Here is a 228,706-nt window from a genome sequence, read left to right as displayed (position 1 = left end):
AGGAGCTGGCCGACGTGATGACCAGCGGTGACCCGGAAGCCCTGCGGGACCTCGCGATCGAGGCCCTGGGCAGGTTCGGCGCCATGCCCGGCCGCGGTCCCGGGCTCTCGTCGTGGAGTGCCTACCAAGCCCTCAAGCGGGTGGCGCCGGAGGAGCTGGTCGACCGGATCGTCGCCGGGTTGCTGGCCCGGGGCGACGACCAGCCGACGGCCCAGCGCCGGGCGCGGGCGCAGGTGGAGCGCTTCACCCGGCAGGTCGAGCAGGACGCGCTCCGCCGGATCGCGGAGGAGAAGGGTGCTCGGCACGTCGCCGAGTCGACACTGCGCCCGACGATCGACAACCTCAACTTCCTCAGCGCCCGCCGCAGCGACCTCGAGGGCATGCGGCGGGAGATCCAGCCGCTGGCCCGACGCCTGGCCACCCGGCTCACCAAGGAGCAGCATGCCCGCCGGCGCGGGCCGCTCGACTTCCGGCGTACGGTCCGGGCCTCGATCTCCACCGGAGGCGTGCCGATCACCACCCACCACCGACCGAAGCGTCCCCACCGCACCGAGCTCGTCGTGCTGTGCGACGTCAGCGGGTCGGTGGCCAACTTCGCCCAGTTCACGCTGCTGCTGGTCTTCGCGCTGCGCGACCAGTTCACCAAGGTGCGGGCCTTCACCTTCATCGACCACGTCCACGAGGTCACCCACCACTTCAAGCCGGAGGCCGATGTCGTCGACGTGATGTCCGACCTGGCCGCGGCAACGAGTCATGCGGCGCTGTGGGGGCGCACCAACTACGGCCGGGCGTTCCGCAAGTTCACCGAGGAGCACGCCGACGCCCTCGGACCGAGGACCTCACTGCTGGTGCTGGGCGATGCCCGTTCCAACTACAGCGACCTCGAGCTCGACGTCTTCCGCGACATGGTCGACCAGTGCAGGCGCACCTACTGGCTCAATCCCGAGCACGCACGCAACTGGGGCAACGGCGACAGCGCCGCCCCGACGTACGCCGAGATCGCCCCGATGCTCGAGTGCCGCAACATCGCGCAGCTCGGTGAGTTCGTGCACGACCTCGTCTGACCCGAACGGGCAACTCTTGCTGCGCGAACGGGCAACTCTTGCGTCGCGAACGGGCGGTTGTTGCGTCGCGAACGGGCGGTTGTTGCGTCGCGAACGGGCAATCCTTGACGCCCGGACCGTCACCACTCAGCGCACGGCGTGATGAGCTGGCTCTCGGCGTCAAGAACTGCCTGTTCGAGCGTCAAGAGTTGCCCGTTCGCGCAGCAAGGAATGCCCGTTCGTGTAGCAAGAGTTGCCCGTTCGCGCAGTCAGCCGGCGAGGTAGCCCAGGTCGTGGATCCGCTGGATCGCGGCCCGCAGCTCCGGGTGCGTCGCGGTGTCCGCGGCGCGTCCGCCCTCGACGTACGCCGCGGCGCCGGCGCGGTCGCCGCCGTCGAAGACCACGGTGAGGCGGTTGCTGACCTTGGCGTTGATCAGCGACCCGAGCAGCGCGACCGGGTCAGCGCGGTCCTCGAGCGACAGCACGGTCGTGGTCTCGGGAACGGTGGTGACCTGGGCGGTCGGAGCGCCGGCGGTGATGACCTGGTCGATCACGAACTTGTCGGACGAGGCGGCCGCGGCGATCTCGGCGGCGGCCACGCCTCCCTGGGCGTGGCCCACGACCATCACCCGGGCGCCGGTCTCGTCCCCGACGGCGTCCTCGATGGCCGTGATCACGGACGACACCCGGCCGGCCACGTCACTGCCGACCAGCTGGAGCTGGCCGGCACCACGTTGCGTGGAGCCGGGCAGGTAGGCGATGAAGCGTCCTCCGGGCAGGCGCTGGACCAACAGGTTGCCCTCGACCCGGCTGAGTGAGGACATCAGGTCCTCGATGCTCGCGGGGGTCGGCAGCCCGTCGGCCGACGCGGAGCTCTCGGTCGCCGCCTCGCGGTAGCCGCCGGCCACGTCGCGCAGCCCGGCGGAGAAGTCGTCGGCGAAGTCGGTGGCGCCGACCGCGCGGAGACCACCGTGGGTGACCGCCGGTCCTTCCTCGCCACCCAGCACGGCTGCGGTGAGCAGGGCACGCATCTGGAGCCCCTCGACCAGGCCGCCACCGCCGCTGACGAAGTGGTCCATCAGCTCGGGGTTCTGCTCGGCGAGCTCGTTGAGGTAGGACGCCAGGCCCTCACGGTCGAGCGCGTCGGTCTCGATGAGGCCCGCGGAGAAGATCGCTCCTCCGAGAGCCACCTCGGGCGCCAGGTAGCCGACCGCGCGCGCGGCCACCGAGCCGAGCGTCTTGTACGCCGCGAGCTGCAGGTCGTCGATCCACCGATAGGTCAGCACCGTGGCGCGCACGATCAGCGCATCGGCGTCGAGCTCGACGGAGCGCACCATCAGCCCGGTCTTGCCCGTGGTGGCGTTGACGATGTCTGCCTCGGCCTGGGTGTAGGTCGCCTTCGACAGCTCCTCGGACTCGCTGACGCCCTCATCGGCCAGGATGTCGGCGCCGAGGTTGGCCCGCTCGCGCATCTCGTCACCGGAGGTGTCGAACAGGTCGGCCAGACGCATCATCTGGTCGTACTTGTCCTGCTGTGCGCTGTCGTTGATGCTCATGCGGTCACCTCCGCGAGGACGGGGCTCAGGGTTGCGGCCAGCTCGGCCGCCTCGACGCGGCGTACTTCGACACGGTTGACGTCGCCCACCTGGTGGGCGCGGAGGGTGCGCCAGCCGTCGGCCAGCAGGACCCAGGAGACCACGCCGACCACGTCGCCGCCGGCATCGATGTCGGCGACGAGGGCGCGCAGGCGCCCGCGGGTCTCGCCGACCAGTGCCGAGACCAAGGACGTGACCGTGGAGTCGTCGATCGACTCGCCCGCAGCGTCGAGGACGCCACCGGTGTGGTGGGCGACGATGGTGCCGAGCAGGTCCACGCGACCGCTGCGCACGGCCTCGCCGCCGGCGTCGAGCAGCTCGTAGGGGAGATCGATGACCTCGGGAACCGTCGACTCCTCGGTGACGTGGTCCTCGGGGAGGGTCGGCACACGCCCGAGCTCGGCGCTCCAGTGCGGGCTCTCGAACCAGGCCAGCTCGAAGACCACGCCGTCGGTGGTGGCCAGGGTGGCCACCGCGCCCTCGCGCTGGCGGTGCCAGGCCTTGGCGCGGATGCCGTCGATGTTGAGGTCGATGTCGACCGCGACGGCAGGCTTGGCGAGCAGGCCGAGCGCGCCGACCACACCCGCGTCGGCCCGTCCGTCGACGATGAGGCCGCGCTTGGCGAGTGCCTCCGCGGGGTCGTGCAGGGTGGCCAGGGCGTCGGCGTACGCCTGGTCCTCACTGGCAGTGCGTGACTGGCCCAGCCTGCTCTCGAGTGCGCTGGCTCCGGAGCCGGGCGTGACGATCTCGAACGGCAACGGTGCACCGCCGGCCTGCTCGGCGAGCAGGCGCAGCTCGGGAAGGGTCAACGCCAGGCGGCGGGGGAGCCCCTCGAGCGTGCCTTCGGCGGCCGGGGAGGGGGTGCTCAGGTCAATGGTCGGCATGTCTCACAACCCGGGGAGTTCGACGGTGAGCCAGTCCTTGTGGCCCGAGGTGGGGGCCACGAACTGGTCAAGGGTGCGGTCAGTGTCGTCGGGGTCGATGGTGACCCCCGACGACTCGCTCTGGGCGCGCTGCTGGGCGATCCGGGTGCGAGCGTCGGCAACGAGGGAGCTGCTCTTGCGCTCGATGCCGTCGATGGCGTCCTTGAGTCGCTCGACCTCGACGACGTGCTTGGTGAGTGACTCGGCAGCGGTCTCGTGCTGGGCGGCACAGTCGCGCAGGTGTGCGGCGCGATCGTGGATGCGTGAGCGCATGTCGGCCGCGGCGCGGCCCTCCCAGTTGATCGACTCGATCTGGGCCACCAACCGGTCAGCCATCGCTCGGATGTCGGTGGCCTGCTCCTGCAGCTGTGCGGCGCGCTTGCGCATGGCGGCGGGGTCGCCGTACATGGATCACCTCTCAATTCATGTGGCCTCTACCCCCGATCGAGCGGTTCAAACCGACTCAACCAAACTTCTTTTCCCAGAGTTGGCCGCTGGTAAACATCTCGCCGTGGCCGAGATTGTCCACCGCCCCCGTCGTGGGGGCGAGGGGCCGCGGATCCCGGCCTCGGGTGACTGGCTCACGTGCGGCCGAGGAACCCGGCGAGGCGTTGCAACCCCGTGCGGATGTCGTCGGTCGAGCCGGCAAAGCTGAAGCGGATGTGTTGGTTGCCGCGCACCGTGTCGAAGTCCACGCCGGGCGCCACGGCCACGCCGGTGTGCCGGAGCAGCTCCAGGCACCAGGCCATCGAGTCATCGGTGAGGTGGGCGATGTCGGCGTACGCGTAGAAGGCGCCGTCTGCCGGCGCCAGCTTGTCGATGCCCAGGTGCGGCAGCCCTTCGAGGAGGACCTTGCGGTTGGCTGCATAACGATGCACGTGACTGTCGAGCTCGGCGTACGACGCGTCGGTGAAGGCGGCGAGCGCGGCGTACTGGGCGATCGCCGGCGGGCAGATGGTGAAGTTGCCGGTGAGCACGTCGACGGGTCGGCGCAGTCGCTCGGGCACCAGCATCCAGCCGATCCGCCACCCGGTCATCGAGAAGTACTTCGAGAACGACGAGAAGACCACCGCCTCGCGCGAGGTCTCCCAGGCACTGCGGCTGGTCGGGCCGGAGGTGGCGTACTCGATGCCGTGGTAGATCTCGTCGCTGACCAGCTGGATCGCGTTCGTCTCGCACCAGGTGGCCAGGGCGGCGAGCTCCTCGGGCAGCAGCATGGTGCCGGTCGGGTTCGCGGGGCTGGCCACCACGAGGCCCTTGATCGGCCCGGTGGTGGCGACCAGCTCCTCGAGCTGGGCAACGGTGGGCTGGAAACGGGTCTCGGGCCCGCAGTCGACCTCGACGACCTCACACCCGAGTGCGGTGAGCACGTTGCGGTAGCAGGCGTAGCCCGGGCGAGCCATCGCCACCCGGTCACCTGGCTCGAAGGCGGCCAGGAAGGCCAGCAGGAAGCCGCCGCTCGAGCCGGTGGTGACGACCACGTCATCCCTGTCGACCTCGATGCCGTGCATGCGCTGGTGGTGGGCGGCGATCGCCTCGCGCAGGTCGGGGACACCGGTGGCGACCGTGTAGCCCAGCGGGTCACCGGAGCCCAGCAGCCGGATCGCCTCGGCGAGCACCGGGGCCGGGGCACCGCTGCTGGGCTGGCCGGCCACGAAGTTGACCATGTCGCCATGGGTGCGTTGCCGCTCACCCGCGGCGGCGAGCAGGTCCATCACGTGGAAGGGCGGGACGTTGGCACGGCTGGCGACGGTGAGACGGTCGGTCATGGCATCAGTGTGACCCGTGCCGGTGTCGGGCCATCAGGAACCCAGGGTTCGGACGTCAACAAGTCGCGGTTCGGACGTCAAGAAGTCGCGGTTCAGAGGTCAAGAAGTCGCGGTCGGCGCCTCAGGAAGCCGCGGTTCGTGCGGCGTGACGGCCGGCCCGGCGGCCGAAGAACGAGCCCTCGCCGAGCTGGGTGCCGGTGGAGTAGCCCTTGGCGTCCTGCGCGATGTTCGACGCGCACGCGCCGGCGGCGTAGAGCCCGGTGATGGTGGCGCCGTCCTCACGGCGGACACGTCCGTCCGCGTCGGTGACCAGACCGCCCATCGTGAAGCCGGCGTAGAGCGCCTTGCCGAGAGTGAGGTCGAAGGCGCCCCACGGTCCTTGGTCCTGCGGGGCCAACCACTCGGGCTGCTTGTGCAGCTCGGGGTCCTCGCCGCGCGCGGCGTGCTCGTTGTACGCCGAGAGCGTGGCGACCAAGGAGCCGGTCGGCAGCCCGAGACCGGCCTCCATCTCCTCGACCGTCTCCCAGCCGTCGATGAAGGGCGCCAGCGGGAAGGCGGGGTGCTCGATGTGGTCGCTGTCGACGATGAGGTACGCCGCGTGGTCGGGCTGGTCCATGACGAAGCTGGAGGTGCGGGCGTGATAGCTGTCCTCGGCGACGAACCGCTTCCCCTCCTTGTTGACCACGATCCCCTTGACCAGGCGCGAGGGCGGGTAGAACGGGGCAGTGATGAACGCCTCCTCCATGAAGGCGGTGGCTCCGCCGACCGACTCGCCCAGGCGGATGCCCAGCCCGTCGTCGTACGTCGTCCCGAGGACGAAGGGCTTCTCGGCGAGGTTGGGGGTGAACGTGGCGACCATGTCCTTGTTCATCACGAACCCGCCCGCGGCCAGCACCACCGCCCGGCACCGGACCAGGCCGGTCTCGGCGAACTTCTTCCAACGCACGCCGACCACGGCGCCGTCCTCGACCACGAGGCCGTTCGCGCCGGTCTCGTAGCGCACCTCGACGCCCTCGTCGGCGAGCCGGTCGCGGAGCAGGTCCATCACCAGCTTGGTGCCCTCGGTGTCTCCGGCAACGGGCACCTTGTGCCCGCGCGGAGCCGGCACGGCGGCGGTGTTGAAGGGGTGGACCTTCTCGTTGCCGGTGTACATCAGGCCCTCCGTGCCCGGCTGGATCACGGCCTTCTTCTCGTAGTACGAGCGCTCGAACTCGAAGCCGAGGGCCTCGAGCCAGCCGAAGTGCTCGACACTTCCCTCGCAGTAGGCGCGGATCTTCTCCGCGTCGGGGTCTCGGGAGACGGCGGTGAGGTAGTTGACCATCTCCTCGACGCTGTCGTCGTGGCCGGTGGCGGCCTGCACCGCGGTTCCGCCGCCGAGGTAGAACGCGCCGCCGCTCATCGCCGAGGTCCCGCCGTGCACCGCGGCACGCTCGAGGAGCAGGACCCGGGCGCCGCTGCGCGCGGCCTCCAGGGCGGCGCACCCTCCGGAGATCCCGAAGCCGACGACGACCACGTCGTAGGTCTCGACGTCGGGGGTGAGGTCTGAGGCATCGAGGACCTCGGGCAGCTCGGTTCCACTCATGGGGGCAGGCTAGGCCAAAACTAGAACAAGTTCCATATTTGTCCACGATAGGATCCAGACCCTGCCCCGACCTGACTGAGGTGCCCTTGTCCTTCGACGCCCACCAGCTCGATCAGTTCCTGCTGCTGGGGTCGATCGTCACCTTGGCCGCGATCCTGGCGGTGCGTCTCTCCAGTCGGGCCGGACTGCCCAGCCTGTTGATCTACCTGCTGATGGGTGTCGCCCTCGGTGAGGCCGGTGTCGGCATCGTCTTCGAGGACGCGGCGATGGCGCACGCCATCGGGTTCGGGGCCCTGGCCCTGATCCTGGCCGAAGGTGGCATCAGCACCAAGTGGTCCGAGATCCGCCCGGTGATCGGCCTCGGTGCCTCCCTGGCCACGCTCGGCGTGGTGGTCAGCGTCACCGTGATGGCGGTCGCGGGCCACCTGCTCCTCGGGTTGCCCTGGGAGCTGGCCCTGCTCCTCGGCGCCGTGTGCTCGCCGACCGATGCTGCGGCCGTGTTCTCCGTGCTGCGCGTGGTGCCGTTGCCGCGGCGGATCACCGGCACCCTGGAGGCGGAGTCCGGCCTCAACGACGCACCCACCGTGGTCCTGGTCGCGTTGATCTCCAGCGGGGCGCTCGCTGAGGACTCGATCCTCGAGATCGTTGCGGTGATCGTCTTCGAGCTGGTCGCGGGTGTCGCGTTCGGCCTGGCCGTCGGCTTCGGTGGGGCCTGGGTGATGCGTCGGATCGCACTGCCGTCGTCGGGCCTCTACCCGCTCGCCATCCTGTGCCTGGCGACTGGCGCGTACGCCTCCGCGGCGGCCGTCCACGCCTCTGGCTTTGCCGCGATCTACGTCGCGGCGCTGGTGCTCGGCAATGCCGAGCTCCCGCACCGTGCCGCCACCAAGTCCTTCACCGAGGGCATCGGCTGGATGGCCCAGATCGGCCTGTTCGTCATGCTCGGCCTCCTGCTCTCCCCGGAACGCATCGACGGCCAGACGCTGGTCTTCGCACTGGTCGCCGGGGTCGTGCTCACCCTGGTCGCCCGGCCGGTCTCGGTGGTGATCAGCTCAGTGGTGCGGCCGATGGCGTGGCGCGACCTCACCTTCATCTCGTGGGCAGGGCTGCGCGGTGCAGTGCCGATCGTGCTCACCACGATTCCGCTGGCGGCGGGGGTCGACGACGCCGAGCAGCTGTTCGACATCGTCTTCATCATGGTCATCGTGTTCACCCTGGTGACCGGTCCGACGCTGCCGCTGCTGGCTCGGCTGCTCAAGGTCGCCCAACGGTCCGAGCCCCGTGACCTCGACGTGGAGGCGGCGCCGCTCGAGCGGATCGCCGCCGACCTGCTCCAGATCACGATCAGCGCCAACTCCCGCATGCACGGTGTCGAGGTGGGTGAGCTCCGGCTGCCCCAGGGTGCCTCGGTGGCGCTGGTCATCCGGGACGGCGAGTCACGGGTGCCCGAGTGGCGTACCGTCCTGCGGCGGGGTGACGAGCTGCTCGTGGTCACCCCGCGACGACTGCGCGCACGCACCGACGACCGCCTGCGCCAGGTCTCCCGGGGAGGCCGGCTCGCGCAGTGGCTCGGCAACGACGCGAGCCCGGCCGACGACTGACCTGTTCCCCGGGCCGGCCGCGGGACCGGGCCGGCCGCGGGACCGGGCCGGCCGCGTGGAGCCAGAGGCCTCAGTCGAGCGGCGGCGTGCAGACGCGGGTGTCCTCGGCGGCCTTCATCTTGCGCGGCGACTTCTTGATCAGCGCCTTGAAGTCGTCGCCGACGACGACCACGATGCCGACGCCGAGGAGCTCCTTGTCGGTCACGACGCGGGTGCCGGCCCCGAACTGGGCGGCCACCAGACGGGCCGCGGTGTCCTGCTGGGCCGCCCGAACCTCCACACGCTTCACCCCGCTCCTGCGAGCGTTGCCACTGTCGCCGGGACCGAAGCCACGCACGATCAGCTGCTCCATCGTCTTGCTGGCCAGGCCCGAGCGCTGGCCCGCGTTGAAGACGCTGACGGTGATGTCGCCGGTGCGGACCTTGGAACCCTTGGGGATCGTCTTGTCGACACACACCGGGGTGCTGCCACCGAACGAGGACTTCGGAAAGCCCTTGGTCGCCTGGGTGAGCCCGAAGACGAGCATGAACACGCAGATCAGCCCGAGCACGCCCAGGGTCGTGGCCGATGTCTGGCGGCGGTCCATCAGCCCTCCAGGATGTGGACGCGGGCGTGCAGGACGTTGCGCTGCTGGAGTGCTGCCCGCAGCGCGCGGTGGAGGCCGTCCTCGAGGTAGAGCTCGCGGCGCCAGTAGACGACGTGCGCGAACAGGTCGCCGTAGAAGGTGCCGTCCTCGTCGAGCAGCGCGCTCAGGTGGAGGGTGTCCTTGGTGGTGATCAGCTCGTCGAGTCGCACCTGACGAGGCGCGACCTGGGACCATGCGCGGGAGTTCATCCCATGGTCGGGGTAGGGGCGGGAGTCGCCCACGCGCTTGAAGATCACGGTCGTGACTATAACGAGGACCGCCCACGATCCCAGTCTTGGCGAGGTGGGCGACCCGTCGTCACAGCGAAGGGTCGGGTGCAGGTCCTCCGCGGAAACCTCCGTCTTCCGCACCTTGCGGCAATCCTGTGGCGCCGAGACGGCTGGGGCCGCACACTGGATCCGTGCCCACCACCAACCACCTGGTCGCCTTCGTGCTCGCCTCGCTCCTGTTCATCCAGGTGCCGGGGCCCAGCCTGCTGTTCACCATCGGGCGCGCACTGACCGTCGGGCGGCGCGACGCGCTGCTCTCCGTGGTCGGCAACGCGCTCGGACTGGTCAGCCAGGTCGTCGGCGTGGCCCTCGGGCTCGGGGCGCTCGTGGCCGCGTCTGCCGCGGCGTACACCGCCCTCAAGCTGGTGGGCGCGGCGTACGTCGTGTACCTCGGCATCCAGGCGATCCGTCACCGTGCTGATGCGCGACGGGCGATGGAGGCCCCCGACGAGGTCGAGCCGGCCGGGTCCGTGGGCGGCGCGGTGTGGACGGGCTTCCTCGTGGGTGCGACGAACCCGAAGACGATCGTCTTCTTCGCTGCCTTCCTGCCGCAGTTCGTCAACCCTGCGGCCCCCACGACCCCGCAGCTGCTGCTGCTCGGGGTGGTCTTCGGTGTGCTCGCCGTCTGCTCCGACACCTGCTGGGCGCTGGCTGCATCACGAGCCCGTGACTGGTTCGCCCGCAAGCCACAGCGGCTCGACGGTCTCGGGGTCACCGGTGGCGTGATGATGGTCGGCCTCGGCGCCGGGCTCGCGGTCACCGGCCACACCACCCAGTGACCCGGGCCGTACCGCGCCACCGCCCCGAGCAACGCAGTGTCCACGTCACCTCCGCGGCGACCAGTCGCTCGTGGAGTGACCACAGGACCGCGCACGTGCACGGGGGCAGGCACCGCGCGCGGACAGGCACGTGCACGGGGCAGGCACCGCGCGCGGACAGGCACGTGCACGGGGCAGGCACCGCTCAGCCCTCGACCGGCTCGCTCCAGGCCAGCTGGAGGGCTTCGACGCCTCGGTCACGGGTGATGAGCCGGCCCCGGCCGGGAGGCTGCGGCTTGGCCCGCAGGTTGCCCAGGAGCAGGCCCTCCTCCGGGTTGCCGGAGAGCAGGATGCCCGGCATGGCCAGGTCGCGGATCGTCTGGATGATCGGGTCGTACATGGCCCGCGAGGCGCCACCCGATCGACGGGTCACGATCAGGTGGAAGCCGGTGTCCTTGGCCTGCGCCAGCAGCGGGGCCAGTGCGTGCACGGGTGACCCCTGCTGGGTGGCCACCAGGTCGTAGTCGTCGACCAGAACGAACGCGTCGGCCCCGGTCCACCACGAGCGGGCGCGCAGCTGGTCGGGCGTGACATCGGGTCCGGGCAACCGGTTGGTCAGGTACTCGGCGAGGTCCTTGAGAGCGGGGCCAGCCTGGGTGGCACTGGTCAGGTAGTCGAGGTTGTAGGCCTCGGGAATCTCCCCGAGCAGCGAGCGCCGGTAGTCGATCGAGATGATCTGGGCTTCCTTGGGCGAGCGGGTGCGCACGATCTCCTGCACCACAGCACGCAGCAGGGCGCTCTTGCCCGACTGCCCGTCACCCAGGACCAGCAGGTGCGGCTCGGCGTCCATGTCGATGGAGACCGGGGCGAGCTCCTTCTCGTTGATGCCGAGCAGGATCCTGCGCGCGGCCGAGTCGCCGGCCTGCTCGCGCACTCGCTCCAGCGTGACCTTCGACGGCAGCAGTCGCACCTTGGGGCCGCTCGGGCCCCGCCATGCCTCGGTCGTACGCCGGATCAGGTCCTCGACACCGTCACCCAGGGTGGCGGCATCCTGGTCGCCGTCGATGCGTGGGAGCGCGCCGAGGAAGTGCAGCTTGCCGGCCATCAGGCCTCGGCCGGGACGCCCGGTCGGCACCAGCTGGGCCACCTTGCGATCGATCTCGGAGTCGAGCGGGTCACCGAGCCGCAGCTCCAGGCGGGTCCCGAAGATGTCACGGAGCGCGGCACGGAAGTCGGCCCAGCGCCCGGCGGCGACGAGCAGGTGGACACCGAAGGTCAGTCCGCGCTGGGCCAGGGCCTGCAGCTCGATCTCGAGGTCGTCGAAGTCGGAGCGCAGGGTGCTCCAGCCGTCGACCACGAGGAACACGTCGCCGTAGCCGTCGTCGGCGCGACCCTGGGCGCGGCGGGAGCGGTAGGTCTCGATCGAGTCGATGCCGTTGTTGCGGAAGTAGGCCTCGCGACGATCCACGACCCCCTTCACCTCGGCCACGATGCGGCGTACGACGTCGGGCTCGGAGCGGGTGCCGACACCGGAGACGTGGGGGAGGGACGCCAGGGGCGTGAACGTGCCGCCCCCGAAGTCCAGGATGAAGAACTGGCTCTCCAGCGGGGTGGTGGTCAGCGCCATGCTGGTCACCATCGTGCGCAGCATCGTGCTCTTGCCGGTGCGCGGTCCGCCGACGACGGCGGCGTGTCCGGCGGCGCCGGTCAGGTTGACGGTCATCGTGTCGCGTCGCTGCTCGCGGGGACGGTCGACGATGCCGATCGGCACGGTCAGGCCACCGAGCCCGCGCCACTTCTGGCTGACCAACCCCAGCTTCGTGTCCACCGCCAGGTCGCCCATCAGCGAGTCGAGCGTGTCGGCGACGTCGAGCGGCGGCAGCCACACCTGGTGGGCGGGCGTGCCCTGACCGATCATCTTGTCGACGGCGATGTCGAGCAGCGACTCCTGGTCGCCCTGCTGCGGCCGGGGAGCCGCGACGGGCTCGACGATGTCGTCCTCGATGGGCTCGAGCGACTGCACCTCGGCGATCGTGAACGGCAGGATCCCGCGCAGGTTGCCGCCCTCGTCGCGTCGGATCCTCGCCCGGCCCGACGGGGCGCCGGAGACGTAGGCGGCCTTGAAGCGCAGCAGCGTGGACTGGTCGGGCTTGAGGAAGCCCAGGCCGGGAACTGCGGGGAGCTCGTACGCGTCGGGGACACCGAGGACGGTGCGGGACTCGACCGCCGAGAAGGTGCGCAGCCCGACGCGGTAGGAGAGGTGGGACTCGAGGCCGCGCAGGCGACCCTCCTCGAGCCGCTGGCTGGCCAGCAGCAGGTGGAGCCCGAGCGATCGGCCGAGCCGTCCGATGGCGACGAAGAGGTCGATGAACTCCGGCTTGGCGGTCAGCATCTCGGAGAACTCGTCGACGACGATGAACAGCGACGGCATCGGCGGGAGGTCCTCCCCGGCTGCACGTGCCTTCTCGTAGTCGCGGATCGAGGCGAAGTTGCCGGCCGCGCGCAGCATCTCCTGCCGACGCACCATCTCACCCGACAGGGCGTCCTGCATGCGGTCGACCAGGGTGAGCTCCTCGGCCAGGTTGGTGATCACCGCGGAGACGTGGGGCATCTCGGACATGCCGGCGAACGTGGCACCACCCTTGAAGTCGACCAGCACCATGTTGAGCTGCTCGGGGGAGTGGGTCATGGAGAGGCCCAGGACCAGGGTCCGCAGGAACTCGGACTTCCCGGAGCCGGTGGCGCCGATGACCAGCCCGTGGGGGCCCATGCCCTGCTGGGCGGACTCCTTGATGTCGAGGTGCACCGGCGAGCCGTTGTCGGCGACGCCTATCGGCACCCGGAGGCGGTCGCGGGCCGGCCGTTGCCGCCAGGCGGAGCGGGTCTCGAACGAGAACACGTCGCCGAGGCCGAGCAGGTCCATGAAGTCCGTCGGTCCGGTGCTCTCGCCGCTGGCGGAGTCGGAGCCGAGGGACACGGTGTTGAGCGGGGCCAGTCGTCGGGCGAACGCCTCGGCGGTGGCGAGGTCCATCTGGTCGGCGAGCCCCTTCATCGGTTCGCTGCGGACCCGCAGCGCGGTCACCGGCTGACGGCCGTCCTCGGGCGGAAGGTCGGCGAAGTCGAGTCGCAGGCGGGTGGGGTCGTCGAGCTCGTCCCAGCGCTCGGGGAGGTCGATCAGGGTGACCCCGTGGAGACCGTCCGGGGGAATGATGTGGTTCCCGGGAGGCAGGTGGCCCCCGTCGATCACCAGCAGGATGTGGGGGAGTGCCGGGCCCTCGTCGGCGCCGAAGCGCGGACGCTCGGAGAGGTCCTGGGGGAGCATCGCACCGAGGTCGTCCAGCGACGTGGTCACCATCCGTCGGGGACCCACGGCGTCACCCTGCTGAGCGCTCAGAGAGTGGGGAAGCCACTTGAGCCAGTCCCACTCGGCCAGGTGGTCGTCACTGCACAGCACGGCCACGATCATGTGCTCCGGGTGGTGGAACGCGCTCGCCGAGCAGATCATCGCGCGAGCCAACGCCCGTGCCGTCTCGACCGGCCCGGTGAGCTCGATGCGGTCGAAGGCGCGCAGGTCGATCGAGGCCGGCAGGTTCGGTTGCACCCGGTGGACCACCAGGAGACGGTGGAGTGCGGACGCCGCCGCCGGGTCGACCTGCTCGATGGGTGCGCTCTCGGGCGGGATCAGCTCCAGGGAGAGCGGCTGGGAGGACAACCCGTACCTCACGTGGAGGAAGCGTTCGTCCCCCGGACTGTGCTCCCACAGGCGGACCCGGTCCTCGGCCAGGGACGGGAGCACCGACGGGTCGGGGTGGTGCCAGTTCAGCGCCGCGCGTTGCTTGTCGGCGGCGTTGCGAGCGACCTCGCGGATGGTGGCCAGGTAGCGGAGGTACTCGGTGCGGGAGCCGCTGAGCTGTTGCTGGCGCTGCTTCCGCTGACGGTCGATCTGCACGATGATGAAGCCGACCGTGGCGAAGAGGAACATGCCGCCGGCGATCAGTCGCTTGATGTTGCCGCCGTTGTCACTGCTCATCGTGGCCACGACGAGGATCGACCCGACGCTGCCCAGCATCGGGATCGCCATCATCATCGCGTTGCCCGCACCCTCGCGCGGCTGGAGCTCCGGCGGTGCCTGGACCGCCACCTGCCCGGTGGGCACCTCGGGCGGTTCGAGGCGTTGTCCACTTCGGAGCGTCGTCACGGCGGGTTCTCCCTGCAACTTCTCGACGGATGCATCAGGTTCGGGTCGGGGTCGATCTTAGGGGCAGGGTGCGGGTCGAGCGCGACACCGCACGGCCGTACTACGCTTCCGGCATCACCGGAGGGAGTGTGCCGTGTCCGAAACTGTCCTCGAGGACACCATCGCGCTGACCGTGCACGGCTCCGCGGGCGCCGTCGACCTCGTCGTACCCCTCGGCGCCTCCGCGTCCGACGTGGCTCGGGAGTACGCCGCCCAGTCCGGGTCGGTCGACGTCCCCCGGCTGGTCACCCTGGGCGGCCGCACGCTCCCGGCATCCACCTCGATGGAGGCAGCGGGCCTCAAGGCGGGCGCGATGCTGGTCGCGTCCGCGGGAGACACCTCGACGCCGGGACCGGCCACGAACGCCGCGCAGGCCCCCGCCGGCAGCGCCGCTGCCACGGATGCTCCGGGCACCCTCCCCGTGCTGACCGGTGCCGCCGTCCTCGCGGTGGCGGGTGCGCTCGTCGGCGTGCACGCCGATGGTTGGCAGAGGGACGTCGTCCTCGGGTGCCTGGCCTTCGCGGCAGCCTTGGGTGTGCTCCCCGTCGGCCGCCACCTCGCCGCACGGGGGGTCGCTGCACCCGCCTTCGGCGCGGCCCTCGGCTACCTCCTGGTGTGGGAGCCGGGCGTCCATGCCCAGCCGTTGACCATCGGGGTCGCCGGCCTGGGAGCCGCCCTGGTTGCCGGCACGGCACGGGCTTCGGGCGCGGGGGCGGCCGTCGTGCACACGGTGTGGATGGTCGCGGGCATCGGCACCTTCCTGGTGTCGGGTGCCGTGGTGCTCACCGGAGCACCGCCCCACCTCACCTGGGCGGTGCTGCTCATCGCCGCCCTGCTCGCCACCCGATCCGTGGTCGCGGTGGCGATCGACGTGCCGGACCAGATGCTCATCGACCTCGAGCGGTTGGCGGTGACCGCGTGGTCGGCTCGCGACCGCCCCCGGGGCCGGCGCGGGCGCATCATGATCCGCGAGTCCGCGGTCGGCGAGGTGCTGGCCCGCGGAACCCGCATCGTCGACGCGGCCTGCGTCGCCATCCTGGTGCTGGTCCTGGTCACGGCTCCGAAGCTGCTCACCGAGGCCACCTACGACGTCGATCGGCAGGGTGCCCTCTGCCTGGTCTTCTTCACCGGCGCCGGGATCCTGCTGGCCGCACGGAGCTTCCGACACCCCCGTGCCCGGGCCCTGCTGCGGGCGGCCGGGCTGTTCGCCTGGGCCACGCTGGCGGTGGACCTCCTGTCGGGACTCTCCGAGCGATCCCTGCTGTGGGTCCTGGTGGTCTCGCTCGCATCAGCGGCCGGAGCCCTTGCGGCAGCGGTCGCCACGGGTCGCGGATGGCGATCGGCCCGGTGGGCGTCGAAGGCCGAGCTGGCCGAGACCTTGGCGGGGGCGTTCGCGATCGCATCGCTCGTGGTGGCCAGCGGCCTGATGCGCCTGGTCTGGGAGATTCCCTTCGTCGCCTGACCCGCTCCAGGAGGGTTGTCTGTGGACAACCGGAATGCGATGTTTACGGGGAAGAGGGACGGGTAACACAGGTCTCAGCGGCCCAGGGTCGCGGCAGAACCGATCAGCGAACTTCATTCCATCCACGACAGATCGCTCGGGCAGATCGTGCTCGACACGAAAGGGAAGGCATCCGATGAGCACAGGCGGATACAAGGCAAGTGCTGACGTCCTCAGCGCCGCTGCGAAGGACGTCAAGAGCACCCAGGAGGATCTTGACGCCATCATCACCGACATCCGGAACAAGCTGGACGTCCTCAACCAGACTTGGCAGGGTCGCGGCGGCCAGGCGTTCCAGGGCGCCATCCTCTCGTGGCAGCGCACCGCCAACCGGGTCACCGGCGCGTTGGACAACTTCCACGCCAGCCTGACCGGCACCGAGCAGACCTACAACGAGACCGACGACTTCGTCGCCGGTGGCCTGAACCGTTACGAGGACGGCGCTCTCTGAGCGCCGGACAGACTGAGACTGAGGAGAACAGACCATGACTGGGCACAACATCGCAGTTGGCTACGAAGACCTCGACGGTGCCGCGGCCACCATCAAGAACCGGGCGATCGACATCGAGGACAAGCTGAACGCCATGGAGCGTCGGATGATCGCTCGCAAGGACGAGTGGACCGGTGACGCATCCAACGCCTTCGACGAGTCGCGTGCCGACTGGGAGGGCGCGATGAACGACATGAAGAACGTGCTGAACGACATCGGCCACCAGGTCGGTCTCTCCAACCAGGAGTACCAGGCCGCCGAGGCTGCCAACGCGAGGCGCTTTCGCTGAGCACGAGTTGCCACGGTCCGTCAGGGCCGTGAAGGGGTTGTCGAGGGCTCGACGACCCCTTCTTGGCGTCGGGAGCGTGGCCGCCGCCGCGTGGTGAGGGCCGACGGTAGGCTGCACACCGCGTTGCGAACGCGCCTGCCGCAACAACCCGCTCAAGGACAGAACTCAAGCACAGAACTGGGGAGAGGATGTCCCAAGCCGCGACACCCGCCAGCACCTCCGGCCTCGTCCGGGTCACCGTTGCCTCCGGCACCCGCCGCGTCGACCTCGTGCTTCCCGGGTCGATCCCCGTTGCCGAGCTGGTCCCCGAGCTGGCGCGCAGCGTCGGACTGCTGGACTCCACCACCGTCTACGGCGGATACCGCGTGGTCACCGGTGACGGGCGCGAGCTCGTCACCGACGCCGGTCTCACCATGCAGGGTGTCGAGGACGGCGGACTGCTCACCGTTGCCGCCGGCATCGACGACCCGCCCCCGCGGGTCTACGACGACGTCGTCGAGGCGATGGCGGACGCGGTCGAGCGTGACCTGAAGCCCTGGGAGCCGTCGGCCGGCCGTCGTACGGCGCTCACCGCCAGCTCCCTCCTGCTCGCCCTCGGAGCCCTGGCGTTGCTCCTGCAACGCGGCTCGACGGTCGGCTCGGCCGCAGCCTGCATCATTGCTGCCCTCCTCGTGGTGGGCGCAATCGTGCTCAGCCACGTGCAGCATGAGCGCGAGGCCGCGATCTGCCTGGCCTGGATGGGCGCGGCGTACGGCGCCGTGGCCGGCTTGATGCTGGTCCCTGACGGAGGCGTCCTGGGCACCCCGATGGTGGCGGCCGGTGCCGGTGCGCTGGTCGCCGGTGCCGTTGCCCTGGTGGGGCTCGGTGAGGGCCGTGCCCTGGTCATCCCGGCGGTCGTCGTGGGCAGCATCTTCTGCGTCGTGGGCCTGGTCATGAACGCCGCCGACCTCGACCCCGCGGTCGTGTTCACCGTCGTGCTGTCGCTGGTCGTGGTCGCGGGCAGCGTCCTGCCCTGGCTGGCGCTGGCCGCCACCCACTCGCGCGTGGAGCAGCTCTACTCCCACGCCGACATCACCAACGACCCGGATCCCATCGACCCGCAGGTCGTCCACGGGGACGCCCTGGTCGGTCACGAGATCCTGCTCGCGGTGACCGCGACCGTCGGTGCCCTGCTGGTGCTGTGCGCGCCGATGGCGGTCTCGCTCGGCCTGTTCGGGACGCTGCTCGCAGTGGCCGCCTGCGCGGTGGTCATGTTGCGCACCCGTCAGTACCGCTCCGGCTCCGAGGTGCTCGCCGGGCTCTGCTCCGGCGTCCTCGGTCTCCTCTCCACGGCCGGCGCCGTGCTGGTCTTCCACCCTGACTGGCGTCCCACGGCTGCCGTCGTCCTCGCTGCGACCTCGGCGCTGTTGCTGGCCAGCACCCTGGTCCCGAGCTCCCCGTCCGTGCGTCGGGGCCGGATGGGCGACGTCGCCGAGGTGGTGGCGTTGCTCGCGTTGGTCCCGCTGCTGGTGGTGGCCAGTGGGCTCTTCGACCGCGTGAGTGGGTGAGCCCCGATGTCCACCAAGCGTGACCTGGTCGAGGCGCACGCCTTCAGCCGCCGGCGGCTCGTCACCGCGTTCGTGAGTGGGGCTCCCGGCGGCCGAGAGGTCGAACCGGTCCGCCAGACCCGAGTGGTCATCGGCGGCATCGCGCTCGGCGTGCTCCTGGTCGCCGGGGCTGCGCTGGCCGCCATCCTCGGTGGTGGCCGGTCGCCCTCCGACTGGCTCGACCCCGGCGTGGTGATCTCCAAGGAAGAAGGCAGCCGCTACGTCGTGCTGACCGAGGGAGGCGAGCTGCACCCGGTGCTCAACCCGGTCTCCGCCAAGCTCCTGCTCGGCGACACCGAGCCGAAGGTCGTCAAGGAGGAAGTGATCCGCGGGGAGCCGCTCGGCGCCCAGATCGGCATCTACGGCGCGCCGGACGGGGTGCCCGAGGTGGACTTCCTCCGCTCCACGGGCTGGACCTCCTGCACGACCACGGAGGCAGCGAGCAGGCTCCACATCGGTGACCGCAACACCGCGGCCCCGGTCGCGAACACCGCGATGGTGGTGACGGTGGCCTCGGGGAAGGGCAAGCAGACCTACTACCTGGTGGCGCCATCGGGCGACCCCGAGCACGGCTACTTCCGCTACCGAATGGGCAGCAGGGCCCAGGCGGACCCACTGCTCGGCGACCTCAGTCTCGACGGGGCCGAGGAGTTCCGGGTCTCCCCGCGATGGCTCAACCTCTTCCCCCAGGGGCCGGCGCTGGCCCGCACGAGCTTCAACCTGCCCGGCGGCAGCCCGAAGGCCTCCTACGGCGCCGACCTCGGAGACCCGACCCTGAGGGTCGGTCAGCTGGTCCGCAACCCGAGCTCCGACCAGGTCTACGTACTCGGCACCGACGGGCCGAAGCTGCTCACCGACTTCTCCCAGCGTGTCTACCGAGCCGTCTCCGACGTCGGCGCGCCGAAGGACGTCGAGAGACTGGCGGGTGAGCCGGTCGACGCGCTCGACGACTGGCCGGCCGCCGTGCCCCAGCCGTTGCTCGACGACGAGGCGTGCGCGCTGCTCGACGCCGACGCCGGCGAGGTGGCCCGGGTCCGCCTGGCCGTCAACCCGTCGCCCGAGGAGAGCGCCGTCGACGCCGATCCGGGTTCCACGGAGGTCGCCGTCGAGCCGTCGTACGGCGCCTATGTCAACGTGGGCCAGTTCGGCGACGAGACCGGTGGCTCGCCGGTGCTGATCGACATGAACGCCACCCGCTACCGCCTCGGTGGGGAGAAGGGCCTGGCCGCCGAGAGGTTCGGCTACGGCGACTATGACGCGCCCACCGTGCCGGACTCCTGGACCGAGGGCTTCGACTGCGGCCCCGAGCTCTCCCAGGAGGCCGCGCGGCGTTCGCCGGACCCCAGGAGCATGGCTCGATGCGACCGCTGAGTCGGCTGGCGCCCCTGGCGCTGGTGGCGGGGCTGGCCGGCCCCGGTGCGCTCGCCGTCGTCGCTCCCGCCCCGGCGTACGCCGCGGAGAAGGTCGGGTGCTCGACCGCGGAGCCGGGGGAGGACACTCCGTCGACCGACGTGAGCGCGGCCGATGACGAGAAGAACCCGGCCCTGCAGGCGCTGCGGCTCGACGACGTCCACACGATCGCCACCGGCCGGGGGGTCGGCGTCGCCGTGATCGACTCGGGCGTCCAGACCAGCAGCAGCCTGGCCCCCCGCCCGGGCACGTCGTTCGTCGGTGGCGCGAACATCCTCGACGGTCACGGCACCATCGTGGCCGGGTTGATCGCCGGCCAGGGCGACACCACGTCGATCGCCCCGGGAGCCTACGTCGTGCCCGTCCGGGTGAGTGCCTCCGAACCCGACCAGGACGATCCCCAACCCGGTTCGGTGGAGCCCGGCAACGTCGCCCAGGCGATCCGCTGGGTCGTCGACCAGCGCAGGACCAAGGACCCCGACCTGCGGGTGATCAACCTGTCCCTCGGGTTCGCCGAGCGCAACCTCCCCGACGTCGCCAAGGCCGTGGAGGCCGCCGAGGACGCCGGCATCGTCGTGGTGGCGGCCGCTGGCAACCGACCGTCCGACAGCACGGAGGACCCCGACGAGGCGGAGTCGTCGGAGGAGGCCGACAAGCCGGAGAAGATGCCCGACGAGGTGCTGTTCCCGGCCACCCTCGAGACCGTGATCGCGGTGACGGCCCGCGACGAGGACCTCGCGATGACCACCGACGCGGTCTACGCGGGTCCTGAGATCGACGTGTCGGCACCCGTGGTCGGGCTGCGCTCGGTCATGCTCGGCGGCCTGCTCTGCGACATCCCGGTGACCGCGTCGAGCTGGGCCACCGCAGAGGTCAGCGGGCTCGCCGCTCTCCTGTTCGAGCAGGACCCCACCCTGACCCCGGCGCAGGTCCGCACCCGCATCGAGCTGACCGCGCAGGGCGGGTTCCAGGACAGCGCCACCGACGGCCACGGCATGATCCAGCCCTACCAGGCGCTGACCACCGTCCTCGACATCGCCAAGGACGGAACTCTGCGCGAGGACAGCGGCAGCCGCCGGGAGGAGTTCGTCGCGGGCAAGCCTGACGTCCGCGGTGATGCCTACGCCTCGAGTCGTGAGCACCTCGTCTGGTGGGGCGTCGGTGCGGGTGGCGCGGTGCTGCTGGTGCTGATCCTGCGCCCGTTGACCGCCCGCCGCCGCGGCTGAGACCGCCGTCGTCGCCACCCCCGCCGGCGTCGCAGCCCGGCGTCGCAGCGGGTCCGCGACAGCTGAGCCCGCAGTCACCGAAAAGTCGGCATGATCTGCACGGCGAGGCGGCACGGGGTGGGGAGGTGTGCGGGCGGTTGAAATCCAAGAACGCCCGGACCGTGTGGTCCGGGCGTCCAGTGGCGGAGGTAGGGGGATTCGAACCCCCGAGGGCGTTAACCCAACCCGCTTTCCAAGCGAGCGCCATAGGCCACTAGGCGATACCTCCGCGGAGGAGATTACCTGCCCGTGCCGAGGGTGAGAAATCCGGCCGTCGAGGGTCACTCACTTTGGTTGCTGTCCGGCCTCTGGCCTACACTCTCGGCAACCCCCCGTGCGGCGGCATCTCGCTGAACTCCCCCAGGGCCGGAAGGCAGCAAGGGCAGGTGAGCTCTGTCGGGTGCACGGGGGGCCTTTGCGTCTCCGGGTGCGATCGGACCGGTCGGCACCGGGCGCACAGCACGTATCCTCCGAGCATGGGTATTCGACGGGGTGCCGCGTGGTTGCTGCCTGTGGCCCTCGTGCTGTCCGTGGCTGCCTGCTCGGAGGGTGGTGGATCCGGCGCTGACCCCTCGGAGTCCGCTGCGCCCAGCGCCTCCAGCACGCCGCCGCCCGACGCCGTACGCACGGAGGACCTCGTGGTGCCCAGCGACCTGGAGTCGCTGGCCGCCGACTACAACAAGTCGCAGGAGGTGGACGGGCCGACGCTGGGGCCGCTGCGCGGCGCCGACGTCAGCTGGCCGCAGTGCCCCAAGGGGATGGGCATCCCCGAGAAGCAGGGGCAGGGACAACCGATGCCCGTGCCGGAGGCCGAGTTCGTGATCATCGGGCTCACCAACAGTCCGTCGTTCACGGTCAATCCCTGCCTCGAGGACCAGCTCGCGTGGGCCCGCGAGCGCGACCTGATGGTGGCGGCGTACGCGATCGTCAGCCATCCCGACGCCGCGACGGTCGAGAAGCTCGGCGACGACGGGCCGTACGACGGCAGCTCCCGGCTCGGCGCACTGCGCAACGTCGGCTACCAGGCAGCACTGCACAACGTGCGGACGATGAACGCCGCCGGCCTCGACAGCCCGATCGTGTGGATCGACGTGGAACCCGTCGGCACCTTCGAGTGGAGCTCCGACACCGAGGCCAATGCGGCCGTCGTGGAGGGCACCGTGCGTGGCTACCGCGACCAGGAGCTGCGGATCGGGTTCTACTCGCTCCCGTCGATGTGGTCGAAGATCGTGGGTGGCCTGACCTTCGGGGCCCCGGAGTGGCGCCCGGCGGGCCTCAACTCGCAGGCGGTCGCCGAGGAGCGTTGCGGCGCCGAGTGGTCCTTCCAGGGCGGTGACGCGGTCTTCGGCCAGTGGGTCGCCGACCACCGTGACCACAACATCACCTGCCCCGGAGTCCGGCTCGAGCGGGATCGCTGGTTCCACACGTTCTGAGCCTCCGCTCGCGGGCGACCTTTCGGGTGTCACCGGTGGTGGTTAGGGTTCACAACGTGGAAGCACCCCTCGCCCTCTACCGCCGCTACCGGCCCGAGACCTTCGCCGAGGTCATCGGTCAGGATCACGTCACCGAGCCGTTGCGTGCTGCGCTGGCGAACAACCGGGTCAACCACGCCTATCTCTTCTCCGGTCCGCGCGGTTGTGGCAAGACCACCTCGGCGCGCATCCTCGCTCGTGCGCTCAACTGCGAGAAGGCGCCGATCGCCGATCCCTGTGGCGAGTGCGAGTCGTGCCGCGACCTGGCCCGGGGGGGCCCGGGATCCATCGACGTGATCGAGATCGACGCGGCGTCCCACGGTGGCGTCGACGACGCCCGCGACCTGCGCGAGAAGGCGTTCTTCGCCCCGGTCAGGAGCCGCTACAAGGTCTACATCATCGACGAGGCCCACATGGTCTCGCCGCAGGGCTTCAACGCCCTGCTCAAGCTGGTCGAGGAGCCGCCGCCCCACCTGCGGTTCATCTTCGCCACCACCGAGCCCGAGAAGGTCATCCCGACCATCCGCTCACGCACCCACCACTACCCGTTCCGGCTGATCCCGCCGCGGTTGTTGTCGACCTACCTCGGTGAGCTGTGCGAGCTGGAGGGCGTCACCATCGAGCCGGCCGCGCTGCCCCTCGTCGTGCGCGCCGGCGGCGGCTCCGCTCGCGACACCATGTCCGTGCTCGACCAGCTGCTCGGGGGTGCCGGGCCCGAGGGCGTCACCCATGCGTTGGCCACCGGCCTGCTCGGCTACACGCCCGACACCCTGCTCGACGAGGTCGTCGACGCCTTCTCGGCCGGTGACGGAGCCTCGGTGTTCGGGGTGGTCGACAAGGTCATCGAGACCGGTCAGGACCCTCGCCGCTTCGCGGAGGACCTGCTGCGCCGGCTCCGTGACCTGGTGATCATCGCCGCCGTGCCCGACGCGTCCGCGACCGGACTGATCGACGTCGCCGAGGATGCCGCCGAGCGGCTCACCGCACAGGCCACCCGCTACGGCGTCGCGGGGCTGAGCCGGGCTGCTGACCTCTTCGCCACCGGATTGACCGAGATGCGGGGCGCGACGGCGCCCCGGCTGCTGCTCGAGCTGATCTGTGCCCGGGTGCTGCTGCCCGGAGCCGACGACTCCACCGACGGCCTCAGCGCCCGCCTCGACCGGATCGAGCGCCGCGTCGCGATCACCGGGGGAGTGCCGGAGCCGGCTGCCGCCCGGGGAGCGCAGCAGCCAGCGCCAGCCGCGCCCCAGGCCGCCAGGACGGCGGCCCAGTCCGTCTCCGCCCCGGCCGCGCCGCGGCCTGCGTCCGCGGCTGCTCCCGTTGCGCAGCAGCCCTCCCCGGCGGCCCAGCAGGCTGCGCCCTCGGGCGGGCAGCCGTCGATCTCCGCGCCGCCTCCGCAGGCAGCGTCCCCGCAGACGTCGACACCGGACGCTCCCGCGCCAGGCGCTCCTGGCGCCTTCGGGTCCGAGCCAGGCCAGTCGGCCCCCGGGCAACCGGGGTCGGCCGAGCCGGGTCGCAGTGCCACCTCCGGCACCGGCGCAGGCAGTGCACCGCAGCAGGCACCCGGTGCCCAGTCAGCCCCGCAGGATGCACCGCAGGCGGCCCCAGCGGCCACCCCGCAGGAGTCACCGGCTCCCGACACCGGCGCGCCGAAGACCGGGCTCAGCCTGAGCGACGTCCGCCAGCTCTGGCCCGACATCGTCGAGGCCACGAAGCTGAAGCGACGGGTGACCTGGATCCACCTCACCCAGAACGCCCAGGTCGTCGCGGTCGACGACAAGTCGCTCACGCTCGGGTTCGCCAATGCCGGTGCGCGGGAGTCCTTCGTCAACGGCGGCAGCCCCGAGATCGTCCGGCAGGCCGCGATCGACGTGGTCGGCTCCGACTGGAAGATCGAGGCGATCGTCGACCCCGGTGCGCAGGGTCCCGGCGCGGCTCCGGCCGCGGCGCGACCACAGCAGCAGACGCCCCAGCAGGACGTCCCGCAGGTCGCCCAGCAACCGAGCGCGGCCGCGCCGACACAGGTCGAGGCGCCGGCTGCTCCCGACTCCCCACCGCCGTGGGCCGACCCGTCGACACCGGTTCCCGAGGCGGCGGCCCAGCCCACGCCGAGCGACGAACCGGCCCCCACGGCGACCGAGACGACGCCCAACCATGCGCTCAACGCGGCGCGCGAGGCCATCCAGCCGACCCGCACCGGTGCGGTCGAGCGACCCGCCGGGGCCGATCCTGCGGCCGCCGACGCAGATGTGAGTCCCGACGACCCCGAGCTCGACAGCTCTGGGCTGTCGGCAGCCGAGCTGCTCAAGCGTGAGCTCGGTGCGCAGGTCATCCAAGAGATCAAGCACGACTGACGCGAGAGGCACCACGATGACTGAGAACCCGTTCGGAGCGGAGCAGTTCGGCCAGGGCGGCTTCGACATGAACGCCCTCCTGCAACAGGCCCAGCAGATGCAGGAGCAGCTGGTCAGCGCCCAGGCCAAGCTCGCCGAGGCCGAGGTCGAGGGGAGCGCGGGCAGTGGTGTGGTGACCGTGAGGCTGAGCGGTGCCGGCGACCTCCAGGGCGTTGACATCAAGGCGGGCAGCTTCGCCGGTGACGACGCCGATGACCTGGCCGATCTCGGCGACCTCGTCGTCGCGGCGTGGCGTGACGCCAAGGCCAAGGTCGACGCCCTGGCTGCCGAGACCCTCGGTCCGCTGGCCGGTGGCGGCGGCCTGGGTGGTGCCGGTGGCGGCGGGGACTCCCTGCCCGGCCTGGGGTTCTGACTTGTACGAAGGAATCGTCCAGGACCTGATCGACGAGCTCGGTCAGCTCCCCGGCGTGGGCCCGAAGAGCGCCCAACGCATTGCCTTCCACCTGCTGCAGGCCGACCCGACCGACGTACGCCGTCTGGCCGAGGTCCTGGTCAAGGTCAAGGAGAAGGTGAAGTTCTGCTCGGTGTGCTTCAACGTCTCCGAGGACGAGCAGTGCCGCATCTGTCGTGACCCGCGGCGTGACCCGTCGGTGCTGTGCGTCGTCGAGGAGTACAAGGACGTCGTGGCCATCGAGCGCACCCGGGAGTTCCGGGGCCGCTACCACGTGCTGGGGGGCGCGATCTCGCCCATCGACGGCATCGGTCCGGAGCAGCTGCGGATCCGCGAGCTGATGATGCGACTGGCCGACGGCACCGTCACGGAGGTCATCCTGGCCACCGACCCCAACCTCGAGGGCGAGGCGACTGCGACCTTCCTCACCCGCAATCTCAAGCCCATGGGGTTGCGCGTGACGCGTTTGGCTAGTGGACTGCCTGTGGGCGGAGATCTCGAATACGCCGACGAGGTGACACTCGGGCGGGCCTTCGCCGGGAGGAGATCAGCCGATGACTGACCAGACAGTGCCAGCCCAGACGGATCCGCAGCTCGAGGAGTTCGCCCAGCAGGTCGCCGACCAGGTGGAGAGCTTCCTGGTCGCGCTGCAGGCGATCACGCGCGAGGCCGACGGCAGCCGAGCCATCTCGTTGTTGCTGCTCGAGGTGTCCCAGGTGCTGCTCGCGGGCGCGCGGCTCGGCGTCCAGGCCGACTTCACGCCTGCCGAGGAGTTCCAGCCCGACGCAGGGCCCGACCCCGACCTCGACGGGATGCGCTTGCGGTTGGCGCGCATGCTCGACGGAGTCGACATGTACGCCGAGGTGTTCGACACCTACGGCGAGCCCGAGATCGTGACGTCGATGCTCTCCGACGACCTCACCAGCGTGGCCTCCGCGCTCGCGCACGGCCTGCGTCACCACAAGGCCGGTCGGGTCGACGAGGCGCTGTGGTGGTGGCAGTTCTCCTACGTCTCCACGTGGGGCAGCGAGGCGTCCGGGGTGCTCCGGGCGTTGCAGTCGATCGTCACCCACGATCGGCTCGACACCGACTTCGAGATCGAGCAGGAGCAGGTCGCTGCCGCCGATGAGATGCTGGAGGATGCCGCACTCGACCCCCGGTAGAATCCAACCAGCGTGATCGAGCAGCGTCGCCGATCCGCTGAGTCGTCACAAACCTGAGTCGTCACACCGTGAGGAAGAATCCGTGGGCATTGTCGTGCAGAAGTACGGCGGCTCCTCCGTGGCTGACGCGACCGGCATCAAGCGGGTCGCCCAGCGCATCGTGAACACCCGCAAGGCAGGCCACGACGTGGTCGTCGTGGTCTCGGCCATGGGTGACACCACCGACGAGCTGCGTGACCTGGCCGAACAGGTCACCCCGCTTCCGCCCCCGCGGGAGCTGGACATGCTGCTGACCGCCGGCGAGCGGATGTCCATGGCGCTGGTCGCCATGGCGATCGCGCAGCTCGGCCACAAGGCGCAGTCGTTCACCGGCTCCCAGGCCGGCGTGATCACCGACTCGGTGCACGGCAAGGCCAAGATCATCGACATCACGCCCGGTCGCATCGAGAACGCCATCAACGAAGGCGCGATCGCGATCGTGGCGGGCTTCCAAGGCGTCTCCCAGGACACCAAGGACATCACCACGCTGGGGCGTGGTGCCTCCGACACCACGGCCGTCGCGCTGGCCGCCGCCCTGGGCGCCGACGTCTGCGAGATCTACAGCGACGTCGACGGTGTCTTCACCGCCGACCCGCGCGTCGTCCCGGCGGCCCGCAAGCTCGACAGGATCTCCACCGAGGAGATGCTCGAGATGGCTGCCTCGGGCGCCAAGATCCTCCACCTGCGGTGCGTCGAGTACGCGCGCCGCTACAACATGCCCATCCACGTGCGCTCGTCCTTCTCCCAGAAGGAGGGCACGTGGGTTCTCCCCGACACCAATTCGGAGACCTCCATGGAACACGCGATCATCTCGGGCGTCGCCCACGACCGCAGCCAGGCCAAGATCACCGTGGTCGACGTCCCCGACAAGGTCGGCGAGGCGGCCCGCATCTTCGAGGCGCTGGCCGAGTCCGGTGCCAATCTCGACATGGTGGTGCAGAACGTCTCTGCGGCCGCCACGGTGCGCACCGACATCTCCGTGACGCTGCCCCGTGAGGACGGCCAGGCCGCGATGACCGCCCTGGCCCGCATCCAGGACGAGGTCGGCTACTCCGAGCTGCTGTACGACGACCAGATCGGCAAGGTCTCCCTGATCGGTGCCGGCATGCGCTCACAGCCGGGCATCACCGCGAAGTTCTTCGCCTCACTGGCCTCGGCAGGCGTCAACATCGAGATGATCTCCACCTCGGAGATCCGCATCTCGGTGATCGTCGACAACGCCGACATCGACAACGCCATCCAGGCAGTCCACACCGCCTTCGACCTCGATGCCGAAGAGGTCGAGGCCGTCGTCTACGGAGGAACCGGACGATGACTTCCACTCCCGCATCCCGCCCCGTCCGTCTCGGCATCGTCGGCGCCACCGGCCAGGTCGGCGACGCCATGCGTCGCATCCTGGTCGAGCGCGACTTCCCGCTCGAGTCGATCCGCTTCTTCGCCTCGGCCCGTTCGGCCGGCACGACCCTGCCCTGGGGCGACGGCGAGATCACCGTGGAGGACGCCTCCACCGCCGACGTCTCCGACCTCGACATCGCGATCTTCTCCGCCGGCGGCTCGACGTCGAAGGCGTTGGCCGAGAAGTACGCCGAAGCCGGCGCCATCGTGATCGACAACTCCTCGGCCTGGCGGATGGACCCCGATGTGCCGCTGGTCGTCTCCGAGGTGAACCCGGAGGCGATCTCCGAGGCCCGCAAGGGCATCATCGCCAACCCGAACTGCACCACGATGGCCGCGATGCCGGTGCTGCGCCCCCTGCACGACGAGGCCGGCCTGCAGCGACTGGTCGTCTCGACCTACCAGGCCGTCTCCGGCTCCGGCCTCGCCGGCGTCGAGGAGCTGGCCGGGCAGGTGGAGGCCGTGGGTGACGCGCGCAGCCTGGCCACCGACGGCTCCTCGGTCGAGTTCCCCGCGCCGAACAACTACGTCATGCCGATCGCCTACAACGTGGTCGCGATGGCCGGCTCGATCGTCGACGACGGCCTCAACGAGACCGACGAGGAGCAGAAGCTCCGCAACGAGTCCCGCAAGATCCTCGGCATCCCCGACCTGCGGGTCTCGGGGCTCTGCGTGCGGGTGCCGGTCTTCTCCGGCCACTCCTTGGCGATCAACGCCGAGTTCGAGCGTCCGCTGCCGGTCAAGCGGGCCGAGGAGCTCCTCGCCGACGCCCCGGGAGTCGAGCTGTCCGAGGTCCCGAACCCGTTGCAGGCGGCCGGCAACGACCCGTCGTACGTCGGCCGGCTGCGCAACGACCCGGGTGTCGACGACGACCGTGGCCTGGCGCTGTTCATCAGCAACGACAACCTGCGCAAGGGTGCGGCCCTCAATGCCGTCCAGGTCGCAGAGCTGGTGGCGGCCACTCTCTGAGGCGCCTCCTCCTCGCCACGAAGGCCCGGCCTCCCTGTGGGCCCGTTCGGCGGATGGTGTTGAAAGCGGGCGCTTGATGTCCCGGGTCGAGCTGGGTGGTCCACGGCCAGCAGAGCAGTAGCGAGGCAACCACCACCGAAGGCCAGGAGATGACATCTTCTGGCCTTCGGTGGTTTGTTCGACTGCCGCTCGCCGGTGAGAGGGGCCGGCTACCCGTGGCGAGTCCCTGTCGGGTCAGAAACCGGGGGGCAGCGCCGCCATCACGAGTTCCCCACAGCCGAGCGCCCGTGCTCAGCAGGACTCGACGCGAAGCCGCCCCTTGTGCGATTTGGTGTGATACCAGATGCCAGTTGCTCCGCATTCTTGCTCCCGGGCCGTGTTACGAGAAGGAGTGCGCGGGGCCGTCCGTCAGGCACAATGACAGCCATGAGCCTCACCGACGCCACGAGCACGACACAGCAAACGCCGGGCCGCGTCGATGGCCCTGTCCTCGTGAGCAACCTCGTCGCCGGGGCCTGCTTCCTCGTCGTCCTCGCCCTCTTGAGCTGGCCCCTGGCGGTTCTGGGCGCCGTCTACGTGGCTGCGGCCAGCGTGTGTCTCGCTGCGGTCTACGCCAGGCCGGCGCTCACCAGGCGCCAGGAGGCCGCGGCGTGGGTTGTGCCGTGGTTGGTCGCGGTCGCCCTGTGGGCCTGGGTGGGCGGCGCCGGCACCGACGGTGGCACCTGGCTCCTCAACGTATGGTTCGGCTTCGTTATCGCGACTCCGTGCTACTTGGTGTGGCAGACCTCGGCGCTCGCCGTGCGGCAGCTGTTGGCTTGGCGCGCGAACCCCACTTCTGCCTGACACGTTCCGGCGGCTCCCGCCTGCTGTCGTGCTCATGGGTCGGTGAGGGACGGGTTCGGGTTCGTTCGTCCGTCGGGCTTCGCCAGGCGAGGTGCCCGGATGATGCGCGGCCGCGCCCTCCGCGCCTGCTGCTCGAGCGCGGCGACAGCCCACTCCCGCCACTCGGCGAGCTCGTCGTAGGCCGTGTCGGACGTCGTCGCACCGAGTGCAGGTGGTGGCCCACAGTGGGGCAGACAGCAGCGGGCACTATTCGCCACCTCCAGCAACGCAACCGGCCCCTCCGGGCACCCGACCTGAGAGGTCAAGCGCACCGAAGGGGCCGGGACCTTTTGCGCCTGTTTCAACACTATCCGCCGAGCAGGTCTGCGGGAGGCCGGGCCTTCGTCGTGCGCTGGACGGACTCAGTCGTCGACGGTCGCGGCGTCCGGGGTCGCTTCCTCCAAGGGAGAGTCCTCGTCGACGAAGAGCGACGTGAGCCAGTGGGAGACCACGAAGGCAGCCCCGCCGACGAGCGGGATCACCAGGACCATCCATGGGGAGAAGATCACCTGGATCAGGAAGAGCAGCGCAACCACGGCCACCAGCCCGACCGCCATGAAGCTGGTGCTGCCCGGGTCGCTGATCTGCCAGGCCTTGAGCAACGAGCTGCCCAGCACCACCAGGAGGATCATGATCGCGAGCAGGAGGAAGAAGCCGGGGGTGCCGCAGCTGCTGGTGCCCTTGACCTTCTCGCAGCCCTGCACGGCGAGGTAGGTCATCGCCACGGCCAACGCTCCGACGACCAGCCCGGTGATGGCCGCTGCGACGCGGCCGGGAAGCGCGGGGAGCGCGAGCTCGCGGCGGGCACGCGGGGGGCGTTCCTCCTCGTCGTCCGCGTCATCGCCCGTGGCTTCGTCGGTCTCGTCATGGACGTGAGCCACTGCCCCGGCGCCGCTTGCGGCGTCGCGATCGTGGGCAGCCTCGGACACGGTGGCAGCCTCGGGCACGGTGGCAGCCTTGGACACGGTGCTGGACTGGTCCTGCGGGGCGCGCTCCCGGACCTCGTCGGCGAACAGTGGCTGGTCGTCGTCGGTGTCGGCCGGCTGGGCCGGGGCGAGCTCGTCGCCGGCATCGTCCCGGGTCTCCGGAAGGACGGTGGTGTGCTCCGTGTCGGAGTCGCCGTCCACGGTCGGCACCACCGCCGTGGGCGCGTCCTCGTCCTCGTCCTCGACCGTGGGGACCACCGTCGTCTGCTCGTCCTCGACCGGCGGAACGGTCGCGGGCTGCTCGTCCTCCGCCTCCGGCTCGTGCGTCGTGGGCTCCACGGCGGGCGAGGCGGCTTCGGCCTGGTCTGCCGCGGGCTTCCGTCCGCGGACAACCGCATCGAGCTCTTCGCGCGAAACAGTGGGTGCGTCGTCCTGCTCGACGGACTTCTTCTTGCGCTTGAAGAGACTTCCGAGCGAGGGCATCTCGAGTGAGGGGCCGTCGCCGTCCCCCGGGTCCTTGTCTGCCATGTGCGGCAGTCTGCCAGAAAGACGCCTCGGCGCCGCGGGCATCCGGGGGCTGATCGGGCGGACGACCTGGCCGTGCCCACCCGCATCGCCGATCCGGTGTCGTGAGCCGCCGGCACCGAGCCCACGATGCCCATCCCACGATGCCCGGCGACGATGCCCGGCCATGACGTGCGCATGCTGGGACGGAGCGCTGATGCCGAAATGACAGCTCCCGGACCCACCTGGGTGGATCCGGGAGCTCTCGATCTCTTGCGAGACCACCGGGTCGGGCTGACAGGATTTGAACCTGCGGCCTCTTCGTCCCGAACGAAGCGCGCTACCAAGCTGCGCCACAGCCCGATCACGGAACGTTCCCGTGAACGCAGGCGAGCATACCTGAGGGGAACCGACCCCCTGAAATCGCCTCCGGCCTGTCTCAGCCCCGGAGACCGTCGGACAGGCAGCCCGGCCGGGCCGAGCAGGCAGCGGAGGGAGCGGAAGGCGACGGACTCAGCCGCGTGGGGTGAGTGTGAGCAGCGTGGCCTCGGGTCGGCAGGCGAGCCGGATCCGGGTGTAGGGGTTGGTGCCCAGCCCGGCCGAGACATGCATCCACGTCGACCCCTGGTCGCCCGGAGCGGAGTCGGCCGGATGACGGTGCAAGCCCTTGGCCCGCGCGGTGTCGAGGTCGCAGTTGGTGGTCAACGCTCCGATGAACGGGAGGCACACCTGGCCACCGTGCGTGTGGCCAGCGATGATCGCGTCGTACCCGTCAGCCGCGAACTGGTCGAGGACACGCAGGTACGGCGCGTGCGCGACAGCCAGGCGTACGTCGACGTCGTCGCGGGCCGGGCCGGCCACGGCAGGCAGGTCGTCGTAGGACAGGTGCGGGTCGTCGACGCCGACGAAGCCGAAGCTGGTGCCACCGACGCCGAACGCCGCCCCGGTGTTGGTCAGGTCGGCCCAACCAGCGGAGCGGAACTCGTCGCGAAGCGTCCGCCACGGCAGGGTCGGGCTGTTCGTGGCCCGGACCCCATTGTCGGGCATCAGGTAGCGCAGGGGGTTGCGCGGCGTCGGGGCGAAGTAGTCGTTGGAGCCGAACACGAAGGCCCCAGGAATCTCGAGCAGGGGCCCCAGTGCGTCGAGCACGACCGGGACCGCCCGCTTGTGCGCCAAGTTGTCGCCGGTGTTGATCACCAGGTCCGGTTGCAGCCCGGAGAGTTCGCGGACCCACTCCTGCTTCTTCGTCTGACCCGGAGTCATGTGGATGTCGCTGAGGTGCAGCACCCGGAGCGGTGCGTGGCCCGCGGGGAGCACGGGGAGGTCGACACGCCGCACGGTGTAGGCGCGGGCCTCGGTGGCGGCGTACCCCAGGGTCGCCGCCCCGGCCAGGGCGCCCAGGCGGAGAATCCGGGTGAAGGACATTCCTCAAGGCTGCCACAATGGTGTGCATGAGCGATCTCAAGGACCGGATGCGTGCTGACCTGACTGCTGCCATCAAGGGAAGGGACGAGGTGCGCTCCTCCACCTTGAGGATGCTGCTCACCGCGATCACCAACGCGGAGGTGGCCGGGAAGTCGCACATCGAGCTCACCGACGACGACATCGTCACCGTGCTGTCCACGGAGGCCAAGAAGCGCCGGGAGGCGGCCACGGCCTTCGACGAGGGCGGTCGCAGCGCCATGGCCGACAAGGAGCGTGCGGAGCTCGCGGTGATCGGCGACTACCTGCCGGCCCAGCTCACCGAGGCCGAGATCGCCGCCATCGTGACCCAGGCAGTCGAGCAGACGGGTGCCTCCGGCGAAGGCATGCGCGCGATGGGCAAGGTGATGGGGGTCGTCTCCCCGCAGGTCAAGGGCAAGGCTGACGGCGGTCAGGTGGCCGCCGAGGTCAGGCGCCAGCTCGGCGCCTGACCCCGCGAGGACGGGCTCAGCCGCGACCTCGGCCACGACCGGGCCTGTCGTCGCCCCCGTTGCCGCCGTTTCCGCCGTCGTTCCCACCCTTCTTCTTGGGCTTGCTCGGCGGCGGGACGTACGGCGTCCCGTCAGACGGGTAGATCGTGACCGCGCTGCCGGACGAGGCGGAGTTGCCTGCACCGGGCGAGGTGTAGGCCACGGTGCCCTGCGCATAGCTCGAGTCGACCATGCCGCCGATGATGACCGAGAACCCGAGCTCCTCCAGCCTGGCGCGGGCGGCGTCGGTCGACATGCCTCCCAGCGACGGGATGCTGACCGAGACTCCCTCGATCTCACTGGTGTTCGGCGCCACGAAGGTCTCGTCGTCGAGCCACTGCTCGATGTCGTGCATCGCGTCGCCCCACATCGGGCCGGCCGTGCCGGAACCGGAGGCGGAGTAGAGCGTCTGCCCGCCGATGGTCTTGCCGATGAGTGAGTCGGGTCCGCCGACGTCGTCGACGCCGGCAATCATCGAGGCGCCGGCGAGGTTGGGGGTGTAGCCGACGAACCACACCGAGTCGGCGCTGTTGGTCGTGCCGGTCTTGCCGGCCGACTCCTGGTTGAGGGCCAGGCCGTTGGCGGCACCGAAGCCGGTGCCTTCCTGGACGCCGCGAAGGATGTCGTTGACGGCGTCGGCAACGGCGCTGGGCAGCACCTGCGTGCACTTGCTGGGGTACTTCTTGACGAGGGTGCCGTTGGCGTCCTCGATCTTGCTGATCGGACGTGCGGCGCAGTGCAGGCCGCGGGCCGCGAACGTCGCATAGGCCTCGGCCATCTCGAGCGGCGTCGCATCGGCGACGCCCAGCGTGAACGTCGGCACCCTCTCGGCGCCCGGGCCGGTGGGGACGGTCAGGTTGACGCCCATCTCCTTGGCGAGCCGGTACGGAGCGCACAGGCCGGTGATCTGCTCGAGGGCCATGAAGAAGGTGTTCACCGACTCCCGGGTGCCGGTGTAGAGGGTCTTGTTCCCCGAGGTCGTGGAGTTCGGGATCGAGAACGATCCGTAGCCGTAGGGCTGGCCGTCACAGTCCTTGTAGTCAGCCTCCTGGAAGGTCCTCTCCGGGGGAGAGTTGATGGAGGTGTTCAGCGAGACGCCCTGCTTGATCGCCTGGGCGAGGACGAATGCCTTGAACGTGGATCCGGCCTGGAAGCCGCGGGCGCCGCCGGCCTCCTTGGGGGTGGTGTAGTTGATCGTGGTCTCGTTGAGCTTGGCGTCCAGCCCCATGGGTCGTGACTGCGCCAGTGCCTTGACCGCACCGGTCCCCGGCTCGATCATCGCCAGGGCGCCGATGGCGGACTCGTTCTGTCGGACGTGTGCGGCCACCGACCTGTCGGCAGCGTCCTGGAAGCGGAGGTCGATCGTGGTCCGGATGGTCAGGCCACCGGACTTCAACAGGTTCATCCGCTGCTTGCTCGTCTTGCCGAGACTCGGGTCGCGTCGGAGGTAGCTGACCACGTAGTCGCAGAAGAACGGTGCGCGCGCGAGCATGCAGCCGTTGTTGTTGCGGGTGACCTTCAGCTTCAACGCCTGCTTGCTGACCTTCTCTGCGCGCTTCTGGGGAATCACGTTGAGCTGCGCCATCCGGTCGAGCACCACGTTGCGGCGGGCCAGCGCCTTGTCGGGGTGGTCGACCGGGCTGTAGCCGTTGGGGTTCTTCACGAGGCCGGCCAGCGTGGCCGACTCGCGCAGGTTGAGTGCGTTGGCGTCCTTGCTGAAGTAGTGCTTGGCCGCGGCCTGGATGCCGTAGACCCCGTCCCCGAAGTAGGCGATGTTGAGGTAGCGCTCCAGGATCCAGTCCTTGGAGTAGTTCTTCTCGAAGGCGATGGCGTAGCGCAGCTCCCGCAGCTTCCGGGCGAAGGTGTCGTCGACGGCCGCCTTGCGTTCCTCGTCGTCCTTGGCCTGGCTGACGAGGGTGAGCTTGACCATCTGCTGTGTGATGGACGAGCCACCCTGCCTGGTCTCGCCCGAAGCCTGGTTGGTGATGAAGGCGCGCAGCGTTCCCTTCACGTCCATCGCGCCGTGCTGGTAGAAGCGGTAGTCCTCGATGGACACGATCGCCTGGCGCATCCGCTTGGAGACCTGCTTGAGCGAGACGTTGACCCGGTTCTCGGCATAGAGCGTCGCGATCGACGTGCCGTCGGCGGCCAGGATGCGGGTCCGTTGTGGCAGGGCCTCGGCCTCCAGCTCGTCCGGGAGCTCCTCCAGGCCGCCGGCGACGTTGCTGGCGGTGAGGCCGGCCACCGCGGCGAACGGGATCGCCAGCCCTGCGGCCACCACGCCGAGGATCACCGACACGGCGAGCATGGAGCCGAGGTGTGAGAGTGCGGAAACCGGGCGGGGGGAGCCGTGGTCGGGGTCAGACATGGGGTCGAGAATACGCGAACACCCCTGATCAGCCCGACTCCGCGACCCCGGGAGGGGTATTGGGCACTAGTCCTTTCTGACTAGATGAATTGGTCGGGTTGTGTCTGTTTCAATCATCGATTCTTGCCTACCTTCTTCTTGGGGATTGGCTTTTGGCGAGATCCGACCCGGAGCTCACCAATCTCGGTTGGATGTGGGGACATCATGTGGGTTGAAGATTGGGCACCAGCAGCGGCATGCAAGAAGGCTCAGCCGGACGAGCTGTTCGTCCGTGGAGCGGAGCAGAACAAGGCCAAGCAGGTCTGCGCGGCGTGTCCCGTGCGCACCGAGTGCCTGGCCGAGGCACTCGACAACCAGATCGAGTGGGGCGTCTGGGGAGGCATGACCGAGCGTGAGCGTCGGGCCCTCCTGCGACGCAGCCCGGCTGCCTCGTGGCGCAGCGTGCTGGAGACGGCGAAGTCCCAGCACTCGCTCGCGTCGGTCTGACCCGACCAGCGGTTCAGCCAGGCGGTCCAGCGGGGCGGCTCAGCCGGCCCGTTCAGGCACGCGGTTCAGCAGACCGGGTCTCACCGGCCAGCAGTCCGCCGATCCGGCGCAGGCCGTCGAGGTCGTGCACGTCGGTCGCCAGCGCCGGAACGACGGCGGTGGCCACCAGGGGGTGCGCGACCGAGAACCGCTGGCGCAGTGTCGCCTCGCGTTCGACGATGCGTGAGCGGTCGGCGTGCAGGCGCAACAACCCGGCCGTCAGCGACGAGGTGCCGTCGCGCTTGCGGAGCTTCTCGGCCGCACCCATCGCCTCGTCGGCCCCCAGGTCACTCGCTGGGGGCACGCTGGCCCGGTTGACCACCAGCCCGGCGAGTGGCATGTCCTCGCCGCTGAGCCGGTCGACGAAGTACGCCGCCTCGCGCAAGGCGTCCGGTTCGGGCGCGGCGATCACCAGGAATGCCGTGCCATCGGCCTGCAGCAGCCGGAACGTCTTCTCGGCGCGCTGACGGAAGCCCCCGAAGAGGGTGTCGAAGGCGGCCACGAACATCTGCAGGTCCTGCAGCACGGTGGCTCCGAGGATCTTGGTCAGCGCGTTCGTGATCACTCCGAAACCTGCCGTCATCAGCCGCGCCGGCCCGCGTGCGGGTGCCAGCAGCAAGCGGATGAACTTGCCGTCGAGGAAGCTGCTCAGCCGCTCGGGTGCGTCCAGGAAGTCCAGGGCCGATCGCGAGGGCGGGGTGTCGACCACGATCAGGTCGTAGTCACCGGACTTCTTCGCGTCGCGGTAGAGCTGACCGAGCTTCTCCATCGCCATGTATTCCTGTGTGCCGGCGAACGAGCTCGACAGCGCGATGTAGAAGGGGTTCTGCAGGATCTGCCCGGCCTTCTCCGGGCTGGCCTGGCTCTCGACCACCTCGTCGAAGGTGCGCTTCATGTCGAGCATCATCGCGTCGAGGGCGCCACTGCCCTCCTGCACGCCGACCACGGGTCGTGGGGTGTTGTCGAGGGCCTCGATGCCCATCGACTGCGCCAGCCGGCGGGCGGGGTCGATCGTCAGCACGACGACCTTGCGTCCGCGCTCGGCGGCACGCAGCGCCAGTGAGGCGGACGTCGTGGTCTTGCCGACCCCGCCCGACCCGCAGCACACGATGATCTCGGTGGCGGGGTTGTCGAGCAGGGCGTCGACGTCGAGAGCCGGTGCGGTCTCCCCGGTCGAGGCCAGGGGGCCGACCCGGGTGCGTGGCTTCGTGCTCCTCGTGCTCATGCCCGGCTCCTCACGCCATGCCCTGTTCCCGCAGCGATGCCGCGAGGTCGTAGAGACCACCCAGGTCCATTCCTGAGGGCAGTCTCTCGAGCTCGTAGGTCGGCACGCCCAGCTTGCTGACCAGCTGGCGCTGGCTGTCCTCGAGCGCTCGCCGCTCGGCGTGGTCGTGGGCCTCGGTGAGCAGTCCGTCGATGAGCACGTCGTCCACGGCGATGCCTGCCTCCCGGAGGTCCGACTCGATGGCGGAGCGGTCCAAGGTGCCTGCGCGAGCGGCCGCCAGCTCGTCGTCGCCCAGGTCGCGGGGGCGGACGAGGTTGACCACCACGCCACCGACCGGCAGCTCGGCCCGGTGGAGCTCGGCGATGCCGTCGGCGGTCTCCTGCACCGGCATCTCCTCGAGGACGGTGACCAGGTGGATCGCCGTTCGTGGTGAACGGAACAGCGTCATCACGGTGTCGGCCTGCTTCTTGATCGGACCGGCCTTGGCCAGCCCGGCGAGCTCTCCGTTGACGTTGAGGAACTGTGCGATCCGACCCGTGGGGGGAGCGTCCAGCACGATCGCGTCGTACTGCTGGCCGGCCTTGCTCGACGTTCCCTTCTTGCGCCCGGTGCGGGCGGCCTCGAAGACCTTGCCGGTCAGGAGGACGTCACGCACTCCCGGCGCGACGGTGGTGGCGAAGTCGATGACGCCGAAACGGTCGAGGGCCCGCCCCGCCCGGCCGAGCTTGTAGTACATCGCGAGGTACTCGAGCAGCGCTGACTCGGCGTCGATGTGGAGCGCGTAGACGTTGCCGGCGTTGCCCTTGCGTCCCGGAAGGCCGGACGCGATGCGTCGTTCCTCGTAGGGAAGGGGCGAGACGTCGAACATCTGGGCGATGCCCTGGCGTCCCTCGACCTCGCACAGCAGGACGTTCTTGTCGCGACTGGCCAGGGCGAGCGCGAGGGCAGCGGCGACCGTCGACTTGCCGGTGCCGCCCTTGCCGGTGACGACGTGGAGTTCGACGCTCGGCCAGTCAGTGGTGCTCACGGCACCAGAGCCTACTTGGCCCGGAAGCGCTGGATGCGGCGCGACAGCTGGTGGGCCTCCTGCAGGAGCAGGCGCCCGAGCTCCGGGCGACGCTCGGCGGCGAAGCGGTGGTCGATGCCGGTCAGGCTCAGGGCCCACTGGGGCAGCCCCTGGGCGTCGAACACCGCCGCCCCCATGCCCCAGCTGCCGTGGACGATGAGGCCGGGGTTGACCGAGTAGCCCAGTCGTTGGGTCTCTCGGACCCGTTGCTCGAGCCGGTCGCGCGAGTGGGCGGCGCCGTGGTCTCGCACGAGATCGTGCTCGTCGAGGTGCTCGGCCAGCTCGCGCTCAGGGAGGTGGGCGAGGATGACCAGCCCGGCCGAGGCCACGCCGAGCGGGAACCGGATGCCTTCGTGGAGCACGTGGGAACGAATCGGGAAGCTGCCGTCCTCGCGGGCCAGGCAGATGGTCTCGTCGCCGCGTCGGGCGGAGAAGAACGCGCTCTCGCCCGTGGCCTCGCTCAGCCGGCGCAGGCTGGCGCCGGCGAGGTGGCTGACGTCGTACCGCGTGGAGGCGGCGTTGCCGAGCAGGAACGTCTCGGGGCCCAGCAACCACTGGCCCGTGGGGGTCCGGTCGACGAGACCCTCGTGCTGCAGGGCGACCAGGAGCCGGTGGGCCGTGGGGCGGGCGAGATCGGCGGCAAGGGCGGCCTCGGTGGTGGTGACCCCGCCCGGTTCGTGGCGGGAGACGGTGCGCAGCAGCCGACCGATGCGGGCCACGACCTGGTGGGGAGCCTCCATGCCCCCAGCATAGGCTGCGTTCACTCAGTGAACGCGGGTGGTCGAAAACGTACGCAGCGCGAGAGATCGCCGTTCGTCTTGCGGTCGGCCGTTGACGCCGCGCCCGCCGTCGGGCACAAATGGAGGAGGCGTCCGGACGGACGTCGCCACGTCGTTGAGGAGGACCTGTGGACAAGGTGATGGGGAGCGCCGCCGAGGCGGTGGCCGACATCGCGTCGGGATCGACCCTGGCTGTCGGTGGATTCGGGCTGTGCGGCATCCCGTCCGTGCTGATCGACGCGCTGCTGGAGCAGGGCGCCGACGAGCTCGAGGCGGTGTCGAACAACTGCGGCGTGGACGACTGGGGCCTGGGCCGCCTGCTCGGCGCTCGGCGCCTGCGCCGGATGATCTCCTCCTACGTTGGGGAGAACAAGGAGTTCGCCCGGCAGTACCTCTCCGGGGAGCTCGAGGTCGAGCTCACCCCGCAGGGCACGCTCGCCGAGCGGATGCGCTGCGGCGGCACGGGCATCCCGGCCTTCTTCACCGCCACCGGCGTGGGCACCCAGGTGGCCGAGGGCGGCCTGCCGTGGAGGTACGACGACTCCGGCAACGTGGTCGTGTCCTCACCGGCCAAGGAGGTGCGCACCTTCCCCACGGCCGAGGGCGAGAAGCAGTTCGTACTCGAGCAAGCGATCGTCGCGGACTTCGGCCTGGTCCGGGCGTGGAAGGGCGACCGGCACGGCAACCTCGTCTTCCGTGACTCGGCCCGCAACTTCAACCCGCTCGCAGCGATGTGCGGTCGGGTGACCATCGCCGAGGTGGAGGAGCTCGTCGAGCCCGGGGAGCTGAACCCGAACGACGTGCACACCCCGGGCGTCTTCGTGACGCGCGTGGTCGAGCTGACGCCGGAGCAGGCCGCCGACAAGCGCATCGAGAAGCGCACCGTGAGCACGCCGGTTGAGGAGGTTGCGCAGCAACCGTCTCGAAACCTGGAAGGGAACTGACATGGCCTGGACCCGTGAACAGATGGCAGCCCGTGCCGCCTCCGAGCTGAGCGACGGCTCCTACGTGAACCTCGGCATCGGCCTGCCGACGCTGGTGCCCAACTACGTGCCCGAGGGCGTCGAGCTGGTGCTCCAGTCCGAGAACGGCATCCTCGGTGTCGGTCGCTACCCGACCGAGGACCAGGTCGACGCCGACCTGATCAACGCCGGGAAGGAGACCGTGACTCTCAACCGTGGCGCCTCCTTCTTCGACTCCGCGACGTCCTTCGGGATGATCCGTGGGGGCAAGATCGACGCGGCCATCCTCGGCGCCATGCAGGTGTCCGTGAAGGGTGACATCGCCAACTGGATGATCCCCGGCAAGATGGTCAAGGGGATGGGCGGGGCGATGGACCTCGTCCACGGCGCCAAGAAGGTGATCGTGCTGATGGAGCACGTCGCACGCGACGGCTCCTACAAGATCGTCAACGACTGCTCGCTGCCCTACACGGGCCTGGGCGTCGTGCAGCGCATCATCACCGACCTCGGGGTCATCGACATCACCCCCGAGGCCCAGGGTGGCGGCCTGAGGCTGGTCGAGCTCGCGCCCGGCGTCACCGAGGACGAGATCCGCGAGAAGACCGAGCCCGAGCTGCACTGACCCCTGACCGATCGGGTCCTCTGGTCGATCCGGTCAACGGTCGGACGACCTGGACGACCTGGACGCCGAGTCGGCACGAGATGACGCTTGCCTCGTCACCCGTGCCGACCCGGCGTCTCCGACCCGTCAGTCTGCCGACCCGTCAGTCTGCCGACCCGTCAGTCTGCCGACCCGTCAGTCTGCCGACCCGTCAGTCTGCCGACCCGGCGTCACCCGGCCCGTCAGTCCAGGGTCAACCCCGCCGCCGGGGACACCCGGACCGCCCGACGGGCGGGCAGCACACACGCCAGCAGCCCGGCCAACGCAGAGACGAGCACGACGATCGCCAGCTGGCCCAGCGGCAGGGTCATCGTCGCGTCGGCGACGACCGACTCGAGCATCGTCTGCACCGCCACCCACGCGAACCCGATGCCCATCGCGGTGCCGACCAGGGTGGCCACCACGGAGAGCAGCACCGCCTCGATGGCCAGGGTCGCGCGCAGCTGGTGGCGGGTGAGGCCGAGTGCCCGGAGCAGGGCGTTCTCGCGACCCCGCTCGAGCACCGAGAGTCCCAGCGTGTTGGCGATGCCGATCAGGGCGATGACCACGGCGATGCCCAGCAGGCCCACGACGGCGCCGGTCATCACGTCCAGCTGCAGGTCGACGAAGGCCCACTGGCCCAGGGTCGACTCGACCTCGGCATCGGCTGACGAGGCGACAGCGGAGAGGTCCCCGCTGAAGTCCTCGGCATCCGTGCCCAGGTCGGCACGGATCCAGATGGCCTGGGTCGTCGGGCGGTCGTCCAGCGCCAGCAAGGTCTCCGTGGCGACGACAGCGACGGTGCCCCAGTCCTGGCCGGCACTCACGCGGAGCGTCCGGGTGTGGTCGCCGACCGTGACGGTGACCCGGCTCGGCATGGATCCGTCCTCGAGGACGCTGAAGGGCAGGTGGATCTCGTCGGCCCGGGGTGAGCTGAACCCCGGCCGACTGCGCATCAGGTCGCTCGCACCCGGAGCCGGCGCCACGACGCGGAGCCTGCCGACGCGGTGGTCGATCGTCGCGACGGTCCCCGGGATCTCCACGGCGTCCTCGACGGCCGGCAGCTCGCGGATGTCGCTGACCAGGCCGGCATCGAGGCCGACGCCCTTGGTGGCGGAGACCGATGCGTCCAGCGGGTGGTCGGTGGCCATCTCCTTCTCGATGATGCTGCGCCCACTGGCCAGGCCGGTCAGGACCGCGGTGGTCAGGGTGACGCCGACCAGCAGCGACGCGGTCGTGGCCGCCGTACGCCGGGGGTGTTGCGGACCGCGTTGGAGGTGGCCAGCCGGCCGGGCATGCCGATCAGGCGGGCGGTGAGCGAGCCGGCGACCCGGATCAGTGCCGGGACGATGGTGGGCCCGAGCACCACCACGCCGAAGAAGGTGGCCATCCCACCGGCAACCATCAACGGTGCCGCGGTCGCTGCGATGGCGGCCGCCATGGCGACCACTCCGGCTCCGACCATGAGGATGCCGAGGGCGATGCGGAGCCGGCCACTCGACGTACGCACATCGACACCGGTGTCGGGCCGCAGGGCAACCAAGGGGCTGACCCGCGTGGCCCGGCGGGTCGGCAGCCACGCCGCGACCAGGGTCACCGCGAGGCCGACCAGGAACGCGCCCGCGAACCACACGGGAGAGAACGAGGCGTCGCCGAGACGAGTGCTCGGCGCCTGGTCGCGGATGAGTGCCACGAGTCCCAGGCCGAGCCCGGTGCCGGCGAGCAGGCCGAGGCAGGCCGAGGCGGCTCCGAGCAGCAGGGCCTCGAGCCTGATGGATCGCAACACCTGTCGCTTGGTCGCGCCGACGCAGCGCAGCAGGGCGAAGTCGCGGGTGCGCTGGGCGAAGAGGATCGAGAAGGTGTTGGCGATGACCATGACGGAGGTGGCGATCGCGATCGCGGCGAAGAGCAGCAGGATGAAGGCGATGACGTCGACGCCGTTGGTGGCCAGCTCCTGCTGGTCGTCGACGAAGTCGTCGGTGGTCTGCACGGTCGCCTCTGGGTAGGCCCCCTGCAGGGCCTCGACCTGGTCCGTCGTGGAGCCGTTGCCGCGCCAGGCGACGCTGTTGACCACTCCCTGGTCGAGCCAGCGCCCCTGCGCCTCCTGCGTCAGGTAGACCGCGCTCCACACCATCGAGGACGGACTGTCGACCGTTCCGACCACCCGCACGTCGAGGGCGTCGCGGCCCTTGTCGATGGTGAGGGTGTCGCCGATGTGGACGTCGTTGCCCTTGGCAGCGTTGGCGTCGACGACCGCCTCGTCGTCGGTCTGCGGGAAGCGTCCCTCGACCAGCTCCAGCCAGCGCATGGCGTCGTCGCGGGGGAGTGCTCCGACATCGGCTCCGTCGGCGATCTCGGTGCCGTCACGTGAGACCGGGAGCCAGGCCCAGCCGAGAACGGAGGCCTGTGCCCCCTCCCTCTCCGCACGGTCGAGGAGCTGTCCGGCCTGGTCGCCGTCGATGCCGGAGACCACGACGTCGGCATGGGCGTAGGGAGCCTCGATCCCGGCAACCATCCCGTCCCGGGCTGCCGACGAGAGGGCGTTGGTGACGATGATGAACATGACGCCGATGACCACCGCCAGGCTGGCGGCGACATAGCGTCGCGTGTGCCTCCGCATCGAGGCGAGGATGACCGTGCGCATCAGGCGCCCTTCTGCTGCAGGGCCGCCACGAGCTCGTCCCGCGTCGGGCCGTGGAGATGGCTGGCGATCCGGCCGTCGGCGATCACGATCACGTCGTCGGCATGGGCCGCCGCGTCGAGCTCGTGGGTGACCATGACCACGGTCTGGCCCAGCTCGCGCACCGAGTGGCGCAGGAAGTCGAGCACCTCGGCCGACGCCGTGCTGTCGAGGTTGCCGGTCGGCTCGTCGGCGAAGACGATCGCCGGCTGGGCGACGAGGGCACGAGCGATGGCCACGCGTTGCTGCTGGCCTCCGGAGAGCTGGCTGGGCAGGTGGCCCGTCCGGTCGGCCAGGCCGAGCACGTCGACGACCATCTCGAAGCGGGCGCGTTCCTCCTTGCCGACCTTGCGTCCGGCGAGCTCCAGAGGAAGCAGGATGTTCTGCCCGGCGGTGAGCATCGGCAGCAGGTTGAACGACTGGAACACGAAGCCGACGTGGTCACGGCGGAACTTCGTCAACGCGGTGTCGTCCAGTGACTGCAGAGCCACGCCGGTCACCTCGACGCTGCCGGCCGTGGGCTGGTCGAGCCCGGCCAGGCAGTGCATCAGGGTCGACTTGCCGGAGCCGGAGGGCCCCATGATGGCGGTGAACCGCCCCGACGCCAGCTCGACGTCCACGCCGCGGAGCGCGTGCACCGCGGCGTCGCCGCGGCCGTAGGTCTTGGTGAGGCCGCGCGCCGTGGCGGCGGTCCCGGTGGTCTGGTGGAGGGTCGTCTCGATCATGGCCACAACGCTAGGAATTCCACGGCGCCCGGTCGTCAGGCCGACGGTGGAACGGCATGTACGCCGCAGGGGCGACGCCGCCGTCCGGCGTACGACCCGGGGATGACGTCAGGAACCGACGAGGCCGGTCTCGTAGGCCAGCACCACCAGCTGCACCCGGTCGCGGGAGTCGGTCTTGGCCAGCAACCGGCCGACGTGGGTCTTCACGGTGGCCTCGGCGACCACCAGGTCGGCGGCGATCTCGGTATTGGAGCGACCGCGACCGACCAGGACCAGCACCTCGCGCTCACGGTCGGTGAGCACGGCGAGCCGGTCGCTCCCGGCACGGGCCGGCGCAGGGGCCTCGGGCAGGGACGAGGCGAAGTGATCGAGCAGTCGGCGGGTGGTCGAAGGGGCCACGACCGAGTCGCCGGCGTGCACGGCCCGGACTGCCTGGAGCAGGTCGTCGGGGCGGGCGTCCTTGAGCAGGAACGCAGCAGCGCCGGCCCTGATCGCCGCGAACGCGTACTCGTCGAGGTCGAAGGTGGTGAGCACGATGATCCGTGGGGTCTCTCCCCGGGACGCGAGCAGCCGGGTGGCCTCGACGCCGTCCATTCGGGGCATGCGCACGTCCATCAGGACGACGTCGGCGCCGGTCACCGTCAGCTTCTCGAGCGCCTCGGCACCGTCGCCGGCCTGGCCGACCACCTGCATGTCGTCCTGGGAGTCGACCAGCATCTGGAAGCCGGCACGGACCATCTGCTGGTCGTCGACCAGGAAGACGCGAATCATGCCGGAATCCTTGCAGAGACCCGGAAGCCGCCGCCGGTCACCGGACCGGCGGTGAGGGTGCCGCCGTGCACGGTGACCCGCTCGCGCATGCCGAGCAGGCCCAGGCCCTTTCCGTCGGGGATCGCGGCGGCACCGCGGCCGTCGTCCACGACGTCGAGCCGGACCTCGCCGTGGTCGTGGAGCAGGGTCAGTCGCACCTGTGCCACGCCGGCGTGCTTGCGCACGTTGCTCAGTGCCTCCTGGGCGATGCGATAGACGGTGAGGGCGACGCCGTCCGGCAGCGTCGGCATCGGGTCGGGCAGGTCAGCCTCGAGCGGCATGCCGCCGGCGCGCGCCTCGTCGACGAGGTGGGGGAGGTCCTGCACTCCCGGCTGCGGCGCGGTTCCGGAGCCGGTCTCGGAGCGCAGCAGGCCGAGCATCCGCCGCATCTCGGTCAGCGACTCACGACCGGTCTGCGAGATCGTGTCCAGGGCCCGGGTGGCGGCGTCGGGGTCCTTGGCGGCGGCATACCGGGCCCCGTCGGCCTGCACCACGATCACCGACAGGCCGTGGGCGACCACGTCGTGCATCTCCCGGGCGATCCGTGCTCGCTCGTCCTGGGCGGCCAGCTGGGCCTGCTGTGCCGCCTCCCGTTCGAGGCGCTCCCCGCGCTCGACCAACGAGTCGACGTACGCCGCCCGGGTGCGACCGAGGGTGCCCAGCGCCCACGCAGTCGAGACGATGGCAGCAATGGTCAGGAAGTAGGAGACGTAGGCGGTCGGGCCAGTGCCCTCGGAGTAGGGCCTCAGCCAGTCGTAGGACGCCACGGCCGCGCCGACGAATCCGACTGAGAGGACGGCGAAACCCCAGCGTGCGTTGGCGAAACGGGCCACTGAGTAGACCGTGACCGGGATCGCGACCTGACCCCAGATGGGGGTGTCGACCGCGAGAGCCTGCAGCGAGGTGGCGGTGACGACCCCGGCAGCGGAGGCGATCGGGCGGGTGCGTCGCCAGAAGAGCGGCAGGAACTGCAGCGTGCACAGCGCGCCGACCAGCGGCACGAATCCACCCAGCAGAGTGCCGGCGACGGCGGTGAAGACCAGGAAGCCGGCGAGCGTGAAGTCGAGGAGACGCTGGCCTCGCTCGTCGAGACGCCACGGTTGCCGCATGGCGCCGACCCTAGTGCGTCACCGAGGGCGGATCGTCGTGCTCCGGAGGGATCCCCGTGTGCGACCACGGTCTGACGGTGGTGCAGGCAGCTCGTGCCCGTTGGTCGTGCTCACGGGTGATCCGCTGACCTCTGGCGCGCTCAGCGGCAGAAGGCGTGCACCTGGAGGTGGTTGGCGGCTCCGGCGAACAGCTGGTCGAGCGCCTTCCCGACCAGGAACTCGCCTCCGCGGACCGGGTGGTCGTCGCCGGGGTGCGTGACGATGACGTGTCCGGGCACCTGGCCCTGCATGTCGGCCGGGGCCTCGCCCGTCCAGCAGTCGAAGCGGGCGATCAGCCGCTCGACCATCACTGCGGACGTGGCCTGGTCCGCTCGGATCTCGGCCGACGCCGGTGCCTCGATGGGCGCGGCGTTCTGGGTGCCGAAGAAGGTGAAGCCGATGAAGAACGCCACGCAGGCGAAGGCCAGCGCACCGAGTCGTTCGGTCACGGTCCTGGCGAGTGTCTGTGGTTGACGTCGCCGCCCGAAGGCGAACAAGGACGTGCCACCGGTTCCGCCTGCTCGGCGCACGCCCGAGACCTTCTGCATGATGCTCCGATTCCCCCGTGCCGCAGATGATTGATCGTTCAAAAACTTAGCAGGGAAATTGGCTCCTGCGCTCGTTTTGGTTCAGGAATGACTCGAAGTGACCAGAAGCAATGACCATGCGGGCCACGCCTGCACGGGTTACCATTGGGTAGATCACCCTGGGGAGGGAGTGAGGCTGTGTCGGAGGCTGCAGAAGTGGACGTCGTGGGCGTGATCCCCACGTTCACGATGGGCGATCGCCTGCGCAAGGCGCGCGAGGGCACCGGTCTGACGACCCGCCAGTTCGCCGCCGTGCTCGGGGTGTCCCAGAGCACGATCACCAATGCCGAGAACTGTCACACCAGGACTCGTCGCATCACGCTGCTGATGTGGAGCCGGGTCACGGGTGTTCCCGTCATGTGGCTCGAGACGGGTGAGGCGCCCGACAACCCCTGACAGTCCCGGCCCACGTGTCGGGTCACGCGACCTGCGCGCCAGCGGCCGAGGTGCGCCGGGCCACGAGCACTCCGACGACGCCGAGCCCGGCCGCGAGGACGAACACCGTGGCGAACGGGTCTGCGCCGCTCCGGTCGGCGGCGTCGAAGAGGACCCCGGCCACCGACAGGGCGAAGGCCGCGCCGAGCGAGTCGGCGATCGACAGTGCCGAGGAGTTGAACCCCCGGTCCTCGTCGGTCGACTCGTCCAGCATGGCCACGCCGGTGCGCGGGTAGCCGAAGCCCATGCCGGCCCCGGCCACGACGTACGACGCCGCGGCGACGACGGCGGGGAGGTGCAGCACGACACTGACCACCAGGAGCGTGGCTCCGGTGAGCACGAGAGCCGTGCCGACCCGCATCGCCCCGGTGTTCGAGACGCGGGGGCCGAGTCGGGCCTGGACCTGGCTGGCCGCCGCCCAGATGACGCCGACGACGGTGAGGGCCAGGCCGGCTCGACCTGCGGTGAGGCCCCAGTCCTCCTGGAGGACGTAGACGATGTAGGCCTCGACGCAGAAGAATGCGGCGCTCAGCAGGCCGCGCGTGCCGATGACGGCGGGCAGGCCCGGCCGCGCGACCAGGGTGCCCGGCGGAAGCAGCCTGCGCAGCGACAGCACGACCACCAGGAAGGCCGGGATGGCACCGAGGCCGGTGACGCCCCGGGCCGACCCGAGGAGCTCGACCGCGAGGACGGCGACCGCGGCCAGGGCCGCCCACAGCAGTCGTGACAGGGGTGCGCCCTGCGTGGCGCCGTGGTCGCCCCGACCACGGACGGCGGGGGCGATCAGCAGTGCGCTGAGCGCGACCAGGGCCACCGCGCCGAGGAAGACCCACCGCCACCCGACGTGCGCTGCGACGTAGGCCGCGAGGGCCGGACCGAACAGGCTCGGCAGCACCCACGCGGCCGCGAAGCTGGCGAAGACCGACGGCTGCAGCCGGGGCGGGAAGGCCAGCCCCACCAGCACGTAGAGCCCCACCGTCAGGGCGCCACCACCGAGTCCCTGCAGCAACCGACCGCCGACCAGGACCTCCATGGTCGGTGCGGTCCCGCACACGACGAGCCCGGCGGAGAAGAGGACCATCGAGAGCACCAGGGGCAGCGCCGGGCCACGGCGGTCGGACCAGAGTCCGGCGGCGACGGTGCCGATGACGCCGCTGGCGAGCGGTGCTGCGAAGGTCAGCGCGTAGAGGTCCTCCCCGTGGAGCTCGCGCGCGATGCCCGGCATCACGGTCGTCACAGCCATCGCCTCGAACGCCACGAACGCGATCAGGGCAAACATGCCGATCGTCGTCGCGGCGTACGCCGGGGCAAGGATCCGCTCGGGACGGTCCTGCTGGGTCTCGGTCATCGTGGTCACGCTGGCAGACGCTAGGAGTTGAAGTGCGGTTGAGGTCAAGCGAGGTCGTGCTTGAGCGCCTCACGCCGTGACAGTCCCGAGAGCCGGGTGCCACGCGCTGCGACGAAGCCTCGCACCCAGTCGGGATCAGTGCGGAAGTGGTCGCGCAGGGCCCAGCCGATGGCCTTGCGGATGAAGAACTCGCGTCCGTGGGGCGACTCCGCGGCCCTCGTGCGCGTGGAGCCGTCGAGGTTGGCGTCGATCGCGTGCGTCAGCAGCACCCGGTCGAGCCGATCCTTGAGGCCGAGCTGGCAGATGATCGCCGTACGCCTGGTCCAGAGGTGGTCGTCGACGGCCCACTCCCGCATCAACCCGGTGACCTCGTCGCGATGGGCGACCAGGATGTCACGCACGAGGTGTGAGGCGATGCCGTCGACGTGGTCCCACCACGCGCCGGTCTCGACCAGGTGCCGATAGAGCTCGAGGGTGTGCACCTGCTGGTGCTCCCGGTAGAGACGGTGGCCGGCCAGGGACGTGGCGGCGTACCGCTCCTCGCGGAACTCGGCCCCGTCCCAGAGCAGCAGGACGGCCTCTCGCCAGGACTCCTCGTCGGGGAGCACCCACGCGGCGTACGTCTCCTTGAGCAGTCGGGCCAGCGGGACGGCGCTGACCCCGCGGTAGGGCATGGTCGACTTCATGTAGGCCCGCATCGACGCGGCCCTGGTCGGCTCGGCGGCCCCGGCGATGCCCTGGCGAACCAGGCTGGCGAGCTCGTGCGGGCCGATCTCCTCGGGCATGTGGTGCAGCCTAGACCGGGGCCCGAGTAAGGTGCCCAGCATGACGAAGTGGGAATACCAGGTGGCGCCGATTCCGCTCCACAACGAAGCCCTGATGCTCAACAACTTCGGGCAGGACGGCTGGGAGCTCGTCCAGCTCCAGACCAATGCCCAAGGCGGCACGGTCGCGTTCTTCAAGCGACCGCTCGACGGCGGTCAGGCATGAGCGTCGTCGAGGACCGTCTCGCAGAGCTGGGCCTGACCGTCCCTGACGTCGCCAAGCCCGTCGCCGCCTATGTGCCTGCGGTGCGCAGCGGCAACCACATCTTCACCTCCGGCCAGCTGCCGATGAGGAATGGCGAGCTCATGGTCACCGGCAAGGTCGGTGGCGAGGTCGGCGAGGAGCAGGCGGCGGAGTGCGCCCAGCAGTGCGCCCTCAACGCGATCGCCGCGGTGAAGTCCGTGATCGGCGACCTCGACCAGGTCAAGCGCATCGTGAAGGTGGTCGCGTTCGTCGCCTCCACACCCGACTTCACCGGCCAGCCGCGCGTCGCCAACGGTGCCTCCGAGCTGCTCGGCAAGGCGTTCGGCGAGGCAGGCGTGCACGCCCGCTCGGCCGTCGGCGTCCCGGTGCTGCCCCTCGACACTCCGGTCGAGGTCGAGATCACCGTCGAGGTCTGAGGATGGACCCGACGCGAACCCTGCCGCCGGGGTTCCTCGACCAGGCACGAGAGTTCATCGACGGCACCCGGGAGCCTGCGACGCCACGAGCCGCGTCGACCGTCGTGCTGCTGCGCGAGGGCGACGGCCGGCCCGGTGGGCTCGAGTCCTACCTGTTGCGACGCCACGTCGGGATGAAGTTCGCAGCCGGCATGAGCGTCTTCCCGGGTGGCGGGGTCGACCCGCGTGACGCCGACGTCGACCAGTCCCTGTGGGCCGGCCCGACGCCCGAGGAGTGGGCCCAGCGGATGGACTGCACCCCGGAGCAGGCCACCGAGCTGGTCTGCGCGGCGGTGCGCGAGACCTTCGAGGAGTCCGGTGTCCTGCTGGCCGGCACCAGGGACACCGTCGTCGCCGACACCACCGGTGACGACTGGGAGCGCGACCGGGCCGCGCTCGAGGCCCACGAGCTGGCCTTCTCCGACTTCCTCCAGGCGCGTGACCTGGTGATCCGCACCGACCTGCTGGCCGTCCTCGGCGGTTGGCTGACCCCGGTCTTCGAGCCCAAGCGCTATCTCACCTGGTTCTTCGTGGCCGCCCTGCCCGAGGGGCAGGTCACCCGCGACGTCTCCACCGAGTCCGAGACGGTGGCGTGGTTCCCGGTGCGCGACGCGCTGCGGTTGGCCGACGAGGGCCAGATGATGCTGATGCCGCCGACCTACGCAACGCTCTGCGACATGTACGACGCCACGTCACCCGCGGCCGCTCTCGAGCATGCCTCCTCGCTGCCCTTCGAGATGATCACTCCGACCTTCGACCCGGAGACCAATCGCCTCGAGAGCAACGACCGGATCGTCGAGCTCGGCACCCGGGTCGGCGAAGCGCTGGCGCAATGAGCAGCACGACAGGCTGGGCCGGCGGGAGCTTCGGGGAGCGAGCGCGCTGCGTGCTCGCCCCCAACGCCGACCTGATGACGCTCGACGGCACCAACACCTGGGTCCTGCGCGAGCCCGGTGCCCGGCGCTCGATCGTGATCGACCCCGGACCGTCGATCCTCAGCCACCTCGACGCGATCGAGGACGCCTCGGGTGCGGTCGCCGCCGTGCTGCTGACCCATCACCACCACGACCACTCCGAGGCGGCACGCGAGTTCGCCGAACGGATGGGTTGCGGCGTACGCGCCCTCGACCCGGCGTACCGGCTGGGCAGCGAAGGCCTCGCCGACGGTGACGTGGTCGAGGTCGACGGCCTCGAGGTGCACGTCATCGCCACCCCCGGCCACACGGCCGACTCCCTCTCCTTCCACGTCCCGGCGGACGGCGCCGTGCTCACCGGCGACACGGTGCTGGGCCGCGGCACGACGGTCGTCGCCCACCCCGACGGCCAGCTCGGTGCCTACCTCGACTCGCTCGACCGTTTGCACCGGTTGGCCACCGAGCACGAACTGGCCGCGATCTGGCCCGGGCACGGTCCGGTGATCGAGGACGCCCTCGGCGCCCTCGACTTCTACATCAGCCACCGACGCGACCGGCTGGCCCAGGTCGAGGCCGCGGTGGCCACGCTCGCCGCCCAGCCGCACCCCGAGGGGATCGCCGACGACGAGCTGCCACGCAAGGTGGTCGAGATCGTCTACGTCGACGTCGATCCGGTGCTGTGGGGTGCCGCCGAGATGAGTGTCCGCGCCCAGCTCGCCTTCCTCCGGCGATAGTCCCTGAGGTTTCGTCCTCGGAGGGACGCAACGTCAGGGGGCGCCGGCAGCGGAGCACTCGGACGTCAGGGGACCATCCCGTTCGGGGAGGGGCCGGGGAAGTCTCGGGGGAAGCCTCGGCGGGAGTAGAGTGCACCGTGGAGAGCCGGGAAGTCTGGTCGGCCCGTCGCACACAGTCGCCGGCGGAAGTCTGCAGCCAACCCCTGAACGAGGCCCCATGACCAAGCTCGCCCGCCTTCGCTTCCTCCCCGATCCAACCAGTCGTGAGGACACCTTCGTCGGTGACTTCCTCCGCAAGGAAACCGTCGGTGGTGCCGTCGCCCTGATCGCCGCACTGGTGGCCGTCGTATGGGCGAACTCCGCCTTCGGTCACGGCTACGAGCACCTGCGTGAATTCCGGATCGGGCCCCTGAACGTCGAGCAGTGGGCAGCGGACGGTGCGCTGACCCTGTTCTTCTTCGTCACCGGGCTGGAGCTCAAGCGCGAGTTCCTCGTGGGCTCACTGAGCAAGATCTCCGACGCCATCGTTCCGGTCGTCGCGGCGGCCTGCGGCGTGGCCGTCCCGGCGCTGATCTACACCGTCGTCAACGTGGTCGGCGACGGACACGTCGGTGGCTGGGCGATTCCCTCGGCCACCGACATCGCCTTCGCCCTGGCCGTGCTGGCGATCGTCGGGTCATCGCTGCCGGGACAGCTGCGCGCCTTCCTGCTCACCCTCGCGGTGGTCGACGACCTCATCGTCATCATCATCATCGCCGCGTTCTACGCCGCGGGCTTCGACCCGTGGTCCCTGGTGCTGGCCGGACTGTGCTTCGCCGCCTACGGGCTGCTGCAGCACCTGCGCGTGCCGAACGTGCTGCCCTACCTGCCGCTGGCGATCGGCGCCTGGTGGTTCACCCACGAGAGTGGCATCCACGCCACCATCGCCGGTGTCGTGCTCGGGCTGCTCACGCGTGTCCGCACCGACAACGGCGAGGACACCAGCCCGGCCGAACACATCGAGCACGTCCTGTCGCCCTGGTCGGCAGGAGTCGCGGTCCCGTTCTTCGCGCTGATGTCTGCCGGTGTCGTCATCGGTGGTGGTGCGGAGCTGGTCACCGACCCGGTCGTGATCGGCGTGGTTCTCGGGCTCGTGCTCGGCAAGCCGATCGGGGTGTTCGGCGGCTCGTGGCTGCTGACGAAGCTGACCCGCGCGGAGATCGACAAGGACATCAGCTGGATCGACGTCTTCGGTGTCGCGGTGCTGGCCGGCGTCGGCTTCACCGTGTCGCTGCTCGTCTCCGACCTGTCCTTCACCGGAGCCGAGCGGGAGGCGGCCAAGACCGCTGTCCTCTGCGGGTCACTGTTCGCGTCTGTCCTCGGGGCAACGATCCTGCTCCGTCGCAACCGGGTGCACCGGAGGGTCGCGGAGCAGGCCGCCGCTGACGTGTAGAGTCCGCAACGGACTGACCGACCGCGAGACACAGGGAGCCAACCGCATGTCCCTCGACGAGGCGAAGCGCGAAGAGCCGACCATCGGCAAGCTGGTCGTCGATGCCCAACGCGACATCTCGAGCCTCATCTCCAACGAGATCAAGCTCGCCAAGTCGGAGCTCAAGGTCAGCGTCAAGGCGGGCGGGACCGGCATCGGGCTCTTCGCCGGCGCCGCCTTCATGCTGCTGCTGGCGGTCATCATCTTCTCGATCTTCCTGGCCGAGCTGATCCACTGGAACGGCGACGGCCTCGACCGGCACTGGTGCTACCTGATCGTCTTCGGTCTCTACGTCCTGGTCGCCGCGATCCTCGGCTTCCTCGGCCTGCGCTCGGTGAAGAAGGTCAAGGGGCCCGAGAAGGCGATCGCCCAGGCCAAGGAGACGAAGACCGCGCTCAAGCGCAGCAGCTGACTGCTCACCCACTCATCCGATAGTCCCCAACGTCTCGCAGGTCGGAACCGTGATTCCGGATGCGAGGCGTTGGGGACTATCGCGGATTTGGGGGGGTACGTCGGGTCAGCCGGCGCAGTCGCTGGTGCCGACTTCCGTGTCACTGGTCAAGCCCTTGGCGGCCGCCTCGGCCACGGCATCGGAGGTCAACGCGTAGCCGGTGTCGGCGTCGGTGACGGACGCCGCGAAGATCACCCCGGTGACGTCGCCCTTGGTGTTGACCATCGGACCACCGGAGTTGCCGGGACGGATCAGGGCACGCAGCGAGTAGACCTCGCGGATCACCGAGCCCTGGCCGTAGATGTCAGGTGAGCGGAGTCGTTGCTGGGCACGGATGCGGGCCGGCTGCACGTTGTAGGGGCCGTCCTCCGGGTAGCCGAGCACGGCGGCGTCGTCACGGGGCTCGGCCGACTTGTCGAAGCTCAGGTGAGGCCGGTCGACGCCCTCGACGGTGAGCACCGCGATGTCGAGGTCCTCGTTGTAGTAGACGACCTGGGCGTCGACGTTGTCGTCGCCGACGAGCACCTCGGGGTCCGAGACGCCGGCCACCACGTGGGCATTGGTCATCAACCGGTCGGGGGCATAGAGGAACCCGGTGCCCTCGACGCCGCGGCCGCAATTGTTGTCACCGTGGATCTTCAGCACGCTCGCGGCGGCGTCGACGACGTCGGGGTCGCGCACGACCTTCTTGTCGGGCGGCCCGACCTCCACGATGCGCTCGGGCGCGAACGGCTCGAGGTAGCGCGGGAAGAAGCTGGCCCCCACGACGTTGTTGAACGCGTTGAGTGCGCGGTTGGCCCCGTCGGGGAGGACCCGGTCCACCTTGGCCAGGACCACGGAGTCACGGACCACCGGCGTCACCTGGCCGATCCGGGTACCGGACACGGCGACCCCCAGCGCCCACGAGACCAGGAGTACGGCGACCGCGCTGAGGGCAGCGCCTCCGACGGCGTCCACCGCGCGCACGGGTTGCCACGTGATCTGCGCACGCACCTTGGCCCCGGCGTACTGCAGGAGTGCTTGGCCGAGCGTCGCGGAGAGGATCACGATGAACAGCGCGCCCAACGACACCCACACCGAAGGATCGGCACCGCCGAGGGCGATCGGCGCCAGCCAGATGCCGAACAGGCCGCCGAGCAGCAGCCCGGCGGTCGCGAAGGCGCCGGTGACGAAGCCCTGCCAGTAGCCCGACAGTGCGTAGGCGAGCACGAGCAGGAGCAGGATCCAGTCGAGGATGTTCATCGGCCGGGTCCTTCCTTGAAGTGGGTGTTGGGCGGGGGCGGAGCCTGTGCGGGTTCACCCTGCAACATGTAGGTCGGCAGGTCGTGCACCACGCCGGTGTCCCACTCGCTCGACCAGCCGACGTGGTCGAAGAGGCGGGCGATGATGCCGGCGGTGAAGCCCCACAGGATGACATCGCGGTCGTCACCGATCAGGAAGCCGGGCCCGAGCCACCCGCTGGGGTGGCGAACGGAGATGCGGTGCGTGGGCTCGACCAGGTCGGAGATCAGCACGCGGTGGATGGCATGCACCTCCTCGATCGAGTGGTTCGTGACGGGCGACGGCTCGGCCCACCACCCCAGGACCGGGGTGACCGCGTAGTTGCTCGGTGGCAGCCACAGCTCGGGGAGCTCGGCGAAGATCTCCACACCGTCGGGGTCGAGCCCGGTCTCCTCCCAGGCCTCGCGCAGCGCGGCGTCGTGCGGCGTCTCGCCGGGGTCGATGCCGCCCCCGGGGAAGGAGACCTGGCCGGGGTGGCTGCGCATCGTGTGGGAGCGCTCCGTCAGCAACAGCTCATGGCCCTCGGGACCGTCCCCGAACAGCATGAGCACGGCACCGCGTCGTGGATCGCTCCCCTCGGGAGGCATGAATCGGGTCAGGTCGTGGACGGTGATCGACGCGGCGCCCTCACGGAGCGGCTCGAGCCATCGGGGGATCACAGGTCGATCCCGAGGTGCTTCGACACCAGGCCCTCGAGCTCGGCGAGATCGTCGATCTCCTCGAACCGTTGGTCACGCACGACGCCGTCCTCGTCGATCAGGATCACGTAGGGCAGTCCGGCGATGTTGGGCAACGGGTCCTTCAGGCTCAGGTCGGTCTGGGGGTCCGCGAGCTGCGGGTAGCTGACCCCGGTCTCCCGGATGAGGTCCAGTGCGGCGCCGGGCTGGGTGTCCTGGAAGTCGATGCCCAGCACGGGCACACGGTCGCCGTGCTTCTCGTGGAACTGCTGGTAGATCGGCAGCTCGCGGCGGCACGGGCCACACCACACGGCCCACAGGTTGACCACCATCGGGCCGCGCAGCCCGGCGACGTCGACGTCCTTGCCGCCCCCGAGGCACGGGAGCGTCACGTCGGGAAGACCACCGTCGACGTGGCCCTCCTGCGTCGGCTGGCAGTCGGCGACCTCAGTCCTGTCCTTCAGCTTGCGCAGCTCCGGGGTGTCGACGTCGACGTCGGACTTGTTGGCCTTGTCCACCTCGGGTGGCGTGATCGAGTCACAGCCCTGCAGGGCCAGCAGTGCCACGACCACCGCGACCAGGGTGCGCCTCATGCCTCTGCCTGCTCGGCAGGTCGCTGGTCTCATGCCCGTCCCTCGGTGCGGACCAGCTTGGCCGCCTCGCCCGCGTCGGTCGGACCCTCGCCGTACGCCGGGCACCAGCGCGCGACCGGGCAGGCTCCGCAGGCGGGCTTGCGGGCATGGCAGATGCGCCGGCCGTGCCAGATGACGTGGTGCGAAAGCATCGTCCAGTCGCGCTTGGGGAACAGTGCGCCGACGGCGTGCTCGACCTTCACCGGATCGGTCTCCTCGGTCCACCCGAAGCGACGGACCAGGCGGCCGAAGTGGGTGTCGACGGTGATGCCGGGGATGTCGAAGGCGTTGCCCAGCACGACATTGGCGGTCTTGCGGCCGACTCCTGGGAGCTTGACCAGGGCGTCCAGCCTGGGCGGCACCTCGCCACCGTGGTTCTCCACCAGGGCAGCGCTGAGCTTGAGGAGTGACTCGGTCTTGGCGCGGAAGAACCCGAGTGGGCCGACGATCTGCTCGAGGTCGGCGCGCTCGGCCCCGGCCATCGTGGCAGCGTCGGGATAGGCGGCGAACAACGTCGGACGCACCGCGTTGACACGCTTGTCCGTCGTCTGCGCACTCAGCACCGTGACGACCAGGAGCTCGAACGGGTTGGCGAAGTCGAGTTCACACTTGGCGTCGGGGTAGGTTGCACCGAGGACCCGATCGATCTTGCGGGCCCGGCGCACCAAGGCCGTCTGCGAAGGAGTCTGTGGCACCCCCACAGCCTACGTGGAGGACAGGTCGACGCCCGGATCGTGGTCCAGTTCGGGCTTTCGGCGGCCGATGGTTGATCATGTGATGTGGACCACGGCTAGGATCGGCTCGGAACCCACCACTACATGGGAGGAATTTGTGGACAACGACGTGCTTCGTCAGGCCCCGCTCTTCAGTGCGCTCGACGATGAGGCAGCCACGGCACTGCGGTCGTCCATGGCCGAATCCCGGCTCCGTCGTGGGGAGGTGCTCTTCCATGAAGGTGATGCCGGCGACAAGCTCTACATCGTCCTCGACGGCAAGGTGAAGCTGGGTCGCACCTCAGCGGACGGACGCGAGAACCTCCTGGCGATCCTCGGCCCGGGCCAGATGTTCGGTGAGCTCTCGCTCTTCGACCCGGGGCCGCGCTCGGCCACCGTCACGACGGTCACCGACGCCGCGTTCGCCTCGTTGTCCCACGAAGACCTGCTGCGCTGGCTCGAGGGCCGTCCCGTCGTGGCGCACGGACTCCTGTCCCAGATCGCGGCTCGTCTGCGCAAGGCCAACGACGTCAACGCCGACCTGGTCTTCTCCGACGTGCCCGGCCGTGTGGCCAAGGCACTCCTCGACCTGGCCGACCGTTTCGGGCGCACCGCCGACGACGGCGTGCACGTCCACCACGACCTGACCCAGGAGGAGCTGGCCCAGCTCGTCGGCGCCTCCCGCGAGACCGTCAACAAGGCGCTGGCCGACTTCGCATCGCGCGGCTGGCTCCGTCTCGAGCCGCGCTCCGTGGTGATCATGGACATCGAACGGCTCTCCCGCCGCGCCCGCTGACCCACGACTGACGCCGAGGCGGCACGAGTTGACGCGTGATGCGTCAACTCGTGCCGCCTCGGCGTTTGTGAGCGTCAACTCGTGCCGTCTCGGCGGGTGGGCTACTCGTCGGAGCTGCCCGACATGCCCGACTGGATCAGGTTCATCACCGAGGAGTCGGCCAGGGTCGTCACGTCACCGATCTCGCGATTCTCGGCCACGTCGCGCAGGAGGCGGCGCATGATCTTGCCCGACCGGGTCTTGGGCAGCTCGGGAACGATGAGGATCTGGCGTGGCTTGGCGATCGCACCGATCTCCTTGGCCACGTGGTTGCGGAGCTCCTGCACCAGGTCAGCCCCCTCGCCGGGTTCGTCTGCCTCCTCGACCGCGGTCTCCCTCAGGATCACGAACGCGCACGGGGCCTGGCCCGTCATCTCGTCGCTCGCACCGACCACTGCGGCCTCCGCGACCTTGGGGTGCGAGACCAGCGCCGACTCGATCTCCGTGGTGGAGAGTCGGTGCCCGGACACGTTCATCACGTCGTCGACGCGACCCAGCACCCAGATGTCGCCGTCCTCGTCCTTCTTGGCGCCGTCGCCGGCGAAGTAGACGTTGGGCCAGCGCGACCAGTAGGTGTCCTTGTAGCGTTCGTCGTCGCCCCAGATGGTGCGCAGCATGGCCGGCCACGGCTTGCGCAGGATCAGGTAGCCACCGGACCCGTCGGGCACCGACTCACCCTCGTCGTTGACGACGTCGGCATCGATGCCCGGCAGGGGAGTCATCGCCGAGCCGGGCTTGGCCTCGGTGACGCCCGGCAGCGGGGAGATCAGGATCTGGCCCGTCTCGGTCTGCCACCACGTGTCGACGACGGGGGTCTTCCCGGCGCCGATCGTGTCGCGGTACCAGACGTAGGCCTCCGGGTTGATCGGCTCGCCCACCGAGCCCAGCACCCGCACCGAGGACAGGTCGAACTTGTCCGGGATCTCGCGACCCCACTTCATGAACGTGCGGATCGCGGTCGGAGCGGTGTAGAAGATCGTTACGCCGTACTTCTCGATGATCTCCCACCAGCGGCCCTTGTGCGGGCTGTCAGGGGTGCCTTCGTACATCACCTGGGTGGCGCCGTTGGCGAGCGGGCCGTAGACCATGTAGGAGTGGCCGGTCACCCAGCCGACGTCGGCCGTGCACCAGTAGACGTCGGTGTCGGGCTTGAGGTCGAAGACCGCCCAGTGCGTGTACGACGTCCCGACCAGGTAGCCGCCGGTGGTGTGCAGGATGCCCTTCGGCTTGCCGGTCGTGCCCGAGGTGTACATGACGTAGAGCGGGTGCTCCGCGTCGTGCATCTCGGGCTCGTGCTCGGTCGACTGGTCATCGACCACGTCGTGCCACCACACGTCGACGTCGTCGTTCCAGGCCACGTCCTGGCCGGTACGGCGTACGACGAGGACGTGCTCGACCGCGTGCTCCCCGTCGGCCAGCTTGGCGACGGCGTCGTCGACGGCGGGCTTGAGGGCGGAGGGCGCACCACGGCGGTAGCCGCCGTCGGAGGTGACGACCACCTTGGCGCCGCAGTCCTCGACCCGGGAGGCCAGGGCGTCCGCGGAGAAGCCGCCGAAGACGACGGTGTGCGGTGCGCCGAGGCGGGCGCAGGCCAGCATGGTGAACACGCACTCGGGGATCATCGGCAGGTAGATCGCGACCCGGTCGCCCTTGGTGACACCCAAGGAGGTCAGGGCGTTGGCGGCCTTGTTGACCTCGTCCTGCAGCTGGGCGTAGGTGATGTCGCGACTGTCGTCCTCGGGCTCGCCGACCCAGTGGATGGCGACCTTGTCACCGTTGCCGGCCTGCACGTGGCGGTCGACGCAGTTGACGGAGGCGTTGATCGTGCCGCCCTCGAACCACTTCGCGAAGGGCGGGTCGTCCCAGTTGAGCACCCGGTCCCACTTCTGGCCCCAGTCGAGCCGGTCGGCCTGCTCGGCCCAGAAGCCCTCGAAGTCGGCGGTCGCGGCGTCGTAGGCGTCGGCCTTCACGTTCGCCGATGCGGCAAGGTCTTCCGGAGGGGGGAACCGACGATCCTCGTGGCTCAGATTCGAAAGGGCTTCGCTAGTCACATTCACTCCTGTTTTCGATTCGTCATTCTGTGCCGCTCGTCACCTTGCAGCCTAGGCCGGTTTCCGGTTGGCGACGAGGGTGGCCCGCCCCGTCACCGCACGCAACGCGGTGCCCTGGTCGATTCCACGCCACACAGTGCGTCAGGAGCGACGGACACCGCGTTGCTCACGGTCGGGCCGGATCAGTCGGGGACGGCCACCTCAGCGCCCGAACCCGTGAGGGCGCGGACCTCGAGCTCGTCGTACGCCGCCTCGGACTCGACCTCCTTCGAGGTGACGGTGCCGAGCCAGCCGAAGAAGAAGCCCAGCGGGATCGAGATGATGCCGGGGTTCTCCAACGGGAACCACGAGAAGTCGATGCTCGCCGGCAGCAGCGCTGCGTTCGTCCCGTCGGGGTTGAGCTTGCCGGAGACCACCGGGGAGGAGGCCACCAGCACCAGGCAGGAGATCAGTCCGCCGTAGATCGCCCACGTGGCACCGCGGGTGTTGAACCGCCTCCAGAAGAGGTTGTAGATCAGCGACGGCAGGTTCGCCGACGCCGCGACCGCGAAGGCCAGGGCGACCAGGAAGGCGATGTTCAGCTTCTGTGCCGGGATGGCGAGGGCGATCGCGATGCCACCGATCACGAAGGCGGAGATCCGCGCCACCTTGACCTCGTCCTGCTCGGTGGCGGTGCCCTTCTTGAACACGTTGGCGTAGAGGTCGTGCGCCACGGACGAGGCGGAGGTCAGGGTCAGCCCGGCCACGACCGCGAGGATCGTGGCGAACGCGACTGCGGAGATCAGGGCCAGGAGGATGGCGCCACCTGCGCTGCCGTGTCCGCCGCCGACGGCCTCGGCCAGCAGCGGTGAGGCCAGGTTTCCCTTGCTCTCGGCGACCTTGCTGCCGGCGCCGGTGTCGAGCATGGCTGCCGCACCGAAGCCCAGCACCAGCGTCATCAGGTAGAACGCGCCGATCAGGCCGATCGCCCACATCACCGAGGTGCGGGCCGCCTTGGCGGTCGGCACGGTGTAGAAGCGGATCAGGATGTGCGGGAGCCCGGCGGTGCCGAGGACCAGAGCGATGCCGAGCGAGATGAAGTCCATCTGGCTGGTCAGGTCGACGCCGTACTTCAGGCCGGGTTGCAGGAACGCCTCGCCCTTGCCGGTGTTCTCCGAGGCGGCCCCGAGCAGCTCGGAGAGGTTGAAGTCGAACTTGGCGAGCACCAGGAAGGTGATCAGGATGGTGCCGGTCATCAGCAGCACGGCCTTGACGATCTGCACCCAGGTGGTGCCCTTCATGCCGCCGACGGTGACGTAGAAGATCATCAGCAGGCCGACGAGCGCGATCACGACGGCCTTCATCAGCTCGCTCTCGACGCCGAGGAGCAGCGTCACGAGTGCGCCCGCGCCGACCATCTGGGCGAGCAGGTAGAAGATCGACACGATCACGGTGGAGCTGGCCGCGGCCGTGCGCACCGGGCGTTGCTTCATCCGGTAGGCGAGCTGGTCGGCCATCGTGTAGCGACCCGAGTTGCGCAGCAGCTCGGCCACCAGCAGCAGGGCCACCAGCCAGGCCACCAGGAACCCGATGGAGTAGAGGAAGCCGTCGTAGCCGTTGAGGGCGATCAGGCCGGAGATCCCGAGGAAGGACGCGGCCGACATGTAGTCACCGGAGACCGCCATCCCGTTCTGGAAGCCGGAGAACTGACGACCGCCGGCGTAGAAGTTCGCGGTGCCCGACGTCTGGCGGCTGGCCCAGAAGGTGATGCCGACGGTGATCAGGACGACGCCCACGAAGAGGCAGGCGGTGAGGAGCTCGGTGCCGTTCATGCGTGGGTCCCCTCTCCCTTGATGGCCGCGTCGTAGCGGGCCTCGAGCTGGCGGGCCAGTGGGTCGACGTGGCGGTTCATGTGCCGGGCATAGAGCCAGGCGATCAGGAACGTCGAGGCGAACTGCAGGAGCCCGAAGACCAGGGCCACGTTGATGTGGCCGACGAGCTTGGTGTTCATGAAGCCACCTGCCCAGTTCGACATGACCACGTAGAGCAGGTACCAGGCCAGGAAGGCCACCGTCCACGGGATCACGAAGGTGCGGTAGCGACGCCGGAGCTCGCCGAAGTCGTCGGAGTCGTGGAGCTCTTGGTAGATCGGGTGTTGCGAGCGTTGGTGCACGCCATTCGGCTCGGTCACGAGGGTCGCCTCTCCTGCGGGGGTGTGACTCGGCTCACGCTAGGGACGTGGTGGCAACGGCGGCAGGGGTGCGAGGCGATGCCGCGCCGAGTGGGGACGACGAATCGATGAGCGGTGCCTCGAACGCGACGAACGGTCAGCCTCGGTCGAGCTCCACGGCCTCCGGGGTGTGCAGGCGCACCATGAATCGCCGGACGTGCGGGGGCACCCTGGACGCGGTCGCCCGGGACACGACGTACATCGTGGTGAAGGCCAGCGGCACCGACCAGGCCGCAGGCTGGCTGAGGAGTACGTCGACCCAGCCGGTCGTGGAGTAGGGGCTCAACGAGTAGGCGACCCCCAGGCCGGAGGACACGAAGCCCGCGCCGAGCCCGGCCATCGCGCCGACGTCGGAGAGGCCGCGCCACCAGATGCCCAGGACCAGGAGCGGGCAGAAGGTCGACGCAGCGACCGCGAAGGCCAACCCGACCGCCTTGGCGATCCCCAGGTCGGGTGCGGCGACGGCCGCCACGCAGGGGGTGACCACGGCGATCACCGCGGCGGCCCGGAAGGCACGCACGCCGGTGAAGTGCGGACCACGGAACACGTCTTGGGTGAGCACGCCCGTCACCGCGACCGAGAGCCCCGAGGAGGTGGACAGGAACGCCGCGAACGCGCCCGCGGTGACGAGTGCCGACAACAGCTCGCCGCCGGTGCCGGGGAGCATCAGCCGGGGCAGGTCGAGGACCAGGACGTTGGGGTCGGCGCGCTCGCCGTAGACCCGGCCGAGCTCGGCATAGATCGGCGGCAGCAGGTAGAAGGCGCCCAAGAGCCCCAGCACGACCACCGTCGTTCGCCGGGCCGCTCGCCCGTCGGGGTTCGTGTAGAACCGGACCACGACGTGCGGGAGGCCCATGGTGCCGAGGAACGTCGCGATGATCAGCGACCAGGTCAGGTAGAGGCCCTGGGCTCCGCCCTCCGCGAGGGGCAGGGCCCAGTGTCCGTTCGTCGAGCCGTCCGGTGCGGGCCGACCGTCACCGAGCCACACCCCGACGAGGACGATGGCCGGGACCAGCAGCGCCGTGAGCTTGAGCCAGTACTGGAAGGCCTGGACGAACGTGATGCTGCGCATGCCGCCGGAGAGCACGTTGACCAGCACCACCGTGGCGACCACCACGGCGCCCAACCAGGGAGGAGCCCCGGTTGCCGACTCGAGGGTGATGCCGGCTCCCTGGAACTGGGGCACCAGGTAGAGCCAGCCGATGGCCACCACCATCAGCGTGCACGTGGTGCGCACCTTCGACGACGCGAGCCTGGCCTCGGCGAAGTCGGGCAGCGTGTAGGCACCGGAACGACGCAGGGGGGCGGCCACCAGCACCAGCAGCACGAGGTAGCCCGCGGTCCAGCCGACCGGGTACCAGAGCATGTCGGCACCGAAGACCAGCACCAGCCCCGCGACTCCCAGGAACGAGGCGGCGGAGAGGTACTCGCCGCCGATCGCTGAGGCGTTGAGCGCCGGGCGCACGGTGCGCGAGGCGACGAAGAAGTCGCTGGTGGTGCGCGAGAGCCGCAACCCCCAGGTCCCGATCGCCAGCGTCGCGACGGCGACCAGCACGACCGCGACCACACTGGGCACCGAGGTGATCATGGGTTCTGGCTCGACTCGGGTTGGGCGATCTCGACCAGCTCGGCGAAGTCGCGCTCGTTCTGCTCGGCCCGTCGCACATAGCTCCAGCCGAGCACGAACAGCACCGGATAGATGAGGACGCCGAGCAGCAGGACCGCCAGTGGTGCGCCGAGGATGCGGAGGTCGGACAGGTCAGGGACGAGGTGGAAGGCCAGCGGGAGCCCGACCGCGATCACGACCAGGGGGATCAGCACCATCACGGCCAGTCGCAGCTGCGCCCGGAGGAGCGACTCCACCAGCACGGTCCCGAGCATGGTCTGGTCGTCGATCTCCCGGGCCCGGCTGCGCCGACTCGTCGTACGACGGGGTGGCCCGGTGACCCGGATCCGCTCGGGAGGGCTGCTGGTCACGGGCTTTCCCGTTCGCTCACGGTCGACCCCGGCTCAACAGGTCGCGCAGGGCCGGGGTGTGCCTGCGGCTGACCACCAGGTCGGTGCCGTTGCCCACGCGGACGGTGCACCGTCCGCCCTCCATGTGCACCTCCTTGATGTGCGCGAGCGCCACGAGCAGCGAGCGGTGGATCCGCAGGAACCCGGCCGGGCCCCACTGCTCCTCGAGCTGGGTCAGGGGCGTGCGCAACAGGTAGGAGTCATCTGCGAGGTGCAGTCGCGCGTAGTCGCCCTGGGCCTCCACGTGGGTGATGTCGCCGCGGTGGACGAACCGGGTCACGCCGCCTCGCTCCACCGCGATCTGTTCGTCGGAGGTGGTCGCCGGCTGTGCGGATCCCTCGACCACTCGGCGTACGGCCTCGGCCAGGCGTTCCTCCCGCACCGGCTTGAGCACGTAGTCGAGTGCGCGCAGCTCGAAGGCGTCCACGGCGTGCTGCTCGTGGGCGGTGACGAAGACGATCGGTGGTGGGTTGCGGAACCGGGTGAGCACCTGGGCCAGCTCGACACCGGTCAGCCCGGGCATCTGGATGTCGAGGAAGATCACGTCGATCTCCGACTCCTGGAGGATGCGCAGCCCCTCCGTGGCGGAGTCGACCGCGCGCACCGAGGCCACGTCGGGATGGCGCTCGAGCAGGAAGGTGATCTCGTCGAGGGCCGGTCGCTCGTCGTCGATGACGAGCGCCTTGAGAGCGGTCATGGGTGGACTCCCGGGGCGAACTTGGGGACTCGGACGATCACGCGGGTGCCGGCTCCGGGGGCGGTCTCCACGACCAGGCCGTAGTCGTCCCCGAAGGTGTCGCGCAGGCGTACGTCGACGTTCCCGAGACCGACCGAGTCGAGCTCGACGTCGCCGGCCAGCGCTCGGCGTACCCGCTCGGGGTCCTCGCCGGCACCGTTGTCCTCGACCTCGATCACGCACTCGGCGTCCTGGTCGCGGGCGATGATGGTGATCTGGCCGTCGCCCTTCTCGGCGAGGCCGTGACGGACGGCGTTCTCGACGAGCGGCTGTATGCAGAGGAACGGTACGGCGACCGGGAGCACCTCGGGCGCGATCCTGAGGGTGACTGCGAGACGATCCCCGAAGCGGGCCTGCTCGAGCAGCAGGTAGCGCTCGACCGAGCGCAGCTCCTCGGCCAGCGTGGTGAACTCTCCGTGCCGACGGAAGGAGTAGCGCGTGAAGTCGGCGAACTCCAGCAACAGCTCGCGTGCCCGGTCCGGGTCGGTGCGCACGAAGCTGGCGATCGCGCCGAGTGAGTTGTAGATGAAGTGCGGGCTGATCTGGGCGCGCAGGGCACGGACCTCAGCCTCCATCAGCCGGTTGCGGGAGGCCCCGAGCTCGGCGAGCTCGAGCTGTCCCGAGACCCAGCTCGCCACCTCGTCGGCGGCCCGGACGAGACCGGCCGTGGCATCACCGGTGAACACCTGGAACGTGCCGACGATGCGGTCCTCGACGACCAGCGGGGAGATCACCGCGTAGCGGATCTGGCAGGTGGGTCGGTCACACGGGAGCTCGCGGTGGCCGGCCACCCGGGTGCTGCCGTGCTCGACGACCGTGGCGATGATGTCGGAGCACTGGTGGGTGTGGTGGTCGTCGGCGCCGTCCCAGGCCAGGAGCTCGGCCGTGTCGGTGATCGCCACCGCCGGGGACCCCAGCAGTGCACGCAGGTGCCGGACGCTGCGCTCCGCGCTGGTGACCGTCAGGCCCTCCCGCAGTGCCGGTGAGGCCAGCGACGCGGTGTGCAGGGTGCGGAACGTGGCGCGGTCGGCCTCGGAGCCCAGGTGGCCACGCCGTCGTCCGAACATGGGGACACCCTAGGGCGTGGCTCGCACGCACGGCTCGATTCGGACGTGCTCAGCGGAAGTCGATGAGCAGCAGGTCGGAGTCGGAGCCGTCCTGGGGTGCCGGCGGCTCCTGCGATGCCTCGGTCCCGCTCTCGTCGCCGTCCTCGGAGCCGCTCGCCCGTTCCTCGTCGATGGAGTGCGGCGGCGCCCACGCGTTCTCGACCACGGTCGCCTTGAAGCAGCGACTCACCCACGGCAGCTGCATCCCGTCCGCACCCCGGCCGTAGTCGGCGTACAGGTCGAGGGCGGCCGCCGTACGCCGATCGGCCTCGGCGTCGTCGAGGTGGCGCAGCTCGGCCCGGACCAGTGCCTCGAGGGAGATGTGGTTGACCACCTGCCAGTAGCGGAACGAGGCGTCGCTGACGAAGCCGAACAGCGTCGAGTTCACGAGGTCCCTGGCCGGCTCGTCGCCGGCGTTCGGCGCACCGATCGACTGGTCGAGCTTGCGGGCCCACGGGATGCGCTGGTCGCGTTCGTTGCAGATCAGGGCGAGCTGGCCGCCCGGGCGCAGCACCTTGGTGATCGACGCCAGGTCGTCCGGCACGCCGTGCGGGGCGACCACCACGTCGATGGACCGGGGCGGGAACGGCAGCTCCTCGGCACTGCCCCGGACCTCGGTCACGTCGTGGCCGTAGTCGGCGAACGCGGCTGCGATGGCAGCGTCGTCGAGCACCAGAACCGTGCGCGGTGTGGCACCGAGCAACCAACGCACGGCTTCCTCGGGGAAGTCCGGGCGATCCTGCGGCGCGATCTGCTGGTCCATTGCTCCGAGGCTACCTGCTGGAGCTGCCGATGCCGCGCACCCCGGAACCCGGGCCGCCGGGGGTGGGCACCCGGGGTGGGCGACCGGTGGCACCCACTAACGTTGGCTGCCATGAGCAGTGTCACGAACGACCCGTTGGCCGCACTGGGGGAGCTCGAGGGCCTCCCCTCGGGGTTCGCGGCGACCCGCGACGGCGTCGACGCCCTGTTGCGTGACCGGGGCCTGCGCAAGACGCCTCCCCAGCTGACCACCGAGTCGGTGCTGCGGGGGGCCTGCGCCAGCGGGATCCTCGAGGGATCCGGCTCCTCTCCCGACGAGATCAGGTCGGGGACGGGTGACGAGACGGCGCAGGCCGCCGTCCGCGTCTCCACCGAGATGCTCTCCCTCGTTCCGGTGCTGAAGACCGCGCCGCTGCAGGCGTTCGCTCGCCTGCACGCCCTGGCGGCGACGGGCATCCTGCGCGACGACCAGCTCGGCCGGCCGCGCGACGGGGAGTCCGCGGACCGCTTGCGCACGCTCTCCCAGCGGCTGCTCAGCCCGACCGCCGCCCCCGCGATGCTGGTGGCCGCGATCGTGCACGCCGACCTGGCCACGGGTGCGCCGTTCGCTTCCCACAACGGGCTGGTGGCGCGCGCCGCCGAGCGCCTGGTGCTGGTGGCCAGGGGGGTCGACGAGAAGTCGCTCCTGGTGCCGGAGGCAGCCCACCTGAGGCTGCGCGCCGAGTACGAGTCGAACCTGCGGGCCTACGCGCAGGCGTCGGGAACGAACGGCGTCCACGCCTGGTTGCTCTACGCCACCGAGGCCTACACGGTGGCGGCCGAGGAGAGCCCCCTGAGGGATTGACCTGAGGGGTTGACCTGTGGGGTTGACCTGTGGGGTTGGCCCGGGTCCTCCGGACATGCGAGCGGCACCTGATTCGCTGGGATCCAGGTGCCGCCGCTGACACACGAGACCTGGGTATCAGGCGTGCAACATCTAACTGCTGTCTCGGGATGTCACCCGGTATGACAAGCGCCCTGAAGAAGGGTAGATCGCCGCGTGGGTACCAAGTCCGTGTGCAAACTCTTGAGTTGTTAGAACCATGTGTACGCCGCTTTGCGTGGCACCACAAGGCTTGACTTCGCGGTCATTGTCTGGGCTCGGGCGGGTGCCACGAGTGGACTCAGGAGGCGCCGCGACGGCGGATGTTGGTCGCGATCACGCCGCCGGCCACGGCGAGCCCGGTGACGGCGAGAGCGGCCAGGGTGGGCCGGGTCGGGATCAACCGCATCCGGCGTCTCAGGCCCACCGGCCTGGTGAACACCAGCACCGGCCACTCGTTCTTCTGGGCGATCCGGCGCAGGTCCTTGTCGGGGTTCACTGCATGGGGATGGCCCACTGCCTCGAGCATCGGCACGTCGGTCACCGAGTCGCTGTAGGCGTAGCACTGCTCGAGGTCGTACCCCTCGGTGGCGGCCAGCTCGCGGATCGCCTCCGCCTTGGTCTCGGAGTAGGCGTAGTAGTCGATATCACCGGTGTACTTGCCGTCGACGATCTCCATGCGGGTCGCGATCACCCGGTCGGCGCCGAGCATCTCGCCGATGGGTGCCACCACCTCGGCTCCTGACGTCGACACGATGATCACGTCACGTCCGGCGAACTGGTGCTCCTCGATCAGGCCGACGGCCTCGTCGTAGACCAAGGGGTCCACGATGTTGTGCAGGGTCTCGGCGACGATGTCACGCACGGTGGCCACGTCCCATCCCGCACACATCTGCGACATGAACTGGCGCAGCTTCTCCATCTGGTCGTGGTCGGCACCACCGACCAGGTAGACGAACTGGGCATAGGCGCTGCGCAGCACGGCCCGCCGCGAGATCAGCCCGCCAGCCTGGAAGGGCTTGCTGAAGGCCAGCGTGCTCGACTTCGCGATGATCGTCTTGTCCAGGTCGAAGAAGGCGGCTTGGCGGGGGGCCTGAGGCATGGCTCCATCGTAGGAGAGCCGGTTTCCGCGCACACGCAGGGCGCGCGGTGCAGCTTGTCCACAGGGGGCGTACGACGCGGATGCGCGACGCCCCTGCCCGGACGAGCATGGTGGGCATGACGAACCCGCTCATCCTCACCCGTGACGCGATCCTGCTCGACGAGCTCCAACGACTGGCGGCCGCGGCCGGGGTCATGCCGGAGGTGACCGGGGACCCGGTTGACGCGCTGCGCAGCTGGGCCGGCGCATCCGTCGTGATCGTGGGGGTCGACCTCGCCGACGAGGTCGCCGCGATCGAGCCACCACGTCGGGTGGGTGTGCACCTGGTCGGCTGGGGTCGGTTGCCCGACGAGGTGTTCCGCACGGCGTTGGCGCTCGGTGCCGAGAACGCTGCCGAGCTGCCGCGCTCGGAGTCGTGGGTCCTGGAGGTGCTCGCCGACTCGTCCGAACGCTTCGACTCGACCGGGGTGACGATCGGTGTGATCGGTGGATCCGGCGGAGCCGGAGCCACCACCTTCGCCTGTGCGCTCGCCCAGACGGCTGCCCGGGACTGGGCCACCTGCCTGCTCGACATCGACCCGCTCGGCCCGGGGGTCGACCAGGTGCTCGGCATGGAGCGAGACGAGGGCATTCGCTGGGACGCGTTGCAGCAGACCACGGGGAGGCTCGGGGCCCGAGCGCTGCGCGACGCGTTGCCCCGGCGAGGACGCCTCGGCGTGCTGACCTTCGGGTGCGGTGGGGCCGACGTTCCCGAGACGCTCCAGCCGTTCGCGGCCCGCGCCGCCGTGGCCGCAGCGACGCGAGGCCACCAGCTGGTGGTGCTCGACCTGCCACGCTCCGGAGGAGGACTGACCGAGGAGCTGATGGCCCGGTGCCAGGCGTTGGTCGTGGTCACCCGCGCCAACCTGCCAGGCCTGTCCTCCGCAGCCCGCTTCGTGGCCCGCGCCAGTCAGTCCGGGCCGCTGTCCCTGGTGATCCGCGGGTCCGGCCTCGACGCGGCGGAGGCCCACCGCATCGTCGGCGCCCCGGTGGTGGCAGCGATGCCCGACCAACGCGGCCTCGACGAGGCGATCGACCTCGGGCAGGGCCCGGTGAAGTCGCGTCGTGGCGTGCTCTCCCGTGCAGCGCGCAGCGTCCTCGAGGTCCTGGGCCCCGATGCTGCCGGCGGCCGGGGACCGCGTCCGCACCCCTCGTCGTCTCGCTCGACGCCACCGTCGATCGCCGGGTCGGCGGCGTGAGCGATGACGTGTCCGCGGACCTGCTCGACACCGTCCGTGACCAGCTGGCGCGTGACGGCCACCTGCTCACACCACAACGCGTGGCGCAGGCGTTGCGGGCAACTGGTCGTCCGGTCGGTGATGCCACCGTCCTGGCTGTTCACGAGGCGCTGCGTGCCGACCTGGCGGGAGCTGGTCTCCTCGAGCCGCTGCTCCGCGAGGAGGGCGTGACCGACGTGTTGGTCAACGGTGCGGAGTCGGTGTGGGTCGACCGGGGCCACGGACTGGAACGAGCCGACCTCACGTTCCCCCACGACGAGTCGGTGCGACGGCTCGCCCAGCGTCTTGCCGCTGCTGGAGGTCGGCGCCTCGATGACGCGTCGCCCTGTGTCGACGTACGCCTGCGCGACGGAACCCGCTGCCACGCCGTGCTGGCTCCGGTCTCCCGACCGGGAACCGTGATCTCGCTGCGGGTCCCGCGCCGGGCCGGTTGGTCGCTCGAGCAGCTGGCCGACCACTCCGCGCTGGGGCCGGCCGCCCTGGCCGTCGTCCGCCGCGTGGTCGCGGCCCGACTCTCGTTCCTGGTGTCGGGTGGCACCGGCTCCGGGAAGACCACGCTGCTGGCAGCGATGCTGGCCGAGGTGGACCCCCTGCACCGCATCGTCCTGGTCGAGGACTCCAGTGAGCTGCGACCCGAGCACCCCCACGTGGTCGGTCTCGAGGCCAGGGTCGCCAATGTCGAAGGTGCTGGGGAGATCCCACTGCGCACCCTGGTGCGCCAAGCACTCCGGATGCGACCGGATCGGTTGGTGGTCGGCGAGGTCCGCGGCGTGGAGGTGGCTGATCTGCTGGCCGCCCTCAACACCGGGCACGAGGGCGGTTGCGGCACCGTCCACGCCAACTCGGCGACGGACGTGCCGGCCCGGCTCGAGGCGCTGGCGCTTCCTGCCGGCATGGGACGCGAGGCCGTGCACAGCCAGATCGCGGCGGCGCTCGACGTGGTGCTCCACCTCGGCCGCACCCGTGGGGGAGTCCGCCACCTCGCGGAGGTCGCAGTTCCCGCTCGAGGTCCCGACGGGCTGGTGTCGATGGCGACGGCGCTGACCTTCGACGCGGAGGGCAACGTGACCGAGGGGCCCGGGATCGTCGGCCTGGCCGATCGCCTGGAGCGATGAACGGCTCGCCCCTGACCTGGGCGCTGGTCGCCGCCGGGCTCGCCGCGACGTCCGTGTGGTTGTGCCGACCACTGCCCCGGCTGCGGCACGGGCGCCGAGGCCTCATGTTGGTCTCGCTCCTCGGGTCGGGGATGGTCCTGGCCGTCTCCCGGGCCGGTGGTGCCCCGTGGCGGGTGACCGTGCCCGTGCTGATCGCGGTGGCCGCCGCGTTCGGGGTCGCCTCGATCCGTGCGCGACGACGACGGGCAGTCCTGGCCGCGGCGACGGGCGCCCAGATCCAGGAGGTCTGCGAGATCCTGGGCGCCGAGCTCGCTGCTGGTCTCCCCGTCGGCACGTGCCTGCGCGAAGCGGCCGTGGCATGGCCGCCGCTGCGTCGAGCGGTGGGCGCACACGCGATGGGCGGATCGGTGCCCGACCTGTTGCGCGGGCTCGCGGGCGAGCCGGGTGCCGGCGACCTTCGGCTGGTCGCTGCCGCGTGGCAGGTTGCCGCTCGCTCCGGCAGCGGGTTGGCCCACTCGTTGGGCGAGGTGGCCCAGACCCTGCGGGCTCGCGAGGGCACACGCAGGGTGGTGCGCTCCGAGCTGGCGTCGGCGCGCTCCACGGCACGGTTGATGGCTGTCCTTCCGGTGCTCACACTGGCGATGGGATCAGGGGTGGGTGGCGACCCGGTGGCCTTCCTGTTCGGCACCCCTCTGGGGTGGGGGTGCCTGGCCCTGGGGTTGTTCCTCCTGGTGACCGGACTGTGGTGGATCGAGTCGATCTCCGCCGGTGTCGAGGCGACGGCATGACCGCGTTCGTGAGCGCAGTGCTGGCGGCCGTGGCCCTGGTGCTGGCGCTGCGACCGCGCCCGGTTCCACAGCCGAGCTCTGTCCGACGTCCCTCCCGCACCCCCGATCCACCCTTGGTCCGTCACCGGGTGCTGATCAGTGGCTCGGCCGCACTCGGGGGCGTCACCTTCCTCGCCCCACCGGTCGGGTGGGTCGTGGCGGCGGTCGCCTTCGCGGCGGTCTGGGTGACCATCGGTCGCGCGGAGCCCGCCGCCGTACGCCGGGAGCGCGAGCAGGTGGCCAGGGAGCTGCCGCAGGTGATCCAGCTGATCGGGCTGGTGCTGGCGTCGGGCGGATCGCTGGCAGATGCGATCCGGCAGGTGGCCGCCGCGTTCCCCGGCCCCGCAGTCGAGCCGCTGCGGCGGGCGGAGGCTCGATTGGCCGTCGGCATGGCAGCCGCCGACGTGTGGCGCGAGCTGGCGGTGCAACCCGGTCTCGAACGTGTCGGTCGCGCCCTGTGCCGAGCGGAGGGGGCGGGCATCCCGGTTGCGTCCATGGTGCAGGGGTTGGGCGCCGACCTCGCCCGTGAGGAACGCGCCCGCAGCGAGGACGCCGCCAGGACGGTCGGTGTGCGCGCCGCGGTGCCCCTGGGGCTGTGCCTCCTCCCGGCGTTCCTGGTGATCGGCATCGTCCCGGTGATCGCGTCGGCGTTGACGTCCCTGCAGTGGTGACGGGGACGGCTCCACCTACCTTGCGGTCGGTGGAGCCATGACCGGCACGGACGGGTGCGAACGCAGCCGGAATTCGTGCACAGGCCGTGGCCGCATCACGCTCCTCCACATCGCGCGGACCGGTCCCGTCGTGGCGGGCCGAATCGGCGCAGGGTGGGCAGCGAGGGCCGCACCGGCGGCCGGGACAACGGAGGATTTCATGACTGCACAACGGCACGACCACCAGACGGGGCGAGGGCCGGTTACGCGTGACGACAGCGGCATCACCACGGCTGAGTACGCGGTCGGCACGGCTGCCGGCGCCGGGTTGGCCGGCGTTCTCTACCAGCTGGTGACCGGAGGATTCGGTGATCAGATGCTGCGCCAGATGTTCAACCACGTGCTCGGGATGCTCGGCATCGGATGACACGCGAGGAGCGGGGTGCAGTCACCGCGGAGACGGCGCTGGTCCTCCCGCTCCTGGTGGCCGTGACACTGGCGATGGTCTGGATGCTGACCTTCGGCGTCGCCCAGATGAAGGCCACGGATGCGGCGCGTGAGGCTGCTCGTGCGCTGGCCCGTGGCGAGTCGCCCGAGCGGGCGACTGGTCTGGCCAGGGAGGTGGTGCCGGGCGCGGACGTCAGCGTCGACGAGGAGGGCGACACCGTGCGCGTGACGGTCGAGGCGCGGGTTCCCTCGCCGGGCGGCCTGCTCGACGCCATCGGTGGCACCACTCACGGCGAAGCCGTGGCACTGCGTGAGGAGACCAGCGGTGTGCCGTGATCACCGGACGACCAGTCGGAGGGGTGACACGGGCTCGGCCTCGCTGATGCTGGTCTCGTGCGTGGGCGTCGTCGTCCTGCTCGGTCTCGCGGCGAGCTTCATGACCGCCACGGCCTCGGCCCATCGGCGGGCGCAGTCAGGAGCCGACCTGGCTGCGCTCGCCGGAGCCGGCACGCTGCAGCGCGGCGACGAGGCGTGCGCCGCAGCTGGCCGGGTGGCCACCGCCAACGCTGCGGTGCTGGTCACGTGCCGCGTGATCGGTGAGGACGTCATGGTGGAGGTGAGGGTCCCGGGCCCGGAGTTCCTGGGCCACACGTTCGAGATCAGGGGCCGCTCCCGGGCGGGTCCGCAGGGGGTCGGCTGAGCAGACCTGCCTCGGCGTCCGGCTCAGTGCTCGCTCGGGTAGACCACCTTGATCTGCCGGCGCAGTGCGTCCATCTGCGCCATCACGTCCAACGTGAACGCGTGCGGGACGAGGGGACTCTCACGAAGACCGGAGTCGATGCACCGCATCACCTCCGCTGCCTCATTCCCGTAGCCGTCGCCGATCACGGGGTCGGCGGCGACGACGGGCACGGGCTCCCCGACGTGTGGTCGCCAGACCACGCGTGACGGGTGGTGGAAGTCCGCGGCCACGTCGAACCAACCGGTGGTCGTCGCGATCGTGGCCGTCCGCGATGTCCACGCCGTCATCGAGGCGGACAGTGCCGAGGTGCCACCGCCGACATGCCGTCCGGCGATCGACACGTCGAGGTCCACTCCGGTCGGCGCGAGGTCGGCCACGGCAGTGAGCTGCTCCGGTCTGCCGAGCACGAGCTGCGCGAAGGTCAACGGATAGATGCCCATGTCGAGGAGGGCGCCTCCGCCCAGGGCCGGGTTGAGCATCCGATCGGTCGGCGGAGCGTCGACTCGCCAGCCGAGGTCCGCATGCACCTGGCGCGGAACGCCGTACGCGCCGGAGTCGAGTCGCCGCTTCAGCTCGATGACCAGGGGATGGCACAGCGTCCACATCCCCTCCATCAGGAACCGGTCGTGCTCGGCAGCCAGGCGCACCATCTCCACGGCATCGGCGACGTTGAGCGTCAACGGCTTCTCGCAGAGCACGTGCTTGCCGGCCTCGAAGGCCAGCTTGGCGTGGGGAAGGTGGAGCGAGTGCGGGCTGGCGACGTAGATGACATCGACCGACGGATCCCTGACGAGTGCCTCGTAGGAGGAGTGCGCCGTGCAGTCACCGGTGCCGAACGTGTCGGCGAAGTGGCGCGCCTTCCCGGGAGTCCGTGAACCGACCGCCGTCAGCCGAGCGCCCGGGGTCTCGTGCAGGGCTGTGGCGAACTTCCGGGCGATCTTTCCGGTGGCGAGGATTCCCCAGGCGGTCATCTGGGCGATTCACGGTCCGTGTCCACGCCGTCGGCCTGCGCCTGCTCGGTCTGCGCCTGCTCCGTCTGCGCCTGCTCAGTCTGCGCTCGCTCGGCCTGCGCCCGCTCAGCCCGCTTGAGCTCCTTGCGGGCGCGCAGGTTGCGCTTGGTGCCGGATGCCATCAGCCGCACCCCGGTGCCGATGAAGACCACCGAGAGTGCGCCGACGACGAACAGGGTCACCGCCGGGACGTCGGCCCCGAAGTACTCGACTCCGCTGCTGTCGAGCAGGAAGATCGCACCAAGGACTGCGACCGCGGAAAGGACGAGCAGGAGAAGTCCGAGAAGCACCATGCGCGTCACGCTACTCCGCGACGATTCGATGCAACCACGACGCCACGGCATCGCTCTAGTGGTCAGATCGGGAAAACCTGCCCGAGGAGAGAGAGGAGGTGCACCATGGATGAAGCGGAATTCGATGACTTCTACACAGCGTCGTTCTCCCGGCTTGTCGGTCATCTCTACGTGATGACGGGCAACTTCGCCGAGGCCCAGGACTGCGTTCAGGAAGCCTTCGTGCGAGCGTGGGACCACCGGCGCAAGATGGTGGCGGTCGAGTCACCTGAAGCCTGGGTCCGAACCGTCGCCTGGCGGATTGCGGCCGGGCGCTTCAACCGGGCGAAGCGTGGTCGCGAGCTGAACCGGTTGCGCGAGCAACAGGCGCCGCCGGCGATGCCGGACATCGAGCACACGGCCCTGGTCACCGCCCTGCGCACCATCACCGCCGACCAGCGTCGCGCCATCGTTCTGCACCACCTGTGTGACCTCTCCGTGGCCGACGTGGCCCATGAGACCGGCGTACCCGTGGGCACGGTCAAGGCGCGGTTGTCCCGCGGCCGGGCCGCGCTCGCCGTACTCCTCGACGACCAGAAGGAGGCACACCATGGCTGACGACGAGCTCGCCGCACTGCTCGTGCTGGCGCGATCCGCACAGAACCAGGCCCTGCCGGCCGACCCCACGGACGTTCGCAGGTCCGGGACGCAACGCCGCCGCCGTCGCACCGGAGTGATCTCCGGGGCCATCGCCGCCATGGTCCTCGGTGCGGTGGGCACCACGGCCGTGCTGACGAACGGCGCCGACCGCGACGACTCCCAGCAGGTGGTGGTCACGCCACCGAACGATGCGCCCGGTGCGACCGACGTGCTCGGGCCCGAGGGGTACGGCGACCTGGTGCTCGGCATGACCGCAGAGCAGGCCGAGGCCACGGGTGTGGTCGACGTCGACCCGATGCCACCGAAGGCCACCTGTTCGGGGATCGGCTACGTCGAGCACCCGCCCGAGGAGAACACCACCTCCGGTTTCTACTCCAAGAACGTGGGTGTGGCGATGCTCTTCGGTGTCGATGACATGAAGACCCCCGAGGGCATCGGTCTCGGCTCGACGCTCGCGGAGGTCCGGGCGGCCTACCCGAACGTCGGGTCCGAGGCCGAGGCTGGTTGGTACGCCGAGGTGCCCGGCCACCCCGACAAGATGTACTACTTCGCGATCGCCGACAACGTGGTCGAGGGATTCGCGGTGCAGCTCGACACGGCGGACTGCACCAGCTGACTGGTCAGCCCAGGAGCGTGTCGAGCAACCGGACAGCCCCCTCCTTGTCGAGGGGGTTGTTCTGGTTGCCGCACTTGGGGGACTGGATGCAGGAGGGGCAGCCCTCGGTGCAGGCGCAGTCGGCGATCGCCTCGCGTGTGGCCGACAACCACTCGCGGGCCACGGTGAAGCCGCGCTCGCTGAAGCCGGCGCCGCCCGGGTGCCCGTCATGGACGAAGACGGTCAGCTGCCCGGTGTCGGGGTGGAGGGCCGTGGAGACACCGCCGATGTCCCAGCGGTCACAGGTGGCGAAGAGCGGGAGCAACCCGATGGACGCGTGCTCGGCGGCGTGCGCCGCACCGGGCAGGTCGGCCTCGGCCAGCCCGGCCTCGTCGAGCACGGCGGCCGGCACGGTCCACCAGACGGCGGCGGTGCGCAGGGTGCGTTCCGGCAGGTCCAGGGGTTCCTCTGCGATGACCTCTCCGCTGGGGACCCGTCGCTTCAGGAACGACACCACCTGGTGGGAGACATCCACCTCGCCGAACGACAACCGGCACCGGTCCCACGGCTCGTGGAGACGCTCCTGGACGATCCTGATGTCGGTGACCTCGCGCGCTGACGTGGAGTACGGCGGGTCGGCGCGGTCGATGATCGCCACCCCGGCGTCGAGGTCGAGGGAGGAGACCAGCCAGGTCTCGCCGAGGTGCACGTAGACCGCCCCCTCGTGGGCGGTGCCGTCGGCGGCGCCGGCGTTGACGGTGCCGATCACCCGGCCGGTGCCACCCTCGACCAGCTGGACCGGAGAGCCGCCGGAGGAGCGGATGTCAGCGAGGTCGCTGGCTCGCCGCCGGTCGGTCCAGAACCAGCGTGGGCCCCGCTTGCGGAGCAACCCGGCCTCCGTCAGCGCGTCGACGGCCTCGCGCGCCGAGGCGCCGAACAGCTCGAGCTCACCCGCGGCCAGGGGCGACTCCTCGGCCGCAGCGAGCAGGTGGGGGCCGAGCACGTAGTGGTTGGACGGGTCGAAGACGCTGGCCTCCACGGGTCGGCCGAGCAGTGCCTCGGGGTGGCTCACCAGATAGGTGTCCAGCGGGTCGTCGCGGGCGACCAGGATGGCGAGCGCGTCCTGGCCGTGGCGCCCGGCTCGTCCGACTTGCTGCCACATCGCCGCGCGGGTGCCGGGGAAGCCGCCGAGGAGGACGGCGTCGAGCCCGCTGATGTCGATGCCCAGCTCGAGGGCGTTGGTGGCCGCCAGCCCCATCAGCTCGCCGGACCGGAGCCGGCGCTCGAGCGCGCGGCGCTCCTCGGGGAGGTAGCCGCCGCGGTAGGGCGCCACCCGGTCAGCCAGCTCGGGAGCCACCTCGCGCAGGGCCTCGGCAGTCGAGGTTGCCACTGCCTCCACGCCTCGACGCGAGCGCACGAATGCCAGCGTCCGGACGCCCTCGACGACGAGGTCGGTGAGCAGGTCGGCCACCTCGGACGACGCGGCACGGCGTACGGGGGCGCCGTTCTCGCCCAGGTGTGAGGTGAACGGCGGTTCCCAGAGCGCCAGGGCCAGCTGGCCGCGTGGTGAGGTGTCGTCGGTGATCGCGACCAGGTCGTGACCCGTCAGGCGGCGACCCAACTCGGCCGGCTCGGCGACGGTGGCCGAGGCCAGCACGAAGGTCGGTGTGGCGCCGTAGAGAGCGCACACGCGTCGGAGCCGGCGCAGCACGTGGGAGACGTGGGCACCGAACACGCCGCGGTAGTGGTGGCACTCATCGATGACCACGTAGCGCAACGAGGTGAAGAACCGGGCCCAGCGGGCGTGCCCGGGCAGCATCGAGCGGTGCAGCATGTCGGGGTTGGTGAGGAGGTGCTCACCGTGGTCGCGCGCCCAGTCGCGTTGCTCCCGGGAGCTGTCACCGTCGTGGGTGGCCGCCCGGACGCCGAGCCCCAGTGACAGCACGGAGTCGAACTGGTCCTGGGCCAGGGCCTTGGTCGGCGCGACGTAGAGCGTGGTGGCCCCCCGCTGCCCGCGCTCCCCCCGGCTCGAGAGGGCTGCGGTCAACGCGGGCAGCTGGTAGGTCAGCGACTTGCCGGACGCGGTCCCGGTCGCCACGACCACATGGCGTCCGGAGTGGGCGGCCTCAGCGCCCTGCACCTGGTGCTGCCACGGCTCGACCACACCGCGCTGCACGAGGGCCTCGCGCACCGGATCCGCCACCCAGTGCGGCCACGGGGCGTACGTCGGGGCGCGCGGCGGCACCACTTCGACGTGGCGGAGCCGGTCGGCCCGGGCCGGCGTGGCGAGTGCGTCGACGAGCTCCCGGGCGGGGAGCCGCTTCGCGGTGTGGTCAGGGGGCACCGGGACAGTCTGGCAAGGACCTGCGACAGGCAAAGTTGGTGCCACCACATGCGCGGCGACCGCGTGCATGGTTTGATATGGCGTGGAGTGTCGGGGCGATCAGTTCTCCGACGCCTGATTCCCGCCCGGTCGTCGGAGGAGAGACGTGGACCTGACGCTTGTGACACGCGAGGCTGATGGCGCGACCATCGTCGCGGTCGAAGGCGAGATCGACGTCTACACCGCCCCCAAGCTGCGCGACAAGATCACCGAGCTGGTGGCTGAGGGCTCCTACCACCTCGTCATCGACATGGAGGGCGTCGAGTTCCTCGACTCCACCGGTCTGGGTGTGCTCGTCGGTGGGCTGAAGAAGGTCCGGGCCCATGACGGCTCCCTGCAGCTGGTCTGCAACCAGGATCGCCTCCTGAAGATCTTCCGGATCACCGGCCTGGCCAAGGTCTTCGCGATCCACTCCTCGGCCGACGCTGCCACCAGCGCCTGACCCACACGCCCACGCGCCGACCCGGCACGTGTTCACCGTTTCGAGCGTCGACCCGGCACGTGTTCACCGTTTCGAGCGTCGACCCGGCACGTGTTGACGGTTTCGAGCGTCGACCCGGCACGTGTTGACGCGATGTCGCGCCCGCGCGCGTCAACTCGTGCCGGGTCGGCGTCTTGACACCGTCAACTCGTGCCGGGTCGGCGTCTTGCCGCGTCAACTCGCGTCGACTGTTCGGGGTTCTGTGGCGTGGATCACAACGCTCTGCCCATGAGTCTGCGTAGACTCCGGCGAACTGTGTAACCTGCGTCACACTCAAAGGAGAGACATGACCGGGATCTACCCCTCCGCCGTGGAAGTCGATGTCTCCGGGGGCAATCTCGTTCTGGTCGTCATTGTGGGAGTCATTGCGCTCGGTGCGCTCGGCCTCGCGGCGATGTTCCGGAACGAGGTGCTGTCCGCCGGTGAAGGCACCGACAACATGAAGCGGATCGCCCAGGCCGTCCAGGAAGGCGCCAACGCCTACCTCACCCGCCAGTTCCGTACCCTCGCCATCTTCGCCGCGGTGGCATTCTTCGCCCTGCTCGCCCTGCCCGCCGACGACACCGCCGTCCGCATAGGCCGGTCGGTGTTCTTCCTCGTCGGAGCCGGTTTCTCGGCCACCGTGGGATATCTCGGCATGTCCCTGGCGGTGAAGGCCAACCTGCGCGTCGCCGCCGCGGCCCAGGAGACCGGTCGCGACCCGGCGATGAAGATCGGGTTCCGCACCGGCGCCACGGTCGGCATGCTGACCGTCGGCCTCGGGCTCCTCGGTGCCAGTGTCGTCGTGCTCCTCTTCAAGGACGAGGCCCCGCACGTGCTCGAGGGCTTCGGCTTCGGCGCTGCGCTGCTGGCCATGTTCATGCGCGTCGGTGGCGGCATCTTCACCAAGGCCGCCGACGTCGGGGCCGACCTGGTCGGCAAGGTGGAGAACAACATCCCCGAGGACGACCCGCGCAACGCGGCCACCATCGCCGACAACGTCGGCGACAACGTGGGCGACTGTGCCGGCATGGCCGCCGACCTCTTCGAGTCGTACGCCGTGACGCTGGTCGCCGCACTGATTCTCGGGTCGCAGGCATTCGGTGACCAGGGCCTGGTCTATCCACTGCTGATCCCCGCCGTCGGTGCGCTCACCGCCGTCCTCGGTGTCTACCTCTGCAAGCCGAAGGCCGGCGAGAACGGCCTGAGCACGATCAACCGGGCCTTCTACATCTCGGCCGCCGTGGGCGCCGTGGGCAGCGTGATCCTGTCCTACGTCTACCTGCCGAGCGACTTCGCCGACTTCAAGAACGCCACCGGCCTCGACATGGCCGACGCCTCCGGTGACCCGCGGCTGATCGCCTCGGCCGCGGTCGTGATCGGCATCGTGATGGCCGCCGGCATCCTCGCCCTGACCGGCTACTACACCGGCACCGAGCACCGTCCGGTCAAGGACGTCGGCAAGACGTCACTGACCGGCGCCGCCACCGTGATCCTCTCCGGGCTCTCGGTCGGCTTCGAGTCGGCGGTCTACACGACGCTCGTCATCGGCGCCGCGGTCTTCGGGGCGTTCCTCCTGGGCGGTGCCACCGTCACGGTGTCCTTGTTCGCGGTGGCACTGGCCGGGTGTGGTCTGCTCACCACGGTCGGTGTGATCGTGGCGATGGACACCTTCGGTCCGGTCTCCGACAACGCCCAGGGCATCGCGGAGATGTCCGGTGACGTCAGTGACGACGGCGCCCAGATCCTCACCGAGCTCGACGCGGTGGGCAACACCACCAAGGCGATCACCAAGGGCATCGCGATCGCGACCGCCGTGCTCGCTGCGACGGCGCTGTTCGGTTCCTACTCGACGTCGGTCGCCGAGTCCGTGGCCGACGCCGGCAAGCTCACCGACGGCGACGAGACGATGCTCAACTTCCTGGTCTACAACCCGGGGGTGCTGGTCGGGGTGCTCCTCGGTGCGGCCGTGGTCTTCCTGTTCTCCGGGCTGGCCATCAACGCGGTCGGCCGCGCGGCCGGGGCCGTCGTGTTCGAGGTCCGCCGGCAGTTCCGGGAGATCCCCGGGATCATGGAGGGCACCGGACGACCGGAGTACGGCCGGGTCGTCGACATCGTCACCAAGGACTCCCTGCGCGAGCTGGTCACGCCCGGCCTGCTCGCCGTGCTGGCACCCATTGCGGTCGGCTTCGGCCTCGGGGCCGCCTCGCTGGCCGGCTTCCTGGCCGGGGCGATCGGCACCGGCACGCTGATGGCGGTCTTCCTCGCCAACGCCGGTGGAGCCTGGGACAACGCCAAGAAGCTGGTCGAGGACGGCAACCACGGCGGCAAGGGATCCGACGCCCACGAGGCCACGATCATCGGTGACACCGTCGGTGACCCGTTCAAGGACACCGCCGGCCCGGCGATCAACCCGCTGATCAAGGTGATGAACCTGGTCTCCCTGCTCATCGCCAGCGCCGTGGTCTCGATGAGTGTCGGCGAGGACAAGAACGACGCCATGCGGATCACGATCGCCCTGGTCGCTGTCGCGATCATCGCGGTGGCGGTCTACATCGCCAAGCGGCGACCGATCGCGATCGGCGACGACGAGCCGGTCTCGGAGGTCTCGACCGGCGCCTGAGCGCACTGCTCGACGGACGGCACCGGGTCACAGCCACCAGCTGGCTGTGATCCGGTGCCGTCTTGTGCGTGGGTCGCGGTTCACTACGCTCGTGCCGTGAACCCCTCTGATCTTCCCGCCCGGCTCCGCGATGCACTCACCGCTGCGGACTACACCTATGACGGCGTCGCCGAGCTGCTCGGTACGACGGCGCACACAGCCCTCTCCCGCAACGAGACGGTGCCCGGGCTGCAGCGCACGAAGGGTGACTCGCCGCTCGAGGCGCTGACCCGGTTGTTCCTGCTCCAGGCGCCGGTGTCCGTCGCCGCGGCCGAACGGGCCCTGCCCGGCATGGTCGACCGGCTGACCACCGAGGGGATCCTGGAGCGCAGTGTCGGGGAGGTGGCCGCCAGGATGGACGTGCGCCCCTACGCCGAGGAGCAGCGGGACCTGTGGGTGGTCAGCGACCTGACCCCCGGGCTGGACGGCACGCCCAACAAGGTCGGCCCCGACCACGTGCTGGGCATCAGCTCGGCCTCCACGTCGTTGGCCCAGCTGACGATTCGCGAGAAGGTGGGCCGCTCGCTCGACCTCGGCACCGGGTGCGGCGTGCAGGCGCTCCACCTCGCCGCGCACTCGGACCAGGTGGTCGCGACCGACGTGAACCAGCGGGCGCTGTGGATGACCGGGTTCAACGTCGCCCTGAACGACGCCGGACCCGTCGACGTCCGTGACGGATCGTTCTTCGAACCGGTTCGTGGCGAGCAGTTCGACCTGATCTCCACCAACCCGCCGTTCGTGATCTCCCCGGCGACCGGGGAACGGCTCGTCTACCGCGACTCCGGGTTGCCCGGCGACCGCGTCGTCGAGGACATCGTGCGAGCCGCACCGGACCACCTCACACCCGGAGGCTGGTGCCAGGTCCTGGCCAACTGGGTGATCGACGAGGGACAGCCGTGGGACGAACGGTTGGCCGGCTGGATCCACGACAGCGACGCCTGGGTCGTCCAGCGCGAGGTGGTCGACCCGGCGACGTACGTCGAGCTGTGGCTCAAGGACGCCGGCCTGCAGGGGACTTCCGACTACGTCCGGCGCTACGACACGTGGCTGCAGTGGTTCGCCGAGCAGGGCATCGAGGGGGTCGGCTTCGGCTGGATCAACCTGCGGCGCACCGACGCCGAGCCGACGCTCCGGCTCGAGGACTGGCCCTTCGACGTGGAGCAGCCGATCGCCCCGACGATCCACGCGTGGGGGCAGGCGATCGACGTCCTCGCCGGTCTCGACGACGACGCCCTGCTGGCCGCGCGTCTGGTCGCGCGCACCGACGTGCAGCAGGAGACCGTGGGTGCGCCGGGTGCTGAGGACCCGCACACCGTGGTGCTGCGCCAGCAGCGCGGACTGCGCCGGGCCCGCCAGGCCGACACCGTCGAGGCCGCGCTGCTGGGCGCGTGTGACGGCGAGCTGTCCGTGGGCCAGATCCTGGACGCGCTGGGCAGCCTCCTCGAGGAGGAGACGGCCACCATGCGGTCGACGTACCTGCCGACCGTGCGCGAGCTGGTCGCCGAAGGCTTCCTGCTCGACTCCTGACCCGGACCCGGCGCCAGGACTCGTCCCAGGTTCCGGCGCGAGCCCGGTGTGATCGCCTAATGTGTGACCGTGTCCCAGCCTGCTTGGTATCCCGACCCCTCCGGCCAGCCCGGTTCGTTCCGCTACTGGGACGGCCAGTCCTGGAGCGCCGAGACCACGGCGAACCCGTACGACGCCCCGCCGGCGAGTGTCCAGCCGAGCGGCCCGCCCGCCCAACCGCAGGGCCAGCCCTACGGCGAGCAGCCGACGCAGCAGTTCCCCCAGCAACCCCACGATCCCCAGCAGGGCTGGGCGCAGCAGCAGGGCCAGCCCTACGGCCAGCAGCCGGCGCACCAGTGGTCGCCGATGCCCGCCCCCAACGGTGGCCCCGGGGGATCGGGGAAGAAGGGCGTCCTCGTCGCGGTGGCCGCGGTCGTCGTGGTCCTGCTCCTCGTGGGCGGTGGCATCGCCGCCTGGCTGACCATGGGCGACGACGACAGCGACGACAAGTCGGCCGACGACGAGTCGTCCCAGTCCAGCGAACCGACCGACGAGGCATCCTCCGCCACCAGCGAGCCGACCGATGAGTCCACCTCCTCGACGGACGCGCTGACTGATTGCCCGCAGGCGCTTCCGGCGGTGCACGCGCCCACACCGCCCGGCACCATCAAGTCCTTCGACCTGTCGGCCCCGGTTCCCGCGGGATACACCGCCGATGAGCAGGCCGACCAGGCAGCGGAGGCGTTCGCGTGGCTCCGGGACCCCCGGGGCGCATACGAGATCGTCGAGCAGTCGGGGGACGCGGGTTGGATATCGCTGCTCGTGGTCGGGAGCGTGGAGCGGTCCGACGGATACGGTTCCCTCGAGGCAGCGGCCCAGAGCGTGACCAACTGCATGGCCGGCTCCGAGGACATGTACACCGGCATGGCGGGAACAACGCCGAAGGGATCGGAGCAGATCACCGTCGACGGTCACAACGCCTGGCGCATCGACACCGAGATCCGCGTCGACGACCCCCGGGTCACCGTGGAGGGTGACCACGCGATCGTGGTCGCGGTGGAGGTCGACGACTCGGAGACCTACGCGATCTTCGCCGGCGTGGTTCCCCTGGGAGACCAGAAGCTGCTCGACCAGCTGGAGAAAGTGGTCGCCGGGATGACCGTCGCCTGACCCAGTGGCCGCGCCCCGGCCGGGGTGCCGCCCGACCGTGCGTCTCGCCGCAGGGCGGCGGGCGGTCAGCGTGTGATTGGCCGACGCGCTACCGTAAGCGGCCGAGAGACCCCGTCGCGTCCGACGGAGCCCCGCTGGAGCCCAGGAGGCCAAGAGTTCGTGGCACACAAGTTGGTGATCGTCGAGTCGCCCGCCAAGGCCCGCACCATTGCCGGGTACCTCGGCGACGGCTACGTCGTCGAGTCGTCCATCGGGCACATCCGCGACCTGCCGAACAATGCCGCCGACACTCCGGCGAAGATCAAGGACAAGCCGTGGGGGCGGCTGGCGGTGGACGTCGAGAACGGCTTCGAGCCCTACTACGTGGTCCCCAGGGACAAGAAGAGCCACATCACCAAGCTCAAGGGTCTCCTCAAGGACGCCGACGAGCTCTTCCTCGCCACCGATGAGGACCGGGAGGGAGAGGCGATCGCCTGGCACCTCCTCGACGAGCTCAAGCCCAAGAACATCCCCGTGAAGCGGATGGTCTTCCACGAGATCACCAAGGCCGCCATCCTGGCCGCCGTCGACAACCCGCGCGAGATCGCGATGGATCTCGTCGAGGCCCAGGAGACCCGTCGCATCCTCGACCGTCTCTACGGCTACGAGGTCTCCCCGGTGCTGTGGCGCAAGGTGATGAGCGGTCTGTCCGCCGGCCGCGTGCAGTCCGTGGCCACCCGCCTCGTGGTCGACCGCGAGAAGGAGCGGATCGCCTTCCGTGCGGCCTCCTACTGGGACATCGACGGCTCCTTCGACGCCGGCTCCGGCCACGATCCACGCATCTTCCCGGGGAAGCTGCAGACCATCGACGGCTCCCGCGTCGCCCGCGGTTCCGACTTCGCCGACGACGGCCAGCTGAAGCAGTCCAGCGTGGACAAGGCCGTGGTCCACCTCGACCGCAGTCGCGCCGAGGCCCTGGTCGCCGGCCTGCAGGACACGACGTACGACGTCCGCAGCGTCGAGTCGAAGCCCTACAAGCGCTCTCCCTATGCGCCGTTCCGCACCACCACGCTCCAGCAGGAGGCCAGCCGCAAGCTCGGCATGGGCGCCTCGGCCACCATGTCGGTGGCCCAGCGCCTCTACGAGAACGGCTTCATCACCTACATGCGCACCGACTCCACGACGCTGTCCGGCTCCGCGATCGGCGCGGCGCGCGACCAGGTCCGCGAGCTGTACGGCGCCGAGTACCTCCCGGACAAGCCGCGCGTCTACGCCTCGAAGGTGAAGAACGCGCAGGAGGCGCACGAGGCGATCCGTCCTGCCGGCGAACACTTCCGCACCCCGGCCCAGACCGGGCTGAGCGGCGAGCAGTTCCGCCTCTACGAGCTGATCTGGATGCGCACCGTCGCCTCGCAGATGAAGGACGCGGTCGGCCAGTCGGTCTCCATCCGTTACGGCGGCGCAGCCGCGACCGGCGAGGACGTCGTCTTCTCCTCGAGTGGCCGGGTGATCACCTTCCACGGCTTCCTGAAGGCCTACGTCGAGGGCACCGACGACAAGGCAGCCGCGCGTGACGACCAGGAGACCCGTCTGCCGAAGCTCGAGGAGGGCAACCGGGTCACGGCGGCCTCCCTCCAGGCACAGGGCCACGAGACCAAGCCACCGGCCCGCTTCACCGAGGCCACGCTGATCAAGGAGCTCGAGGAGCGTGAGATCGGCCGCCCGTCGACCTACGCCTCCATCATCGGCACGATCCTGAACCGAGGGTACGTCTACAAGAAGGGCACCGCTCTGGTGCCGGCCTGGCTGGCGTTCTCCGTGGTCCGGCTGCTGACCGACCACTTCACCCGTCTCATCTCCTACGAGTTCACCGCGGGGATGGAGGACATCCTCGACGAGATCGCTGCGGGCAACCGTGAGCGCGAGACCGAGCTGGCCGAGTTCTACTACGGCTCCGACAAGGTCGCCGGGCTGCACCGCCTGGTCAACGGACTCGGTGAGATCGACGCGAAGGCGCTGGCCACCTTCCCGGTCGCCGGCGAGGACAGCGGCATCGTGCTTCGCGTCGGCCGCTACGGGCCCTACCTCGAGGGGCCCGGCGACGACGGCACCCCGGCGGGCAAGCGCGCCAACGTGCCCGACGATCTGCCACCCGACGAGCTCACGCTCGAGAAGGCCAAGGAGCTGCTGGCCAACCCCGCCGGTGAGGAGACGATCCTCGGTGAGCACCCCGAGACCGGCCTGACCGTCGTGGCCAAGAACGGTCGCTACGGCCCCTACGTGACCGAGCTGCTGCCCGAGGACCCTTCGACAGGCTCAGGACAGGCGCGGAAGAAGAGCAAGGCCAAGCCCCGCACCGGGTCGCTGTTCAAGTCGATGAGCCTCGACACGATCACCCTCGACGACGCGGTGAAGCTGCTGTCGCTCCCGCGGGTGGTCGGTGAGGACGCCGAGGGCGTCGAGATCACCGCGCAGAACGGTCGCTACGGCCCCTACCTCAAGAAGGGCACCGACTCGCGCACCCTCACCTCAGAGGAGCAGCTGCTCAGCATCACGCTCGAGGAGGCGCTGGCGATCTATGCCCAGCCCAAGCAGCGGGGTCGTGCCGCAGCGGCGCCGCCGCTCAAGGAGCTCGGCCCCGACCCGGTGTCCGGGCAGCCGGTCGTGGTGAAGTCCGGCCGCTTCGGTGACTACGTGACCGACGGTGAATACAACGCCACGCTGCGCAAGGACGACACGGTCGAGGCGATCACGATCGAGCGGGCCGCCGAGCTGCTCGCGGAGCGTCGCGCCAAGGGGCCCGCGAAGAAGACAGCCAAGAAGGGCGCCAAGAAGACGGCGGCGAAGAAGTCGACGGCCAAGAAGTCGACGGCCAAGAAGACCGCGAAGAAGGCACCGGCGAAGAAGGCCACCAAGAAGACCGCAGCCAAGAAGTCCTGACCGACCGGCCACTCGAAGGTGGAGGCCCGGACCACTCGATCGGATCCGCGCTGAGCGGCGGTCGGTGCCTCCACCTAGGGTGTACGACGTGACGTCACCGGGCCGCTACTCAGACACGGGTGTCTTCGTCTGCTTCGAGGGCGGCGAGGGCGCCGGCAAGTCGACGCAGTCACGGGCCCTGCGGGACTGGCTCGAGGCCGAGGGCCATGGCGTCGTCCTCACCCACGAGCCCGGCGACACCGCGGTCGGGCAGAAGATCCGACAGATCGTGCTCGACCCGGCCACCGGTGAGCTGTCCCACCGCACGGAGGCCTTGCTCTACGCAGCAGACAAGGCCGAGCACATCGACACGGTGGTGGCCCCCGCCCTGGAGCGCCGCGAGGTGGTCATCACCGACCGCTACGTCGACTCGGCGTTGGCCTACCAGGGCGCAGGTCGTGACCTCGTCGTCGACGAGGTCGAGCAGGTCAACCGGTGGGCGACGCGCGACCTGCGTCCCCACCTGACCGTCGTGCTCGACCTCGCGCCCCAGCAGGGGCTGGGGCGCTTCGCCGAACGTGACCGCATCGAGGGGGAGTCCGACGAGTTCCACCTGCGGGTACGCGAGGCCTTCCTGCGGATGGCAGCGGCCAGCCCCGAGCACTACCTGGTGGTGGACGCGCGGCGACCGGTCGACGAGATCGCTGCCGCAGTCCGCGAGCGCCTTGCACCGCTCCTGACCCAGGCGGCCCGTCGATGACCGCCACCGTCTGGGACAACCTGGTCGGGCAGCGGCCGGTCATCAGCGCGCTCTCCGCCGCGGCCTCCGGCCACGGGATGAGCCAGGCGTTCCTGTTCACCGGTCCGCCGGGGTCGGGTCGCTCCAATGCCGCCGTGGCGTTTGCCGCGGCGTTGCAGTGCGAGAGCCCCACGGGTCCCGGGTGCGGGTCGTGCCACTCCTGCCACACCGTCCTGGCCGGCTCTCACGCGGATGTCTCCGTGATCCGCACCGAGAAGCTCTCCATCGGCGTCGAGGAGGTGCGCGACCTGGTGCGTCGTTCCGCCCTGGCGCCGGTCGGCCAACGCTGGCAGATCCTGGTCGTCGAAGACGCCGACCGCCTCACCGAGCAGGCCTGCAACGCGTTGCTCAAGGCCATCGAGGAACCCACCGACCGCACCGTGTGGATGCTGTGCACGCCCACCGTCGACGACGTGCTCCCGACGATCCGCTCCCGCTGCCGGCTGGTCACGTTGTCCACGCCGTCCACGCCCGACGTCACCGACTTCCTGGTGCGCAACGACGGGGTGCCCGAGGAGCTGGCCGCCCATGCCGCCCGCGCCAGCCAGGGCCACATCGGTCGAGCCCGTGCGCTGGCCAAGGACGAGGCCACCCGCGGCCGTCGAGAGGAAGTCGTCAAGATCCCGATCACCCTGACCTCCCTGGGCGCGTGCATGCGCTCGGCGAGCAACCTGCACCAGGTGGCCAAGGACGAGGCCGAGGCGATCACGGTGGAGCTCGACGTGAGGGAGAAGGCCGACCTCGACTCGTCCTACGGCGTGGTCGATCGCGGCCGCCGTCCGCGTGAGTACTCTCCCGCGCTCTCGGCCCTGGAGAAGGGCCAGAAGGCGCGTGCCAAGCGGCGCGTGCTCGACGTGATCGACCGTGGACTGATGGACCTGGTGTCCGTCTACCGCGATGCGATCGTGCTGGCGACCGGCGCCCTCACCGAGCTGGTCAACGAGGAACGACGCCACGAGCTGGAGCGGCTGGTGCGGGTCACGACGCCCGAGGAGAATCTCCGGCGCATCACCGCGGTCTTCACCGCACGCGAGCAGATGTTGGAGTTCAACGTGCCGCCGGCCCTGGCACTCGAGTCGATGATGGTGGCGCTGCAGCTGCCCGAGGGAGCCCGTCCATGAAGAAGTTGGTCGCACTGATCGCCCTGGTCGCCATGTTGCTGGCCGTCGCAGGCGTCGCCACCTGGCAGCTGACCAGTGTTGACGGTGACGAGCCCGACGCCAGCATGGGCAGGCCGGCCAGCACCGACGCGGCCACGCCGTCGGGTGAGGCGCGCACCGCGCCCGACCCGGCGCTGCAGTCCTTCTACGACCAGACCATCGCCTGGGAGCCCTGCGGCGCCAACGAGTGCGCGACCCTCGAGGTGCCTCTCGACTACGAGGACCCGGCCGGTTCCACGATCGAGCTCAACCTGCTCAAGCGCCCGGCGGACGACCCGTCCGCGAAGGTCGGGAACCTGGTGGTCAATCCCGGCGGCCCGGGCGCCCCCGGCACGTCGTACGCCGAGCAGGCCGACTTCGCGTTCGGCGACCCGCTCCGGTCCGCGTTCGACATCATCGGTTTCGACCCGCGGGGAACAGGCGAGAGCTCGCCGGTCGACTGCCTCTCCGACACCGACCTCGACGCCTACCTGGCCGAGGACCCCTCACCCGACACGAAGGCGGAGGTCCGCCACTTCCGCGACTGGAGCCTCAGGATGGGCAAGGGCTGCCAGCGGCTCAGCGGTGACGTGGCCGCCCATGTCTCGACGGTCGAGGCCGCTCGTGACATGGACGTGCTCCGGGCCGCGCTCGACGACGACAAGCTGACCTACTTCGGTGCGTCCTACGGCACCAAGCTCGGCGCCACCTACGCCGACCTGTTCCCCGAGCGTTCGGGTCGCCTCGTGCTCGACGGAGCGGTGGACGTGTCGCTGACCTCCAAGGAGCTGAGCCTGGGCCAGGCCGCCGGCTTCGAGCGGGCGCTGACGGCGTACGTCGATGACTGCCTCGCCGATGACTGCTACCTCGGCACGACCCGCAAGGAGGCCCTGGCCACCATCAAGGGGTTCCTGGACGAGGTTGACGCCGAGCCGATCGAGGTGGGCGACCGCGACCTCAAGATCGGCAACGCGTTCTACGGGATCGTGGTGACCCTCTACAACGACGAGTACTGGTCGATCCTCGACAGTGCCCTGGGCCATGCCCTGGAGGGTGACGCCACCGAGCTGCTGCGACTGGCTGACGTCTATGCCTCACGCAACGCGTCCGGCGGATATGACGACAACAGCTCCGAGGCGATCTGGGCGATCAACTGCCAGGACGACCCGACCTACACGCCTGTGGGCAAGATCCCCGCGACGTTCCCCGAGTTCCGCAAGGCGTCCCCGACGTTCGGTGACGTGTTCGCCTGGGGGATGGAAGGGTGCGAGGGCTACCTCGGGCCCAAGCCGGAGAAGCGGAAGCCGATCACTGCGCGGGGCGCCGACCCGTTGCTCGTGGTCGGCACCACGCGCGACCCGGCCACTCCCTACGAGTGGGCGGAGTCGCTGGCCAAGCAGCTCGGCCCGGCACTCCTGGTCACGCGTGACGGCGACGGGCACACCGGCTACAACATGGGAAGTGACTGCGTCGACGACATGATCGAGGGCTACCTCATCGAGGGCGACGTGCCCGACGGCGACGTCGACTGCAGCTGAGCGACGGTCTCGATGCTCGGTCGACGCTTGGCCTAGATCGGCTCGCAGATCTCCTGGATCCGTGCGGTGGCGAGCTCGATCATCAGCCGGGTCGCGGGCGAGAGCGTGGCCCGGTTGCGGTGCACGATGGCCAGGGTGTCGACCTGTCGTGGACGCAGCGCCACGAAGCCGGCCCGGGGGGCGAGCCGGGGCAGCAGCTGGTCGGCGACTCCGCGGGGGACGACGGAGTCGGCCAGCCCCATGCCGACGAGCTCGACTGCGGTCTCCACGTCCTCGACCTCGATGCGGGTCTGTGGGTTGAGACCGGTCTCGTGCAGCATCTGACGCAGCACGATGCGGGTCGAGTCGTTGGCCCGCCACGTGGTCTCCGCCATCACCAACGACGCCATCGCGAGGCCGTGGGCGGTCACCGGTGAGCGCAGCCGATCGGCGTTCGCACTGATGTAGACCAGCTCGTCATGGGCGACCGGGGTGACCGACATGCCTTCGCTGTGGACCTGGGGCACGGCGATCATGGCCGCCTCGATGCGGCCGCGACGAAGGTCGTCGTAGACGTCGGAGGAGTTCTGGCCGACGAGCTCGACACGGACGCCGGGGTGCCGCTCGAGCACGTCGGCGATCAACGCTGCCCCGGCATAGAGCCGGGCCGTGCCGAACATACCGAAGCGCACCGTGCCCGTCTCGAGGGCGGTGACGGCCTGGACGGCGCGTCGGGCCTCCTCGGCCGACTCGATGGTGCGCTCCGCGTGGGTGCGCAAGGTCTCGGCTGCAGCGGTCGGGACGACGCCGCGCCCAATGCGGGCGAACAGCTGGACGCCGAGGGTCTTCTCCAGGGAGCGGATCTGCTCCGAGATCGACGGTTGGGCATAACCGAGGTGCTCTGCGGCGGCCGTCAGGGAGCCCTGCTCGTAGACCGCCAGGAAGCACCGCAGCTGGTGCAACGAAAGCATAGGCACTCCCTATGGCAGACAGAGGAAAGCAAGGCTAGCACTATCGGTCGCGATGTCGGAGAATAGTAGTGCAAACATCAATCAGACCTTGAGGAGGTCACCATGTTCGTCAACCACTGCACCTCATGTGACAAGAAGATGCTGATCTTCCCGAGCCAGGTCACCGGCATGGCCCAGATCGACGGCGTCAACGCGATGACCTACACCTGCTGGTGTGGCAGCGAGCAGCTCTGGCACGACGGCGCCAAGGTCGGCCAGACCGAGCCGGCGCTCGCCGACATCTCCTGACCCGCCCCCCTTCCTGCCTCCGGCGCCCGGCTGATCAGCCGGGCGCCGGTGTGATTTCCGGGGGAGAAGGAGTGATTTCGCCGGACGCCACCACGCGCCGTATACTTCCCCGGGTTGCCCGGGCGCTGTCCCGGGCAGCACGCCGCCTTAGCTCAGTCGGTAGAGCGAATCACTCGTAATGATTAGGTCATCGGTTCGATTCCGATAGGCGGCTCCACGGAAACTGGCCCCCAACCTGCTGGACGCAGGCGAGGGGCCTTTTCGATGTCGCTCCTGCAAGCCGACGGGTCTGCGGCCGGGTCTGTGGTCTGAAGGCCGGCCAGGGCTGGCCCGGGTCAAAACGGAACGACGCTGGGCCGGCCGTGCGCTGCGCATGGCCGGCCCCTCGTCGCCATCCCCCCAGATGCGCCAAGTGGACTGTGAGCGTTCATGCTCGCATCTGCGGCGCGCCCTGTCCTCAGGATGAGAATTTCTCCCCGTGCTGTCTGGACAGCGGATTCCTTGCGGTCGACAGCTCGTGAAGAGGGACGCCCCGGTCGACGCGGCGTCGGCCCCGTGCCGTCGCCCCGATCCCGGAGCGAGGTTGGGTGCGTTCTGCCGGACGGACAGTCGAACCCTGATAACTTCCAGATCCGGGGAACTGCACCAGGAGGTCGGCCCATGGCACTCGTCGAGGACGGCGACCTCTTCGACCTCTCCACGTCCCTGGCCGGCTTGCTGCGGGCACCGGTGACCATCGAGGACCGCGACACCATCGTGATCGCCTACTCCGGTGGCGACCAAGACGTCGACCAGGCCCGGATCAGCACCATCCTGGGCAGGCAGGTGCCCGTTCACTACCGGGAGGCGATCGCGGCCACCGGTGTCTTCGAGAAGCTGCTGACCTCGGACGAGGTGATCACGCTCGACCTCCCCGAGGAGCACATGGTGGCGCGTGCCGTGGTCGCCGTACGCGATGACGGGCAGCTGATCGGCTCCATCTGGGCCGCCATCCCGGGCGGGCCGAGCCCCGACCAGGCGCAGATCCTCCGCGAGGCCGTGCCGCAGGTCGCCGCGCGCCTGCGCGCCGAGCGAGACCTCGCCGATCGAGGTCGTCGCGAGCGCACCGACCTGGTGACCACCCTGCTCGCCGGTGGAGACGCGGCGGACGAGATCGCCGCCGACCGGACGATGGCCGGGGAGTGGGTGGCGGTCTCGATCCGGGCTGCCACGCCCGAGGCGATCCGGCGCACGGTCGGACCGCTCACCCTGCACCTGTCAGCCGTTGCCCCCTCGGCCCTGTGTGCCGGGCACGACAGTGGAGTGCTCGGCGTGCTCCCGGCCGCCTCGGCGGTCCGGATCCTTGACGACTTCCTGCGCCGGTTCGGTGCCCGGGACCAGTTGGCGGTCGGCATCGGCACGCCGGCCGAGGCCGGCAACCTTGCCGAGTCGCGTGCCGTCGCCGACCAGGTCGCCGAGTCCCTGACCCGCCGCGGACGACGCGGTGTGGCGGCCACCCTGACCGACGTGTTTGCCGACGTGCTCGTCGACCGCCTCGACGGTTTCCTCAACCGGCACCGGGACTCCAGTCCCCTGACGCTCTTGCGTGAGCACGACCGGGTGCACGAGAGCGGGCTGGTCGATGCGGTTGGCGCCTTCCTCGACAGGGGCGAGGTCAGTGCAGCCGCCGAGGTGCTCGGGGTCCACCCCAACACGGTCCGCAACCGGCTTCGCCGAGCCCGCGAGTCGTGCGGGGTCGACGTGGCCGATCCGGCGACCCGGCTCGCGCTGATGATTGCCCTGCGCTCGGTCCGCTGAGTCGGTCGTCGGGCCGGGTTTCGAGACGGCCTCGTGCCTCGGCCTCCTCAACCACCGGAGACGTGCCTCGGCCTCCTCAACCACCGGCGCTCGGTCCGCTGAGTCGGTCGTCGGGCCGGGTTTCGAGACGGCCTCGTGCCTCGGCCTCCTCAACCACCGGCGCTCGGTCCGCTGAGTCGGTCGTCGGGCCGGGTTTCGAGACGGCCTCGTGCCTCGGCCTCCTCAACCACCGTGGGTGTTGGCCGATCGCACAAGGGGGAGCGCGGAAGCGTGGAGCTTCGGGCAGTGACCGGGGCCACGGGGAGGCCCAGACTTGGAGCATGGACACCTCTGTGGAGCACGTCGTCGTCGTGGGCGCGGGGATGGTGGGGCTCTCCACCGCATGGCACCTGCAGGAGCTCGGGGTCAGGGTCACCGTCGTCGACCGCGACGGCGTGGCTGCCGGTTCCTCGTGGGGCAATGCCGGTTGGCTCGCGCCCGCGCTGACGCTGCCGCTGCCCGAACCTGCCATCCTCAGGACAGGAGTCCTGGCCACGCTCAAGCCCGACTCCCCGGTCTACGTGCCGTTCCGCGCAGACCCGCGCCTGGTCCAGTTCCTGGTCGGCTTCGCCCGGCACTGCACGACTGACCACTGGAACACCGCGATCGAGGTCTTCAACCGGGCCAACGCCGGAGCCCTCGATGCCTACGCCGAGCTCACCGAGCACGACGGGCCGGGCCGCGTCGACGAGCCCACGCGGGCGGCGGAGCCGTTCCTGGCGGGCTTCGTCTCCGAAGCCGACCGCACCGTGCTGGAGGAGGAGTTCCGCCACGTGGCGCAGACCGGCGGGCTGACCGACTACGAGCTCCTCGACGCGCACGAGCTGCACGCCATGGAGCCCGCGCTCGGACCCGAGGTCACGCACGGCATCCGCCTCAACGGGCAGCGCTACATCAACCCGGGCCGCTTCGTGCACGCGCTGGCCGACGCCGTACGCGCGCGTGGCGGTGAGATCGTCGAGGGCTTCAGCGTCCGGACCGTCTCCCAGCGCGGGCGTCGGACCCTGGTCGCCGCCCAGGGGCGAGAGTCGATCGTGGCCGACGCGGTCGTGCTGGCCAACGGCAGCTGGATCAGTCAGCTGGCCCGGCCCCACGGCGTACGCCGGGTGGTCCAGGCCGGCCGCGGCTACAGCTTCACCGTGCACCCCGACCAGGTGCCGACCGGGCCGGTCTACTTCCCGACCCAGCGGGTGGCCTGCACCCCGCTCGGCAAGCCGGAGGAGGGCCTCCGGGTGGCCGGCATGATGGAGTTCCGCAGCCCCGACGAGCCGCTCGACGAGCGACGGATCACCGCGATCGTCGACGCCGCGAAGCCGATGTTCACCGGCGTCGACTGGTCGCAGCGGCACGACGAATGGGTCGGCTCGCGGCCCTGCACGACTGATGGGTTGCCGCTGGTCGGCGCGACGCGCTCCGACCGGGTCTTCGTCGCCGGTGGCCACGGCATGTGGGGCGTGGCCCTGGGTCCGCTGACCGGCAAGCTGTTGGCCGCGCGGATGGTGGGGTCACCCACGGACGACCAGCTCCTGGACGCCTTCGACCCGCTGCGCTGAGCCCCCGGCAGCATCCGACGCCGAGCCGGCACCCGGCTGAGACGGTGCAGTCGCGGAAGGCCGTGACGCCTAGAGTCGGGGGAGTGAACCTGCCCCAACTCACCGCCGACGCGGTCGACCGTGCCGCCGAGGTGCTCAGCCCGGTGATCCGGCGTACGCCGCTCGAGTTCAGCGCCCGCCTCTCGGAGGATGCCGGTGTCCCGATCCTGCTCAAGCGCGAGGACCAGCAGCTCGCCCGTTCCTACAAGCTGCGCGGCGCCCACCACCTGATCGCCGGACTCACCGAGGCCGAGCGGGCGCGCGGGGTGGTCTGTGCCAGCGCCGGGAACCACGGGCAGGGCGTCGCGCTCAGCTGTGCCAAGCTCGGCATCCGGGGTCGGGTGGTCGTGCCGCAGAACACCCCCCGACAGAAGCGTCAGCGCATCCTCGCGCTCGGCGAGGGGTGGGTCGAGCTGGTCACCACCGGAAGCTCGTACGACGAGGCGAGCGCCGCAGCGCACGCCGATGCGGAGTCGTCCGGCGCCATCTACGTGCACCCGTTCGACGATGCGCGCACGATCGTCGGTCAGGGGACGATCGCCCCGGAAGTGGTGGCGCAGGCCGAGCGGGCCGACTACCCCTTGGACACCGTGATCGTCCCCGTCGGTGGTGGCGGGCTCATCTCAGGCATCACGCTGTGGCTCCACGAGCGACGCCCCGACCTGCGCATCATCGGGGTCGAGCCCGAAGGCACCCCCAGCATGACCGCTGCCCTGGCCCACGGTGGTCCTGTGGCACTGGAGCGGATCGACACCTTCATCGACGGCGCGGCGGTCGGCCGGGTCGGTGACCTGACCTACCCGATCGTGCGCGACCTGGTCGACGAGGTGATCACCGTCCCCGAGGGCGCCGTGTGCACCGAGATGCTGGCGCTCTACCAGACCGAGGGCGTCATCGCCGAGCCTGCCGGTGCGCTCGCCAGCGCTGCGGCGCGGCGCATCGAGCCACGGGACGGAGCGATGGTGGCGATCGTCTCCGGCGGAAACAACGACGTCAGCCGCTACGCAGAGATCGTGGAGCGCTCCCTGCTCCACGAAGGCCTGCGCCACTACTTCCTGGTCACCTTCCCGCAGGAGCCCGGCGCCCTGCGCCACTTCCTCGACGACGTGCTCCTCGACGACGCCGACATCGTCGTGTTCGAGTACGTGAAGAAGAACAACCGGGAGACCGGCCCGGCGCTGGTCGGCATCGAGCTCGAGAACGCGGCCGACCTCGACGAGCTGATGTCCCGCATGCAGGCCAGCCCGCTGACGATCGAGCTGGTGCCCCCGGGTTCGCCGGTGTTCAGCTTCCTGCTCTGAGCGCGCGCGTCAGGCTTCTTCCTCAGGAAGATGGGGGTCGGCCAGGAGGTACTGGGTGAACCTGCCGTCGTGGCTCCGGTCGTGGGGCTTGACCGGCTCGGGGATCATCCGTCCCTCGGTGGCGTCCCAGAAGTGATCCACGGTCAGGCAGATTCGTCGGGCCACGCGACCCCGGACCCCGCGGTGCGGGACGAAGGGATGCGGTCGCGTGGGGGAGTGCAGCTCGGCGGCATACACCCGGTCGGCCAGGTCCGCGCAGAAGCCGTCGGAGGTGCTGTCCACCAACGCCTGGGCCATGCGCTCCTCGAGATCCATGAACACGTTGAAGCGTGAGTGCAGGTCGGACCAGATCTCGCTCCACGGACGATGGATCGCGTGGGCCTCGCCGTAGAGCTTGGCCTTGGTCTGCGCCATCGCCTGCTCGAGGTCGCGGCTGGCACGCGAGAAGTCGCGGGCGAGGTCGTGGCCGCCCGCGAGGTGTCGCTCGATGGCAGGCACGAGGACGGCGTTCGCGGCGGCGAGATGCCTGCTGGCGCTGGCCAGGAACGTGTCCGTCGCCGGGAAGACGTCTCGTGGCCTGGCCGGGGTCGGCCGCCTGAACTCGGCGACGGAGAGGCGTTCGTCGAGAACGTCGTGCGTTGCCCTGATGCTGTGCTGGAGCTTGTCGTGCATGGCCGTCATCTCCTGTGCTCCCCTCCAGTGTGCTCCCGGGTCGGGGGCACGGCAAGGAGCACAGGAGACCGGATCAGCCTTCTTCGAACTCGGCCTCTTCGAGGAACTCGGCGGCCACCTTCAGCAGCTGGACCGCGACCTCGGGGTCGAGGCCGGCCAGGGTGATCTTCAGGCCGAGGTCGGAGCTGGGGTCGAGCTCCCAGTCCTCGTCGTCATCCTGCTCCTGGGGCTGGCTGAAGTCGACGAGCTGCAGGTGGAGGCCGGGCTTGTCGGCGCCCATCGGCACGACGTGCAGGGCATCGGGGTCGCCGATGAATCGGGCGCCGACGCTCAGCGAGGCCTCGACTTGTTCTTCGTCACTCATGGATCCACCTTCACGGTCTCGAGGTTTGTTGTTCAGGAGATTTGTTGTTCAGGAGACTAGCCGCCACCAAACTAGATCGTGTTCTAGTCTGGCCCGATGCAGGTCGATGCCTTCCGTCCCGCGACGCTGGGACCAGTCCAGCTGCGCAATCGCATCATCAAGGCGGCCACGTTCGAGGGGCGGACCCCCTACGGCCTGGTCACTGATGACCTGATCGCCTTCCACCGCGAGCTGGCCGAGGGTGGTGTCGGGCTCACCACGGTGGCCTATCTCGCCGTCTCACCGGAGGGTCGCACCCACAAGCAGCAGATCGTCGTCGGCGGCTCGACCGCGCCCGGCCTGGCCCGGCTGGCGCAGGCCGTGCACGACGCAGGCGGTCGCATCTCCGGCCAGATCGGTCACGCCGGCCCCGTGGCCAACGGCCGCTCCAACGGAGCGCACGCGCTGGCCGCGAGCCCGATGCCGAGCCCGCTGTCGATGCAGATGATCCGCAGCGCGACGGCGCGCGACCTCGCCCGGATCACCCGTGCGTACGCCGCCACCGCGAGGACCCTGGTCGACGCCGGCTTCGACGTGCTCGAGATCCACATGAGCCACAGCTACCTGCTCTCGTCGTTCCTGGCTCCGGGGCTGAACCGTCGCAGGGACGGATGGGGCGGCTCCCTGGAGAACCGGTCCCGGCTGGCCAGGCAGATCGCCCGCGCCGTGCGCGAGGAGGTGGGTGACGCGGCGGCGGTGATCGGCAAGACCAGCCTCAGTGACGGCTTCCGAGGCGGGGTCACGCTGGCCGAGGGGGTCGAGCTCGCCCAGATGCTCGAGGCGGACCGGACCCTGGATGCCCTGCAGCTGAGCGGTGGCAGCTCCTTGATGAACCCGATGTACCTCTTCCGTGGAGGGGTGCCGCTGCGCGAGTTCGCGGCCGCGATGCCGCTGCCCGTGCGTCTGGGGATGCGCACGGTCGGCTCGAGGTTCCTGAAGGCCTACGACTTCGAGGAGGCCTACTTCCTCGACAAGGCGCTCGAGTTCCGCAAGGCGCTGACCATGTCCCTGGTGCTCCTGGGCGGGATCAACCGGCGCGCCACCATCGAGCGGGCGATGTCGCTCGGCTTCCAGTACGTCGCGATGGCCCGGGCCCTGCTCCACGAGCCGGATCTCGTCCGCCGGCTCGAGGACGAGCGGCGAGGCGTGGGGGCGTGCATCCACTGCAACCGGTGCATGCCCACGATCTACGACCCCGCAGGCACCCACTGCCCGGAGCTGGTCGACCTCCGTGGGTGAGCCCTGATCGCGGAGCAACCTTCCCAGGACCTAGAACGTGTTCTAGATTGATTGCCATGAGCACACCACCCCTGCGCGTCGTCGGCTGGTCCACCGGAACCGTCGGCCGGCACGTGATCGCCGGAATCGACCGTCACCCCGACCTGCAGCTCGTCGGGGTCTGGGTGTCGAGCCCGGAGAAGGACGGGCAGGATGCCGGTCGCCTGGCCGGACTCGACCGCGACCTGGGCATCACCGCCACCACCGACCGGGAGGCGCTCCTCGCCCTGAAGCCCGATGCGATCGTGCACACGGCGATGACCGACGACCGCATCTTCGAGTCGATCGAGGACCTGCAGGCGTTCGTCGCAGCCGGCATCAACGTGGTCTCCAGCGGACCCGTCCTGTTGCAGTACCCCTACGGCGCGCTCTGGGCGGACGCCCTCGAACAGCTCGAGAAGGCCTGCGCCGACGGCGCCGCCAGCCTCCACGTCAACGGCATCGACCCCGGCTTCGCCAACGACGTCCTCCCGCTCGTGATGACCTCCCTGTCCCAGCGCATCGACCAGGTCAGGGTCAGCGAGATCGCCGACTACTCGACCTACTACCAACCCGTGGTGATGCGCGACATCTTCGGCTTCGGCAAGCCCGTCGACGCCGACGACGTGATGCTGTGGCAGCCGGGAATCCTCAGCATGGGTTGGGGATCGGTGGTCCGTCAGATCGCCGCGGGGCTCGGGCTGACCCTCGACGAGCCGCTCACCGAGACCGTCGACCGCCGCCCCGCCGAGGTGGACACCAGGACGGTGAGCGTCGACATCGCCGCAGGCACCATGGGCGCGGTGAGGTTCCAGGTGATCGGACGGGTCGACGGCGAGGACAAGGTGATCCTCGAGCACGTCACGCGGACCGCGGAGGACCAGGTGCCCGAGTGGCCGACCCCGTCCGAGGGCGGCGGTTGCTATCGCGTCGAGATCACCGGCCAGCCGATGATGAAGGTCGACTTCACCCATCGGGGGGAGGACGGCGACCACAACGTCTCGGGCATGGTCACCACCGCCCAACGACTGGTGAACTCGGTCTCCTCCGTCGTCGCCGCCAAGCCCGGGATCGTCACCGCGCTCGACCTCTTCCACGTGACCGGCAAGGGCCTGGTCTCGTGAGCATCCTCGACCGGTTCTCGGTCGCCGACCACGCTGCCGTGGTCACCGGCGCCGGCCGCGGGATCGGCGCAGCCACCGCGATCGCCCTGGCCGAGGCCGGCGCCGACGTCCTCATCTCTGCTCGGCACACCGACCAGCTCGAAGCGGTCGCCGAGCAGGTCCGCAGCATCGGCCGGCGAGCGCTCGTGGTGCCGGCGGACCTGACGGACACCGACGCGGCCGCCGGCCTCGCGCAGGCGGCGTACGACGAGTTCGGGCGCCTCGACATCGTGGTCAACAACGTGGGCGGCACCATCCCGAACGCCTTCCTGGACACGGATGTGGACTACCTGGAGGAGTCGTTCCACTTCAACGTCAGCACCGCCCACGCGCTGACCCGGGCAGCGGTGCCGCTGATGCTCGAAGCTCCCGGCGGGCAGCAGTCGATCGTCAGCATCAGCTCCATGATGGGCCGCACGGCGGGTCGCGGCTACCTCGCCTACGGCACGGCGAAGGCGGCACTGGCCCACTGGACCAGGCTCGCCGCCACCGACCTCTCCCCGCGGATCAGGGTCAACGGGATCTTCGTGGGATCGGTGATGACCAGCGCGCTCGAGTTCGTCGCCGGCGTCCCGGAGATGATGGACCAGCTGGAGACCAGGACGCCGCTGGGCCGCGTGGGGGAGGCGGAGGACGTCGCCGCGGGAGTGCTCTACCTGGCTTCGCGGGCCGGGCAGTACGTCACCGGCAAGCTCCTCGAGATCGACGGAGGCATCCAGCAGCCCAACCTCGATCTCGGGCTGCCGGACCTGGGGCTGCCGGATCCCGGTGTGCCGGACCTGGGGCTGCCGGGTCCCGGTGTGCCGGACCTCACCTGATGTGACCGGCGAGTACATGCCATGGTGAGTGGATGACTGACTGGACGGAGCCCGGCGCCTACGAGGTCGCACCCGGCGTGCACCGCATTCCGCTGCCGCTGCCGATGGACGGGCTGCGCGCGGTCAACGTCTATGCCATCGACAACGGTGACGGACTGACCCTGGTCGACGGTGGCTGGGCGATCGAGGAGGCCCGCACGCTCCTGGAGTCGTCGCTGGCCAGCATCGACCGCAAGGTCTCCGACATCACCTCCTTCCTGGTCACCCACGTGCACCGGGACCACTACACGCAGGCCGTGACCGTCCGGCGTGAGTTCGGCTCCCACGTCTCGCTCGGCATCGGTGACAAGCCGACGCTCGACCTGATCCACGCGACCGACGTCGACGAGAACCCGTACGTCCCGATGCTGCGGCTGGCCGGCGCCCCCGACGTGGCGAAGGAGTGGGCGGACTTCACCGCCGACTCCACGCCGGACCTGTCCATCTGGGAGTACCCCGACACCTGGCTCGAGGACGATCACCAGCTCACGGTGGGGTCGCGGACCATCGACGCGGTCTCGACCCCGGGACACACCCAGGGCCACTTCGTCTTCGCCGACGTCGCCGACGGCCTCCTCTTCGCGGGCGACCACGTGCTGCCCACCATCACGCCGTCCATCGGCTTCGAACCGGTGCTCGCCGACCAGCCGCTGCGCGACTTCCTGGAGTCGTTGGCGAAGGTGCGCGCGATGCCCGACCTGCAGCTGTTGCCGGCCCACGGCGCGGTGACCGCGTCCAGCCACGCCCGCGTCGACGAGCTGATCGCCTTCCACGACCACCGCCTCGACCTGTGTCGGGCCGCGATCTCCGACAACCCGGGCACGTCGTACGACGTGGCGCAGCAGCTCCCGTGGACCAAGCGCGACCGCAAGCTCTCCGAGATGGACGTCTTCAACACGGCGCTGGCCACGCTGGAGACACGGGCACACCTCGAGCTGCTGGTCGCCCGCGGCGAGATGACCCGGGCCACCATCGACGGGGCCCGCGTCTACTCCATGTGAGACCTGGTTGTCACAGACCCGCGGCGGCCGGTGTCTTCATGCCGAACGGGCTCCACAGGCCGGAGCCCCAGGCAGAGGAGGCATCATGCCCAGCAACTTCCGGATCCCCAAGGCGCGTCTCGACGGCATCTACGGCCGCATGCTGGCGGCGTACGCGAGGCGAACCTACGGCGAGATCCCCGACTTCGCCTACGTGCTCTTCCACCACAAGCCGCTCACCAAGGCGCTGCTCTCGTTCGAGGGAAAGGTGGCCAGGCTGAACGCTCTGGACGCGAACCTCAAGTCGTACGCCGTGATGGCGACCGCGGCGAAGATCGGGTGCAGCTGGTGCATGGACTTCGGCTACTTCATGGCCCACAACGACGGGCTGGACGAGAAGAAGCTGCGCCAGGTCCCGGTCTGGCGCGACAGCGACGTGTTCACGCCGCTCGAGCGCGACGTGCTGGCCTACGCGGAGGCGATGACCGCGACGCCGCCCGAGGTCGACGACGAGATGGTGGCCGGGCTGCACCGCCAGCTCGGGGCCGAGGCGATCGTCGAGCTGACCGAGATGATCTCGATCGAGAACCTGCGCTCGCGGACCAACGCGGCGATGGGGCTGGCCTCGCAGGGTTACGCCGACAGCTGCGAACTGGCACCGTTGGCCCAGTGAGGACACCGTGATCGATCCCTTCGTCGAGCACCGCAACCTGCTGTTCACCGTCGCCTACGAGATGTTGTCGTCGGCAGCGGACGCGGAGGACGTGGTGCAGGAGACCTGGCTGCGCTGGGCCGACGTCGACCAGTCGGAGGTGCGTGATCCGCGTGCCTACCTGGTGCGCATCGTCACCCGCCAGGCCCTCAACCGGATGCGCACGCTCGAGCGACGCCGGGAGACCTATGTCGGACCGTGGCTGCCGGAGCCCCTGTTCACGACGTCGGACGTGGCCGACGACGTCGAGCTGGCCGACTCGGTCTCGACCGCGATGCTGATGGTGCTCGAGACGCTGAGACCGACCGAACGCGCGGTCTTCGTCCTGCGGGAGGTCTTCGGCTTCGAGTACGCCGAGATCGCGGCCGCCGTCGACAAGTCGGAGCCGGCGGTGCGCCAGATCGCCAGTCGGGCGGGCAAGCACGTGCAGGCGCGCCGCCCCCGCGTGACGCCGTCCGACGACACCGACGCGGTGCTGGAACGCTTCCTCACAGCCGCCGGCGGGGGCGACCTCCAGGCCCTGATGGACGTCCTGGCGCCCGACGTCGTGATGTTCAGCGACGGTGGCGGGCTCAAGCAGGCGGCGTTGCGCCCGATCACCGGTCGCGACAAGGTGCTGCGCTGGCTGGCCGGAGTGCTGGGCAAGGACCAGGGGGAGGTGTCGGTGGACACCGCGGTCGTCAACGGCCAGCCCGCGGTCCGGTTCTTCCTCGACGGGGTGCTCGACGTGGTCGGCACCGTGCGCTTCGAGGCCGGGCTGGTGACGCAGATGTACCTGGTCCGCAACCCGCAGAAGCTGACCCGGGCCGTCGGGGACGGCGTACGCCTCTCCCGTTGAGGGCGCCCGGCTGCCGCTGTGCTCCGGGCACGTGTGGGGTGGCGGTGGCGCAACGGGTCACCGCGTGCGGAGCGACCGTGGCCCCGCGTTGCTCGACACGCGCGGGGACCGGGTAGCGTGGGAGGTCAACAGACAGGGGAGCCCTCCGGCCAGCGAGCCGGGGAGCTGAGAGTGCCACCGGCGAGACGCGCCGGGAAGCAGACCCTCATGACCTGATCCGGTTAGCACCGGCGAAGGGAGTCGGACTCCATGCATTCCGTCGCGCGCACCGTGGCTGCCATCACCGTGACGATCACGATGGCGGGCGCCGCCTCGTGCTCGTTGCTCGGGGAGGGCGGGGGCGACGAGACCAGCCGCTCGTCCGCCGACCCCTCGGCGTCCATCGAGGGCACCACCATCACGCTCGTCGCCCACGACACCTTCGCCTCGGACTTCCCGAAGAAGCTGGTCAGGCAGTTCGAGCAGGAGACCGGGGCGACCCTGCGGATCCGCGCTGGTGGCGACGCCGGGAAGCTGACTACGTCCTTGGCGTTGGACCAGCAGAACCCGGTCGGCGACGTGGCCTTCGGCGTCGACAACACCTTCGCCTCCCGGGCGGTCGACGAGGGCGTCTTCGCGACCTACGCCGCGGACCTTCCCTCCGGTGCCGACGAGCTGCAGCTCGACGGCGACGGTGCCGACAGGCTTGCCCCGATCGACCAGGCGTCCGTGTGCGTCAACGTCGACACCGCCTGGTTCGACGAGAAGGGCCTCGAGCCGCCGGCGTCGCTCGACGACCTCACCGAACCTGCCTACCAGGACCTGCTCGTGGCCCCGGGCGCCTCCACGAGCTCGCCCGGCCTGGCCTTCCTGCTGGCCACCATCGGCGAGTACGGCGACGACTGGACCGGCTACTGGAAGGACCTGATCGCCAACGGCGTCGACCTGACCGAGGGATGGACCGACGCCTACTACGGCGGCTTCACCGCGGCCAGCAAGGGCGATCGACCGATCGTGGTCTCCTACGACACCTCACCGGCGTTCACCATCGACGACAAGACCGGTGAGTCGACCACCAGGGCGTTGCTCGACACCTGCTTCCGCCAGGTCGAGTACGCCGGCGTGCTCGAGAACGCGAAGAACCCAGCCGGTGGCCGGGCGGTCATCGACTGGTTGCTGAGCCCCGAGGTGCAGGCGGCCCTGCCCGACAGCCTCTACGTCTTCCCGGTCGACGACTCGGTCCAGCTTCCGCAGGCCTGGGCGAAGTTCGCCGAGAAGCCGACCGAGCCGATCGAGGTCTCCGCCGACGACATCGCCGACCACCGCAGCGAGTGGCTCACCGAGTGGACCGACATCATCAGCCGATGACTCCGGGCCACCCGTGAAGCGACTCCTGACCCTTGCCGGGCTGGCGTTCCTGCCAGTCCTGGTGCTCGGTGTCTTCTTCGTGCTGCCGGTCTCGGGGATGCTCGGTGAGGGCCTCTGGTCGGACGGTCGCCTCACCCCGGGTGCAGCCTGGGAGGTGCTCCGGCGCCCGCGCGTGCTGCGGGTGCTGTGGTTCACGGTCTGGTCGGCCAGCGCGGCCACCGTGGTCACGCTGCTGCTGGGCATCCCGACGGCCCACGTCCTCCACCGGCTTCGCCTTCCCGGACGCCGCCTCCTGCGGGCCGCCTTCCTGGTGCCGTTCGTGCTGCCCACGGTCGTGGTCGGCATCGCCTTCGAACAGCTCGTCCGCCTCCCGGCCCTGGCGCCCCTCGACCTCGACGGCTCACCGGTCACGATCATCGCCGCGATGGTGTTCTTCAACCTGGCGGTCGTCGTCCGCACCGTCGGCTCGGCGTGGGAGGCCCTCGACCCGCGCCCCGGTGAGGCCGCCGCCGCGCTCGGTGCCTCGCCGTGGCAGGTCTTCACGACCGCCACCCTCCCGGCGCTGCGTGGCTCGATCGTGTCCGCGGCCAGTGTGGTGTTCCTCTTCTGCTCGACCGCGTTCGGCGTGGTGCTGGTGCTCGGCGGACTCCGCTACGCCACCGTGGAGACGGAGATCTACCTGCTCACCACCAACCTCTTCGACCTGCCGGGCGCGGCTGCGCTGTGCCTCCTGCAGCTGGTGGTGGTCACCGTGCTGCTCGCCCTGGCACACCGGGCGCGCTCGGCGCCGGCGCCGGTCGCGCGGCGTGCGGTTCCTCCCGCCCGGGTCACGGCGTACGACGTCCCCGCGCTGTCGCTGGCCGCGGCCGGGCTGCTGCTGGTCGCGGTGCCGATCGGCACGCTGGTCGTGGGCGCTCTGCGGGTCGACGGCGCGTGGAGCCTCGCCAACTTCCGTGCCCTGGACTCCGCCGGCACCGGCTCGTTGGTCGACGTCAGTGTCACCGAGGCCCTGCTCAACTCGCTGCGCACGGCCGTGGACGCGACATGGATCTCGCTGCTGATCGGTGGGCTGGTCGCCGTGATCGTCACCCGTCGCTCGCACTCGCCGGCCGAGCGTCGCCTCCGCGGCCTGCTGGACGGCTTCTTCATGCTGCCGCTGGGCATCTCCGCGGTGACCCTGGGCTTCGGCTTCATGATCACCCTGGACCATCCGCCGGTCGACTTCCGTGAGTCGCCGATGCTCGTCCCGATGGCGCAGGCCCTGGTCGCCATGCCGCTGGTGGTGCGCACGCTGGTGCCGGTGCTGGCCGGCATCGACGACCGGCAGCGCCAGGCGGCGTACTCCCTGGGCGCCTCACCCCTGCGAGCGCTGTGCACCGTCGACCTGGCCGTGGTGTGGAAGCCGTTGCTGGCCGCCGCCGGCTTCGCGTTCGCGATCTCGCTGGGAGAGTTCGGCGCGACCTCCTTCCTGGCCCGCATCGACCACCCCACGCTCCCGGTGCTGATCTATCGGCTGCTCGGCACGCCGGGAACGCACAACTACGGCATGGCGTTGGCTGCCTCCGTCGTCCTCGCCCTCGCCACGGCGACGGTGATGTTCGTGGTCGAGCGGCTGCGGGTGCCCGGAGTGGGAGGGTTCTGACATGTTGGTGCTCGAGAACGTCCGCGTGGCCTACGGCCGGAACCTTGCCGTGGACGACGTCACGCTGGAGCTGCCCCGCGGCCAGGTGCTCGCGGTCCTCGGGCCGTCCGGCTGTGGCAAGTCGACACTGCTGAGGGCCGTGGCGGGCCTCGAGCGGTTGAGCGCCGGCACGATCTCGTACGACGGCGCCGACCTGGCCGGCGTACCCACGCACAAGCGTGGCTTTGCGTTGATGTTCCAGGACGGTCAGCTGTTCGGCCACCGGAGTGTGGGTGACAACGTGGCGTACCCGTTGCGGATCCGGCACCGTTCCCGCAGCCAGACCAGCCGGCGGGTCGAGGAGCTGCTCGAGCTGGTCGGCCTGGCCGGCTTCGCGGATCGCCAGCCGGCCACGCTCTCCGGCGGCGAGCGGCAACGAGTGGCCCTGGCCCGCGCACTGGCCGTCGAGCCTCGGCTCCTGCTGCTCGACGAACCGCTGAGCGCGCTCGACAGGTCACTGCGCGAACGCCTCGCCGTCGACCTGCGCGAGATCCTCACCCGGGCCGGCACCACGGCCCTGCTGGTCACCCACGACCACGAGGAGGCCTTCGCCGTCGCTGATCGGATGGCGCTGATGCGTGCCGGGCGACTGGTCCAGGAGGGTGCGCTGGTCGACGTGTGGGAGCACCCCGTCGATGCCGAGGCGGCGAAGTTCCTCGGTTACCCCACGGTCCTCTCGGGTGAGGCCGCGCGGGTGATCCTCCACGCCGCGGGGCTCGACTCCGCCGGCCAGGTCGCGCTGCGACGCTCGGCGCTCCGGGTCCGCGAGCAGGGCCCGCTGTCCGGCTCGGTGCTGGCCTCACGGGTCACCCCGGACGCCGTACGCCTCGAGGTCGACGTGCCTGGCGTCGGTGTGGTGGCGGCTGTCACATCCGAGGGCGTCGCGGCGCCGGGGCCCGGCGCGACCGTGCGACTGGAGGTTGCTCGGGACCGTCTGGCGGTCGTGCCAGAGGCTGGGCCACGCCCACGGTTCCCCTAGACTGCGCCTGTGTATCGCCGTGCCTATGTCCTCCTGATCGGAGTCGCCTCGTTGATGGGGCTGCTCGCGATCCTCGTGACGGTCAGTGTCGACCAGAAGGTCGTGGACCCTGAGGGCTTCCTCGGTCCCTCTTGGTTGCGACTGCCGCTGCTGGTCTTCGGCGCGCTCCTCCTCGACATGCTGCCGCGCACGCTGTGGCTGTCGAAGATGCACCCGAAGAAGATGTGGCCGATCGTGGTCGAGCGGTGGCACTCGCACTGGAACCGGGAGCGCCTCACCCTCGTGGTGATGGGGCTGGTCTGCTTCTACATCACCTATGTCAGCTACCGGAACCTGAAGTCCGCGCTGCCGACGGTCCTCGGGGTCGACTACAAGTTCGACCGCCCGCTCCACCTGCTCGACCAGGCGATCTTCCTGGGCCACGAACCGGCCGTCGTGCTGCACAACGTGCTCGGCACCGGCATCACCGCACACTTCCTGTCGTTGATCTACCTGTGGTTCCTGCCCATGGTCCCGCTGGTCCTGACCGCGTGGCTGATCTGGTCGAAGAACCTCAGCTACGGCTACTGGTTCGCCACGTCCCAGTGCCTGGCCTGGAGCCTCGGCACGGCGTCGTACTACCTCCTGCCCACGCTCGGCCCGGGCTTCGAGTACCCCTGGCTCTACAAGAACCTCGACAACACCGGGGCCAGCAACCTGATGGAGGCGCTCTCCTACGGTCGCGTGCGCGTCTACTGGTCCGGGCTCGACGGCGCCGTCCAGTCGGTGGCCGGGTTCGCCAGCCTGCACTGTGCGATCACGCTGCTCGTCGCGCTGATGGCGCAGTACACGATCCGGGTGCGCTGGGTGCACTGGCTGCTGTGGATCAACTTCGGGATCACGATCGTGGCCACCCTCTACTTCGGCTGGCACTACATCGCCGACGACGTGGCCGGCATCGCGATTGCGGTGATCTCGTTCTACGTCGGGGGCCTGGCCTCCGGGCAGAAGTTCGACAGACATGGGCTCGCCAGTCATCCGACGACGACGACCTCCCAGATCCCCATCGACCGGGATTGATCGCTCGCACCCCCTCTCCAGTTCCAATCTCCTCGATAGTCCCTAACGCCTGGCAGCCCGACCGCGCCATTTCGGATGCCAAGCGGTAGGGACTATCGGTGATTTTTGGGGGGTCAACCTGAATGACATGGTTGTAGTTCAAGAATTACATGGATGTGGTTTGTCAAGCCGACACGCCGAGGATTTCGAGAAAACCTGTGAAAAGTGTTTCCTTTGTGACTTGTGAGCACTAGCGTGCTCAAAGTGCCTCGGGCGATGGGGAAGTCGCCCGAGGTCTCCAGACGACAAAGGGGACTTGATCTCGTGCGACGCACCACTCGACGCACCATTCATGGGCGCCCGCTGCTCGCGGCCCTCGCCGGGCTGCTGGCGCTGACCCTCACCGTGCCGGCGGCAGTGGCCGATCCCGACGGAGACACCCCGTCCCAGGCTGAGGTCGACGCCGCCGAGGATGCCGCCCACGACGCCGAGCGTGACGTCGCCGCGGTCCAGGCGGACCTGGTGATGGCCAACCAGAGCCTGCAGGACGCCAGTGTCGAGGCGGCGCAGGCGTCGGAGGCCTACAACGCAGCTCGCTGGAAGCTGCAGCAGGCGAAGAAGGCTGCCGCGGCGGCCGACGCCCGGGCGGACTCCGCAGCGAAGGGGCTCGAGACGCAGGAGGCCTCCTACAACGAGATGCTCGCGGCCACCTACGAGCTGTCTCCCGACCTCACCGCGATGTCGAAGGTCGTCACCGAGGACGGCACCACCTCGATGGTCGACAGCGCCAACACGGTCTACAACATCAACGCCTCGATGGGCGACATCACCGCGCGCTACGAAGCAGCCCGCACCGTCGCCGACATCACGGCCGACGAGGCCGACGACGCCCACGACGACGCGGCGGACCTCGCCGCCGATGCGGAGACGGCACGGCGTACGGCGGAGCAGCAGGAGCAGGCCGCGCTCTCCAGGGCCACGTCCGTGGCGGCCCAGAAGGACGATCTGATCGCCGAGCTGGCCGACCTGCAGGACATCTCGGTGAGCCTGGCCAGCGAGCGCCAGTCCGCGCTCGAGCGGGCCGCGCAGGAACGCGCAGCCCGAGCGGCCCAGGCAGCCCAGGAGGAGCAGGACCCGGTCGTCCCGGCCGCCGATCCGACCACCGCCACCGACCCGTCCGACGAGCCCGCGTCCGCCGACGACCCCGCCACCACTCCCGCCCCCGACCCGCAACCGGACCCCGAGCCGTCCCCGGACCCGCAGCCGGCCCCCGAGCCGGCGCCGGCGCCGGACCCGACGCCTCCGCCGTCCTCCTCCGGGGCGCAGCGCGCGATCGACTTCGCCCGGGCCCAGATCGGCGAGCCCTACCGCTGGGCCGCAGCCGGCCCCAACGCGTGGGACTGCTCAGGCCTGACGATGAAGGCGTGGCAGTCGGGCGGGACGTACCTCCCGCACTACTCGGTCGGGCAGTACGGCGCCTCGACGCCGATCCGCTCCTCGCAGCTCAAGCCGGGTGACCTGGTCTTCTGGGGCTCGTCCAGCAGCCCCTCCTCGATCTATCACGTTGCGCTGTACGTCGGGAATGGTCAGATGATCCACGCACCTCGCACCGGCCGGGACGTCACCCAGGAGTCGATGTACTACTGGATCCCACCGAACTTCTTCGCGCGTCCCTGACGCGTCAGGAGCCCGCCGGGGCAGGTGCCGCCGGTTCAGGTGCCTCCGGGCGGACATGACGCACCGGTACGGTGACGACATGGCCACCGAGACGCCCACGACAGACAACCCCGCCCTCGAGGACGAAGAGGTCGGCTACACCCAGCCACAGGTCGACGTCGCCGAGCTGACCCGCCTGCTCGACGGGAAGTACGCCGAGGTCAGGTCCCTCGTCCGCAAGAACCTCGCGCAGAACGCCGGCATCCTCGAAGAGGCAGAGACCCTGACGCGCGACGAGTTCCGCGACCGGGTCAAGGAGGTCGTGGTCGAGGTGGCCGCGACCGGCCAGACCGGGGTCGGCTTCCCCAGCGAGTACGGCGGCTCCGACGACATCGGCGCCTCCGTGGCGGCCTTCGAGACGATGGCGTTCGGCGACCTGTCGGTGCTGGTCAAGATCGGCGTCCAGTTCGGCCTCTTCGGTGGCGCGATCCAACAGCTCGGCAGCAAGCACCACCACGACGCCTACCTCGCCGACACGATCAGCGGCAGGCTGATGGGTTGCTTCGCGATGACCGAGGCCGGCCACGGGTCGAACGTCCAGGCGCTCGGCACCGTGGCGACGTACGACGTGGAGACGCAGGATTTCGTCATCACCACGGGCGACCCGTCGGCCCACAAGGACTACATCGGCAATGCCGCCCGGCATGCCGAGATGGCCGTCGTGTTCGCCCAGCTCGAGATCGGCGGCACGTCCGAGGGCGTGCACGCCTTCCTGGTGCCCATCCGCGTCGACGGCGAGCCCGCCCCCGGCGTACGCATCGAGGACTGCGGCCGCAAGATGGGGCTCAACGGGGTCGACAACGGGCGCCTGTGGTTCGACGGTGTCCGGGTGCCGCGGACGGCACTGCTCAACCGCTTCGCCGACGTCACGCCCACCGGCGTCTACGAGTCGCCGATCGAGAACCCCGACAAGCGGTTCTTCACCATGCTCGGCACCCTCGTCCTCGGCCGGGTCTCCGTCGGTGGCGCCGGGATCAACGCCTCCAAGCTGGCCCTGGCGATCGCGGTGAAGTACGCCGTGCGCCGCCGCCAGTTCGAGACGTCGAAGGACGCCCCCGAGGAGCTGCTCCTCGACTACGGCCAGCACCAGCGCCGGCTGTTCCCGTTGTTGGCACGCACCTACGCGCTGCACTTCGCCCAGGAAGTGCTGGCCAGTCGCCTGCACGACGTCTTCTCCGGAGCGGACGACGACGAGACCGCCCGTCGTGCCCTCGAGTCACGCGCAGCCGGCACCAAGGCGCTGGGCACCTGGCACGCCACCCGGGCCATCCAGGAGTGCCGCGAGGCCTGCGGTGGTGCCGGCTACATCTCGAAGAACCGGTTCGACGCCCTCAAGGCGGACACCGACGTGTTCACCACGTTCGAGGGCGACAACCACGTCCTGCTGCAGCTGGTCGCGAAGGGCTTGCTGACCGGCTATGCCAGCGACTTCTCCGACCTCGACCAGCTGGGCATGGTGAAGTTCGTGGCCAGCACCGCGGTCGAGACGGTGCTGGAGCGCACCAATGTGCACAAGCTCCTCGAGCGGGTGAAGGACCTCCTGCCCGGCGGGGACGAGTGGGACCAGGAGGCCGGCCTGCTCGACCCGCACTTCCAGCAGGCGATGTTCCGCTTCCGCGAGGAGCACATGCTCAGCGGTGTCGCTCGTCGCCTCAAGCGCGGTGTGGACTCCGGCATGGAGGCCGGCGAGGTCTTCTCACGCGTGCAGGACCACGTCATCGACACGGCCCGCGCCCACGTGGAGTCGCTGGTTCTCGACGCGTTCGTCGAGAAGGTCGCCGAGATGCCCGACGGTGACAACAAGGTCGCCCTCGGGCTGATGGTCGACCTCTTTGCGCTCACCACGATCGAGGCCGACCGGGCCTGGTTCATGGAGCACGGCCGGCTCACCAGCCAGCGTTCGAAGGCCATCTCCCGCGAGATCAACGCCCTGTGCCGCAAGGTGCGCCCGATCGCGGTCGACCTCGTCGACGCGTTCGGCATCCCGGCCGAGGTGATGCGCGCCGAGGAGCTCCTCACCTGGGGCGACTGACCACGAAATGACAGGAGCGCGTCAAGGGCCCATGCCCGCGACGCGCTCCTTCGTGTCAGTGGTGGCTCAGTGCCCCGACTTCTTCGCCCGCTCGAACGAGGCCTTGATCTCGGCCTCGGCCTCGGTGCGGCCGACCCACTCGGCTCCTTCGACGGACTTGCCCGGCTCGAGGTCCTTGTAGACCTCGAAGAAGTGCTGGATCTCGAGGCGGTCGAACTTCGAGACGTGGTTGATGTCGCGCAGGTGCTCGAGGCGCGGGTCGTGCGTCGGGACGCACAGAACCTTGTCGTCGCCGCCGGCCTCGTCGGTCATCCGGAACATGCCGATCGCGCGGCACTTGATGATGCAGCCGGGGAACGTCGGGGCCTGCAGGATGACCAGCGCGTCGAGCGGGTCGCCGTCCTGGCCGAGGGTGTCCTCGATGTAGCCGTAGTCCTCGGGGTAGGCCGTGGAGGTGAAGAGCATGCGGTCGAGGTAGATGCGACCGGTCTCGTGGTCGACCTCGTACTTGTTGCGGGACCCCTTGGGGATCTCCACCAGGACGTCGAACTCCAGCACAGCTTTCCTCCGCTTCATCGGCACTTCGCGGCCCGACTGCGGGCCCACAAGATCGTGACCCGAACGCCGGGTCGGCAACATCTTCGCGCACAATGGGCGCAAACGCGCACTCGGAAGGGAAGTTTTCGTGGGACGAGGTGACCGACGCCACACTCGCGCGCCCTGGCGCAGCCGGCTGGCCGGCTGGCTCCCCGTCGCCGTCGTTCTGGTGGTCGTCGCGACCGCCTTCGCCTCCTTCCAGCTCGACGTGGCGAGGAGGCTGGGGTGGGCGCCGGCCGACTCGTCGGACCCCGCCGCAGTCGCCCCGCCGCCCGGCCTCGAGCTCCCGGCGCTGTCCTCGCCACCGGCGGTCGCCGCGGCACTGGCCGCCGACACCGCGGTCGACCCGGCGAAGGTACGCCGCGCGCTGGCGCCGTACGCCTCCGACAAGGACCTCGGCAAGCACCGCGTGATCGCGGTCGGCAGCCTCGACGGCAGCGTGTGGGAGGACAACGGTGCCGGGAGGTTCATCCCGGCCTCGACCATGAAGCTGCTGACCGGCACCGCGGCGCTCGAGTCGCTCGGGCCCGACCGCACGTTCCGCACCCGGGTGGTCGCCGGCAAGCGGACCAAGGACATCGTGCTGGTCGGTGGGGGAGACCCGTTCCTGACTCGCACGCCCCCGACCGGCTCGTCGTACCCGCCCCAGGCGGACGTCCGCACCCTGGCCAGGGCCACGGCCAAGGACCTGCGGGCCGACGGACGGCACACGGTCCGCCTCCGTTTCGACGACTCGCTCTTCACCGGGCCCAGCGTCAACCCGCACTGGCCGGCCAGCTACGTCCCCGACGCCGTGGTCCCGCCGATCACTGCGCTGTGGGTCGACAAGGGCATCAAGCAGGACGGCTGGGGATTCGAGAGCGACCCGTCGGCGGCGGCCGCGTCGGTCTTCGCCGCCGAGCTCGAGAAGGCGGGCATCACCGTGCTCGGTACGCCGGAGCGCGCGACCGCGCCGGACGGGGCCGGGGAGCTGGCCGCCGTCGAGAGCGCGCCGGTGTGGCAGATCGTCGACCGGGTGGTGTCGGTGAGCGACAACGAGGGGGCCGAGATCCTCTCCCACCAGGTGGGTGTCGAGGAGCGCGGCGACGGCTCGTTCGCCGGCGGTGCCTCGGCGGTCCGGACGGTGCTCAAGCGGCTCGGCGTCAACCTGGCCGACACCGTCATCCGCGACGGCAGCGGACTCTCCCGCGAGGACCGTCTCACCACGCAGGCCCTGCTCGACGTGCTCTCCGTCGACGCGAAGGCCAAGCACCCGGAGCTCCGTCCGGTGATCTCGGCGCTGCCGGCAGCCGGCTTCACCGGATCGATGACCGGACGCCTCGGCGACAGCGACGACGCCGGCCTGGGCCGGGTCCGGGCCAAGACCGGAACGTTGACCGGGGTGCACGGACTGGCCGGGGTGACCACCGACCGTGACGGCAACGTCCTCGCCTTCGTGTTCCTGGCCGACAAGGTGAAGGTGCCGAAGACGCTCGGTGCCCGTGACGCCCTCGACGACCTGACCGCAGCCCTCGCTGCCTGCCGCTGCTCGTCCTGACTCCCTCGCCACGCGGAGCACTCCTTCGTCGTGCCCGGCTAGGCTCGGCGCATGACTGACACGTCGTCGATGATCGACTGGGACCTTGCCGTCCGACTCGGATCCCGGCTGGCCGGGGACGGACCGGAGGTCTCCGCACTCGCCGCCGCCGATGCGGTCGACGAGCTGCGCGCCGGCGCCGACCGGTCCACCGGCCTGGTCCGTGAGTTCACCGGGCTGACCGCCGCGGAACGAACGGCACCGGTCCTGGTGATCGATCGTCCCGGCTGGATCCAGGCCAACGCCGACTCCTTCGCCACCATCCTCACCCCGATCGTCGACAAGCTCTCCGGCAAGAAGGGTGCTCCCGGACCGATCGGGCGCGCCGTCGGGTCGCGGATCACCGGCGCCGAGGTCGGGCTGGTGCTGGGCTTCCTCGGAGGGAAGGTGCTCGGACAGTTCGACCCGTTCTTCGAGCCCAACGGGCGCCTGCTGCTGGTCGCCCCGAACATCGTCCACGTCGAGCGGGAGCTGGAGGTGGATCCCACCGACTTCCGGCTCTGGGTCTGCCTGCACGAGGAGACCCACCGGGTCCAGTTCACCGCCGTCCCCTGGATGCGCGACCACCTCTACTCGATGATGACCTCGCTCTCCGAGTCGATCGACACGGGCAAGGCCATCGAGGAGGGCGTCAAGCGCATCGGGGAGTCGTTGCGAGGACAGGGTGGATCTCTCCTCGACATGGTCAGCACCCCGGAGCAGCGTGAGGTCATCGACCGTGTCACGGGTGTGATGTCACTGCTCGAGGGCCACGCCGACGTGGTGATGGACGGGGTCGGGCCCGAGGTGATCCCGACGGTCGACCAGATCCGTGGCAAGTTCAACGAGCGTCGCAAGGGTGTCGGTGGACTCGACCGGATCCTGCGCCGGCTGCTCGGGCTGGACGCCAAGATGGCGCAGTACCGCGACGGTGCGAAGTTCGTCCGAGCGGTGATCGAGAAGGTCGAGATGGACGGCTTCAACGCGGTCTGGGAGTCCCCGGAGAACCTGCCGGACAAGGCCGAGATCGCGGACCCGTCCGCCTGGGTGGCCCGGGTCCACGGATGACCCTGCACCCGGCGCTGGCCGCGGTGCGCCTCGTCGTACGACGCGTGCTCGCTGCCGTGGAACCGGGCGGCGCCGTGCTGGTCGCCTGCTCGGGTGGCGCCGACTCGCTGGCGCTGCTCTCGGCGACAGTCTTCGAGGGCCACAAGATGTCGTTGAAGGTGGTCGGTGCCACTGTTGACCACGGTCTGCAGGACGCCTCGGCGCAGCGCGCGGCCACGGTCGTGGAGCAGATGGCCGGGCTCGGGGCCGACGAGACGGTGTCGGCTCGCGTGGACGTGCCCGTTGCCTCGGGGCAGGGGCCCGAAGCGGCCGCCCGGCACGCGCGCTATGCCGTGCTGGAGCAGATGGCCACCCACTTCGAGGCCTCGTCGGTGCTCCTCGGGCACACTCGCGACGACCAGGCCGAGACGGTGCTCCTCGGGTTGGCCCGCGGATCCGGTGGGCGTGCGGTGGCCGGGATGCGACGCTCCTTCGACGTCTTCGCCCGGCCCCTGCTCGACGTCTCCCGGGCCGACACGGTCGCCGCGTGCGAGGCGGAGGGGATCGAGGTGTGGTCCGACCCCCACAACCAGGACCCACGGTTCACCCGGGCACGGGTGCGGCACACGGTGCTCCCGGTGCTGGAGAGCGAGCTCGGGCCCGGAGTCGCGGTGGCGCTGGCCCGCACCGCGGAGCTGCTGCGCCCTGACATGGAGTTCCTCGACGAGCTCGCCGATGCGGCGTACTCGTCCCTCGCGGGGGCCGACGGGCCGACGATCACCTTGCCGGTCGAGGGGCTGGCCGCACTGGCCGCATCGGTGCGCACCCGGGTGCTGCGTCTCGCCGCCCTGGAGGCCGGATCTCCCTCGTCCGAGCTCTTCCACGAGCACGTCGTCGCGATGGAGCGCCTGGTCACCGACTGGCGCGGGCAGAAGTGGATCGACCTGCCGGGACACCTGCGCGTGGTCCGGAACGACGGGAACCTGCTCTTCCTCAGCGGTCAGGACCTGACCTGAATCGCTCCTAGCGTGGTGGACGAATCGTCACCGACACCGAGGAGCAACTGATGACTGACCGATACATCGCCGGCGTTCCCTGCTGGGTGGACCTGACCCCGCCCGACGTCGATGCCGCCCAGACGTTCTACGGAGGCCTCTTCGGCTGGGAGTTCGAGGAGCGCACCCCGCCGAACGCCCCGGCTCGCTACGCCTACGCCCGGATCGACGGCGAGACCGTGGCGGCGATCGGTTCGCGAGAGGGCGAGGCGACCGCGTGGAACTCCTACATCCGTGTCGACGACGTCGACACGGTCGTCGACCGGGTGTGGGCCGCCGGTGGTGAGATCGTGGTCCCGGCGACCGACCTGGGCCCCGGCGGTGCCACCGGTCGCCGGGCGATGGTGAAGGACCCCGGGGGTGCCCTCCTGGGCCTGTGGCAGGCGGGGGACAACCGAGGCGCCGAGCGCGTGAATGCCCACGGGTCGGTGAACTTCAACGACCTGCACACCCGGGACGGCGGCGCGGCGGAGAAGTTCTACGGCGCCGTCTTCGGCTGGGAGGCGATCGACGTCGGGGACGGGCAGATGTGGGCGCTGCCGGCCTACGGCGACTTCCTGGAGCAGCGCAACCCGGGCAATCGCGAGCGCCAGGCCGAGTTCGGGGCACCCGCCCGTTTCGAGGAGGCGGTGGCCACGCTGTCCTTGATCCCCCAGGGATCCGACGACGCGGCCCGTTGGGACGTGACGTTCGCCGTCGACGACGCCGACGCGATCGCTGCCCGGGTCGAGGAGCTGGGTGGCGAGGTGCTCCAGAAGCCCATGGACCTGCCGTGGGTCCGGGCGACGGTGGTCCGTGACCCGCAGGGGGCTGTCTTCACGGCGAGCCAGTTCACCGGCGCCCCCTGAGCCGGACGCCGAGGGGCGGGCAAGGAGATCGCGCCGCGCCCACCTCCCGGCCGGAATTCCCGGCCGGGGCGTTCCCCTTTCCCCGGGCGCCCGGGGAAAGGGGAGGGCGGTGTGGCAGTCTGACGCCATGGATTCCGCCCATGTCGACAGCGATCTGGTCAACGTCCTCTTCACCGAGGAGCAGATTCAGGCGAAGCTGCAGGAGATGGCCGACACGATTGCGGCCGACTACGAAGGCAAGAACCTCCTGATGGTGGGGGTCCTGCGCGGTGCGGTGATGGTGATGGCCGACCTGGCCCGGTCACTGCCCAGCCACCTGGAGATGGACTGGATGGCGGTGAGCTCCTACGGCTCCGGCACCAAGTCCAGCGGCGTGGTGCGCATCCTCAAGGACCTCGACACCGACATCTCCGGACGTCACGTGCTGATCGTCGACGAGATCATCGACACCGGCCTGACCCTGAGCTGGTTGGTCAACAACCTGTCGAGCCGCAAGCCGGCCAGCGTCGAGATCGCCACCCTCCTGCGCAAGCCGGAGGCGATGGCGATGCCGATCGAGCCGAAGTACGTCGGTTGGGACATCCCCAACGAGTTCGTGGTCGGCTACGGGCTCGACTACAAGGAGCGCTACCGCAACCTGCGCGACATCGGCACGCTCGCCCCCCACGTCTACTCCTGACCGGAGTCCTCACCGGGGGCGACTTTCTGCGACCATGTACCGTCAAACCCCACATGGTCGCCGCTCAGGGATAACCCCGTGAGCTGTCCCGAGAGAAGTCTGTGAAGCGCATATTCAAGGGTCCTTGGCTCTGGATCGTCCTAGCCGTCGTTGCCGTCCTGCTCGGCCTGCAGTACCTCGCGCCCAATGGTGGGTACGACGAGGTGCAGACGTCGCAGATGGAGGAATACATCACCTCCGGTGACGTCAAGGACATCACGTTCATCGACAACGACCAGGAGATCCGCGCGACCCTGGACGACGACGTCGATCGCGACGGCGGCAAGAAGGTCGTCACCCACTGGGTCAGCGGGCAGCAGAACGACCTGATCAAGCTGGCCAACGAGCAGGTCCAGAAGGGCACCATCGAGAAGTCCAACTCGGAGAACCCGCAGCCCAGCTTCATCGGTCAGCTCCTGGCCACCCTCTTGCCCTTCGCGCTGATCATCCTGCTGTTCATCTTCTTGATGAACAGCGTCCAGGGTGGCGGCGGCAAGGTGATGCAGTTCGGCAAGTCCAAGGCCAAGCTGATCACCAAGGACATGCCGAAGACCACCTTCTCCGACGTCGCAGGGTGCGAGGAGGCGATCGAGGAGCTCGGCGAGATCAAGGAGTTCCTCCAGGAGCCGGCCAAGTTCCAGGCCGTCGGCGCCAAGATCCCCAAGGGCGTCCTGCTCTACGGCCCTCCCGGGACCGGCAAGACCCTGCTCGCCCGTGCCGTGGCCGGCGAGGCAGGAGTCCCCTTCTACTCCATCTCCGGGTCCGACTTCGTCGAGATGTTCGTGGGTGTCGGCGCGAGCCGGGTCCGTGACCTCTTCGAGCAGGCCAAGGAGAACGCCCCGGCCATCGTGTTCATCGACGAGATCGACGCGGTTGGCCGCCACCGTGGCGCCGGCATGGGCGGCGGCCACGACGAGCGGGAGCAGACGCTCAACCAGCTCCTGGTCGAGATGGACGGCTTCGACGTGCGCGGCGGAGTCATCCTGATCGCTGCCACGAACCGCCCTGACGTGCTCGACCCGGCGCTGCTGCGCCCGGGCCGCTTCGACCGCCAGATCGGCGTGGACGCCCCCGACCTGGCCGGCCGGCACCAGATCCTCAAGGTGCACTCCCGCGGCAAGCCGATGAGCCCCAACGTCGACCTGCTCCAGGTCGCACGACGAACCCCCGGCTTCACCGGTGCCGACCTGGCCAACGTGCTCAACGAGGCCGCGCTGCTGACCGCGCGCCTGAGCGAGAAGGTCATCACCGACTCCTCGCTCGACGAGGCCATCGACCGCGTCATCGCCGGCCCGCAGCGCCGGACCCGGTTGATGAACGAGAAGGAGAAGCTGATCACCGCCTACCACGAGGGCGGCCACGCCCTGGTCGCGGCGGCGCTCCCGGGCACGGACCCCGTGCACAAGGTGACGATCCTTCCGCGTGGGCGGGCACTGGGCTACACGATGGTGCTGCCCGACGAGGACAAGTACTCCCAGACCCGCTCCGAGATGCTCGACAAGCTCGCCTACATGATGGGTGGCCGCGCGGCCGAGGAGATGGTCTTCCACGACCCCACGACCGGTGCCGGCAACGACATCGAGAAGGCCACCAACCTGGCTCGGGCGATGGTCACCCAGTACGGCATGACCGACCGGCTCGGTGCGATCAAGCTCGGCGAGAGCCAGGGCGAGCCGTTCCTGGGCCGCGACATGGGCCACCAGCGCAACTACTCCGAGGACATCGCCGCGATCGTCGACGAGGAGACCAAGAAGTTCCTGTCGCAGGCACACCAGGAGGCGTTCGACATCCTCGAGGAGAACCGTGAGGTCCTCGACGCCCTGGTGCTCGCGCTGATGGAGCGGGAGACTCTCGACAAGGCCGAGGTCGCGGAGATCTTCGAGGCGCTGCACCTTCGCCCCGTGCGGCCGGCCTGGACGGGCTCCCCTGACCGGGTTCCCTCGCACCTGCCGCCGGTGGAGGTGCCGAAGTCGGCCCAGACCGACATCCCCGAGTCCGCGGACCCGGACCTCGCCACGCCGCACGACTCCACGCCGCCGGCCGGCGGCCTCCCCAACCCGAACGAGGGTGGCGACCACGCATGACCGACCCGATCAGCGCCGCTGACCGGGATCCGGCCAGTTTCCCCGACTTCGACCACGCCCGTGCGGAGGCCGCCGTCCGTGAGCTGCTCGCCGCCATCGGCGAGGACCCCGAGCGTGAGGGGCTGCGCGAGACTCCGGCGCGCGTCGCGAGGGCGTACGCCGAGCTGACCGCCGGTCTGCGACAGCGTCCCGAGGACGTCCTCACCACGACCTTCGACATCGGTCACGACGAGATGGTGCTGGTCCGCGACATCGAGCTCTGGTCGATGTGCGAGCACCACCTCGTCCCGTTCACCGGCGTCGCCCACGTCGGCTACATCCCGGCCGAGTCCGGAAAGATCACCGGGTTGTCCAAGCTGGCCCGCCTGGTCGACGTCTATGCCAAGCGGCCCCAGGTGCAGGAGCGACTGACCACGCAGGTCGCCGACGCACTGATCGAGATCCTCGAGGCCCGTGGCGTCATCGTGGTGATCGAGGCCGAGCACCTGTGCATGACCATGCGCGGGGTGCGCAAGGCCGGCGCCCGCACCATCACCTCCGCGGTCCGGGGCATCATGCACAACAGTGCCACCCGCTCCGAGGCCATGGCGCTGATCCACCGCAGCAGGTGACCCGTGCGACCCGATGAGCTGCTGGCCCCGCGGACCCGGCCGCGGATCATGGGCATCGTCAACGTCACTCCTGACTCGTTCTCCGACGGCGGTCGGTTCGCCACGACCGACAGTGCGATCGCCCATGGGCGTGAGCTGATGGAGCACGGCGCCGACATCCTCGACATCGGGGGTGAGTCCACCCGCCCGGGGGCGACCCGCCCGCTGGTGTCGGAGGAGCTCGACCGTGTGGTCCCGGTGATCACCGCCCTCGCCGGCGAGGGCTGTGCCGTCTCGGTGGACACGATGCGTGCCGAGGTGGCCGAGGCGGCTGTGCGTGCCGGAGCGCTGATCATCAACGACGTCTCCGGCGGGCTGGCCGACCCCGGCATCCTCGGCGTCGCCGCGCGTCATGACGTCATCTACGCGGCGATGCACTGGCGCGCGCACAGCACCGAGATGCAGGGTCATGCCCACTACGACGGCCCGGGCGGAGTGGTCACCGCCGTGCATGACGAGCTGTCCGCACGCCTCGACGCCGCCGTCGCAGCCGGGGTTGACCTCGAACGCACCGTGATCGACCCGGGGCTCGGCTTCGCGAAGTCGTCCGACCACAACTGGGAGCTGCTGCAGGACCTGGCGGCCCTGGAGGACCTCGGCCGTCCCATCCTTGTCGGCTCGAGCCGCAAGTCGTTCCTCGGCACCCTCCTCGGTGGCCCCGAGGGGCCCCGGCCGGTCGGGGAGAGGGAGCACGCCAACGTCGCCCTGACCACCATCGTGGCGCTGCAGGGCATGTGGGGCGTTCGCGTGCACGACGTCCGCGCCAGCCACGATGCGATCCGAGTGGTCGAGCGCTTCCGGAAGGGTCAAGGAGACGACTGATGGCACACGACGAGCTCACCGTCACCGGAATCGAGTGCTTCGGGCACCATGGGGTGTTCGATTTCGAGCGGCGTGAGGGACAGGTCTTCGTGATCGATCTCACCCTCGGCCTCGACACCACCCCTGCGGCAAGCACGGATGACTTGCATGAGACCGTTCATTACGGAAACCTCGTGGATTCGGTGAAAGCCGCCGTGGAGTCCGATCCGGTCGACCTGATCGAAACCCTTGCCCAACGCATCGCGGATGTCTGTCTCTTGGACGATCGTGTTGAATGGTCCCGGGTGACGGTGCACAAGCCGGACGCCCCCATTGACGCAACATTCTCGGATGTTGCGCTGACGATTACCCGGAAGAGGACGTTGCAGCCGTGACTGAGACCCCCAACCCGAACCTGATCGACGCCGACACGCTGACTGGTGAGATGCACCCGATCCGGCGGGCGGTGCTGGCTCTGGGCTCCAATCTCGGGGAGCGGTTGGCCAGCCTCCAGGGTGCTGTGAACTCGCTGGCGGACACTCCTGACGTGTGGGTGACGGCGGTCTCCGGGGTCTACGAGACCGAGCCTGTGGGGGCTCCTGCGGGCTCCGACAACTTCCTCAACGCCGTCGTGCTCCTCGACACCACCCTCCCGGCCTCGACCCTCCTCGACCGTGCACTGGCCATCGAGGACGCCTTCGACCGGGAGCGTCCGTCGGAGAAGAACGCGCCGCGCACCCTCGACGTCGACCTGATCGTGGTCGGCGACCGACGCTCCAGCGACGACTTCCTGCACCTCCCGCACCCACGTGCGCGCGAGCGTGCCTTCGTGCTCAAGCCGTGGCACGACCTCGAGCCCGACGCCGTGCTGCCCGACGCCGGCCCCGTGGCCGAGCTGCTGGGCGACGTCGACCAGGGCGGGGTCAAGCTGCGTGACGACCTGACCCTCGAACTCGACCTGGCGTGAGCGACCCCTCGGGTTCTCGATGATCGATCGACCGCCCGAGGAACCGCACGTCGCACCCACGCCCTTCGGGGCTCTGGCGGGCTGCGTCGCGGCGGGACTGGTCGGTGGCTGGGCGCTGCGTCCGCTCACCCAGGCGTACGCCGACTCGTCGCCGGTGGTCACCTGGATCCCGGTCCTGGCGCTGGCCTTCGTGGCCGTGGTTCTGGGCGCCGTCGCGTGGGCGACTCGGCGCACGATCGCCCGTCGTCTCTACCTCGACCCCCACCGGGCCGTGAACCGCCTGGTCTTGGCCAAGGCATGCGCCTTGGTCGGCGCACTGGTGGCCGGCGGCTACGCCGGTTACGCGTTGGCGTGGCTGGGCATGAGCGCCGAGCTGGCGGAGCAGCGCAGCATCCGGGGTGGGCTCGCGGCGTTGGCGGGGTTGGCCATGTGTGGTGCAGCACTCCTGCTCGAACGCGCGTGTCGGGTCAGGGATGACGACTCCGCGACCTAGTGTGGGTCCATGGCTTCCCCCAACGCTCGTCGTCGCCAGCGGAGCACCCGCATCACGGTGGCTGTTGCCCTCATCACGATCGCCGCGCTCGTCGTCTTCTCTGCGCTGCTGACCGGCTCATTGATCCTCGTCTCCGTCGCTTCGGTGGTCGCCCTCGTCCTCGGTGCAGCGGCCACCAAGATCACCCACTCCGAGCTGATGCAGTCACGCCGGGACGCGGCCCGCGACCGTGCGCAACAGGCACAGGCCTACCGCGATCTCACCGACGAACGCACCGCCGAGAGCAAGAAGTTCGCCGAGACCATGACCGAGCGCATCAGCGCCCGCCAGAAGCTCATCCACGAGCTCGAGGGTGAGCTCGCCGCGGCGCAGCGCAAGGTCGCCGAGACCACCTTGAAGCTTGGCAACGAGTCCCGCCGGGCCGACCAGGCGCAGGTGCGCCTCTCCGGTGAGTCTGCCCGCCTGGAGGAGGCCGAGGAGCGCGCCGCCGAGGCGATCGTGGCGGTGGCTGACCTCGAGCAGCAGGTCACCGACCTGAAGGCAGAGCTGGCAGCCTGGGAGGACGCCGCAGCGATGCCCGTCCGCAAGCGCGCCTGACCCGATTCGATCGGCCAGTCGACCTCCGGCGCACCGTGGACCAGATCAAGGACATGAACCTCCAGGAACTCACCCGGTCCGGCCTCGGTCGTGCTGGAGCGCGGGTGGCCGTCATCTCTGCCGACGGTGAGAGTGGCGTCGGAGCGTGGCTGTCCCGGCAGCACCCCGATGTCGAGCTGCTGGAGCTGCCTCACTCCACACCTGGCTGGGAGCGGCACGCACGCCTGGTCGCGCGCGCCCCGTTCGACGTCGTGGTCGACGTGAGCCCCAAGGCGGCGACTCGGTTCGGCAGGTTGCGAGACCTGCTGTTCCTGGTCAGGCCGGGCGGGCGTCTGGTGCTGCGTGACGTGGCCCGACGCCCGGGCAGCGGCAACGCCGTCGCCCGCGACGAGTTCCACGACATTCTTGACCAGGTCGCGGCCCTCCTGGCCGGAGACCAGTCCGAGCCGGGAGAAGACGCCCCGCTCGTCGAGCACGACCGGTTCCACCTGGCCGAGGCTGCCGAGTCGTTGGAGTTCGTCGGGGACCATGCGGTTCTGGTCAGGGGGTCGGCTCCCGCGCTGGCGAAGATGAACGAGCCGGCGTTGAACACCCTGCTCGAGCTGAACCCCGCCGGGCCCGATCATCTGGTGCGACTCATTCCCGGCGAACGGGTCCGCTCCCGCGCTGTCGTGAACCACAGTGCGGAAGAACGTCCGCCCAAGTATGCGACGGAGTACGACGCCCCCGACGTCTCCTTGCGTGCCTATCACGACGTGGTGGCCGCGCCGGGCCAGGTGCTGGCCAACGACCGGCTCGTGCTGCCCGACACCTTTCGTCACAATGTTCGCCCCCGGCTGCGGAACTCCTACCTCGACGAGCTGGCTCCGCGCTTCGCCAATCTTCCCTTCGAGACCGGCAGCCTCCCTGTGCTTGAGGGAACCTACTTCCATCTCGACAACGAGATCCGCGGGCACTTCGGGCACACCATGACCGAAGTGGTCTCCCGGCTGTGGGCCTGGCCGGAGGTCAAGCAGGCCCACCCTGACGCCAAGGTCCTGATGTTCCTCAACCGAGGCCGGCAGATGGGCGGCTGGGAGTATGCGCTGCTGGCGGCCGGTGGGATTGCGCGTGAGGACGTGGTGTTCCTCGACGCCCCGGTCCGGGTCGAGCGGGTGTTCTCGCCGTCCCCGATGTTCTCCAACCCCGAATACGCCCACCCGGCGATCCTCCAGACCTGGCAGCGGGTGGGAGACGCGTTGGCGGCCCAGGCCGAGGAGCGTGAGTTGCCGGCACGGTTCTTCTGCTCGCGGAAGATCCGCAAGCGTGGGTGCACCAACACCGACGAGGTCGAGGAGCTCTTCCGCCGACAGGGTTTCGAGATCCTGTTCCCCGAGACCATGTCCCTGCCCGAGCAGGTCCAGCTCTTCCGTCAGGCGGACGTGGTGGCCGGCTTCGCGGGCAGCGGGCTGTTCCAGCTGGAGTTCACCCCGACTCCCAAGCGGGTGATCACGATCGGGCACGCCCGCTACAACGCAGCCAACGAGTACCTCATGGCCTCGTTGCTCGGTCACGAGCTCAACCAGGTCGTCTCGGTGCCCGAGCGGGACCACTTCCAGTCGAGGTTCAGGTTCGACAACGATCGTGAGGGGCGTTGGTTGGCAGAGGTCTTCGCCTCGCTCTCCTGACGTCCGGAGCTCCGCCCGGTCCGGCGGGCACTAGTCTGGCCGCGAACGACAAGGACTCGTCGGCCCAGGAATCGGACGGGCTCCAAGATCTCCGAGGAGGAATCGGGTGGGACTGTTGCGGCGTGTACGTCGGCGCCCCGACGATCGAGGGCCCGGCTCCGACGTCAGCCTGCTCGATCTCGTCACCAGCCTTGCCCCTCGCCGCGGAGCCAGGATCGCGGTGCTGTCCCACGACGGAGCCAGCGACCTGGCCGCTGACCTCGGCGCGCGGCTGCGCAAGGCCACCGTCATCGGCCTCTCGACGTCGGTGGATGCGTGGGAGCGCCACGAAAGGTTCGTCCACGACGGGCCCTACGACGTTGTGGTGGACCACACGCTGGAGCACCGGCGCCGGTTCGCCCAGCTGCAGGACCTGCTGTTCCTGGTCCGCGCGGGTGGCGCCATGGTGGTCCGTGACGGCAAGGCCTCGATCGACGGGTCGCAGCAGTCGCCCTTCGGAAAGCAGCTCGACCGGGTGATGATGGGTCATCGCGGGGAGAGCAAGCAACCGGGAAGGCGTCGCGACCCGCGCTGGGACCCGATCCGGCTCGGCCAGGCCATTGAAGCCCTCGACACCAGGGGTGACCACCTGGTGTTCACCCGAAGCGCCACCCCGGCCCTGGCCAAGCTCAACGAGCCCGCGATGAACCTCCACCTGTCACGTGAGGTGGGGCGGGACAGGTTGGTCTCCCAGATCCCGCCCGAGAAGTTCCGTTCCCGCTGCAACCTCACCTTCAACGCCGCCAAGCGTCCCGCAGGTCAACCCGAGGTCTACGACGTCCCGGCTATGTCGCTGCGGGTCTACCACGACGTGGTGGCCGCGCCCGGCCAGATCGTGACCAAGGGCGGGTTGGTGTTCCCGGACACCTACCGACACAACTCACGGGGCAGGCTGCGCAATCGCTACGTCCTCGACCTGGCCCCCCGCTTCGCCGACCTGAAGTTCGATGCGACCACGCTGGAGACCCTGCCGGGCACCTACTTCTACCTGGACAGCGAGTTCCGCGGGCACTTCGGGCACCTGCTCACCGAACAGGTCTCCAGGCTGTGGGCCTGGCCCCAGGTGAAGGCCGCGCACCCGGAGGCCAGGGCGCTGGTGGCGTCCAACCCCAAGCGCCCCCACGTCGTCGAGTACGAGTACCTCTTCTACGAGGCTGCCGGGATCGCGCGCGAGGACATCGTCCTCATCGACGAGCCGGTCACCGTCGAGCGGCTCCACTGCGCCACTCCCATGCTCTCCAACCCGCAGTACGTCCACCCCGCCCTGGGTGGGATCTGGCGCGGCGTCGGGGACGCCTTGGTCGAAGGTGCCTCGGAGCGGGAGTGGCCGACGCGGGTCTTCCTCTCCAGGCACCAGGACGCCAAGCGGCCCTGCAACAACCAGTCCGAGGTGGAGGAGCTCTTCCGTGAGCAGGGTTTCGAGATCCTGCTTCCCGAGACCTTCTCGATGCCCGACCAGGTCCGGATGTTCCGCAGCGCCGACGTGATCGCCGGGTTCGCCGGAAGCGGCCTCTTCAACATCGCTCTCGTGGACAGCCCGAAGCACGTGATCTCGGTCGGGTCCGAGCGCTACTACGCCGCGAACGAGTACCAGATGGCCTCCATCCTGGGGCACCGGATGGACCAGGTCACCTGTGTCGCGGATGATCCCGACGACTTCCACTCGCCCTTCACCTTCGACCACGAGCGTGAGGGACGCTGGCTGGCCGAGGTCTTCTCCTCCCTTCCCTGACTCCGCGAGTCCCCGACGCCACGAGTGGGACCTGTGGGTTGGCGCGAAAGGTGGGACCGGGCCGGTGCGTGGCTATCATGCTCGGGTCCAGCCCTCGCCGACACGATGGAGTTGCGTGTGCCAGCTCGACCCCGGGAACGAGCCGTGAACCTTGCCCGACGAGCGGTGCATGCTGCACCCTCATGGTTGTCCGGGCCTGCGACCCGCACGGCACGTTCATGGCGCAAGGACCGGGGCCCGTTGGTGTCAGTGGTGCTGACGGTCAGCGACGAGGAGACCACCAAGATCGCGCCGGCGATCGCCTCGTTGCAGCAGCAGCGGCACGGCAACCTCGACGTGGTCGTCGTCGCCTGGGGCCGATCCGCGCGCGTCCTGGCCACGGCCCGACGGGCTGCCGCGTCCGACTCACGCATCCGGGTGGTCCGTGAACCCGCGGCCGACCTGGCCGCGGCCCGCCGTGTCGGCGTACGACGGGCCCGGGGGACCTACCTGGCCTTCCTGGTGGGCTGTGACGACCTGCCACCGCGCGGGCTCGAGCGGCTCGTGCACAGCCTGGAGCAGTCCGGCTCTCCCTTCGTGGTGGGCATGGCCGAGGCGCCCGACACCGTGCTCGCCGCGACGACCGCGCCGCGCGACGCGGCACACCACCGCGGCCAGCTGGGCACCACCCTTGAGCGGACACCCATGGCGATCACCGACCTGGGTGTGGGAAACCGGCTGTTCCGCCGCGACTTCTGGAAGTCCGCCGCGCTCGACTTCGACCCGGGTCCGGGTGGCGAGAGCGCGTTGGCCCTGGCCGCGTTCGCTGCCGCCGACAAGTTCGACCTCAGCCGCCACACCACCTATCTGCGCAGCCAACGTCGTGACGCCGCCCTGGGCACGCTGCCTGTCCTCCTCGGCACGCTCGACGCCTGGATCAAGGAACAGCGGCTGGCCTGGCAGGTGGTGCAGGCGATGCCGGTCGAGGGCGTGGCCGATGCGTGGCTGTGGGGTGTCCTCGACACCGCGATCCAGCCGTTCATCGACGACGTTGAACGCGCGACCGACCATGAGTGGGAGACGCTCTGCGAGACGGCCGAGCTGTTGCTCGACAGGAGCGGGACGGATGTCTCGGCGTCGTTGCGGGCGGAGTCTCGGGTCCGACTGTGGCTGCTGCGTGAGCGACGACGGGAGCTGCTGGAGGAGTTCGTCGCGCAGCGATGGTTCGAGAAGGGGAATCGACGGACCCGCGTGGTGTCCGCTCGCGTTCTGGCGGAGCTGCCGTTGTTCGGTGACGCCGAGGCCGGTGTTCCCGACGACTGCTTCGAGATGAGTGAGGCCGAGACGCCACTGCAGGCGATCCTGGTCGGCGTCCGTTGGCCCGATCCCAAGACCGCCGAGCTGGACCTGTTCGTCCGTGCGCAGTACGTCGGCATGCCCGGGACCCCGTCGATCTCGGTCGACCTCACGCATCCGCGTTCCTCCACACGGGTCCCGGTCGAGGTGCGCCAGCGAACCGACGTGCGAGCCAACCAGCTCATGGCCGACAAGTACCAGGACTACTCCCGTGGCGCCGTGACGCTCGTCGTCGACACGGCCGCCCTCGTCGACGCGTCGGCCCCCCTCCCAGGGGCCGACACCTCGGGCATCGACTGGGAGTTCCGGGTGACCTTGGAGACGCAAGGCCTGCGACGCGAGGGGCGCATCCAGCACATCGACGACCGTGGCTCGGCGGGCATGCTCGGAACGGGCCACCTCGGTGCCCGGTCCGTCGGCAGCTCCCGGGTGGCAGTGGTGGCGGGGGGAGACACGCGTGCGGCCGTGCGGGTGCAGCCCGGGCTCGACGTCCGGCTCCAGCAGGTCTCGGTCGACGGCCGCACTGTGCGAGGGCGGCTCAGTGGTGAGCGTCTCCCGGTGGCGGTCGAGGCCACCTCTGGCACCACCACGTGCACCGCGCCCGTCACCGACGAATCGTTCACCCTCGTCCTGCCGAAGACGACGGGTGGCGCGACGTGGCGCTTCCGTGTCATCGACGCGGACGGCGGGCGCCGGATGGTTGCCTGGCCGGAGATGGGCCAGCACTGGCTGTGCGCGGGCAGCGGCGAGGTCGTTCCCGGCCGCTCCGTCCACGGCGCGGTCGAGCTGCGCGAGGCCGCCGATGTGCTGGTCCTCGAGAGCGTCCGGCTCGACACGGACAGCATCGCCGTGACCGGGGAGTGGCTCGGTGCGGCGCCCAAGCACCTCCGCCTGACCCTTCGTGGCGCGCGCACCGTCATCGAGGCCGAGTCGCTCGAGGTCACGAAGGGCAGGCTCACCGCCCGTCTTCCCACCACGTGGGACGAGTGGGGGTTCGGCCCGGTCCCGGTCCCGGTCGGACGCTACTGGTTCGAGCTGTCGGCCGGCCCGCCCAACCGAGCACGCACCGGCAAGGTCCTGCTGTCGGACCAGATGATCGACGGTCTCCTCGACCAGCAGCTCAACGAGTCGTTCCGGTTCCGGTCGATCCGTCTCGGGCGGGATGCCGGAGTCTTCCTGACCGCGCCCGTGGCCGACGAGGACCGCGGCGGGCACAACCGGCAGCGCCTGGTCGACTGGGCGAACTCCGACGAGCTGCCGATCGAGGAGGATTGGGTCTACTTCCAGTCCTACACCGGCGCCACGGCGACAGACAGCCAGCTCGCCATCTTCCACGAAGTGCGCCGGACCCGTCCCGACCTGGTCTGCTGGTGGGGTGTCGCAGACTTGTCCTCGTGGGTTCCCGAGGGAGCCCGTCGCGTGGTGATCAGCTCCGCGGAGTGGTTCCGGGTCCTGGCTTCCTCGCGTCGACTCGTGATGAACATCGACCTCGACAGGTGGTTCTCCCCGCGGCCGGGCCAGGAGCTGCTGCAGACCTTCCACGGCTACCCCGCGAAGTCGATGGGCGTGGTGCTCTGGGAGGCCAAGCACTACACCCCGCGGCGCATCGCCGCGGAGCTCGACCGCACCTCGGCCGACTGGGACCTCATCCTGACCCCCGCTCCGGAGATGGATGAGCACTACCGGCGTGAGTACCGCTACGACGGCCCGATCCACAACGAGGGCTACCCCCGGGACGACGTGCTCGTCTCCGACCGGGCGAACCGTGTCCGCGAGGAGACCCGCGCCCGTCTGGGCATCGCACCCGGTCAGAAGGCTGTGCTCTACGCGCCGACCTGGCGTGACGACCAAGCCACCAACTGGCGCTCCGCCGAGCTGACCAAGCACCTCGACCTCGAAGCGGCCAGCGCGCAGCTCGGCCCCGACTACGTCTTCCTGATGCGCGGGCACCGGTTCCACGCCCGGGCCGGAGAGCGTAGCGGCTCGAGGGCGCGTCTCCTCGACGTCACCGACTACCCGGAGATCAATGACCTGATCCTGGCCTCTGACGCGGCAGTTCTCGACTACTCCTCGCTGCGTTTCGACTTCGCCCTGACGCGACGCCCGATGCTGTTCCTGGTGCCGGACCTTTCCGCCTACGTCCGTGGCTTCCTCTACAGCTTCGAGGACTCCGCCCCCGGCCCGCTGCTGGACACCGCCGACCAGGTGATTGCCCGGCTGCGTGACCTACCGGCGCTGACCGAGGAGTACGCCGACCAGGTCGCCCGCTTCAACGCGACCTACAACCGTTTCCAGGACGGCAAGGCCGCAAAGCGCGTTGTCCGAGCCTTCTTCGGCCAGTAGCGCGAGAGACGGCGGGGGAGACCCGGGACCTCAGGAGTCGGTGTCGTCCCAGGCCTCGTCGTCGGCGAGGTCCTCGTGGTCGGCCAGGGCCGCCGCGAGCGGGTCCGCTCGACGCAGGTCGATCAGGTGCCCGGTGCCCCCCGACAGCAAGGTGTCGAGGGATGCCCGGGCAACCACGGTCGACTGCAGCAGGGACTCCGGAGGCTCCTCGCCGAAGGCCTTCGTGCGCATCGGAGTGCCGGTGCGCTCGGGATTGATGCAGTTGACCCGGATGCCATCCGCCGCCCACTCGTCCGCCAGGGCCTGCGTCAGGTTGACCGTGGCCGCCTTCGCGGAGGAGTAGAGGCTGTAGCCGCTGCGCCCGCGGGTGTAGGAGCTCGAGGTGAACAGGAGGAGGCTGCCGCCGGTGGCCCTGAGGTGCGGGTGGAACTCCTGGGCGATCAGGATCGGCGCGATGTAGTTGATGTCGGTCGCGGAGAAGATCGTGTCGTCACTCGCGTCCACGAGGGCGCCCCGCGGCAGGACCCCGGCGGTGTTCACGACGAAGTCGATCGATCCGTGCTCCTCGAGCACGGTGGTCGCCGCCTCGACGATGTCCTCGCGTCGCTGGACATGGGTCCCGGTGGTGGAGCGGCTGAAGGTCGCCACGTTGGCGCCGTACTCCTTGGCGAGCTGGGCGATGTCGGCCCCGATGCCGTAGCTGCCGCCGAAGACCACCATCGTCCTGCCGGCGAGGGCCTCGCGGTAGTCGGCCTCGGAGCGGGTCTCGGGCAGGTCGTGGGCGGTGAGCTGGAACAGCTTGTCGGCCAGGTAGAGATCGATCGGCTCGGTGACCTTCATGTTGCGCTCGTCGCCCTTGACCACCCAGATCGGCACCTGGGGGAGGTAGCGCAGCACGACGGAGCAGTCGTCCGTCGCCTCGAAGCTCGGGTCCTCGGCAGCCAGACGGTAGGCCTCCTTGATCACCGAGGAGGTGAATGCCTGGGGCGTCTGGCCCCGGCGCAGGCTGGCCCGGGGAGGCACGTTGAGGATGGTGTTCTTCTCGTCGACCTCGATGATCGTGTCGGCCGAGGGGATCGCCACGTCGACCGCGTCGTAGTCATCGAGCGCGGCGAAGCACTCGGTGATGATGCGGTTGCTCAGCAGGGGACGGACGGCGTCGTGGAGCAGCACCTTCGCGTCGTCGGACTCGATGGCGGCCAAGGCCTTCATGGTGGTGCCGCTGCGGGTGTCGGCGCCCTCGAGGACTTGGGTGACCTTGCGGTAACCGCCGCTCTTGACCATGGCGTGCACCGCGTCGAGGTGTCCCGGGGTCATCAGCACGATGATCTCGTCGACATCGGGGTGCCTGTCGAGGACACCCAGGGTGTGCTCCATGATCGGGTGGCCGGCGATCTTGATGAGCTGCTTGGGCACGTCGAGCCCGACCCGCACGCCCACCCCACCGGCCAGGAGCACTGCCACGTTCTTCGCTTCGGTCACCAGATCGTCCTTTCGAGCGGGTCGCCCGGCAGTCTGGCACACGGAAGTGGGTGCTCGGAGATCCGGGATAGCATGACGGCGACTCGGACGGCGTCGATCGATGAACTGAGGTGGCACGTGGGCCAGGGCCAGATGTTGCTCCGGCAGTTGGATGCGCAACTGGCACAGCTCCGCATCCGAGATCTGGAATTGTCACGCCGACTGAGACGAGGCCTCGAGGCATCGGCCCGGGGCCGTGGCATCTCCGACGACGGTGCGAGCATCCCGGCTGCCGACGGTGCGAGCCTGGCCCTCGGAGTGATCGACGAGTTCACCAGGATCGGCACGTCCGTCGGCGAGCTCACTGCTGAGGAGAAGGAGCTCCTGCGCCTCGACAGTCTGTTGCGCCAACGGCGCAAGGCGCGTGACGGCATCGAGGCGGCGAGCGGCCGAACCCTGCTGCGGCAGGCGCTGCGCGGGCGACGAGGCGCGCGCCCATGAGGTTTCCTGACGACAGCGTGGTCCTGCACATCGGCCCGCACAAGACCGGCACCACCACCCTGCAGGGGGCCATGCACGAGGCCAGGGAAGGGCTGGCCGCCCAAGGCGTGCACTACGCCGGGCCGAAGGCACACTCCATGACCGCGGCCATGGCTGCCGCGACCGGCAAGCACCTGTCGACGCAGGGCCCGGAATCCGGCGAACGGAAGTGGAGCAACCTCGTCGACGAGGTGCGTGCCAGCACAGCTCGTCAGATCGTGGTCAGCAGCGAGTTCTACTCCGACGCCCCCGCGGAACGGATCAGCCACATCCTCGAGGCCCTGGGGGCGGAGCGCGTCCAGGTCGTGGTCACCCTGCGACCGCTGGTGCGCATCGTCGCCTCACAGTGGCAGCAGTACATGCAGAACCGGCCGGGCGTCCAGTATGACGACGACCTCGGCTACGTGGGCTGGTTGCGCGCGATCCTCGACCATCCGGAGTCCCGGCAGATCACTCCGACCTTCTGGCGGCGCCACGACCATGCCCGGCTGATCGAGCGGTGGGCATCCGTCGTGGGGCCCGAGCGGATCACCGTGGTCGTGGTGGACGACTCCGATCGACAGGGGTTGCTGCGATCGTTCGAGCACCTGTTGGGCCTGACGGAGGGCACTCTGGTGCCCCGGAAGTCCGGCACCAACCGATCACTGACCATGCCCGAGATCACCTTCCTCACCGCCTTCAACCGACGCTATGTCGGCAGCGACCACTCCCTGGCCGACTACACGAAGTTCGTCCGCTTCGGCGCCGTGCGTTTCCTGCTCGGTCGTACGCCGGCACCGGACGAGGCGCGACTGCTCACTCCGGCCTGGGCGGTGGAGCGCGTCTCCGAGCTGGGTCGCGCATCGGCCGCTGCCATTGCCGAGACGGGGGTGCGGGTCGTGGGTGACCTGTCGCTGCTCGGTGACCCCTCGGTGGCCTCGAACGTGGGGGAGAACCAGCCGAGCGACGACGTGCCTGTCGAGGTGGTGGCCCAGTTCCTCGCCGGCCTCTTCAAGGTGGCCTCCCGGTTGCGGTCCGCCGAGCTCCCTGACGACTTCAGTCCGAGTGGGACCGAGACGAGGCTGCGGGAGGCACTACGGCGGGGGGACGGCGACGTCGCTGCTGCCATCGCCCGGACGCGCCAGGAACTGGCCCGGACCGGGCCGGTCGACGACCTCAGTCGAGCACAGGCCACTCGGATCCTGGCCGGACGCCTGCGGCGACGGCTCGGCCGCTGGGCGCGACGCGACCGAGACGCCCGTCAGTAGCCGTAGCGGCGGAAGTCCTCGGCGTACACATCACGCAAACGGGTGTCCAGCTCGGGAGAGATCTCGACGTCTGAGCTCGAGAGCCCACTGCGCTTCGTGCTGTTCAGCGCGTGCGGGATCTTCTCGGCGAGTCCGAGGTCGAAGCGCTTGTTGAGGTCGGCCACCATCGTCTCCATGCTGTCCTCGAGCCGGTAGACGACCGTGTCCGGCAGCTCGAACTCCGACTGCGGGCGGAGGTGGTTGTCGAGGTGGTAGGGGTTGGTTTCGTAGGCGCGAAGGGCCTTCTCGGCCCAGGCGTCGACCTTGCTGCTGGCTCCGCTGGGGTTCTTGGTGTGCCGCATGGTGTATTCGGAGCGGAACCTTGCGACCGGTTCGCGGGTCATCATGAAGATGAGGTCGAACTTCGACACGTCGAGGATCTCGGTGAGCAGGCCCGCCTGCCAGTGCTGGAAGGAGACCCGGAGCTTGGGAAAGAGCTGCGGCTCCGACTTCCTTGTGTTGCGCAGCACCATCTCCCAGCCGGAGGTCTTGAACAGGCGCTCGATGGTGGTGCCGCCGGTCTTGGGGATGTGGACGAACAGGATCGACCGATTGTCCTTGAAGAAGACAGGCACGGGCTGTTCTCGCTCTCACGGTCGGTCGGCCAGAGGGGGTGTCACGACTGCGCGCACTCTACTTGAGGCATCGGCACGCTCCCGCTCGCGCGATGCTAGCGTGATCCGGGACGTGGATCGATTCGGTTCGACCGACCACCTGTCGAGGTCCACGTGCGACGTGCCGAGGTGGATCCAAGAGTCAAGGAAGTGAACTGGGGGATGGAGCCGGACCATCAGGTCGAGGCCGTGCCGGACGGTGCCGGCCTGATCCACATCGGGATGCCGAAGACCGGGACCACCGCGCTCCAGGGGGCGCTGAAGGAAGCCCGTCCGATCCTCGAGTCGATGGGTGTCCACGTCGCGGGGCGCAAACGGCACGAGATGAACATCGCCCTCACCGCTGCCGGGGCCGTTGCTCCCTACGAGGGGGATCGCTGGCAGCGACACTGGGCGGAGCTGGCCGAGGCCTACCGCACCACGCCGGCACGTTGTGCCCTGTGGTCGAGTGAGTCCCTCTCCCAGGCGAAGCCCGATCGGATCCAGCACATCGCCGACAGCCTGGGCCGCGAACCCCGCGTCGTTGTCACGCTCCGCCCCCTGGCTCCGCTGCTGGCCTCGCAATGGCAGGAGGTCCTGCGCCGGCGAGGCACGGAGTCACTCGACGACTGGTTGCGGCGCCACTTCGACTCGGTCTCGGTCGACGGCACCGTCAACGCGCAGTGGACCCGGGTGATGCCCGTGCTGCATCGCTTCAGCCTCCGGCGCGTGGTCGAGGAGTGGGGCACGGTGTTCGGCGAGGAGAATCTGGTCTTCGTGGTTCCTGCTCCGCAGGACCGCGCCAGCAACCTGCGCACCTTCGAGCGACTGATGGGCGTTCCCGAAGGCACCCTCGTGCTCCAGGACGTCGACAACGCATCGCTGCCCTACCCCGAGGCGGAGATGCTCCGTCACTTCAACCGGGCCTACACCGACCGGGGAGGCGACCACCCCACATGGATGTTCAGTGTGGGCGGGAACCGGGGACGAGCCCTGCTGCGCCGGATGACCGGCCTCGACCCCCACCCGATTCGGGCACCTCGTTGGGCAGCAGAACGCGCCAACGAATACACCCAGGCCTGGATCGAGGCGGTCACGGCTTCGCGGGCGACCGTGGTGGGTGACCTGACCGACCTGCTCGTGGACCCTGCCGAGGTCCCTGAGGACGCGCCCGCACCGACCACGCTGAGCGTGGAGTCGGCCGGTCGTCTGGCCGAGGTCCTGTTCCACGCCGGGCTCGACCACAACCCGGCACCGAAGGGGGTCGGCAACGAGCGAGGACCGGCCAGGCTCGAGGACTTCTCCGGGCGTGAGGTCGTCCGCGAGGCGGGGCGCCGGATCCGGCGTCGTCTCGACCCACGCCGGTGACCGACGCGGTCACGATCGAGCGGGTGTGAGGATCAGGACCGGTTGCCGCGCCGCAACCGGCGCCTGACCGCTGACGCCGTACGCCGGACGAGGCCGCGCCTCTCCGCCAAGGCTTCTGCGCGGCCCTGTGCCACACCCTCGCGGCGGGCCTTGCGGACCCGCTTGCGCAGGCGGGCCTCGGCCTCCTGGGACTCGGCTCTGACCCGGGCACGGGCCTCGTGCTGGGCGATGGCCGCGGAATCCGCGAACAGGGTGGCGTAGGCGGTGGCTGCTGCATCGAAGCGTTGCTCGGCCTCAGGATCCGAACCGCTGCGGTCCGCGAGCAGGTTGCCCGCGGCCCACAGCTCCTCGGCGATCTCGGTCAACGACCCGGGCAGGTCGAGATCGGCGAAGCTGCCTTCGTGGCGTCGCAACCCGGGGTCGATGAAGTCGTCGACCGCGTGGCGGACTCCCGGCTCGAGGGAGTGGTTGAGGTCGACCCCGGTGGCCTGACGCACTGCCCTCATCTGGCCGCGCCAGTCCTCGAGCAGGTCGTCGTAGCGGATCCAGGTGCGCGCCTGCCCTCGGGTCAGCTGCTCGGTGTTGATCGTCTGGTTCACCCAGCCGGCCAGGTTGAGCACCGCGAAGCTGCGCTCCTCGGCCTGTCCCTTCCTGTTCCTGCCGTAGTAGGTGGATCGGCTGCCGAGGACTTCCGCAGGGTGGCGCAACATGGTCACGAAGCCGATCGAGAGGCTCAGCTCGGCGGCTGCGTTGACCCAGAGGTGGGGCACCCACGAGGCGCGCGGGTCCTTCACCACGATCTGACTCGCGTCGGCCGTGACACCGCGCAGCCAGTCGACCAGCTCGTCCTGCACTGCCTGGTCGGCAGCCGCGTGCATGAGCTCTCGGGCGCCTGGGCGCCCGTCGACCTGCTCGATGTCCGCTGCATCCATGATCCGGCGGTGGAACCACAACGGCCAGGTCGACTCGAAGAACCCACGGGGGTTCGACTCGTTGGTCTTGAGCACCGGCAGCGGTACGTGCAGCCCGAGGTGGTGGAGTGCCCCGGCCACCGTGCTGGTGCCGCTGCGACCGGCACCGGTGACCAGGACCAGGTGCCCGCCAGTCGGCTCCGATGTCTGCTGCATGGTCGGAACCCTAGTGGACGGTCATCTGCCCTCCTCGACCGTCGCGAGTCCTGCCACGGCCACGGTTGCCGTGTGACCCAAGCCACCGCTCCATGCGGTTCCGCCAGCGTTTCAGCAGGCGTACGCTCGTCGTCGTACCGAAACTGAAGGCAGACCGTCTGGTACCCACACCGGCCCGCAGCTGCGGGTGGTCGGAGGGACTGGAACGAAAGGCTTGCAGCAATGTCTGAACCGCAGCGTCCCCACACGTGGCGCATCGGCGTGATCGGCGCAGGACGCGTCGGCGCCGTCTTGGCCTCCGTGCTCCGTGCCGAGGGCCACGAGGTCGTCTCCGTCGCCGGTGAGTCCGACGCCTCGCGACGTCGCATCGACGCGTTGCTCCCCGGTGTCACCGTGGAGAAGCCGAGCGCGGTGGCCCGCGACTGTGACCTCCTCCTGCTCACCGTTCCCGACGACATGCTCGCGAACGTCGTCGACGTGCTCGCCGCAAGTGGCTCGCTGCACCGCGGCCAGTTCGTCGTGCACACCTCGGGTCGACACGGCCTTGCCGTGCTCGACCCGGCCACGGCCGTTGGTGCCCGTCCGGTGGCGATGCACCCGGCAATGACCTTCAGCGGCACCGAGCTCGACCTCGGTCGCCTCTCCGGCTGCGTGTTCGGCGTGACGGCCGACGACGCGGAGCGCAACGTCGTCACGAGCCTGGTGGGTGACCTCGGTGGGCGACCCATGTGGGTCCCCGAGGAGCGACGCACGCTCTACCACGCAGGCCTCGCCCACGGGGCGAACCACCTGGTCACCCTGGTCGCCGAGGCGATGGAGATGCTCTCCGCCGCCGGGGGCGACGACCCGGCCGGCACCCTGCGACCGCTGCTCGAGGCGGCCTTGGACAACGCACTCAACCAAGGCGATGCCGCGCTCACCGGGCCGATCGTGCGCGGTGACGTGAACACCGTGAAGGCGCATCTGGCCGACCTCGCCACCAACGCGCCGCAGACCCTGCCGTCGTACGTCGCGATGGCCCGCGCCACCATGGCGCGGGCGCTGGCTGACGGCCGCCTCCTGCCGATCCGTGGCGCCACCCTCACCCGCGTGCTGGACGCGGCGGAGGCCAGCTCGGTCACCGCGCTGCCCGCCCCGCGTCCCGGGACGTTCCACTGATGTGCGCTGCCCCGGTCCTCGCCAGCACGCGCGAGGAGCTCTCCAAGCTGCTCACCGATGCCCGCCGGGCCGGCCACAGGGTCGGCTTCGTGCCGACCATGGGCGCCCTGCACGCCGGCCACGCGTCGTTGATGGACGCTGCTCGTGAAGCGGTCGGCGACGGCCCCGTCGTGGTGTCGATCTTCGTCAACCCGCTCCAGTTCGGCGCCGGTGAGGACCTCGACCGCTACCCTCGCACGCTCGAGGCCGACCTCGAGGTCTGCGCCGCTCACGGTGTCGACATCGTCTTCGCCCCCGCCGTCGACGAGGTCTACCCCGGCTCCACCACCGGCGTCGTCGAGCCGCAGGTGACCGTGGACCCCGGTCCGTTGGCCGGCATCCTCGAGGGAGCCACCCGACCCGGCCACTTCCGCGGCGTGCTCATCGTGGTTGCCAAGCTCTTCGGGCTGGTCCGTCCCGACGTGGCCGTCTTCGGCCAGAAGGACTACCAGCAGCTCGCGCTGATCCGGCGGATGGCCGACGACCTCTGTCTCGGCATCGACGTCGTGGGCGCCGAGACAGTCCGGGAGGACGACGACCTGGCGCTCAGCTCGCGCAACCGCTACCTCGAGCCGGAGCAGCGGGAACAGGCCGTCGCCCTGTCCCGCACCCTGCGGCGAGCCCGGGCAGATGCGATCCACGGAGCGGACTCGGCGCTCGCTGCGGCCCGGGCCGAGCTGCGCGCCTCCGAGGGCGTCGACCTCGACTACCTGGTCATCACCGGTACCGATCTCGGCCCCGCCCCGTCCACGGGCGAGGCACGGATCCTCATCGCGGCACGGGTCGGCACCACCCGACTCATCGACAACATGCCCATCCACCTGGGCACCCCTGACCGACACACGTCCTAACCAGCAAGGAGACAGCACATGCTGCGCACCATGATGAAGAGCAAGATCCACCGGGCCACCGTGACCCAGGCGGACCTCCACTACGTCGGATCGGTCACCATCGACGAGGATCTCCTCGACGCCGCCGACCTGCTCGCCGGCGAGCTGGTCCACATCGTCGACGTGACCAACGGTGCGCGTCTCGAGACCTACACCATCGCCGGCGAGCGCGGCAGCGGTGTGATCGGCATCAACGGTGCCGCGGCCCGGCTCGTCCACCCCGGTGACGTGGTGATCCTCATCGGTTACGGCCAGATGGACACCGCCGAAGCCAAGGAGTACAAGCCCGCGGTGGTGTTCGTCGACGCCGACAACAAGGTGATGGCCACCGGCTTCGACCCGGCCGAGGCACCCGAGGGCTCCGGGCTCAAGCGCGGCGACGTCACCGCAAGCCGCTGATCTGCGCGAATGGCCAACTCCTCGTATGCCGGCCTCCCCGGGCGCCTGAGGGCGTCCGCTCCCGGCTGGACCACGCGCTCCGACGTCGTGGTCATCGGATCCGGCATCGCCGGACTGACCGCTGCCCTCCGCGTCCACGCGGCGCTGAATTCAAGGACCGACGACGGCTCTGCCAACCAAGGGGCGACGGTCCTGGTGGTCACCAAGACCGTCCTCAACGCCGGCTCCACGCAGTGGGCGCAAGGGGGCATCGCCGCTGCCCTGGGCCCCGGCGACACCCCCGAGCAGCACGAGCACGACACCCTGGTCGCCGGTGCCGGGGCGTGCGACCCCGACGCCGTCCGGGCCCTGGTCACCGAGGGACCCGATGCGGTCCGTGAGCTGATCGCCCTCGGCACCAACTTCGACCACCGCGACGGTGTCCTGTCGCTGACCCGCGAGGGAGGCCACCACCGCGACCGGATCGCCCACGCCGGCGGCGACGCGACCGGAGCCGAGATCCAGCGCGCGCTGATCGCCGCGGTCGAGGCCGCTCCGGAGATCGAGGTCATCCAGCACGCCCTGGCCATCGACCTCCTGCGCTCCGCGGACGGCGGCGTTGCCGGAGTGACCCTCCACGTCATCGGCGAGGGCCAGCGCGACGGCGTCGGTGCGGTGCACTGCCGTGCCGTGGTGCTGGCCAGCGGGGGACTCGGCCAGGTGTTCTCCCAGTCGACCAACCCCTCGGTCTCCACCGGTGACGGCATGGCCCTGGCCATGCGCGCCGGGGCCACCCTGCGCGACCTCGAGTTCGTCCAGTTCCACCCGACCGTGATGTACCTCGGGCCTGACTCCCGTGGCCAGCAGCCCCTGATCTCCGAGGCGGTCCGCGGCGAGGGGGCCTTCCTCGTCGACTTCGAGGGCAACCGCTTCATGCAGGGGCAGCACGAGCTCGCCGACCTGGCGCCGCGTGACGTGGTGGCCAAGGCGATCACCCGCCGTATGCACGAGACCGACAAGCCGCACATGTGGCTCGATGCCCGCCACCTCGGTGCCGAGTTCTGGGAGAAGCGCTTCCCGACCATCCTCGGTGTCTGCCGCTCCCACGGGGTCGACCCGGTGAACGAGCTCATCCCGGTCGCCCCGGCGCACCACTTCGCCTCCGGGGGCGTGGCCACCGACCTGCACGGTCGTTCGTCGGTGGCCGGCCTCTACGCGACCGGTGAGGTCGCGTGCTCCGGCGTGCACGGTGCCAACCGGCTGGCCTCCAACTCCCTCCTCGAGGGCCTCGTCTTCTCCCGACGGATCGCGGACGTGCTGCCTGCGGAGCTGCGCGCCTGGGCGGAGCCCGCGCCCGACGAGCGTGAGGCCCACCTGGCCTCGGCCGACGTACGCCCCGCGATGCAGGCCCTGATGACCGACAACGTCTCGGTGCTCCGGTCCGAGGAGGGTCTGTCGGCCGCCCTCGACGCGTTGCCCGAGCTGGCCCGCACGACCGGCAGCGAGGGGGTCGAGGCGTGGGAGGCCACCAACCTGCTCACCATCGCCACCGCACTGACCACCGCGGCGTTGGGACGGCGGGAGACCCGCGGCTCCCACTGGCGCGAGGACTTCCCCGACCGGGACGACGACCGGTGGGCCGGTCACTTCGACGCCCGGCTCGAGGACGGCGTGGTCGACGTCTCGTTCCACCCTGCCCCTGCCTCGGACCTGACCGAAGGAGCGATCCGATGACCTTCGTCGAGCACATCGTCGGCATGGACTGCGACGACCTGCCGGCCGGACTGGCTGCCGAGCTGGGCGAGGCCGGGCTCGAGGCCCGGCAGGTCTACGCCGACGTGATGGCCGCCCTGCGCGAGGACCTGCCCGGACCCGACGTCACCAGCTGGGCGACCATCCCGGCCGAGCAGGTGGAGACCGCCGACTTCGTGGCCCGCCAGGACGGCACGGTCGCGGGCCTGGCGCTGGCCGAGGTGGTGTTCCGGGTGGTGCTCGGCAACGACATCACCGTCGAGCGTCCCGTGCGCGACGGAACCGCCGTACGCCGTGGCGACGTGCTGCTCAGCGTCACCGGGCCGACCGCGCTGCTGCTGACCGCGGAGCGCACCGCGCTGAACTTCACCTGCCACCTCTCCGGGGTCGCCACGGCGACCGCGGCGTGGGTGCGCGCGCTCGAGGGCACCGGGGCGAAGGTGCGTGACACCCGCAAGACCATCCCGCTCTACCGCGACCTGGAGAAGTACGCCGTCCGCTGCGGCGGAGGCGTCAACCACCGGCACTCGCTCTCCGACATGGCCCTGGTCAAGGACAACCACGTGCTGGCCGCCGGAGGCGTGGTGCCGGCGTACGAGCTGATCCGTGAGCGGTATCCCGCGGTGCCGGTGCAGGTCGAGGTGGACTCCCTCGACCAGCTGCGCGAGCTGCTCGAGATCGGCGTCGACCAGATCCTGCTCGACAACATGGAGCCCGACCTCCTGCGTGAGGCCGTGGCGATCACGGACGGCCGGGCCACCCTGGAGGCCTCCGGTGGCCTGACCCTCGACGTCGCGACCGAGTACGGCGCCACCGGTGTCGAATACCTGGCCGTCGGGGCACTCACCCACTCGGCGGTCGTGATGGACATCGCGATGGACCTGCGCTCGTGACGTTGCTGGCCGCCGACATCGGCAACAGCCACACCGTGCTCGGCCTCGTCGAGGGCGGGGAGGTCCGCGAGCACTGGAGGGTCTCGACCGACGAGCGCCGCACCGCTGACGAGTGGGCGGTGCTGGTGCGGGGGCTGTTCACGGAATTCATCGCCGACCACGCCTTGGCCGGAATCACGGTCTGCTCGACGGTGCCGGCCGTGCTGCACGAATGGCGCGAAATGCTCACCCGTCACTTTCCCGACACCTTGGCCGTCGTGGTCGAGCCCGGAATTCGCACCGGGGTTCCGGTGCTGATGGACAACCCACGTGAAGTCGGCGCCGACCGCATCATCAATGCCTTGGCGGCTGCCCATCTCTTCAGTGGCCCCACCGTGGTGGTCGACTTCGGCACGGCGACCACATTCGACGTGGTCAGTGGACGCGGTGAATATGTGGGCGGCGCCATTGCTCCGGGCCTGGAGATCTCCCTGGAGGCCCTCGGTCGCCGTGGCGCGCAGCTGCGCAAGGTGGAGCTGCTGCGACCACGCAGCGTGATCGCAAAGAACACGGTGGAGGCGCTGCAGTCGGGCATGCTGTTCGGCTATGCCTCGCTGGTGGACGGTCTCGCGACACGGATGATCGCCGAGCTCGACGTGGCGCCCGAGAGCGTGAACGTCGTGGCCACCGGCCACATGGCACCCATCGTCCTCGACGAATGTGTGACCTTCACCGCGCATTCCCCGTGGCTGACACTTCTCGGTCTGGAAATGGTCTTCGAGCGTAATTCATCCACAGGCCGTTGAATTCAGACTTGCCTCAATGATCAGCGTGCTGTTGAGTCTTTTCTGAATTCACAGGAATTGATATCCAGGAGGAATGTCGCATGGCACAGAAGGTCAACATCATTCTTGTCGATGACATCGATGAAAGTGAAGCCACCGAAACCGTCACCTTCGGCCTCGACGGTGTCAATTACGAGATCGACCTGAACGACGCCCACGCCGCGCAGCTGCGTGATGCCTTGGCCACCTATGTGGGCCACGCCCGCAAGGTCAGCGGTCGTCGCGGTGCCCGCAAGAGCGCCGCCGCAGCCGGTGGCGCCAGTGCCTCGGACATCCGTGACTGGGCTCGCTCCAACGGCCACGAGGTCCCCGACCGGGGCCGGATCCCGGCCGACATCCGCGACGCCTACGAAGCCGCGCACTGATCCCGGGCCTCGGGCCCGGCCGTCCGACGTACGACGCACCGAGCTGGGTCGGCGTACGCCGGGCGCGGTCGTCGTCGAAACGGCGTCGACCGAGTCTTGTTCGCTGACAGCGGACATGGAGTTGGCCGGGAACACGTAGGGTGGAGCCAGACGTTGGTACCAATGTCCGCACCCCTCCCGTCCCGGGGTGCTGGTACCTCAGTTCAAGGAGTGCGTACATGTTCGAGCGGTTCACAGACCGAGCCCGTCGGGTGGTTGTGCTTGCCCAAGAAGAGGCTCGCATGCTCTCCCACAACTACATCGGAACCGAGCACATCCTGCTCGGCCTCATCCACGAGGGAGAGGGTGTCGCAGCCAAGGCGCTCGAGAGCCTTGACATCTCGCTCGAGGCCGTGCGCGCCCAGGTCGAGGAGATCATCGGCCAGGGCCAGCAGGCTCCGAGCGGGCACATCCCGTTCACCCCGCGCGCCAAGAAGGTGCTCGAGTTGTCCCTGCGCGAGGCGCTGCAGCTCGGCCACTCCTACATCGGCACCGAGCACATCCTGCTCGGCCTGATCCGCGAGGGAGAGGGCGTTGCCGCGCAGGTGCTGCAGAAGCTCGGCGCCGACCTCAACCGGGTGCGCCAGCAGGTCATCCAGCTGCTCTCCGGCTTCCAAGGCAAGGAGAGCGCCGCAGCCGGCGCCCCCGCCCAGGGCGACGCCCCGTCGTCCTCGCTGGTGCTCGACCAGTTCGGCCGCAACCTCACCCAGCAGGCCCGCGAGGGCAAGCTGGACCCCGTGGTCGGCCGTGAGCAGGAGATCGAGCGGGTCATGCAGATCCTCTCGCGCCGCACGAAGAACAACCCGGTCCTGATCGGTGAGCCCGGCGTCGGCAAGACGACGATCGTCGAGGGCCTGGCCCAGGACATCGTCAAGGGCAACGTGCCCGAGACGCTCAAGGACAAGCACATCTACACCCTCGACCTGGGTGCCCTGGTGGCCGGCTCGCGCTACCGCGGCGACTTCGAGGAGCGCCTGAAGAAGGTGCTCAAGGAGATCCGCACCCGCGGGGACATCGTGCTGTTCATCGACGAGATCCACACCCTCGTCGGTGCCGGTGCGGCCGAGGGCGCGATCGACGCCGCGTCCATCCTCAAGCCGATGCTGGCTCGGGGCGAGCTGCAGACGATCGGTGCCACCACCCTCGACGAGTACCGCAAGTACCTCGAGAAGGACGCCGCGCTGGAGCGCCGCTTCCAGCCGATCCAGGTCAACGAGCCCTCCATCGCGCACACGATCGAGATGCTCAAGGGCCTGCGTGACCGCTACGAAGCGCACCACCGGGTCACGATCACCGACGAGGCTCTCGTCTCGGCGGCCACGCTTGCCGACCGCTACATCTCCGACCGGTTCCTGCCGGACAAGGCCATCGACCTGATCGACGAGGCCGGTTCCCGACTGCGGATCCGCCGGATGACCGCGCCGCCGGACCTGCGCGAGTTCGACGAGAAGATCGCCGAGGTGCGCGAGCGCAAGGAAGCCGCCATCGACGGCCAGGACTTCGAGGCTGCAGCGTCGCTGCGCGACGAGGAGAAGCAGCTCACCCTCAAGAAGGGCGAGCGCGAGAAGCAGTGGCGTGCCGGTGACATGGACGAGGTGGCCGAGGTCGACGAGGAGCTCATCGCCGAGGTCCTCGCAGTCGCCACGGGCATCCCGATCGTCAAGCTCTCCGAGGAGGAGTCCTCACGACTGCTCAAGATGGAGGACGAGCTGCACAAGCGCGTCATCGGCCAGGAAGAGGCCGTTCGGGCGCTCTCCCGCGCCATCCGACGCACTCGCGCCGGCCTGAAGGACCCGAAGCGTCCCGGCGGGTCGTTCATCTTCGCCGGCCCCTCCGGTGTCGGAAAGACGTGGCTGTCGAAGACGTTGGCCGAGTTCCTCTTCGGCGACGAGGACGCCCTGATCCAGCTCGACATGTCCGAGTTCGGCGAGAAGCACACCGCGTCGCGGCTGTTCGGCTCGCCCCCCGGCTACGTCGGCTACGAAGAGGGTGGCCAGCTCACCGAGAAGGTGCGCCGCAAGCCGTTCTCCGTGGTGCTGTTCGACGAGGTCGAGAAGGCCCACCCCGACATCTTCAACTCGTTGCTGCAGATCCTGGAGGAAGGTCGCCTGACCGACTCCCAGGGCCGCGTCGTGGACTTCAAGAACACGGTGATCATCATGACCACCAACCTCGGTTCCCGCGACATCAGCAAGGGCGTCAGCCTCGGCTTCGGCAACGCCTCCGACGCGCAGGGCACCTACGAGCGGATGAAGGGCAAGGTCCAGGAGGAGCTCAAGCAGCACTTCCGGCCCGAGTTCCTCAACCGTGTCGACGAGGTGATCGTGTTCCCGCCGCTGTCGCAGGAGCAGATCGTCTCGATGGTCGACAACATGATCGCCTCGGTCGAGCTGCGGATGAAGGACCGCGACATGTCCCTCGAGCTGACCACCCGGGCCAAGGAGCTGCTCGCCAAGCGCGGCTTCGACCCGGTCCTGGGTGCCCGCCCGCTGCGCCGCACCGTGCAGCGCGAGATCGAGGACGTGCTGGCCGAGAAGATGCTCTACGGTGAGGTCGGCCCCGGTCAGATCGTGCTCGTGGACGTCGACGGACCGGGTGACGACGCGTCGTTCACCTTCAAGGGACAGAAGGTCGGTGCGCTGCCCGACTCGCTGCCCCTGGAGCCGGCCGACATCGTCCCGGGTGACGTCATCGGTGAGACGTCCGAAGGACCCGACGACAGCGACGGCCCGGTCGACGTGCCCAAGGCCGACGACTGACCTCGTCCCGTCCGCTGCTGCCCCACTGGCGGTCACCTCTCCCCGGGCACCCGGGGAGAGCGGAGCTCCCCGGCTGAAGCTTCTTCGGCCGGGGAGTTCTGATTTCGTCCGGGAAGTCGGACCCGTTGCCGGAGCGCGTGCCAGCTCAGGTGCCGGCCCAGCGCGCATCGCCGGCCGAGCCGGGCCGAGGCGGGCCGAGGCGGTGCGGTCCGACATCAGGGGAGACGGAAGCGACCTTCCTCGGTGCTCACGAGGAGCCCGTCGGTGAGCAGGCTGGCGAGGGCCCGGTCGCGTTGCACGTCGTCGGCCCACACCGCGTCGAGCTGTCGACGGGAGACCGCACCCTCGTTGTCCCGGAGCACGGCGAGCAGGCGGCCACGCACCTGACGGTCCGTGCCGGCGTAGGTCTGGCCCTTGCGGGGCGGCCCGTCATGGGCCGGCCGTCCGGCCGCCACCCACGCGCAGCGATCGTTGATCGGGCAGCGTGCGCACGCGGGGTTGTTGGCGGTGCAGACCAGGGCGCCGAGCTCCATCGTGGCCACGGCCCAGGTCGCCGCAGTGGGCGCGTCCTCGGGCAGCAGTGATGCGGCCAGCTCGCGCTCGCCCTTGCGCACCGAGGTCGAGGGGAATTCCACGCCGGTGACCGCGCGGGCCAGCACGCGCCGCACGTTCGTGTCGAGCACCACGTGACGCTTCCCGTGGGCGAACGACGCGATGGCCGCGGCGGTGTAGTCGCCGATCCCGGGCAGGGCGACGAGGTCGTCGTACGTCGTGGGGACCTCACCCGCGTGGCGGTCGCGGATCGCGGTGGCTGCAGCGTGGAGTCGAAGTGCTCGACGCGGATAGCCCAGCCGGCCCCAGGCGCGGACCGCTTCGCCCGGCTCCTCCGCGGCCAGGTCTGTCGGCGCCGGCCAGCGCTGGAGCCACTGCTCGTGCATCGGCAGCACGCGGGCGACCGGGGTCTGCTGGAGCATGAACTCGCTGACCATCACCGACCAGGCACTGGCCGTCTCACCGCGCCAGGGCAGCTCCCGGGCGTGCTCGTCGTACCACTCGAGGACGGGATCATGGAGCTCGCTCACGCGGGCATGCTACGTGCCGCCCCGAAGCCGTGTGTTGCTCCCCGGATCGATGGCGCGCGCTGGATATCTTGGGGCCATGAGCTCTGCAGCCCGTCCGCGGGGGCCGCTTCCCGCGCGTGTCTACTGGGTCCGTCGCGCCGTGGTCTTCGGAGCAGCGTTCCTGCTGATCTTCGGGCTGGCCCGGCTCCTGGGTTCAGGCAGCGACGGTGACCCCGAGGGCTCGAGGCCGACCGCGGAGCAGGCGGCCGGCCAGCAGACTGACGGGGCGACCGTGCCCGACACCCGCTCGAGCAGCTCCGCGAAGGCGCCCAGGAAGAAGAAGACCAAGGCCCCGCTAGCCCAGCCCAGCGGCCCCTGTGCCCCGGCGGACCTCACGGTTGCGCCTGAGGTCGACCGGGTGGCCGCCAACGACACCATCGAGATCCCCTTCGAGATCACCGGGGTCGAGGAAGCCTGCACCTTCACGGTGTCCTCGAAGTCGATGGTCATCCGCATCACCTCGGGCTCGGACCTCATCTGGAGCAGCCAGCAGTGCTCGAAGCTGCCCGAGGAGGACATCGTGGTCCGCTCGGCCCAGGCCGCGAAGGTGATCCTGGAGTGGAACGGTCGCCGCTCCGAGGACGACTGCGGTCGCACGGCAGCCTGGGCGAAGATCGGCTGGTACCACGTCGAGGCAGCCGCCTTCGGCGGCGAGCCCACCTCCGACAAGTTCGAGCTGACCGGCCCGGAGCCGGAGAAGGTCTACAAGACCGTGAGGCCGAAGCCCGAGAAGGCCAGGAAGAAGTCCCGGGAGCAGGACGAGAAGACGGCAGACCAGGAGAAGACGGACGAGGAGAAGGCGGACCAGCCTTCTGCGTCGACCACGCCGTCGGGGTCCGTCGAGCCGAACGGCTGAGCGCCCGGGACGTTTGAGCGTCCAGACTGGCTGACAGGCTGGCGGACAGACCCGCCGACCGGAACCGCCGTGCGTCGCGGAGGACTACACGTAGCGCTCGAGGATGCTGGACTCGGCCAGGCGGGAGAGTCCCTCGCGCACGCTGCGGGCACGCAGCTCGCCGACGCCGTCGACGCTCTGCAGGTCATCGATGCCGGCGGAGAGCAGCTTCTGGAGCGTGCCGAAGTGACCGACGAGTCGCTCGACCACCGACGAAGGCAGCCGCGGGACCTTGGCCAGCAGGCGGAACCCGCGAGGCGCCACCGCGCCGTCGAGGTGTTCGCTGGCGCCCAGGCCCAGGGCCTTGGCCACGGCGGCCGGGTCGACCAGCTCGGTGGGAGAGAGGCTCTCCAACCGGGACAACACGTCCTCGGGTGACTTGGCCCGACGACCAGCGGGCAGGTAGTCGCGGATCACCAGCTCGCGCTCGATGTCGACACCCGTGATGAGCTCCTCCAGCTGCAGCGACAACAGGCGGCCGTCGGTGCCGAGCTCGAGGACGTAGTCCTCGATCTCCCGAGCGATGCGGGTGACCATCTCCAGGCGCTGGGCCACGACGGCCACGTCACGCACCGTGACCAGGTCTTCGATCTCCAGCGCGGACAGCGTGCTCGAGACCTCGTCGAGCCGCAGCTTGTAGCGCTCGAGGGTGGCCAGGGCCTGGTTGGCGCGCGAGAGGATCTGGGCGACGTCCTCGAGGACGTGGCGGGTCTCGCCGACGTAGGCCGCGATGATCTGCATCGACTGCGAGACGGAGATGACCGGGAAGCCGGTCTGGCGGGCGGCGCGGTCGGCGGTGCGGTGCCGGGTGCCGGTCTCCTCGCTGTGGATCGTGTGGTCGGGCATGAGGTGCACGGCAGCGCGGTGGATCCGGGTCAGCTCGGAGTCGACGATGATCGCGCCGTCCATCTTGGCCAGCTCTCGCAGGCCGGTGGCGGTGAAGGGAACGTCGAGGGTGAAGCCGCCGGTGGCGATCGACTCGACCGTCTTGTCGTAGCCGAGCACGATCAGGGCGCCGGTGCGCCCGCGGAGGATGCGCTCGAGGCCGTCGCGCAGGGCTGTGCCCGGGGCGATCGAGGCAAGCGTCGCCCGGAGTCGGAGCGTGTCCTCGGAGCGTTCGATGATCGCCACGCGTCCCCCATTCTCGTTCGGCCTCGGAATTGGCGTCAGTCTAGGGGATGGGCGGCGTGGGCACGGTCATCGTGAGGTGTCCGCCGGGCCCCGGAAGCCCAGCAGGTGGAGCACGGAGCCGATGTCGGGAACGTCGATCACCTTCATGCCGTCGACGGTGCGTCCTTCGGGCCCGGCATGGGCAGAGCTGCCCGAGCGATCGGTGGGCACCAGCGCGTAGGTGAAGCCGAGGCGGGCCGCCTCGGCGAGTCGCTGGGGAAGGTCGCGGACCCGGCGCAGCTCGCCGGCCAACCCGATCTCACCCATCGCCACGATGCCCTTGGGGGCCGGCCGGTTGTAGGTCGCGGAGGCCAGGCTGATCGCAATGGCCAGGTCGGTGGCCGGCTCGGTGAGCTTGGCGCCGCCGACGGTCGAGGCGAAGACGTCCTGGTTGTGCAGGCGGAGACTGCCGTGCTTCTGCAGGACGGCCAGGACCATGGCCACGCGCGAGGAGTCGAGCCCCGAGGTGGTGCGCCGTGGCTTCTCGGCCGGTGACACGGTGACCAGCGACTGCACCTCGGCCAGCAGGGGACGCCGGCCCTCCATGCTCACCGCGACGCAGGTTCCCGGAACCTGCTGGAGGTGGTTCTCGACGAACAGGCCGGTGGGATCGGTGACTGCGGTGATGCCTTCGGCGGACAGATCGAAGCAGCCGACCTCGTCAACCGGCCCGAAGCGGTTCTTCATGGCCCGGAGCATGCGGAAGCGCGAGTTGCGGTCACCCTCGAAGTGGAGGACGACGTCGACGACGTGCTCCAGCACCCGCGGGCCGGCGATGGTGCCGTCCTTGGTCACGTGGCCGACCAGGACCGTGGTGATGTTGCGGGTCTTGGCCACCCGGATCAGCGCGGCCGCGACCTCCTTGACCTGGCTGACCCCACCGGGGACGCCGTCGACGTCGGAGGCGGCGATGGTCTGGATCGAGTCGATCACCAGCAGCTGTGGCCGGACCTGCTCGATGTGGGTGAGCAGGGCACCGAGATCGGTCTCGGCGGCGAGGTAGAGCTCGTCGTGGACCGCGTCGGTGCGGTTGGCCCGCAGCCTCACCTGGGAGGCCGACTCCTCGCCGGTGATGTAGAGCGTGCGCCGCTTGTGCTGTGCCGTGCGAGCCGCCACCTCGAGCAGCAGTGTGGACTTGCCGACGCCGGGCTCGCCGGCGAGCAGGATCGCGGCGCCGGGCACCAGCCCGCCGCCCAGCACCCGGTCGAGCTCGTCGACCCCGCTGCTGCGGGTGGTCGACTCCTCGACGGAGACCTGGCCGATCGGGACTGCCGCCGTGGTGACCGGGCCGGCCTTGACCGCGCGGGCCTGCACGGCGCCGACCTCGTTGACCGACCCCCACGACTGGCACTCGCCGCAGCGGCCGACCCACTTGGCCGTCTCCCAACCGCACTCGCTGCAGCGGTAGGAGGAACGCGTGGCCTTCTTGGTGCTCATGCCCGACAACCTAGGCGAGGCCGCCGACAACGGAGGCAGCGAGGCGGTCGAGCGTCTCGACCGTGGCGTCCCAGCCCATGCAGGCATCGGTGACGCTCTGCCCGCGGACCAGGCCGGACGGGCCGGCCGAGACATCGAGCTTCTGGGCTCCGGGGACCAGGAACGACTCGAGCATCACTCCGGCGATGCCCGAGGCCCGGGTGGCCACCTGCGCGGCCAGCTCGGCGGCGACCTCTGCCTGGCGGACGTGGGACTTGCCGCTGTTGCCGTGGCTGGCGTCGACGACGAGTCGCGGGTTGAGGCCGGCGTCCGACAGTCGGGCACGGGCTCCGGCGACCTGGTCGGGGGAGCAGTTGGGTCCGTCCGCGCCGCCCCGCAGGATCAGGTGCGTGTCCGGATTGCCCTCGGTGGCGACCAACGAGGCGCGTCCCTGGTCGTCGATCCCGAGGAAGGACTGGGGAGACGCGGCTGCGGAGCAGGCGTCGAGGGCGACCTGCAGGCCGCCGTCCGTCCCGTTCTTGAACCCGACCGGCATCGAGAGCCCGGAGACCAGCTGGCGATGGATCTGGCTCTCGGTGGTGCGGGCACCGATGGCACCCCAGCCGACCAGGTCGGAGAGGTACTGCGGGCTGATCGGCTCGAGGAACTCCGTCGCGGTCGGCAGGCCGAGGTCGGTGACGTCGGCGAGGAAGCGCCGGGCCGCGAGCAGCCCGGTGGCGATGTCGTGGCTGCCGTCCAGGTGCGGGTCGTTGACCAGGCCCTTCCAACCGACCGTGGTCCGCGGCTTCTCGAAGTAGGTGCGCATCACCACGAGGAGGTGCTCCCGGTGCCGTTCCGCCTCGGCGGCCAGGCGGACGGCGTACTCGAGGCCGGCGTCGGTGTCGTGGATGGAGCACGGTCCGACGATGACCAGCAACCGGTCGTCCACCCCGTCCAGCACGGCGCGCACCTCGTCACGCCCGCGTGCCACGACCGCCGCCCGGGCATCGGTGAGCGGGACGTCGTCCGCCACCGCGCGTGGTGTGGGCAACGCCTCGAAGCGGCGCACCCGCAGGTCGGACGTGCCGGGGGAGTCGCTGGTCGGGGCGCTGGTGGGAGCGCTGGCTGAGGCCTTGCTGGTGTTCACGTGGGTTCCCGTCTGCTGGTGGCGGGATCCGGTCCAGAACCCGCCGTGAAACGACGAACGGGCAGAGAGTGGTCTCCGCCCGGGTGGCTCTGAAGGTGTTGGTGCGCGTTCAGCTGATCGCGGGCCCCTCCAGAGCCGACGCAAAATACGCATACCAACGGATGTTCATGGTGGTCAGCCTACGTCACTGGGACAAGGGCCGGACGCCGTGGTCGGATGCTGGTCGGCCGGACCGCTCAGAACGTGCGCGACCAGAGGTTCACCGCGTAGTCGACCCGGTGGTCGGCGTACGTCGACAGGACGTGCTCGGCGGTCTCTGCGTCGAACTCGATGCGGACGACGGCCTCGAAGTCGCTCCGGTCGGTGAACTCCCAGCGCATGGTGAGCCGGTGGCGCTGCCAGCCTCGATGCGACCAGAACCGCTCGACGGCAACCGGGTCGACCTCGGGATAGCCACGACGGAACCAGCCGCCGAACGTGGAGCGGGTGGGATCGTTGTCGATGACGAAGGCGGTGCCACCACGGCGTACGACGCGATCGAGCTCCGCCAACCCCGGCTCGCACCCGGGCCCGAAGAAGTAGGCCCATCGGGCCTGCACGACGTCGACGGACGCGTCGGGCAACGGAATCCGCTGGGCGGCGCCCTGCAGGACCTGCACGTTGGTCAGGCGGCGCACCCGGCGCCGGGCGATGGCGACCAGGTCGGGGTGTGGCTCGACCCCGATCACCTCACCGGCCCGGGCCCAGCGGGGGAGGTGGAAGCCGGTTCCGCAGCCGAGGTCGAGGAAGGTGCGCCCCGACCAGTCCGCGATCGAGCGCATGGTGGTCTCGATGACGCCGTCGGGGTCGACCGCCCGGTTCTCGAGCTCGTAGGTCGCCGGGTTGTGCCAGATGTTCGGGCTCGGGACGGCGCCCCTGGACACGGCGAACTTTCGGCTCGCGGGCCCCGATCTCGACGCGCTCGCGTGACTTCGTCCCTCAGTCACGTCGCCTGCTCGATCTGGTCGGTCCCACGGCACGGGCTCGTGGTTTCGAGACGCTCGCTTGCGCTCGCTCCTCAACCACCGTCGGCTCCATGGCTGGTGGTTTCGAGACGCTCGCTTGCGCTCGCTCCTCAACCACCGTCGGCCCTATATCCGGACGAGGCCGTTCGGGGTCTGGAACTGGGCGGCGACCACGCCAGGGGTGCCGTTGGGAGCGACCCACTCGACCTTCACGTCTTCGAGGGGCGACTCGACGGTCTCACCGAGCCACTCGCTGACCCGGTGAGGGTCGCCGGCGATCTCCAAGCAGGCAAGGGAGAAGTCGTCCGAGGCCCCGTGGCTCGGGTGGTCGTCGCTGGAGGAGATCCACTCGATGAAGAACGGCAGCTGAGGGTCGGAGATCAGTCCGTTGACGCCGATCTGCTTCCACTGCAGCTCCGTGCCATCAGGGCGGTGGCGGTTGCCGGCGACGGCCTCGCGACCGAGACGCTGCTCGACGGAGCTGATCTCGTCGACCGCGACGACCCAGCCGAGCCAGCCGCCCCCGAGTGCCGAGCGGGCACGGACGGCCTGGCCGAACGGGGCCTTGTCGGAGGCCGGGTGGTCGAGGACCTCGACGACCTCCAGGTACGTGTGGCCGGCCAGGGGAAGGATGCGGTTGCGGGTTCCGAAGCGTGGGTGGATCCCACCGTCGGTGAACTCCTTGCCGAGCAGCTTCCCGAGCCGCTGAGCTGTGGCGGCGAGTCCGTCGGGTCCGGCCGCGAAAGAGAGATGGTCCAGGCGCATGGCAAGCATTGTTGTCTCTCGGTGTTCCGTGGCCCACATCGGGGGTGGGATCTCTTGACGTCGAGAGGGTTGTGTGCAGCGAACCCCGGCAGCCTCAGCGAACCCCGGCAGCCTCAGTGAAGGCCGGCTGGCCTCAGCGCGGGTCGGCGGGGTGGATCGCGAGCAACGACCTCGAGCGCAGGTGCGCCTCGCAGTGTCGGACCAGCTCGTCGTACGCCGGCTTGCCCATCAGCTCGGTCAGCTCGGGCTCGTTCGTGACGAAGAGCGGGTCGAGCGCGACGTGGGCCTCGGGGTTCCCCGTGCAGTACCAGTCGAGGTCGTGGCCGCCCGGCCCCCAGCCGCGACGGTCGTACTCGGTCACCGTGACCTCGGAGTACGTCGTGCCGTCAGGGCGCTCGACGTCTCGGAAGGTGCGACGGATCGGCAGCTGCCAGCACACGTCGGGCTTGGTCTCCAGCGGGTTGCGCCCCTGCGCCAGGGCCAACCCGTGCAACGCGCAGCCGGCTCCGACGGTCCAGTTGTCGGTGCGGAAGTCGGCGCGGTTGTGGAAGATGCAGGCGCTCTGCCCGTCGACCTCGATCGCCAGTGTCTTGCGGGCGCCCTCCTCGTCCTTCTCGACCCAGTCCTTGCGGCGCACCTTGCGGCCCGGGTGGAACTGCCACATGGTCTCGTCGAGCTGGTCGACGAACTCGGCCACCCGGTTCTCGTCGTCCTTGTCGGAGAAGTGCGCGCCGAGCGTGCAGCAGCCGACGTCGGGGGAGTCCTGGTAGATCCCCGCGCACCCCGACCCGAAGATGCAGGTGTAGTTCGACGTCAGCCAGGTGAGGTCGCAGCGGAAGACCTGGTCGTCGTCTGCCGGATCGAGGAACTCGACCCAGGCGCGGGGAAAGTCGAGGGGTACTTCAGGCACCGGGCAACCATACGGCGTGCCCGGGGATACCGTGTCTCCATGAGGCTGGGAGTTCTCGACATCGGTTCCAACACCGGTCACCTGCTCGTCGTCGACGCGCACGGTGGGGCGGCGCCGTTGCCGGCGTACTCCTACAAGGAGCCGCTGCGGCTGGCCGAGCACCTGGACGAGAGCGGCGCCGTGACGCGCGCCGGGATCGAGGCCCTCACTGCGTTCTGCCGCGAGGCGCTGGTGGTGGCGGAGGACAAGGGCTGCGAGGAGACCCTCGGGTTCGCGACGTCGGCGGTTCGCGACGCGGTCAACACCGACGCGGTGCTCGACCACGTGCGCGAGGTGACCGGGGTCGATCTCGAGGTCCTGCCCGGGGAGGACGAGGCACGGTTGACCTTCCTCGCGGTACGCCGCTGGTTCGGGTGGTCTGCCGGCCGCCTGGCGGTCTTCGACATCGGCGGTGGCTCGCTCGAGATCGCCGGCGGCCGGGACGAGTCCCCCGACGTGGCCTGGTCGTTGCCGTTGGGCGCAGCCCGCCTGGCCAAGGACTGGTTCGGGGCGGGTGTGCCCGACGGCGACGGCATGCGTGCCCTGCGCCGCACGATCCGTGCTGAGATCGCCCGCGACGCCGGCAACCTGCTCCGGGGCGGTGCGCCCGACCGTGCAGCCGCGACCTCCAAGACCTTCCGGTCGCTGGCCCGCATCTGTGGCGCCGCGCCCTCCGACGAGGGGCCGCTGGTCGCCCGGCAGCTCGGCGCGGAGGAGCTGCAGGGGTGGCTGCCCAAGCTGATGGAGATGACGCCCGAGGACCTCGCCGGCCTGCCCGGGGTCTCGCCCAGCCGTTCCCACCAGATCGTGCCGGGGGCGCTGGTCGCCGAAGCCGTGATGGACATCTTCGACCTGTCAGCCCTCGAGATCTGCCCGTGGGCGCTGCGCGAGGGTGTGATCCTGGAGCGCTTCGACCAGATCAGCGTGCTCGACACCGTGTGGCCCGGACGAGTGGGCACTGACTGACGTGGCTCCACTGGTCGGCCTCTCCACTGCCTCGGTCTATCCCGAGTCGACCGCGCACGCCTTCGCCCACGCGGCGCGGTTGGGCTACGACGCGGTCGAGGTGATGGTCGGCATGGACTCGTTGAGCCAGCAGGTCTCGGCGCTCAAGCAGCTGTCGCGGCACCATGCGATGCCGGTGTGTGCCGTGCACGCGCCGTGCCTGCTGGTCACCCAGCGGGTCTGGGGATCCGACCCGTGGGGCAAGCTCGAACGGTCCGCGGAGATGGCGCTCGAGGTGGGCGCCGACGTGGTCGTGGTGCACCCGCCGTTCCGGTGGCAGAAGGACTACGCGCGCGAGTTCGTCTGGGGGATCCAGGGTCTGGAGGACGCCACCGGCATCGCGTTCGCGGTGGAGAACATGTACCCGTGGCGGGCCTCCTCACGGCGGGGGATCGAGGTCTACTCGCCGGGCTGGGACCCCTCGGAGGAGAGCTATGCGAACGCCACCGTCGACCTCTCCCACGCGGCAACGGCCCACTCCGACCCGCTGGCCATGGTGAAGCGGCTGGGCAAGCGCCTGCGGCACCTGCACCTGACCGACGGAAGTGGCTCGGCCAAGGACGAGCACCTGGTGCCCGGTCGCGGCAACCAGCCGGCCGCGGAGCTGCTCGGCCACCTGGCCGACACCGGGTTCGAGGGTCACATCGTCGTGGAGATCAACACCCGCCGGTCGGGCACGGTCGCGCAGCGCACCGTCGACCTGAAGGACTCGTTGCAGTTCGTCCGCGATCACTTCGTCACCGAGGTCGTCCGGTGAGCGCCGGCTCGCGTGGCCCCGGCCGGCGCTCCGGCCGGCGTCCGGGATCGCCGGACACGCGCGCGGGCATCCTCGCGGCGGCGAGGAAGCTGTTCGCAGAGCGTGGCTACGCCAGTGCGTCGGTGCGGGCGATCGCTCTGGCGGCGGAGGTCGACCCGTCCTTGGTGCACCACTACTTCGGCACCAAGGACGACCTGTTCCTGGCTGCGCTGCAGCTGCCGGTCGACCCGCGCGTGCTGCTGGCCCCCGCCGTCGCCGAGGGGGCGGACGGTGCCGGCGAGCGCATGCTGCGGGTCTTCCTCTCGGTCTGGGACGACCCTGAGCTGCAGCTGCCCCTGCTCGGCCTGGCCCGCAGCATGGCCGAGCCGGACGGACAGGTGCTGTTGCGCGAGGGGTTCCTCAAGGTGGTCATCGGTCCCATCGGAGTTGCCCTCGGCATCGACGACCCGGGGCGTCGGATGCCGCTGGTGGCCAGCCAGGTGCTCGGTCTGATCCTGGTCCGTTATCTGCTCCGGGTCGAGCCGCTGGCGTCGATGCCCGCCGACGACGTGGTCGCCATCTTTGCGCCGACCGTGCAGCGCTACCTCACCGGCGAGCTGCCCTCGTAGTCCTGCCGGGTCCCGGTCGACGCCAGCGACTCCGACAGAGCGCCGCGGCCGTGTCGGCCGCGTGTGGTGCGTCCCGGTGGCGCCCGGCCTGCAGGGTCGAGCGGGCCCGCAGGGGGTTGCGTCCCGCTGTGGACGCGCGCATAATTCAACGCATGATGAATTATGCGATCGAGGTGGACGACCTGACCGTCGTCCGTGGCGCGCGCACCGTGCTCCCGGGGATCAGCTTCGCGATCCCCACCGGTCAGGTCACCGGCCTGCTCGGTCCCTCTGGGTGCGGCAAGTCGACACTCATGCGAGCAGTCGTCGGAGTGCAGGTGGTCGAGTCCGGCACCGTCGCCGTGCTCGGTGAACCGGCCGGCAGCAGGCCCTTGCGCGACCGGGTCGGCTACGTCACCCAGGCCGCCAGCGTGTACGACGACCTGACCGTGGCGGAGAACCTGCGCTTCTTCGCCCAGGTCCTCGCCGCGACCACTGACGACGTCGAGCGGTCGATCGTCGCGGTCGACCTCGACGACCACCGTGACCAGGTCGTGGGCAACCTCAGCGGCGGACAGCGTTCGCGCACCAGCCTCGCGGTCGCCCTGCTGCGCCAACCCGACGTGCTCGTCCTCGACGAGCCGACCGTCGGGCTCGACCCCGTCCTGCGTCGCGACCTCTGGGCGCTCTTCCACGAGCTCGCCGACGGTGGCACGACGGTCCTGGTCTCCAGCCACGTCATGGACGAGGCGGAGCGGTGCGACCGGCTGCTGCTGATGCGGGAGGGCCGGATCATCGCCGACGACTGCCCTGGGGCGATCAAGGCCGGTGCCGGAGCCGACGACATCGAGACCGCGTTCCTGGCCCTGGTCGAGAAGGAGGCGGTCGCATGAACCCCCGCATCACCCTGGCCGTCACCCGGCGGGTGCTCACCCAGCTGCGGCGCGATCCGCGCACCCTCGTCATGCTGCTGGTCCTGCCCTGCCTGTTGATCGCACTGCTGTGGTGGATGTTCGACGACCTGCCCGGCAACACCTTCGACGAGCTCGGGCCCGGGCTGCTGGCGATCTTCCCGTTCATCATCATGTTCCTGGTGACCAGCGTGACCACGCTGCGCGAGCGCGGCAGCGGCACGCTCGAGCGGCTGCTCTCGATGCCGTTGGGCAAGGGCGACTTCCTGGTCGGCTACGCGCTCGCCTTCGCCCTCGTCGCCGTCGTGCAGTCGGTGCTCGCGGTGGCCCTCAGTGTCGGGCTGCTCGACCTCACCATCCGGGGGCCGGTGTGGCTGCTCACCGTGGTCGCCGTGGCCGACGCCGTCCTCGGCACCGCGCTGGGACTGTTCGTCAGCGCCTTCGCCAACACCGAGTTCCAGGCAGTGCAGTTCATGCCGGCGCTGGTGATCCCGCAGATCCTGTTGTGCGGACTCTTCGTCAAGCGCACGGTGCTGCCCGACGTGCTCGAGGTGATCAGCAACTGCCTGCCCTTGTCCTACGCGACCGACGCGATGACGCACCTGACCACCAGCAGCTCCACCACCGAGGTGTGGCAGGACCTGGCCGTGGTCGTCGCCTTCGCCGTGGCCGCCCTTGCCCTGGGTGCGGTCACGCTGCGTCGGCGTACGCGGTGACCGAGGGCACGACGACGCCGGCCACGACCGTGACAGCGATCGGAGTGGCAAGCAACAGGGGGAGACGGGCCTGACGGCGAGCTGGCGCCGGCCCCCGTTGCCCCGGCCCTTCGTTGCCCCGGCCGGTGCGACTTTCACACGTTGACGGGGGCGGCGATAGCCTGTTCGGCATGCCGTTGCTCCGCCAACCCCTTCTGCTCCTCGCCAGGAGCGAGCGGGTGAAGAAACTCGTCAGCACGATGCCGGTCTCCTCCGGCATCGTCTCCAACTACGTCCCCGGGGAGTCCACGGAGGCGGCCGTGGCGGCCGCTGCTGCCCTCGTCGAGGACGGGCTCGCCGCGACCCTGGACTTCCTCGGCGAGGACACCCTCGACGCGGCCCAGGCGGACGCCACCGTGGCGGCGTACATCGAGCTGCTCCAGCAGCTCTCCGAGCACGGGCTGGCGCGCCATGCCGAGGTCTCGGTGAAGCTGACCGCGATCGGCCTGATGCTCTCCGGCAACGGCTCCGGGCACAAGATCGCGCTGGAGAACGCCCGAGCCATCTGCCGGGCGGCACGCAACGCCGGCACCACGGTCACCATCGACATGGAGGACCACACCACCACGGATGCGACGTTGGCCGTCCTCGCCGAGCTGCGCCAGGACTTCCCCGAGACCGGCGCCGTGCTGCAGGCCTACCTGCACCGCACCGAGGACGACTGTCGCGCGCTCGCCCACCAGGGCTCGAGGGTTCGGTTGTGCAAGGGCGCCTACAACGAGCCGGAGTCGGTCGCGTTCCAGGACAAGCTCGACGTCGACAAGTCCTACGTGCGCTGTCTCAAGGTCCTGCTCAACGGTGGTGGCTACCCGATGGTCGCCACCCACGACCCCCGGATGATCGCGATCGCCTCGTCCATCGCCGCCGACGTCGGCCGGGAGAAGGGGACCTACGAGTTCCAGATGCTCTACGGCATCCGACCCGAGGAGCAGAAGCGGCTCGCGGGTGCCGGGGAGACCGTGCGGGTCTACGTGCCCTACGGCCAGGAGTGGTACGGCTACCTCATGAGACGCCTCGCGGAGCGTCCGCAGAACCTGTCATTCTTCGTGAAGTCGCTGGTCTCCAAGAAGTAGTCCGACCGGCAGCATCTCTCCAGGAAGTGGGTGGATCCGCGTGGCACAGACCGCCATCATCGGTGCCGGAGTCATGGGGGAGACCCTGCTCTCCGGGCTGATCCGGGCCGGTGCCGACCCGGCGACACTCCTGGTCGGTGAGAAGCGTGAGCCCCGCGCCCGCGAGCTCGAGGAGAAGTACGCCGTCAGCGTGGTCTCCAACGTCGAGTCCGCCGAGCAGGCCGAGACCCTGGCCCTCGTGGTGAAGCCCCAGGACATGGGCACCGTGCTCGACGAGATCGGCCCCCACCTGCGCCCCGGCCAGCTGGTCGTCTCGTTGGCGGCCGGCATCACCACCGCGTTCATCGAGGCGCGCATCCCCGACGGGATCGCGGTCGTGCGGGTCATGCCGAACACTCCGGCCCTGGTCGACGAGGGCATGTTCACGATCTCGCCCGGCTCACACTGCGACGACGCGCACCTCGCCCTGGCCGAGCAGCTCCTCGGCGCCACCGGGCGGGTGCTGCGGATCCCCGAGAAGCAGCAGGACGCGGTCACCGCGATCTCCGGCTCCGGGCCGGCCTACATCTTCTACGTCGTCGAGTCGATGGTCGAGGCGGGCGTGCACCTGGGCCTGCCGCGCGCCACGGCGACGGAGCTGGTCATCCAGACGCTGTTCGGCTCGGCGAAGATGCTGCGCGACACCGGCACCCACCCGACGGTGCTGCGCGAGCAGGTGACCTCGCCGGCCGGCACCACCGCCGCCGCGATCCGCGAGCTCGAGGTGCACAAGGTGCGTGCGGCGTTCCTCTCGGCGATGGAAGCGGCCCGCGACCGCTCTCAGGCCCTCGCCGAGGGTTCCTGACGCGAACGGGCAACTCTTGCTGCGCGAACGGGCAGTTGTTGCGGCGCGAACGCTCAATTGTTGTCGTCGGTGACCCGGTGGTCAGCGACCATGGCGTCTGCCTGATCGAGCACCGTCGCTGCGATCGTTGAGGCGACCAGGCCGAACCGGTCGTCGTACGCCCCGATGACGGCCTGCTCGAGGGTGTCGAGTGGTACGCCGGGAGCCTCCTCGACGAACGCTCCGACGGAGGCAGGGTCGAACTCGACCTCCAGCGCCGTGTAGACCTCGGCGAGCAGCGGTCGCAGGACCGACGCGTCGTCGAGCTGGACGATCGAGCTGAACAGCCAGGCATCGCGCACCATCCGTTGCGCCGTGCCGATCAGCTTCACCGTGCCCCGCGCGTTGATCGAGTGGGCGCCGGGGCAGTACTCGCCCGGGACCTCCCCGACCCGGGCGTCGATGCCGAAGTCGGCGAGCACGCCGGCCAGCATCGCGCCGTAGTCCTCGAAGCGAGCGTCCATCCCGCCGAGCGATGCCGGGTCACGTTGCACGTGGTCGACGACGAGCGCGGCCGGCGTGCACGCGACAGCGCGGCCGCCCGATGCTCGTACGACGGGGGTGAAGCCCGCCTCGCGACAGGCCCGGGCCGCATCCTGGAAGCCCGGACGATTGGTGTCCCGCCGCCCGAAGGCCACCATGCGCGTGGGCCTGAAGACCCGCAGCGCGGCACCGATCTCGCCCCTGCTCGCCTGACGTAGCAAGGCATGGGAGGCCGCCATCTCGAGCGCCGGGTCGTCGTCGGCCACGCGTCCACGAAGAAGGTCCACGCCAGCACGGTAGTGGAGCGTGATCGGGGATCATCCAGTCACTCGGTGACCGCGATGCTCCACCATCAGATCAGGAGGTCGTCGAGCGAGCGGACTCGGTCGCCGTCGTGGTCGGGGTGGGCGTCGAAACGGTCGAGCAGCACCGCAGCGAGCCCGGCGGCGAGGGCGCCCTCGACGTCGATCGGGACCGAGTCGCCCACCATGGTCACCTGCTCCGGGGGAAGACCCAGCGTCCCGCAGGCGACGAGGAACGGTCGAGGGTCGGGCTTGCCTGCGGGAAAGTCCGAGCTGGCGAACAGTGGCATCCGGAGGTCTGCCAAGCCAACCCGTTCGATCTTGAGGGCCTGCTGCTCGCGCGCGCCGTTGGTCAGCACCCCGACCACCACGCCGTCCTCGTGCAGGCGTTCGATCGCCGGCCGGGCATCGGCGAAGGCGCGCCAGTCCGTGCGGTAGTGCGTGCGGTAGGCGTTGAACGCCTCGTCCGCCTCGGCATCGTCGACGTGTTGCGCGAGGAACTCGCGAACCCGCTCACGTCCCTGTTCCTCGTAGGTGAGCTCACGAGCCTGGTAGCGGCGGTAGTGGCGATCCGAGACCGTGCGCCACCGGGTGGAGAGTGCTTCCTCCTCTCCCGACACTCCGCGTTCCAGTGCCCACCGCACGACGGCCGAGCGCGCCGCCGTGGTGTGGTCGAAGAGGGTGTCGTCGAGGTCGAACAGCACGGCGCGGATCACGTCGACACCCTAGGCCAGGCCCATCGCGGTCCGTGCCGCCGCGAGGACCGGTGCGGTCACCTGGCGGCACGTCGCTGCACCCTCCTCGAAGACTGCGGAGACCGAGGCGTCGTCGAGGTCGGCGTACCGCTTCTGGATCGGCTCCAGCTGCGCCACCACGGCATCGGTGACGGCCGACTTCAGGGCGCCGTACGTCGTGACGCCCGCGGCCGATCCGCCGCACGCCTCGAGGATGTCGAGCAGGTTGGTCACCCCGGGCTTCTCGGTGCGGTCGGCGCGAACCGCTGCGGCGCCGACGTCCGAGTCGGTGACCGCGCGCGCGATCTTGCGGCGTACGACGTCGGGCGCATCGAGGAGGTGGATGATGCCCGCCCCGTCGACGTGGGACTTGCCCATCTTGGTGGTCGGTTCCTGCAGGTTCATCACCCGAGCGCCGGCAGGTGGAGTGACGATCTCGGGGACGGTGAACACCTCGCCGTAGGTGCGGTTGAAGCGCAGCGCCAGGTCGCGGGTCAGCTCGACGTGCTGGCGCTGGTCGTCGCCGACGGGCACCTGCTCGGGCCGGTAGAGCAGGATGTCGGCGGCCATCAGCGCCGGGTAGGTGTAGAGCGACGCTCGGGTCGCGGGTTGGTCCCGCCCCTTCTCCTTGAACTGGATCATCCGGTTCAGCTCGCCGGTGTGCACCGTCGACTCGAGCAGGAACGACAGCTCGGAGTGTGCCGGCACCCGGCTCTGCACGAAGAGGGTGCTCTCGTCCAGGCCGACGGCGAGCAGGAGTCGTGCCGTCTCGACGCTCAGGGAGCGGAGGGCCGCGGGGTCGTGGGGCACGGTCAGGGCGTGCAGGTCGGCGATGCCGTAGAAGCAGCGCCCCTCCGACTGCCCGGCGACCATGGGACGCAGTGCGCCGAGAAGGTTGCCGAGGGTGAGGTGGCCGGTGGGCTTGAGCAGGGACAGCTTGATCATGGTGACTCCTTGGGTGTGGGCCCACGGGTCAGCCGCAAATGCACGACGGCCGCCCGGGGGCGGCCGATTCGAAAAAGCTGAGCTTCGATGGTGGTCCGCCTCTCAGGCGGGCCACCACTGGGTCGAGGACGTCGTCAGCACGGATCCAGTCTGCCACATCGCCGCAGGTGCCGAGGATGCTCCATCCGAGGCACAAGAACCCGCAGTTCGCGCAGCAAGAACCCGCCGTTCGCGCGAGAGGAATTGTCGCGGATCAATTCGACACGCCGAGTGATCAGAACTATTTTGGTGTCCACTCTTCCCCACGAGTCACTTCAGGCCCTATTCTCACGGAAGTAAGGCACGGCTCACGCCTGTGGGGAAGCAGGCGACGTGTCATAAGAAAGTGGTGTGTCATGGCAAACCCTGGCGAGATCTCTGAGGTGAAGTTCCTGACGATCGCCGAGGTCGCAGCGATGATGCGCGTCTCCAAGATGACTGTCTACCGCCTCGTCCACAGTGGCGACCTGGCAGCAGTGCGGGTCGGGCGTTCCTTCCGGGTCACCGAGAAGGACGTCAACGAATACATCGAGCGCAGCTTCTACGACGCTGGTTGAGCTCGTCCCGCCCTGCCACGATGCGGTCAGGTCGACCGCTGGTTTCTGCCCATTGCCCATTGCCCGATAGGCTGTGGCGGTCGCCCCGGCCGTTCCGTCGGGAGTGACCGCAAGCTCTGGAAGGAAAACAGTGGGTTCAGTCATCAAGAAGCGCCGTAAGCGTATGGCGAAGAAGAAGCACCGCAAGCTGCTCAAGAAGACGCGCGTGCAGCGTCGCAAGCTCGGCAAGTAGTCCTCGACCGAAGACTGACGGACGCCGAGCATGGGCAGGGTCGTTCTGGTCACCGGGGTCTCTCGAGACCTCGGTCTCCGGTTTGCCCGCGAGATCGCCACTGACCCGGCGGTCGATCGTGTCATCGGCGTCGACATCGTCCCCCCGCGGGGCGACACCACGGGCGTTGACTTCATCCGTGCCGACATCCGAAACCCGGTCATCGCCAAGGTGATCGTGAAGGAGGAGGTCGACACCGTCGTCCACATGAGCGTCATTGCCACCCCCGGTGGCGTCGGCGGTCGGGCGACGATGAAGGAGCTCAACGTCATCGGCACCATGCAGCTGCTGGCGGCATGCCAGCGCGCCCCGGGCCTGCGCAACCTCGTGGTCAAGTCGACCACCACGGTGTACGGCGCGAGCAGCCGCGACCCTGCGATGTTCACCGAGGACATGGATCCGAAGCGCACCCCGAGCTCGGGCTACTCCCGCGACGCCTACGAGGTCGAGGGCTACGTCCGCGGCTTTGCCCGTCGTCGTCCCGACGTGCGCGTGGCGATGCTGCGTGCGGCGAACATCATCGGTCCCGACGTCCAGTCACCCATCACGCACTACTTCAAGCTGCCGGTGCTGCCGCAGGTCATGGGGTTCGACCCGCGCCTGCAGTTCCTCCACGTCGACGACCTGATGGCCGTGATGCGCTTCGCCACGCTCTCCGAGGGCGCCGTCGGCACCGTCAACGTCGCGGGTGACGGGGTGATCATGCTGTCGCAGGCCGCCAGGCGTCTCGGGCGTACGTCGTTGCCGTTGCCGCCGTTCGCCGTCGCTGGACTCGGCTCCTTGCTGCGTCGCGGCGGCCTGGCCGACTTCTCACCCGAGCAGGTGGCGTTCCTGACCTACGGTCGAGGCGTCGACACCTCACGCATGCGTGACGACTGGGAGTTCGAGCCGAGCCACACGACGGCGTCGGCCTTCGCGGACTTCGCGCGCACCCTGCCTCCCGGCATCCACGCCCCCGGAAACGTGGCCTCGGCGGACCACGTCCTGGCCGGGCTCGCCCACCAGCTCGCGCGAGGAGACGCCCGTGGGTGACGCGGACATCATCCCCATCGGCACCCGCGGCCGCCCCGGTCGCGGCAGCGGGAGCCAGCGGCCTTCGTCAGCGGCCCGCAACCTGGCCGGCAACGCGCGAAAGCCTGCCCCGGCCAAGGACAGGGCCCCGGCCCCAGACGGGGCGGCTCCACGCGCCAGCACCTCCGACACCTCCGCGGTCGACCGGGAACCCGGTGGCGGCATCCCGGTGGGCGACTGGCTCGCGGCGGTCAACGCCGCAGCACTCGAGGTCTTCGGCACCGACTGGGAGCCACGGCTGGCCCAGTTCCTGGCCTTCCTGCGGCGTCGCCTCACCGGCGACTACGTCGTCGACGAGTACGGCTTCGACGCCGAGGTGACCGAGCGGTTCTTCATGGCCGCCCTGCGCCCGATCGCCCAGAAGTGGTTCCGCATCGAGGTGCGCGGACTGGAGAACATCCCCACCGACGGCGGCGCGCTGGTCGTGTCCAACCACTCCGGGACGATCCCGGTCGACGGACTGATGACCATGGTCACCACCCACGACCACACCGGCCGTTTCCTGCGGCCGCTGGGCGCCGACCTCGTCTTCCAGATGCCCGTCATCAGCGGACTGGCCCGCAAGGGCGGCGCGACCCTGGCATGCAGCGAGGACGCCGAGCGGATGCTGCGTGGCGGTGAGCTCGTGGCGGTCTGGCCCGAAGGCTTCAAGGGCATCGGCAAGCCCTACTCCGAGCGCTACAAGCTGCAACGCTTCGGTCGCGGCGGATTCGTCTCCGCGGCGCTGCGCACGGGTGTTCCGATCATCCCGCTGTCCGTCGTCGGGGCGGAGGAGATCTACCCGCTGGTCGGGAACGTCCCGTCGCTGGCACGACTGCTCGGCATCCCCTACATCCCGATCACGCCGTTCTTCCCGCTGCTCGGGCCGCTGGGCCTGGTTCCGCTGCCCTCGAAGTGGCTGCTGGAGTTCGGCGAGCCGATCCGCACCGACGAGTACGACGAGACCGCCGCCGACGACCCGATGCTGGTCTTCAACGTGACTGACCAGGTGCGCGAGACCATCCAGCAGACCCTCTACAAGCTGTTGATGGAGCGCACGTCGGTCTTCCGCTGAGCTCTCGGGAGCGGCGGCACTTGCCGGAGCGAGCCGGGACGGGCTGATTCCGGGCGATCAGCCGACAGGCCAGGCGTCAGTCGCCCAGGCCGAGGAGCGGGTCGGTCAGGCCCAGGAGCCCGTCGACCAGGCCGTCGTCGCCGAGGACGGGATCCGTGACCTTCTCGACGGTCTTGCTGAGGTCGTCCACGGCCTTCTTGGCCTTCTTCACCGGCGCGTCGTCGACCGGTGCCGTCGTCGTACCACCGTCACTGGTCGGCGACGGTGGGGTGACGTCGTTCACGAGGTTCTCGGGGAGGTTGACGACCTCATCCGGGTCGATGGCCTGGTTGGGCTCACCAGCGGGGATCTCGGCGGCCGGAGCCTGGGTGGGGGAGACCAGCGGGCCGGTGTCGGAGGTGCGCAGCGCCAGGACCAGGCGGGTGGGCACCTCGAGCACGGAGGCCCCACAGTCCGGGCAGACCGAGGTGATGCGGTCGTTGATGTCGCTGAGCACCCTGGCGGCGCGGTTGAGCGAGTCGGTCGCGGCCGCCGGGAGCAGGGCGTCGAGGGACACCAGCTTCGCCATGCTGCTGCTGACGAACGTGCGCAGCTCGTTGACCGGCTCGATGTCGGCGTCGTCGCCATAGTGGTCGAGAACCAGGTCGGCACCGGACTCGGCCTGGTCGGTGAAGTCGTCGAGCGTGCTCGGAAGCTGGTTGGCGTTCTCCGCGTCGACCTGGCGGGCCAGTGCCTCCACCTCGGCGAGCCGGCCGGATGCCTGCTCGAGCGCGGTCTCTGCCCTGGCCCCCTCGCTGATCGAGAGCGACGACTGGACACCCTCGATCGCACGCTTGACCGGATAGAGGGTGTCGCCCGGCAAGGAACCCTGGGCGGCGACAGCGACCGAGGTGGTCGCGCCGAGCAGGGCGACGATGCCGCCCACGATCGCCAGGCGGCGGTCACGGCGGCTGCGCGGGTGGGTCGGCAGCGCGAGCTTGCGGTCGATCTGGCTCAGCGCGACTTCGGCCTCGGCCATCAGCTGGGAGCGGAGCTCGGTGACGAACTCGGGGCGAGGGGCGGGGGCCTCCACGCTGCGCATGGCGGACACTGCGGCGAGCAGGTCGCGATGGCGGGCCCGGACGTCGTCCGAGAGCTGATCGGCGTCCTTCTCGACCAGCTCGGCGAACTCCTCGGCGCGTCGTTGCGCCGGAAGCAGCGAGATCATCGCTTTCGTCCTGTCAGTAGGTGTGCTTCGTCAACCCGTGCGCAGTCTCGCGTCGAGGTCGACCCCGTCACCCGTGCCAACGACGAGAGCCGGAGGGAGGTTACGCACTGAGACGCGGAACTCATCAGTCCCTCATCCCCGCCGGAAGCAGCTTCGCGAGGTTGCGCACGCCGCGCAGCTGCAGCTGCTTGACGGCGCCGTCGGAGCGGGACAGCACCTTCGCGGTCTCGGCGATGCTCATGCCTTGGAGGAAGCGCATGACCAGGCACTCCTGCTGCTCCTTGGGCAGCTTCTGGAGGGCGATCAGCAGGGATTCGTTGTTGAGCGAGGCGAGGACGGCCACCTCGGGGCCCTCGGTGGAGTCGTCGTGGATGCCCATGTCTTCGGTGGTCATCTCGAGACGGGTGCGACCGGCCTTGAAGTGGTCGGTGGTGAGGTTGCGGGCGATGGTCATCAACCAGGCACCGAAGTCCTTGCCCTGCCAACGGAAGTTGTTCATCGACCGGAGCGCCCGGAAGAACGTCTCCGACGCCAGGTCCTCGGCCAGGGTCTGCGACCGGGTGCGGTAGTAGAGGAACCGGTAGACCGACGGGTGGTAGTGGTCGAAGAGCTGGCCGAACGCCTCCTTGTCACCACCGCGAGCGAGCTCGACCAGGGCGATCAGACGCTCGCGGTCCGCCTCGTGCTCTGCGGAGGATGAGGCCTGGTCGGCGTCGTCGTAGGGGCCGTTGCCGCCGCTGCCCGCCCCACGGTGGTCGGCGTGCCCTCCGGCGAGCACGCCGCTCGACGGCGCGCTGCTGTGGGCGACGGCCAGGGCGAGGTCCGGCTCGGCTGCCAGGGCAGACAGGACGGCTTCGCGCAGCGCGGCCAAGCCGCGGGCGATGCCCTCGTCTCCCGGAACCATGGAACTACCCTCCCCGCGAGCCCTCCCATGGCCCGACCTACTACACAGTAGTCAACGTTTTGGCCGCTGTGAACCGATTCCCACGGAAATCACACTCCGGTCAGGAACGGGGTCGACGCATCGCGGCCACGGCGGCGACACCACCCGTCGCGGCGCCAGCCACGGCGCCGGCCAGCAGTCCGGCACGAGCCGCCCGACGGCCGGTGCGGTAGTCACGGATGCGCCAGCCACGCTCTCGGGCATGGGCGCGGAGCTTCGCGTCGGGATTGATCGCCACCGGATCGCCGACCAACGAGAGCATCGGGAGGTCGTTGGAGGAGTCGCTGTAGGCCGAGCAACGCGACAGGTCGAGACCCTCGCGGGCGGCGAGCGCCTTGATCGCCTCCGCCTTGGCCGGACCGTGGAGCATGTCACCGACCAGCTGGCCCGTGTAGACGCCGTCGACGTGCTCGGCGACGGTGCCCATCGCGCCGGTCAGCCCGAGCCGCTTGGCGATGATGGTGGCGATCTCGATCGGGGCGGCGGTGACCAGCCAGACACGTTGCCCCTCGTCGAGGTGCAGCTGCGCCAGGGCCCGGGTGCCCGGCCAGATCCGGTGGGCCATCGCTTCGTCGAAGATCTCCTCGCCCAGCTCCTCCAGCTCGGCCACGGTGTGGCCGGCGATGAAGCTCAGGGCCGAGTTGCGGGCCTCGGCGACGTGCTCGGGGTCCTCGACGCCGACGAACCTGAAGTAGGCCTGCTTGTAGGCGGCACCGAGGATGTCGCGGGTGGTGAAGAACTTGCGACGGTGCAGGCCCAGCGCGAAGTGGAAGATGCTGGCACCCTGCATGACGGTGTTGTCGACGTCGAAGAAGGCCGCGGTGCGCGGGTCCTGGGGCATGTCGAGGGCGGACTCCACCTCCGCCGCGGAGGCGGCGGCCTCCCCAGCCATGGTCGAGCGTTGTTGCAGGTCGATCCGCTTCGCAGGGCGTGGGCGCTTGGTGGTCACTCCTCAAGCCTAGGGCGCAGGCTTGTGGAAGTATCTAGACATGACGAACTCCGTCGCTGACCTGCTGACCTCGGCTGCCCATGACCTGCCGGACGGCCTGGCCGTCGTCGAGGCCTCCGGTGATCGCCGGGTGACCTGGTCCGAGCTCGATGACGAGGTCGACCGGGTCGCCGCGGGACTCGGTCGCGAGGGGACCGTCGCCGGTTACCGGGTGATGATGGCCCTGGGCAACCGGATCGAGTTCATCACCACCTATCTGGGCGTGCTGCGCGCGCAGCTGGTCGCCGTACCGGTCAATCCCCGCTCCACGGCCAACGAGTTCGCCCGGATGCTCGCCGACTCGGGCGCGCGCCTGGTCGTCGCAGACCCCGGCACGGTCGGCACGGTCCGTGAGGCCCTGGCGCTGCTCGAGCGTGCCCGCAGCGGTGAGGTCGACGGGATCGACCCGGAGACCCTGGAGGACGTACCCACGCCGCGCACCGTCGTCGTCGGGGCCAGCCCCGCCGAGGGTGAGCGTTCCTACGACGAGCTCGTCGCCAGCCACGGTCGCGCCCTGCCGGCACTCCAGGACTCCGAGACCCTGGCGGCGCTCCTCTACACCAGTGGCACGTCGGGCCGTCCCCGTGCTGCGATGCTCAGCCATCGTGCGCTGCTCTCCAACATCGAGCAGATCGCCTCGGTGGACCCGCCGATGCTCGGCGTCGACGACGTCGTGCTGGGTGTGCTGCCCCTGTTCCACGTCTACGGGCTCAACGCGGTGCTCGGCGGCGCGCTCCGGATGCGCGCGCGAGTCGTGCTCGCCGACACCTTCGAACCCGCCGGCACCCTCGACCTGATCGAGGACGAGGCGATCAGCGTGGTGCCGGTGGCGCCGCCGGTCTTCACCCACTGGCTGCCGATGGACGACCTGGCGGAGCGCCTCGGACCGGTCCGGCTGGTGCTCTCCGGATCGGCGCCACTGTCCGCCGAGGTGGTCGATGAGTTCATGGACAAGGCTGCTGTGGAGGTGCACCAGGGCTATGGGCTGACCGAGGCCGCCCCCGTGGTGACCTCGACCCTGTGCAGCAGGGCCGCCGAGGCCGGCTCCGTGGGAGCCGCACTGCCCGGCATCGAGATCCGACTGCGTGACGAGGACGGCGGACCGGTCGAAGGACACGACCCGGGCGACATCGAGATCCGCGGCGGCAACCTCTTCGACGGCTACTGGCCCGATGGCTCCGACGGCCCCGACGACGAGGGTTGGTGGGCAACCGGTGACGTGGGCTTCCTCGACGACGGCGACCTCTTCCTGGTCGATCGGCGCAAGGAGCTGGTCATCGTGTCCGGCTTCAACGTCTATCCGTCGGAGGTCGAGGAAGTCATCAAGGACACCCCCGGCGTACGCGACTGTGCGGTGGTCGGCGTCGAGGACGACAGCACCGGTGAAGCCGTCGTTGCCTACGTCGTGGCCGCGGACTCGGTGTCCGCCGACGAGGTCGAGGCCGACGTGCGCGCCCGTTGTGCGGACCGACTGGCTCGCTTCAAGCAACCCACCACGGTGCACGTGGTCGACGAGCTGCCCTACACGATGACGGGCAAGGTGCAGAAGGGCAGGCTCCGGGCCGCCGCTCGCAGACGGGTCGCTCTCTTCGAGGAGCCCGACGGTGAGTGATCAGCCCCGGGTGCGGCTCTACTCCCGGGCCGGGTGCCACCTGTGCGACCAGGCCCGCGTGGTGGTGGAGAAGGTCTGCGCCGAGCTGGGCGAGTCCTTCGACGAGGTCGACATCGACGGCGACCCGGTGCTGCGCGAGAAGTTCACCGACGAGGTCCCGGTGACGTTCGTCGACGGTTCCCAGCACGACTTCTGGCGCGTCGACGAGACCCGCCTGCGCACCGCGCTGACGCGCTGAAGGACCCCCCGTGGAGGTGAGTCTTCTCACCTGTGGTAGCCATCCGACGGACTCGTTTTGTTCTTCCGTTCACAAACTCCTAAGGTGAATGCGCCGCAAGGAATTCTTCCCCGCATCCCAGCCGGGAGAATCAGCCGAGCCTTGCTGCCCTCTGGAGACGAGAACATTGACCGCACGGACGCCCGCAGCCGGCAGCCCGCAAGGGGTTGCCTCTGTCGACGGCGTCGCTGGTCGCTCGCCGGGGCGTGAGATTCCTGAGGCCACGGTGGCTCGGCTGCCGATCTACCTGCGCGCGCTCACGTCGTTGGTCGAGCACGGCATCGGCACCTGCTCCAGCGAGGACCTGGCCACCGCGACGGGCGTGAACAGCGCCAAGCTGCGCAAGGACCTGTCCTACCTCGGCTCCTACGGCACGCGCGGGGTCGGCTACGACGTCGACTACCTCCGCTACCAGATCGCGCGCGAGATGGGCGTCACCCACGACTGGCCGGTCGTCATCGTCGGCATCGGAAACCTGGGCCACGCCCTGGCCAACTACTCCGGGTTCCGCTCGCGCGGCTTCCGGGTCGTCGCCCTGCTCGACGCCGCTCCGGAGCGCCACCGCGAGGCGGTCGCCGGGCTCGAGGTCCGTCCGTTCGACGACCTCGAGCAGATCGTGGCTGCCGAGTCCGTGTCGATCGGTGTGATCGCCACCCCGGCCGTGGCCGCCCAGGACGTCGCCGACCGCATGGTCTCGTCCGGCATCAGCAGCATCCTCAACTTCGCACCGACCGTGCTGTCGGTGCCCGAGGGCGTCGACGTGCGCAAGGTGGATCTCTCCATCGAGCTGCAGATCCTCGCCTACCACGAGCAGCGCAAGTCGCTGCCCGACACCGATGACAGCCCCGAGCAGGAGGTGATCGCATGAGCATCCTCGTCGTGGGGATCTCCCACCGGACCGCACCCGTCGACGTCCTGGAACAACTCGCGCTCGACACGGACGGCGTCGCCAAGCTGCTCGACGACGTGACCGCGTGCGACCACGTCAGCGAGGCCGCCGTGCTGGCCACCTGCAACCGGCTCGAGATCTACACCGAGGTCGACCGCTTCCACGGCAGCGTCGAGGAGATCTCCCGCCTGCTGTGTGACCGCGGTGCCGGCTTCGTGCTCGACAACGACCTCCTCTCGTGCCTCTACGTGCACTACGACGACGGCGCGGTGTCCCACCTGTTCCACGTGGCTGCGGGTCTCGACTCGATGGTCGTCGGCGAGGGCCAGATCCTCGGCCAGGCGCGTGAGGCGCTGCGTCACGGCCAGGAGGCCGGCACCGTCGGTCCCGCCCTCAACGTGCTCTTCCAGCAGGCACTGCGGGTCGGCAAGCGTTCCCACGCCGAGACCGACATCGACCGCGCCGCCCCCTCCATGGTCGGAGCCGCCCTCGACCTGGCCACGGCCGAGAGCGGCAGCGTGGCGGGCAAGCGGGTCCTCGTGGTCGGCGCCGGCGCGATGGCCGCGCTCTCGGTCGCCACCGTGAGCCGTCTCGGCGCCTCCGACATCGCCATCCTCAACCGCACGGAGGGCAACGCGGTGCGTCTCGCCGAGGAGTACGCCGCCCGGTCCCTGCCGCTGTCCGACCTGCAGTCCGAGCTGGCCAAGGCCGACCTCGTGGTCTCCTGCACCGGAGCCAGCGGTGTCGTGGTCACGGCTGACGAGGTCTCCCGGGCCCGCTTCGGCAACACCGACCCGCTGGTCTTCCTCGACCTCGCCCTGCCGCACGACGTCGACCCTGCCGTGGCCGAGCTGCCCGGGGTCGACGTCATCGACCTGCGCCGACTGGCCTCCGACCTCGCCGGCACCGAGGGCGCCCGCGAGGTGATCGGCGTCCGCGAGATCGTCGGTGAGGAGATCACCGCGTTCGTCGCCGCACGACGCAAGGCCAGCGTCACGCCGACGGTCGTCGCCCTGCGCAGCATGGCCACGACCGTCGTCGACGCCGAGATCGAGCGCCTGTTCAGCCGGCGCCCCGATCTGGACTCCGAGGCCCGCGCCGAGGTCGAGATGGCCGTACGCCGCGTTGCCGACAAGCTGCTCCACCAGCCGACCACCCGCGTGAAGGAGCTGGCCAACGAGGCCGGTGCGGTCTCCTACGCGGCGGCGCTGCGTGAGCTGTTCGCACTGGACCCCGAGGCCGTCGACGCGGTCACCCGAGCGGAGCGCCCATGACCACCCTGAAGATCGGAACCCGAGCCTCGTTGCTGGCCCGCACCCAGTGCGGCCACGTGGCGGAGATGATTCGTGAACGCCTCGGCGTCGATGTCGAGCTGGTCGAGATCACCACCGAGGGCGACATCAGCCGGGCGCCGCTGGCCAGCCTCGGCGGCACCGGTGTCTTTGTCAGCGCGTTGCGTGACGCGCTCCTCGACGGGCGGGTCGACATCGCCGTGCACTCCCTCAAGGACATCCCCACGGGAGCCGCGGAGGGCATCGCGCTGGCCGCCGTACCCCCGCGCGAGGACCCGCGTGACGTGCTCGTGGCCCGTGACGGCCTCACCCTGGGGGAGCTGCCGCCGGGATCGGTCGTGGCGACCGGTTCCCCACGTCGTGCGTCGCAGCTGGCCGCGCTCGGCCTCGGCCTCGAGATCGTCGGCCTCCGGGGCAACATCGACACCCGCCTCGGCAAGGTCAGCTCCGGTGAGGTCGACGCAGTGGTCCTGGCCCGTGCCGGGTTGTCCCGCATCGACCGCCTCGGGCTGGTCACCGAGACCATCGACCCGATCCAGATGCTGCCGGCCCCCGGCCAAGGAGCACTGGCGGTGGAGTGCCGCAGCGAGGACGCGGACCTGGCCTCGCGGCTGCAGGAACACATCGAGGACCCCCACACCCGGGCCGCCGTCTCGGCGGAACGGGCCGTGCTCAGCACCCTCGAGGCCGGGTGCTCGGCCCCGGTCGGAGCCTTGGCCGAGGTCGCCGACGGTGGGGAGGACGGGTCCGAGATCTGGGTCCGAGCCGTGGCGTTGTCCCACGACGGCACGATCGACATCCGCAGATCGGCGAGTGGACCGCTCTCCGATGCCGTGGGAGTCGGCACCCGGTTGGCGACCGGGATGCTCGAAGAAGGCGCAGCAGAACTGATCGACACACCAGCTAGAAGGCAGCAGGCATGACTGGACGCAAGATCAAGACCACGCAGGCTCCGGCAGCGAACGCGACCGCGAGCACGCAGATCCCCTCACAGGCTCGCGGATGGGTTTCCTTCGTGGGCAGCGGCCCGGGTGATCCCGACCTGCTCACCGTGCGCGCCGTGGAGCTGCTCCGCGAGGCAGACGTCGTCGTCACCGAGCTCCCCGAGCAGGCAGACTTCGTGCGCACGGTCCTGGGGCTCCCCGAGCCCAAGGTCGTCGTCGACGAGGCCGGCAAGGAGGTCATCGACGACTTCGGTGCTCCCGAGTTCGTCGACGGTGGCTTCGGCCAGGACGGCCAGCCGCTCACCCACGCCAACCGGGCCAAGGTGGTCGTCAAGCAGGCCAAGCGCGGACTGACCGTCGTACGCCTGATGAACGGCGACCCCTTCGTGTTCGCCTCCGGCCCCGAGGAGGCCCAGGCCTGCGCCAAGGCCGGCATCGGCTTCGAGATCGTGCCCGGTGTCTCCTCGGCCACCGCCGTTCCGGCGTACGCCGGGGTGCCGCTGACCAACAAGACCCACCGCGAGGTGTCCGTGGTGGCCTGCGGGGACCGCGTGGACTGGAGCCGATACGCCGACAAGGGCACCCTGGTGCTCCTCTCGGCAGTCGGCTCGATCGGCGACATCGCCAAGGCACTCATCGAGGCCGGCCGATCGGCCACCACTCCGGTGGCGATGACGCAGACCGGAACGGTGACCACCCAGTCGACGGTGACCTCCACCCTCGAGCACATCGCCGCGGACGCCCGGGCCGCCAAGATCGCCCCGCCGGCGATCACCGTGGTCGGCGACGTCGTCAACCTGCGCGAGACGCTGTCGTGGTTCGAGACCAAGCCGCTCTTCGGCTGGCGCGTCCTCGTGCCGCGCACCAAGGAGCAGGCCGCCTCGCTGACCTCGCGCCTGCGCGGCTTCGGCGGCGTGCCCGAGGAGGTCCCGACCATCTCCGTGGAGCCGCCCCGCAACCCGCAGCAGATGGACAAGGCCGTGCGTGGCCTGGTCGAGGGTCGCTACGAGTGGATTGCCTTCACCTCGGTCAACGCGGTCAAGGCGGTGCGCGAGAAGTTCGAGGAGTACGGCCTCGACGCGCGCGCCTTCTCCGGCCTCAAGATCGCCGCGGTCGGCGACAAGACCGCTGCTGCCATCGCTGCGTGGGGCCTGCGCGCCGACCTGGTGCCCTCGGGCGAGCAGTCCGCGGCGGGCCTGCTGGCCGACTGGCCGCCGTACGACGACGTGCTCGACCCGATCAACCGGGTCTTCCTGCCCCGTGCCGACATCGCCACCGAGAACCTCGTGGCCGGCCTGATCGACCTCGGCTGGGAGTGCGACGACGTCACCGCCTACCGCACCGTGCGCGCCACGCCACCGCCGGCGCCGACGCGTGACGCGATCAAGTCTGGCAAGTTCGACGCGGTCGTGTTCACCTCGTCCTCGACGGTGCGCAACTTGGTCGGCATCGCCGGCAAGCCGCACGCCTCGACGATCATCGCGGTGATCGGTCCGGCCACCGCCAAGACGGCCGAGGAGCACGGCCTGCGCGTCGACGTGATGGCCTCGTCGCCGTCGGTCGAGGTGCTCGTCGACGCGCTGGCCGACTTCGGTGCGAGCCGTCGGGCCGACCTGATCGAGAGCGGGCAGCCGGTCACCAAGCCGTCTGACCGCAAGCCGTCGGCACGCCGGCGGGCCACCACCTCCTGACCCCGGCGTAACGTCATACGGTGCGGTTGCCCGGGCGACCGCACCGTATGACGTCCGAGCCGACGAAGAGCCTGAAGGAGCAGCCATGGAGTTCCCCACAGTGCGGCCGCGTCGGCTGCGTCGTACCCCCGGTCTGCGGGCCATGGTGGCGGAGACGTCGTTCGAGGCACGCCAGCTGGTGCTGCCGGTCTTCGTGCGCGAAGGGGCCCGCGAGCCGATCCCGATCAGCTCGATGCCGGGTGTCGTGCAGCACACCCGCTCGTCGCTGAAGGCGGCCGCCGCGGAGGCCGCCGAGCTCGGGTTGGGCGGCATCATGCTCTTCGGGGTGCCCGAGTCGAAGGACCCCACCGGCTCCGGAGCCCTCGACCCGGCGGGGATCCTCAACGTGGCGATCGCCGACGTGGTGGCCGAGGTGGGCGACTCCCTCTCGGTGATGAGCGACCTGTGCCTCGACGAGTTCACCTCCCACGGGCACTGTGGTGTGCTCGATGCGGAGGGGCGGGTCGACAACGACGCCACGCTCGAGGTGTACGCCGAGATGGCCCGCGCGCATGCCGCGGCCGGGGTGCACATGGTCGGGCCCAGCGGGATGATGGACGGACAGGTCGGCGTCGTCCGTGCCGCTCTCGACGATGCCGGTGCCAGTGACGTCGCGATCCTGGCCTACTCCGCGAAGTACGCCTCCGCGTTCTACGGCCCCTTCCGCGAGGCGGTGGACTCGTCCCTGCAGGGCGATCGGCGCACCTATCAGCAGGATTCCGCGAACGCCCTCGAGGGCGTCCGCGAGGCGCTCCTCGACATCGACGAGGGTGCTGACCTGGTGATGGTCAAGCCGGCTCTCGCCTATCTCGACGTCATCCGCCGGGTGCGCGACGCCGTCGACGTGCCGGTGGCGGCCTACAACATCTCGGGGGAGTACGCCATGGTCGAGGCGGCCGCCGCCAACGGCTGGATCGACCGCGAGCCCGCGATCATGGAGACGCTGCTCTCGATCCGACGAGCCGGTGCCGACGTGATCCTGACCTACTGGGCCGCCGAAGCCGCACGCCTCCTGCGACGCTGACTTCCCGCTCACGTCGTCCCGGCCCGAACGATCGGCCCGGGGACGTCAACACGTGCCGACTCGGCGGCGTGCGGCGTCAACACGTGCCGGCTCGGCGGGGTACGGCGTCAACACGTGCCGACTGGGCGGGGTACGGCGTCAACACGTGCCGGCTCGGCGGGGCTTGAGGTCTTCTGTGCGGGATGCAGAACGGCCCGGACTCCGAGGAGTCCGGGCCGATCCGAGTGAGACCGGTGAGTCAGGGATTCATCAGGTCCGCGATGCATGCGTTGAGACGGTTCACGTCGAGTGCCAGGATGCCGGAGGCGAGGCACTGCGTGGTGGCCTGCGTCTTCGTCAGCGTCTGCGTGACGGGGTCGGTGACCTTCTTGACTGTCTCCTCGACAGCCTTCTTGCCGTCTTCGATGCCCTTCTTGATCGTCTCGCCCGGGTCGTTGGTGGTCGGCACCGTCGGAGTCGGGTCGGTCTGGGTGCCGGTGCTGCCGGAGTCGGTCGAACCGGAGTTCGTGCTGGTGCCGGGCTCGGCGCCGCTGGCGGCTTGGGTCCCGTTGTTCGCGGGCTCACTCTGCGGCGAGCCGAGCTGCTGGCCGTTGGTGGGCTGGGTGAACGTGTAGTCCGTCGGGATGGAGATCGCGGACGTGGTGTTGTTCGGGACCGAGGAGTAGTCACCGCTCATGTAGGCGTCCTTGATCCGCAGGACCAGGTCGACGTACTTCTCGGAGTGGTTGTAGCGGTAGACCGCCGAGCGCTGGCCGGCCTCGGAGGACAGGTCGTCGTTGCCCGAGCAGAGGTAGACGGCCGCGGCGAGGGCCGCGTCGTCGACGTCCTGCGGGTTGCGCTCGCCGTCGCCGTCGGCGTCGACGCCCACGACCGACCACGTGGAGGGGATGAACTGCATCGGCCCGACGGCGCGGTCGAACTTCGCGTCGCGGTCGAACTGGCCGGCGTCGGTGTCGGTGATCTCCTGGGTGTCGTTCGAGCCGTCCAGGGCGATGCCGTAGATGCCCGGGCGGGAGATGCCGTCCTTGCCGAGGGTGTTGTTGCCGGTGCGACCGTGGTCGGACTCGACGCGGCCGATGGCGGCGACGAGCTCCCACGGGATCTGGCACGACTTGTCGGCGGCGTTGATGACGGTCGCGGCTCGCTGGTAGGCGGCCAGGGCCGCCGAGGGGACGCCGTTGGTCGAGGCAGTCTGCACGATCTGCGCGCCATCGCCCTTGGGGACGCCGAGACCGAGCGAACCGGGCTGCGAGAAGCTCGCCGGGTCCTCGATCGCCTCGGTCGGCACGGCGGTGCCGTCGGGGAGCCGACCCTCGCTGTCAGCAGCGGAGGCAACCGTGCCGCCACCCACGCCCACGAGGCTGGCGGTCCACGCGGTGGACAGCAGGGCGAGCGGAACGAGAGCCATCAGGCGCTGTGTTCGGCCGAAGCGTGCGGTCTTCATTCCTTGGTTCTCCCCAATTGTCTGCGTCGATAACCCTTGCTCCCTCAAGCACAGGCACTCAGATCAACGAAGTGTGACACGCCAGGTTACGCGCGAGTATCTGGTGTGATGAGCATCTCGTTGGACGAGACCCGTGTTCCCTGCCCTCGGGGAGGAAACGCGGCCATCCCACGATCGTGACGCGGAAAGGGGCAGATTTCCAGAAATCGTCACGATTGGGGTGGTGGCCCCGATTGGCACCGGGTTTGGTGCCTCGGCGACAATGAGGCCGTGACTTCCGCAGTGCCCCCCTCCAGCGCCCGTCGATCGGCCCAACGATCGGCAGAGTTCTTCGACCGGGCGCAGGCGGTGACTCCCGGTGGGGTCAACTCGCCGGTCCGCGCGTTCAGCGCCGTGGGAGGCACCCCCCGCTTCATCCGCTCCGCGGCCGGCGCCTGGCTGACCGACGTCGACGGCAACGAGTACGTCGACCTGATCTGCTCGTGGGGGCCGATGCTGCTCGGCCACGGCCACCCCGAGGTCATGGCGGCCGTACAGGACGCAGTGACACGTGGGACGTCGTACGGCACCCCGACCGTGCCCGAGGTCGAGCTGGCCGAGGAGATCGTCTCCCGGACGCCGATCGAGAAGGTCCGGTTCGTCTCCTCCGGCACCGAGGCCACCATGTCCGCGATCCGACTGGCCCGCGGCTTCACCGGCCGCGACCTCGTGATCAAGTTCGCCGGCTGCTACCACGGCCACGTCGACTCGTTGCTCGCCTCGGCCGGCTCCGGGCTGGCCACGCTGCGTGGGACCACCGCCGAGGTCCACTCGGTCTCCAGCACCCCCGGCGTCCCGCAGAGCTTCGTCGACCAGACCCTCGTCCTGCCCTACAACGACCCCGACGCGATCCGGGCGGTCTTCGCCGAGCACGGCGACCGGATCGCCTGCGTGATCACCGAGGCGGCCCCCGGCAACATGGGGGTCGTCCCTCCCGGCCAGTTCGACGGCCGCAGCTTCAACGCCGTGCTCTCCGACCTGTGCCGGGAGAGCGGCGCGCTGTTCATCTCCGACGAGGTGATGACGGGCTTCCGGGCCAGCAGGCAGGGCCAGTGGGGCCTCGACGGGGCGGTCGAGGGCTGGCGGCCCGACCTGGTCACGTTCGGCAAGGTCATGGGCGGTGGGTTCCCGGCGGCAGCCTTCGGTGGTCGCGCCGACGTGATGGGCCACCTCTCGCCCGAGGGGCCGGTCTACCAGGCCGGCACGCTGAGCGGGAACCCGATCGCCACCACTGCGGGGCTCGTCACGCTGCGCCTGGCCACCGACGACGTCTACGCACACATCACCGCGGCCGGCGAGACGATCAAGGCCGCCGCCGCGGAGGCGCTGTCGACGGCCGGCGTCCCGCACCGGATCCAGTCCACGGGCACCATGTTCTCGGTGTTCTTCCGCGACGGCGAGGTCCGCGACTTCGACGCTGCCGACGCACAGTCGCTGCCGGCGTACACCGCCTTCTTCCACGCCATGCTCGACGCCGGCGTCTACCTGCCGCCCTCGGCCTACGAGACGTGGTTCCTGTCCAGCGCCCATGACGATCGTGCGGTCCAGACCGTCCTCGATGCCCTGCCGGGCGCCGCTCGCGCGGCCGCGGCAGCCAACGAGGACGCCGGCGGCCAGACCACCAAGGGAATGTGATGACCGAGAAGACCACCGTCCACCTGCTCCGCCACGGTGAGGTGCACAACCCCGAGGGCGTGCTCTACGGGCGGATGAGCGGCTACCACCTCTCCGACCGCGGCCGCGAGATGGCGCAGGTCGTCGCCGAGGCGATCAAGCACCGCGACATCACCCACCTGCGCGTCTCGCCGCTGGAGCGGGCCCAGGAGACGGCGCGGCCGTTGGCCCACGCGCGGGGTCTCGACATGGTCACCGACGAGCGGGTCATCGAGTCCTCGAACCTCTTCGAGGGCAAGCGGTTCGCCGGGGAGCACAACGCCCTGAAGAACCCCTCGACCTGGCGCCACCTGTGGAACCCGCTGAGGCCCTCGTGGGGCGAGCCGTTCAAGGAGGTCGCCGCGCGCATGATGGCTGCGGTGTACGACGCCCGCGACGCCGCCACCGGCCACGAAGCGGTGATCGTCTCCCACCAGCTGCCGATCTGGACCACGCGCCTGTACGTCGAGAAGCGGTCCTACCTGCACGACCCGCGCAAGCGGCAGTGCACGCTGTGCTCGCTCACCTCGCTGAACTTCGAGGACGAGCGGCTGGTCTCGCTGACCTACTCCGAGCCGGCCGGCCACCTCATCCCCGTCAAGGACAAGTCCGCGCCGTTCTCGGCCGGTGACGCTCCCGAGGAGAAGCGGCCCTGAACCCCCAGCCCCGCCCGCTCGCCCGCCGCACGACTGCCGCGGTCGCTGCTGCCTGCCTGCTCCTGCTCACCGCCTGCTCCTCGCTGGAGGGCACCGGTGACAAGGGATACGTCTCGGGCAACGGCCAGATCACCCAGCTCGAGCGTGGCGAGCGCACCTCGGCGATCAAGCTGAGCGGCGAGGACCTCGCGGGCGAGGACCTCTCCCTCGCCGACTTCCGCGGCAAGGTCGTGGTGGTGAACGTCTGGGGCGCCTGGTGCGTGGAGTGCCGCGAGGAGGCCCCGGACATCGTCGGGGTGGCCAACGAGGTCGACCCTGACGAGGTGGTCTTCGTCGGGCTCAACAACCGTGACCCCTCGCGCGAGAACGCCAAGGGCTACGTGCGCACCTTCGACGTGCCGTTCCGCTCGATCTTCGACCCGTCGGGCAAGAGCCTGCTGGCCTTCCACGGCACGCTCACGCCGTACTCCACCCCGAGCACGGTCATCATCGACCAGCAGGGGCGGGTGGCCGCCAGCGTGCTGGGTGTGATGCCGAGCAAGAACACCCTGAGCGACCTGATCGACGACGTCGTCGCCGAGGGCGGGCAGGGAGATGGCTGAGTTCTTCCAGGACTCGGTGATGTCGGGGTCCCTGGTCGTCGCCCTGCCCGTCGCGCTGCTCGCCGGCCTGGTCTCCTTCTTCTCGCCCTGCGTGATCCCGCTGCTCCCCGGCTACCTGTCCTACGCGACCGGTCTCTCGGGTGCCGACCTCGAGCACGCCCACCGCGGCCGGATGCTGGCCGGGTCGCTGCTCTTCGTCCTCGGCTTCGGCAGCGTCTTCGTGGCACTGGGTGCACTGTCGGGCTACTTCGGCTCCACGCTCCTGGCGCACGACCGCACCATCACCGTCGTGCTCGGGGTGCTGGTGATCCTGCTCGGACTCGCCTTCATCGGCCTGATCCCGATGCTGCAGCGCGACGTGCGGGTGCACAAGGTCCCCGCCGTCGGCCTGGCCGCCGCCCCGTTCCTCGGCTTCCTGTTCGGCCTCGGCTGGACCCCCTGCATCGGCCCGACCCTGGGCGCGATCCTGACCCTCGGCATCAACGAGGCCACCGTGGCCCGCAGCGCGGTCCTCTCCGCGGCGTACACGCTGGGGCTCGGCGTGCCGTTCATCATCGCCGGGCTGGCCTACCGCCGAGCCCTCGGCGCCTTCGCGTTCATCCGTCGCCACCAGGCCTGGGTGACGCGCATCGGTGGGGCCATGCTGGTGCTGATCGGGGTGCTCCTGGTCACCGGTTGGTGGGACTGGATCGTCAACTGGATGCAGGTTCGCTTCATCCTCGGATTCGAGACGAGTGTCTGATGGCCGCCCCTGACCTCAACATCCGCGAGCTGCTGCGCTGGACGTGGCGCCAGCTCACCTCCATGCGCACGGCGCTGATCCTGCTGCTGATGCTGGCGCTCGGCGCGATCCCCAGCTCGGTGATCCCGCAGGACGACATCGACGCCTTCAAGGCCTCCCAGTGGCGTGACCAGCACCCGAAGCTGACGCCCATCTACGAGAAGCTCGGCCTGTTCTCCGTCTTCGACTCGGTCTGGTTCGCCGCGATCTACCTGCTGCTGGTGCTGTCGTTGGTCGGCTGCATCCTGCCCCGGACCCGCGTCTACTGGCGCAGCCTGCGCGCCGCCCCGCCCAAGGCTCCCCGCAACCTGACCCGCCTCCCGGACAGCACGTCGTACACCACGGCGGAGCCGGCCGACGACGTCCTGGCCCGCGCGCAGCAGGTGCTGAAGAAGCGGCGGTTCCGGCTCGTCACCGACGAGAGCGGTGTCATCTCGGCCGAGCGCGGCCGCCTCCGCGAGGCCGGCAACCTGCTCTTCCACATCTCCGTGCTCGTGGTGCTGGTCGGCTTCTCGATGGGGTCCCTCTTCGGCTACAAGGGTGGCGTCATCGTCTGGCAGGACGGCGGTTTCTCCAACAACCTCACCCAGTACGACGACTTCGTGCCGGGCAGCCTGATGCAGGCCGAGGACATGGAGCCGTTCTCGTTCCAGCTCGAAGAGTTCGACATCAAGTGGTTGCTGAGCGGGCCGCGCAAGGGGATGGCGCAGCAGTTCGTCGCGCACCTGAACTACCGAGAGACGCCCGACGGCGAGGAGAAGGAGTACGGCCTCCGGGTCAACCACCCGCTCTCCATCGGCGAGACCGACCTGTTCCTGATCGGCCACGGCTATGCGCCGTCGATCACCATCCGTGACGGCAACGGAGACGTCGCGTTCTCGGGCCCGGTGATCTTCCTGCCCGAGGACCAGGCCACCTTCCGCTCCTTCGGTGTCGCCAAGGCGCCGGATGCCAAGCCGCGCCAGATCGGGCTCGAGGGGCTGCTCTACCCGACGTACGCCAACGTCGACGGGGACCCGGTCTCGGTCTTCGGTGACGACCGCAACCCACGGCTGTCGATGCTGGCCTTCGTCGGCAACCTCGGCATGGACTCCGGTGAGCCGCAGTCGATCTATGCGATGGACAAGTCGCGGATGACCCAGCTGACGAAGAAGGACGGCTCGATGTTCCGGGTCGACCTCTTCGAGGGTGAGACCCGGAAGCTGCCCGACGGTGCCGGCTCGGTGACCTTCGACGGGATCAGGCCGTGGGTGCGGATCCAGATCAGCAAGACCCCGGGGACCAAGGTGGCGCTGGCAGGGGTCATCCTTGGCCTTGTGGGCCTGCTCGGCTCGCTGTTCGTCAGGCCGCGTCGGGTCTGGGTCCGCACTCGCCGCGAGGACGACGAGACCGTGGTCGAGGTCGCGGCCCTGGACAGGTCGGGGGGTGGCGAGGTCGAGACCGAGCTCGCCGAGATTGTTGCGTTGCTCCGAGCGGGCGACGCGCGTGAGGAGAAATCGTGAGCAACACCCAGTGGGAGAGCCTCAGCGTCCAGGCGGTCGCCGTCGTGGGGGTGGTCTACTTCCTTGCCCTGTTGGCGCACCTGGCCGAGTGGGCCGTGCTGCGCAAGCTGCCCAACGAGGCTCCGGTCGACGCCCGCACCAGGACCTTCGGTCGCTTCGGCTTCCTGCTGACCGTCATCGGCGCCTGCGTGCACCTCATCGGCCTGGTCGGGCGCGGGATGGCCGCGGACCCCAACCGGGTCCCGTGGGGCAACATGTACGAGTTCGTGCTCAGCGGCACCTTCATGGTGGTGCTGATCTTCCTGCTGCTCCGGGCCAGGTTCCACCTGCAGTGGCTGGCTCCCGTCGTGGTCGGCTTCGTGCTGGTCATCCTGATGGTCTCCCAGCTGACCCTCTATGAAGAGGTCGTGCCGCTCACCGAGGCCCTCTCCTCCCCGTGGCTCGTGATCCACGTGGTCTCCGCGGTGATCGCGACCGGGGCCTTCTCCATCGGCGCGATGCTCTCGGTGCTCTTCCTGATCAAGGAACGGTCGTCCGAGCGGACCACGGGCTTCATCGGCCGGATGCCGGCCCCGGAGGTGCTCGACCGGGTGGCCTACCGGGTGCACGCCTTCGCGTTCCCGGTGTGGACCTTCGCCGTGCTGATCACCGGACCCATCTGGGCGCACTACGCCTGGTCGCGCTACTGGGGCTGGGACGCCAAGGAGGTCTGGGCGTTCATCACCTGGGTCGTCTACGCGGCGTACCTCCACGCCCGTGCCACCGCCGGCTGGAAGGGCCGCAATGCGGCGATCGTCGCGCTCGTCGGCGTGGCCACGCTGTGGTTCAACTTCATCGGCATCAACTACTTCTTCGGCGGCAGCTCCCAGCACTCGTACGCCGCCCCGGCCGTGGTGTCGGTGCAGGGCCCGGCGGACGCGTCCGTGCCCCTTTCGCCGGGCACCCGGTGAAACAGGCACTTCCCGGCTGGGACTTCGAATCTCCTGACTGATGTGTGGGTCAGGTCCGGCCGGGGAGTGGTCACGTCCCCGGGCACCCGGGGGAAGATCGAGCCCGCAGTGGCCTACTTGTCGGGATCGCCCTTGCGCGGCTTGCGGTTGAGGTCGCGCAGGAAGTCGGGGTCGTCATCGGGCCCGAGAGGCCCGCTGGGACGACGGTCGCGCGGCCGCTTCGGCGCGGGGCGCCCGGAGCCGCGCCGGAAGATTGCGCCACGGCTCTCGATGAGCCACACGACCAGATAGATCGCCACTGCAATCAGCAGGATGGCGAGGATGAACTTGCCCACCCCTCAAGGATAGTCCGACTTCGCCCACAAACTAGGGTGTGGGGTGTGAAGGAATTCGCTGTCTACACCCTGATGCGCGTCGTGCTGTTCCTCGGCGCCCTCGGAATCACTGTCGGCATCTGGGCCGCGTTCGCCGACGGGTCGGTCCAGATGATCTGGGCGGTGGTGATCGCGTTCCTGATTTCCGGGGCGGCCTCGTTGTTCCTGCTGAACCCGCAGCGCGAGCGGTTCGCCCGCGTCGTACAGACCAGGGCGGAGAAGGCGTCCAAGAAGTTCGACGAGGCAAGGGCCCGCGAGGACGACCAGTGAGCTCGGTCGAGTCCCGCAACGAGGGGTGCTGCACGGTCAGCACCCGGGTCGACGAGGGCGAACGGTCGTGGCTGAACGAGGCGATTCGCCTGGTGGAGGCCGACGCCAACCGGTCGGCCGACACCCACCTGCACGTCTTCCCGCTGCCGGCCGAGTGGGGGATCGACCTCTACCTCAAGGACGAATCGGTCCACCCCACCGGTTCGTTGAAGCACCGGCTGGCCCGGTCGCTGTTCCTCCATGCCCTGTGCAACGGCTGGATCGGACCTGACACCACGATCATCGAGGCCTCGTCGGGCTCCACCGCGGTCTCCGAGGCCTACTTCGCCCGCCTGCTCGGGTTGCGCTTCGTCGCGGTGATGCCGCGCTCCACCTCGCCGGAGAAGATCGCACTGATCGAGTTCCACGGGGGCGTCTCCCACCTGGTCGATGACCCCTCGTCGATCTATGACGAGTCGCGTCGGCTGGCCGAGGAGACCGGCGGGCACTACATGGACCAGTTCACGTATGCCGAGCGGGCCACCGACTGGCGCGGAAACAACAACATCGCCGAGTCGATCTTCGACCAGATGGCCAAGGAGCGGCATCCCGTTCCGTCGTGGGTCGTGGTGGGCGCCGGCACGGGTGGCACCTCGGCGACCATCGGGCGCTACGTGCGCTACCGGCGGCTGGACACCCGGCTGTGCGTGGTCGATCCGGAGAACTCGGCGTTCTTCGAGGGCTGGGCCGAGGACGATCTCTCTGCCCGGGGATCGGGCTCACGCATCGAGGGCATCGGCCGCCCCCGGGTCGAGCCCTCGTTCCTCCCCGGTGTCGTCGACAGCATGATCCGGGTCCCCGACGCGGCCTCCATCGCTGCCGCCCGGTGGTGCTCGGAGGTGACGGGGCGGTTCGTCGGGGGATCCACCGGCACGGCCCTGTGGGGTGCGCTGCACCAGATCGCCGACATGCGCGACCACGGTGAGGACGGCTCGGTGGTCACGCTGCTCTGTGACGGCGGTGAGCGCTATGCACACACCTACTACTCCGACGACTGGCTGGCTGCGCAGGGCATCGACATCGCGCCGTACACCCGGGTGCTCGAGCGCTTCCGCGAGACCGGGTCGCTGGCCCTGGCCGCAGATTCCTGACGGTTCGGGCAGCAAGAACTGCCCGTTCGCGCAGCAAGAGTTGCCCGTTCGCGCAGCAAGAGCTGCCCGTTCGCGCAGCAAGAGTTGCCCGTTCGCGTCAGGCGCCGGGGGAGCTGCGGGAGCCGTCGTCGGCGTAGGTGACGTTGTCGAAGTCGACGGTGCGCCGGGTGTTGGCGATCGCGGTCATCACCGTGGTTCCGATCGGGCCGCGGCGGTCGAAGATCGTGGCCGTTCCCACCGAGATGCCGTCGTGCTCGAGGTGGTCGAGCGCGGACAGCCCGAGCTGGACGCCGTCGGGCAGTCGCGAGAGCGTGACCGTGATGTCGGTGTTGATGTGCTCGACGCCCTTGGACCCCCAGTTGACCACCATCGTGGTGGCGTCGGCGATGCTGGCCACGGCGGTGAACGGGGTGGCCGGCTCGCCGTCGACGGCGGGTACGCCGGTCTGCCAGGTGGCCTTGCGGGCGGAGTTCTGGTGCTCGCTGAAGTCCTGTGACCAGCCGGCGGAGCTGTGGAACCACGGCACGTGCGGCTCGGAGCCCTCGGGCGCCAGGTCGAGCGGCGGTGGCGCCGGACGATCGGCATCGGCCGGCTGCCAGACCTCTCCCGAGGGGTTGGTGCTGGTGCTGAGGAAGAGGGCGCTGGCCCGGGCCACTCGCTCGCCCTCCTGCAGCATCGAGACGTCGATCAGGCAGATCCGGGGGCCCTCGCGCACGACCTCGGCGGTGAAGGTGCTCGGCACCATCGCCGCGGGCCGGAACAGGTCGACGGTGTAGCGGGCCGGCTGGAGGTCGTCGCGGCCCAGGTCGCGCAGGGCTCTCTCCGCGGCACGGGAGAGACCCGCACTGATCGCGACGCCGTGCATGTTGTTCGCACCCCACAGGCTCTTGGCCAGTGGCTGCGGCACGAGGCTGTCGCCGTCACGCCTGTAGAACGCCAGTCCCATGTCGGTGCCCTTCGATGTGTGTATCCCGCAGACGAATCATGGCAGACGACGGCGGGGTCACCGGGCGTAGGCTGGCGCCATGTGGTTCCTCATCATCGTCGCCGTCGTCGTCGCCGGGTTCGTTGCGTGGAAGATGCGCGCCCAGCTCCTGGCCAAGGTCCTCGGCCAGCCGCAGTCGCGCATCGAGCGGCAGCTCAACCGACGCAAGCAGTAGCCGCAGCCGCCGGGCGGCGGGAACGTCTCGGGATTCTTCGGGGGGCCGGGGCCGGAGCCGGCGTCAGGCCAGCAACAGTGCGCCGAACAGCCCTGCCCCGAGCAGCAGCTCGCTGACGCCGGTCAGCTGGAGCACCGGGATCAGTCCCGGCCCGGCGGCCCTCTCCCCGGCGACCACACGGACGGCGCGCGCCGCGGGCACGACGTGGACGAACGCGACCAGTGCCCACCAGGTGGTGGCGAGGGCGATGCCGACGAGGGCGACCGCGGCGGCGATCACCAGCAGCACGTAGAACCAACGGGTCCGCTCGTCGCCGAGGACGACGGCCAGGGTGCGCTTGCCGACCTCCCGGTCGGTGGGGATGTCGCGCAGGTTGTTGGCGACCAGGATCGCGCAGGACAGGCATCCGCTGGCGATCCCGGCGTAGAGGGCGGGCAGCTCGAAGGTCTCGGTCTGCACGTACGTCGTCCCGATCACCGCGACCAGGCCGAAGAACACGAACACCATCACCTCGCCGAGCCCGAGATAGCCGTAGGGGTGCTTGCCGCCCGTGTAGAACCACGCCGCCACGATGCAGACCGCACCGATCGCCACCAACCACCAGCTCGTTGCGGCGGCGAGCACGAGCCCGGCGATCCCGGCGACGCCGAAGGACGCGAAGGCCGCGAGCTTCACCGCGCGGGCCGTGGCCGCGCCGGACCCGACCAGCCGCATCGGGCCGACCCGGTCCTCGTCGGTGCCCCGGATGCCGTCGGAGTAGTCGTTGGCGAAGTTGACGCCCACCTGCAGGGCCAGCGCGACCAGCATCGCCGACGCGGCCTTCCACCAGACGGGTTCGTCGACGTACGCCGCGACGCCGGTGCCGGCGAGCACCGGGGCGACGGCGGCGGGAAGGGTTCGGGGCCGGGAGCCGGCGATCCACTGTGCAGAGGTCGTCACGAGCAACGATTCAAGCAGCCGCCGGACTCTTCCGGCGAGTCCGGTACGCCGTAGACGGTCCCGTCGGACAGGCACGCGGGAAGTCGGCGGGGTCGCGTGGATGAGGCTCAGGCCGGCCGGACCATGTCGAGGTGCGGGATGTCGTCCTCGAGGTACACCTCGCCGACGGCCGCGAAGCCGTGGCGGGCGTAGTAGCCCTCCAGGTGCGCCTGCGCCGACAACTTCAGCTCCTGGTCGGGCCAGACCCGCTCGCACAACCCGAGCGTCCGGCGCATCAGCTCGTGCCCCACGCCGTCGCCCCGGCCGACCGGCGCCACCGTCACCCGACCGATGCGCGGGCGCGGACCGGAGAGCCCGGGGGAGAGCACCCGAGCCGTGGCGACCACCTGGCTGCCGGCGAGGGCGATCACGTGGTGGGTGTCGCCGGCCACGTCCAGCCCGTCGATGTCCTGGTAGGCCGGGCAGTCCTGCTCGATGACGAACACCTCGTGCCGCAGGAGCAGCAGGTCGTGCATCTGCCGACCGGTGACGTCGCGGTGGTGAAGGCCGAGCCAGGTGAGGTCCACGCCCGCGATCGTGCCACGACCGACTAGCGTTCGTTGCGTGAGCCTTCTTCGACCCGTCCACGGCACCACCCCCGAGGTGATCGCCGCGGTGCGTGCGTGGCTGGCCGACGCGGACGAGCCGGAGCCGCTGGTGGTCGAGACCTCGGGCTCCACCGGACGGCCCAAGCGCGTGGTGCTCCCGCGCCGGGCGCTGGTCGCGTCGGCGAACGCCACCCACGCCCGCCTCGGTGGCCCGGGCCGTTGGTTGCTCACGCTCCCCGCGTCGTACGTCGCGGGCTTGCAGGTGGTGATCCGCTCGCTGGTGGCCGGCGAGGAGCCGGTGGTGCTCGACGACCACGCGTCGTTCGCGGCCGCGGCGGCGCAGTGCGCGGCCGGCCCGGCGGCGTACCTCTCCCTGGTGCCGACCCAGATGCGCCGGATGCTGCAGAGCGAGACCGACGCGGAAGCGTTGACGCGCTTCGACGCCGTGCTGCTGGGCGGTGGCCCGATGGACCCCGCCCTGCGCGTGGAGGCCGAGGGGCGTGGCATCCGGGTCGTGGCGACCTACGGCTCCAGCGAGACCTCCGGTGGTTGTGTGTACGACGGCGTGCCCCTCGACGGTGTCGAGCTGGACGTGCGCGACGGCGAGCCGATCCGGATCGGTGGTCCGACCCTGTTCGAGGGCTACGACGGCGACCCCGACCTGACCGCGCGGGCCCTGGTCGACGGCTGGTTCGTCACCTCCGACCTCGGGCGCGTCGTCGACGGTCGGCTCCAGGTGCTCGGCCGGGTCGACGACATGGTCATCAGTGGCGGCGTCAACGTGCCGACCCCGGCAGTGGCCCGCCGCCTCCTCGACCACCCGATGGTCGAGGAGGTCGAGGTCCTCGGCATCACCGACCCCGAGTGGGGGCAACGCGTGGTGGCCTTCCTGGTCGGCGACCTCGGGCTGGAGCAGGCCCGTGACTGGGTGGCCGTCGAGCACCCGCGGGCGTGGGCACCGCGCCAGGTGATCGGCCTGGAGACCATGCCCTTCCTGGCCACCGGCAAGGTGGACCGGATCGCGCTGCGCGCCCTGCTCGAGGAGGTCCACCGGTGAACCACGTCTACTCCATCCCCCTGCGCACGCGGTTCCGTGGCATCAGCGTGCGCGAGGGCGTGCTGATCGAGGGCGAGGCGGGCTTCGGCGAGTGGAGCCCGTTCCTGGAGTACGACCCGGCCGAGGCCGAACCCTGGCTGCGCTGCGCGGAAGAGGCAGCGGCCGGGGACTGGCCCGCGCCCGTGCGCGACGTCGTGCCGGTCAACGTCACCGTCCCGGCCACCAACGCGGAGCGCGCCCACGAGATCGTCACCCGTGGTGGGTGCGCCACCGCGAAGGTGAAGGTCGCCGAGCGCGGCCAGACGCTGGGTGACGACCTGGCCCGCCTGGAGGCCGTCCGCGACGCGATCGGGTCGACCGGGCTCATCCGGGTCGATGCCAACGGCGGCTGGGAGGTCGACGAGGCGATCAGCGCCATCCGCGCGCTCGACCGAGCCGCCGGCGGCCTGGAGTACGTCGAGCAGCCGTGCGCCGCGGTCGAGGACCTCGCCGCCGTGCGCCGGGCGGTCGAGGTGCCGATCGCTGCCGACGAGTCGATCCGTCGCGCAGCAGACCCCTACCGGGTCCGTGACCTGGAGGCGGCCGACATCGCGGTGCTCAAGGTGCAGCCCCTCGGCGGGGTGCGGGCCTGCCTGCGGATCGCCGAGGACATCGGGCTCCCGGTGGTGGTCTCGAGCGCGCTGGAGACGTCGGTGGGCATCGCGGCCGGGGTGGCACTGGCCGCGGCCCTGCCCGAGCTGCCCCACGCCTGCGGGCTGGCCACCGTGCAGCTGTTCACCGACGACGTGGTGGCTCGACCCTTGCTGCCGGTCGACGGGATGCTGCCGGTGCAACGTCCGGTCGTGCTCGACGAGGCGTTGACCCGTCTCGCCGCGGCCCCGGAACGCGTGGCCCACTGGGCAGGTCGCCGGGCCGACATCGATGCGCTGCGCCGCTCGGTGCGGCAGGATCGGCAGGCATGAGCCCCCCGCGCGCAAACGCCTCCACCGAGCTCGCCCGGTCGCTCCTCGACATGTTGACCTCGGCCGGTGTGGCCGAGGTGGTGCTGTCTCCGGGGTCGCGCAACGCACCCCTGGCCTTCGCCGCGTGGGACGCGTCGACCGCCGGCCGGCTCCGCCTGCACACCCGCATCGACGAGCGCACCGCCGGCTTCCTGGCCCTCGGCATGGCCAAGGTCGGACACCACTCCGCGGTGATGTGCACCTCGGGCACGGCCGCGGCGAACCTGCACCCCGCGGTCCTCGAGGCAGCGCACGCCGGTGTGTCGATGGTCGTGGTGACCGCGGACCGGCCCGCTGCCCTGCGCGGCACGGGCGCCAGCCAGACCACCGACCAGGTGCGCATCTTCGGTGACGCGGCCACGTTCTTCGACGTGGCCGACCCCGAGGGGCTCGAGGAGGTCCGCGAGGCCCTGTCGCTGCTCGACCACGGGTGCCTGCCGATCCACGTCAACATCCAGTTCACCCCGCCACTGGTCCCGGACGCACCGTGGCACCACACCGGGGACGCGGTGCAACCGAGGATGCGACGACGGGAGAGGATGCACGGCCAACGCGAGCTGCAGCTCGGCCCGAGCACGGTCGTGGTGGCCGGTGACGACGCCGGCCCGCGAGCCCGGGTGCTGGCCGAGTCGGGTGGGTGGCCGCTGCTGGCCGAGCCCACGAGTGGGGCTCGCAACGGGGACAACGCGCTGCGCTGCTACCGCCTCCTGCTCGACGGCGAGCTGGGCCGACGCATCGAGCGCGTGGTCGTCGCCGGCCACCCCACGCTCTCGCGCCCGGTGACCCGGCTCCTCGAACGTGACGACGTCGAGGTCATCTCGGTGCCGCCGCGGGGATGGTGGGCGCAACGCCCCTTCCCGGTGGATCGGGAGGCGCACGCACTGACCGTGGTCGGCAGGGACGATCCCGCCTGGCTGGCCGAGTGGCAGGCCGCCGACCGTCGGGTCGCCCGGGCGCTCGACCGCCTGCTGGCCGCAGAGGCCGGCATCACGCCGTACGCCGTGGCCGGTGCCGTCTGCCGGGCCCTCCCGCCGAGCGGCCTCCTGCTCGTGGGCGCGTCGAGCCCGATCCGCGACCTCGACCTGATGGCGCCCTCGCGGACGGTGGGCGAGCGTCGCAAGCTGATCGCCAACCGTGGGCTGGCCGGCATCGACGGCACCATCTCCACCGCGATCGGTGCTGCGCTGGCCCGGCCGCACGGTGAACGCAACCTGGCACTGATGGGCGACGTGACGTTCCTGCACGACGCCAACGGGTTGGTGCTGGGCCCCGGCGAGGCAGAGCCCGACCTCACCGTCGTCGTGGTCAACGACGACGGTGGCTCGATCTTCACCATGCTCGAGCAGGGCGATCCGACCTTCGCCGATCGCTACGACAAGCTCTTCGGGACCCCTCACGGAGTCGACCTCGCCAGCCTCTGTGCGGCCACCCGCACCCCGCACTGGAAGGTCGATTCCCTGCCCGAGCTGGAGCAGGCGCTGGCCTCGCCCAACGGGGGGATCGAGGTCGTCGAGGTCGTCGTACGCCGCGACAACCGGCGCGAGCTGGACGCGAGCATCCGCGCGCTCGGCTGAACACCTGGGCTGTCGCAATGTCTCATGGCACCCCGAGCCCCGAGGGTGACGAGGTCGGCGCACGGATCAGGCACCACTTGCCGGCTCGCTCCGATCGCGCAAGGCTGATCAAGCAGCACGACCAGCGGAGCCGGAGGATGAGCTCGTGACCGCAACCGAGAGCTTCGTGGACTTCATCGACCACCTCACCGAGGCGCTCGACGACCACGAGGCGTCGGGTGAGGAGCTGGCCGCGCGACTGCACTTCTCACGCTTCCACTTCGACCGGATGATCCGTTCGGTGGCGGGGGAGCCACCGAATGCCTTGCGCCGACGTGTCCTGATGGAGCGGGCGGCGTACCGGATGATCACCACCAAGGTGCCGCTGATCGACATCGCGGTGGAGGCGGGCTACGGCTCGCACGAGGCCTTCACCCGGGCCTTCACCAAGGCGTACGGCGTGCCGCCGGCGACCTGGCGTCGCCGGCCCGGTCACATCCAGATCGCCGCACCCAGCGGCGTGCACTTCCACCCACCGGCCAGCCTCAGGCTGCCGGCGAGAGACAAGGTGAGCTCGATGGATCTGTTGACGAAGATGGTGGAGCACCACATCTGGCTGACCGGCGAGATGGTGCACCTGGCCGAACGGCTCACCGACGAGCAGCTCGACGCGCCTATCGGACTCGCGGTCGACGAGGACCAGCAGACCATCAGGTCGCTGCTGTCCCGACTGATCGGCCAGATGGGCATGTGGAACGCGGCGATGGCGACCCGTGACTACGACTGGTCCCTCGAGGAGCACGAGTCCTTGAGCTCGATGCGTGCCCGACTCGCGGCGGAGGGCCCGACCTATCTCGGACACGTCCGTGACGTGGTCGATGCCGGTCGCCTGGACGAGACCTTCGTCGACGCCCTGTGCGCGGAGCCCGAGGTGTTCACGTACGGCGGCATGATCGCCCACGTGCTGACCTTCGCGGCCCACCGGCGCACCCTCGTCGTCCTGGCGCTCGACAGCCACGGCATCTCGGAGCTGGGTTGGGGAGACCCGATGAAGTGGGTCGCCGAGCCGATCGCCTGAGCGTCTGGCCGCTGGCCGCCGGCCGCTCGACAGCCGGTGGACAATGGCGTTCGTGGAGATCGCCTTTCAGCTCATCGTGCTGGCCGTTGCGGGACTGACCCTCACCGGGCTGGCACAACGGCTGGACTTCCCGGCGCCGATGCTGCTGATCGCGGCCGGCATCACGGCCAGCTTCCTGCCGATCGTGCCCGAGGTGCACCTGTCCCACGACGTCGTGCTCCTCGGGTTGTTGCCGCCGCTGCTCTACAGCGCGGCGCTCACCACGTCCCTCGTCGACTTCAACGCCAACCGGGGGTCGATCCTGCTGCTCTCGATCGGCCTGGTCATCTTCACCACGGCCGGTGTCGCGGTCGTCGTGCACCTGCTGCTGCCCGGGGTCTCGTGGCCGGCGGCGATCGCGATCGGCGCGGTGGTCGCCCCGCCGGACGCAGTGGCGGCGACCTCGGTGGCCCGGCGGATCGGCCTGCCCCGGCGGATCGTCACCATCCTCGAGGGTGAGTCCCTGCTCAACGACGCCACCGCTCTGGTCTCCCTGCGTACGGCGATCGCGGCCATGTCCACGTCGGTCGCCTTCCACGAGGTGGGGCTGGACTTCCTGCGGGCATCGGTGGGCGGGCTGCTGGTCGGCCTCGTCGCGTTCTTCGTGGTGGCCAAGGTCCGCCGGAAGATCGACGACTCGCTCCTCGACACCGGCGTCTCGCTGGTGACTCCGTTCGCGGCCTACCTGCTGGCCGAGGAGATCGAGGCCAGCGGGGTGATCGCCGTGGTGGTGGCCGGGCTCCTGCTCGGGCACAAGGCGCCGGTGCTGCAGAACGCCCAGTCCCGGATCGCGGAGCGGATGAACTGGCGCACGATCGCCTTCGTCCTGGAGAACACGGTCTTCCTCCTGATCGGGCTGCAGGCGCGGTGGATCGTCCAGGACGTGATCGACAGCGACCTCTCCGCTGGCCGGGTGGTGCTGGTCTGTGCCGCTGCCCTGGTGGCCGTGATGGCACTGCGGATGATCTGGGTCTTCCCGGTGCGCTCGTTGCTGAGCATGCCCCGCGGCAACCGAGGTGGGCACTGGACCAGCACCTTCGTGCTCGGCTGGGCCGGCATGCGTGGGGTGGTCACCCTCGCTGCCGCGTTCCTGATCCCCGAGGAGACCGCGCACCGTCCGATCCTTCTCCTGATCGCGTTCACCGTGGTGGCCGGGACGCTGTTCATCCAGGGCCTGTCCCTGCCGTGGGTGGCACGCCGGCTCAAGGTGCCGTCGCCGGATCCGGCAGAGGAAGCCTTGGCCCGGGCCACCCTGCTGCACCAGGCCACCGAGGCGGGGTTCGCCGTCGTCGACGCCGACGACGAGGACCCGCACGGTGCCCTCGACCTGATCAGGGCCCGTGTCGACCAGCGCAACTTCGCGGTCTGGGAACAGCTCGGCGACCCCGACGGTGACCACGAGACCCCGAGCCAGGCCTATGGTCGGATCAGGCTCTCGATGATCGAGGCCGAGCGGACCAAGGTGCTCGAGGTCCGCAGCAAGGGGCAGGTGCCGCACACCGTGGTCCAGGAGGTGCTGACGATGCTGGACATCGAGGAGTCGATGATCGACGTGGCAGCAGCAGACGGAGACCGGGTGCGCGCCACCCGCAGCGAGGCGCGGGCCACCGGTGACCTGTGCGATGACCTGGCCGCTGACGTCGAGGAGGTCGAGCCGCAGACGCCGGGGGAGTGCACCGGCTGCCTGGCCGAGGGGACGGCGTGGGTGCACCTGAGGATGTGCCAGGACTGTGGTTATGTCGGCTGCTGCGACTCGTCACCGCGACGGCACGCCACCGAGCACTTCAAGGACTCCGGCCACCGGGTGATGCGGTCGGTCGAGCCGGGGGAGTCCTGGCGCTGGTGCTTCGTCCACCACGTCACCGGGTGACCCAGAAAAATTCTGGGAGAAATTTCGATTCTCCTTGTCCCCCGGACACAGGGCGCTATAGTTTTCAATGACGCACCAACCGGGACCCGAGACCCGGTTGGTGCGTCGTGCATTTCCGGAAGAGGTCAGGAGGAGAGCCTCCGAGGAGGTCCCGAGGAACGTCCGGAGGTGACGAGCGCAGGGCGGACAGCGCGGGCTGCGCCGGTCCGTCCGCGGGCGCGAACTACGATCGTCACATGCGCATCACGAAGTTCGGCCATGCCTGTGTCCGCATCGAGGACGGTGGGCAGGTGGTGGTGCTCGATCCGGGTGTCTTCACCGATCCCGAGGCCGTCGACGCCGCCACCGCGGTGCTGATCACCCACGAGCACGCCGACCACTACGACGCGGACCGGCTGCGGGCCACGGAGGCGCCGATCTTCACCATCGACGCGGTCGCCGCGAAGATCGCCGAGGACGCCCCGGACCTCGCGGAGCGTGTCACCGTGGTGACCCCCGACCAGCACTTCGACGTCGGCGTCCCGGTGCGTGCAGTGGGCAAGCTGCACGCGGTCATCCACCCCGAGCTGCCGCGCTTCCACAACAGCGGTTTCGTGCTCAGCGTCGGTGGCCGGCGGATCTATCACCCCGGTGACGCACTGACGCATCCCGGCGAGGACGTGGACGTCCTGCTGGTCCCGTCGAGCGCGCCGTGGCTGAAGGCATCCGAGGCGATCGACTTCGTCCGCGAGGTGAACGCGCCGTCGAACCTGGCCATCCACGACCGGATCTACACCGAGGCCGCGCACGGCATGCTCGAGCGGCACATGGACATGTTCCTGCCCGAGGGCCACAGCTACGTCCGACGCGCCGACGGCGAGGACCTGTGAGCGCGGACTAGACCGGACCGAGCGCCGCTTCGAGCGTGCGGGCCGGCTGGCGGAGCAGCCGCTCCACGTCGTCGGTGACCCGGGCCACCGAGCCGTCGGCGATGGCCGTGTAGGTGCTCACCCACGCGTCGAGCTGCCACTGCTCCGCGTCGTACGCCGCCCGGCGGGACGCATAGGCCTCCTCGACGGTCTCCTCCACGTAGCGCAGGTCCCGGCCCAGCACGCTGCCGGCCCGTGTCGCGACCTCGTCGAGCCGGAGTGCCTCCGGGCCGGTCAGCTCGTAGGTCGTGTCGCGGTGCTCGTGCGGCGAGCGCAGGACCGCTGCAGCCACCTCGGCAACGTCCGCGCGGGCGACGGCGGCGACCCGTCCGGACCCGGCCGGCCCCCGGATCGCCCCCGTCTCGTCGGCGAAGAGTGGCAGCACGTCGAGGTAGAAGTTGTCGCGCAGGAGGGTGAACCTCATCGAGGATGCGCGGATCGCCGACTCGGCGTCCCAGTGGTCACGACCGAGGGTGAAGGTCGCGTCGGGGGCCGCGCCGGCGAACGACGTGTAGACGAGGTGGCCGACCCCCGCGGAGGCGGCCGCCTCGATGAACGCTCGGTGCTCGGTGCGGCGGGTCGCCGACTCGGCCGCGGAGACCATGAACAGCACCTCGATCCCGGCCAGGGCCCGTCGCGCCGCGTCGGGATCGGCGTACGACGCCACGGCCACCTCGGTGCCGGGGATCGAGGGAGCGCGGGCGGGGTCGCGCACGACCAGTCGGGGTGACCTGTCGGCGAGGAGTCGCGCGACGGCACCGCCGACCGCGCCGCTGGAGCCGGTGACTGCGATGGAGGGCATCTCAGAATCCTGCCACGAGGTCGTCGATGTGCGCCCGGAAGCGTGGGCACCGGGCGATGTCGTGGGCCTGGCAGTGCACGGCGTGCTCGGTCATCGCCCGGGAGATCTGCATCGCCTCGATGGTCCGGTCGATGTCGGCGATGTGCCCTTCGAGGACGGGAGGGACGATCAGTTGGAGGCGGTGAGCGCGTCGCGGACCGGGACGAACTTGGCCTGCGACTCGGCCAGCTCGGCCTCGGGGTTGGAGTCCCCGACGATGCCGCATCCGGCGAAGAGCCGGACGGTGGGGCCGTCGACATGGGCGGAGCGCAGCGCGATGCCCCACTCACCGTCCCCGCCAGCGTCGAGCCAGCCGACCGGGCCGGCGTAGCGTCCCCGGTCCATGCCCTCGATCTCGGTGATCAACGCGGTCGCCACCTCGGTGGGCGTCCCGCCGACGGCGGCCGAGGGGTGCAGCGCTGCAGCCAGGTCCAGCGAGGACACGCTCTCGGCGTCGTGCACCACCCCGGCCACGTCGGTGGCCAGGTGCATCACGTTGGGCAGGTGCAGCACGAACGGGGCCTCGGGCACGTTCATCGAGGAGCAGTGCGGTTCGAGGGCCTCGGCGACCGAGCGGACGGCGTACTCGTGCTCCTCGAGGTCCTTCGACGAGCGGGCCAGGGTGGCGGCCAGGGCGAGGTCGCGGTCGTCGTCACCGGTGCGCCGGATGGTGCCGGCCAGCACCCGGGAGGTGACCAGGCCGCGCTCGCGGCGGACCAGCATCTCGGGGGTGGCGCCGAACAGTCCGTCGACGTGGAAGGTCCAGCACATCGGGTAGGACTCGGCCAGACGCCGCATCGGCCACCGGACGTCGACGTCGGTGTCGGAGGTGGCGACCAGGTCGCGGGCCAGCACGACCTTCTCGAGGTCACCACGGTTGATGCGGGCCACGGCGTCACCGACCACCGACATCCACTCGTCGCCGTTGCGGGAACCGTCGGCGAAGCTGACCGAGGGGGCACGTGGGATGTCGGCCGGAGCCAGGCCGGGGGCCTCGCAGTCGACGGTGGTGATCCACGACAGGCCTCCGCGCCGGCCGATGACGACGCGGGGGAGCACCAGGGTGGAGTCGCCGGGCTCGTCGGCGAAGCCGAAGCTGCCGAACGCCACCGCTCCGGTGCCGGGCTCGTTGACCTCGTTGACGACCTCGAGGCGGGCGACGGTCTCGTCCCACCACTTCGCGGCGTCGGAGAACCGGGTCGGCCCCGACGTGCGCACCTGCGCTGCGACCCCCCAGCCGACGAGCCCGTCGCCACGATGGATCCAGCTCACGGGTGAGTCGTCCGGGACGACATCGAGGAGCGCACCCACCGCGTCGGGCTCGAGACGTGCGGTGCGTACGACGATCCGCTCGTCGGCTGCCTGTTCGGGAGTCACGAGGGATCAGCCTACGCTGCGGACCATGGGTCCTGTGCCGGAGTCAGTCGTCCTCACGCAGGAGGGGGCTGTCCCCGGCAGACGGGATCGGCTCGACCCGCTCGGGCAGCCCGAGCTCCTCGCGGCGTCGGGCTTCCTCCGCCTGGCCCTGGCGGGCCAGGTCAGCACGCTGCTCGGGGGTGAGCTGTTCCCAGGCCTCCGAGAACCGCTGCATGCCCTTGTCGAGCTCGGCCTCGAAGGCCGGGTCGCGGATGACCTCGCGCAGCCCCATCCGGCCGGCGAAGAGGTCGTCGACCAGCCGGCGTACGGCGGGGTCCTCGGTCTGGTCGCGGATCGCGGTGAGATTCGCCTTGAGCGACTCGGACCGCAGCCGGTCACCGCGGGTGAACGCGGCGACGGGGTCCCAGTCGTCGGGCATCATCGCGTCACGTCCGGGTGGTCGTAGGCGGAGGTGGGCAGCTCGAGGTCCTGGTCGACGTGCAGCATACCGAGGGGTCCGGCGGTCAGGCCGATCACGCCCTTGGCGGCCGTCGAGGCGTGGCCGTGGGCCTCCACCACCTTCATCCAGGTGCTGGTCGCCTTGTAGGCGAGGTAGGCGGTGCCGACCCCACCGATCGCCAGCCCGACACCGGTCCAGGAGCTGGCCGCGGTGGCGGCAGCGGCGATGCCGAGCTCGATCAGGTAGTCGAGCAGCAGCCCGAGGAGGTCGTTGATCGTCTCTCCCCAGCTCTTGATCCCCGTCGCAGTCGTCGCGTAGGCCTTGGCGATGTCGTCCAGCGGGGTCTGCAGCTCGTCGATGGCCACGGCAAGCTTCTCGAAGTAGACCGAGGCGTTGTCGGCCGCGTTGCCGTCCCAGAACGGGTTCATCGTCACCCGGGCCGCGTTGACGTCCTTGGCCAGCAGGTGCATGTACTCGCCCAGCTGTTCCAGTGCGGTGCCGGCCTGGGACACCTTCTGCCAGTCGCCGGCGAACTCGGAGACGAGCCACGAGGCCGGGTCGTAGCCGATCACGATCTCGATGCCCTTGCGCAGGTAGAAGGACGGCGAGATGTAGTCACCGAGCCCCAGCAGGACGTCGACCCCCGAGGGGATCTGCGCCTGGGGCCACGGGAAGTCGAGGGCTTCGGAGGGGAGGCTCATGCGATCGGGTACTCCGGCTGGTCGTCGAGATATCCCGGAGGGCCGGGAGCGATGATCATGCCGTCGTCGTCGGACGACGGCGGATCCTGGTCGGCGGGGGGCGTGTAGTCGCCCGGGTCCTCGGGGACGGTGTCCTCGAAGTCGGGATCGTCGGTGTAGCGCTCGTCCGTCGGGATCGTGGGGTCACGGTCGATCTGGGCATCCATGCTGCGCTCGGTGGAGCTGTCGGTCTCGCAGTACCACGTCGCCACCGCCCCGAGCTCGCGGCCGGAGTTCCTCAGCAGGCGCTTGATCCGCGCCAGCACGTCGTCGAGCCTCGTCACGACCCCGTCGTTGACGTTGTCGATGTGCACGAAGAACACGCCGTTGTCGGCACCGGTGATCTTGAGGTAGGTGCTCTTGTACGCGTCTGCCTTGTCCACGTCGGCGGCCAGGGCCCTCAGCCGGTCACGGGCGGTGCGGAGCGCATCTGTCTCGACCTTGAAGTTCACGATCGTGAAGGTACCCATCGGGGCCAACCCCGAAACCGGCTAGGTTCGGGTCCCATGTCCGAGGAATCGATCGCCGCCGCCGTCCACCGTCGCTGGCGTCTGCGCCTGGCCATCGCCGTCGTGCTGATGGCGCTGGGTGCGCTGGCCTCCACGGCGATCTCCGCCGGGTACGGCGAGTCGCTGGTGGTGCCGGTGCTGCTCTGGGTGGGGGTGGTCTGCATCGTCATGGCTTGGCGCAGCGTGCCCCACGGCGTTCGTGACTCCGAGCGTCCCGCGATGGCGAGATCGGCCATCTGGACCGTGCTGGGACTGCTGGCGTACGTCGTGGGGCCGCTGCTGGTCTCCCGGTTCTGAGCCCTCTGGCCGCACGGAGCGGCGCTGGCGTCAGGACCAGTAGACGACAACCTTGTCGCCGACGGCGACCTGCTCGTAGAGCCACGCGAGACCGTTGTAGTCGCGCACGTTCACGCAGCCGTGGGAGGCGCCGGCATAGCCGCGGGCGGCGAAGTCGGAGGAGTAGTGCACCGCCTGCCCGCCCGAGAAGAACATCGAGAACGGCATCGCCGAGCCGAACTCGTTGGACACGTGGTCGATGTCCTTCCAGCCGACGTGGAAGGTGCCCTCGCGGGTCGGCGTGTTGTTGAGCGTCGAGCCGAACCGCACGTCGAGGGTCTGCAGCACCTTGCCGTCGACCACCCAGCGCAGCGTGCGGCTGGTCTTATCGATGCACAGCACGCGTCCGGTGGTGCAGCGCGAGTCGAGCGCGGCGCTGGTGGCACCGCCGGGGTCCGGGGCGATGTTGTGCTTGGCGTCGTGGGACGGCGTGCTCGTCATGGCGTGCAGGCGGTCCATCGTGCGCTGGTCGACCTCGCCGGTGACGGGGATCTGGCGCTTCTCCTGGAAGCCCTTGACCGCGGCGACGGTGGCCGGGTCATAGGTGCCGGTGACCAGGCCGGAGAGCCACTGGATCGCCTTGAGCCGGGCCTGCAGGTCGCGCACGTCCTCCCCGCTGTCGCCGGACGAGAGGATCGCCGGGCCGGGCCGCAGGATGTTGAACATCTGGTCGTGGGTCGGCGTCTCGGTCATCCTGACCAACCTGTGCCAGGACTTCTGGTCCATCACGCCGGTGGCCTCGAGGCCGCGCTTCTCCTGCCAGCCGGCAACGGCCTCCTCGGTGGTGCCGTCGTAGACCCCCGTGGTCCTCTCCGGGAGCCACTGCATCTGGAAGAGACGGTGCTGGAGCTCGCGGACCTGCTCACCCTTGTCGCCGGGCTGGAGAACCGGGGACGGCTTCGCGGGCTTGACCTCCTTGACCGGCACGTCCTGCTCGTCCGCGTCCCCTCGCGGGGTTCCTGCCGTGCCGTCTCGGCCCGTGTCCTTGGCGGTGGCCTGCGAGGGCGCGGCCGTGGCGGAGTCCTCGTTGAGGTGCCGCACGGCGACTCCGGCGCCGAAGGCCGTGGCCGACATCAGCACCAGCGCGATCACGGTCAGGAAGAAGATGCGTAGGGCCCTCATGAGAGTCCTCCAGGTTCCGGGGAAGAATTTCCAGTGTCACAAGGCATGACGCAGGAACCGCGCATTTGGTTGCCGGAAGTTTTCTTCCCGTGACCCAGTCGTGACCTCTCCAGTGCTCGGCGTGGGCCTCGCGCATAGTCTGTGCGACGTGACTCGCGCTGAACTGGACAAGGACCCGCACGACGTACGCCGCATGTTCGACGCGGTGGCTCGTCGCTACGACATCACCAACGACGTGTTGTCGATGGGCCAGGACCGTCGCTGGCGCAAGGACGTCATCAACGCGGTCGACCCGAGGCCCGGCGAGCTCGTGCTCGACCTGGCCGCCGGCACCGGCACCTCCAGCCAGCCCTTCGCCGACCTGGGGGCGACCGTGGTCCCGTGTGACTTCTCGATCGGCATGCTCGAGGTCGGGAAGCAGGCGAAGCCGCACCTGCCGTTCACCGCGGGTGACGGGACCCAGCTGCCGTTCGCCGACGACACGTTCGATGCGGTGACCATCTCCTTCGGCCTGCGCAACATCGTCGACCCGAAGGCTGGCCTGCGGGAGCTGCGCCGGGTGACCAAGCCGGGTGGCCGCATCGTGGTGTGCGAGTTCAGCCACCCGACCTTCGCACCGTTCCGCACGGTCTACATGGAGTACCTGATGAAGGCGCTCCCCGCGATCGCGCGCGCGGTGTCGTCGAGCCCGGACGCCTACGTCTACCTGGCGGAGTCGATCCGCGCCTGGCCGGACCAGCAGGGCCTGTCGCAGTGGCTCGCGGAGGCCGGCTGGACCGGCTGCGAGTTCCGCAACCTCAGTGGGGGGATCGTCGCCCTGCACCGCGCCACCGCCTGACCCCGGGCACCGCGTGCCGCCGGTCGAATTACGGCACGTCATCGTGGGCTAAATCGTGAGGTGGGCGGTGATCGACGTGGAGGTCACCCCCGGGTTCCGTTGGTGGTGGCTCGGTCCTAGACTGTGGCGCAGGCCACCATGTGAAGTGGTTCACAAACTCACATGCAGCCCGTTGGATCAAGCGTCGACCTGAATGAGGGAGCCCTGCGATGACTGCCGCCGCCATGCTGCCCGCAGCGGATCGCCAGGCCCAGGTCATCATCGTCGGAGCCGGCCCCGCCGGTGCCGCCACCGCCTTCCACCTCGCCGGTGCCGGCATCGACGTCCTCGTCCTCGAGAAGACCTCGTTCCCCCGCGACAAGATCTGCGGTGACGGACTGACCCCGCGGGCGGTCAAGCAGCTGCTCGGGATGGGCTTCGACCTCGACGAGCCCGGCTGGCAGAAGAACAAGGGCCTCCGGATCATCGGCGCCGGGCACCGCATCGAGCTGCCCTGGCCCGACCTCACGACCTTTCCGCCGTTCGGGATGGCACGGGCCCGGACGGACCTCGACGAGCTGCTGGCCCGGCATGCCCAGAAGGCCGGCGCGCGGCTGCGCGAGAACACGTCCGTCACCGGACCGGTCTTCGACGAACGCACCGGCCGGGTGGTCGGCGTACGCGCCAGGTCCGTCGACGAGCGGGGCCGCAAGTACGGCGACGAGCTCGAGTTCCGCGCTCCCGTCGTCATCGCCTGTGACGGTGTCAGCGCCCGCATGGCCACCTCGCTGGGCATCGAGCGCCGCGAGAACCGGCCGATGGCGGTGGCCTGCCGGGCCTACTACCGGACCCCCATGCACGACGACGACTACATGGAGTCGTGGCTGGAGCTGTGGGACGGTCCCAGGAATTCGCCGCAGTCCAACGAGGCAAATCTGTTGCCCGGCTACGGCTGGATCTTCCCGCTCGGTGACGGCACCGCCAACGTCGGCCTCGGCATCCTCAACACCAGCTCCGCCTTCCAGAACATGGACTACAAGGAGTCGATGCGCCGGTGGCTGGCGAACACGCCCGAGGAGCTGGGCTTCCGCGACCAGAACCTGACCGCACCGATCCGCTCCGCGGCCCTGCCGATGGGCTTCAACCGCAAGCCCCACTACCGCAACGGGATGCTGCTGGTCGGCGACTCCGGCGGCATGGTCAACCCGTTCAACGGTGAGGGCATCGACTACGCCCTCGAGGCCGGGAAGATGGCCGCCGAGACCGTCGTCCAAGCACTCGGCCGCCTGCCCGGACAGGGACGCGAGCGGGTGCTGGAGGGTTACCCCGCGGCCCTCGACGCGGCGTACGGCGGCTACTTCACGCTCGGCCGTGCCTTCGCCCACCTCGTCGGCAACCCGATCTTCATGAAGCAGGCGACGAAGTACGGCCTGCCCCGGCCTCGGCTGATGCGGTTCACGCTCAAGCTGATGGCCAACCTCACCGATCCCCGCGACGGGGACGCGATGGACCGGATCATCAACGCACTCAGCAAGGTGGCGCCCAATGCATGAGCGGATCGAGGGGATGGACTGATGGAGCTCTACACACCGGTGCTCTACCTGGGGGCGCTGGCCGCCGGGTTCGCGATCTTCTCGATCGTGGTCAGCTCGCTGACCGGCCCGGCCCGGTACAACCGGGCCAAGCTCGACTCCTACGAGTGCGGCATCGAGCCCACCCCGCAGGCGGCCGGTGGCGGCCGCTTCCCGGTGAAGTACTACATCACCGCGATGCTCTTCATCGTCTTCGACATCGAGATCATCTTCCTCTACCCGTGGGCCGTGCACTTCGACGCGATGCGCCTCTTCGGGCTCGTCGAGATGGTCATCTTCATCGCCACGGTCTTCGTCGCCTACGCATACGTGTGGCGACGCGGCGGACTTGAGTGGGACTGAGAGGCAACCAACCCATGGGTATTGAAGAGAAGCTTCCGAGCGGAGTCCTGCTGACCACGGTCGAGGGGGTGGCGGGCTACATGCGCAAGGCGTCCTTCTGGCCGGCCACCTTCGGCCTGGCCTGCTGCGCGATCGAGATGATGACCAGCGGCGGGCCGAAGTACGACCTCGCCCGCTTCGGCATGGAGGTCTTCCGGGCCAGCCCGCGCCAGGCCGACCTGATGATCGTGGCCGGGCGCGTGAGCCAGAAGATGGCTCCCGTCCTGCGCCAGATCTACGACCAGATGGCCGAGCCCAAGTGGGTGCTGGCCATGGGGGTCTGCGCGAGCAGTGGCGGCATGTTCAACAACTACGCGATCGTGCAGGGCGTCGACCACGTCGTCCCGGTCGACATGTACCTCCCCGGCTGTCCCCCGCGGCCCGAGATGCTGATCGACGCGATCCTCAAGCTGCACGACCAGGTCCAGCACACCAAGCTCGGCGCCAACCGCGCCGCGCAGATCGTCGACCTGGAGACCGAGGCACTCAACGCGTTGCCCACCTCGGCGATGAAGGGGCAGCTGCGATGAGCGACGACAAGGACAAGCAGGACAAGCAGGTCGAGCAGCCGGCGACCGAGCAGTCCCCGGAGAACCTGCCACCCGAGAACCTTCCCGCCCAGCCCGGCGAGGTCGAGGTCGTCGGCCAGCGCACCGGCATGTTCGGGGTCAAGGGGACCGGCGACACCTCCGGCTACGGCGGCCTGGTCAAGCCCACGGTCTTCCCGGGTGCGGCCCAGCGTCCCTACGGCGGATGGTTCGACAAGGTCGCCGACGGCCTCGACGGCCTGATCGACAAGGTCGTCATCCACCGCGGTGAGATCACCTTCCACATCAGCCCGGGGAACCTGGTCGAGGCCGCGCAGAAGCTGCGCGACGAGCCGAGCCTGCGCTTCGAGTTCGCCTCCGGGGTCAGCGGCGTCCACTACCCCGAGGACCACGGGCGTGAGCTGCACGCGGTCTACCACCTGCTCTCGATGACCTGGAACCGCCGGATCCGGCTCGAGGTGGCGGTGCCCGACGGCAACCCGCACATCCCGTCCCTGGTCGGGACCTACCCGACGCTCGACTGGCACGAGCGCGAGACGTGGGACTTCTTCGGGATCCAGTTCGACGGGCACCCCGCCCTGACCCGCATCGAGATGCCCGACGACTGGCCGGGCCACCCGCAGCGCAAGGACTACCCCTTGGGCGGCATTTCCGTGGAGTACAAGGGCGGGAGCGTCCCGCCGCCGGACCAGCGGAGGTCTTATTCATGAGTCAGACAGATCAGGACCTCTACGCCGGCGCGGCCGACACCAGCCAGGGACGGGTCTTCACCGTCACCGGCCAGGACTGGGACTCCCTCGTCGAGAGCATCGCCGACGGCGGTGACGTCGGCGACGAGCGCGTCGTGGTCAACATGGGTCCCCAGCACCCCTCCACGCACGGTGTGCTGCGACTGATCCTCGAGCTGGAGGGCGAGACGGTCACCGAAGCCCGCTGTGGCATCGGCTACCTCCACACCGGCATCGAGAAGAACATGGAGTTCCGCTCCTGGGTGCAGGGCGTCACGTTCTGCACCCGGATGGACTACCTCGCGCCCTTCCACAACGAGCTGACCTACTGCCTGGGCGTCGAACGGCTTCTCGGCATCGAGGACGGTGCGGACGGGGTCCCCGAGAAGGCCCAGGTCATGCGGGTCCTGCTCTCCGAGCTGAACCGCATCTCCTCCCACCTGGTCGCGATCGCCACCGGAGGCATGGAGATCGGAGCGCTGACCGTGATGACGATCGGCTTCCGTGAGCGCGAGCTGGTGCTGGACCTCTTCGAGCTGATCACCGGCCTGCGGATGAACCACGCCTTCATCCGGCCCGGCGGTGTCGCCCAGGACCTGCCGCCCGGTGCCCTCGACGAGATCCGCGACTTCATCAAGCTGATGAAGAAGCGGCTGCCCGAGTACGCCGCGCTGTGCAACGCGAACCCGATCTTCAAGGCCCGCCTCGAGAACGTCGGACACCTCGACCTGGCCGGCTGCATGGCACTCGGCATGACCGGTCCGGTGCTCCGCTCGACGGGCTACGCCTGGGACCTGCGCAAGTCCGAGCCCTACTCCGGCTACGAGGACTACGACTTCGACGTGCAGACCTGGGACACCAGCGACTCCTACGGCCGCTTCCGGATCCGCCTCAACGAGATGTGGGAGTCCTTGAAGATCGTCGAGCAGGCCGCTGACCGTCTGGGCGGCCTCGAGGGTGCCCCGGTGATGGTCGCCGACAAGAAGATCGCCTGGCCCAGCCAGCTCGCGATCGGCAGCGACGGCATGGGCAACAGCCTCGACCACATCCGCCACATCATGGGGGAGTCGATGGAGGCCCTGATCCACCACTTCAAGCTGGTCACCGAGGGCTTCCGGGTGCCACCCGGCCAGGCCTACGTGCCCGTGGAGTCGCCGCGCGGCGAGCTCGGCGCCCACGTCGTCTCCGACGGCGGCACCCGGCCCTTCCGCGCCCACTTCCGGGATCCGTCGTTCACGAACCTGCAGGCCACGAGCGTGATGAGCGAGGGTGGCATGGTCGCCGACGTGATCGTGGCGATCGCCAGCATCGACCCGGTGATGGGAGGGGTCGACCGATGAGCGAAGCGACTGGACCGAGGTTCACCGAGAACGAGAACCTGCTCCCCGACTCGACGTACGCCGAGCTGAAGGAGATCGCGGCACGCTACCCGCAGGCGCGGTCGGGGCTGCTCCCGATGCTGCACCTGGTGCAGAGCGCCGAGGGGCGGATCACCCCCGAGGGGATCCAGGCCTGTGCCGAGATCCTCGACCTCACCCCGGCCGAGGTGTCCGGGGTGGCCACGTTCTACACGATGTACAAGCGCCGCCCGGTCGGCGACTACCACGTCGGGGTGTGCACCAACACGCTGTGCGCGGTGATGGGTGGCGACCTGATCCTGGAGCGGCTCAAGGGCCACCTCGGCGTCGGCAACGACGAGACCGCGTTGACCCGCGAGGGGGACCGCGCCACGGTCTCGCTCGAGCACATCGAGTGCAACGCGGCCTGCGACTACGCGCCGGTGATGATGGTCAACTGGGAGTTCATGGACAACCAGACCCCCGAGTCCGCGACCCAGCTGGTCGACGACCTACGCGCGGGCAAGGAGGTCCACTCCACCCGTGGGCCGAAGCTGTGCACCTGGCGCGAGGCCGAACGAGTGCTGGCCGGCTTCCCGGACGGGCTCGCCGACGAGGGCCCGTCCGCCGGGCACGCGTCGCTCGTCGGAGTGGAGATCGCCCGCACCATGAACTGGACGGCACCGGAGTCCGATGCCTCGGGTGACGGCAGCGGAACCGCGCGGACCGAGGTCGGGGCAGCGGAGCAGGCCGACACCTCCCGCGCCGAGTCCGAGACCAAGCTCGCGGACAGCAAGGACGAGGAGGGCAAGGCATGAGCGACATGCTGACGCCGGTGCTCACCGACAACTGGGGCACCGACCGCAGCTGGACCCTCGAGGCCTACACCGCCCAGGGCGGCTACGCGGCGCTGCCGAAGGCCCTCAGGATGAAGCAGGACGACGTCGTCACCGCGGTCAAGGACTCCGGTCTGCGCGGTCGTGGCGGCGCCGGCTTCCCGACCGGGATGAAGTGGGGCTTCATCCCGCAGGACAACCCCAACCCGAAGTACCTCGTGGTCAACGCCGACGAGTCGGAGCCGGGAACCTGCAAGGACATCCCGCTGATGATGGCCAGCCCGCACACCCTGGTGGAGGGCGTGATCATCTCCTCCTACGCGATCCGCGCCAACACCGCGTTCATCTACGTCCGCGGCGAGGTGCTCCACGTCGTACGCCGTCTGCAGAACGCGGTGCGTGAGGCCTACGAGGCCGGCCACCTCGGCAAGGACATCCACGGCTCGGGCTACGACCTCGACCTCGTCGTCCACGCCGGCGCGGGCGCCTACATCTGCGGCGAGGAGACCGCGCTCCTCGACTCCCTCGAGGGCCGCCGCGGCCAGCCACGTCTGCGTCCGCCGTTCCCCGCCGTGGCCGGGCTCTACGCCAGCCCCACCGTGATCAACAACGTGGAGTCCATCGCGTCAGTGCCCAGCATCATCGACCGGGGTGCCGACTGGTTCTCCTCGATGGGCACCGAGAAGTCCAAGGGCTACGTCATCTACTCGCTCTCGGGCCACGTGAAGCGGCCCGGGCAGTACGAAGCGCCCCTCGGCATCACCCTGCGCGAGCTGATCGACCTCGGCGGCGGGATGCGCGAGGGCCACACGCTGAAGTTCTGGACCCCCGGAGGATCGAGCACCCCCCTGCTCACCCCTGAGCACCTCGACATGCCGCTCGACTACGAGGCCGTCGGGGCCGCGGGATCGATGCTCGGCACCCGCGCCCTGCAGATCTTCGACGAGACCACCTGCGTGGTGCGCGCGGTCCTGCGGTGGACCGAGTTCTACAAGCACGAGTCCTGCGGCAAGTGCACGCCGTGCCGTGAGGGCACCTACTGGATGACGCAGGTGCTGACCCGGCTGGAGCAGGGCAACGGCACCGAGGAGGACCTCGACGTGCTGCTCGACCAGTGCGACAACATCCTCGGCCGCGCCTTCTGCGCCCTCGGCGACGGAGCGACCAGCCCGATCTCCTCGTCGATCGAGCACTTCCGTGACGAGTACCTGGCCCACCTGACCCATGGTGGCTGTCCGTTCGACCCGATGGCCTCAACTGCCTTCGCCCGCGAGGAGGCGCGCTCGTGACCAGCACCCCGGAGAAGACGGATCTCGTCACCGTCACCATCGACGGCATCCAGGTCAGCGTCCCCAAGGACACCCTGGTGATCCGTGCGGCCGAACAGGTCGGCGTGCAGATCCCGCGGTTCTGCGACCACCCGCTCCTGGCTCCCGTCGGTGCCTGCCGCCAGTGCCTCGTCGAGATCCCCGACGCCGGCAACGGCCGTGGCATGCCCAAGCCGCAGGCCTCCTGCACGATCCCGGTCGCCGAGGGCATGGTGGTCAACACCCAGGCCACCTCGCCGGTCGCCGACAAGGCGCAGCAGGGCCAGATGGAGTTCCTGCTGATCAACCACCCGCTCGACTGCCCGGTCTGCGACAAGGGCGGCGAGTGCCCCCTGCAGAACCAGGCCATGTCCAACGGCCGTGGCGAGTCCCGCTTCTCGGCCTCCGGTGGCGTCAAGCGCACCTTCGAGAAGCCGATCAACATCTCCGCGCAGATCCTCCTCGACCGCGAGCGGTGCATCGTGTGCCAGCGGTGCACCCGGTTCGCCGACGAGATCGCCGGTGACCCGTTCATCGCCCTGGTCGAGCGAGGTGCCCAGCAGCAGATCGGCATCGCACCTGTTTCCGACAGGGACGAGCGAGGGACGAGCGAGCGACCGAGGGAACGCTCCGTGGATGGCGCTCCCTTCACTTCCTACTTCTCCGGCAACACCATCCAGATCTGCCCGGTGGGAGCGCTCACCAGTGCCGACTACCGCTTCCGCTCGCGTCCCTTCGACCTGGTGTCCACGCCCTCGATCGCCGAGCACGACTCCTGCGGCGCCGCGATCCGCGTCGACCACCGTCGCGGCAAGGTGATGCGGCGCCTGGCCGGCAACGACCCCGAGGTCAACGAGGAGTGGATCACCGACAAGGACCGCTTCGCGTTCGCCTACGCCCGGCTCGCCGACCGGCTCACCCACCCGTGGGTGCGTGACGAGGCCTCGGGTGAGCTGCGGCCCGCCTCGTGGCCCGAGGCCTTCACGGTCGCGGCTCGCGGTCTCGCCGCAGCGCGTACGTCGGGTGGTGTCGGCGTGCTGACCGGTGGGCGCCTGATCGCCGAGGACGCCTACGCCTACAGCAAGTTCGCCCGCGTGGTGCTCGACACGAACGACATCGACTTCCGCGCCCGGCCCCACTCCGCGGAGGAGGCTGCGTTCCTCGCGTCCGAGGTCGTGCTCCGCATGCCGGTGACCCACGCGGACCTCGAGCGGGCCTCGGTCGTCGTCCTCGCCGGGCTCGAGCCCGAGGACGAGGCCGGAACGATCTTCCTGCGCCTGCGCAAGGCCGCGATGAAGGGCACCACCAAGGTGGTCGCGATCGCCCCCTTCACCACGCGCGGCCTGCGCAAGATGAAGGGACAGCTCGTCGCCACGTCGGCCGGTGCCGAGCGCGAGGCCCTCGAGGGACTCGCCGAGGCGTCGCCCGAGACGATCGACGCCACGTCCGTGATCCTCGTCGGCGAGCGGCTGGCGACGGTGCCCGGTGCGCTCAGCGCCGCCGCGGACCTGGCCCGTGCCACCGGTGCCCGCCTGGCCTGGGTCCCGCGTCGCGCCGGAGACCGCGGTGCGGTCGAGACCGGCTGCCTGCCCAACCTCCTGCCCGGCGGCCGACCGGTCGCCGACGCGTCGGCCCGGATCGACGTCGCCACCGCTTGGGGCGTCGACCACCTGCCCGAGCAGCCCGGCCGTGACGGGGCCGAGATCATCGCCGCCGCGGCGGCCGGTGGACTCGGTGGACTCGTCGTCGGTGGTGTCGACCTCGACGACCTGGCCGACCCGCAGGCGGCACGCGAGGCGATCTCCGCGGCCGGCTTCGTGGTCAGCCTCGAGCTGCGCGAGACCGAGGTGACCAGGGCCGCCGACGTGGTGTTCCCGGTGGCCCCGGCCAGCGACAAGGCCGGCATGTTCGTCACGTGGGAGGGGCGTCCGCGCACCTTCGATGCCGTGTTCAGCAACCCCGGTTCGTTGCCCGACCTGCGCATCCTGGCCGGGATCGCCGAGGAGTCCGGCACGCCGCTCGGCTTCCGGACCGTCGACGAGGCCCGTCGTCAGATGAACGAGGTCGGCCCCTGGGACGGCGAGCGAGCTGCCCCGGCCGCGCCCCCGAAGGCCAAGGTCCGCCGTTTGGCCCGCAACAAGTTCTGGTTGTCCACCTGGAAGCAGATGCTCGACAACGGCGTCATGCTCAGGGGGCAGTCCGAGCTCCTGGCCACCGCCCGCCCGGCGGTCGCCCGCGTCCCGCAGGCGACGTACGACGTGCTGGCAGGTGCCACGCACGTCACCCTGGCCGGTGACCGGGGCTCGGTCACGGTCCCGGTCGAGGTGGCTGACCTTCCTGAGGACACCGTCTGGATGCCGGCCAACAACTTCGGTGACGGGGTGGTCGCCGGCCTGGCCTCGCCCGGGTCCGCCGTGACGGTGAAGGCGGTGAAGGCATGATCTCGACGACCGGGACCGGCACCCACGTGATGGCGGCCGGCGAGCTGGCCGGGTTCGGCAACGATCCCTGGTGGTTGCTGCTGGTCAAGGCCGTGATGATCTTCGTGGTCCTGGTGCTGCTGACCCTCTTCAACATCTGGTGGGAGCGCCGCGTGGTGGCCCGCATGCAGCACCGCATCGGCCCCAACGTGCACGGTCCCTTCGGCCTGCTGCAGTCCCTGGCCGACGGGGTGAAGCTGGCGCTGAAGGAAGACCTCATCCCGAAGGCGGCCGACAAGGTGGTCTTCATCATTGCGCCGGTGCTGGCGGTCATCCCCGCGTTCGTCACCTTCGCGGTGATCCCGTTCGGCCCCGAGGTGCACATGTTCGGGGAGAGCACTCCGCTGCAGCTGACCGACATGCCCGTGGCGGTCCTGTTCGTCATGGCGATCGCATCGATCGGCATCTACGGCATCGTCCTGGGTGGCTGGTCGTCCGGCTCGACCTACTCGCTGCTCGGTGGGCTGCGCTCCAGTGCCCAGATGATCTCCTACGAGGTCGCGATGGGCCTGGCCCTCGTGGCGGTGTTCCTCTACGCCGGGTCGATGTCGACCTCCGAGATCGTCGCTGCCCAGGCCAGCACCCGGCACATCGACGTGCTCGGTCTCGACGTGCCCGTGCCCGGCTGGTTCGGCATCATCCTGCTGCCGTCGTTCATCATCTACGTGATCGCGATGGTGGGGGAGACCAACCGTGCTCCGTTCGACCTTCCCGAGGCCGAGGGCGAGCTGGTCGGCGGATTCCACACCGAGTACTCCAGCCTGAAGTTCGCGCTGTTCTTCCTCGCCGAGTACATCAACATGGCCACCGTGTCGGCACTGGCCACCACCCTGTTCCTGGGAGGTTGGCGGGCGCCGTGGCCGATCTCCGCCTTCTGGGAGGGCTCCAACGAGGGCTACTGGCCGCTGATCTGGTTCTTCGGCAAGATGTTCCTGTTCATCTTCATGTTCATCTGGTTGCGCGGCTCGTTGCCACGCCTGCGCTACGACCAGTTCATGGCCTTCGGCTGGAAGCGGCTGATCCCGATCGCCCTGGTCTGGATCATCGCCGTGGCGACCATGCGCGCGATCACCCTCGACGGGGGTCTCGAACGCTCGCAGGTGTTGATCATCGCCGGCATCTTCGTGGCGGCCTTCCTCGTGGTGATGTTCTGGCCGGAGTCGAAGAAGGCCGACGAACCCGAGGTGGAGGAGCCGCCGGTCGGTGGCTTCCCCGTGCCCCCCATGCCTACGCACGGAGCCGTCCGCGGCGCCGCTGCACCGCTCGTCTTTCATGAGGAGGACTGATGACTCGGTCGAATGAGCAGGCCAACGAGGAGTCCCGGAGCCTGAAGGAGCAGTTCTGGGACCCCGTCGCCGGCTTCGGCGTCACGTTCCGGACCATGTTCAAGAAGGTGGTCACCGAGCAGTACCCCTTCGAGAAGATGCCGACGGCACCACGCTTCCACGGTCGCCACCAGCTCAACCGGTGGCCCGACGGCCTCGAGAAGTGCATTGGCTGCGAGCTGTGCGCCTGGGCCTGCCCGGCCGACGCGATCTACGTCGAGGGCGCCTCCAACGACGAGTCGGCGAACGGCGAGGGGCGGTTCAGCCCGGGTGAGCGCTACGGCCGCGTCTACCAGATCAACTACCTGCGCTGCATCCTGTGCGGACTGTGCATCGAGGCCTGCCCCACGCGGGCCCTGACGATGACCAACGAGTACGAGCTGGCCGACAACAACCGGGCCGACCTGATCTACGAGAAGTCCGACCTGCTCGCCCCCTTGCTTCCCGGCATGGAGCAACCGCCCCACGCGATGCTGATCGGCGACACCGACGGTGACTACTACCGCGGTGACTTCAAGGCACGCCCGAGCGCGACCGATCCGGCGACCACCGGTGGCGAGGCCAAGGCGCAGGACGCCTGGACCAGCGCGAGCCGGAAGGAGGGCTGATGACCGCGTTCTGGATCCTCGCGCCGATCATGGTGCTGGCCGCCCTGGGCATCCTGTTCGTCCGCAAGGCCGTGCACGCTGCGCTCCTGCTCGCCGTGGTGATGATCTCCTTGGCGGTGCTGTACGCCGTCCTGGAGGCGCCGTTCCTCTTCGCGGTGCAGATCATCGTCTACACCGGCGCGATCCTGATGCTGTTCCTCTTCGTGCTGATGCTGGTCGGCGTCGATGCCTCCGACTCCGTGGTGGAGACGATTCGGGGCCAGCGGCTGCTGGCCACCGGGTTCGGCCTGCTGCTCGGCCTGATCCTGGTCATCGGCATCTCCCAGGTCACCTTCGGCGCCACGGTCGGCCTCGACGAGGCCAACGCCGGGGGCAACGTCCCGGCCCTGGCCAACCTCCTGTTCAGCAAGTACGTCTTCGCGTTCGAGGCAACCTCGGCCCTGCTGATCACCGCGGCGATCGGTGCCATGGTCCTCGCCCACCGTGAGCGGCTCGCGCCCAAGGAGACCCAGGCCGACGCCGCCAGCCGCCGGATGCGCGAGTACGCCGAGACCGGCAAGCACCCGGGCCCCCTGCCGGCGCCCGGTGTGTTCGCCCGGCACAACGCGGTCGACACGCCCGCCCTGCTGCCCGACGGCACTGCCAGCGAGGCCTCGATCTCGCGGGTGCTGGCCGCCCGGGGCAGCGTGCGCAGTGCGCCGGCGTTGGCCGACGACATCGAAATGGTGCAGCGCCAGCTCGGCCAGTCGCCCGAGCAGTCGCCCGAAGTGTCCGGCAAGTCCGGAGCCCCCGCGACCACGGAGGAGGACCAGGCATGAGCACCGAGCCCTACATCATCCTCTCCGCGATCCTGTTCACCATCGGCTGCGTGGGGGTGCTGGTCCGGCGCAACGCCATCGTGGTGTTCATGTGCGTGGAGCTGATGCTCAACGCGTCGAACCTGGCGCTGGTGACCTTCGCCAAGGCGAACGGCAACCTCGACGGCCAGATCGCTGCGTTCTTCGTGATGGTGGTCGCCGCGGCCGAGGTCGTGGTCGGACTCGCGATCATCATGACCATCTTCCGGACTCGACGCTCGGCCTCGGTCGACGACGCCAGCCTGCTGAAGTACTGAGGTGAGTGCCATGAGTTCCCCCAACGCCCTGCTGTCGAGCCTTGCTGCCGAGACCCACATCCCCGTGGTCGACCCCGGCAGTGCCGACGGCGTCCTCTCGCTCGCGTGGCTGGTGATCGTGCTGCCGCTGGTCGGTGCCGCGATCCTGCTGATCGGTGGCCGCCGTACCAACGCCTGGGGCCACCTGCTCGGCACCGCCACGGTGGCCGGCTCGTTCGTGCTCGGCCTGCTGATGTTCGCCGCGTTGCTCGGCCGTGACGAGGGCGAGCGCCAGGTCGGACAGCACCTCTTCACCTGGATCGAGGCCGGTGGCTTCACCGTCGGCATGGACCTGCTGATCGACCCGCTGTCGATCCTGTTCGTCCTGCTGATCACCGGCGTCGGCTCGCTGATCCACGTCTACTCGATCGGCTACATGGCGCACGACGAGCGCCGGCGCCGGTTCTTCGGCTACCTCAACCTGTTCATCGCAGCGATGCTGATGCTGGTGCTCGCCGCCGACTACCTCGGCATCTTCCTCGGTTGGGAGGGCGTCGGCCTGGCCTCCTACCTCCTGATCGGCTTCTGGCAGCACAAGCCGAGTGCCGCCGCGGCGGCCAAGAAGGCCTTCGTGATGAACCGCATCGGTGACATCGGGATGTCGCTGGCCATCATGCTGATGTTCGTCACGTTCGGCACCACCGCCTTCGCCGGTGTCAGCGCTGCCGCGAGTGGCGCCAACGAGAACACCATGAACGCGATCGGCCTCCTGCTGCTGCTCGGCGCGTGCGGCAAGAGCGCCCAGGTTCCGTTGCAGGCGTGGCTCCTCGACGCCATGGAGGGCCCCACCCCGGTGTCGGCCCTGATCCACGCCGCCACCATGGTGACCGCCGGCGTCTACCTCATCGTGCGTTCCAACTTCATCTTCGAGAACGCGTCCATCGCCCAGACCACGGTCGTGGTCGTCGCCGTGGTCACGCTCTTGTGGGGTGCGGTCATCGGGTGCGCCAAGGACGACATCAAGAAGGTCTTGGCCGGCTCGACGATGAGTCAGATCGGCTACATGATGCTGGGCGCCGGGCTGGGTGCCGCAGGCTACGCGTTCGCCATCTTCCACCTGCTCACCCACGGGTTCTTCAAGGCCAACATGTTCCTCGGCGCCGGATCGGTCATGCACGCCACCGACGACGACGTCGACATGCGTCACTACGGCGCGTTGGCGCGTGCGGTGCCGATCACCTTCCTGACCTTCGCGATGGGCTACCTGGCGATCATCGGGTTCCCCGGCTTCTCCGGGTTCTGGTCGAAGGACAAGATCATCGAGACCGCGTTCGCCCAGAACATCTGGGTCGGCCTGGCCGCGATGCTCGGCGCCGGGATCACCGCGTTCTACATGACCCGGCTGATGCTGATGACGTTCTTCACGCCGGGTCCCGACGGAAAGGGACGGTGGGAACCCGGTGTCCACCCGCACGAGTCGCCGAAGGTGATGACGGTTCCGCTGATCGTGCTGGCCGCACTGTCGCTGCTCGGCGGCATCCTGCTCGTCGGCAGCTGGATCACCGACTGGCTCTCCCCGGTGGTGGGCGAGGTCCACCACGAGCACCTGCCGGTCCCCGCGCTGGCCCTGACCGCCATCATCGTGCTGGTCGTCGCCGCCGGTGTTGCCCTTGCCTGGTTCACGATCGGAAGGACCGAGGTGCCCCGAGAAGCGCCCACTGATGTCTCCGTCTTCACCCGAGCGGCCCGTGCCGACCTCTACGGAGACGCGATCAACGACGGCCTGGTCGTCAACCCCGGCCGCCATGCGGTCTCCGGGCTGATGGCCTTCGACACGACCGTCATCGACGGTGCCGTCGAGGGCCAGGCCACCGGGGTGAGCGGGCTGGCCCGGCTCATTCGCGTGGTCCAGAACGGCTTCGTCCGCTCCTACGCCCTCTCGATCCTGATCGGCGCCTCACTGGTGGTCGCGGTCATGCTGGTGGTGAATGCCGGATGAATGACTTCCCCTGGTTGAGCCTGATCATCCTGCTGCCGCTGGTCGGCGGCCTGGTCACCGCTCTGCTCCCCGCCACCGGCTCGGCGCTTCCGAAGCAGGTGGCCCTCGGCACCGCGACCCTGACCTTCGTGCTCTCCCTCGTCGTGGCGTGCTCCTACGAGCCGGGCGACGGCTTCCAGTTCGTCGAGCTGCACGACTGGATCCCCGCCTTCGGCACCCACTACGCCGTCGCCGTGGACGGCATCGGGCTGACGTTGGTGCTGCTGACCACGCTGCTGGTCCCGGTCGTCGTGCTCGCCTCGTGGAACGACGCGGATGTCGCCGGCGGCACCTCGCGTGCCCCCGGCTTCTTCGGCTGGATGCTGGCACTGGAAGGCTTGGCCCTGGTCGTCTTCATGGCCCAGGACGTCTTCCTGTTCTACGTCGCCTTCGAGGCCACGCTGATCCCGGCCTACTTCCTGGTGGGCCACTACGGCCACGTCGACAAGGCAGTGCGCGCCAAGGCAGCCGTGAAGTTCCTGCTCTACATGCTGGCAGGCGGGCTGATCATGCTCGCCTCCGTCGTCGGCCTCTACGCCGTCTCGGCCCAGGCCGGCCACCCGACGTACCTGATCGGTGAGCTGGCCGCGCTCGACCTCGACAAGGAGACCGGTCGCTGGCTGTTCCTCGGCTTCTTCATCGCCTTCGCGATCAAGGCGCCGCTGTTCCCCGTGCACACCTGGCTGCCGGACACCACGGCCGCGGCCACACCGGGCACCAGCGTGCTGCTGATCTGCGTCCTCGACAAGATCGGCACCTACGGCATGCTCCGCTTCTGCCTGGGGCTCTTCCCCGAGGCGTCGAAGTGGGCCACGCCGGTGGTCGTCGTGCTGGCCCTGATCTCGATCATCTACGGTGCCCTGATCGCGATCGGCCAGGACGACATGCTGCGGTTGATCGGTCTCACCTCGCTGTCCCACTTCGGTTTCATCGTGCTGGGCGTCTTCGTGATGAACAGCCAGGGCATGACCGGGGCCACCTTCTACATGTTCAACCACGGCCTGGCCACGGCGGTGCTCTTCCTGGTCGCCGGGTACCTGATCCGCAGGCGCGGCTCGACGTTGATCAGTGATCACGGAGGAGTCGAGAAGGTGGCACCGGTGCTGGCCGGCCTGTTCCTCGTCGGCGGTCTCGGGACCCTGGGACTGCCGGGGCTCTCGCCGTTCGTCTCGGAGTTCCTGGTCCTGGTCGGTGGGTTCGCCCACCACTGGGTCACCGGTGCGTTCGCCGTCACGGGCATCGTGCTCGCCGCGATCTACGTCCTCTGGATGTACCAGAAGCTGATGACAGGTCCGACCGTCCCCGGGGTGGTCGGCATGAAGGACGTGAACGCACGTGAGATCGGCGCCGTGGCCCCACTCGTGGTCGCCATGCTGATCTTCGGCTTCTATCCGAAGCCGATGCTCGACATCATCAATCCGGCCGTCGAGGGCACCATGTCGGTCGTCGGGGTCAGTGACGACGATCCTGTGGTCACGCCCGTTGACGCAGAGTCCAGCCAGGAGGGCCAGCAGTGATCGACTTCGCCAAGCCCGACATCGAGTACGGCCAGCTGTGGCCGTTGCTGCTGGTGTTCGCGATCGCCTGCCTGGGCGTCGTCGTCGAGGCGTTCCTGCCTCGCGGTCGTCGCCTCCTGGCGCAGCTCGCCCTGGCCCTCGCCGGCAGCGTCGCGGCCCTGGTCGGCGTCGTCATCGTCGGCCTCGGCCTCGACGACCACGGAGGCGCCCACGGGTCGGTCGTGGCCGAGGGCGCGTTGGCCGTCGACGGCCCCGCCGTGTTCGTGTGGGGCCTCCTGCTGGTGATCACGATCTGCGGGTTGCTGCTCTTCGCCGAGCGCCGGCTCGAGGGTGGGGTGTCCGCCTTCGCCGGACAGGCCGCGGCACTGCCCGGTACCGATGCCGAGCGCATCGCCTCGTCGAAGGGCCTCGACCACACCGAGGTCTACCCGCTGATGATGTTCGCGCTCACCGGGATGATGATGTTCGCGGCCGCCAACGACCTGCTCACGCTGTTCGTCGGGCTCGAAGTCCTCTCGTTGCCGCTCTACCTCCTCTCCGGCCTCGCCCGGCGACGTCGCCTGCTCAGCCAGGAAGCCGCCCTGAAGTACTTCCTCCTCGGCGCGTTCTCCTCCGGCTTCGTGATCTACGGCATCGCCCTGGTCTACGGATATGCGGGTGTCATGGACTTCGCCGGCATCAACGACGCGATCGCCAACCAGACCGGCAGCAGGACCATGCTGCTGATCGGCATGGGAATGATCTCGGTGGGCCTGCTCTTCAAGGTCGGCGCGGTGCCGTTCCAGGCGTGGACCCCTGACGTCTACCAGGGCGCCCCGACGCAGGTGACTGCCTTCATGGCGGCTGCCACCAAGATCGCAGCCTTCGCCGCGATCATGCGCCTGTTCTACGTCGCCTTCGGCTCCGAGCGCTGGACCTGGGAGCCGATGCTCTGGGTGATCGCGGTGCTGTCGATGGTGATCGGTGCCGTCCTGGCCGTCGCCCAGAGCGACATCAAGCGCATGCTGGCCTACTCGTCGATCACCCACACCGGCTTCCTGCTCACCGGTCTGGTCGGGATCCACTCCGCCGACGGCCTGGCCGACGGCCAGATCACCGCGACCCAGTCGGTGCTGTTCTACCTGGTGACCTACGGCTTCATGACCGTCGGCGCCTTCGCCGTCGTGACCCTGGTCCGCGACGCCGGGGGAGAGGCGACCCACCTGTCCCGGTGGACCGGTCTGGGCAAGGAGTCCCCGGTCGTGGCCGGTGTCTTCGCGCTGTTCCTGCTCGGCTTCGCCGGGATCCCGTTGACCGCCGGCTTCGCGGGCAAGTGGGCGGTGTTCGCCTCGGCGATGAGCGCCGGCGCCTGGCCGATCGTCGTGATCGCCGTGCTGACCAGCGCGATGGCGGCGTTCTTCTACATCCGGGTCATCGTGCTCATGTACTTCTACGAGCCGATCGGTGACGGACCGTCGGTCACGCTGCCGAGCTTCCTGACCGCGACGGCGATCGGAATCGGCGCCCTGGCGACCGTCGTGCTCGGCGTCGTACCCGGCCCCTTGCTCGACCTGGCAGCCCATGCGGGAGAATTCATCAGGTGACCGCACAGAACCAGCCGGCCCTTGCCCTCCCCGTCGTCGACGAGGAGCTGGCCGACCGTCTCCGGGCCCGTATGGCCGAGGTGGAGAGCGCCCTCACCGGGCACATCGTCAGCGAAGCGGAGTTCGTCACCACGGCAGCTCGGCACCTGATGGATGCCGGCGGCAAGCGGTTCCGTCCCTTGCTGGTGCTCCTGGCCGCCGAGACCGGCCCCGATGCGGCTGCCGACGAGGTGGTCACCGCGGCCTGCGTGGTCGAGCTGACCCACCTCGCCTCGCTCTACCACGACGACGTGATGGACGAGGCCGACCTGCGACGCGGCGCCGACTCGGCCAACTCGCGCTGGGACAACCACGTCGCGATCCTCACCGGCGACTTCCTGTTCTCGAAGTCCTCGGAGCTCACCGCCGACCTCGGGGCCGACGCGGTGCGGATCCAGGCGAAGACGTTCACCAAGCTGGTCGAGGGACAGATCCTCGAGACCCTCGAGCCGGCGCCCGACGCCGACCCGATCGAGCACCACCTGCGCGTCGTCGCCGGCAAGACCGGATCACTCATCGCCACCTCCGCGCTCTACGGCGCGCGCTTCAGCGGTGCCCCACGCGAGATCGAGGACGCCCTGGCGGCGTACGGCGAGATCGTCGGCACGGCCTTCCAGCTCTCCGACGACATCCTCGACATCGCCTCGGAGAGTGACGAGTCCGGGAAGACGCCGGGCACCGACCTGCGTGAAGGAGTGCCGACGCTGCCGGTGCTCCTGGCCCAGCGCTCGGAGGACCCTGCCGACGCGCGACTCGTCGAGCTCCTGGGCATGGACCTCGACGACGATGCCCTGCACGCCGAGGCCCTCGGGCTGCTGCGGGTCCACCCGGCGATGAACGAGGCCCGGGCCTACGTGGTGGCCCGCGCCAGCGAGGCCAAGGAACTGCTCAAGGTGCTGCCCGAGGGCCCGGTCCGCGCCGCCCTCGAGGGGTTCGCCGACGTGGTGGCCACCCGTACCGCCTGATCGGGCAACGGTTGCTGCGGCGTACTGACCGACATGCAGTTGGCGCCAAGAAGCGGACAAAATGGGGCATTTCGTGCGGCTCGGAGTCCAACTGCATGTTCGTCGGGCCGCCCGCTGCATGCCGGACACGGAACCCGGGCTGACCGAGTGAGCCGAGACTCAGCGCCGGTCGTCGATCCGCTTGGCCTTGCCCAGGGAACGCTCCAGCGCGTGGCGCTCGACGACCTCGACGTGGGCGCTCACCCCGATCCGCTGCTTGATCCGCTCGGCGAGGGTCGCCCCGAGGGCAGGGTCGACGGTCGTCTCGGCCTCGACCCGCACGGTGAGCTCGTCGAGGTTGCCGGGCCGGGTGAGCACGCACAGGTAGTGCGGAGCCAACCCGGGAACGGCGAGGATCTGCTCCTCGACCTGGGTGGGGAACACGTTCACCCCGCGCACGATCATCATGTCGTCGGTGCGACCGGTGACCTTGCGCATCCGCCGGAACGCCGGCGCCGCCGTACCGGGCAACAACGTGGTCAGGTCCCGGGTGCGATAGCGGATGACCGGCATGGCCTGCTTGGTCAGGCTGGTGAAGACCAGCTCGCCCTCGCTCCCGTCCGGCAGCACCTCATGGGTGACCGGGTCGATGACCTCCGGCAGGAAGTGGTCCTCCCAGACGTGCAGGCCGTCCTGGGTGGTCGCGGCCTCCTGGCTGACGCCGGGGCCCATCACCTCGCTGAGGCCATAGATGTCGACCGCGGTGATGCCGGCCCGCTCCTCGATGGCACGGCGCATCTCGTCGGTCCACGGCTCGGCGCCGAAAATGCCGATCTCGAGACTTGTGCGTCGGGGGTCGACCCCCTGGGCTTCCATCTCGTCGAGGATGGCGAGGAAGTAGGACGGGGTGACCATGATGATCCGCGGCTCGAAGTCAGTGATCAGCTGGACCTGTCGTGACGTCATGCCCCCGCTGACCGGAACCACGGTGCAGCCCAGTCGCTCGGCGCCGTAGTGGGCTCCGAGGCCACCGGTGAAGAGGCCGTAGCCGTAGGAGACCTGCACGACGTCGCCGGGCCGGCCGCCGGCGAGACGGATCGATCGGGCCATCAGCTCGGACCACACGTCGATGTCGTCCCTGGTGTAGCCGACGACGGTCGGCTTGCCGGTGGTGCCGCTGGAGGCGTGCACGCGGTTCACCTGGTCGCGCGGCACCGCGAACATGCCGAAGGGATAGTTGTCCCGCAGGTCGGCCTTCGTGGTGAACGGGAAGCGGGCGAGGTCGGCGAGCGTGGTCAGGTCATCCGGTCGCACCCCGGCCGCCTCGAACGCCCGTCGGTGGTGGGGGACGTGCTCCCACGCCTGGCGCAGGGTCGTGCGCAGGCGCTCGAGCTGCAGCTCCTCGAGGGCCGCTCGGTCGATGGTCGGGATGTCGCCACTCATGTCTCCTCCTCCACAGGGTCCTCCCGGGCCGAGCCCCGGTGGAACAGGGTGCCGCCGATCTCCTTGCTGTGGCCCTCGAACTCGGCGACCACGTCGTCACCACAGCGCACGACGACGTCGTAGGTGCCGTCGCGCCCCTCCCGGTGCCGTTCCACGGCCCGGGCGACCAGGACGTCGCCGGCACGCGTCGGCCGGAGGAACCGGATCTGTCCCGTGGCCGCCACGGTGGAGCGGTTGTAGGAGTTGCAGGCGAAGGCGAACGCCGTGTCGGCGAGGGTGAACGTGAAGCCGCCGTGGCCGATGGCGTGACCGTTGACCATGTCGGGTCGCACGGTCATCACCACCGTGGCACGGCCCGGGCCGACCTCGCTCACCGACATCCCCAGTGACTGGCTGGCTCGGTCATCGGCCCACATCGCCTCGGCGGATCGCTGGGCAACCTCATCGGGAGTCACTCCTGCAGGATAGTCACGCAGCCCGGCTCAGAGTCGCCCCGAGACTCGTGGCTCCCGTCGACGTTTCCTGAGCGCTCGCGGCGGTTCCGGTCGAACCCCTTGAGCTGTACGGCGGCCACATGCGGTGCCAGGCGTCGGGCCTCGGGCCGGGGTTGTTCAGGATTCGCGAGTCCTACGGCGCCGGTCCCCTGGAGATCGCGCGATCACGAGGAACGGCGGCCCCCCTGCCGTCGCTGGTGTCGGTGTGGAGCTATCGCTTGGGCCAGGTGAAGGGCCCACGAATTCCGCTTTCTTCGTCGATCGGCATGGTCGCTCGTGGAGAGGAATCAATTCTCAACTCGGTGGCGGAAGAGGCGCGAGCACTCTGATCCCGAGATGACCTGACCCCTTTCGGTCAAGAATTCAACGGAGATGTCTGGTCGCCGGCAATTGCGAAACCGTCTCGAATTCAGCCGGGTGCGCTTCTTGAATTCAGGTGTCCCGTGAATTCAGCGGTCGAGCAGGCCTCAGAGGGCGCTGGCCTCGGCGGTGAGCCGCAGCTGTCTGCGACGGTGGTTGATCGCCTCGACGGTGAAGATCGTCAGGGCGATCCAGACCAGGACGAATCCGATCCAGCGGCCCAGCGGCATGTCCTCGTGGAACAACAGCACTCCGAGTGCGAACTGGAAGATCGGAGCGAGGTACTGGAGGAGTCCGAGGGTGACCATCGGCAGTCGGATCGCGGCCGCTCCGAAGCAGATCAGGGGGACGGCAGTGACCAGGCCGGTCGTGGTGACCAGCAGGGCATGGGTGATGCCCTCGTTGCCGAAGGTCGAGCTGCCGGTGGCCACGAGGTAGGCGACGTATGCGGCAGCCACCGGGGCGAGCACGATCGTCTCGAAGGCGAGGCTCTCCACGGCCCCGGTGTTGGCCTGCTTCTTGGCCAGGCCGTAGGTGCCGAAGGAGAAGGCCAGGACCAGGGCGACCCAGGGCGGCCGACCGTAGTTGATCGCCAGCACCAGGACGGCGCACGCCGCGATGCCCGTGGCGACCCACTGCAGAGGGCGCAGCCTCTCGCGCAGGATCAGGACGCCCATCAGGACGGTCACCAGGGGGTTGATGAAGTAGCCCAGCGCGGCCTCGACCACGTGGCCGTTGTTGACTCCCCAGATGTAGGTCGCCCAGTTCACCGCGATCACCACGGCGCCTACGGTGAGCAGGCGGCGTACGCGGGGGGTGCCGATGATGGCGCGCAGGGCCGGCACCCGCCGCGTCACGACCACGAGGAGGGCGACCGTGACCAGGGACCACAGCACCCGGTGGGCGAGGATCTCGATCGCACCCGCCGGCTCGAGCAACGGCCAGTAGAGCGGAAACGCGCCCCACAGCGTGTACGCCGCGACGCCCAGCAGGAAGCCGAGCCGCGACTGCGTCATGGGGCCGCCGGTCATGCATCACACAATAGGGCGCACGGTCGCCCACGACGTTTCCGGGCCGAGCCACCGGGGTAGCAGGACACCTGTCGGAACTGATTCTCTCCTGGGGGGGACCCACTCATGCACCTGAAGCGACTGCTGTCAGCGGCTCTCGGAGCCGCATTGGTGGCCACCGCACCGTTGATGGCCACCACCGTGGTCCCGGCCTCGGCGACGGACGGTTCCGACCGTGGCGACGACGTCACGGCGCAGGCACCGGCCATGCCCGAGGACGGACAGTTCACCCGTGCTGACCTCGACGTCGACCTCGGGCACGATCGGGCACAGCGCGCCGCCGCTCCGACCATCCCGAGCCGGGTCCGGGCGTCGTCGAAGTCGCAGTACAAGTACAACGAGCCGATCAAGATCAAGGGCTCGGTGCAGGCCTACCCATCGACGACCACGGGCGGTTGTGCAGCCAACACCTGGTGCAACATCAATGCGGACGGCGACAAGGTCCTCCTGCTGAAGAAGAAGGCGGGTGCCAGCGAGTTCAAGGTGGTGGACACCAAGGGCCCCAACAGCTACGGCAGGTTCACCTTCCGGACGAAGTCGAAGGGCAACGCGGTCTACGCCCTCTACTACGCCGGCACCACCACCGTGAAGCCCTCCTCCGCCAGCAAGAAGGTCAAGGGCACTCGGCACCCCCACCTGAAGGTGCGTGCGCGGGACGGCCGGGTCCACATGAGCGGCGACATCGCTCCGGGCTGGGAGCGCAAGCGCGTCCTCGTGCAGCGCTCGCACCGCGAGCACGGGACCTACCGGACCTGGGCCAAGCCGCGGACCAACCGCCGAGGTGAGTTCAGGATTCGCCTCGTGGCCCCGGCCACGGGCAAGTGGCACTACCGCCTGGTGATCCCCAAGAACAACATCACGTTCGCCACGTTCAAGTCGGGCAGCTGGGGCGTCTACAGGCGCTACAGCTGATCAGGAGCGCCCGGTCGGCACGGGTTGACGCGTGATCGCGCCGACCCGTGCCGGCTCGGCGTTGCTGCGAGCTCGTGCCGCCTTCGCGTGCGGGGCCTCTAGACGACGGTCCAGGTGTCGCCGCCGCTGATCAGGCTGGCCAGTCGCTCGGACGCGGGCGCGGTGGCTGCCTCCGAGGCGGTGCGGATCTGGGCCCTGGCCTGGTCGTCGTACGACGGACGCTCGACCTGGCGGAAGATGCCGATGGGTGACTGGTTGAGGTAGCCGGAGTCGGTCAGCCGTGAGATCGCGAAGGCGGTCGACGGGTCAGGGTTGTGGGCGTCGTGCACGAGGAGTGCCTCGACGCCGGCGTCTGCGACCTGGACCACCTCGACGCCGCCACCTGCGGCGCGCACGAGGCCCTTGTCACCGAGTCCGGTGGTCTCGTCCCGGGCGCCGAAGGTGATCGGTTCACCGTGCACCAGAGGGATGATCGCATCAGCCTTGGTGTCGGGGTTCTTGATCGCGTCGAACGCGCCGTCGTTGAAGATCGGGCAGTTCTGGTAGATCTCCACGAACGAGGTGCCGCGGTGGGCGGCTGCGGCGGAGAGCACCGAGGTGAGGTGCGAGCGGTCGGAGTCGATGGTGCGGGCCACGAAGGAGCCCTCGGCCCCCAACGCGAGGGAGACGGGGTTGAACGGGTGGTCGAGCGAGCCCATCGGGGTGGACTTGGTGACCTTGCCGGCCTCGGAGGTGGGGGAGTACTGGCCCTTGGTGAGCCCGTAGATGCGGTTGTTGAAGAGCAGGATGGTCATGTTGACGTTGCGGCGCAGCGCGTGGATCAGGTGGTTGCCGCCGATGGAGAGGGCGTCACCGTCACCGGTCACCACGAAGACCGACAGGTCCTCGCGGGCGGTGGCCAGGCCGGTGGCGATCGACGGGGCGCGGCCGTGGATCGAGTGCATGCCGTAGGTGTCGAGGTAGTAGGGGAACCGCGACGAGCACCCGATGCCGGAGATGAACACGACGTTCTCGCGACGCAGGCCGAGCTCGGGCAGGAAGTTCTGCACGGCCTTGAGGACGGCGTAGTCACCGCAGCCGGGGCACCAGCGCACTTCCTGGTTGGAGGTGAAGTCCTTGCCGGTCTGCTTCTCTCCCTCGCCGAGAGTGGGGACCCCACTCACGCCACTGGGCAGGGCGGGGAACGGGAGTTCTTCGGTGGTGCTCACTTGACTGCCTCCTGCGCAGAGCCTGCGGACGAGTCGCTCTGCAGATTCACTTCGATGCCTTCCGCCTGGCCGATGAGGTCGGCGATCACGCCGGCCAGCTCGGCCGACTTGAGCGGGAGGCCGCGGACCTGGTTGTAGCCGATCGCGTCGACGAGGTACTTCGCGCGCAGCAGCATGGAGAGCTGGCCGAGGTTCATCTCCGGGACCAGCACCTTGTCGTAGCGGGCGAGGATGTCGCCGAGGTCCTTGGGGAACGGGTTGAGGTGGCGCAGGTGCACCTGGGCGACGTTGTGGCCGGCCTTGCGCACGCGGCGTACGCCGGCGCCGATGGGGCCGTAGGTCGAGCCCCAGCCCAGCACCAGCACCTTCGCGGCGCCCGAGGGGTCGTCGACCTGCAGCGGGGGCAGGGACTCGGCGATCCGGTCGATCTTGGCCTGGCGGGTGCGGACCATGAGGTCGTGGTTGGCGGGGTCGTAGGAGATGTTGCCGTGCCCGTCGCCCTTCTCGAGCCCGCCGATGCGGTGCTCGAGACCGGGGGTCCCCGGGATCGCCCATGGACGGGCCAGGGTGGTCTCGTCGCGGGAATAGGGTGCGAACTCCTGTTTGCCATCGGGGCCCTCGACGAGGTCGTCGGCGGTGGCGAACCTCGGATCGATGACCGGCAGGTCGTCGATCTCGGGGATCGACCACGGCTCGGACCCGTTGGCGAGGTAGCCGTCGGAGAGCAGCATCACCGGGGTGCGGTAGGTGACCGCGATCCGGGCGGCCTCGACCGCCGCGGCGAAGCAGTCACCGGGCGACTGCGGGGCCACGATCGGCACCGGGGCCTCGCCGTTGCGTCCGAACATGGCCTGGAGCAGGTCGGACTGCTCGGTCTTGGTGGGCAGACCGGTCGAGGGGCCGCCGCGCTGGACGTTGACCACCAGCAGGGGCAGCTCGGTCATCACGGCCAGGCCGATCGCCTCGCCCTTCAACGCGACGCCGGGCCCGGAGGTGGTGGTCACCCCGAGGTGTCCGGCGAAGGAGGCGCCGATGGCGGAGCCGACGCCGGCGATCTCGTCCTCGGCCTGGAAGGTGGTGACGCCGAAGCCCTTGTGCTTGGAGAGCTCGTGGAGGATGTCGGAGGCCGGGGTGATCGGGTAGGAGCCGAGGAAGACCGGCAGCCCGGACTGCACCCCGGCGGCGACCAGGCCGTAGGACAGGGCCAGGTTTCCGGTGATGTTGCGGTAGGTGCCCGGCGCCATCGCGGCCGGCTTCACCTCGTACTGGACGATGAACGACTCGGTGGTCTCGCCGAAGTTCCAGCCCATCTTGAACGCGGTGATGTTGGCGTCCCTGATGTCGGGGACCTTGGCGAACTTGCGGGACAGGAACTCGATCGTGTTCTCGGTGGGGCGGCCGTACATCCACGACAGCAGGCCGAGGGCGAACATGTTCTTCGCCCGGGCGGCGTCCTTGCGGGACAACCCGAAGTCCTTGACCGCCTCGACCGTCATCCCGGTCAGGTCGACCTGGTGCACGTCGAAGTCGGCGAGGGGGGAGTCGGCGGAGTCGTCCTCGAGCGGGTTCTCCGCGTACCCGGCCTTGGCCAGGTTGCGCTTGGTGAAGTCGTGGGTGTCCACGATGATCGCCGCGCCCTTGGCCAGGTCACCGAGGTTCGCCTTCAACGCGGCCGGGTTCATCGCGACCAGCACGTCGGGGGAGTCGCCAGCGGTGAGGATGTCGTGGTCGGCGAAGTGCACCTGGAACGACGAGACCCCCGGGATGGTGCCCTGGGGTGCGCGGATCTCCGCCGGGAAGTTCGGCAGCGTCATCAGGTCGTTGCCGAACGCCGCGGACTCCTGGGTGAACCTGTCACCGGTGAGCTGCATCCCGTCGCCGGAGTCCCCGGCGAACCGGATGATGACGCGGTCGAGCTGCTGGACCTGCTTGGTCACCCCACCTACCTACTTCCTGCTGTGTGTCGTGATCGGACTGGCATACCCAGAGTATGGCAAAACTGGAACACGTTCCATAAATCTCGTGCGGTCCGATGGGACTGCTCCCACGCTCCACCTTAGTCGCCGGACAAGCGGCCGACTCGACGTCTCCC

216 protein-coding genes, 3 tRNA genes, 1 other RNA gene and 1 riboswitch (1 of these 221 running past the window's edge) are annotated in these 228,706 nt (G+C 69.7%); of the genes, 144 read left to right on the top strand and 76 right to left on the bottom strand.

From position 1 onward, the window contains the following. Positions 1–1,064, top strand: the 3' portion of a protein-coding gene (locus tag ncot_RS18145; RefSeq protein WP_168618864.1) for a VWA domain-containing protein. The gene continues 319 nt to the left of window position 1, outside the view; 1,064 of the gene's 1,383 nt are visible here — the last part of the coding sequence; its start codon lies off the left edge, out of view; it ends in the stop codon at positions 1,062–1,064. Positions 1,065–1,312: 248 nt separating this feature from the next. On the opposite strand, the gene ncot_RS18140 is transcribed toward ncot_RS18145, so the two are convergent. The 5 genes from ncot_RS18140 to ncot_RS18120 form a co-directional block, all read right to left on the bottom strand. Further along, complete coding sequence (locus ncot_RS18140) at positions 1,313–2,599, bottom strand: hypothetical protein (protein ID WP_168618863.1); 1,287 nt, start codon at positions 2,597–2,599, stop codon at positions 1,313–1,315. Further along, on the bottom strand, positions 2,596–3,522 hold the full coding sequence (locus ncot_RS18135) for a hypothetical protein (RefSeq protein ID WP_168618862.1): 927 nt from the start codon (positions 3,520–3,522) through the stop codon (positions 2,596–2,598). Before ncot_RS18135 ends, ncot_RS18140 begins: the two co-directional genes overlap by 4 nt. 3 nt (positions 3,523–3,525) lie before the next feature. Continuing rightward, a complete protein-coding gene (locus ncot_RS18130) occupies positions 3,526–3,969 on the bottom strand; it encodes a hypothetical protein (RefSeq protein WP_168618861.1) in 444 nt (147 codons plus the stop codon). Positions 3,970–4,142: 173 nt separating this feature from the next. Beyond that, positions 4,143–5,330, bottom strand: coding sequence for a pyridoxal phosphate-dependent aminotransferase (locus tag ncot_RS18125; protein WP_168618860.1), 1,188 nt, complete (start codon positions 5,328–5,330; stop codon positions 4,143–4,145). 121 nt (positions 5,331–5,451) lie between these two features. Beyond that, positions 5,452–6,912: an FAD-binding protein gene (locus ncot_RS18120; protein ID WP_168618859.1), complete on the bottom strand. Its 1,461-nt coding sequence runs from the start codon at positions 6,910–6,912 to the stop codon at positions 5,452–5,454. An 80-nt stretch (positions 6,913–6,992) separates the two neighbouring features. Between ncot_RS18120 and ncot_RS18115 the strand changes: the two genes are divergently transcribed. Beyond that, entirely contained in the window at positions 6,993–8,513 is a 1,521-nt protein-coding gene (locus ncot_RS18115) for a potassium/proton antiporter (RefSeq protein ID WP_346766626.1), read from the top strand. Positions 8,514–8,583: 70 nt separating this feature from the next. On the opposite strand, the gene ncot_RS18110 is transcribed toward ncot_RS18115, so the two are convergent. Both ncot_RS18110 and ncot_RS18105 read right to left on the bottom strand, forming a co-directional pair. After that, a complete protein-coding gene (locus ncot_RS18110; RefSeq protein WP_168618858.1) occupies positions 8,584–9,099 on the bottom strand; it encodes a LytR C-terminal domain-containing protein in 516 nt (171 codons plus the stop codon). Then, positions 9,099–9,395, bottom strand: coding sequence for a type II toxin-antitoxin system VapB family antitoxin (locus ncot_RS18105; RefSeq protein WP_168618857.1), 297 nt, complete (start codon positions 9,393–9,395; stop codon positions 9,099–9,101). The genes ncot_RS18110 and ncot_RS18105 overlap by 1 nt, the downstream gene beginning before the upstream one ends. 164 nt (positions 9,396–9,559) lie before the next feature. Here ncot_RS18105 and ncot_RS18100 point away from each other — a divergent pair, with 164 nt between their 5' ends. After that, a complete protein-coding gene (locus ncot_RS18100) occupies positions 9,560–10,207 on the top strand; it encodes a LysE family translocator (RefSeq protein ID WP_168618856.1) in 648 nt (215 codons plus the stop codon). Between the two features lie 184 nt (positions 10,208–10,391). On the opposite strand, the gene eccCa is transcribed toward ncot_RS18100, so the two are convergent. After that, positions 10,392–14,384: a type VII secretion protein EccCa gene (eccCa, locus tag ncot_RS18095; protein ID WP_168618855.1), complete on the bottom strand. Its 3,993-nt coding sequence runs from the start codon at positions 14,382–14,384 to the stop codon at positions 10,392–10,394. A gap of 133 nt (positions 14,385–14,517) precedes the next feature. Here eccCa and ncot_RS18090 point away from each other — a divergent pair, with 133 nt between their 5' ends. From ncot_RS18090 to ncot_RS18065, 6 genes are all read left to right on the top strand, one after another. Then, positions 14,518–15,885: a hypothetical protein gene (locus ncot_RS18090; protein ID WP_168618854.1), complete on the top strand. Its 1,368-nt coding sequence runs from the start codon at positions 14,518–14,520 to the stop codon at positions 15,883–15,885. A 175-nt stretch (positions 15,886–16,060) separates the two neighbouring features. Further along, entirely contained in the window at positions 16,061–16,375 is a 315-nt protein-coding gene (locus ncot_RS18085; protein WP_168618853.1) for a WXG100 family type VII secretion target, read from the top strand. 34 nt (positions 16,376–16,409) lie between these two features. Beyond that, a complete protein-coding gene (locus ncot_RS18080; RefSeq protein WP_168618852.1) occupies positions 16,410–16,703 on the top strand; it encodes a WXG100 family type VII secretion target in 294 nt (97 codons plus the stop codon). Between the two features lie 188 nt (positions 16,704–16,891). Beyond that, the gene (gene eccD / locus ncot_RS18075; protein ID WP_168618851.1) at positions 16,892–18,250 is read left to right on the top strand and encodes a type VII secretion integral membrane protein EccD; all 1,359 of its coding nucleotides are present in this window, start codon (positions 16,892–16,894) and stop codon (positions 18,248–18,250) included. Between the two features lie 6 nt (positions 18,251–18,256). After that, positions 18,257–19,660, top strand: a complete 1,404-nt coding sequence (locus ncot_RS18070; RefSeq protein WP_168618850.1) for a type VII secretion protein EccB — start codon at positions 18,257–18,259, stop codon at positions 19,658–19,660. Next, a complete protein-coding gene (locus ncot_RS18065; protein ID WP_168618849.1) occupies positions 19,648–20,925 on the top strand; it encodes a S8 family serine peptidase in 1,278 nt (425 codons plus the stop codon). The genes ncot_RS18070 and ncot_RS18065 overlap by 13 nt, the downstream gene beginning before the upstream one ends. Before the next feature lie 180 nt (positions 20,926–21,105). Here the strand turns inward: ncot_RS18065 and ncot_RS18060 are convergent. Next, a tRNA-Ser gene (locus tag ncot_RS18060) sits at positions 21,106–21,193 on the bottom strand. Between the two features lie 97 nt (positions 21,194–21,290). Here ncot_RS18060 and ffs point away from each other — a divergent pair. The 9 genes from ffs (at position 21,291) to ncot_RS18015 (ending at position 29,650) form a co-directional block, all read left to right on the top strand. Next, an RNA gene (gene ffs / locus ncot_RS18055) (signal recognition particle sRNA small type) lies at positions 21,291–21,381 on the top strand. 59 nt (positions 21,382–21,440) lie between these two features. Then, complete coding sequence (locus tag ncot_RS18050) at positions 21,441–22,397, top strand: hypothetical protein (protein ID WP_168618848.1); 957 nt, start codon at positions 21,441–21,443, stop codon at positions 22,395–22,397. 56 nt (positions 22,398–22,453) lie between these two features. Further along, positions 22,454–24,790 (top strand): DNA polymerase III subunit gamma and tau, encoded by a 2,337-nt coding sequence (locus ncot_RS18045; protein ID WP_168618847.1) that lies wholly within the window; start codon positions 22,454–22,456, stop codon positions 24,788–24,790. A 16-nt stretch (positions 24,791–24,806) separates the two neighbouring features. Further along, positions 24,807–25,202, top strand: a complete 396-nt coding sequence (locus ncot_RS18040; protein ID WP_168618846.1) for a YbaB/EbfC family nucleoid-associated protein — start codon at positions 24,807–24,809, stop codon at positions 25,200–25,202. A gap of 1 nt (position 25,203) precedes the next feature. Then, on the top strand, positions 25,204–25,803 hold the full coding sequence (gene recR / locus ncot_RS18035; protein WP_168618845.1) for a recombination mediator RecR: 600 nt from the start codon (positions 25,204–25,206) through the stop codon (positions 25,801–25,803). Further along, positions 25,796–26,404: a DUF5063 domain-containing protein gene (locus tag ncot_RS18030; RefSeq protein WP_168618844.1), complete on the top strand. Its 609-nt coding sequence runs from the start codon at positions 25,796–25,798 to the stop codon at positions 26,402–26,404. The genes recR and ncot_RS18030 overlap by 8 nt, the downstream gene beginning before the upstream one ends. A gap of 82 nt (positions 26,405–26,486) precedes the next feature. Further along, complete coding sequence (locus ncot_RS18025) at positions 26,487–27,758, top strand: aspartate kinase (RefSeq protein WP_168618843.1); 1,272 nt, start codon at positions 26,487–26,489, stop codon at positions 27,756–27,758. After that, positions 27,755–28,807 (top strand): aspartate-semialdehyde dehydrogenase, encoded by a 1,053-nt coding sequence (locus tag ncot_RS18020; protein ID WP_168618842.1) that lies wholly within the window; start codon positions 27,755–27,757, stop codon positions 28,805–28,807. Before ncot_RS18025 ends, ncot_RS18020 begins: the two co-directional genes overlap by 4 nt. 426 nt (positions 28,808–29,233) lie before the next feature. Beyond that, entirely contained in the window at positions 29,234–29,650 is a 417-nt protein-coding gene (locus ncot_RS18015) for a hypothetical protein (protein ID WP_168618841.1), read from the top strand. A gap of 401 nt (positions 29,651–30,051) precedes the next feature. On the opposite strand, the gene ncot_RS18010 is transcribed toward ncot_RS18015, so the two are convergent. The 3 genes from ncot_RS18010 to ncot_RS18000 form a co-directional block, all read right to left on the bottom strand. Continuing rightward, entirely contained in the window at positions 30,052–31,143 is a 1,092-nt protein-coding gene (locus tag ncot_RS18010) for a hypothetical protein (RefSeq protein ID WP_168618840.1), read from the bottom strand. 265 nt (positions 31,144–31,408) lie between these two features. Next, positions 31,409–31,482 (bottom strand) — tRNA-Pro (locus ncot_RS18005). A gap of 150 nt (positions 31,483–31,632) precedes the next feature. After that, positions 31,633–32,544: a metallophosphoesterase gene (locus ncot_RS18000; protein ID WP_168618839.1), complete on the bottom strand. Its 912-nt coding sequence runs from the start codon at positions 32,542–32,544 to the stop codon at positions 31,633–31,635. Between the two features lie 26 nt (positions 32,545–32,570). Here ncot_RS18000 and ncot_RS17995 point away from each other — a divergent pair, with 26 nt between their 5' ends. Continuing rightward, the gene (locus ncot_RS17995; protein ID WP_206065035.1) at positions 32,571–33,032 is read left to right on the top strand and encodes a GatB/YqeY domain-containing protein; all 462 of its coding nucleotides are present in this window, start codon (positions 32,571–32,573) and stop codon (positions 33,030–33,032) included. Positions 33,033–33,048: 16 nt separating this feature from the next. On the opposite strand, the gene ncot_RS17990 is transcribed toward ncot_RS17995, so the two are convergent. Then, entirely contained in the window at positions 33,049–35,439 is a 2,391-nt protein-coding gene (locus ncot_RS17990; protein ID WP_168618838.1) for a transglycosylase domain-containing protein, read from the bottom strand. A gap of 204 nt (positions 35,440–35,643) precedes the next feature. Between ncot_RS17990 and ncot_RS17985 the strand changes: the two genes are divergently transcribed. Beyond that, on the top strand, positions 35,644–35,925 hold the full coding sequence (locus ncot_RS17985) for a WhiB family transcriptional regulator (protein ID WP_168618837.1): 282 nt from the start codon (positions 35,644–35,646) through the stop codon (positions 35,923–35,925). A gap of 52 nt (positions 35,926–35,977) precedes the next feature. On the opposite strand, the gene ncot_RS17980 is transcribed toward ncot_RS17985, so the two are convergent. Genes ncot_RS17980 through ncot_RS17970 form a run of 3 tightly spaced genes read right to left on the bottom strand, consistent with a single transcriptional unit; the run spans position 35,978 to position 38,995 of the window. Then, the gene (locus tag ncot_RS17980) at positions 35,978–37,189 is read right to left on the bottom strand and encodes an ArsA family ATPase (protein WP_168618836.1); all 1,212 of its coding nucleotides are present in this window, start codon (positions 37,187–37,189) and stop codon (positions 35,978–35,980) included. Positions 37,190–37,199: 10 nt separating this feature from the next. Further along, complete coding sequence (locus tag ncot_RS17975; protein ID WP_168618835.1) at positions 37,200–38,216, bottom strand: ArsA-related P-loop ATPase; 1,017 nt, start codon at positions 38,214–38,216, stop codon at positions 37,200–37,202. Between the two features lie 11 nt (positions 38,217–38,227). After that, positions 38,228–38,995 carry an IclR family transcriptional regulator gene (locus tag ncot_RS17970; RefSeq protein WP_168618834.1) on the bottom strand — a complete coding sequence of 256 codons (768 nt, stop codon included), beginning with the start codon at positions 38,993–38,995 and terminating at the stop codon, positions 38,228–38,230. Between the two features lie 179 nt (positions 38,996–39,174). Between ncot_RS17970 and ncot_RS17965 the strand changes: the two genes are divergently transcribed. Both ncot_RS17965 and ncot_RS17960 read left to right on the top strand, forming a co-directional pair. Next, complete coding sequence (locus tag ncot_RS17965) at positions 39,175–39,978, top strand: CoA transferase subunit A (protein ID WP_206065417.1); 804 nt, start codon at positions 39,175–39,177, stop codon at positions 39,976–39,978. 1 nt (position 39,979) lies between these two features. Continuing rightward, on the top strand, positions 39,980–40,618 hold the full coding sequence (locus ncot_RS17960) for a 3-oxoacid CoA-transferase subunit B (RefSeq protein WP_168618832.1): 639 nt from the start codon (positions 39,980–39,982) through the stop codon (positions 40,616–40,618). 221 nt (positions 40,619–40,839) lie between these two features. Here ncot_RS17960 and ncot_RS17955 read toward each other — a convergent pair whose 3' ends face one another. The 6 genes from ncot_RS17955 to ncot_RS17930 form a co-directional block, all read right to left on the bottom strand. Then, positions 40,840–41,787 carry an ABC transporter permease gene (locus ncot_RS17955; RefSeq protein WP_168618831.1) on the bottom strand — a complete coding sequence of 316 codons (948 nt, stop codon included), beginning with the start codon at positions 41,785–41,787 and terminating at the stop codon, positions 40,840–40,842. 53 nt (positions 41,788–41,840) lie between these two features. Further along, positions 41,841–43,280 (bottom strand): ABC transporter permease, encoded by a 1,440-nt coding sequence (locus ncot_RS17950; protein WP_168618830.1) that lies wholly within the window; start codon positions 43,278–43,280, stop codon positions 41,841–41,843. Next, positions 43,280–44,041 carry an ABC transporter ATP-binding protein gene (locus tag ncot_RS17945; protein WP_168618829.1) on the bottom strand — a complete coding sequence of 254 codons (762 nt, stop codon included), beginning with the start codon at positions 44,039–44,041 and terminating at the stop codon, positions 43,280–43,282. Before ncot_RS17945 ends, ncot_RS17950 begins: the two co-directional genes overlap by 1 nt. A 108-nt stretch (positions 44,042–44,149) precedes the next feature. Further along, positions 44,150–44,812 carry a response regulator transcription factor gene (locus ncot_RS17940; protein ID WP_168618828.1) on the bottom strand — a complete coding sequence of 221 codons (663 nt, stop codon included), beginning with the start codon at positions 44,810–44,812 and terminating at the stop codon, positions 44,150–44,152. Then, the gene (locus tag ncot_RS17935) at positions 44,809–45,960 is read right to left on the bottom strand and encodes a sensor histidine kinase (RefSeq protein WP_168618827.1); all 1,152 of its coding nucleotides are present in this window, start codon (positions 45,958–45,960) and stop codon (positions 44,809–44,811) included. The genes ncot_RS17940 and ncot_RS17935 overlap by 4 nt, the downstream gene beginning before the upstream one ends. Before the next feature lie 140 nt (positions 45,961–46,100). Beyond that, positions 46,101–46,448 carry a hypothetical protein gene (locus tag ncot_RS17930; protein WP_168618826.1) on the bottom strand — a complete coding sequence of 116 codons (348 nt, stop codon included), beginning with the start codon at positions 46,446–46,448 and terminating at the stop codon, positions 46,101–46,103. A 294-nt stretch (positions 46,449–46,742) separates the two neighbouring features. Here ncot_RS17930 and ncot_RS17925 point away from each other — a divergent pair, with 294 nt between their 5' ends. Next, positions 46,743–46,982 (top strand): helix-turn-helix transcriptional regulator, encoded by a 240-nt coding sequence (locus ncot_RS17925; RefSeq protein ID WP_168618825.1) that lies wholly within the window; start codon positions 46,743–46,745, stop codon positions 46,980–46,982. Between the two features lie 22 nt (positions 46,983–47,004). On the opposite strand, the gene ncot_RS17920 is transcribed toward ncot_RS17925, so the two are convergent. Together ncot_RS17920 and ncot_RS17915 are read right to left on the bottom strand one after the other, a co-directional pair. Further along, positions 47,005–48,369, bottom strand: a complete 1,365-nt coding sequence (locus ncot_RS17920; protein ID WP_168619449.1) for an MFS transporter — start codon at positions 48,367–48,369, stop codon at positions 47,005–47,007. Between the two features lie 44 nt (positions 48,370–48,413). After that, the gene (locus tag ncot_RS17915) at positions 48,414–49,154 is read right to left on the bottom strand and encodes a DNA alkylation repair protein (protein WP_168618824.1); all 741 of its coding nucleotides are present in this window, start codon (positions 49,152–49,154) and stop codon (positions 48,414–48,416) included. A gap of 40 nt (positions 49,155–49,194) precedes the next feature. Here ncot_RS17915 and ncot_RS17910 point away from each other — a divergent pair, with 40 nt between their 5' ends. From ncot_RS17910 to ncot_RS17885, 6 genes are all read left to right on the top strand, one after another. After that, complete coding sequence (locus tag ncot_RS17910; RefSeq protein ID WP_168618823.1) at positions 49,195–49,359, top strand: DUF4177 domain-containing protein; 165 nt, start codon at positions 49,195–49,197, stop codon at positions 49,357–49,359. Further along, positions 49,356–49,814 (top strand): RidA family protein, encoded by a 459-nt coding sequence (locus tag ncot_RS17905; RefSeq protein ID WP_168618822.1) that lies wholly within the window; start codon positions 49,356–49,358, stop codon positions 49,812–49,814. The genes ncot_RS17910 and ncot_RS17905 overlap by 4 nt, the downstream gene beginning before the upstream one ends. Before the next feature lie 2 nt (positions 49,815–49,816). Beyond that, positions 49,817–50,689, top strand: coding sequence for an NUDIX domain-containing protein (locus ncot_RS17900; protein ID WP_168618821.1), 873 nt, complete (start codon positions 49,817–49,819; stop codon positions 50,687–50,689). Continuing rightward, positions 50,686–51,501 carry an MBL fold metallo-hydrolase gene (locus ncot_RS17895; protein WP_168618820.1) on the top strand — a complete coding sequence of 272 codons (816 nt, stop codon included), beginning with the start codon at positions 50,686–50,688 and terminating at the stop codon, positions 51,499–51,501. The genes ncot_RS17900 and ncot_RS17895 overlap by 4 nt, the downstream gene beginning before the upstream one ends. A gap of 217 nt (positions 51,502–51,718) precedes the next feature. After that, a complete protein-coding gene (nhaA, locus tag ncot_RS17890) occupies positions 51,719–52,933 on the top strand; it encodes a Na+/H+ antiporter NhaA (RefSeq protein WP_168618819.1) in 1,215 nt (404 codons plus the stop codon). 46 nt (positions 52,934–52,979) lie between these two features. Continuing rightward, positions 52,980–53,384, top strand: a complete 405-nt coding sequence (locus tag ncot_RS17885) for a phage holin family protein (RefSeq protein WP_168618818.1) — start codon at positions 52,980–52,982, stop codon at positions 53,382–53,384. Between the two features lie 105 nt (positions 53,385–53,489). On the opposite strand, the gene ncot_RS17880 is transcribed toward ncot_RS17885, so the two are convergent. From ncot_RS17880 to nth, 4 genes are read right to left on the bottom strand one after another with little or no spacing between them, the layout of a single operon-like run. Continuing rightward, positions 53,490–54,665 (bottom strand): MarP family serine protease, encoded by a 1,176-nt coding sequence (locus tag ncot_RS17880; protein ID WP_168618817.1) that lies wholly within the window; start codon positions 54,663–54,665, stop codon positions 53,490–53,492. Further along, positions 54,662–55,363, bottom strand: a complete 702-nt coding sequence (locus tag ncot_RS17875; protein WP_240937964.1) for a CoA pyrophosphatase — start codon at positions 55,361–55,363, stop codon at positions 54,662–54,664. Before ncot_RS17875 ends, ncot_RS17880 begins: the two co-directional genes overlap by 4 nt. Further along, the gene (locus ncot_RS17870; RefSeq protein WP_168618816.1) at positions 55,360–55,974 is read right to left on the bottom strand and encodes a TlpA disulfide reductase family protein; all 615 of its coding nucleotides are present in this window, start codon (positions 55,972–55,974) and stop codon (positions 55,360–55,362) included. Before ncot_RS17870 ends, ncot_RS17875 begins: the two co-directional genes overlap by 4 nt. A 29-nt stretch (positions 55,975–56,003) precedes the next feature. After that, complete coding sequence (nth, locus tag ncot_RS17865; protein ID WP_168618815.1) at positions 56,004–56,708, bottom strand: endonuclease III; 705 nt, start codon at positions 56,706–56,708, stop codon at positions 56,004–56,006. 136 nt (positions 56,709–56,844) lie between these two features. Here nth and ncot_RS17860 point away from each other — a divergent pair, with 136 nt between their 5' ends. Continuing rightward, a complete protein-coding gene (locus tag ncot_RS17860) occupies positions 56,845–57,522 on the top strand; it encodes a Crp/Fnr family transcriptional regulator (RefSeq protein ID WP_082602701.1) in 678 nt (225 codons plus the stop codon). 101 nt (positions 57,523–57,623) lie between these two features. On the opposite strand, the gene acs is transcribed toward ncot_RS17860, so the two are convergent. The 8 genes from acs to ncot_RS17820 form a co-directional block, all read right to left on the bottom strand. Beyond that, on the bottom strand, positions 57,624–59,612 hold the full coding sequence (gene acs / locus ncot_RS17855; protein ID WP_168618813.1) for an acetate--CoA ligase: 1,989 nt from the start codon (positions 59,610–59,612) through the stop codon (positions 57,624–57,626). 182 nt (positions 59,613–59,794) lie between these two features. Continuing rightward, on the bottom strand, positions 59,795–61,423 hold the full coding sequence (locus tag ncot_RS17850) for a cation acetate symporter (protein WP_168618812.1): 1,629 nt from the start codon (positions 61,421–61,423) through the stop codon (positions 59,795–59,797). Then, on the bottom strand, positions 61,420–61,782 hold the full coding sequence (locus ncot_RS17845) for a DUF485 domain-containing protein (protein ID WP_168618811.1): 363 nt from the start codon (positions 61,780–61,782) through the stop codon (positions 61,420–61,422). Before ncot_RS17845 ends, ncot_RS17850 begins: the two co-directional genes overlap by 4 nt. 136 nt (positions 61,783–61,918) lie before the next feature. Beyond that, positions 61,919–63,409: a cation acetate symporter gene (locus tag ncot_RS17840; RefSeq protein ID WP_168618810.1), complete on the bottom strand. Its 1,491-nt coding sequence runs from the start codon at positions 63,407–63,409 to the stop codon at positions 61,919–61,921. After that, the gene (locus ncot_RS17835; protein WP_168618809.1) at positions 63,406–63,798 is read right to left on the bottom strand and encodes a hypothetical protein; all 393 of its coding nucleotides are present in this window, start codon (positions 63,796–63,798) and stop codon (positions 63,406–63,408) included. The genes ncot_RS17840 and ncot_RS17835 overlap by 4 nt, the downstream gene beginning before the upstream one ends. A gap of 16 nt (positions 63,799–63,814) precedes the next feature. Further along, positions 63,815–64,534 (bottom strand): LytTR family DNA-binding domain-containing protein, encoded by a 720-nt coding sequence (locus ncot_RS17830; protein WP_168618808.1) that lies wholly within the window; start codon positions 64,532–64,534, stop codon positions 63,815–63,817. After that, positions 64,531–65,640 (bottom strand): histidine kinase, encoded by a 1,110-nt coding sequence (locus ncot_RS17825; RefSeq protein ID WP_168618807.1) that lies wholly within the window; start codon positions 65,638–65,640, stop codon positions 64,531–64,533. Before ncot_RS17825 ends, ncot_RS17830 begins: the two co-directional genes overlap by 4 nt. 49 nt (positions 65,641–65,689) lie before the next feature. Continuing rightward, on the bottom strand, positions 65,690–66,442 hold the full coding sequence (locus tag ncot_RS17820) for a class I SAM-dependent methyltransferase (protein WP_168618806.1): 753 nt from the start codon (positions 66,440–66,442) through the stop codon (positions 65,690–65,692). A gap of 111 nt (positions 66,443–66,553) precedes the next feature. On the opposite strand from ncot_RS17820, the gene ncot_RS17815 reads away from it, so the two are divergent. Then, the gene (locus ncot_RS17815) at positions 66,554–67,285 is read left to right on the top strand and encodes an oxidoreductase (RefSeq protein WP_168618805.1); all 732 of its coding nucleotides are present in this window, start codon (positions 66,554–66,556) and stop codon (positions 67,283–67,285) included. A gap of 319 nt (positions 67,286–67,604) precedes the next feature. Here ncot_RS17815 and ncot_RS17810 read toward each other — a convergent pair whose 3' ends face one another. After that, entirely contained in the window at positions 67,605–68,405 is an 801-nt protein-coding gene (locus tag ncot_RS17810) for an HAD family hydrolase (protein ID WP_168618804.1), read from the bottom strand. Positions 68,406–68,521: 116 nt separating this feature from the next. On the opposite strand from ncot_RS17810, the gene ssd reads away from it, so the two are divergent. From ssd to ncot_RS17775, 7 genes are all read left to right on the top strand, one after another. After that, on the top strand, positions 68,522–69,643 hold the full coding sequence (gene ssd / locus ncot_RS17805) for a septum site-determining protein Ssd (protein ID WP_168618803.1): 1,122 nt from the start codon (positions 68,522–68,524) through the stop codon (positions 69,641–69,643). Next, complete coding sequence (locus tag ncot_RS17800) at positions 69,640–70,797, top strand: TadA family conjugal transfer-associated ATPase (RefSeq protein ID WP_206065033.1); 1,158 nt, start codon at positions 69,640–69,642, stop codon at positions 70,795–70,797. The genes ssd and ncot_RS17800 overlap by 4 nt, the downstream gene beginning before the upstream one ends. Continuing rightward, entirely contained in the window at positions 70,794–71,585 is a 792-nt protein-coding gene (locus ncot_RS17795; protein WP_168618802.1) for a type II secretion system F family protein, read from the top strand. The genes ncot_RS17800 and ncot_RS17795 overlap by 4 nt, the downstream gene beginning before the upstream one ends. Next, a complete protein-coding gene (locus tag ncot_RS17790) occupies positions 71,582–72,295 on the top strand; it encodes a type II secretion system F family protein (RefSeq protein WP_168618801.1) in 714 nt (237 codons plus the stop codon). The genes ncot_RS17795 and ncot_RS17790 overlap by 4 nt, the downstream gene beginning before the upstream one ends. A gap of 199 nt (positions 72,296–72,494) precedes the next feature. Further along, the gene (locus ncot_RS17785) at positions 72,495–72,701 is read left to right on the top strand and encodes a DUF4244 domain-containing protein (RefSeq protein ID WP_168618800.1); all 207 of its coding nucleotides are present in this window, start codon (positions 72,495–72,497) and stop codon (positions 72,699–72,701) included. Then, on the top strand, positions 72,698–73,057 hold the full coding sequence (locus ncot_RS17780) for a TadE family type IV pilus minor pilin (RefSeq protein ID WP_168618799.1): 360 nt from the start codon (positions 72,698–72,700) through the stop codon (positions 73,055–73,057). The genes ncot_RS17785 and ncot_RS17780 overlap by 4 nt, the downstream gene beginning before the upstream one ends. Next, a complete protein-coding gene (locus tag ncot_RS17775) occupies positions 73,047–73,421 on the top strand; it encodes an Rv3654c family TadE-like protein (RefSeq protein ID WP_240937963.1) in 375 nt (124 codons plus the stop codon). Before ncot_RS17780 ends, ncot_RS17775 begins: the two co-directional genes overlap by 11 nt. A 23-nt stretch (positions 73,422–73,444) precedes the next feature. Here ncot_RS17775 and ncot_RS17770 read toward each other — a convergent pair whose 3' ends face one another. Continuing rightward, the gene (locus tag ncot_RS17770) at positions 73,445–74,434 is read right to left on the bottom strand and encodes a Gfo/Idh/MocA family oxidoreductase (RefSeq protein ID WP_168618798.1); all 990 of its coding nucleotides are present in this window, start codon (positions 74,432–74,434) and stop codon (positions 73,445–73,447) included. Beyond that, complete coding sequence (locus ncot_RS17765) at positions 74,431–74,766, bottom strand: hypothetical protein (RefSeq protein WP_168618797.1); 336 nt, start codon at positions 74,764–74,766, stop codon at positions 74,431–74,433. Before ncot_RS17765 ends, ncot_RS17770 begins: the two co-directional genes overlap by 4 nt. 105 nt (positions 74,767–74,871) lie before the next feature. Here ncot_RS17765 and ncot_RS17760 point away from each other — a divergent pair, with 105 nt between their 5' ends. Then, the gene (locus tag ncot_RS17760) at positions 74,872–75,363 is read left to right on the top strand and encodes a SigE family RNA polymerase sigma factor (RefSeq protein ID WP_168618796.1); all 492 of its coding nucleotides are present in this window, start codon (positions 74,872–74,874) and stop codon (positions 75,361–75,363) included. Beyond that, a complete protein-coding gene (locus ncot_RS17755; protein ID WP_168618795.1) occupies positions 75,356–76,021 on the top strand; it encodes a hypothetical protein in 666 nt (221 codons plus the stop codon). Before ncot_RS17760 ends, ncot_RS17755 begins: the two co-directional genes overlap by 8 nt. 4 nt (positions 76,022–76,025) lie before the next feature. Here the strand turns inward: ncot_RS17755 and ncot_RS17750 are convergent, their stop codons facing one another. Further along, positions 76,026–78,344, bottom strand: a complete 2,319-nt coding sequence (locus ncot_RS17750) for a DEAD/DEAH box helicase (RefSeq protein WP_240937962.1) — start codon at positions 78,342–78,344, stop codon at positions 76,026–76,028. Between the two features lie 145 nt (positions 78,345–78,489). On the opposite strand from ncot_RS17750, the gene ncot_RS17745 reads away from it, so the two are divergent. The 8 genes from ncot_RS17745 (at position 78,490) to ncot_RS17710 (ending at position 90,555) form a co-directional block, all read left to right on the top strand. Then, positions 78,490–78,825 (top strand): STAS domain-containing protein, encoded by a 336-nt coding sequence (locus ncot_RS17745; protein WP_168618793.1) that lies wholly within the window; start codon positions 78,490–78,492, stop codon positions 78,823–78,825. Positions 78,826–79,150: 325 nt separating this feature from the next. Beyond that, positions 79,151–81,466, top strand: a complete 2,316-nt coding sequence (locus ncot_RS17740; RefSeq protein WP_168618792.1) for a sodium-translocating pyrophosphatase — start codon at positions 79,151–79,153, stop codon at positions 81,464–81,466. A 96-nt stretch (positions 81,467–81,562) separates the two neighbouring features. Further along, entirely contained in the window at positions 81,563–83,032 is a 1,470-nt protein-coding gene (locus tag ncot_RS17735; RefSeq protein WP_168618791.1) for a class I SAM-dependent methyltransferase, read from the top strand. A 69-nt stretch (positions 83,033–83,101) separates the two neighbouring features. Then, positions 83,102–84,181 (top strand): DUF2510 domain-containing protein, encoded by a 1,080-nt coding sequence (locus ncot_RS17730; RefSeq protein ID WP_168618790.1) that lies wholly within the window; start codon positions 83,102–83,104, stop codon positions 84,179–84,181. 159 nt (positions 84,182–84,340) lie between these two features. Continuing rightward, positions 84,341–87,100 (top strand): type I DNA topoisomerase, encoded by a 2,760-nt coding sequence (topA, locus tag ncot_RS17725; RefSeq protein ID WP_168618789.1) that lies wholly within the window; start codon positions 84,341–84,343, stop codon positions 87,098–87,100. A gap of 88 nt (positions 87,101–87,188) precedes the next feature. Continuing rightward, positions 87,189–87,839, top strand: a complete 651-nt coding sequence (gene tmk / locus ncot_RS17720) for a dTMP kinase (protein ID WP_168618788.1) — start codon at positions 87,189–87,191, stop codon at positions 87,837–87,839. Next, entirely contained in the window at positions 87,836–88,999 is a 1,164-nt protein-coding gene (locus ncot_RS17715) for a DNA polymerase III subunit delta' (RefSeq protein ID WP_168618787.1), read from the top strand. Before tmk ends, ncot_RS17715 begins: the two co-directional genes overlap by 4 nt. Next, a complete protein-coding gene (locus tag ncot_RS17710) occupies positions 88,996–90,555 on the top strand; it encodes an alpha/beta fold hydrolase (protein ID WP_168618786.1) in 1,560 nt (519 codons plus the stop codon). Before ncot_RS17715 ends, ncot_RS17710 begins: the two co-directional genes overlap by 4 nt. A gap of 32 nt (positions 90,556–90,587) precedes the next feature. Here the strand turns inward: ncot_RS17710 and ncot_RS17705 are convergent, their stop codons facing one another. Beyond that, on the bottom strand, positions 90,588–91,505 hold the full coding sequence (locus tag ncot_RS17705; RefSeq protein ID WP_168618785.1) for a LysR family transcriptional regulator: 918 nt from the start codon (positions 91,503–91,505) through the stop codon (positions 90,588–90,590). Positions 91,506–91,607: 102 nt separating this feature from the next. Here ncot_RS17705 and ncot_RS17700 point away from each other — a divergent pair, with 102 nt between their 5' ends. The 5 genes from ncot_RS17700 to ilvA all read left to right on the top strand — a co-directional run bounded on the left by ncot_RS17700 (position 91,608) and on the right by ilvA (position 96,522). After that, positions 91,608–91,793 (top strand): hypothetical protein, encoded by a 186-nt coding sequence (locus tag ncot_RS17700; protein ID WP_168618784.1) that lies wholly within the window; start codon positions 91,608–91,610, stop codon positions 91,791–91,793. 141 nt (positions 91,794–91,934) lie between these two features. Beyond that, positions 91,935–92,010, top strand: a tRNA-Thr gene (locus ncot_RS17695). A 443-nt stretch (positions 92,011–92,453) separates the two neighbouring features. Next, complete coding sequence (locus tag ncot_RS17690) at positions 92,454–93,590, top strand: PucR family transcriptional regulator (RefSeq protein ID WP_168618783.1); 1,137 nt, start codon at positions 92,454–92,456, stop codon at positions 93,588–93,590. Between the two features lie 320 nt (positions 93,591–93,910). Beyond that, complete coding sequence (locus ncot_RS17685; protein ID WP_168618782.1) at positions 93,911–95,182, top strand: FAD-dependent oxidoreductase; 1,272 nt, start codon at positions 93,911–93,913, stop codon at positions 95,180–95,182. An 83-nt stretch (positions 95,183–95,265) separates the two neighbouring features. Continuing rightward, positions 95,266–96,522 (top strand): threonine ammonia-lyase IlvA, encoded by a 1,257-nt coding sequence (gene ilvA, locus ncot_RS17680; RefSeq protein ID WP_168618781.1) that lies wholly within the window; start codon positions 95,266–95,268, stop codon positions 96,520–96,522. A gap of 9 nt (positions 96,523–96,531) precedes the next feature. On the opposite strand, the gene ncot_RS17675 is transcribed toward ilvA, so the two are convergent. Both ncot_RS17675 and ncot_RS17670 read right to left on the bottom strand, forming a co-directional pair. Further along, positions 96,532–97,194, bottom strand: coding sequence for a hypothetical protein (locus ncot_RS17675; RefSeq protein ID WP_168618780.1), 663 nt, complete (start codon positions 97,192–97,194; stop codon positions 96,532–96,534). Between the two features lie 73 nt (positions 97,195–97,267). Next, positions 97,268–97,558 (bottom strand): hypothetical protein, encoded by a 291-nt coding sequence (locus ncot_RS17670; RefSeq protein ID WP_168618779.1) that lies wholly within the window; start codon positions 97,556–97,558, stop codon positions 97,268–97,270. A 96-nt stretch (positions 97,559–97,654) separates the two neighbouring features. Here ncot_RS17670 and ncot_RS17665 point away from each other — a divergent pair, with 96 nt between their 5' ends. The 12 genes from ncot_RS17665 to ncot_RS17610 all read left to right on the top strand — a co-directional run bounded on the left by ncot_RS17665 (position 97,655) and on the right by ncot_RS17610 (position 112,197). Then, entirely contained in the window at positions 97,655–98,836 is a 1,182-nt protein-coding gene (locus ncot_RS17665; RefSeq protein WP_168618778.1) for an NADH:flavin oxidoreductase, read from the top strand. Between the two features lie 56 nt (positions 98,837–98,892). Next, positions 98,893–99,978, top strand: a complete 1,086-nt coding sequence (locus tag ncot_RS17660) for a diacylglycerol kinase (RefSeq protein ID WP_168618777.1) — start codon at positions 98,893–98,895, stop codon at positions 99,976–99,978. Next, positions 99,975–100,835 (top strand): SDR family oxidoreductase, encoded by an 861-nt coding sequence (locus tag ncot_RS17655; protein ID WP_168618776.1) that lies wholly within the window; start codon positions 99,975–99,977, stop codon positions 100,833–100,835. The genes ncot_RS17660 and ncot_RS17655 overlap by 4 nt, the downstream gene beginning before the upstream one ends. 32 nt (positions 100,836–100,867) lie before the next feature. After that, positions 100,868–101,875: an MBL fold metallo-hydrolase gene (locus ncot_RS17650; protein ID WP_168618775.1), complete on the top strand. Its 1,008-nt coding sequence runs from the start codon at positions 100,868–100,870 to the stop codon at positions 101,873–101,875. An 85-nt stretch (positions 101,876–101,960) separates the two neighbouring features. Next, entirely contained in the window at positions 101,961–102,527 is a 567-nt protein-coding gene (locus ncot_RS17645) for a carboxymuconolactone decarboxylase family protein (protein ID WP_168618774.1), read from the top strand. A gap of 7 nt (positions 102,528–102,534) precedes the next feature. Further along, a complete protein-coding gene (locus tag ncot_RS17640; RefSeq protein WP_168618773.1) occupies positions 102,535–103,404 on the top strand; it encodes an RNA polymerase sigma-70 factor in 870 nt (289 codons plus the stop codon). Between the two features lie 124 nt (positions 103,405–103,528). Beyond that, positions 103,529–103,660, top strand: a riboswitch (TPP riboswitch). Beyond that, positions 103,654–104,751, top strand: coding sequence for a thiamine ABC transporter substrate-binding protein (locus ncot_RS17635; RefSeq protein WP_168618772.1), 1,098 nt, complete (start codon positions 103,654–103,656; stop codon positions 104,749–104,751). (Overlaps the previous riboswitch by 7 nt.) A 13-nt stretch (positions 104,752–104,764) precedes the next feature. Further along, a complete protein-coding gene (locus tag ncot_RS17630; RefSeq protein ID WP_240937961.1) occupies positions 104,765–106,393 on the top strand; it encodes an ABC transporter permease subunit in 1,629 nt (542 codons plus the stop codon). 1 nt (position 106,394) lies between these two features. Further along, positions 106,395–107,411 carry an ABC transporter ATP-binding protein gene (locus ncot_RS17625; protein ID WP_168618771.1) on the top strand — a complete coding sequence of 339 codons (1,017 nt, stop codon included), beginning with the start codon at positions 106,395–106,397 and terminating at the stop codon, positions 107,409–107,411. Positions 107,412–107,420: 9 nt separating this feature from the next. After that, the gene (locus ncot_RS17620; RefSeq protein WP_240937960.1) at positions 107,421–108,470 is read left to right on the top strand and encodes a phosphatase PAP2 family protein; all 1,050 of its coding nucleotides are present in this window, start codon (positions 107,421–107,423) and stop codon (positions 108,468–108,470) included. A gap of 303 nt (positions 108,471–108,773) precedes the next feature. Continuing rightward, positions 108,774–110,126, top strand: a complete 1,353-nt coding sequence (locus ncot_RS17615) for a C40 family peptidase (RefSeq protein ID WP_168618770.1) — start codon at positions 108,774–108,776, stop codon at positions 110,124–110,126. A gap of 79 nt (positions 110,127–110,205) precedes the next feature. Then, positions 110,206–112,197, top strand: a complete 1,992-nt coding sequence (locus ncot_RS17610) for an acyl-CoA dehydrogenase (protein ID WP_168618769.1) — start codon at positions 110,206–110,208, stop codon at positions 112,195–112,197. Positions 112,198–112,263: 66 nt separating this feature from the next. On the opposite strand, the gene ncot_RS17605 is transcribed toward ncot_RS17610, so the two are convergent. Continuing rightward, positions 112,264–112,752 (bottom strand): inorganic diphosphatase, encoded by a 489-nt coding sequence (locus ncot_RS17605; protein WP_168619443.1) that lies wholly within the window; start codon positions 112,750–112,752, stop codon positions 112,264–112,266. A gap of 130 nt (positions 112,753–112,882) precedes the next feature. On the opposite strand from ncot_RS17605, the gene dacB reads away from it, so the two are divergent. The 15 genes from dacB (at position 112,883) to ncot_RS17530 (ending at position 130,725) form a co-directional block, all read left to right on the top strand. After that, a complete protein-coding gene (gene dacB / locus ncot_RS17600) occupies positions 112,883–114,331 on the top strand; it encodes a D-alanyl-D-alanine carboxypeptidase/D-alanyl-D-alanine-endopeptidase (protein WP_168618768.1) in 1,449 nt (482 codons plus the stop codon). 51 nt (positions 114,332–114,382) lie between these two features. After that, positions 114,383–115,417, top strand: coding sequence for a zinc-dependent metalloprotease (locus tag ncot_RS17595; RefSeq protein WP_240937958.1), 1,035 nt, complete (start codon positions 114,383–114,385; stop codon positions 115,415–115,417). Further along, positions 115,414–116,412: a tRNA lysidine(34) synthetase TilS gene (gene tilS / locus ncot_RS17590; protein WP_168618767.1), complete on the top strand. Its 999-nt coding sequence runs from the start codon at positions 115,414–115,416 to the stop codon at positions 116,410–116,412. The genes ncot_RS17595 and tilS overlap by 4 nt, the downstream gene beginning before the upstream one ends. Before the next feature lie 50 nt (positions 116,413–116,462). Next, entirely contained in the window at positions 116,463–117,299 is an 837-nt protein-coding gene (locus ncot_RS17585; protein WP_168618766.1) for a VOC family protein, read from the top strand. Between the two features lie 127 nt (positions 117,300–117,426). Then, positions 117,427–117,978 carry a hypoxanthine phosphoribosyltransferase gene (gene hpt, locus ncot_RS17580; protein ID WP_168618765.1) on the top strand — a complete coding sequence of 184 codons (552 nt, stop codon included), beginning with the start codon at positions 117,427–117,429 and terminating at the stop codon, positions 117,976–117,978. Between the two features lie 101 nt (positions 117,979–118,079). Further along, the gene (gene ftsH / locus ncot_RS17575) at positions 118,080–120,101 is read left to right on the top strand and encodes an ATP-dependent zinc metalloprotease FtsH (RefSeq protein WP_168618764.1); all 2,022 of its coding nucleotides are present in this window, start codon (positions 118,080–118,082) and stop codon (positions 120,099–120,101) included. Then, a complete protein-coding gene (folE, locus tag ncot_RS17570) occupies positions 120,098–120,712 on the top strand; it encodes a GTP cyclohydrolase I FolE (protein WP_168618763.1) in 615 nt (204 codons plus the stop codon). Before ftsH ends, folE begins: the two co-directional genes overlap by 4 nt. 3 nt (positions 120,713–120,715) lie before the next feature. Continuing rightward, entirely contained in the window at positions 120,716–121,573 is an 858-nt protein-coding gene (gene folP / locus ncot_RS17565; protein WP_346766625.1) for a dihydropteroate synthase, read from the top strand. After that, the gene (folB, locus tag ncot_RS17560) at positions 121,573–121,947 is read left to right on the top strand and encodes a dihydroneopterin aldolase (protein ID WP_168618762.1); all 375 of its coding nucleotides are present in this window, start codon (positions 121,573–121,575) and stop codon (positions 121,945–121,947) included. The genes folP and folB overlap by 1 nt, the downstream gene beginning before the upstream one ends. After that, positions 121,944–122,519, top strand: a complete 576-nt coding sequence (folK, locus tag ncot_RS17555; RefSeq protein ID WP_206065032.1) for a 2-amino-4-hydroxy-6-hydroxymethyldihydropteridine diphosphokinase — start codon at positions 121,944–121,946, stop codon at positions 122,517–122,519. The genes folB and folK overlap by 4 nt, the downstream gene beginning before the upstream one ends. Before the next feature lie 19 nt (positions 122,520–122,538). Further along, complete coding sequence (locus ncot_RS17550; protein WP_168618761.1) at positions 122,539–123,012, top strand: DUF3180 domain-containing protein; 474 nt, start codon at positions 122,539–122,541, stop codon at positions 123,010–123,012. A 9-nt stretch (positions 123,013–123,021) separates the two neighbouring features. Next, the gene (locus ncot_RS17545; protein ID WP_168618760.1) at positions 123,022–123,609 is read left to right on the top strand and encodes a hypothetical protein; all 588 of its coding nucleotides are present in this window, start codon (positions 123,022–123,024) and stop codon (positions 123,607–123,609) included. A 53-nt stretch (positions 123,610–123,662) separates the two neighbouring features. Continuing rightward, complete coding sequence (locus ncot_RS17540; protein WP_168618759.1) at positions 123,663–125,276, top strand: glycosyltransferase 61 family protein; 1,614 nt, start codon at positions 123,663–123,665, stop codon at positions 125,274–125,276. 115 nt (positions 125,277–125,391) lie between these two features. Next, entirely contained in the window at positions 125,392–127,047 is a 1,656-nt protein-coding gene (locus ncot_RS17535; RefSeq protein WP_168618758.1) for a glycosyltransferase 61 family protein, read from the top strand. Positions 127,048–127,290: 243 nt separating this feature from the next. Beyond that, positions 127,291–130,725 (top strand): CDP-glycerol glycerophosphotransferase family protein, encoded by a 3,435-nt coding sequence (locus ncot_RS17530; RefSeq protein WP_168618757.1) that lies wholly within the window; start codon positions 127,291–127,293, stop codon positions 130,723–130,725. A gap of 30 nt (positions 130,726–130,755) precedes the next feature. Here the strand turns inward: ncot_RS17530 and ispD are convergent, their stop codons facing one another. After that, positions 130,756–132,207, bottom strand: coding sequence for a 2-C-methyl-D-erythritol 4-phosphate cytidylyltransferase (gene ispD / locus ncot_RS17525; protein ID WP_168618756.1), 1,452 nt, complete (start codon positions 132,205–132,207; stop codon positions 130,756–130,758). 189 nt (positions 132,208–132,396) lie between these two features. Here ispD and ncot_RS17520 point away from each other — a divergent pair, with 189 nt between their 5' ends. Both ncot_RS17520 and ncot_RS17515 read left to right on the top strand, forming a co-directional pair. Then, on the top strand, positions 132,397–132,687 hold the full coding sequence (locus tag ncot_RS17520; RefSeq protein ID WP_168618755.1) for a hypothetical protein: 291 nt from the start codon (positions 132,397–132,399) through the stop codon (positions 132,685–132,687). Then, the gene (locus tag ncot_RS17515) at positions 132,684–133,973 is read left to right on the top strand and encodes a hypothetical protein (protein ID WP_168618754.1); all 1,290 of its coding nucleotides are present in this window, start codon (positions 132,684–132,686) and stop codon (positions 133,971–133,973) included. The genes ncot_RS17520 and ncot_RS17515 overlap by 4 nt, the downstream gene beginning before the upstream one ends. Here the strand turns inward: ncot_RS17515 and ncot_RS17510 are convergent. Beyond that, a complete protein-coding gene (locus ncot_RS17510) occupies positions 133,967–134,587 on the bottom strand; it encodes a sulfotransferase family 2 domain-containing protein (RefSeq protein WP_168618753.1) in 621 nt (206 codons plus the stop codon). The genes ncot_RS17515 and ncot_RS17510 overlap by 7 nt on opposite strands. Positions 134,588–134,788: 201 nt before the next feature. Here ncot_RS17510 and ncot_RS17505 point away from each other — a divergent pair, with 201 nt between their 5' ends. Then, entirely contained in the window at positions 134,789–135,973 is a 1,185-nt protein-coding gene (locus tag ncot_RS17505) for a hypothetical protein (RefSeq protein ID WP_168618752.1), read from the top strand. A gap of 32 nt (positions 135,974–136,005) precedes the next feature. Here the strand turns inward: ncot_RS17505 and ncot_RS17500 are convergent, their stop codons facing one another. After that, entirely contained in the window at positions 136,006–137,100 is a 1,095-nt protein-coding gene (locus ncot_RS17500; RefSeq protein ID WP_168618751.1) for a sulfotransferase, read from the bottom strand. Positions 137,101–137,322: 222 nt separating this feature from the next. Between ncot_RS17500 and ncot_RS17495 the strand changes: the two genes are divergently transcribed. The 8 genes from ncot_RS17495 to ncot_RS17460 all read left to right on the top strand — a co-directional run bounded on the left by ncot_RS17495 (position 137,323) and on the right by ncot_RS17460 (position 146,197). Continuing rightward, positions 137,323–138,258: a DUF2520 domain-containing protein gene (locus ncot_RS17495; protein ID WP_168618750.1), complete on the top strand. Its 936-nt coding sequence runs from the start codon at positions 137,323–137,325 to the stop codon at positions 138,256–138,258. Beyond that, positions 138,258–139,148 carry a pantoate--beta-alanine ligase gene (gene panC / locus ncot_RS17490; RefSeq protein WP_168618749.1) on the top strand — a complete coding sequence of 297 codons (891 nt, stop codon included), beginning with the start codon at positions 138,258–138,260 and terminating at the stop codon, positions 139,146–139,148. The genes ncot_RS17495 and panC overlap by 1 nt, the downstream gene beginning before the upstream one ends. An 18-nt stretch (positions 139,149–139,166) precedes the next feature. After that, positions 139,167–139,586, top strand: a complete 420-nt coding sequence (gene panD, locus ncot_RS17485) for an aspartate 1-decarboxylase (RefSeq protein WP_168618748.1) — start codon at positions 139,167–139,169, stop codon at positions 139,584–139,586. Between the two features lie 9 nt (positions 139,587–139,595). Beyond that, the gene (locus ncot_RS17480) at positions 139,596–141,299 is read left to right on the top strand and encodes an L-aspartate oxidase (RefSeq protein ID WP_168618747.1); all 1,704 of its coding nucleotides are present in this window, start codon (positions 139,596–139,598) and stop codon (positions 141,297–141,299) included. Then, on the top strand, positions 141,296–142,210 hold the full coding sequence (gene nadC / locus ncot_RS17475) for a carboxylating nicotinate-nucleotide diphosphorylase (protein WP_168618746.1): 915 nt from the start codon (positions 141,296–141,298) through the stop codon (positions 142,208–142,210). Before ncot_RS17480 ends, nadC begins: the two co-directional genes overlap by 4 nt. Further along, positions 142,207–142,995, top strand: coding sequence for a type III pantothenate kinase (locus ncot_RS17470; RefSeq protein ID WP_168618745.1), 789 nt, complete (start codon positions 142,207–142,209; stop codon positions 142,993–142,995). The genes nadC and ncot_RS17470 overlap by 4 nt, the downstream gene beginning before the upstream one ends. A gap of 80 nt (positions 142,996–143,075) precedes the next feature. Beyond that, entirely contained in the window at positions 143,076–143,399 is a 324-nt protein-coding gene (locus tag ncot_RS17465) for an Lsr2 family protein (protein ID WP_168618744.1), read from the top strand. A gap of 218 nt (positions 143,400–143,617) precedes the next feature. Then, a complete protein-coding gene (locus ncot_RS17460) occupies positions 143,618–146,197 on the top strand; it encodes an ATP-dependent Clp protease ATP-binding subunit (protein ID WP_168618743.1) in 2,580 nt (859 codons plus the stop codon). 215 nt (positions 146,198–146,412) lie between these two features. Here the strand turns inward: ncot_RS17460 and ncot_RS17455 are convergent, their stop codons facing one another. Next, positions 146,413–147,279: an A/G-specific adenine glycosylase gene (locus ncot_RS17455; protein WP_240937957.1), complete on the bottom strand. Its 867-nt coding sequence runs from the start codon at positions 147,277–147,279 to the stop codon at positions 146,413–146,415. Between the two features lie 76 nt (positions 147,280–147,355). Between ncot_RS17455 and ncot_RS17450 the strand changes: the two genes are divergently transcribed. Then, positions 147,356–148,174, top strand: a complete 819-nt coding sequence (locus ncot_RS17450; protein WP_168618742.1) for a hypothetical protein — start codon at positions 147,356–147,358, stop codon at positions 148,172–148,174. Positions 148,175–148,258: 84 nt separating this feature from the next. Here the strand turns inward: ncot_RS17450 and disA are convergent, their stop codons facing one another. From disA to ncot_RS17420, 6 genes are all read right to left on the bottom strand, one after another. Further along, positions 148,259–149,344, bottom strand: a complete 1,086-nt coding sequence (gene disA, locus ncot_RS17445) for a DNA integrity scanning diadenylate cyclase DisA (protein WP_206065031.1) — start codon at positions 149,342–149,344, stop codon at positions 148,259–148,261. A gap of 66 nt (positions 149,345–149,410) precedes the next feature. Continuing rightward, complete coding sequence (gene radA / locus ncot_RS17440; RefSeq protein WP_168618741.1) at positions 149,411–150,820, bottom strand: DNA repair protein RadA; 1,410 nt, start codon at positions 150,818–150,820, stop codon at positions 149,411–149,413. Between the two features lie 10 nt (positions 150,821–150,830). Beyond that, a complete protein-coding gene (locus ncot_RS17435; protein ID WP_240937956.1) occupies positions 150,831–151,946 on the bottom strand; it encodes a 3-deoxy-7-phosphoheptulonate synthase in 1,116 nt (371 codons plus the stop codon). A 236-nt stretch (positions 151,947–152,182) separates the two neighbouring features. Continuing rightward, on the bottom strand, positions 152,183–152,869 hold the full coding sequence (locus tag ncot_RS17430) for a class I SAM-dependent methyltransferase (RefSeq protein ID WP_168618739.1): 687 nt from the start codon (positions 152,867–152,869) through the stop codon (positions 152,183–152,185). A 207-nt stretch (positions 152,870–153,076) separates the two neighbouring features. Further along, positions 153,077–153,715, bottom strand: coding sequence for a VOC family protein (locus ncot_RS17425; protein WP_168618738.1), 639 nt, complete (start codon positions 153,713–153,715; stop codon positions 153,077–153,079). Positions 153,716–153,848: 133 nt separating this feature from the next. Next, on the bottom strand, positions 153,849–154,625 hold the full coding sequence (locus ncot_RS17420; protein ID WP_168618737.1) for a hypothetical protein: 777 nt from the start codon (positions 154,623–154,625) through the stop codon (positions 153,849–153,851). Between the two features lie 39 nt (positions 154,626–154,664). Here ncot_RS17420 and ncot_RS17415 point away from each other — a divergent pair, with 39 nt between their 5' ends. The 7 genes from ncot_RS17415 to proC all read left to right on the top strand — a co-directional run bounded on the left by ncot_RS17415 (position 154,665) and on the right by proC (position 160,596). Beyond that, positions 154,665–155,630: a Ppx/GppA phosphatase family protein gene (locus ncot_RS17415; protein WP_168618736.1), complete on the top strand. Its 966-nt coding sequence runs from the start codon at positions 154,665–154,667 to the stop codon at positions 155,628–155,630. Between the two features lies 1 nt (position 155,631). Then, positions 155,632–156,426 (top strand): sugar phosphate isomerase/epimerase, encoded by a 795-nt coding sequence (locus tag ncot_RS17410; protein WP_168618735.1) that lies wholly within the window; start codon positions 155,632–155,634, stop codon positions 156,424–156,426. After that, positions 156,423–157,034 carry a TetR family transcriptional regulator gene (locus ncot_RS17405; protein WP_168618734.1) on the top strand — a complete coding sequence of 204 codons (612 nt, stop codon included), beginning with the start codon at positions 156,423–156,425 and terminating at the stop codon, positions 157,032–157,034. Before ncot_RS17410 ends, ncot_RS17405 begins: the two co-directional genes overlap by 4 nt. Positions 157,035–157,186: 152 nt before the next feature. Next, positions 157,187–157,906, top strand: coding sequence for an ABC transporter ATP-binding protein (locus tag ncot_RS17400; RefSeq protein WP_168618733.1), 720 nt, complete (start codon positions 157,187–157,189; stop codon positions 157,904–157,906). Beyond that, the gene (locus ncot_RS17395) at positions 157,903–158,640 is read left to right on the top strand and encodes an ABC transporter permease (RefSeq protein WP_168618732.1); all 738 of its coding nucleotides are present in this window, start codon (positions 157,903–157,905) and stop codon (positions 158,638–158,640) included. Before ncot_RS17400 ends, ncot_RS17395 begins: the two co-directional genes overlap by 4 nt. A gap of 176 nt (positions 158,641–158,816) precedes the next feature. After that, on the top strand, positions 158,817–159,752 hold the full coding sequence (locus tag ncot_RS17390; protein ID WP_168619437.1) for a proline dehydrogenase family protein: 936 nt from the start codon (positions 158,817–158,819) through the stop codon (positions 159,750–159,752). Positions 159,753–159,792: 40 nt separating this feature from the next. Next, a complete protein-coding gene (gene proC / locus ncot_RS17385; RefSeq protein ID WP_168618731.1) occupies positions 159,793–160,596 on the top strand; it encodes a pyrroline-5-carboxylate reductase in 804 nt (267 codons plus the stop codon). Between the two features lie 53 nt (positions 160,597–160,649). Here proC and ncot_RS17380 read toward each other — a convergent pair whose 3' ends face one another. The 3 genes from ncot_RS17380 to trpS all read right to left on the bottom strand — a co-directional run bounded on the left by ncot_RS17380 (position 160,650) and on the right by trpS (position 163,099). Beyond that, positions 160,650–161,405: a lipoate--protein ligase family protein gene (locus ncot_RS17380; RefSeq protein WP_168618730.1), complete on the bottom strand. Its 756-nt coding sequence runs from the start codon at positions 161,403–161,405 to the stop codon at positions 160,650–160,652. A gap of 65 nt (positions 161,406–161,470) precedes the next feature. Continuing rightward, on the bottom strand, positions 161,471–162,136 hold the full coding sequence (locus ncot_RS17375) for an HAD family hydrolase (RefSeq protein WP_168618729.1): 666 nt from the start codon (positions 162,134–162,136) through the stop codon (positions 161,471–161,473). 9 nt (positions 162,137–162,145) lie between these two features. Continuing rightward, the gene (trpS, locus tag ncot_RS17370) at positions 162,146–163,099 is read right to left on the bottom strand and encodes a tryptophan--tRNA ligase (RefSeq protein ID WP_168618728.1); all 954 of its coding nucleotides are present in this window, start codon (positions 163,097–163,099) and stop codon (positions 162,146–162,148) included. 395 nt (positions 163,100–163,494) lie between these two features. Between trpS and ncot_RS17365 the strand changes: the two genes are divergently transcribed. The 4 genes from ncot_RS17365 to ncot_RS17350 all read left to right on the top strand — a co-directional run bounded on the left by ncot_RS17365 (position 163,495) and on the right by ncot_RS17350 (position 166,091). Then, entirely contained in the window at positions 163,495–163,695 is a 201-nt protein-coding gene (locus tag ncot_RS17365; protein ID WP_168618727.1) for a helix-turn-helix domain-containing protein, read from the top strand. A gap of 130 nt (positions 163,696–163,825) precedes the next feature. Then, a complete protein-coding gene (locus ncot_RS17360; RefSeq protein WP_008356322.1) occupies positions 163,826–163,927 on the top strand; it encodes an AURKAIP1/COX24 domain-containing protein in 102 nt (33 codons plus the stop codon). A gap of 30 nt (positions 163,928–163,957) precedes the next feature. Then, on the top strand, positions 163,958–164,998 hold the full coding sequence (locus tag ncot_RS17355; RefSeq protein ID WP_168618726.1) for an NAD-dependent epimerase/dehydratase family protein: 1,041 nt from the start codon (positions 163,958–163,960) through the stop codon (positions 164,996–164,998). After that, positions 164,991–166,091 carry a lysophospholipid acyltransferase family protein gene (locus ncot_RS17350; RefSeq protein ID WP_168618725.1) on the top strand — a complete coding sequence of 367 codons (1,101 nt, stop codon included), beginning with the start codon at positions 164,991–164,993 and terminating at the stop codon, positions 166,089–166,091. Before ncot_RS17355 ends, ncot_RS17350 begins: the two co-directional genes overlap by 8 nt. 76 nt (positions 166,092–166,167) lie before the next feature. Here ncot_RS17350 and ncot_RS17345 read toward each other — a convergent pair whose 3' ends face one another. The 3 genes from ncot_RS17345 to ncot_RS17335 form a co-directional block, all read right to left on the bottom strand. After that, positions 166,168–167,298, bottom strand: coding sequence for a DUF5667 domain-containing protein (locus tag ncot_RS17345; protein WP_168618724.1), 1,131 nt, complete (start codon positions 167,296–167,298; stop codon positions 166,168–166,170). Between the two features lie 124 nt (positions 167,299–167,422). Continuing rightward, positions 167,423–168,202, bottom strand: coding sequence for a sigma-70 family RNA polymerase sigma factor (locus ncot_RS17340; RefSeq protein ID WP_168618723.1), 780 nt, complete (start codon positions 168,200–168,202; stop codon positions 167,423–167,425). 100 nt (positions 168,203–168,302) lie between these two features. Next, positions 168,303–169,133 carry an HAD-IB family hydrolase gene (locus ncot_RS17335; protein ID WP_168619436.1) on the bottom strand — a complete coding sequence of 277 codons (831 nt, stop codon included), beginning with the start codon at positions 169,131–169,133 and terminating at the stop codon, positions 168,303–168,305. A gap of 97 nt (positions 169,134–169,230) precedes the next feature. On the opposite strand from ncot_RS17335, the gene ncot_RS17330 reads away from it, so the two are divergent. From ncot_RS17330 to hemB, 7 genes are all read left to right on the top strand, one after another. Next, positions 169,231–170,841: a class I adenylate-forming enzyme family protein gene (locus ncot_RS17330; protein WP_168618722.1), complete on the top strand. Its 1,611-nt coding sequence runs from the start codon at positions 169,231–169,233 to the stop codon at positions 170,839–170,841. Beyond that, positions 170,834–171,079: a glutaredoxin family protein gene (locus ncot_RS17325; RefSeq protein WP_240937954.1), complete on the top strand. Its 246-nt coding sequence runs from the start codon at positions 170,834–170,836 to the stop codon at positions 171,077–171,079. The genes ncot_RS17330 and ncot_RS17325 overlap by 8 nt, the downstream gene beginning before the upstream one ends. 166 nt (positions 171,080–171,245) lie before the next feature. Beyond that, positions 171,246–171,986 (top strand): redox-sensing transcriptional repressor Rex, encoded by a 741-nt coding sequence (locus ncot_RS17320; RefSeq protein ID WP_277345756.1) that lies wholly within the window; start codon positions 171,246–171,248, stop codon positions 171,984–171,986. Next, on the top strand, positions 171,983–173,281 hold the full coding sequence (locus tag ncot_RS17315; protein WP_168618720.1) for a glutamyl-tRNA reductase: 1,299 nt from the start codon (positions 171,983–171,985) through the stop codon (positions 173,279–173,281). The genes ncot_RS17320 and ncot_RS17315 overlap by 4 nt, the downstream gene beginning before the upstream one ends. Continuing rightward, positions 173,278–174,222: a hydroxymethylbilane synthase gene (hemC, locus tag ncot_RS17310; protein ID WP_168618719.1), complete on the top strand. Its 945-nt coding sequence runs from the start codon at positions 173,278–173,280 to the stop codon at positions 174,220–174,222. The genes ncot_RS17315 and hemC overlap by 4 nt, the downstream gene beginning before the upstream one ends. Continuing rightward, positions 174,219–175,934 carry a uroporphyrinogen-III synthase gene (locus tag ncot_RS17305; protein WP_168618718.1) on the top strand — a complete coding sequence of 572 codons (1,716 nt, stop codon included), beginning with the start codon at positions 174,219–174,221 and terminating at the stop codon, positions 175,932–175,934. The genes hemC and ncot_RS17305 overlap by 4 nt, the downstream gene beginning before the upstream one ends. An 85-nt stretch (positions 175,935–176,019) precedes the next feature. Continuing rightward, the gene (gene hemB / locus ncot_RS17300) at positions 176,020–176,997 is read left to right on the top strand and encodes a porphobilinogen synthase (RefSeq protein ID WP_168618717.1); all 978 of its coding nucleotides are present in this window, start codon (positions 176,020–176,022) and stop codon (positions 176,995–176,997) included. A gap of 238 nt (positions 176,998–177,235) precedes the next feature. Here hemB and ncot_RS19845 read toward each other — a convergent pair whose 3' ends face one another. Further along, positions 177,236–178,405 carry a lytic murein transglycosylase gene (locus ncot_RS19845; protein ID WP_168618716.1) on the bottom strand — a complete coding sequence of 390 codons (1,170 nt, stop codon included), beginning with the start codon at positions 178,403–178,405 and terminating at the stop codon, positions 177,236–177,238. A gap of 306 nt (positions 178,406–178,711) precedes the next feature. Between ncot_RS19845 and hemL the strand changes: the two genes are divergently transcribed. The 6 genes from hemL to ccsB are packed head-to-tail and all read left to right on the top strand — an operon-like array spanning position 178,712 to position 184,624. Then, positions 178,712–180,115, top strand: a complete 1,404-nt coding sequence (gene hemL, locus ncot_RS17290) for a glutamate-1-semialdehyde 2,1-aminomutase (RefSeq protein WP_240937953.1) — start codon at positions 178,712–178,714, stop codon at positions 180,113–180,115. Then, positions 180,115–180,789: a histidine phosphatase family protein gene (locus tag ncot_RS17285; RefSeq protein ID WP_168618715.1), complete on the top strand. Its 675-nt coding sequence runs from the start codon at positions 180,115–180,117 to the stop codon at positions 180,787–180,789. The genes hemL and ncot_RS17285 overlap by 1 nt, the downstream gene beginning before the upstream one ends. Next, complete coding sequence (locus ncot_RS17280) at positions 180,786–181,391, top strand: TlpA disulfide reductase family protein (protein WP_168619433.1); 606 nt, start codon at positions 180,786–180,788, stop codon at positions 181,389–181,391. Before ncot_RS17285 ends, ncot_RS17280 begins: the two co-directional genes overlap by 4 nt. Beyond that, positions 181,384–182,133, top strand: a complete 750-nt coding sequence (locus tag ncot_RS17275) for a cytochrome c biogenesis CcdA family protein (RefSeq protein WP_168618714.1) — start codon at positions 181,384–181,386, stop codon at positions 182,131–182,133. The genes ncot_RS17280 and ncot_RS17275 overlap by 8 nt, the downstream gene beginning before the upstream one ends. Continuing rightward, positions 182,133–183,674, top strand: a complete 1,542-nt coding sequence (locus ncot_RS17270) for a cytochrome c biogenesis protein ResB (RefSeq protein WP_168618713.1) — start codon at positions 182,133–182,135, stop codon at positions 183,672–183,674. Before ncot_RS17275 ends, ncot_RS17270 begins: the two co-directional genes overlap by 1 nt. Next, entirely contained in the window at positions 183,671–184,624 is a 954-nt protein-coding gene (gene ccsB, locus ncot_RS17265) for a c-type cytochrome biogenesis protein CcsB (protein ID WP_168618712.1), read from the top strand. Before ncot_RS17270 ends, ccsB begins: the two co-directional genes overlap by 4 nt. A gap of 113 nt (positions 184,625–184,737) precedes the next feature. On the opposite strand, the gene ncot_RS17260 is transcribed toward ccsB, so the two are convergent. Then, on the bottom strand, positions 184,738–184,959 hold the full coding sequence (locus ncot_RS17260; protein ID WP_168615751.1) for a hypothetical protein: 222 nt from the start codon (positions 184,957–184,959) through the stop codon (positions 184,738–184,740). Positions 184,960–185,004: 45 nt separating this feature from the next. Between ncot_RS17260 and ncot_RS17255 the strand changes: the two genes are divergently transcribed. Continuing rightward, positions 185,005–185,268, top strand: coding sequence for a DUF4229 domain-containing protein (locus ncot_RS17255; RefSeq protein ID WP_168618711.1), 264 nt, complete (start codon positions 185,005–185,007; stop codon positions 185,266–185,268). A gap of 71 nt (positions 185,269–185,339) precedes the next feature. Continuing rightward, positions 185,340–186,398, top strand: a complete 1,059-nt coding sequence (locus ncot_RS17250; RefSeq protein ID WP_168619432.1) for a PLP-dependent cysteine synthase family protein — start codon at positions 185,340–185,342, stop codon at positions 186,396–186,398. Positions 186,399–186,495: 97 nt separating this feature from the next. On the opposite strand, the gene ncot_RS17245 is transcribed toward ncot_RS17250, so the two are convergent. Next, positions 186,496–187,344 carry an acyl-CoA thioesterase domain-containing protein gene (locus tag ncot_RS17245; protein WP_168618710.1) on the bottom strand — a complete coding sequence of 283 codons (849 nt, stop codon included), beginning with the start codon at positions 187,342–187,344 and terminating at the stop codon, positions 186,496–186,498. Between the two features lie 79 nt (positions 187,345–187,423). Between ncot_RS17245 and ncot_RS19840 the strand changes: the two genes are divergently transcribed. Further along, positions 187,424–187,558 (top strand): hypothetical protein, encoded by a 135-nt coding sequence (locus tag ncot_RS19840; RefSeq protein ID WP_277345754.1) that lies wholly within the window; start codon positions 187,424–187,426, stop codon positions 187,556–187,558. A gap of 63 nt (positions 187,559–187,621) precedes the next feature. Here the strand turns inward: ncot_RS19840 and ncot_RS17240 are convergent, their stop codons facing one another. Beyond that, positions 187,622–188,497, bottom strand: a complete 876-nt coding sequence (locus ncot_RS17240; RefSeq protein ID WP_168618709.1) for a 1,4-dihydroxy-2-naphthoate polyprenyltransferase — start codon at positions 188,495–188,497, stop codon at positions 187,622–187,624. A gap of 107 nt (positions 188,498–188,604) precedes the next feature. After that, on the bottom strand, positions 188,605–189,063 hold the full coding sequence (locus ncot_RS17235; protein ID WP_168618708.1) for a GNAT family N-acetyltransferase: 459 nt from the start codon (positions 189,061–189,063) through the stop codon (positions 188,605–188,607). A gap of 37 nt (positions 189,064–189,100) precedes the next feature. On the opposite strand from ncot_RS17235, the gene ncot_RS17230 reads away from it, so the two are divergent. The 6 genes from ncot_RS17230 (at position 189,101) to ncot_RS17205 (ending at position 196,551) form a co-directional block, all read left to right on the top strand. Further along, positions 189,101–190,141 carry an AMP-binding protein gene (locus ncot_RS17230; protein ID WP_168618707.1) on the top strand — a complete coding sequence of 347 codons (1,041 nt, stop codon included), beginning with the start codon at positions 189,101–189,103 and terminating at the stop codon, positions 190,139–190,141. Beyond that, positions 190,138–191,103: an o-succinylbenzoate synthase gene (locus ncot_RS17225; protein WP_168618706.1), complete on the top strand. Its 966-nt coding sequence runs from the start codon at positions 190,138–190,140 to the stop codon at positions 191,101–191,103. The genes ncot_RS17230 and ncot_RS17225 overlap by 4 nt, the downstream gene beginning before the upstream one ends. Next, positions 191,100–192,716 (top strand): 2-succinyl-5-enolpyruvyl-6-hydroxy-3-cyclohexene-1-carboxylic-acid synthase, encoded by a 1,617-nt coding sequence (gene menD, locus ncot_RS17220; RefSeq protein ID WP_168618705.1) that lies wholly within the window; start codon positions 191,100–191,102, stop codon positions 192,714–192,716. The genes ncot_RS17225 and menD overlap by 4 nt, the downstream gene beginning before the upstream one ends. Positions 192,717–192,861: 145 nt before the next feature. Then, on the top strand, positions 192,862–193,773 hold the full coding sequence (locus tag ncot_RS17215; RefSeq protein WP_168618704.1) for a helix-turn-helix transcriptional regulator: 912 nt from the start codon (positions 192,862–192,864) through the stop codon (positions 193,771–193,773). A 43-nt stretch (positions 193,774–193,816) separates the two neighbouring features. Beyond that, a complete protein-coding gene (locus tag ncot_RS17210; protein WP_206065030.1) occupies positions 193,817–195,682 on the top strand; it encodes a Na+/H+ antiporter in 1,866 nt (621 codons plus the stop codon). Positions 195,683–195,918: 236 nt separating this feature from the next. Continuing rightward, entirely contained in the window at positions 195,919–196,551 is a 633-nt protein-coding gene (locus ncot_RS17205; protein WP_168618702.1) for an MBL fold metallo-hydrolase, read from the top strand. Positions 196,552–196,558: 7 nt separating this feature from the next. Here the strand turns inward: ncot_RS17205 and ncot_RS17200 are convergent, their stop codons facing one another. The 5 genes from ncot_RS17200 to ncot_RS17180 form a co-directional block, all read right to left on the bottom strand. Beyond that, positions 196,559–197,392: an NAD(P)H-binding protein gene (locus ncot_RS17200; RefSeq protein WP_168618701.1), complete on the bottom strand. Its 834-nt coding sequence runs from the start codon at positions 197,390–197,392 to the stop codon at positions 196,559–196,561. Positions 197,393–197,560: 168 nt separating this feature from the next. Continuing rightward, complete coding sequence (locus tag ncot_RS17195; RefSeq protein ID WP_168618700.1) at positions 197,561–198,808, bottom strand: isochorismate synthase; 1,248 nt, start codon at positions 198,806–198,808, stop codon at positions 197,561–197,563. Positions 198,809–198,851: 43 nt separating this feature from the next. Then, a complete protein-coding gene (locus ncot_RS17190; protein WP_168618699.1) occupies positions 198,852–199,229 on the bottom strand; it encodes a hypothetical protein in 378 nt (125 codons plus the stop codon). Next, on the bottom strand, positions 199,226–199,948 hold the full coding sequence (locus tag ncot_RS17185; protein WP_168618698.1) for a hypothetical protein: 723 nt from the start codon (positions 199,946–199,948) through the stop codon (positions 199,226–199,228). The genes ncot_RS17190 and ncot_RS17185 overlap by 4 nt, the downstream gene beginning before the upstream one ends. Continuing rightward, positions 199,945–200,457, bottom strand: a complete 513-nt coding sequence (locus tag ncot_RS17180) for a hypothetical protein (RefSeq protein WP_168618697.1) — start codon at positions 200,455–200,457, stop codon at positions 199,945–199,947. The genes ncot_RS17185 and ncot_RS17180 overlap by 4 nt, the downstream gene beginning before the upstream one ends. A gap of 36 nt (positions 200,458–200,493) precedes the next feature. On the opposite strand from ncot_RS17180, the gene ncot_RS17175 reads away from it, so the two are divergent. Next, entirely contained in the window at positions 200,494–200,793 is a 300-nt protein-coding gene (locus ncot_RS17175) for a hypothetical protein (protein ID WP_168618696.1), read from the top strand. Positions 200,794–200,823: 30 nt separating this feature from the next. On the opposite strand, the gene ncot_RS17170 is transcribed toward ncot_RS17175, so the two are convergent. Next, positions 200,824–201,954 (bottom strand): peptidoglycan-binding protein, encoded by a 1,131-nt coding sequence (locus ncot_RS17170; protein WP_168618695.1) that lies wholly within the window; start codon positions 201,952–201,954, stop codon positions 200,824–200,826. A gap of 148 nt (positions 201,955–202,102) precedes the next feature. Here ncot_RS17170 and ncot_RS17165 point away from each other — a divergent pair, with 148 nt between their 5' ends. The 17 genes from ncot_RS17165 (at position 202,103) to ncot_RS17085 (ending at position 221,148) form a co-directional block, all read left to right on the top strand. Beyond that, positions 202,103–202,792, top strand: a complete 690-nt coding sequence (locus ncot_RS17165) for a demethylmenaquinone methyltransferase (protein WP_168618694.1) — start codon at positions 202,103–202,105, stop codon at positions 202,790–202,792. 209 nt (positions 202,793–203,001) lie between these two features. Then, positions 203,002–204,324: a geranylgeranyl reductase family protein gene (locus ncot_RS17160; RefSeq protein ID WP_168618693.1), complete on the top strand. Its 1,323-nt coding sequence runs from the start codon at positions 203,002–203,004 to the stop codon at positions 204,322–204,324. 21 nt (positions 204,325–204,345) lie between these two features. Continuing rightward, on the top strand, positions 204,346–204,705 hold the full coding sequence (locus ncot_RS17155; RefSeq protein ID WP_168618692.1) for an NADH-quinone oxidoreductase subunit A: 360 nt from the start codon (positions 204,346–204,348) through the stop codon (positions 204,703–204,705). Between the two features lie 14 nt (positions 204,706–204,719). Continuing rightward, entirely contained in the window at positions 204,720–205,274 is a 555-nt protein-coding gene (locus tag ncot_RS17150; protein ID WP_168618691.1) for an NADH-quinone oxidoreductase subunit B, read from the top strand. Continuing rightward, positions 205,271–206,002, top strand: a complete 732-nt coding sequence (locus ncot_RS17145) for an NADH-quinone oxidoreductase subunit C (protein ID WP_168618690.1) — start codon at positions 205,271–205,273, stop codon at positions 206,000–206,002. The genes ncot_RS17150 and ncot_RS17145 overlap by 4 nt, the downstream gene beginning before the upstream one ends. Further along, positions 205,999–207,360, top strand: coding sequence for an NADH-quinone oxidoreductase subunit D (locus ncot_RS17140; protein WP_168618689.1), 1,362 nt, complete (start codon positions 205,999–206,001; stop codon positions 207,358–207,360). Before ncot_RS17145 ends, ncot_RS17140 begins: the two co-directional genes overlap by 4 nt. Beyond that, complete coding sequence (nuoE, locus tag ncot_RS17135) at positions 207,357–208,175, top strand: NADH-quinone oxidoreductase subunit NuoE (protein WP_168618688.1); 819 nt, start codon at positions 207,357–207,359, stop codon at positions 208,173–208,175. Before ncot_RS17140 ends, nuoE begins: the two co-directional genes overlap by 4 nt. Then, the gene (gene nuoF, locus ncot_RS17130; RefSeq protein WP_168618687.1) at positions 208,172–209,482 is read left to right on the top strand and encodes an NADH-quinone oxidoreductase subunit NuoF; all 1,311 of its coding nucleotides are present in this window, start codon (positions 208,172–208,174) and stop codon (positions 209,480–209,482) included. Before nuoE ends, nuoF begins: the two co-directional genes overlap by 4 nt. Next, positions 209,479–211,941, top strand: a complete 2,463-nt coding sequence (locus ncot_RS17125; RefSeq protein WP_168618686.1) for an NADH-quinone oxidoreductase subunit G — start codon at positions 209,479–209,481, stop codon at positions 211,939–211,941. Before nuoF ends, ncot_RS17125 begins: the two co-directional genes overlap by 4 nt. After that, a complete protein-coding gene (gene nuoH, locus ncot_RS17120; protein WP_240937952.1) occupies positions 211,938–213,266 on the top strand; it encodes an NADH-quinone oxidoreductase subunit NuoH in 1,329 nt (442 codons plus the stop codon). The genes ncot_RS17125 and nuoH overlap by 4 nt, the downstream gene beginning before the upstream one ends. Beyond that, positions 213,266–213,913 (top strand): NADH-quinone oxidoreductase subunit NuoI, encoded by a 648-nt coding sequence (gene nuoI, locus ncot_RS17115; RefSeq protein WP_240937951.1) that lies wholly within the window; start codon positions 213,266–213,268, stop codon positions 213,911–213,913. The genes nuoH and nuoI overlap by 1 nt, the downstream gene beginning before the upstream one ends. After that, positions 213,913–214,731 carry an NADH-quinone oxidoreductase subunit J gene (locus tag ncot_RS17110; RefSeq protein WP_168618685.1) on the top strand — a complete coding sequence of 273 codons (819 nt, stop codon included), beginning with the start codon at positions 213,913–213,915 and terminating at the stop codon, positions 214,729–214,731. Before nuoI ends, ncot_RS17110 begins: the two co-directional genes overlap by 1 nt. Continuing rightward, positions 214,728–215,027, top strand: a complete 300-nt coding sequence (nuoK, locus tag ncot_RS17105; RefSeq protein WP_056891843.1) for an NADH-quinone oxidoreductase subunit NuoK — start codon at positions 214,728–214,730, stop codon at positions 215,025–215,027. The genes ncot_RS17110 and nuoK overlap by 4 nt, the downstream gene beginning before the upstream one ends. A 10-nt stretch (positions 215,028–215,037) precedes the next feature. Next, positions 215,038–217,005, top strand: coding sequence for an NADH-quinone oxidoreductase subunit L (gene nuoL / locus ncot_RS17100; RefSeq protein WP_168618684.1), 1,968 nt, complete (start codon positions 215,038–215,040; stop codon positions 217,003–217,005). Continuing rightward, a complete protein-coding gene (locus ncot_RS17095) occupies positions 217,002–218,561 on the top strand; it encodes an NADH-quinone oxidoreductase subunit M (protein WP_168618683.1) in 1,560 nt (519 codons plus the stop codon). Before nuoL ends, ncot_RS17095 begins: the two co-directional genes overlap by 4 nt. Then, positions 218,561–220,144: an NADH-quinone oxidoreductase subunit NuoN gene (nuoN, locus tag ncot_RS17090; protein ID WP_168619430.1), complete on the top strand. Its 1,584-nt coding sequence runs from the start codon at positions 218,561–218,563 to the stop codon at positions 220,142–220,144. The genes ncot_RS17095 and nuoN overlap by 1 nt, the downstream gene beginning before the upstream one ends. A 71-nt stretch (positions 220,145–220,215) precedes the next feature. Then, positions 220,216–221,148, top strand: a complete 933-nt coding sequence (locus ncot_RS17085; protein WP_168619429.1) for a polyprenyl synthetase family protein — start codon at positions 220,216–220,218, stop codon at positions 221,146–221,148. Positions 221,149–221,307: 159 nt separating this feature from the next. Here the strand turns inward: ncot_RS17085 and paaK are convergent, their stop codons facing one another. The 3 genes from paaK to rarD form a co-directional block, all read right to left on the bottom strand. Next, the gene (paaK, locus tag ncot_RS17080; RefSeq protein ID WP_168618682.1) at positions 221,308–222,570 is read right to left on the bottom strand and encodes a phenylacetate--CoA ligase PaaK; all 1,263 of its coding nucleotides are present in this window, start codon (positions 222,568–222,570) and stop codon (positions 221,308–221,310) included. Beyond that, positions 222,567–223,025: a hydroxyphenylacetyl-CoA thioesterase PaaI gene (gene paaI / locus ncot_RS17075; RefSeq protein WP_240937950.1), complete on the bottom strand. Its 459-nt coding sequence runs from the start codon at positions 223,023–223,025 to the stop codon at positions 222,567–222,569. The genes paaK and paaI overlap by 4 nt, the downstream gene beginning before the upstream one ends. A gap of 506 nt (positions 223,026–223,531) precedes the next feature. Continuing rightward, positions 223,532–224,455: an EamA family transporter RarD gene (gene rarD, locus ncot_RS17070; RefSeq protein WP_168618681.1), complete on the bottom strand. Its 924-nt coding sequence runs from the start codon at positions 224,453–224,455 to the stop codon at positions 223,532–223,534. Between the two features lie 105 nt (positions 224,456–224,560). On the opposite strand from rarD, the gene ncot_RS17065 reads away from it, so the two are divergent. After that, the gene (locus ncot_RS17065; RefSeq protein WP_168618680.1) at positions 224,561–225,406 is read left to right on the top strand and encodes a hypothetical protein; all 846 of its coding nucleotides are present in this window, start codon (positions 224,561–224,563) and stop codon (positions 225,404–225,406) included. A 98-nt stretch (positions 225,407–225,504) separates the two neighbouring features. Here the strand turns inward: ncot_RS17065 and ncot_RS17060 are convergent, their stop codons facing one another. Both ncot_RS17060 and ncot_RS17055 read right to left on the bottom strand, forming a co-directional pair. Beyond that, entirely contained in the window at positions 225,505–226,614 is a 1,110-nt protein-coding gene (locus ncot_RS17060) for a 2-oxoacid:ferredoxin oxidoreductase subunit beta (RefSeq protein WP_206065029.1), read from the bottom strand. Beyond that, on the bottom strand, positions 226,611–228,551 hold the full coding sequence (locus ncot_RS17055; RefSeq protein ID WP_168618679.1) for a 2-oxoacid:acceptor oxidoreductase subunit alpha: 1,941 nt from the start codon (positions 228,549–228,551) through the stop codon (positions 226,611–226,613). Before ncot_RS17055 ends, ncot_RS17060 begins: the two co-directional genes overlap by 4 nt. Between the last annotated feature and the right edge of the window lie 155 nt (positions 228,552–228,706).

Source organism: Nocardioides sp. JQ2195, assembly GCF_012272695.1.
Lineage (GTDB): Bacteria > Actinomycetota > Actinomycetes > Propionibacteriales > Nocardioidaceae > Nocardioides.
Note: the sequence above shows the minus strand (reverse complement) of the source record. Positions and strands in the feature narration are given on the sequence as shown.

Bases quoted from the DNA above. Each gene is read 5' to 3' on its own strand.
- ncot_RS18140 (WP_168618863.1), bottom strand. From the start codon at position 2,599: ATGAGCATCAACGACAGCGCACAGCAGGACAAGTACGACCAGATGATG.
- ncot_RS18135 (WP_168618862.1), bottom strand. From the start codon at position 3,522: ATGCCGACCATTGACCTGAGCACCCCCTCCCCGGCCGCCGAAGGCACG.
- ncot_RS18130 (WP_168618861.1), bottom strand. From the start codon at position 3,969: ATGTACGGCGACCCCGCCGCCATGCGCAAGCGCGCCGCACAGCTGCAG.
- ncot_RS18125 (WP_168618860.1), bottom strand. From the start codon at position 5,330: ATGACCGACCGTCTCACCGTCGCCAGCCGTGCCAACGTCCCGCCCTTC.
- ncot_RS18120 (WP_168618859.1), bottom strand. From the start codon at position 6,912: ATGAGTGGAACCGAGCTGCCCGAGGTCCTCGATGCCTCAGACCTCACC.
- ncot_RS18110 (WP_168618858.1), bottom strand. From the start codon at position 9,099: ATGGACCGCCGCCAGACATCGGCCACGACCCTGGGCGTGCTCGGGCTG.
- ncot_RS18085 (WP_168618853.1), top strand. From the start codon at position 16,061: ATGAGCACAGGCGGATACAAGGCAAGTGCTGACGTCCTCAGCGCCGCT.
- ncot_RS18080 (WP_168618852.1), top strand. From the start codon at position 16,410: ATGACTGGGCACAACATCGCAGTTGGCTACGAAGACCTCGACGGTGCC.
- eccD (WP_168618851.1), top strand. From the start codon at position 16,892: ATGTCCCAAGCCGCGACACCCGCCAGCACCTCCGGCCTCGTCCGGGTC.
- ncot_RS18070 (WP_168618850.1), top strand. From the start codon at position 18,257: ATGTCCACCAAGCGTGACCTGGTCGAGGCGCACGCCTTCAGCCGCCGG.
- ncot_RS18065 (WP_168618849.1), top strand. From the start codon at position 19,648: ATGCGACCGCTGAGTCGGCTGGCGCCCCTGGCGCTGGTGGCGGGGCTG.
- ncot_RS18050 (WP_168618848.1), top strand. From the start codon at position 21,441: ATGGGTATTCGACGGGGTGCCGCGTGGTTGCTGCCTGTGGCCCTCGTG.
- ncot_RS18040 (WP_168618846.1), top strand. From the start codon at position 24,807: ATGACTGAGAACCCGTTCGGAGCGGAGCAGTTCGGCCAGGGCGGCTTC.
- ncot_RS18030 (WP_168618844.1), top strand. From the start codon at position 25,796: ATGACTGACCAGACAGTGCCAGCCCAGACGGATCCGCAGCTCGAGGAG.
- ncot_RS18020 (WP_168618842.1), top strand. From the start codon at position 27,755: ATGACTTCCACTCCCGCATCCCGCCCCGTCCGTCTCGGCATCGTCGGC.
- ncot_RS18015 (WP_168618841.1), top strand. From the start codon at position 29,234: ATGAGCCTCACCGACGCCACGAGCACGACACAGCAAACGCCGGGCCGC.
- ncot_RS18010 (WP_168618840.1), bottom strand. From the start codon at position 31,143: ATGGCAGACAAGGACCCGGGGGACGGCGACGGCCCCTCACTCGAGATG.
- ncot_RS18000 (WP_168618839.1), bottom strand. From the start codon at position 32,544: ATGTCCTTCACCCGGATTCTCCGCCTGGGCGCCCTGGCCGGGGCGGCG.
- ncot_RS17995 (WP_206065035.1), top strand. From the start codon at position 32,571: ATGAGCGATCTCAAGGACCGGATGCGTGCTGACCTGACTGCTGCCATC.
- ncot_RS17990 (WP_168618838.1), bottom strand. From the start codon at position 35,439: ATGTCTGACCCCGACCACGGCTCCCCCCGCCCGGTTTCCGCACTCTCA.
- ncot_RS17985 (WP_168618837.1), top strand. From the start codon at position 35,644: ATGTGGGTTGAAGATTGGGCACCAGCAGCGGCATGCAAGAAGGCTCAG.
- ncot_RS17980 (WP_168618836.1), bottom strand. From the start codon at position 37,189: ATGAGCACGAGGAGCACGAAGCCACGCACCCGGGTCGGCCCCCTGGCC.
- ncot_RS17970 (WP_168618834.1), bottom strand. From the start codon at position 38,995: ATGGAGGCTCCCCACCAGGTCGTGGCCCGCATCGGTCGGCTGCTGCGC.
- ncot_RS17965 (WP_206065417.1), top strand. From the start codon at position 39,175: ATGGGGAGCGCCGCCGAGGCGGTGGCCGACATCGCGTCGGGATCGACC.
- ncot_RS17960 (WP_168618832.1), top strand. From the start codon at position 39,980: ATGGCCTGGACCCGTGAACAGATGGCAGCCCGTGCCGCCTCCGAGCTG.
- ncot_RS17955 (WP_168618831.1), bottom strand. From the start codon at position 41,787: ATGGCCACCGACCACCCGCTGGACGCATCGGTCTCCGCCACCAAGGGC.
- ncot_RS17950 (WP_168618830.1), bottom strand. From the start codon at position 43,280: ATGCGCACGGTCATCCTCGCCTCGATGCGGAGGCACACGCGACGCTAT.
- ncot_RS17945 (WP_168618829.1), bottom strand. From the start codon at position 44,041: ATGATCGAGACGACCCTCCACCAGACCACCGGGACCGCCGCCACGGCG.
- ncot_RS17940 (WP_168618828.1), bottom strand. From the start codon at position 44,812: ATGATTCGCGTCTTCCTGGTCGACGACCAGCAGATGGTCCGTGCCGGC.
- ncot_RS17935 (WP_168618827.1), bottom strand. From the start codon at position 45,960: ATGCGGCAACCGTGGCGTCTCGACGAGCGAGGCCAGCGTCTCCTCGAC.
- ncot_RS17920 (WP_168619449.1), bottom strand. From the start codon at position 48,369: ATGACCGAGACCCAGCAGGACCGTCCCGAGCGGATCCTTGCCCCGGCG.
- ncot_RS17915 (WP_168618824.1), bottom strand. From the start codon at position 49,154: ATGCCCGAGGAGATCGGCCCGCACGAGCTCGCCAGCCTGGTTCGCCAG.
- ncot_RS17910 (WP_168618823.1), top strand. From the start codon at position 49,195: ATGACGAAGTGGGAATACCAGGTGGCGCCGATTCCGCTCCACAACGAA.
- ncot_RS17905 (WP_168618822.1), top strand. From the start codon at position 49,356: ATGAGCGTCGTCGAGGACCGTCTCGCAGAGCTGGGCCTGACCGTCCCT.
- ncot_RS17900 (WP_168618821.1), top strand. From the start codon at position 49,817: ATGGACCCGACGCGAACCCTGCCGCCGGGGTTCCTCGACCAGGCACGA.
- ncot_RS17895 (WP_168618820.1), top strand. From the start codon at position 50,686: ATGAGCAGCACGACAGGCTGGGCCGGCGGGAGCTTCGGGGAGCGAGCG.
- nhaA (WP_168618819.1), top strand. From the start codon at position 51,719: ATGACCAAGCTCGCCCGCCTTCGCTTCCTCCCCGATCCAACCAGTCGT.
- ncot_RS17885 (WP_168618818.1), top strand. From the start codon at position 52,980: ATGTCCCTCGACGAGGCGAAGCGCGAAGAGCCGACCATCGGCAAGCTG.
- ncot_RS17880 (WP_168618817.1), bottom strand. From the start codon at position 54,665: ATGAACATCCTCGACTGGATCCTGCTCCTGCTCGTGCTCGCCTACGCA.
- ncot_RS17870 (WP_168618816.1), bottom strand. From the start codon at position 55,974: ATGAGGCGCACCCTGGTCGCGGTGGTCGTGGCACTGCTGGCCCTGCAG.
- ncot_RS17850 (WP_168618812.1), bottom strand. From the start codon at position 61,423: ATGAACGGCACCGAGCTCCTCACCGCCTGCCTCTTCGTGGGCGTCGTC.
- ncot_RS17840 (WP_168618810.1), bottom strand. From the start codon at position 63,409: ATGATCACCTCGGTGCCCAGTGTGGTCGCGGTCGTGCTGGTCGCCGTC.
- ncot_RS17830 (WP_168618808.1), bottom strand. From the start codon at position 64,534: ATGACCGCTCTCAAGGCGCTCGTCATCGACGACGAGCGACCGGCCCTC.
- ncot_RS17825 (WP_168618807.1), bottom strand. From the start codon at position 65,640: ATGTTCGGACGACGGCGTGGCCACCTGGGCTCCGAGGCCGACCGCGCC.
- ncot_RS17820 (WP_168618806.1), bottom strand. From the start codon at position 66,442: ATGGACCAGCAGATCGCGCCGCAGGATCGCCCGGACTTCCCCGAGGAA.
- ncot_RS17815 (WP_168618805.1), top strand. From the start codon at position 66,554: ATGAGCAGTGTCACGAACGACCCGTTGGCCGCACTGGGGGAGCTCGAG.
- ncot_RS17810 (WP_168618804.1), bottom strand. From the start codon at position 68,405: ATGCCTCAGGCCCCCCGCCAAGCCGCCTTCTTCGACCTGGACAAGACG.
- ssd (WP_168618803.1), top strand. From the start codon at position 68,522: ATGACGAACCCGCTCATCCTCACCCGTGACGCGATCCTGCTCGACGAG.
- ncot_RS17795 (WP_168618802.1), top strand. From the start codon at position 70,794: ATGAACGGCTCGCCCCTGACCTGGGCGCTGGTCGCCGCCGGGCTCGCC.
- ncot_RS17790 (WP_168618801.1), top strand. From the start codon at position 71,582: ATGACCGCGTTCGTGAGCGCAGTGCTGGCGGCCGTGGCCCTGGTGCTG.
- ncot_RS17785 (WP_168618800.1), top strand. From the start codon at position 72,495: ATGACTGCACAACGGCACGACCACCAGACGGGGCGAGGGCCGGTTACG.
- ncot_RS17780 (WP_168618799.1), top strand. From the start codon at position 72,698: ATGACACGCGAGGAGCGGGGTGCAGTCACCGCGGAGACGGCGCTGGTC.
- ncot_RS17770 (WP_168618798.1), bottom strand. From the start codon at position 74,434: ATGACCGCCTGGGGAATCCTCGCCACCGGAAAGATCGCCCGGAAGTTC.
- ncot_RS17765 (WP_168618797.1), bottom strand. From the start codon at position 74,766: ATGGTGCTTCTCGGACTTCTCCTGCTCGTCCTTTCCGCGGTCGCAGTC.
- ncot_RS17760 (WP_168618796.1), top strand. From the start codon at position 74,872: ATGGATGAAGCGGAATTCGATGACTTCTACACAGCGTCGTTCTCCCGG.
- ncot_RS17755 (WP_168618795.1), top strand. From the start codon at position 75,356: ATGGCTGACGACGAGCTCGCCGCACTGCTCGTGCTGGCGCGATCCGCA.
- ncot_RS17740 (WP_168618792.1), top strand. From the start codon at position 79,151: ATGACCGGGATCTACCCCTCCGCCGTGGAAGTCGATGTCTCCGGGGGC.
- ncot_RS17715 (WP_168618787.1), top strand. From the start codon at position 87,836: ATGACCGCCACCGTCTGGGACAACCTGGTCGGGCAGCGGCCGGTCATC.
- ncot_RS17710 (WP_168618786.1), top strand. From the start codon at position 88,996: ATGAAGAAGTTGGTCGCACTGATCGCCCTGGTCGCCATGTTGCTGGCC.
- ncot_RS17705 (WP_168618785.1), bottom strand. From the start codon at position 91,505: ATGCTTTCGTTGCACCAGCTGCGGTGCTTCCTGGCGGTCTACGAGCAG.
- ncot_RS17700 (WP_168618784.1), top strand. From the start codon at position 91,608: ATGTTCGTCAACCACTGCACCTCATGTGACAAGAAGATGCTGATCTTC.
- ncot_RS17690 (WP_168618783.1), top strand. From the start codon at position 92,454: ATGGCACTCGTCGAGGACGGCGACCTCTTCGACCTCTCCACGTCCCTG.
- ncot_RS17685 (WP_168618782.1), top strand. From the start codon at position 93,911: ATGGACACCTCTGTGGAGCACGTCGTCGTCGTGGGCGCGGGGATGGTG.
- ncot_RS17675 (WP_168618780.1), bottom strand. From the start codon at position 97,194: ATGCACGACAAGCTCCAGCACAGCATCAGGGCAACGCACGACGTTCTC.
- ncot_RS17670 (WP_168618779.1), bottom strand. From the start codon at position 97,558: ATGAGTGACGAAGAACAAGTCGAGGCCTCGCTGAGCGTCGGCGCCCGA.
- ncot_RS17665 (WP_168618778.1), top strand. From the start codon at position 97,655: ATGCAGGTCGATGCCTTCCGTCCCGCGACGCTGGGACCAGTCCAGCTG.
- ncot_RS17660 (WP_168618777.1), top strand. From the start codon at position 98,893: ATGAGCACACCACCCCTGCGCGTCGTCGGCTGGTCCACCGGAACCGTC.
- ncot_RS17650 (WP_168618775.1), top strand. From the start codon at position 100,868: ATGACTGACTGGACGGAGCCCGGCGCCTACGAGGTCGCACCCGGCGTG.
- ncot_RS17645 (WP_168618774.1), top strand. From the start codon at position 101,961: ATGCCCAGCAACTTCCGGATCCCCAAGGCGCGTCTCGACGGCATCTAC.
- ncot_RS17635 (WP_168618772.1), top strand. From the start codon at position 103,654: ATGCATTCCGTCGCGCGCACCGTGGCTGCCATCACCGTGACGATCACG.
- ncot_RS17625 (WP_168618771.1), top strand. From the start codon at position 106,395: ATGTTGGTGCTCGAGAACGTCCGCGTGGCCTACGGCCGGAACCTTGCC.
- ncot_RS17610 (WP_168618769.1), top strand. From the start codon at position 110,206: ATGGCCACCGAGACGCCCACGACAGACAACCCCGCCCTCGAGGACGAA.
- ncot_RS17595 (WP_240937958.1), top strand. From the start codon at position 114,383: ATGACTGACACGTCGTCGATGATCGACTGGGACCTTGCCGTCCGACTC.
- tilS (WP_168618767.1), top strand. From the start codon at position 115,414: ATGACCCTGCACCCGGCGCTGGCCGCGGTGCGCCTCGTCGTACGACGC.
- ncot_RS17585 (WP_168618766.1), top strand. From the start codon at position 116,463: ATGACTGACCGATACATCGCCGGCGTTCCCTGCTGGGTGGACCTGACC.
- hpt (WP_168618765.1), top strand. From the start codon at position 117,427: ATGGATTCCGCCCATGTCGACAGCGATCTGGTCAACGTCCTCTTCACC.
- folE (WP_168618763.1), top strand. From the start codon at position 120,098: ATGACCGACCCGATCAGCGCCGCTGACCGGGATCCGGCCAGTTTCCCC.
- folB (WP_168618762.1), top strand. From the start codon at position 121,573: ATGGCACACGACGAGCTCACCGTCACCGGAATCGAGTGCTTCGGGCAC.
- ncot_RS17550 (WP_168618761.1), top strand. From the start codon at position 122,539: ATGATCGATCGACCGCCCGAGGAACCGCACGTCGCACCCACGCCCTTC.
- ncot_RS17545 (WP_168618760.1), top strand. From the start codon at position 123,022: ATGGCTTCCCCCAACGCTCGTCGTCGCCAGCGGAGCACCCGCATCACG.
- ncot_RS17540 (WP_168618759.1), top strand. From the start codon at position 123,663: ATGAACCTCCAGGAACTCACCCGGTCCGGCCTCGGTCGTGCTGGAGCG.
- ncot_RS17515 (WP_168618754.1), top strand. From the start codon at position 132,684: ATGAGGTTTCCTGACGACAGCGTGGTCCTGCACATCGGCCCGCACAAG.
- ncot_RS17505 (WP_168618752.1), top strand. From the start codon at position 134,789: ATGGAGCCGGACCATCAGGTCGAGGCCGTGCCGGACGGTGCCGGCCTG.
- ncot_RS17500 (WP_168618751.1), bottom strand. From the start codon at position 137,100: ATGCAGCAGACATCGGAGCCGACTGGCGGGCACCTGGTCCTGGTCACC.
- ncot_RS17495 (WP_168618750.1), top strand. From the start codon at position 137,323: ATGTCTGAACCGCAGCGTCCCCACACGTGGCGCATCGGCGTGATCGGC.
- panC (WP_168618749.1), top strand. From the start codon at position 138,258: ATGTGCGCTGCCCCGGTCCTCGCCAGCACGCGCGAGGAGCTCTCCAAG.
- panD (WP_168618748.1), top strand. From the start codon at position 139,167: ATGCTGCGCACCATGATGAAGAGCAAGATCCACCGGGCCACCGTGACC.
- ncot_RS17480 (WP_168618747.1), top strand. From the start codon at position 139,596: ATGGCCAACTCCTCGTATGCCGGCCTCCCCGGGCGCCTGAGGGCGTCC.
- nadC (WP_168618746.1), top strand. From the start codon at position 141,296: ATGACCTTCGTCGAGCACATCGTCGGCATGGACTGCGACGACCTGCCG.
- ncot_RS17465 (WP_168618744.1), top strand. From the start codon at position 143,076: ATGGCACAGAAGGTCAACATCATTCTTGTCGATGACATCGATGAAAGT.
- ncot_RS17460 (WP_168618743.1), top strand. From the start codon at position 143,618: ATGTTCGAGCGGTTCACAGACCGAGCCCGTCGGGTGGTTGTGCTTGCC.
- ncot_RS17450 (WP_168618742.1), top strand. From the start codon at position 147,356: ATGAGCTCTGCAGCCCGTCCGCGGGGGCCGCTTCCCGCGCGTGTCTAC.
- radA (WP_168618741.1), bottom strand. From the start codon at position 150,820: ATGAGCACCAAGAAGGCCACGCGTTCCTCCTACCGCTGCAGCGAGTGC.
- ncot_RS17425 (WP_168618738.1), bottom strand. From the start codon at position 153,715: ATGCGCCTGGACCATCTCTCTTTCGCGGCCGGACCCGACGGACTCGCC.
- ncot_RS17415 (WP_168618736.1), top strand. From the start codon at position 154,665: ATGAGGCTGGGAGTTCTCGACATCGGTTCCAACACCGGTCACCTGCTC.
- ncot_RS17400 (WP_168618733.1), top strand. From the start codon at position 157,187: ATGATGAATTATGCGATCGAGGTGGACGACCTGACCGTCGTCCGTGGC.
- ncot_RS17395 (WP_168618732.1), top strand. From the start codon at position 157,903: ATGAACCCCCGCATCACCCTGGCCGTCACCCGGCGGGTGCTCACCCAG.
- trpS (WP_168618728.1), bottom strand. From the start codon at position 163,099: ATGATCAAGCTGTCCCTGCTCAAGCCCACCGGCCACCTCACCCTCGGC.
- ncot_RS17365 (WP_168618727.1), top strand. From the start codon at position 163,495: ATGGCAAACCCTGGCGAGATCTCTGAGGTGAAGTTCCTGACGATCGCC.
- ncot_RS17355 (WP_168618726.1), top strand. From the start codon at position 163,958: ATGGGCAGGGTCGTTCTGGTCACCGGGGTCTCTCGAGACCTCGGTCTC.
- ncot_RS17345 (WP_168618724.1), bottom strand. From the start codon at position 167,298: ATGATCTCGCTGCTTCCGGCGCAACGACGCGCCGAGGAGTTCGCCGAG.
- ncot_RS17340 (WP_168618723.1), bottom strand. From the start codon at position 168,202: ATGGTTCCGGGAGACGAGGGCATCGCCCGCGGCTTGGCCGCGCTGCGC.
- ncot_RS17335 (WP_168619436.1), bottom strand. From the start codon at position 169,133: ATGGCTGGGGAGGCCGCCGCCTCCGCGGCGGAGGTGGAGTCCGCCCTC.
- ncot_RS17330 (WP_168618722.1), top strand. From the start codon at position 169,231: ATGACGAACTCCGTCGCTGACCTGCTGACCTCGGCTGCCCATGACCTG.
- ncot_RS17315 (WP_168618720.1), top strand. From the start codon at position 171,983: ATGAGCATCCTCGTCGTGGGGATCTCCCACCGGACCGCACCCGTCGAC.
- hemC (WP_168618719.1), top strand. From the start codon at position 173,278: ATGACCACCCTGAAGATCGGAACCCGAGCCTCGTTGCTGGCCCGCACC.
- ncot_RS17305 (WP_168618718.1), top strand. From the start codon at position 174,219: ATGACTGGACGCAAGATCAAGACCACGCAGGCTCCGGCAGCGAACGCG.
- hemB (WP_168618717.1), top strand. From the start codon at position 176,020: ATGGAGTTCCCCACAGTGCGGCCGCGTCGGCTGCGTCGTACCCCCGGT.
- ncot_RS19845 (WP_168618716.1), bottom strand. From the start codon at position 178,405: ATGGCTCTCGTTCCGCTCGCCCTGCTGTCCACCGCGTGGACCGCCAGC.
- ncot_RS17285 (WP_168618715.1), top strand. From the start codon at position 180,115: ATGACCGAGAAGACCACCGTCCACCTGCTCCGCCACGGTGAGGTGCAC.
- ncot_RS17275 (WP_168618714.1), top strand. From the start codon at position 181,384: ATGGCTGAGTTCTTCCAGGACTCGGTGATGTCGGGGTCCCTGGTCGTC.
- ncot_RS17270 (WP_168618713.1), top strand. From the start codon at position 182,133: ATGGCCGCCCCTGACCTCAACATCCGCGAGCTGCTGCGCTGGACGTGG.
- ncot_RS17245 (WP_168618710.1), bottom strand. From the start codon at position 187,344: ATGGGACTGGCGTTCTACAGGCGTGACGGCGACAGCCTCGTGCCGCAG.
- ncot_RS19840 (WP_277345754.1), top strand. From the start codon at position 187,424: ATGTGGTTCCTCATCATCGTCGCCGTCGTCGTCGCCGGGTTCGTTGCG.
- menD (WP_168618705.1), top strand. From the start codon at position 191,100: ATGAGCCCCCCGCGCGCAAACGCCTCCACCGAGCTCGCCCGGTCGCTC.
- ncot_RS17210 (WP_206065030.1), top strand. From the start codon at position 193,817: ATGGCGTTCGTGGAGATCGCCTTTCAGCTCATCGTGCTGGCCGTTGCG.
- ncot_RS17205 (WP_168618702.1), top strand. From the start codon at position 195,919: ATGCGCATCACGAAGTTCGGCCATGCCTGTGTCCGCATCGAGGACGGT.
- ncot_RS17200 (WP_168618701.1), bottom strand. From the start codon at position 197,392: ATGCCCTCCATCGCAGTCACCGGCTCCAGCGGCGCGGTCGGCGGTGCC.
- ncot_RS17190 (WP_168618699.1), bottom strand. From the start codon at position 199,229: ATGATGCCCGACGACTGGGACCCCGTCGCCGCGTTCACCCGCGGTGAC.
- ncot_RS17185 (WP_168618698.1), bottom strand. From the start codon at position 199,948: ATGAGCCTCCCCTCCGAAGCCCTCGACTTCCCGTGGCCCCAGGCGCAG.
- ncot_RS17180 (WP_168618697.1), bottom strand. From the start codon at position 200,457: ATGGGTACCTTCACGATCGTGAACTTCAAGGTCGAGACAGATGCGCTC.
- ncot_RS17175 (WP_168618696.1), top strand. From the start codon at position 200,494: ATGTCCGAGGAATCGATCGCCGCCGCCGTCCACCGTCGCTGGCGTCTG.
- ncot_RS17170 (WP_168618695.1), bottom strand. From the start codon at position 201,954: ATGAGGGCCCTACGCATCTTCTTCCTGACCGTGATCGCGCTGGTGCTG.
- ncot_RS17160 (WP_168618693.1), top strand. From the start codon at position 203,002: ATGACTGCCGCCGCCATGCTGCCCGCAGCGGATCGCCAGGCCCAGGTC.
- ncot_RS17155 (WP_168618692.1), top strand. From the start codon at position 204,346: ATGGAGCTCTACACACCGGTGCTCTACCTGGGGGCGCTGGCCGCCGGG.
- ncot_RS17150 (WP_168618691.1), top strand. From the start codon at position 204,720: ATGGGTATTGAAGAGAAGCTTCCGAGCGGAGTCCTGCTGACCACGGTC.
- ncot_RS17145 (WP_168618690.1), top strand. From the start codon at position 205,271: ATGAGCGACGACAAGGACAAGCAGGACAAGCAGGTCGAGCAGCCGGCG.
- ncot_RS17140 (WP_168618689.1), top strand. From the start codon at position 205,999: ATGAGTCAGACAGATCAGGACCTCTACGCCGGCGCGGCCGACACCAGC.
- nuoE (WP_168618688.1), top strand. From the start codon at position 207,357: ATGAGCGAAGCGACTGGACCGAGGTTCACCGAGAACGAGAACCTGCTC.
- nuoF (WP_168618687.1), top strand. From the start codon at position 208,172: ATGAGCGACATGCTGACGCCGGTGCTCACCGACAACTGGGGCACCGAC.
- nuoH (WP_240937952.1), top strand. From the start codon at position 211,938: ATGATCTCGACGACCGGGACCGGCACCCACGTGATGGCGGCCGGCGAG.
- nuoI (WP_240937951.1), top strand. From the start codon at position 213,266: ATGACTCGGTCGAATGAGCAGGCCAACGAGGAGTCCCGGAGCCTGAAG.
- ncot_RS17110 (WP_168618685.1), top strand. From the start codon at position 213,913: ATGACCGCGTTCTGGATCCTCGCGCCGATCATGGTGCTGGCCGCCCTG.
- nuoK (WP_056891843.1), top strand. From the start codon at position 214,728: ATGAGCACCGAGCCCTACATCATCCTCTCCGCGATCCTGTTCACCATC.
- nuoL (WP_168618684.1), top strand. From the start codon at position 215,038: ATGAGTTCCCCCAACGCCCTGCTGTCGAGCCTTGCTGCCGAGACCCAC.
- ncot_RS17095 (WP_168618683.1), top strand. From the start codon at position 217,002: ATGAATGACTTCCCCTGGTTGAGCCTGATCATCCTGCTGCCGCTGGTC.
- ncot_RS17085 (WP_168619429.1), top strand. From the start codon at position 220,216: ATGGCCGAGGTGGAGAGCGCCCTCACCGGGCACATCGTCAGCGAAGCG.
- paaK (WP_168618682.1), bottom strand. From the start codon at position 222,570: ATGAGTGGCGACATCCCGACCATCGACCGAGCGGCCCTCGAGGAGCTG.
- rarD (WP_168618681.1), bottom strand. From the start codon at position 224,455: ATGACCGGCGGCCCCATGACGCAGTCGCGGCTCGGCTTCCTGCTGGGC.
- ncot_RS17065 (WP_168618680.1), top strand. From the start codon at position 224,561: ATGCACCTGAAGCGACTGCTGTCAGCGGCTCTCGGAGCCGCATTGGTG.